The following is a 230,686-nucleotide window of genomic DNA, read 5'->3' as shown; positions in this document are numbered from 1 at the left end:
GTTAGTAACTTTAAGAAATACTAAAAGTCTATATCAATAGCTTTTTATCGTTTTTTGTTTGTTGATAAGATGTGCTTATTAACGAGTTTAGATTTTTTAGATTTGAGTGCTTTATTCATTATCTTGTTACAATAAGGACAAAATGTTTTTTTTCCTTTTTCTTTGTATAAATATATTAGTGGATGACCAAAATATTCATCATCATCCTCACAGCCACAGCAGTAAATTATTATACTATTATTTCTGACTTCTGACATATTTTCCTTATAGTTTATAATATTTTTTGTCTTAAATATATTTGAAAGTAGAAAATAGATATTATTCTTTGCTTTTACTTCTTTTTATATTTAAGTTAATTAATTCTTTTTGAACGCTCTCTGGAGCGAACTTACTAACACTTTCTCCCAATCTTGCTATTTCTTTTACGAAACTTGATGAAATGAATTGAGTATTTTCAGAGGCAGGAAGAAATATAGTTTCAATTTCAGGAAGAAGTTTGTAATTTATCCAACTCATTTGAAATTCATAATCGAAATCTGATACTGCTCTGAGTCCTCTAATAATAACAGAAGCATTTTGCTCCTTTGCAAATTTCATTAATAATCCATTAAAAGATATAACATCTGCACTAATTCCTAACTTTCTAATTTCATTTTTAGCCATACTTGTGCGTAATTTTGCATTAAAAGTAGTGTACTTATTGGTATTTTCTGCAATACCAATTATTAATTTATTAACTAATTTACATGCTCTTTTTATTATATCAATATGTCCAAAAGTTATAGGGTCAAATGTACCTGGATAAATTCCTATTCTGTTATCAATATCCACTCTTTATTTTTATGAAAATGCTTTTCAAACTTTTAATGGACATGATAACATTTTTTGTCTAAGTATGAAAGTATACAGTTGGCCTGGTAGCTCAGTTGGTAGAGCAAAGGACTGAAAATCCTTGTGTCGCTGGTTCGATTCCTGCTCAGGCCACACCTTTTTTTTATTTTATAAATTTAAACTTTTCTTTTTACCTACTATTCTAGTATATTATGCATTTATATAGCTATAAATTGTGGGCATGATATATCAATGTTATATGAAATGTTTATTTTATTTAGTATAATTTTATTATTCAGTAGTGTTGCTCATACAAGCACTAATAGAAGTTTGCTGCATTCAATAGATGAAATAGTTGTTGGTTTATTAGAAGCAGAGAAAGAGATATATCCATGTGAAGCTGATTTGTCTAAGAAATTCTATGAAATATTTAATAATTGGAAAATTAGGACTGTGTTAATTGATTATAATAAAATAATAAGCCTTAAAGAAATTCAGGCAGAGTTACTTGCTCTTGCAGAGCAAGATAAAATTTTAGCAAGAAAGCTAATATTGGATAGAACAAAAGTTGAAGTTGCAAAGTTCATTAAAGAGTTTAAAATAAATAGGATATTTATTTTAGGAAATTATTGTAGTTTATATTCAGGATTATTTGATCCTATTTCTTGGCGCCAGCTTATTATCGAAGCAATTATAAAAATAGTAGATAACAATCCCGCAATTCACTTACTTGGTATATGTGGCAGTTTACAAGAGATTATGGATATGAAAGGAATTGAAATATTAAATGTAGTAAATTTTATAAATGATGAAAGGAAGCAAAAGCTTTATTTAGGATTTGCATCTGATCAACAGCAGGAAAATGTACCTCTGCAGCAGATAAAAATTATTCCAAATAGCTACTTAGCAAAAATAGTTGCTAAATTTTTGCCATCTGATAAAAATGGTTGGTTTTCAACTTGTGTTCCAAGTGTTTGTTCAAGGGTGGTAAGTAATACGTTTAAAAATAGAAGAAAGTTAGAATTACTTGGATATAAAGTTGCAGCATTTTCCAGTAATGGAGTAATAGAAGCTATTGAAGATAAGCATGGTAATATTTTCTTTCAAAATTATCCAGAAGCACTTATTGTAAAGTCAGATAGAAGATGTTATTCATTAAGTTATAAAGCATGTTACATTTCAACGCTGGTTACTATGGCGATTATAAACGATTTTCTTCATCGTGTTTAATGGAAAGTTTTGGAATCAATGTTCATGTATTAAATTGTTGTGTGTAATTGTAATCTTCTTCTTGAATTATATGCTCATTTTAGTAAAATTGAGTTTTTTTAGATTCTAAATATATTAGGGTGATAAGTAAAAAATTATTTAAAGGCCTTTTATATATAGTAGAATAGAATTATGAGTATGTGTAATTAGGTTTAATTAGAAAGATAGAAAGATAAAGTGAACTAAATTTGATAAGAAATTGCTTGGTGTTTTAGCTTTACTGTAGAATTAATGGCAGTGATTTTTCATTAGGGGATTGATATAATTAATTTCTGTGTAGTTTTTTAATATTATTAAAGTGTACTGCAAGCTTTATGAATAAAAAAAACTTTTACAGTTATTATCATATATAATGTATTTATTTTGCAAGATTATTTGCTAACGAATGGATCATGAAAGTAACCACACTGCGATGTATTTATCTGTTTTTTCTGAATTTCAGGTTAATTATTTAGTGATATAAGAAACTAAATCGAAAAAGATAAAACTCTATTTTAAAAAATGAATGGTATATTTTTATCTTTTTAGAGTTAAGTGTTTTCTTACTAGATATATAGATAGTTATTGATATTCAGAATTTTGAAAGGGTGTTATATAAAAAAAATTTAATATACTCGGCATATTAATTACTAATTAATGATGATTTATTGTTTAACTTACTACATGTAGTAGAAACTTTATTGCTAAATTTTATAAAATTTATTACCCTATGTTTTTAGTCTGGTGGGTTTGTGGAACCATATAAATAATGTATTTATAGTAAGATCTAATGAAAGGAAAGTTAATATATTACTTTAGTCAAGACAAATGTGAAGGTAATGCAGAAATGAAAAATTTGTTAGGGGGTAAAGGTGCAAATTTAGCGGAAATGTGTAATGTTGGTATTCCCGTTCCTCCTGGCTTTACAATTTCCACCTTTGCATGTAGTAAATATGGACTATCTGGTGATTTGTGTGATGAAATCGAAAGATATATGGTGATGCTCGGAAGTGATGTTAATTGTAAATTTGGAGATTCAGATAATCCTTTGCTTGTTTCTATACGTTCTGGTAGTGTAAGTTCAATGCCTGGCATGCTTGATACAATTTTAAATGTTGGGTTAAATGACACAACTGTTATCGGACTTGCAAAAAAAAGTGGAGAACGTTTTGCTTACGATAGCTACTGCCGTTTTATTATGATGTATTCAAGTGTTGTATTACAGATTGACTATCGCTTGTTTCAGAGTGTTATTGATAATGAACGACAAAAGCGAGGAGTAAAAAATTTAGCTGATTTTCATATTGATGTTTTAAAGAATATTATTAGTATTTTTAAAAAAATAGTATATGAAAGAACTGGAAAATACTTTCCACAGAGTGTTGGAGAACAGTTATTCAGTTCAGTGAATGCAGTGTTTTCTTCTTGGCAAAATGATAGGGCTATTTCCTATAGAAGGATAAATAATATTCCTGAAGCTTTTGGAACTGCAGTTAATGTACAAGTAATGGTTTTTGGTAATTTGAACAACAATTCTGCAGCTGGTGTAGTATTTACACGTGATCCTTTGACTGGAGTAAAGAAACTTTTCGGTGAATTCTTGATCAATGCTCAGGGAGAAGATGTAGTTTCTGGTATTTATACTCCTATGTCAATTAATGGAGAGCAAGAAAATACTATGGAAAAATTGATGCCAAACGTATACCAAGAGTTATGTGATGTATGTAAAAAACTTGAGGTGCATTATAAAGATATGCAAGACGTTGAATTTACTGTGCAAGATGGTAAATTATGGATTTTACAGACTAGGTCTGGTAAACGTACGGCTGAAGCTACTATTCGTATAGTAGTTGATATGGTAAGCGAAGGAGTAATTACAAAAGGAGAAGGAATATTGAGAATTAATCCAAAAATTCTTGATAATTTGTTACATCCGGTTCTTGATATTGGAAGTGATCAAAAAGTAATAGGAAAGGGACTAGCAGCTTCTCCAGGTGTTGCTTCAGGATATGTGGTGTTTAATGTAAAGGATGCAGAGGAAGCTGTAGAGCAGGGTAAAAAGGTAATTTTGGTGAGATTAGAAACAAGTTCTGAAGATATTAATGGGATGAATGCTGCAAATGGAATAATAACAGCACGAGGAGGTATAACTTCACATGCTGCTGTTGTGACAAGAGGGATGGGAAAACCATGTATTTGTAGTGTAAATGGACTTTGTTTAGATAAAGGTGGAAATTTTTTTTCTGTAGGAAATATAAAAGTAAATAAGGGTGAACCAATTACTATTAATGGAGGAACAGGAGAAATAATGCTTGGCATTCTCCCTACAATTTTACCTGGATTATCACAAGAATTTAAGACAATAATTAATTGGGTAGATGGGATTAAAACGATTAAAATAAGAGCAAATGCTGATACTCCAAAGGATGCAAAGATTGCTAAAGAGTTTGGCGCAGAAGGTATAGGCTTATGCCGTACTGAGCATATGTTTTTTGTTCATGATAGGATCGAGTTTATTCAAAAATTAATAATAGCTGATGACAAAAACGAAAGAGTAGGTGTACTAAACAAATTAGAAGAAATGCAGAAGTCTGATTTTAAAAAAATATTTTCTATTATGGAAGGCAGGGAAATAACTATACGTTTGTTTGATCCACCTCTACATGAATTTTTGCCTAGTGATCAATCTGTTATAGAAAGAATTGCTAAATCAATGAATAAGCCTGTTGAGGCAGTAAGAAATAAAATAACACAATTATCAGAAAAGAATCCGATGCTTGGTCATCGAGGCTGTAGACTTGCTATTTCTCATCCTGAAATATACAGTATGCAAATTAGGGCAATATTTAATGCTGTAAATGAACTAAGAGAAGAAAAAGAGGTAAAAGTTATGCCTGAAATTATGATTCCTTTTATTATGGATGAGAGAGAATTTATTTTGATATGTGAGTTAATAAAAAAAGAATTTTCTATTCTTTTAGCTGAAATTGAGACACAGGTTCCAGCATCATGTACTAAAATGTTACTAGGTAAAAAAGATAAAGCTTATTCAATTGGAACAATGATAGAGTTACCACGGGCAGCATTGATTGCTGATAAATTAGCGCAGCATGCAGAGTTTTTTAGTTTTGGTACTAATGATTTAACGCAAACTACCATGGGACTTTCAAGGGATGATTCAGTAAATTTTCTTGATTCTTATAAAGAAAACAATATATTTAAAGATGATCCATTCAAAGTGCTTGATATTGAAGGAGTAGGAGAATTAATCAAAATAGCTACTGAGAAAGGTAAGAAAATGCGAAAAGAAATTAAGGTTGGTGTATGTGGAGAACATGGTGCAGATCCGCAATCTATAGAATTTTTTATTAAATCAGGGGTGGATTATGTTTCATGTTCACCTTACAGAGTACCGCTGGCAAAATTAGTAGCAGCGCAGTTTAGTGTTAAGTCTAAATATATTAGATAAATTAGATTTTAATATGTTACATATTGTAGCACTTTTCTAATCTTTTGAATCATAAAGTTTATACTTATTTTTTGATTTGTATTTAATTTTACTTTTTGTTTTTATGATTTAGTATAGATAAAATTATTACAGCAGTTAGTAAATTATTTTATAATGGGTAAATGGGTAATTACAATAGTGTATTGCTGATTAGATATAAAATTTTTTTGCTTTGTTTTGTATTTAATTTTTTCTATTTGTTGAGGAGAATTTTGGCTTTTACCAAGTTATTATTTTATTATTGACTTAATATGCTGAGACTATATTTATTTTTTTATACGGGGTATTAATTTGTACCGTTTTTTCTATTGCTAAGTTTTCATCTATTTTTTATATTTTTATGTAATAATAAGCGTTTCCTAAAAAGATATTTTATGTTTATTTGTTGACTTTGTAATGTAGTTTTTTTTAAATCATTTTTAATTCATGTTAACTATGTAAAGTTATTTTATAAAAGTTATAGATGTATTTATATTATAATTATAATGTTGCTTGTATGATTTTTTTAGAACTAGCTTAAATTGGGTTTCATAAATACCTTGCTTAATTTGAATAATTTATAATTTCACAATAAGATACTTAAATAAGTTAAAAAGTTCACTTCATATCAGAACATATATACTAGTCCCTAAAGGCTAATATTAGGGTTAGTTTGGGTATTTCATCACTAAATTTTATATACTTTGCTTGTCTGGCACTTTAGTTTTCTATATCATTTACTTATGGGTAAAATTATCTACTTCATATCGATTATTTATCATTTCATTACTATAAAAATAAAGCATTTAATTTTTTTTATTTAAAAAAAGAGATGGTAAGATTGTTGATTAGTATCAGTCAAAAAATTAAAGCCCCTCAATTATTCTCATTTTATAAAATAGAAAAAGCATCACACTTAAGATTTATCACTTATTTCAGATGAATTAATCTTATGATATACTACCTATCTTAAATTTATTGGAGGGATTATACATACCTAGTTCACTATATAAATTTTTTTATTATTACTTAATTATTACAATGATAGCATGAATATTAAAAGTTACTCAGATGATTTTATAATGATAATCAATATAGATCTACTTTTACGATAAATTTTCTATTTTCAGTTTTTAGTTCTGATTGTATATCATCACTCCACTGTATAGCTTTAGCGTTACATACTGTTTGCAAATCATTCTCTGCGGACTGATTTAACTTGTATTCTTGTAAGTTTGTTTTTATTATTAATTTCTTTATTGGATACTTAATCGATACATTGTTATATGCTTTTATTTCTCTTACAATATCTAGTATTTGTACGAAATTATTTCCCATTTCTTCAGAAAATTTATCATAGGTGAGTTCTCCTCTATTTGGCCAATTATTTTGATTGTGTATAGAATTATAGCTATATAATTGCTGATATATTTCTTCTGTAATATATGGCAAAAAAGGTGCAAACAACCGCAAAATAATATTCAATACATATGATAAACTATGTTTCGCGCTTAAGCTTGCTTCATTGCTGACCGTATCACTATACACACGTTTTTTCACTAGTTCTAAGTAATTATCACAAAAATCCTCCCAAAAAAATTTCCTTATTGTATTTAGAGCTTCATAGTACTTAAACTTTAGCAAATTAACTGTTGCTTTTTCTATAACTTTGCATAGCTTAGACAATACCCATTTATCCATTATCTCACTGACAAAGTTTATATTTACAACTTGATGCTTCTTTATAAATAGAGAAACAAATTTACTTGCATTCCAAAGCTTTGTAATAAGACGCTTGCCAATTTTGAATATATTTTCAGAGTAAACCGTATCAGTTCCAAGTCTTGAATTTGCTGCCCAATAACGTACTACATCTGCACCATAAGTATCAAGTATCGTATGAGGGGTGATAATATTGCCTTTTGATTTGCTCATCTTTTTTTTATCGTCAGCTAAACACCAACCGCTGATCATAATATTTTTCCATGGTAGTAAATTTGCGTGATAATGTGCTTTCAAAATCGTATAAAAAGCCCAAGTTCTTATTATTTCATGACTTTGGCTACGTAAATTCATAGGAAATACCTTATCATATCGATGTCCAGGCAAATAGAATTCATTATTTACTGCCAATGCATTTAATTGAGGAGTGATTGCGCTTGTAGCCCAAGTATCCATGACGTCTTGATCTGGAATAACTTCTTCTTTACTATATCCTTTTGGTAAATCTTTTAACGGATCAATAGGTAAATCTTTTGCTTCAGCCAAAATAATTTTTCCTTCCTCTCCTTTACGTTTTGAGTACCATACTGGAAATGGAACACCAAAGTAACGCTGCCTTGATATACACCAGTCCCAATTTAATTCTTCTATCCATACTTCAATGCGTTTACGCATAGTGCTTGGATACCAATTGCATTCTTTTACTCTATCCAATACTTGTTTTTTTTGATCCAAAACCTTAATAAACCATTGATAAGTAGGCAATATCTCAAGTGGAGTACCAGATCTTTCTGCACACTTTATAGAATGAAAAATGTTAGTATTTTTTATCAAAAGTCCTTTTTTAGTTAGAATTTCTATTATTTTTTTTCTTGCTCCTTGAATCTTTAGCCCATTTACTTCATTATAAATTTCGGTATTATGCATGACATTTTTTGTTGTCATCCAAGTAGCAATTTTTTCTATCGTTTTAATATCTTGATATTGAGGTTTACTATCATGATATATTAAATCCAGACTTACCTTTCCATCTTGGTCCAGAATAATTTTTATTGGTAAATTATACTTTTGCTGCCAATATATATCTAATTCATCACCAAATGTACAGCACATAACAAGCCCTGTACCTTTATCTATTTTCACCTTATCATCAGATATTATTGGAATTTTTACTCCTGTAATTGGTGCTATAGCTGTTTTTCCAATCAGGTGGGTATAACGTATGTCTTTTGGATGGCAGAAGACTGCAACACATGCTGGAAGTAGTTCAGGACGTGTGGTCGCGATCTTGATTAACTCATTTTTTTCAGTGAAAAAGGCTATAATATATAAAGATGATTCGAAAATTTTATTCTCTATTTCTGCTTGTGCAATTGCAGTTTTGTCAATCGGATCCCAGATAATAGGTTGCATTTTTCTATATGCATATCCTTTATTATATAGGTCAATAAACGACATTTGAGAGAGTATTATAGTTTCTTTGCTAATTGTGTGATATTCTAGATTCCAATCATAGCTAATACCAACCGATTTAAATAATTTTTTAAATTCTTGTTTTGACTTTTCAATAAGTTCATAACATATCTTCATAAATTTCTCTTTGCCAATCTCTTTTGCTCTGATTTTATTGACTTTTTCTACTAATCTTTCAGTAGGAAGTCCATTATCATCAAACCCAATTGGATAAAATACGTCTTTTCCAAGCATACGTTGAAATCTTGCAATAAAGTCTGTATGGCAATAACTAAATATATGTCCAATATGTAATTTTCCTGATATTGTTGGTGGAGGGGTATCTATGGTAAAAGTGTTATTCTTTTTACCACTCCATTTATAAACTTGACTTTTTTCCCATAACATATTGCATTTGGCTTCAATTTCTTTAAAATTATATTTTTTTTCTAACATAAATATTCTTAGTCTTTCCCATAAGTTAACATAATTACAGGAATTTTGTTCTAAAATTTTGCGGTGCATTATTATAATAAATGATAAATATATAAGTAACTACTTAACTTTGGTTTTTGAAATTTTTATATACTAAAATGTATTCAATTAAAGTAGATCATGACACTAAAACAGAAATATAAAAAGTATTTGGATGAGAGAAAAATATTTAAAAAAGCAAATTATCAATATGGTAAAACAGTTTTTAGACACTAAAATAATAGATAGCTACTAAAAATGAGTTAAGGTAAGGAAAAATTTAAAAAGTGAAGTTTATAAAAATAAATTGTCGGTTGATAAAGTAAATAAAAAGTAAATAATTTTGAACAACTAGAAAAAAAGTTAAAGGTTAAAAAAGATAAAATTCAATATAGTCAAAAATGGGAGCATAAAATTAAAAACCAAAAATGGACCAGTGCATCATAGAGTCATAAAAATTTTACGTATAATGTTCTATTTTTGCGTGGTTTACTCTTCTTGTGGGGGGGATTGATAATTTACTATATTAAACGTATGGTGTTAGATTAGATATACAGTTATATTAGTGTAGTAGTAATTTTTTACTATGTTAATAATTAATGCATAATATATTTATTACTTAAATCTAGTATTTATAGTAAGTAAAATACAATCATGAGAAATAGACAAAAATTTATTATAGGGTATTAGCTTAACATTATTGATTAAGTCAAGTTTTACTTAAAAAGTATGAATGAAAAATAAGTACTAAAAAGGTGTTTGTTATCAATATATAAGCTATAGTCTTAAATAATATAAAAATCTTGTTCTATATAAACATACTACTTTACTAAGTACTAGTAATTTTGATATAGTTATATTTAAAGTTAAAACCTATAAAAATTTGTAAATGGCAACTTTAAGCGTTAGGGAAGCTTTATGTATAGCAATCAGAGAAGAAATGCAAAATGATCATGATGTATTTGTTCTTGGCGAAGAAGTTGCAGAGTACGATGGTGCTTATAAAGTGACAAAGGGATTACTGAAGGAGTTTGGAGAGAATAGGGTGGTGGATACTCCTATTACTGAACAAGGTTTTGCTGGTCTTGCTATTGGAGCAGCACTTGCCGGACTTAAACCAATTGTTGAATTTATGACTTTTAATTTTTCTATGCAGGCCATTGATCAAATAGTGAATTCTGCAGCAAAAATAAATTATATGTCAGGTGGACAACTTGGGTGCTCTATAGTGTTTCGTGGTCCTAATGGTGCTGCAGCGAGAGTTGCTGCTCAACATTCTCAATGCTTTGCATCTTGGTATTCGCATATACCGGGATTAAAAGTAATAGCACCTTATTTTGCTTATGATTGTAGAGGTTTGCTCAAAGCAGCAATTCGTGATCCAGGTCCAGTAATATTTTTGGAAAACGAAATTGCTTATGGACATGAGCACGAAATTTCTGATTCTGAACTATTAAATAAAGATTACTTGCTTGAGATAGGGAAAGCCGCTATTATTCGAGTAGGAAAAGATGTAACTGTCACTGCTTTTTCATTGAAATTAATGTATGCTTTGAATGCAGCAGATTTACTTTCAAGTGAAGGTATAGAAGTGGAAGTTATTGATCTTAGAACTTTAAGGCCACTTGACATTGAAACTGTTATTAATTCTGTTAAAAAAACTAATAAGTTAGTGAGCATAGAAGAAGGTTGGCCGTTTGCAGGAGTAGGAGCAGAGTTATCAGCTATTGTTATGGAATATGGGTTTGATTATCTAGATGCTCCAGTTGTGCGAGTGACTGGTAAGGATATTCCTTTACCTTATGCTGCAAATTTAGAAAAAAAAGCATTACCTCAAGTAGAAGACATAATTGAAGCTGTACATCAAGTTTGCTTTAGAAAGGCTTAACTATTTAGTAAAAAGACTGAGGCTAAACCTAGAAATATAAAAGCTGAAAGAATATCGGTTGTTGCTGATGTCAGGATCGAAGAAGAAACAGCAGGGTCAGATTTTAAACGATGAAGCATTATAGGGATAAAAGTTCCAATAAATGTTGCAATAATTGACATCATAATCATAGAAGTAACAAAGATAATTTCCACTTTAAAAGTATGAAATCTGATTGCTAATACTATAAGTGAAATAATGGATAAAATTATTCCGTTTATTAAACCTATCAAAAATTCTTTTATAAGTATTCTACTTCTATTTTGCTCGGTTAAATATTTTGTTGCTATTGCTCTAATAGTTAATGTTACTGTTTGAGATCCTGCATTTCCGCTCATTGATGCAATTATTGGCATTATTATTGGTAGTACTACAAAGCTTTCTATTACATTATCAAAAAAACCAACCACTATAGAGCATATTGTTGATGCTAAAAGATTAAATAATAGCCAAGGTAATCTTTGAATTATAGTTTTATGTATAGGGGCATTTATATCAGCTTTAGATGATATACCACTTATTTTCAGTGCATCTTCCTCTGTTTCTTGTTGCACAACTTTTATTACATCTTCAATTAGGATCACACCTATAATCTTGCCTCGTTTATTTACTACTGGAGCTGATAGTAAAGAATAATCTTTAAATATTCTTGCTACTTCCTCTTGGTCTACTCCAGTCTTGATAGTTTTTATATCTTGGCTCATTATCTCTTTTATTGTTGTTTCCCCTGAGTGGGATATTACTTTGCTTAAATTAACACTACCTATAGGTTCTAGTTTTGAGTTGATAATAAAAATTTGGTGAAATTTTTCTGGTATCTTTTTATAATTACGTAAAAATTCTGTTAATTCATTTATTGTCCAATAATATGGAGCTATAACCATATTTTTATGTATTAGCCTTCCTGCACTCTCTTCTGGATATGATAATAACTCTTCTACTAGCTTTTGAGTTGTATTAGGCAAGCAATTAAGTATATTCCTTATAGACTTTTTATCTAAGTCTTTGACTATGGTTACTATATCTTCTACGTTAAGAAGTGTTAATAACTTTGCGGTGTTTTCTACTCCTAGTGTTTCTATAATTTCTACTTGTAAATCTGGTACTACATGCACTAGAGCATCACTTAACGAGTTTTGATCTAGAATACTGACTAATTTTTCCCTATGATCACTGATTGAGGTGGATAGAAAATAAGCTAACTGAATGCTATCTATTGTTTTTACAATCTCGCGGGCATTTTCTAATTCTTCATTATCAAGCGATTCAATCAAATCATCAATAGCTTTTTTATCTGAGCCATATTGAAAATTTATTTCGATGTTCATATCTTTACCTTACTTTTTAATAAGAGCATGTACTTGATTCATTATAAGCATTAGAGTATAATAAGATTGTTTTAAATTAACTATTATATGGTAAAATTTCTATTTTGTGTACTGTTATTGCTATTGATAGTAAATATATTGAAACCTAAGGCGTAAATGAATGAAAAACCATTTAGAAATTTTTGAATATTTCCAGAGTTTAGCTAGAAGCATTTCAGCTATCAGGAGGTGCCTTTGACATAGAGAAATTGAAGTCACGTCTTGTAAGTCTAGAATTTCAAGCTATGAGTAATGATTTATGGAAAGACAATCAAAAAGCCCAAAAAATTTTGAAAGAGCGTTCTAAAATTAAGAATGATATAGAATCGTTTCAAAAGTTAGAAAAGGATTACAAAAATGTTATTGCTTTAATGAAAGCTGCTATCGATGAAAATGATGAAGAATTTTTTTTTGAAGCTAAAGATGAACTAGTAGAATTAGAAAAATTAATAAAATACAAGGAAGCAGAATCCTTATTTTCTGGTAAAACAGATAATAATAATTGCTTTTTGGAGGTTCATTCAGGAGCAGGAGGAACAGAAAGTAATGATTGGGCTGCAATGCTTATACATATGTATATGAGATGGGCTGCAATTTATCATAACTTTAAAGTTGAAGTTGTAGAAAAATTAGAAGGAGAATCAGTTGGAATAAAATCTGCAACGATAAAGATTATTGGAGAAAAAGCTTATGGATGGACAAAAAGCGAAAGTGGTATTCATAGATTGGTTAGAATATCACCATTTGATGCAAATAGTAAACGCCATACTAGTTTTGCAAGTGTGGGAGTTACCCCTCTAATAGAAGATTCAATTGATATTGCTATAGATGAAAAGGATCTAAGGATTGATACTTATCGTGCTTCTGGAGCAGGAGGTCAGCATGTAAATAAAACTGAAAGTGCAGTACGTATAATACATATTCCAACAGGTATTATAGTTCAGTGCCAAAATAGTCGATCTCAGTATCAGAATAAAAATGAGGCATTAAGATTACTTAAAGGACGTTTATATCAAATTGAGTTAGAAAAAAAGGAACAGAAAATGGCTCAAGAACATGATAAAAAATGTGGTATAAGTTGGGGCAATCAAATCAGGTCATATGTTATGCATCCATATCAAATGGTGAAAGATTTAAGGACTGGATATGAAGTTAGTAACATAAATTCAGTTTTTGATGGTGATATAGATTGTTTCATAGTTAGTATGCTTACTAAAAACTAGGTATAGTTAAACTTTTACTGTATGATATGTTTATAAATCTTACTGTTGTGCTAGATAAAATTCTCTTAGCATTTTTAATTAAGTTAACTTTTATACTATTTTATAAAATTATTATGTTTTGTTTACTTATGTACTTTTTTTTGTGTCACATATAAATATGTGATTTGCTTATATATATAATTTTTAAATTAAAGGTAAGGTTTAAACTAATTTTCTTGTTATTAGATTTGATAATATCTTTTACATTCTCTAGTTATTTACTCAGGGTATATTACATGTATACTAATTACTAAATTAAACTTAAAATGATAGGAATGAATAAATTTCAATCGATCCGTAATATTGCAATAATTGCACACGTTGATCATGGTAAAACTACTTTGCTTGATAATATGTTAAAACAAAGTGGTATATTTCGTGAAAATCAAGAAGTACAAGAAAGAATCATGGATAGTGGTGACCAAGAGCGTGAACGTGGGATTACAATACTTGCAAAATGTACATCAATAATGTGGGATCATGAAAAAATTAACATTATTGATACACCAGGACATGCAGATTTTGGTGGAGAAGTAGAAAGAGTATTGTGTATGGTAGATGGTGTACTACTGCTGGTTGATGCTGTAGAAGGTCCGATGCCACAGACTAAATTTGTGTTATCAAAAGCACTAAAAGCAAGTTTGAAACCAATTGTGATAGTTAATAAGGTTGATCGACCAGACAATAGAATTCATGAAGTGTTAAATGAAATTTATGAACTATTTTTTAATCTTGATGCGACTAATGAGCAGCTAGATTTTCCAGTACTGTATGCTTCTGGTAGAAACGGCTGGTGTGTTAAGAAACTTTCGGATGAAAAAAAAAATTTAAACCCATTATTTTCGACAATTATAGACTATATAAAACCTCTTATTTATAATCATAATGCACCTTTTGCTATGCTAGTTACTTTGCTTGAATCTGATAAGTTTCTGGGGAGAATATTAACAGGAAAAGTTTATCAAGGGACTGTGAAAGTTAATTCTGACCTTAAGGTATTTGATCTTAATGGTAAAGTGATTGAGAGAGGAAGATTGATTAAGTTATTATCATTTTCTGGCCTTAAGCGTATTCCAGTAGGACAAGCCATGGCAGGTGACATAATCTCGATTGCAGGGCTTGAAAAGGCTTCAGTTTCAGATACCATAGCAGCACCTGAGGTTACAACAGCAATTAGTTCAACTCCAATTGATCCACCAACTATGGCAATTACTATAAGTGTTAATGATTCACCACTTGCTGGACAAGAAGGAACAAAACTTACTTCAACGGTTATAAAAGAGCGTTTATATGCAGAAGCGGAAACGAATGTTGCAATTACTGTAACTACAACACCAGATGGTGAAGCATTTGAAGTTGGTGGACGTGGTGAGTTACAACTTGGAGTGTTAATTGAGAATATGAGAAGAGAAGGTTTTGAGCTTTCTGTTTCACGTCCTCGAGTCTTTTTTAAAGAAAAAGATGGTAAAAAGCTTGAACCTATAGAAGAAGTGGTAATTGATGTAGATGATGAGTATAGCGGTATTATTATGGAAAAACTTAGCTTACGTAAGGGTGAAGTGGTTGATATGAGAACTTCTGGTAAGAGTAGAACGCGATTAACATTTTTAGTGCCATCAAGAGGATTAATTGGTTATCAAGGAGAGCTTTTAACTGATTCTCGAGGTACTGGTATAATCAATCGTTTATTTCATAGTTATGCCCCATACAAGGGTCCAATTTCTGGAAGACGCAATGGCGTATTAATTTCTACTGATAAAGGTGAAGCTGTAGCGTATGCAATTTTTAATTTGCAAGATAGAGGTATCATGTTTATTAAACCACAAGATAAAATGTATTGTGGTATGATTATTGGTCAACATAGTCGCAATAATGATTTAGAAATAAACGTACTCAAAGGTAAGCAATTAACAAATGTAAGAACTACGAGTAGTGATGAAGCTATAAAACTTATTCCACCAAAAACAATGACTTTAGAGGAAATGATATCATATATAGATGATGATGAGTTAGTGGAAGTGACTCCAAAGTCTATACGTTTACGTAAAAAGTTCCTTAACTCTAGTGAACGTAAGCGTGCAGAAAGGAAAAAAATAAAGTATAGGTAGTAAGGTAATAGATAAAGTTTTTTATCTTTGTAAGAGTAAATACTCAGTTATGCATTTTATTTTAGATCTTTAAATATACCCTTGCTATTTTTGATAGAAATTTTTAAATTCAAACTTATGTTATACTTTTAATACTCCTTATTCACTTTCAATAGTATTGATAAGTATTAATCTATTAATAGAATTTAATGTTGTTATGAGTCTTGAAATTATTTTTTGAAAAAACATCATTATATATTTTTGAGATAAACATGCGTAAATTTAATTAAATGTTAACTAAAATAATAATATTGATAATCTTCTTAAGAAGATTTTTACTTTATATTTATTAATTTATAGGAGTTTTGTGAATAAAAGAAGAGCAATTTTTAGATATATTTTAAATTGTTCTCTTTTTCTAAGAATGCAGATTAAAATGGCAAAATATTTTACAAAAGAATAAGTTTGACAAAAGTAATACCGTTAAAAAATAATAGCTGTCAGTAATACTCATATATATTTAGCCTATATAATTAATTATAACCACTTAACTAAAGGTGGCATTGACATCATAACTGCATCTGGATTACCATTAGTCATTAAACCGAATTTTGTACCACGATCATAAAGCAGATTAAATTCTACATATCTACCTCGTTTTATTAGTTGATCATCTCGCTGCTCTTTAGTCCAAGGTTTTTGTATATGTTGATGTATGATATACAAATAAATTTTTAAAAAGGTTTCTCCTATTGCTTTTATAAACTTAAAATCGTTCTCCCAGTTGCCAGAATTAAGATTGTCATAAAAAATTCCACCAATACCACGTGGTTCTTTTCTATGTTGTAAGAAAAAATAATTGTCACATTCTTTTTTAAATCTTGCGTAATATACAGGATTAAACTCATCACATATTTTTTTAATTGATTCATGAATATACTGATAATCTTCTTCATTTTTATATGTTGGAGTAAAGTCCATTCCTCCACCAAACCATTGTTTTGATGTATATATTAGCCTTGTGTTCATATGTGCTGCAGGAATAAGAGGAGACTGCATATGAGATACTAAAGATATGCCACTTGCCCAAAATTTACCATTGTTTTCATTTGCGCCAGGAATTTCATTTACGATTGAATTTCTAAACTTTCCATATACTTTTGAAACGTTTATTCCTACTTTTTCAAAAACACTACCATAGATAATTATAGATTCACCACCTCCACCACCTGGACGATTCCATTTCCTTTTTTCAATTTTCGGATTTGTAGATGATTGTCTTTCAATTAACAAAAAGGACTCTAAGATTTTATCTCTTAGTAAACAGAACCATTTAAAAGCTTGCATTTTTTGTTTTTTCATGATGCTTTTTACAACAGTGTTAAAAATTCTAATAGAAATTATGTATCAAAGATGTTAATAAGTCTATACTAATTTAAGTAGCTTAATAAAGCATATTATATATAAAATGAGCAAAAGATACATAGATAGTAAAAAGGAAAATAGAGTTGACTTTATATTAAGAAATCATGGAATACCAATCATTTTTATTGCAGTCATTATGGTCTTACCTCCAATAATAATATCAGCACTTTATTTTTTTAATACGTATAATTGGCACATTAATATAGAAATTAATATGGTAGTCAGTACTTTCATGACTTTTTTTATGATATATAGTGTAAAACATCATAAATATTTGATTAGTATTACAGAATTTCAAAATGCAATATTTGCAAGTGCACTTAATCATAATACAGAGTTTTGTTTAATTTTACATAAAGATGAGGGCGTTATTTATGCTGATGCAAGGTTTTACGAAAGGTTCAGAGAACACATCGTAGATAATGATGTTACACTAGATAAGCTTCTTGAAGCAGGGAATATATCAGAAAAAGACAAAAAAGCATTATATCACGCGCTAAAAAATAATTCTTCTGTACAAATACACATTACCTTAGGTAAAAAAAATAGAACATCTAATTTTCTCTTGCTTCTTGATCCGATATCAAATAATCCACAAGTTGCTTTGAATAATAATAAGATCTTAAATTTGTCATTAGCACCAATAGCTAGGCCACATGGATATTTTGTGCTAAAGGCAATACAGATGAATAAAGAACAGATATATGAAGAGCTGATAGAAAAGCATAATATAGGAACCTATATTGCAAATCCTAAAGGGGTAATTTTATCTGTGAATAAAAGGTTCCTAGAAATATTTGAATTAAAAAAATTTGAAAAAGGTACTTCAATTAATGATTTTATATTTCAGTCTAATTATCATAATATAGTAACTGGTAATGAGATTGTGTTTTGTACAGTAAGTGGTGTTCCATTCAAAGCTTATATGAGCACTGCCATGTTTTGTGATAAACATAGTCATAACTATATATATGGTTTTATTACACCAGTTGAATCAAACATAGCTGACTATCAATTACATCCATGTTTCACAAATTCATCAATCGCTATTGCACAGTGTGATTCAAGTGGAAACTTTATAAAAAAAAATACAGCGTTGATAAAACTTGCTGGTCCAGAGACTAATTCAATCTTTACATTAATATCTGATGACTTTCATACAAAAATACGTGAATACTTCTTAAGTAATAGAATAAATAACGCATCTTTTGATGTGCAACTTAACAATAATGATAATATGAAAATATACTTCAATAAATTTCTTCATAGTAGAGTGATGTTTATACTTTGCTATTTTGTTGATAATACTGAGCATAAAAATCTAGAAATAAAACTTGAGCATTATCAAAAAATGCAAGCTATAGGTCAGTTAGCAGGAGGGATTGCACATGATTTTAATAATATATTAACTGGAATAATAGGATTTTGTGATTTGCTTTTACTTCAGCACTCGGCTAGTGGTGATCCATCTTTTGGAGACATAATACAAATACAGCAAAATGCAAAACGTGGATCGAATTTAGTTAAGCAGTTACTTGCTTTTTCAAGAAGGCAGACTATGCGACCAAAAATTATTGATGTAAACAGTACGATAGCTAATCTTTATGAAATGATAAAAAGATTGATAGGAGAAAATATAAAATTTACTGCATATTATGGTAGAGATTTAGGTCAGGTTAAAGCTGATCAAGGACAATTGGAACAAGTTATTATTAACTTAGTAGTGAATGCTAATGCTGCTATGGAAAAAGGAGGAGAATTAATTATACGTACTTTTAATAAGAAGATTAATTCGTTGAATTCTATACCTAAAAATATGTTTTCTCCAGATAAAGAGGAAATTGAACATGGAAATTATGTGATCATTGAAGTAATTGATACAGGTTGTGGAATGACTAGTGATACAATTCAAAAGGCATTTGATCCGTTTTTTTCTACTAAAGATATTTCTTCTGGTACTGGTCTTGGCCTTTCTACTGTATATGGTATTATAAAGCAAACTGAAGGATATATTTATGTTACTAGTAAAATAGATTATGGAACTAAATTTAGAATATTTTTACCAATGGTTTATATATTGGATGAAAATAATATAAAAAGGAGTAGTGAAGAAATAGAAAAACCTATAGTAAATGAAGTTAAAAATAATGGTACAATTTTATTAATTGAGGATGAGGATTCAGTCAGGGAGTTTGCTACCAAAACGCTACAAAGAAAGGGATTTGATGTGATAGAAGCTAGCATGGGTAGTCAGGCACTAGAAATAATAAGTAAAAAAAATCAACACATAGATTTAATAATCACTGATGTAATAATGCCGGAAGTTAGTGGCCCAGAGATAGTTAAAAAGGCTCTAATTCATAGGCCAAATATCAATGTTATTTTTATTTCTGGATATGCAGAAGATGCATTTTTGAAGAGTGATGATATTAATATAGAAGATTTTCACTTTTTATCAAAGCCGTTCACTTTAAATGAGTTAGGGAATAAAGTACAAAGTGTGCTATACAAAGTAGAAAAAACTGCTTAACTAAAAAATATCAAGAGATTTATTAATGCGGTAGTTTCTCATGTACTTAAGTATAATGGGTTGATTTCGTGTATAAAATTTAAAGGTGTGGTAAACTATTATATATAGTAAATTTTAAAGGATAGTGCTATAAATAGCATGACTTCAACTCTTGAATGAGTACAAAATTTTTAAATTAATTAAGAATTTGAATTATAAGAATGCTAAGAAATAATTAATCATAAAAACGAAGTATATAAGATTAAAAGGTATCGGTATCAATAGATAAAAGAAGTAAGTATAAAAAAAAAGCTGATGATATTTTTTATGGAAGAATTAGTTTTGATCAAGTAAAAAAAAGATTTAAATTTATATAGCTTATTTAATTTAAATACTTGGATGTTCTTCTCTGTAGGTAAAATAGCCAGCAATAAAAAAGTCTCTACTGATTATAAAGGCATTTATCAATGCTAAAAATAATAAAAGAAAAATGTAAGAAGAAAATAGTTTATTAAGTTCAAGTTCGTAAACTAAAAAATTATAAAAGTTATATTTGAATTGATCAAAAGGAACTTATTAAGTTATAAAAACATACCTCTATAAAATCTTCTTGCATTTACTAGTGTTATTGTATTGCTATTTTAATATAGAAGAAACAGTAAGTAAATTTGTATAAATAGTATAAAGGCATGTTAATTATAACATAATGTTAAATGCTTTCTATTGTTGTATAACTATCAGTAACTTTTGGTACGTTCTACTCTAGAATAAAATGTATATTGTTATTTTTGTGCTTAATCTATTCTATTTTATTTAGTAATACTACATGAAATGTGAAAGATGGGATTAAAATTATAAATATAAAATTTTTTTTTCACTTGTATTTATTAATCTAAGTTTAAATCTAGTAGGTTCATTGTACTATTAATTTAGCTTTATGCTCTTTTTTTTAATCAAATAATTGAATCAAGCTATAAAACTTGCTAAAGTCCATTTTATAAAATGCACCCTTAGCTCAGTTGGACAGAGCATTTGACTACGGATCAAAAGGTCGGGCGTTCAAATCGCTCAGGGTGCATTTTATTTAAGAATATAGAAAATATATCTCACACTTGAAATTGATGTATGAAATACTTACCTTTAGAACTTAAATACTGAATCTATTGTATATGAGCACAAAAGACTACTATGCACTGCTGGAAGTAGGCAGAAATGCTAACATTGATGAGATAAAAAAGGCATATAAGAAATTAGCATTGAAATATCATCCAGATAGAAATCCTGGTAATAAAGAAGCAGAGGAAAAATTTAAAGAGATAACATCTGCGTATGAGGTTTTATCTGATCCTGAAAAAAAGGCAAGTTATGATAGTTATGGTCATGAAGGTGCTGGTGGGTTTGATTTTAGTCAAGCTGCAGGAGATTTTAGTGATATATTTAACGACTTTTTTAGTGGAGGATTTGGAGAATCAAGAAGGTCAAAAGCAAAAAGAAGTACACTAGGGGTACCAGGATCTGATCTACGTTATGATCTTGAAATTACTTTGGAAGATGTATTTAAGGGGATACAAGCACCTATACATTATGTTACGAATGTAAAGTGTGGTGCATGTCAAGGTACGGGTAGTGAAGGTGCAATCAAACCGGTTCAATGTCATACGTGCCGAGGAAGTGGTAGAGTTAGAGCCCAGCAAGGCTTTTTTACAATTGAAAGAACTTGTACTATGTGTTATGGAGAAGGTGAAATAGTACAGAATAAATGCAAAAAATGTGGTGGGAATGGACGCAGAAGAGATGAGGTAAATATATCAGTCTCAATTCCAAGAGGTATAGAGGAAGGTGCGAAAGTGAGGGTAAGTGGTAAAGGAGAGGCTGGAGCAAAAGGTGGAAAAAGTGGTGATTTATATGTGTACGTTAAAATAGTTCCACATAAAATTTTTACTAGGAATAAAGCAGATTTATATTGCAAAGTGCCTGTAAAAATGACATTAGCAGTACTTGGTGGTGAAATTGATGTTCAGTCAATTGATAAAGCCAAAATAAAAGTGAAAGTTCCTGAAGGTACTCAAACTGGTACTAAACTACGTTGTAGAGAACAGGGTATGCCATATATGAACTCAAATGTACGTGGTGATTTATATGTACAAGTAGTAGTTGAGACTTTAAATCCGAAAACCTTAACTAAAAAGCAGATTGAGTTATTAAAAGCACTTGAAGAAGAAGAAAATGTGCAACAGCACCCTGAAGGTTTTTTTAGTAAAGTAAAAAAAAAATAAAAAATTTACTAAATGATATTGAAAATAGTTTTAGATTTATTTAATTATTTGCTATTATTAGCAATGCTTACAGACTCTTGTAAGGTTTTATGAAATTTACTCAATTTTTATTTAGGCTTTATTGAATAAATATGCTATTAAATATATAATCATATATCTAAATTATTGCTAGCTCTTAATTTTTAATTTAATAAATAGTATAAGATGAAAAAGAATAAATCTACTTGTTCAAGTTTAAAAAAAATCTAGCTCCTCTCCTTCTTTTCCTAGTATTCTCTACTTAACTGAAATTAGTATGAAAAATATATTAATAGTTAATTTTAGATTGAATATAAAAAATTAATAGATTTATTCTTTTATAAGTTGTATAATAATATCTTTTGAATAATAATAAACAAAGAAAGGAGGGATAAAAAAAAGCAGCAGAAACGTAAATTTTATATTATGATACTTTAAATAATATGTTTAACTCAAAATTTTACGGAAGTTATGAATTTAAGCTAAGCATAAATCAAGCTTAAAAGCCTTGTTCTTTATATCAGAGTAACAATATAAAGTTTTAAAAGAGTTATTTATTACTAATGTTGACTTTGTTTATTTTTTTCTCAGAAAAGTTAAAAATTAAATTTTATAACATTGTACCATAATATATTTAATTCTTTTTTTAATATTTTTTGGAGGATTTTACTTCTTACTAATCTATGTTTTTAATTTTTATCTCTTTGATATACATAATGTATAAAATATTTTGTTCTGTATAGCTAAAACTATAATTGTTATTAGTTTCTATTTACATAAATTAGTACTGTCCCAATATCTATTTTATTATTTACTTTTATTAGTTGTCTTTTCTACTTTTAACTAGATTTTAGTATTTTTTTCTCTTTTTCAATTTTAGTTAGCTAAACGGCTGCAAAAAGTGCTTTGGTCTGTTTCGAATGTAAGTCTTAATTTTTACAATTAAATTGTATATATTAAACTTAGTAAATTCTATTACATATAGAAAACTTTATCTTAATTTTATTAAAATATTTTTACATAATTATACTATATAATATACTTTTTAAAAAAAGTATGAATGTATTAGGTAAATTAATAATTTTACTGTTAATTTTTTTATTTTCTTTTCCTTTATATTCATATCAATTTAGAACTAGAGCAAAACAAGCAGTGATTTTAGATTTAGCCTCAGATTTATTTATTTTTGAGCATAATTCCGATGATAAAATGGCCCCATCTTCAATGAGTAAACTAATGACTTTATATATAGCTTTTGCATATCTAAAAGATGGAATAATAAGTATGAAAGATAAATTTCAAGTAAGTAAAAAGGCATGGGAAAGAAAAGGTTCTTCTATGTTTCTAAAAGAAGGTCAATTTGTTACAGTAAAAGAACTACTTGAAGGAATAGTAATAGTTTCTGGTAATGATGCTTGTATAACATTAGCAGAAGGTATTGCAGGATCAGAAGAAGATTTTGTGGTTGAAATGAATGAGATTGCACGAAAACTAGGCCTAAATAATAGTCACTTTGTCAATTCAAGTGGGTGGCCAAATGAAAATCATTTTATGAGTGCAAAGGATTTAGCAATATTGGCGAAGAGAATTTTTACTGATTTTCCTGAATACTATGATTTATTTTCTGAGCAATATTTTACATATAATAGTGTCTCACAAAAAAATAAAAACCTTTTACTTTTTTATAACATCGGGGTTGATGGATTAAAAACTGGTTATACTAGTGTTGGTGCATATGGAATTGTAGCATCTGCAAAACAAAATGGTAGAAGAGTTTTTGTTGTTGTGAATGGTTTAAGTACTGAGAGGGAGCGTATAGAAGAAGCAAAAAGACTGATTCAATATTCTTTAGACCACTTTTATAGTAAGAAGATATTTACTAAGGGTGATATAGTTGAGGAAATAAATGTTCTATATGGGAAAAGTAAAAAAGTATCAGTCACAGTCGCAAATGATGTTATTATAACTTATAGTCGCAATTTACAAGATAAAGTTAAAGTGTATATTGAATATAAAGATATGATAGTTGCACCAATCAAAAAGGGGCAAGAAGTAGGTAAGATTTTTATAAAAATACCAGGCATGAAACAAAAGACTATGTCACTTTATGCAGTAAATGACGTGCATAAATTAAGTTATGTAGAAAAATTTTTTAGAGTATTATTTAAAGTTTAACTCATATTTACTATAGAATTTTAATAGACATAAGTTACTAAATATATGATTTTAGAAAGAAGAATTGAAAAAATTATGAATTTAAAAGCTACTCAGTTTTATATTATAATAACTTCTTTATTTTTTTTATATAAATGAAGTTTACATTATCTTGGTTATTAGAATATTTAGAAACTAGTGCTAGCTTAGAAGAAATTATTAATAAATTAACTTATATAGGACTAGAAGTGAAAAATGTAGTTGCAGATATAGAATTAGTTGGATTTACTACTAAAAAAGTACTGAGAATTGCATCTTATTTAAATATTGATAAATTAAAATCATGCAAAGTAGAAGATAGCAGTAAAGTTATGCAAGCAATGTGTGAAGTAAAGGGTATTAAAAAAGATATAAGAAATATACTTGAATCTTTGGAAAATACGTTGCTCAAAAGTAATTTCATGGCTAAGCATATAAAAGCACAGAAAATACTAGGGAAAGATGAAGAAGAAATGATTCATTCTGCTTCGCATACATTAATTCAAGAGGAAGTTGAAGAAATAATCAAACTTTCTACTACTTATAAAGTAGAAAATAAATTTTTTAATTGTATTCTTATTATTGATATAAATGTCACTCCAGATCGTGGAGATTGCTTAAGCGTTTACGGGATAGCACGTGATTTAGCAGCAGCTGGAATTGGAAGATTAAAAGCTTTAACTCATCTTAATATCATTCCAGAACATAGTGTGCAAACTCAAAACAAACTTTCTTTTCAGGATTTAGTAAAAAAAAATTCTTCTATACATGTTAAAGTTACAGATAGAGAAAGCTTTATTAGTGGAATATATATTGCCAATGTAAAAAATAGAGAGAGCCCAAAATGGTTGAAAGACAGGCTACAATCAATAGGGATACACTCAGTTTCTACAATAGTTGATATTACTAATTATATTATGATATCTTTTGGTCGTCCAATACATGTGTATGATGCAAAAAAAATAGAAGGAGAACTTATAGTACGTAAAGCAGGTGGTAAAGAAAGATTTACTGACTTGAATGGTAAAGAATACTTATTAAATCAAGATATAAGCGTTATTGCTGATAATAAAAATACTCATGCGATCGCTGGGATTATAGGAGGTAAGTATAGTAAATGTACTCTTGAAACTACTGATATCTTCTTGGAGTCTGCTTGGTTTAATCCTATTTCTATTACTAAATCCTCAAGACAGCTAGGAATTTCTACAAACTCAAGTTATAGATTTGCACGTTCGGTTGATCATGAATTTGATGGACTAAGCCTTGCAACTCAGATGATTTTAGATTTGTGTGGTGGAGAAGCATCAAATATAGTGTCTGCCGGTAATCTAAATAAAGTTAACACGAAAGTAGATTTTGATTATCGAGACGTAAATAAATTTGGAAGTATATCTGCATCATCTGGTGAAATATTTAATATCTTGACAAAATTGGGGTTTAGTATTGATAAAGGAGTTGGAAGTCACTGGAATGTGCAAGTACCAAGTTGGAGACCAGACGTTGCTATGTCTGCTGATCTGATTGAAGAAGTAGTAAGAATATATGGCTATGATAAAATAAAGGAAGAAGCATTACCAATAGGTAATGGCACAATAGAAATTAATGAACAAGATAGCTTACGTGTTTTAATGGCAAGTAGAGGATCTCATGAAGTGCTCACTTGGTCATTCATGAGTAAATCAATAGCTAAAAAGTTTGGCTATTCTGATAAATTATTTACTATTAATAATCCATTGAGTAATCACTTTAATATAATGAGACCAAGTATCATGCCAAATTTATTACAAATTGCTGCAGATAATATTGCTCATGGAATATCTGACCTTGCAATTTTTGAAATTGGTCCAGTTTATGATAATCTTAATCAGTCTAAGCATATTTTAAGTGAAATTAGATTAGGAAATAATTTACCGCGAAACCATTATAATTTTGACAGAAAAGTGGATATTTTTGATGCAAAGGCTGACCTCATGATGGCTTTGAAATTTTTTAACGTCAATTGTGATAATTTAACTATAGAAAAAACAAAAAAGGAATATTACCACCCAGGAAGGTCAGGCACTTTTTCTTTTAAAAAAAAAGTAATTGGTTATTTTGGAGAATTACATCCTAATATACTAGATCTCTTTGGTATTAAGGAAAAAGTTGTGGGTTTTGAGGTAGTACTGGAAAATATCAGTGACTTACCTATAAATAGGAAAGGATTCATCGATTATAAATACCAAAGTGTAAAACGGGACTTTGCGTTTATTGTAAATAAAGACATAGCAGTAGGTAATATAATCAGTATGATAAGAAAAAGTTCAGAGCTTATCACGGAAGTTTCAGTATTCGATATATATCATGGAAGCAATATTGAATCAAATAAGCTGTCTATAGCATTATCAGTTACTTTTTGTTCTCCAACTCATACTTTAACTGAAGAAGAAGTTAAAAAAGAATCGAATACTATAGTTAATTTAGTATTAAAAAAAACTGGAGGAATTTTAAGGCACAAATAATGTTTGTTCGAAAAAATATTCGGAAAAATGAATAAGAAAATTTCAAATGAAAAAGCTAAGGTTTTTGAAGAATGTAATGATAACTATTATCAATAGTTATTTAGTTATTTTTAATACTAAGGACTTTAACTTTATAACTACTAATTCTATTCAGGTACTTATTTCACATAATTATTTATATAGTACAATTACTCTAGTAAAATTTTTAAATATTAAATACTATAGTTAGTTAATAAACTTAATAGAACTTATAACTTAAAAGTTTAGTTATCTTTCAGTAAGTACTATAAAGTATTTGGCTAATTGAGTGGGAGAACAACCTATTTAGGGTAGCAAAAAAGTTACAAAAAAAACAATTAAACATAAAAAAAAGTGATAATAGTTACTTACTGTCTAGCATACATTAGAATTAATTAGTAGTTGTAAAAACATCAATTGCAAATAGTTTATCTTCTTTTATGAGGAAAGATGATCTCTAACTATATAGAATGGAGGATATAATATAAACTTTGCTAGTATAATTGCAGCTTATTGTTTATAGTACAAATTTTTGTTTTACTCATACTTTCTAATCTTAGTTTAAGGAAATAACATTAACGTTAACATTAATGATATTAGTGAAAAAAATTGTCATAGTAAACATGACGAGAACCAGTTGTGTAAAATACTTAAAATTATTGTATTTGTATTATTATAAATTAACTGAAATTATACTGTATAAAATACAATGCAAAAAAATAAAGTGAGATATATGTATTGAATTGGCAGTATAGTATGTTGTGCTTTACTTTTAAAGTAGATACTAGCATCTTTAAATATAAAAATAGTCTTGTAAATTTGATAATTAAACTAAAACTTCAGAAGATGTACTCATTATGTTTTGCACATTTTGTCATATGAAGTATTATAATGTTAATTATTAAAATGGAAAATTATAGTAAAATTTATAAATGAAAAATTAAATGTATTTTTTATATTACCATTTATCTTTTAAAAGAGAATGTTATAAAATAATTTTATGTGAAAATAATAAGGATTTTCTGTAATTATGTAACTTATTTTATAAACTAAGTAAAACTTTTTAATGAGTAAACCATGTAAGTAAGTAATAGTAGAGTTGTTTTGACAAAATTAATGTTTATTTTGTTCCAATATATAGTGTTACTATTCCATAGCTCATATTATAAAACTTAACATTTTTAAAGCCTACTTCTGTTATTTCCATTTTAAATTTAGCTTGAGTTGGAAAATTTCTGATACTTCTTACTAAATATTCATAAGAACTTTTGTCTTTAACAACTATACTACCAATTTTAGGAATGACTTTAAATGAATATAAATCATAAAATTTAATAAACATTTCACTTTGATAATGCATAGGAGCAAATTCTAAACAAATAAATTTGCCATTTGGTTTTAGTACCCTGTGTGCCTCATTTAAAGCTTTTTTACGATTGGAAATATTTCTAATACCGAAAGCCATTGTGCAATAATCAAATGTTAGGTCTTTGAATGGTAATTTTTCTGCATTTGCACATATCCAACTAAAATTAAGTTGATTTAAATTTATAGCTCTATCAATTCCTCTATTTAACATATTTTGATTTATATCGCATATTGTAACTTGAGCGCTTGGTTCTTTTTTTGCTATTCTTATTGCTATATCTCCAGTTCCTCCAGCAATATCTAAAATTTTAGAATTTTTTATAAAATGCATGTTATCTATCATTTTATTTTTCCATAATCTGTGTATTCCAAAACTCATTATATCATTCATAATATTGTAACGATTTGCTACGGAATCGAATACTTTTTTGACTAACTGAAATTTATCCATTTTTCTATAATTATTTCATATTGTGATATAGTATTTAGTTTTTGAATGTTTATTCAAATTAAATTAATTCAAGTATCTTTAAATAAGATTCTTTAATTTATAAAAGAAATACCGATAAACTACAATAAAACCTCGGCAAGGCTTCTTGTAAGTTAAAGAATGATATAGTTTTGATATAAAGTTTGAAGTATCAATTAATGAATTGTCTTATTTCATTAATTAATAAATTTTAATGACGAGCAGAAAACATCTGACAATTTATTACAATTTTTGATAAATCATTACATTTTAAGCCTTAGAAGTGAAAAAACTAAGCAAATAATTATTTATATAGTTTATATAACAAATTAATTAGGTAGTAGTAATTTTTATAAAGAAAAGGTTATAAGTAGTAAATTATCAAAGTTAAAGAAAGAAATAAATTCTACTATATTAAGATATACTAAAGTTAAGGGACATACGCTACTTGAATGTACTTTCTTAAAAGTAACTTAAGTGAGATTTTGTTATAGGTTTAGGTTAGATCGTAAATTTATATAGCTTATATCAATTGTTTAGATAAAATACTCTTTTATAATCTTGCTGAAAAAAAGTATCTTTTCTTTAAAAAATCTATTATGATTAGTTTTATTACTGGCTTCTTTATTTATCATGTTTTTTTTAATAATTAATATAGTTTCATTATACAAGTTTTGCTGGTAACTGTACTTGTGTCATATTTTGCTAAGGTCTAAATCTTTTCAGGAGTTAGATTATATGTTAAATTAAAAATGTTTTAGTTTTGTATATTTAGGTAATTCAACGTGAAAAGGACTCAATATAATAGTTTAATTTTATCTTATGCAAGGGCACTGTTTTATATTTCAAAAAGTGGATTAGGTGTTATAAGAGAAGAAGTGAAGTTTCTATTGGCTTTTTTAAAAAAGCAATATGATATTTATATATATCTGTCTCATCCTGTTGTTTCTCTTGTGCATAAGAGAAACATAATACTTTCTATTAATAAAGATTTCAGTGAGAGTTTAGTGAAATTTATTATAGTAATATTTGTAAATAGGCGTTCTAGTTTATTGTTGTTTATACTAGAAAAATTTTTAGATCTTGTAAAAGAAAATGAAAACGAATTGGAAGTTACTATAAAATCAGCAGAGGTATTAAAGAAATCAGATATAAAAATTATTACTGAATCTTTAAGCTTTCTTGGTAAAATAATAAAAGTCGATAATGTAATCGATCCTTCCATACTTGGAGGTTTTGTGATAAGGTATGGCTTTAATTTAATTGATGCTTCATTAAAAAATTACTTAGATAAACTAGTTAATCTCAGTAAAATTGAAATGTTAAAATGAGGAATCATGCATGAAAAATAGTATAAATGTTTCTGAAATAGTAAATACAATACGGAAAAAAGTTGAAGCATTTGATAATCCTATAAAACAAGAAAATATAGGTGAAGTGATTTCAGTCACAGATGGTATTGCACTAGTTTATGGGCTTGAAAAAGCAAAATTTGGAGAAAAGGTATTTTTTGCAAGTGGTATAGAGGGGATAGTTTTGGATTTAGATAACGATACTGCTGGGATAGTAGTGCTTGGTAATGATCGTAATGTAAAAGAAGGAGACATTGTGAGATGTAGTGGTGATGTTGTACAGGTACCTGTAGGGCGTGAATTACTAGGAAGGGTTGTGAATGCGTTAGGCCATCCTATGGACAATGGTGGAGAGATTATAGTTAGTAATAAAATGAGTATAGAGTCTAGGGCACCAGGTATCATTGATCGTAAATCCGTACATGAACCTTTGCAAACTGGAATTAAGATTATAGATTTATTAATTCCAATAGGTAGAGGACAGAGAGAATTAATCATAGGCGATAGACAGATCGGGAAAACTACTATTGCGCTTGATATTATCATTAATCAGAAGAGGATTAATGAAAAAGTAGATGAAAATCAAAAAATTTACTGTGTTTATGTTGCTATTGGACAAAAAGCTTCAATGATAGCAAGAATAGTAAATAAATTAAAAGAAAGTGGAGCATTAGAGTATACAACTGTAGTTATAGCTAGTGCATCTGACTGTGCACCTATGCAATTTTTAGCACCTTATGCTGGTTGCACTATTGGAGAATTTTTTCGTGACAATAAAATGCATTGTTTAGTGATATATGATGATTTATCAAAACATGCTATAGCATATAGACAGATGTCCTTATTGCTAAGACGTCCTCCTGGTCGTGAAGCTTATCCTGGAGATATATTTTATGTGCATTCTCGTTTACTTGAAAGGGCTGCTAAAATGTCTGGTAGAAAAGGTCACGGATCTTTAACTGCTTTGCCAATTATTGAAACTCAGGCTGGTGATGTGTCTTCATATATTCCAACTAATGTAATTTCGATTACCGACGGACAAATTTTTCTTGAGTCTGAGTTATTTCATAAAGGGTTTCGTCCTGCAGTAAATATAGGTTTATCAGTTTCACGAATTGGTTCTGCTGCACAATTGAGATCTGTAAAAGAAGTTTCTGGTTCTATAAAGCTCAGTTTAGCTCAGTATAGAGAATTAGAAGACTTTGCAAAATTTAGCTCTGACCTTGATGCTAGCATTCAGCTATCCTTAAATAAAGGCAAATATCTTATTGAATTGTTAAAACAAAAACAGCATTCACCTATGCCAATAGAGGAACAGGTATTACTAATGTACATCTTTTCTAATCTATATGATCAGTTAAGTAAAATACAAGTAAGCAGTGTCAATCAATTTGAGCATGATCTTATTAATTATTTTCATAATATGTATCCTGAACTTTTAAAAAAGTTGTCAAATAACATAGATAATGATATAGAGAAAGATATTTTGAATATCGTGAGTAGTTTTATTACTCAATTTAATTATGTTTAGGTAGTAGTTATGACTTCATCTGTCGTTAAAAAATTTCCTATAACAAAAGAAGGTTTTGGGTGTATGCAAGCTGAGCTTGAAAAATTAAAGGAAGAAAAACCTTCTATTATACAGGCTATTTCTGATGCTCGTGATCAAGGTGATCTATCTGAAAGTGCTGAATATCATACTGCACGAGAAAGATTAGGATTTATTGAAGGGCGTATAATGGAGCTAGAAAATAAACTTTCACATGCAGAAGTAATAGAGGTAAAAAGTTTATCTGGTGATTCAGTAATGTTTGGTGCAACTGTAACATTAAAGATGTTAAATGATGATAGTAGTGAAGTAGAATATATTTATAAAATTGTAGGTGAGTATGAGGCTGATGTTTCAAAACAGTTAATATCTACTAGTTCACCCTTGGGCAGTGCTTTAATTGGTAAAAAAATTGGTGAATGCGTAGAAGTAATAGTGCCAAGTGGAGAGAAATTATATAAAATAATTAAAATTGAATTTAAATAAATATGGTACAGGCTACTTATGCATCAATAGATCTATCCTATATTTCTTCTGTAGAAGATGTATTAGAGGATGCTCAGTCTGGCAAATTATTTATTCTAGTTGATAACGAAAATAGAGAAAATGAAGGCGATTTGATTATCTTAGCTGAAAAGCTGAAACCCAAACATGTAGCTTTTATGATTAGATATGGTACTGGTATTGTGTTCTTAGCTATGACAAAACTTCATATGAATAGACTAGGACTTGAATTTATGAAAAGAAGTAATGTAGATGAAAAGCTTACTCCTCACACTGCATTTACTACATCAATTGATGCACGTTATGGTATTACAACAGGAGTTTCTGCTAATGATAGAACACGTACAATACTTATTGCTATTAATGAAAAGAGTACTAAAGATGATATTGTGACCCCTGGTCATGTTTTTCCTATCATTGCAAATGACAGCGGGGTTTTAGCACGTAGTGGTCATACTGAAGCAAGTGTTGAAATAGCAAAGTTAGTTAATCTTAATCATGCAGCTGTAGGGTGTGAATTAGTGAATGATGATGGCTCTATGATGCGTTTACCCCAGTTGCTTGAATTTGCTGAACAACATAAAATTAAATTAACTACTATTGATAAACTTATTAAGTACGTTAAAAGGTCAAGATAATATTTATAACTTATTTTAATTAAAGTGAAGTGTAAAATATAAAATCCTTAAAAATTATATAGACATAAAATTTTCATGTTAAAAATTATTAATTTTTTTATCTTATTACTCTTTTTTACATACTGTGACAATATTTATTCTGCTAGTGTTATAGGAGATAGTGAAGTGGAAGCAATGGTAAAAGAACTAGCACAACCTCTCTTTTCTGCTGCAGGTATTGATGGTGATCAGATAAAAGTTTTTATAATTAATGATCATTCAGTCAATGCTTTTGTAATTAATAATAATATTTTTATTCACTTAGGGCTTTTACAATATTCGACAGAACCTTATGTTTTACTTGGTATATTGGCACATGAAATAGCTCATATATCTGCTGGTCATACATTACAAATGAGTAGTGTTATAGAGTACTCGCAATCAATAGCAATGATTAGTTACATGATAGGATTGGTCTCTGCTATTATCATTGATCGTCAAGTTGCTAATGCAATTTTGTTAAGTGGAATAGCACTTAGCTCGAGGTTATTTTTTAACTATTCTCAAGAACAAGAAAGTGTAGCAGATAGTTATGCTTTAAGGTACCTTGATGAATCTGGTTATGATAATTTTGGAATAAAAGAAATCTTTAATTATTTTAAGAAAATTGAGTATGAAAATACTGAAGGACACTTCCGCACTCATCCACTTAGCGATAAACGTATACTTACTGTGCAGAGCTATAAAGTTAAAAATGATATAAAACCAATTCTCGCGGATAAGCTATTAAAATTTAAGCGCATGGTTATAAAGCTGGATTCTTTTTTTTCTCCTATTCATGTATTATTTAGTAAATATAAAAATAATTCTGAAAGTGTAAATGCTATAGTTTCCTATAGACAAGGAAAAATAAAAGAAGCTGTTGCTATAATTGATTCGTTAGCCCAGAGGGCACGTAATGATCCATATCTATATGAGTTAAAAGCAGAAATGCTATATAAAGCTGGAAACTTAAGTGAAGCAATAAAGGCATATGAAGAATCATTGAAGTATTTATCTGAAAAAAACAGCTACCTGGTGAAACTTGCATTGTCTCATACTTTATTGTTATATGGAAATGTAAAGAAAGCAATTTTTTATTTGGAACAAGTAACAAATATAGAACCAAATAATGCTTTTGTTTGGAAATATTTAAGTATTGCATACAAATATAGTGCTGATAGAGCAATGCATTATTTTGCTTTGACAAAAAAAGCGTGTATTGAAGGTAATTTAAGAAAGTTTATAAAATATTCTGAATTGGCTATTAAAGCTTTACCAAAAGATAGTCCTTATTTATTACAAATTGAAGACATGAAGCAATTTAGTGATATAGCACTTTAAATATATTAAAATTTGCTATTTTCTTGTTCCACAGTTTTCCAACATAACTTTTACACTATCATTCATATTAGGTATAACTTTCATTATAATTGCCTTGGCACCAAAAAACACACCACAAAATACTCCTAAAGCAAACAGAGCTGGCCAGGGCATTCTACCAAATATTGCAAGCAAGGATGCGCCGATTATGACTACAGTCATGAGTGGTCCACCTATTCCCCAAATATAACCAATAATATTACATATTACTTGAGCGGTTGTGTCATCTATATCAGTACCTCCAGCATTGGAAATGATTGGATAACCTAAAAAAAGTAATATCATATATAAGACATTAAAAAATTTTCTTATTATAGATTTCATTCTCTTGCCTTTAATCATTAATAACTATTATAGTTAAACTAATTTCAATTTATGCATATTTATTTTAAAGTAAAGTCCATATCTTGTCTACCAGAATAAGTGTCGTGTTCTACATAAATAAACCACCATTAATATTCAACACATGTCCTGTAATGTACTGTGCTTCATTACTTGCTAAAAATAAAACTCCTGCTGCTACTTCTTCTACTGTTCCCATTTTTTTCATTGGAATATTATCTAATATTTTTTTCTTTTGTTCTTTGTTTAAAACTTCAGTCATTTTAGTAACTATAAATCCAGGAGCAACACAATTAACTGTTATATTTCGACTGGCAACTTCTTTTGCTATAGATTTGCTCATAGCTATTATTCCAGCTTTTGATGCTGCGTAATTTGCCTGTCCAGCGTTTCCTATTAACCCTACTACTGAAGAAATATTTATAATCCTTCCCCAATTATTTTTAATTAGTTTCTTACACGCTTCTCTACTCAACTTAAACGTGGAGCCCAAGTTAATATCAATTACTTTCTGCCATGCTTCATCTGTCATTTTTAGCAATAAACTATCTTGTGTAATGCCTGCATTGCATATAAGTCCATCAAAACCTGTCATTAACTTACTTGCTTTATCTATTAGATGATTTACTTCTTCAGCGTTTAGTAAGTTACAGGGAAGTACATACATATTCTTTTTATACTGTTTAGCAATTCCTTTAAGAGTTTCTTTTTTTGTACCAGAGATGCATAAAGTTGCTCCGGCTTTATACATAACTTTTACAATCGCTTGACCTATTCCACCTGAAGCACCAGTAATGAGAAATTTTCTGTCTTCTAATTGAAACATAATAATTTATTTTTTTGATTACTAACAGAACATTATCTAATTAGCAATAAATTTTCTATGTTCATTAAATAGTTTTGATACTTATTTGGAATTTGATCCAAATTAAGTATTAAAATAGTATTTTACTAAAATAGAAAGATTATTTTGATCGTTCTATAACCTTAGTTAGGTGCTTAAATCATAAATTTTTTAGTTTTCATACTATTATTAGTACAATGTTAGTACAATAATGTATGATAAATAAGTTAAAAAATTAGTACCCATGTCTTTTAAGATGTTTTTGTTTACTATAGTGATAGTATAAATATGCAATGGATTAAAAAGAAATATCTAAAAATTTTGGATAAAACTTTTGTATCGATTGATGTAATAACAAGTTTCATATTGAAACGCCATGGAAATAATATAAATGAAGTCATTAAAGTAACGTGGGGGCCACTATTTTTTGGTTTGGTAGTGATATTTATTTTTTTTGGGGTAGGAGGTATTTGGTCAGCTATGGCTCCAATCGATGGGGCAGTGCATGCAAGTGGAGAAGTTATCGTATCTTCGAATAGAAAGATAGTTCAGCATTTAGGAGGGGGAATAATAAGTAGAATTTTAGTCAAAGAAGGTCAAAAAGTTAGGAAAAATGAGCCATTAGTTTTATTAAACAACATTAATGAGAAGGCGAATTTAAATATAATTAAAGAAAAACTTTTGTTACTTTTAACAACCGAAGCAAGATTAATTGCTATTGAAGCAGGATTAGACGAGATTAAATTTCCTGATGAAATTAAAAAATTATCTAACAGTGAATTTACAAATAGGATAATCACAAATCAGATAAAACTATTTTATTCTCAACACAAGAGTATATTAGGAAAAATTGATGTGCTACAACAACGTATAAAACAGTTGTATGATGAGTTAGTAGGATTGAATTTTCAATTAGATGCAGCTTTTAAGCAATATGAGTTAATAGGTGAAGAATTAGTAACAAAGAGACAACTTTTTAGTAATGGCTACATAGGTAAACAACATATTTTGACTTTAAAAAAGCAGTTTGCTGAAATTGAAGGTAAAGTTGGCCGCTACCGTGCTGCAATATCTCAAGTACAGCAAAAAATTAAAGAAAATGAATTAGAAATTATCAATATAAGAAATGATTCTCAAGAAAGAACACACATTGAACTTAAAGAAATCAGTATATCTATTGCTGATTTAAAAGAGAGGCTGATAGTCGCAGAAGATGCATTGGCGCGTACAGTCATTAGATCACCTCAAGATGGAATAGTTACAGATATAAGATATCATACTGAAGGTGGTGTTATACAACCTGGAGTTCAGGTTATGAGTATAGTACCGTCTAATGATGATTTAATAGTAGATACTAAAATTCAGTCTAAAAATATAGAAGAAATAATATCTGCACAAAAAAAAGATAGTAACATAATCTGTATTGATGGAATAAAAGGGTTAAGAGCTAAAGTAAGGCTGAGTGCTTATAGTGCACGTAGCTTAAGTTTAATTAATGGTATAATAAGCCATATTTCTCCTGATGCTCTTGACGATCAAAAATTAGGGCGTTATTACTCAGTACGTGTAGTAATACCAAAGTCAGAACTTGCTCAATTTAAAGGTGTATATTTATATCCTGGTATGCCAGCAGAGGTATATATAGTTACTCAATCCCGCACTCTTTTATCATTTTTATTTACACCTATAATTGCAACAGTTGATAAATCCTTTATAGAAAGATAATTAACTCGTAAAGTGATAATTTTTTAAATAAAGTGTTAAGTTTTATTTTTGCTTTTTTTTAAAAAAAGATATTATGATAATTTATCATAAACTATAAAATTTTTGATAAGATTATAAATAAATCATACTTTTATCATTTTTGTTCCAAATTATAACAAAAGCTTTTTTTTGATATTTAGTACTTTTTGCTTTAAATTCTTAATTTTTAATTACTGTTAAAGGTTTAGATGGTATTTCACATATTAAATATGTAATATTTTCATATTTTATTTTTTTTCATTATAAACTTTAGTTTTCTTTATTCTAAACTTCTGAAATTCGGTGTTTATTTTCTACTGTTCTTAATATTATGTTTAAAATCATAATTTAATTCCTTAAAATTTATTTGCTTTTCTAATTTCTTAAATTATTCAGCTACTGCCTTCTATGATAGCAAATTAATTATGGTAAGTACTCATTGGCATTTAGTATAATCTAAGATGTAGAATTTGATATTTTCTTTATGTTATATTTTAGATAGTCTTTTTTACTTCATTCACAAAATCTCTAAAATATTTTTTATTAAATTTACTTTCTCTTTATACTTAAATTTATTGAGTATTTTCTTTATCTTTATGCTATTCTACTTTATTGCTATATATTTTTGGTCATTAGCTTTAGTTAAAATACACTCTAAAAGAATAGGAGGCTCTGAATAAATTTAATATTGATTATAATAATACACCATTATAATAATACACCGTAATTCATAACATTTTTTATAATGTATAAGTTATATACTTCTTAAAACAATCACAAAGAAGTTAATCAATACACTATATTTATAGTGTGAATGCTAGGATTTATATTTGACTTTAAATAAACTTGTTTCGTAATTTTTTTAAATTAGTACTGTATCTGTTCAATAATAAAATTATCAACTATTGTTAATCTTTAATTTGCACAGTAAGTTTATATACACTATTATGTAGTTAATTTGACATTAACAAATGTGATAAAGCTGCTTATATTATTAATAATATTATATTCAAATATATCAATTGCTTCTGCCCCTAGCTCTTGGCAATTTGGGTTTCCTACACCTGCAACTGAGATAATGGAGGCTATAGTCAAGTCACATTTATTTGTAATGAGTATAATGATTGGAATAATGCTTTTCGTGTGGACACTACTTGCTTATGTTATATTTCGTTTTCGTAGAAGTAAAGTGATAAATATAAGTCAAATAAATCATAATATTTTTTTAGAAATTGTTTGGTTTATTATACCAACTGTCATTATTGGTATATTAGCTTTTAAAAATGCTCAATTAATTAAGTTACAAGAAAAGATACCAAAGGCTGATATAACACTAAAAGTTATTGGTCATCAGTGGTATTGGAGTTATCAGTATCCAGAATATCAAAGTGTATCATTTGATAGTTACATTAAAGGGAAAGATAATTTTACTGAAGAAGATTTGAGGTTATTTTCTGTAGATAATAATGTTGTTTTACCTATTGATACTAATATTCGTTTACAGGTGACTGCAGAGGATGTAATACATAGCTGGGGAATACCAGCTTTTGGTGTTAAAATTGATGCAGTACCAGGTAGGTTAAACGAAGCTTGGTTCAATATTAAAAATCCTGGTATTTATTACGGACAATGTTATGAATTGTGCGGTCAAGGTCATGGTTTTATGCCAATTGTTGTGAAAGCAGTAAGTAAAAAAAATTTTAATGAGTGGATTAAAAATAAACAATTAACAAGTTAAATTTAGAGTAAAATATATGAGTAATATATCAAAAAATATAAGACGTTGGTTATTTTCTACTAATCATAAAGATATAGGAACACTATACATCACCTTTTCCATATTAACTGGAGTTATTGGTGGATTATTATCAATAATTATTCGTACTCAGCTAATGCATATTAACATATTTAATAATAATTATCAATTATATAACGTAGTGGTTACAGGACATGCGGTGATAATGGTGTTTTTTATGATAATGCCAGCTTTAATGGGAGGATTTGGTAATTGGTTTGTGCCTCTTATGATTGGCTCACCAGACATGGCATTTCCTCGTATGAATAATTTAAGTTTTTGGTTATTAGTATCCTCTTTTGTTCTGCTCATTTTTTCGGTATTTGTTGGTGAAGGTCCTGGAGTAGGGTGGACTTTATATCCACCATTATCACAAATTACATTTCACCCAAGTGCAGGAGTTGACCTTGCTATATTTTCACTTCATATTGCTGGTATATCCTCAATTGTTGGAGCAATTAATTTTATAGTTACTATATTCAATATGCGTATAAAAGGTATGTCATTAACTAAGATGCCATTGTTTGTCTGGTCTGTTTTATTGACATCATTTATGTTAATTGTTGCTTTACCAGTACTTGCTGGTGCTATAACTATGTTACTTACTGATCGTAACATTGGTACTTCTTTTTTTGATCCTGCTGGTGGTGGAGACCCTGTATTATTTCAACATCTATTTTGGTTTTTTGGTCATCCAGAAGTTTATATCATTATTTTTCCTGCATTTGGTATTATAAGTCAGGTCATATCAACTTTTTCTCATAGGCCAGTGTTTGGTTATATGGGAATGGTTTATGCTATGCTAGGTATAGCAATATTTGGCTTCATGGTTTGGGCTCATCATATGTTTACTGTTGGCCTGAGTGAAAATACTATTATATTTTTTAGTACTAGCACAATTTTTATTGGTGTTATTACTGGTGTTAAAGTTTTTAGCTGGATTGCAACTATGTGGGGTGGAGCAATTGAGCTTAAAACTCCTATGTTATTTGCATTAGGCTTTATTTTTATGTTTATTGCTGGTGGTGTAACTGGAATAATTTCATCTCAAGGTGGAGTGGACAGGTTACTGCACGATACATATTATATTGTTGCTCACTTCCATTATGTTATGTCATTAGCTGTATTATTTGGAGCTTTTGCTGGCTTTTATTATTGGATAGGAAAAATGTCAGGTAGACAATATAATGAATATTTAGGAAAAATACATTTTTGGTTTACCTTTATTAGTACTAACATCACTTTTTTACCTCAGCATTTTTTAGGATTAGCTGGTATGCCAAGACGTATACCTGACTATCCGGATGCATTTATTCCTTGGAATTATGTATCTTCAATTGGCTCATATATGTCATTCATTTCAGTTGTGCTTTTTATATTTATAATTATACACTTACTTAAGTGGGGTAAAAAGGTCGAGGATAATCCTTGGGGAGGTGATACCCTAGAATGGACAGTATCTTCACCACCACCTTTTCACTCTTTTGAGAAACCACCAGTAATAAAGTAGAATGCATACAAGTGTTTTATCAAATATTGAATCAACAATCCTAGACTTTTGGTGTTTGCTTAAACCAAAAGTCATATACCTCGTAGTATTTACTGCGGTTGCTGGAATGATTGCTGCACCAGGTAATATACATCCTTTTCTTGCGTTGGTATCTATTATATGTATAGCTCTTGGTTCAGGGGCTGCAGGTGCCATAAACATGTGGTATGATAGAGATATAGATTTACTCATGAAAAGAACACAAAACCGTCCTATACCTTCAGGTAGGGTTTCTGCAGAGAGTGCTATTGAGTTTGGTATAATTCTTGGAATATTGTCAGTATTTATTATGGCAATAGCAGTGAATTATATTTCTGCTGCTTTGCTTGCAGTTAGCATATTATTTTATGTTTTTATATATACTATTTGGCTTAAAAGACGTACTCCGCAAAATATAGTTATTGGTGGTGTATCTGGTGCTTTTTCCCCAATGATTGGCTGGGCAGTGGTAACTAATGCTATAAGTTGGGAAAGTTTGATCCTATTCTTAATAATTTTTATGTGGACTCCACCGCATTTTTGGGCTCTATCTCTAAACAAGCCTGAAGAATATATGAAGGCATCTATTCCAATGTTTAATATTGTTTATGGTTCAGAAAAAACAAGAAAATATATATTAATCTATAGTATACTGTTAGTATTAACCAGCTTACTTCCATCACTTTTTTTAAAGAAGGTTTTACTTTATTTGAGTATAGCAATTCTTGAGGGTTGTGTGTTTATTTGGTATGCTATCTCTATTACTAAACTTAAAAATTACAGCTCACAAAAAAAAATGTTTTCTTATTCAATTTCTTACTTATTTTCTCTGTTTGCTAGCATTATTTTTTGTTCCATTAACTGGTTTTAGCTATGAGAGAACAACAAAAATATAAGAACTACTTTTTACTTTTTCTATTAATAATGCTTACTATTGTACTGTTTTTTGTTTCTATAATAAAATTTAAAGGTACAACCTAGATATTATTTATGCCTATAAATTTCATAAAATTGTTTTTTTATAGAAGTGACTATATGCTTTATTAATTTCATAGTTAAAAATGAATAAAAAGAAAGTAACTATATATGCAGATGGAGCATGTTCTGGTAACCCAGGAAGAGGAGGGTGGGCAGTAATAGTATTATTTAAAGACTATAAAAAAAATATTTATGGCAGGGAAGAAAATACTACAAACAATAAAATGGAATTGACAGCAGTAATTAATGGACTGAAGGTATTAAAATTTCCTTGTAGTATCAGTTTATACACGGATAGTTTTTATGTTAAAAATGGTATAACAAAATGGATAGGTAAATGGAAAATAAATGGTTGGAAAACAAGCAACAGAAAATTAGTAAAGAATATAGATTTGTGGAAAGAATTGGATGATGCTGCTTCACAACATGAGATTAATTGGAAGTGGGTTAAAGCACACAGTGGTAATAAATATAATGAGGAAGTTGATAGTTTAGCAAGGAAAGCAATAATGGATGCTTAAAAAAATTACTGTATTATTTTTTGTGGTTTTATCATTTATATTTTGCTTTTTTGTTTTGTTAAAAAGTAAGGGACATTTAAAAATTAATACTAATTATATTAATTTTTATATAAAAAAAAAGATATCAAACATGCTTGCCAGTGCAAGTATTAATATGGAAAATACTTCAATTATATGGCAAAGGGGTAACAAGAATTTATGCTTAATTATCAAAAATTTTAAGATAGTGAATCCTAGTTTTACTATAGAAATTCCTAATCTTTCTATAGACTTGGAGTTAAGCTCTTTATTTAAAAATAGTATACAATTTTCTCAGATTTTAGCTGATAAAGTATACATACATATTTTACCAGCTACTATTATCCCAGCATATCACTCTGAAATTCAAGAAAAAAAAGAAGGGATTTCAATATTAGCTGCTTGGGTAATAACAGGCTGGACTTTTGATAATAAAAATAAAACTAACTTTAAAGAAATTAATTTTGACTTTCAAGAATTCTCAAAAGCAATAAAAAAGTTCTTTTTTAATTTAAATGTAGGTTCAAAAATTGAGATTACTAATATCAGTATTAATAAAGATAAAAAGAATGAATTTTTTATTGATAAAATATATATAGGTAAAAAAGAAGATTTTGATATTTTGGACATACGTGTTTATACACAAGATAAAAAAAGTATTTTGGATGATTTATCTATTACAATAAAAAATTATGATAGTTTATTAAATATATGTGGTATATTCTATAACCTAAAATTAGAGCTATTCAGCAAATTTCTTATATTAGTTAAAAATTTTAATTTAGATACAAACATAGGACTTAAAGGAAGTTTTTCAATACTGATTAACAGCAGTGATGAGATTATAGATGGAAATATATATGTATTAAATACAGATAATCATTTCGATAAAAGTTTATCCATAACTGACGTAAATATACATTTAATATATAATAATGGAATTATTAGCATAAAAAAATTTCATTTTAACTTACATAATACATACCTCTCTTTAATAGGAAAAATGAACTTCAGTACAAATAATACTTTTCTTAAAGTTAATATCAGTAGACTTACTGTAAGGAATTTATGTACTTATATATTAAATGATATGGTAAATAATAAACTTAGAAAATGGTATTGTCGTAATATCGATGGAGATATTGTAAATACAGTTATAAGTTTTAATGGTAAATTTAATAACTTGATTAATGATAACTTATCAGATATTGTGGTTGTTGCTGACATAGAAAACGGTAGCGTAAAGTTTAATGAGGGCTTTAAACAAGTAAAAGGACTAAATGGTAACTTAACTCTTAAAAATAACAACCTTAAAATTACTGTGAATAGCGCTAGGTTTCAAAACTTCATTATTGATGCTGGGTATATTGAAATGAATTCTCTTAATCAAGAAGATTCAGTCCTTATCATTAATGGCCAAGCTATAAGTGATGCTTATGGGTTATATGAGTCTGTAAAGTTTAAGCTAGACGATATTATTAAGGTTAAAAAGGACAAGATAGATGGGAAAGTGAAATCTGTGTTTAATTTTCATATTTTTAATTTGAATTCTGGTAACAAAAAAGCAGATTTTTCAGCTAATCTTTATTCTAAAATTGATAATTTGGTTGTTTATGATGCAAGTCTTGGGAAATATGATATTACGCTTCACTTCGGCGAAGATTTTATTGATTTACATGGAAGTGGTATGGTAAATGATACACAGCTATTGTTTGGTCTAAAAAGTAGTAACAAAAATAGGAGTTTTTCTTGGAATTTGACTGGAGATTTACCTGCTCGAATTCTAAATTTTGATGGTGGTTATATTAATGCAGATATAAAATCAGTGATAAATCAGGATAAAACTGGATATATTAATGGTAATATAGATTTATCAGAACTTAAGTCACATTTAAGCTACTTAGGAAGAAAAAATCACTTTGAAGACCACAATAAAATTTTATTTTCTACAAGATTAAAAGGAGCAGATGAGTTACTAATAGATAAGTTAGATGTTGTAGGAAGTAGTTTAGATATAAAATTAAGTGGAAAATTAAAAAATGGAAATTTATATTTAAACTCTAGCAATTTTAGATTGCCTAATAATAATTTTAATATGGAAATTAAACTAGGTAAAGAGAAAAACTCTATAATTATTTATGGTGAAAAAGTTAACTTAGGTGATGTTTTAGATTTACTTAACAGAGATAACAATAAATTGAGCACTGATATAGAAGTTGATATAAATGTTGATAATATCATTATGAAAGAAGAAATTCTTATTAGAAATGCAAGACTAAATTTAACTTGTACTAAAGGTGATTGTAGTGGAAGCAAGTTTATAGGACAGTTAGAAGATAATAGAAATATACTAGCAGAGTATAGTGGAGTAGGTCTTGAAATATATACAGATAATTCAGGCATGCTTTTACGTTCTTTAGGAATTAGTAAATCAGTTAAAAATGGAAAGTTATCTTTTTATCTATCTCCTCAGAGGAAAAGTGGAGAACATTATGGCATGTTATCTATTAGTAATTTTTATATTAAAGATGCTCCACTACTTACTACTTTACTATCTATGTCTTCATTACCTGGTATTGTAAATGTCATAAAAAATGAAGGTGTGTATTTTGATAAATGTAATGTACCCTTTTCATATAAAAATGGCTTAATTAAAATTGAAGAATCCTGGCTTGAAGGAGCAGAACTAGGCATTAGTGCTAGTGGCAAGTTAGATATTAAAGATCATAAATTCCAGGTTGAAGGACAAATAATACCGGCATATTCAATCAATAAGTCTCTATTAAAAATTCCTATAATTGGAAAAATTCTTACTGGTGGGAAAAGTAGGGGAATTATTTCAATAGATTACAAAGCAAATGGTGATAGCAAAAATAGTAATGTGTCTGTTAACCCTATTTTTTCATTAACTCCAAGCTTATTTAAAAGATTACTAAAAATGTTTGATCGTGCAATAAAAATTAATGAAATGACCCCAAAAACCTGAAAAAAAGTTTTAGAAAAAATGAGCTATAACAAAATTACTAATTTAAGTATTATATTTTTTATAGAAAATATAGCTTTGTTAGTGTCAATATCAAGTATTACCTTTTGCTTTCTTTTCAATATATTTACATACTAAAATAGATAGCTCATACAGGATTAACATTGGTACAGCAAGTCCTATTTGACTTAATACATCAGGTGGAGTTAAAACTGCAGCAATAATAAAAATCACTACTATTGCAATTCTACGCTTACTCGACAAGCTTTGTGTGGTAATTAATCTAACTCTAACCATTAATGTAAGTATGACTGGGATTTGAAATGCAGTACCAAATGCGAACATAAATTGAAGAACAAGATCTAAATATTCACTAACTGATGGCATAAATTCTATCGGTATACCAAAAAGCTTGCTACTATTTTCAAAAGTAATAAAAAATTTCCAGGCTAAAGGAAATATATAGTAATAAACGACAGCTGCTCCCATTATAAATAAAACTGGTGTTGCAATTAAATATGGCAATAATACTGCTCTTTCCCTTTTATATAAACCAGGAGCTAAAAACATATAAAATTTCCATGCAAACACAGGAAAAGAAAATAAAAGTGCACTCATTATAGCAACCCTAAGATATACAAAAAATGCCTCTGTTAAATCTGTATAAATTAAGGAAAAGCTATTACTACCCCTTGTGACCTCTATTAGAGGTGTAAGCAGAAAGTAGTATATGTTTTCTTTAAAATAGTAGCAAAAACCAAAAATAATAAGAAAAAATAGAAAACAAAAAACAACCTTTCTTCTGAGCTCTTCAAAATGTTCATAAAATGAAGTATATTTATTTTGATTCATGTTCTATTGTAACATAATAATGCTATATCTAACATTCTCAATGAAAAAGCCCATTCATTGTCATACCATGCTGCAACTCTGTATATATCACCTGTAATATAAGTACCACCTAGATCCACAATTGCACTGTAAGGATTATGTACAAAGTCTATTGAAACCAAAGGATCTTCACATATGGAAAGCACATGATTTTTTGAATTCTTAAATATACTATTTATTTCCTCAACTGTTACTTTTTTATCAGTTATAAATTTAAAATCAACCATAGAAACATTACTCACTGGAACTCTGATAGCAGTGCCATCTAGCTTACCGTTTAATTCAGGAATGACAGAACTAATTGTTTTTGCTGCTCCAGTTGTAGTTGGTACCATCGATAATCCACAAGCTCTTGCTCTTCGTAAGTCCTTATGATTTCCATCAAGAATGTTTTGATCATTTGTATATGCATGTATAGTAGTCATAAAACCATTTTTTATTTTTAAATTAGAATGTAAAACTTGAACAATTTGAGCTAGACAATTCGTAGTACAAGAACCTATTGATATCACCTTATGCTCTTTTTTTAGCATATTATCGTTTACACCATAAACTATAGTTACGTCAGCGTCTGAAACTGGAGCAGAAACGACTATTCTTTTTGCATTATGCCTCATTGCTTCTACTCTCCTGTTGAATGCACCGGTGCATTCAAGAACTATATCAACATCCCAAGGTATGTTTTCAGGATATCGTTCTCTATATAGAGAAAATTTTTTACCATTTATAGAAATCCAGTTCTCAGACTCACTAAAATTAATATCACCATTAAATTTACCATGAATAGAATCATATTTAATCAAGTGTACATGTTGTTTTACACTGAGCGATCCATTTACAGCTATAACTTCTATTTGTTCACTATACTTTTTTATCTCAAAAATAGCACGTAATGCGCTTCTTCCTATTCTACCAAGGCCATTAATTCCTATATAAAGCACCATTTTATTTAAAAAATTTAATTATAGAAGATATTGTGAGATATTTCATTTTATTTTCTTAACTGTTATTAGAACATTTATATATTATATATACAATACTAAAACTTAGGAAAAGAAAAACATTGTTTCTAAATGTAGATAGGTCTTTTGTATAGCTAAACTTATAATAGAAAATTTAAAAAAACAATACAAAGAAGAAAGATATTGTACTTCTTTATACAAAATCCTTTTTAAATTGTAATAACATAATATTTTCTATAAATAAAAATAACATATTCTTTAATCTAATTTTAAACTTAATTTAACATGTATTATTGATATTTTATAGAGGAATTCTACCAATCACATCTTTTATCTTGAGGTTTGATTTGAGATATTGCTACCAAACTAACTAGTAAGCAACAAACTACATAAAGTCCAGCTGCAAAGTTTACTTCAGGAAAAGTTATAGTAAACCAAGTACATATCATAGGAGTAAATCCACCATGTAAAGCAAACGAAATGTTACGTGATAAACTTACTCCACTAAACCTAACATTAGTAGGAAAAAGCTCAGAGGCAACTATTCCTATAGGATTTATACCCTTTTCTATTATAGAAAGAATCATTATACTAAGCATAATGATAAGATAATTTTTATAGTGACACATCATAAATAACATAGGACAACATAGTACCATTGTTATCAATATAAATAAGATTGCAGTACGTTCCTTACCTATCCTATCAGCTAATATTCCAAGTGCTATTGCAAATATGGGTACTAATATGCTGGTTACGATCAGCACAATTTCATTAATATATGTTGTTATATATATTTTAACTGATACTGTTTCTTTTGCAAGAGTTCGGAGAAATGTGATAAATCCAACAGTGACATTCACAGGTACAGATATTAAAATAGCAAGTATAAGAGCTCTCTTATAGTGTTTTATAAGCTCTATTATTGGTAAACTTGGTGGTAATTTTCTTTGCTTTTGATTATTGTATACTGGGGTCTCTCCTAATTTATATATGCTATATGTGCTAATTAACCCTAAAATAGCTGAAAAAGTGAATGGCAGTCTCCAACCCCAAGTATTAAAATCAGTATTTTTTTTACAGATAATTACTATTGTTACAGAAAGCAGGACACCAATAGATCTACCTAAACTTATTATCCCACAAAATGCCCCTAATTTTTTCTTATTAGATAAATGTTCTATTAAATAAACTGAACTACCTCCTTGTTCAGCTCCAAGTGCGATTCCCTGTATCACATGAACCGCAAGAAATAATATGGTAGAAGTAACACCTATTCGACTATAACTTGGAATAAATGCAACGAGACTAGATGGAATTGATATTAGAAGAATAGCAATCATTAGTGCTATTCTTCTTCCATATCTATCACCAATATGACCAAATGCAGATGCACCAAGTGGTCTTACCATTGCACCCAACCCTGCAATACCAAATAATTGCATTATGTTGTAGTAGACATCCCTTGCAAAACAAAATTCTCTACTAATTATATTAACTAAATCGATAAAGAGCATGTGATCATACCATATTGTTATTCTGCAAAGAATTGTTGCTAATAATGCTCTTGTTTGCTGATTATTGCACACTAATCTAATTATAAATATTTTGTTTTCTCATTGTGGCTACTTTTTAAAATTTAGTAAAGCCACAACCTTAGATATGGCCTAATTTTCATTAATGTAGCATTTAAATTATTCAAATTTTGGATAAATAAAAGGTAATAAAAAATCAATACATTTAAGTATACTTTCTAATGGTTTCAACGTCACTAAATTCAAGAATTTGACTATTTATAATTTGGAATTTTTCGTGTCCTTTTCCTGCAACTAATAGGATCATATCTTCGTTATAGGAAATATCTATGCCTTTCTCTATAGCTTCTTTTCTATCTGCTATTTCTAAAGCATTAGGACAATATAGCAAAATGTTACGGCGAATTTCTGTCGGATTTTCATCACGTGGATTATCATTCGTAATTATTATTTTTTCAGCATGCATTTGTGCTATTTTGCCCATTTCTGCACGCTTTGCTTGATCACGATTACCCCCACAACCAAAAACTAAAGTTATTTTTTTATTGAAGTGCCACTTTAAAGATAATAGTACTTGTTTTAATGCATTTGAAGTATGTGCATAATCCACAAATATAAAAGGTAAAACCTTTTCCATTCTTCCTGGTGGAGAAACAAGTTTATCTATATATATCTTTTTATCATCTAATCCAGATGCGATAGTTATACCGATTGCACACATTAAATTATATGCTTGAAATTGTCCTAAAACCGGAAAAAACGTATCATAAACTTGATTACCAACTCTAATCGTTAAATATTGACCATTTGATGTTGGTATTTGCTTTATTAAAGTAATATTAGAATCTTTTTTTCCATAGGTTATAATTTTGTTACCACGTTTTTTAGCTATCTTAAGCAATACATAGTATTCATTTATATTTGCATTTAGAATTACTGTTTTTTCTTTTGGTAGTACCTCATAAAATAATTTTTTTTTAGCATTTAAATATCTGCTAATGCCCTGATGATAATCTAAATGATCTTGTGAAAAATTTGTAAAAGCTGCAGAAGCTAATTCTAGTCCATGAATCCTATACTGATCAATTCCATGACTTGAAGCTTCTAATGCTAAACACTCTATGTTTTTACTATTGATATCATATAATGTTACATAAAAATCATCTGCATCCGGAGTGGTAAGATTATTATAATGATCTTTTCTTTCATTGTTGATACATGTTCCAAGTGTTCCAATAGATGCTGCATTATAGCCGGCATTTTGCCAAATCTGACGACAAAATTCCACTACTGAAGTTTTACCATTTGTACCTGTTACAGCAGCAATATATTTAGGCTGCTCAAACTTATAAAATTTACTAACTATTTTACTGTATATTTCTTGAGGGTTAGGATAAAATATGCTTATAGAAGCATTACATGCTATAAAATTTGCTATTATTGCTAAAATTTTTATATTATTTATATACCTCTTATGTTCTTTTGATATACAAATGAAAAGATAGCCTTCTTTAATTCTTTTAGGATTACATGTTACACCTTTGATCTCAACATTAAAAGAAGTAACATCAATAATGTTATGTAGTAACTCTTTTAATTTCATATTCCATTTTATTGAATTCAAAGAATTAACATGGCAATCTGGCCAGAGCAGTATCCAAATCAGAAATTAAATCTTCAGGATCTTCTAATCCACAAAATATTCTTACAAAACTTCCACCATAATCTATATGCATTACAGATCTTGATATAAATTTACGATCTATTGGTAATATTAAACTATCACATCCTCCCCAAGAAGCACCAATACTAAAAACTTTCATATGATCAACCATATAACTTAGCTCTTCACATAAATACTCTCTATTTAATACTATACTAAATACACTGCTTGCTCCTTTAAAATAACTTTTCCACAATTCATGCTGAGGATGGGAAGCAAGTGCTGGATACAAAACCTTTTTAACTTTTGAATGCTTTTCTAGCCATTTTGTTACCTTTGTTGTCGTGCTTTGATGCCTTTTTATACGTGTATATAACGTTCTTAATCCTCTGTGTGCAAGATAACAATCATGTGATTGAATAGTAACTCCATAATTCTTATAGCTTTCATAAAGTAATTTAAAAATCTCACCTTCAGCAATAATAGCTCCCATCAATAAGTCTGAGTGACCTGCTATATATTTTGTCAACGCATATAATACAACATCAATTCCATAATCAAGTGGTTTAAATAGTAAAGGAGTAGCCCATGAATTATCACAAACAGTTACAATTTTATGTTCTTTAGCAACTTTTACTATATGCTTTATGTTTGAAATTTCAAATGTTATAGAACCTGGAGTTTCAATCATTATCAATGAAGTGTTATTTCGAATCAAATGAGCTATATTTTGTGTTGGATCATAAAAAGTTACATTTATTCCTCTTTTTGGCAGTTCACTTTTAACAAATCTCCTAACTCGATAATAACTATTATCTTGAATCAGAATATGTGAACCTGTCTTAGCAAAAGTTAAAATAGCAAAAGTAATTGCAAATAGTCCAGAAGGATAAATTAATGCTTGTCCTCTCCCCTCAATTTCAGTAAGCGCATTTGAAAGATAATGAACAGTAGGAGTACCAACACTACTGTAACTATAATCCCTTGATATATTATCATTAATGATATTATATATATCCTTCCCATTTACTGCATTTAAGTAGCTTTTGTAGGTAGGAAATAATATAGTAGAAGAGTGATAAATTGGTGGGTTCATAGAACCTTTATAGTCGTTAAATTTTCTCCCTGCTTTAACTAATAAAGATTCTTCTTTCACACCTTATTTCTGCTTATTTTTTGATAATATACTCATTTTCTGTATAAAAGTGAAGAGAAATTGCATGTATCAGTTTCATTTCATCTTTTAGTAAGTCATAGATTAACTTATGTCTTTTCAAAAAACTCATTCCAATAAAATTATTGGATATTAATATTATTTTAATATGTGAAGGTAATGAAGATGGAGTAAAATAATGACCTGAATGCTTTATAGACTCATCAATGACATCAATATCAATTATATCTATTGAATTCCGTATTTTTTCTTCTATCGTTTTAATAATATTCACTCTGTTATCTAAATTTAGATCACTGAACTATAAAAACTACTTAAAAATTATGAACCTTTTTTTTACAAGCTATAAACTATTTTAGCAAAAATAGCAACAGCACTTTGATACTTTATATTGAAATTATCAAGATCACTATTATAGATATAATCTAATTTTATTAGTATAGCTATTTCGATAATTTTTTACATGGTTTATACAACACTCATTTATAATTAACTCTATTTTTATTAAGACCAAAATTATAATCCTTTTACGTATTTAAAATTAGCAAAGCCTCTTGATTTTATTGAGAATAATTTTTCATTTGAATACAGACATTTATTTATGCTAAGTTTATGATTAATTAATGTATCACGAAGTTCAATGCTTTCATTTTTTTATTGAAATTAATCTAATAGTTAGATTTATATTACTTATTTCATAATTAGACTTATCATTTTAAATACTCAGTAAACACTTAACCAATATATAAATATAAATACAAATATCCAAACTATATCTACAAAATGCCAATACCAAGAAGCAAATTCAAAGCATAAATGATCTTGAGGTGTAAATTGATTTCTCCATGTTCTAAATAAACAAATTGATAAAAATATTACCCCTATTACAACATGTGCACAGTGAAACCCAGTAATTATATAAAAGTTAGATGCATAGATTAATTTTTCCCCTGTTTCTTGTAAAGAAAAACTTGCTTCATGATACTCTATTGCTTGCATTATTATAAAAAATACTCCAAGTAGTATAGTTATAGATAACATTTTGATTGTGTTCTTTTGATCATTCTCAAGTAAAAAGTAATGTGCTGAAATAACTGTTGTACCAGAAAGTAATAATACTAATGTATTTATGAATGGTAATGACCATGGGTTAGGAGGTATAACTCCTTCAGGAGGCCATTTAACCCTATTTATAGGAGAAAATGCTTCAAATAAAAAAACTGGATCAAGCCAAGCTTTGAAGAATGAACAGAAGAATGCTGTAAAAAAAATAATTTCTGAAAAGATAAATAAGTACATTGCAATTCTGAGTCCGTGTTTTACAATTGCAGTATGACATTTATCATAAATAGCTTCTTTTATTACATCTCTCCACCAATAAAATAATACTACTGAGATTGTAGAAATTCCTAAAATTAAACCAAATATTCCAAAGGTTTGTTTATGGAGTGTACTAATTAGCCCAACTATAAGAATAAGAACTGCTACCGATATAGAGATTGGCCAGGGACTTGGATCTACTAAATGAAAATCATGTTCTTTAGCTTTCATGCTATTTTAAAATATAAATGTTAAGTATATAAATTAACTTAAAATTGTCAATGTTATTTAAGATATAGATTTAATTTTAGAAAATTCATAACTACTTTAAAAAGCTAATTTAAATTGTACATTTATTTTAAATAACTTAAAAATTTTATTTTATTGTACTGATTTAATAAAATTTTAAAAAATTGTTTATATCCTATGAAACTACTACAAAAATAACCTAATTTCCATGCTTATCGTTTTTTTTAATATTTTTTTATATTAAAAGTAATAGCTTTACATATAGACATGCAAGAATATAAAAAGTACTGTAATTTTACAAATACTTTTTAATAAAGTTAAAAAAGTTAGTCAATTAAAGTAAATGGAAAGTTTCCTGTATTTTTTCTACCATACACTAAAATAGTGTGAATTAACATAAAAACTTATTGTGACAACTATGATTTAGTCTTTATATTTATATATAATACTTTAAAAGTGAAATTACGTTGGTATAGTTTTCTGTCTTGGTATAAAGAATCAATATAATATAAACATTGTTACTTAAAAACGACACAAAATATAAAAGACCAGTTAAAATAACTAATTTGATTTTTATAATTTTTATTAATATCCATTATTGTATGAAAAATACTGATAATCAAGTTTGAATTTTTCATAATTCAGTGTGTTATCATAATCTAATTTAAAAAAAAATATTCTCGTTTTATCAAAAAAAAGGCTTATAACCATTTATAGTTATATGAAGCCTTTTTATATTTTCTACGTATTTTATTATTTTTTAAGTAAAAAAATTACTATAACATATAATTTTTATTATAAAAAACTAGTTTTTTATAATATTAAACTGTTATATCAATGTTAAACTAGATAAAAATTTTAGTGATCTTAAAAAATCTTTTCATTATTCCTTATGTTAAATTCTGTACGAAAAGCATCAGATAAATTTGTGTTTTCCCAAGAAAATTCGCCGTTCTTTTCTAATTTTTTACCAAAATGCCCATAATAGGCTGTACGTTTATATATAGGACGGTTAAGTGATAAATGTTGAATGATACCTTGAGGTGATAGATCTATATTATTTTCAATAAAGTCTTTAATTTTTTTTGTATCTACCGTATTTGTACCAAATGTATCTATATAGAATGAAGTAGGTTTTGATATACCAATTGCATAAGAAAGCTGTATAAGACAACACTTAGCTAAATCTGCAAAGACAATATTTTTAGCAAGATATCTCGCCATATAAGCTGCAGATCTATCAACTTTTGTTGCATCTTTTCCAGAAAATGCTCCTCCCCCATGTGGAATATATCCTCCATAAGTGTCAACCATAATTTTTCGTCCAGTTAACCCACAATCACTAACTGGTCCACCGATAACAAACCTACCAGTAGGATTAACTAGAAGATTCTCTTCAGGACACATCCAACCTTTAGGTAAAGAAGAAACTATATAGGGGTAGATTATTTTTTTTACTTTTAACTGATCTAAGTCCTCAGGATGTTGTATTGAAACAATAATACTTTCAGCGCGTATTGGAAGGTTGTTCTCATATACTAAAGTGATCTGTGATTTTGCATCTGGACCAAGCTTTGCTTCCTTAACTTCATTCATGATATTTTTCAAAATTGAGTGCGCATAAAAAATTGGAGCTGGCATAAGACTTTCTGTTTCTGTTGTTGCATAGCCATACACTATGCCTTGATCTCCAGCAGCTCCTTGATTTACCCCTGCTGCAATATCACTAGATTGTTTGTGTAGCAATATATTCACTTCTACCTTTCTCCAGTGAAAGCCATCGTGCTCATAACCAATATTTTTTATTGTATCTCTTACAATATTTTCAATTCTGCTGCTTGTGATATTTGGACCAAATACTTCTCCTGCTATAATAACATTATTTTTGGTAACTAAAGTTTCTATTGCAGTGCGTGAAAAGGGATCAACGAAAAGGTATTCATCAAGTATTGCGTCTGCAATTTGGTCTGCTACTTTGTCTGGGTGACCAGCTGCAACTGATTCACTAGTTATTAATTTTTTATATAGGTTCATTTTCAAATTTTACTTACCAACAAAAATTATTATAAGCAATGTAGTTAAAATTACTAGATAAACACAAAGCTGTAAATGTTTCAACTGCTACATACTTACTAATTTGCTCTGAGTACATGAAGATAAACTTCACTTCTTTCTACTATCCTTTAGAACTCTTTCCTTGTGTGTAGAAGTAACAAAAACTAAACCATGAATAAAGTTTTATTAAATGAATAAAATATTTTTATTACTCGTTACTACTTACTAATTTCAATAAATTTTATCAAGTATATACTTAAAATTCAGATGATTTTTTTTAAGTTATATAATCTCTTGTAAATTAAAAAGAAATATATTAAATAAATAATATTAAATATTATTAACTGATATTATTTATATAATAATTATCATAAATAAAATGAAGATATTTTAGAATTTTTTCAGATAAAAATTATTTGATGTATATATAAGTATTTTTCACTTTTCTTAGCTTTCTTAATATTGTTGAGTAGCAAGTGTAATACTTTCTTGTGCAAATATTATATATATTGTGCATACTTTCGTATGATGAGGTAAAATTATATAAATTCTATAGAAAGAAAAAAAGCAAATTTATGCTGAAAACAGATTGTAAGTATAAAACTATATATATTACTATGCTATAAATAAATATGAAAATATTATAAAGTTTTTAATTAAAAAATAAATATATTTTATACTACAAAAGTATTTTACATTTTATGTCATTTACTTAAGGTAATGTTTTTGACAATTAAATTTTTTTTATCAAAAAAAATTAATTCTAATGCTACTAAAGAAATATGTTTTATATTGTTATGTTTTAGTTTTAAAAGAGAGGTTACAAATTTTAAAATTTCATTTAGAAACGGGATAATGTTTATATAAAATGAGTATATACAAAATTAATTGGTACATTTCATTTGTTTATCAAAAAACTATTTAAATAGTAAAATATAATTTTTTTATAAAAGCAAAGTCTCTCTAATGCATTCTTTTGAGTTAAATAAAGTTAAAATTATGATAATATGTCTTGAACTTTATCATTACTAATGAATAAATTTATTTTAAGTAATCTAAAAACATTTAAATTAAAACTTGTAAACATACAATATGGAATAAACAAATATTAAAAGAAGTAAGCTGTCATTTTAAGTAAGTTTAATGACTTAAATAAATAAATTTGACTATAAAAATAATCTGCTTTAAGCTTAATTGATACTTAGTTATAAAATGTTTCGTATTCTAAGTTCATAACTTAAGATTGAAGTAACTTTTTTTCTATCCACACTTGTGGAATGTAAATAGTTATGTTTTTCTTGTTTAAGATGAGATGTGTACTGTATATAATCTATATTTTAGCAGTTTAATATTTATCTCAAATTTAAAAAGATAGTTAATTTATGAAAGTTATAGAAAGAAAAAGCTTTTTCACTTGAAACTTTGATGTAACAAAGGAATCAGATGAAATCTGATACAGATTAAGAAGGAATAGTAAAAAATTCAGGATTATCTTTTATAAAAAGAGATAAACATTGATAAATGATAATGCTCTTGCATTTTAAAAATGCAAGTATGCAAGAATATTAAATTAACAACTAGTCTCTTTTTAGAAAGAATATCAAATTAAAAAAACAAAGTAGATATATATTCTTTCAATTTTATTGAAAAATAGGTTAAAAAAACAATATTGTACAAACTGATATATTAATACTAATTTTTTACTAATGTAATTAGATTGGAGTCACTTGTTAAAAAAAAGAGATAGTTAACTCAAAACTTACCTAAATAACCTAACAGTAAGTAATTCAATTATAATTCTTAATATACTATTTTATTTCACTTACGTTAATAAATATAATATTATTGTCATTTAAAACCTGTAGAATTTTTTATCTTACAATCTTAGATTAAAAAAAATAATAGAACAGGACAGTAAATATTTATATGAGTATATATCCTGTATATTTTATATTATACTAAATTGCTATGAAAATATTTAGACAAAACTAGGGCTGGTGGGCCTGAGAAGAGTTGAACTTCTGACCTCACGCTTATCAGACGTGTGCTCTAACCAGCTGAGCTACAGACCCTTACCTATCTATCTATTTAAACTGAAATTTCGTACTATGTAGGTAAAATATCAATAAAAATCTTTTTATTCATCGACTTTCTGAACTTAACCCAACCTTTTACCTTGGCAAAAATTGTATGATCTTTACCCATGCCGACATTTTTTCCAGGAAAAAATTTTGTTCCCCTTTGACGAATAATTATGTTACCAGGAATAACTTTTCCATTTTTTTTTACTCCCAACCTACGACCTGCAGAATCTCTACCATTACAGGAACTACCACCTGATTTTTTAGTTGCCATATATTCTATTTCCCATTTTTAAAGTTGATTTCATTAATATAAAGAACAGTAATATATTGTCTATGACCAGTTTTTCTACGATAATTTTTCCTTCTTTTTTTTTTAAAAATGAGAAGTTTTTTTCCTCTGCATTGTTCAAGGACTTTTGCTTTAACAGTAACACTAGGCAAGTGAAACAAATCATTATTCGATGAAAGGCAAATCACTTTATTGATTTCTACTTCTTTTCCTTTCTCAGCTTTTAATTTTTCTACTTTTATTACACTACCTTTTTTTACTAAATACTGCTTCCCACCTGTTTCAATAACTGCAAACATGATATATATTTTTACTATTAATAAGTATGGTAAAGAAGTTATATATATTGTCAAGTAAAATCATCCATCACCAAGCTACATGAACACTTATAGAAGACATAAAAACCATTAAAAGCTAGAAAATAAATTTGATAAATTTTTAATAATTGCATCTATCAATATAATAAATATTATTTTACTTTTACTATTTTACGTTAATGTCCATTATACTTCACTAAATTCATTAGCTCTACATATTTTCTCCTTCTATTGCTCCTTCACTATCTAGAAAAAATTTGAAATATAGATTAATCAATTCCCCTAAAGTCAACAAGAACCTCTATCTGTGTACTTATTTCTTCTCTCAGAGTTTTATTATCCTTATACAAATATGTATAACCTTTTTTACATCAAATTTTTTTTACCTTTATACGAAAATAATTTTTTTATTTTCTTACTAAATTAATCTTTTTTGAATTATAAAAAATAATTTTATTTACTAAAATAGTTAATTTTTTTAAAATCTATATTCTTTAATCTTATTTTGCTTTTAATAAGTACTCTATTCAACATATATTATAATAATCTCAAACAATAGTCACATCAAAGCCTTAAATTTTTATTCGTCTATTGGTAATTTTCTTGTCTATATAATACTTGCTCTTTCTTCTTGATAAAAATTCATGTTATAAATTTATCTTTTGCTTTATTATTAGTTAACTGTATTTTAAATATTGTTCCATATTTTGAATATCATTTTATTCAAAACTTATCTTGTGTCCTATCAAAAAAATTTCCTTCTTACCTTTCTTTTATGAATATTGCATTAATTTTCTTACTGCTCTTACTTTAACTTAACAATAGAACATTTTGCTAAATTAAACTTATAACTCTTTATAAAAAGCTACCTATGCAAACTTTTGTATTTCTATTTAAGAATATTTAGTTTATAAAAACCATACATTATTTTCTTTATCTACCCCCCCTGTTTAATTTATTTCTTATACTCTCAAAGAGTAGAATAAAACTGCAACTGGCAAAATTCTTTATGTTAGTAAAAAAAAAGACACTTTTACCTAACAATAAAATATAGAGAGGTAACTAATTCTTGAAGGTAAAATAAATGCAAAAAAGTGATAAACCTATATACTTAATATATAAAACATAACCCTTAAAATACTACAAAATATACTTTTAATATGAAGGTTAGTTACTTAAACTTTCACTCAAAACAGAATTTACAATATTAGGATTAGCTTTTCCTTTAGTATGTTTCATAACTTCACCAACAAAAAAACTATACAACTTTGTTTTACCATTTTTGTATTCTTGAACTTTATCTTGGTTGTCATTAATAATTTTATTAATAATTTTTGATATTTGATTCTTATCAGCTATCTGCCTTAGGTCCTGCTCTTTTATAATGAGAGATGCAGGTTTACCAGTTTCAAACATAATATCAAAAATTTGCTTACCAAGTTTAGCAGATGTTGTTCCATCTACAATAAAATCTAAAAGTTTTGATAAAGCACTTGCTTTGATTGGAGAATCTGTAATATCAATACCTGCTTTATTAAGACGACCAAAAAGTTCTACAGTTAACCAAGTAACTGCAAGCTTTGAATCATGCTTTTTTACCAATTCTTCAAAATAGTCAGCGATTGCTTTATCAGAAATAATGATATCCGCATCGTATTCATTAATGCCCAATTCCTTAATATATCGTAGTTTTTTTTGATCTGGTAATTCCGGTAGAGATGATTTAATAAAGTTAATTTTATCTTGACTTATTTCAATGGGCAGTAGATCAGGTTCAGGAAAATATCTGTAGTCGCTTGCATTCTCTTTATTTCGTATCACTTTTGTTTTTCCCAGATCAACATCGAATAATAAGGTATTTTGACTTATTTTCCCTCCATTCTCTAAAATTTTAATTTGCCTTTGTATTTCATAGTCTATAGCTTGAATGATATAGCGTATTGAGTTTAGATTTTTGATTTCACAGCGAGTACCAAATGTATTACTACCTTTTTTGCGTACAGAGACATTTGCATCACAACGAAGTGATCCCTTTTCCATGTTACCATCACATGAGCCAATATAACGCAAAATCTGCCTCAATTTTTTCATAAATTCTGCAGCTTCTATTGATGATCTAAGATCTGGTTCTGAAACAATTTCCATTAGAGCTACTCCTGCACGATTTAAATCTACGTAAGTTTTACTTTTTTTATGAATGCTTTTCCCTGCATCTTGCTCTAAATGAATTCTTGTAATTCTTATTCTTTTTTCATTACTACCTATAAATACTTTACCATTCTTGACTATTGGTTCGAAAAACTGAGTTATTTGGTAACCTTGTGGTAAATCAGGATAAAAATAATTCTTTCGATCAAAGTAAGAACATTTATTAATTTCCGCAGAAAGTGCAAGACCTGTACGTATTACCTGTTCTATAGGATAGTAATTCAGTGTTGGTAGTGTACCTGGCATTGCTGCATCAACCAGAGAAACTTGAGTATTATGCTCAGCACCAAACTCGGCTAATGAGCTAGAAAATAGCTTTGTCTTAGAAGAAACTTGAGCATGCACCTCAAGCCCAATTACTGCTTCCCAATTTTCTTTCATATATTTGGTTTAAATAACAATTTTAATAATCTATAAGATTAATACAAAAAGTCAAAATAAAACTCATATTTTTATATTTTATCCTAATTTTTTAATCCATAATTTAAAATTATTATGCTGTAAAATAATACTATAAATTTATGTAGAAATAAAATACTACCCAACAACTTTACAAATTAACTTTATTAAAGTACTGAAGATAATAGCATATACAATATCAAAAATAGATAATAGTAGGTATTTTTGTTTCTTTTTTATTTAAATAAGCTTTTAAAGATAAAGCGAATTATAACCAAATAAAAAATAGAAAATTTTGAATAACCTAAGAGAATGTTCTAAAAGCACTGATTCTGTAAAATTAAATATAAAGTTTTTTTAACCTACATTATTTATTTTCTTCTTTATTATCTATATTTTGATAATCAGAGTCCACCACTTTCCCTTCTTCACTATTTGGTGTGGATGAATTAACAGGCTTTTCTTCACTTTGTTGTTGAGACTCTTTATACATAACCTCCCCAAGCTTCATAGATAATTGAGAGAGATTAGTAATTTTTTGCTGTATTATACTGCTATCACCAATAGTATCAGATTTACTAGCTTCTTTTAACTCATTAATTGCATTTTCAATAGCAGCTTTGTCTTTTGGTATAATTTTATCACCATACTCTTTTAAAGACTTTTCTGTGGAATGAATTAAGCTATCTGCCTGGTTTTTTACTTCAATAAATTTTTTACGTTCTTCATCTTCTTGCGCCTTTTCTTCAGCTTCTCTTACCATACGATTTATTTCATCATCAGACAAACCACCTGAAGACTGAATACGTATTTTTTGCTCCTTCCTAGTGGCCTTATCTTTTGCAGAAACGTGAACTATCCCATTTGCATCTATATCAAATGTTACTTCAATTTGAGGAACTCCACGGGGAGCAGGCGGTATTCCTTCTAAACTAAATTGGCCAAGCAACTTATTATCAACTGCTAGTTTTCTCTCACCTTGATATACTTTAATAGTGACAGCAGCCTGACTATCTTCTGCAGTTGAAAATACCTGAGATTTTTTAGTAGGAATTGTGGTATTACGTTCAATAAGCGGAGTAAATACTCCTCCTAGGGTCTCAATTCCAAGGGAGAGTGGCGTTACGTCAAGTAATAATACATCCCTTACATCACCTTGAACAATTCCTGCTTGTATTGCGGCTCCAATTGCCACAACTTCATCAGGGTTTACTCCTCTATGTGGATCTTTACCAAAAAACTCTTTGACTTTTTCGATTACTTTTGGCATACGAGTCATTCCACCAACAAGCACTACTTCACCAATCTGGCTAGCAGACATACTCGCATCTTCAAGAGCTTTTTTACAAGGAATCATAGTCTTTTCGATTAAATCATTTACTAAACTTTCAAGCTTAGCTCTTGTTAACTTCATATTTAAGTGCTTTGGACCACTTGCATCAGCTGTAATGAATGGTAAATTTATTTCTGTTTCCATTGCACTTGATAACTCTATTTTTGCTTTTTCGGCAGCTTCTTTAATTCTTTGCATAGCCATTGGATCATCTTTCAAGCTAATACCATTATTTTTTCTAAATTCATTTAATAAATAATTCACTACTGCATCATCAAAATCTTCACCACCAAGATGGGTATCACCATTTGTCGCTTTTACTTCAAAAACCCCATCGCCTATTTCAAGTATAGAAACATCAAATGTACCACCACCAAGATCATATACTACTATTGTATGTCCATGTTTTTTATCAAGACCATAAGCAAGCGCTGCAGCAGTAGGCTCATTAACTATCCTGAGTACATTTAACCCAGCAATTTTTCCTGCATCTTTTGTTGCTTGGCGTTGTGAGTCATTGAAATATGCTGGTACTGTTATTACAGCATCTTTTATCTCTTCCCCAAGATAAGCCTCTGCTGCCTCTTTCATATTTTGCAATATAAATGCACCAATTTGACTAGGAGAATATTCTTTACTACCAGCCGTTTTAACCCATGCATCACCATTTCTTGCAGCAAATACTTTATATGGTACATTTAGATTTTTTATTTCAGGATCATTATATTGACGACCTATTAACCTCTTAGTAGCAAAAAAAGTATTGCTTGCATTTGTAGTTGCCTGTCTTTTTGCAGGAGCACCAATTAGCCTTTCACCTGATGAAGCAAATGCAACTATAGATGGAGTAGTTCTTGCTCCTTCTTTATTCTCTATTACTTTTGTATCTTTACCTTGCATTACTGCAACACAAGAATTTGTTGTTCCAAGATCTATACCGATTGCCCTTCCCATAGCGAATACTCCCTTTATAAATATTGTCTGATGTAGGATATATAAGTATGGAACTTAATAATTACAAGTCCCACTTAGGATTTCTATTAGCTATTATAGCTCAAAAGACGTGAAAGCCACCTAGTTAGCCAAAAATTGTTCTGCAACTCACTTGAGCCATTAATTTTTTCATTACTATTACTTCTAACTTTATAACCAGAATTTTGTAGCGGCTTACAATCATTTAGATTAATATTATTTCTCCGTTTTAAAATAAACGCATCTATACTTAGATTATTATCAGCATTAACGTTCAACTTAATATTGAATTCTTTTTCAATCGTAGAAACTGTATCACGTTTATTACTGAAAATGTGCGCAATAATTGAACCATGAGCTATTAAATCAAATGAGCCATTTCGATTTTTACTAGCAACATATTGTAACTCTCTTAATATCGATGCAACAATTACTTCATTTGATTTTATTTTGCCAATTCCCTTGCAGTGTAAGCATTCTGTAGTATTAATTTCCTGTATACTTGGCTTGATTCTTTGTCTTGAAAAGACCATTAAACCAAAATCATTTATATAACTAAAATGCACTCTCGCTTTATCATCTTTGAATGCTTGTCTAACAGCAAACTCAACAGCTCTACAATACTGATATTTTAACATGCCAATAAAATCGACTACTATTAATCCTGACAATCCTCTTAAATTTACCTGCCTTGATATTTCAGGTACTGCTTCCATATTAGTTCTATAAGCTGTTTCTTCTATACTGTCTTCTTCCATCATTTTTCCAGAGTTTACGTCTATTGAAACAAATGCTTCAGTCAAAGTTATTATTAAAGATCCACCAGATGGTAATTTTACTCTATTATTATACAATTCAGAAACTTGATCTTCAATCCCATAGTAAGTAAATATCGGAATAAAACCTCTATACAATCTATAACGTAATTTACTACCTTTTAGTGCATTTTCAGCATATTGTTTTACTGCTTTAAAAGCTTCCTTTCCGGATACTATAATTTCTACATCATTGCTACAAAAATCACGAATAGATCTCATAATTAAGTCTGCTTCATTGTAAATTAATGATGGAACATTTATAGAAGAAGCATTTTTTTGAATATTTTGCCATAATGAAAATAAATAATTATAATCTTGCTCAATTTCTTTTTTACTTTTTCCTGAACCAATGGTCCTTATTATTAAACCTGATTTTTTTGGAAGGTTTATTGAATTGAGTACATCCCTTAATTGCTTTCTGATACTGACATCTTCAATTTTACGAGATACTCCCTTATTCATAGAATTAGGTAGAAAAATACAGTACCTGCCAACCAAAGTGATGTAAGTTGTAAATGAAGCACCCTTGCTACCTCGTTCTTCTTTAGTTAATTGAACTAACATTTTTTGATTGATTGCAATAACATCTTGTAATTTATATCTTTTATATAAAGATACTTCTTTTATAAAACCACCATTAAATTCATTAATACTTTTATTAGTCATAGGATCTGAAGAAACATTTGTTGATGTACTACAATTTATTTCTGTATAATCATTACTTAAATAATTTTCGAAAAAATCCTCTTTTTCTTTTTCTGAGATATTAAAATAATCTGGAGATATTTCAGAAAAAGATAAAAAACCTTGTTTATTTTTTCCATATTCAATAAACACAGCTTGTAGGGATGGCTTTATACGCTTTACATAAGCAACATATATATTACCTCTCAACTGTTTTTTCTCCTTGAATTCTTGTTCAAATTCTACGACCTTATTATTGACTGACAAAGCAATCCTAACTTCATCAGAGCAGATGGAATTTTCTATTAATAGCAACCTTTTACTACTATTTGCCACTTATTTTTCATGTTCTGAATTTAATTATATTATTAATGTTACTATGAGATTGTCAAGAATTTTACGATCTGCAGTGCTTAAGAGGTATGAAACAGAGTTGACTTTTAGTATTTCATATAGTAAATTCATTAAATAGATTATACTACTATAATAATTATGGCAAAAAAGAATCATTCTTTGCTTATTAAACTAGTTAGCAGTGCAACCAAGAAAACAAGTGCCGGTGAAGAAAAACCTACAGGTTATTTTTATGTAAAAAAGCGTAATCCAAAAAAGCTTAATAGAAAATTAGAGTTCAAAAAATACGATCCAGTGGCTAGAAAACATGTTTTATTTAGAGAAGAAAAATTAAAATAATTTTCTGTAGAAGTTTTTTTGAAAAATCTAAAATTAAATTATTCAATAAGTTCATTAGTTTTTATTTATATATGTAATTGAATGATACTAACAAAGTTTTTATAAAATTTTATACTTAACAAATTTTTAGGTATTATGGTTAATCAAATTACAGGAGCTTTATTGAAAAGCTTACTCTGAAATTCTTTTTTTAAGTGTTTATGTATATTATACTAAAAATTATATTTTTATTTTACTAAAAGTACATGTATATTGAATATGTAGCAAGCTTTTACAACTATTTGTTAGTTCTTTTTGAGTGTATTGGAAGTACTAAATTGATTTTGTAATATTGAAATTTAGTTAATAAATTTAAAAAATAATGAGCTGCATAATTTGAAGAATTGGAGTACATTAAAAGAACTTATAGGTAATTCTTTAAATAAAATGTTATTTAAAAGTAAGTATAGCCTTTTACTACCTTTATAGCTAGGCTCTAATTTTAGGAGCAATTTTATCGATATTGAAATATATTATTTTTAATGATACTCTTAAAAGTAAAAAGATAGAAGTTCATGTGAAACTTTCTTTATATAATTTGTACTAACTAAATTACCTACTGAGCTCTTTATATCTAAATAAGTTTAGATATGTACTCAGTACATAAATCCGGATGACTATTTTTGTATAGTTTTACCGATGATGATTTTGATTAAAACTGCACATATTATTGGAAAATTAAAAAAAATATTTTATAGATAATATTCATCTTGTTTATAGCATTAAATTGTGTTTTTATTTAATTAATAGAAAATTATTTAACTACTTTGATTTAGCTAACTGTATTGATAAAAATTTAGAGAACTTTTCTTTTAAAAGAAAATTATCATAAATTTTCTATCGTTTTAAATTAGGATTGATTTTTAGTGTGATTATTAATTAGTTAAATAATGTATTAATTTTAAAAAATATTTTTTTATTACTAATTCATAGAATTAGCGTTATATATATAGATAAAAGTAAGTTATCAATAATTTATCTATAAAACTATAGTGAGGCTGGCTGAGGAGGGATTTGAACCCACGGCCAAGAGATTATGATCCTCCTGCTCTACCCCACTGAGCTACTCAGCCTGATTAAAAACTTTATTATATGTATGATCTATATATTTTGTATAATACTTCAAATCAAATAAAGACTCAAGCTTTTTAGGGTCAATAACTTCAAGTAAGTACTTATCTTGTTTTAATTCAGATAAAAAATCATTGTTATTTTCTCGTTTAACTTTCATCGCGTTAGTTTGAACTATTTTGTATGCTTCTTCCCTGGTTAAACCATTGTGTACTAATTCAAGCAACACACGTTGTGAAAAAATTAAGCCTTTTGAAGAATTTAAGTTTTTTTTAATATTTTTCTTATCAATTATCAATTTATCTACTAAATCTGTTAATCTTACTAAGGCAAAATCCATCACTATGCAAGCGTCAGGAACAATACATCTTTCCACAGACGAATGCGATATATCTCGTTCATGCCATAACACGACATTTTCTAAGGCAGGAAATATATAACTACGTATTAAGCGTGAGAGTCCAGTTAAATTTTCACTTAAAATAGGATTACACTTATGTGGCATAGCAGAACTTCCCTTTTGTCCAGTGGAAAAATATTCAAAAACTTCTTCAATTTCAGTTCTTTGTAAATGACGGACTTCAACAGCAACATTTTCAATTGAGCTTGCAATCACTCCTAAAACTAAAAAGAACATAGCATGTCTATCGCGAGGAATTACTTGAGACGATATAGTTTCAGGTGTAAGTCCCATTTTTTTTGCTACATATTCTTCAACAAATGGATTAACATTTGCAAAATTTCCTACTGCACCTGATATTTTACAAACTGAAATTTCTTTTCTCGCACTTATGAGCCTTTGGTAGCTACGTTTAAATTCTGCATAAAACCTAGCAAACTTTAATCCAAATGTTGTCGGTTCTGCATGTATTCCATGACTGCGTCCAACACACACAATATTTTTATAGTTCTTAGCTTTTTTTTTTAATGCTACAAGCAAATTTTGTAAATCTTCAAGCAAAATATCACATGATTCTTTCATCTGCACTGCAAGACATGTATCAAGTATATCAGAGCTTGTTATACCATAATGTAGATAACGCATGTCAACTCCTATTTTTTCAGCAATATATGTTAGGAAAGCCACAAAATCATGCTTTACAATAGATTCAATTTCACTGATACGCTTAATATCAAATTTAATAGCACTAGCAGAAAGTTTTTTAGCAACACTATTTGGAATAACTCCTAACTTTGCTTGAGCTTCACATACTAATTTTTCTATTTTTAGCCATACATTAAATTTATTATTCTCTTTCCAGATAGCAGATACTTTTTCACGACTGTAACGAAAAATCATTAAAATAACTCCCTCCGTTCTCATTTTTGTAAGTATTCAAAATTTATATTTGAGATAGCACTAATTTAGCTATAAAATATTCCCTTGTAATTAGGATGAGAAATTATACTTGGTCAATTTTACACTACCAATAGCTTCTTTACTTAAATCTTATTCAATCTTATGTTGTTGCGACTGCTGTTTTTGATTTTGTAATTTTACCCTTTCTAGCTCATGAATATCTGTTTCTGACCTAACAACATACACGCTAATTGGTACCACTACCTCACTATGCAGCTCTACATTAACTTGATACTCACCCAAATTTTTTATTTTTATTCCATTAAAAGATATTTTACGATGATCAATTTTATGTTCTTGAAATAATAAAGATCCTGCAACTTCTCTCGCAGTTACAGAACCAAAAATTTTGCCGTCTTCAGAAGCTTGTTTTACTAATATCACAAACTTATTAATAAGAGATGCTGCTAACTTTTTTGCTAAATTTAATTTTTCTATATTTTCTCTTTCTAAAAAGGAACGCTGCTCTTCTAGCTTTGCTATACTCTCTTTAGTAGCTTTAACTGCTTTCTTTTGTGGAAAGAGATAATTACGCGCATAACCAGGTTTTACTTTCACAATCTCACCTAGCTTACCAAGAGTTCTTATGTCTTCCTTTAAAATTATCAACATAAATGCCTAATTCTTTTTAGTATAATAAGGAATAAGAGCTAGAAAACGTGCTCTTATAATTGCTAAACGCAATTTTCTTTGTCTTCTTGCACACACACCAGTTAGTCTTCTGGGTAATATTCTACCATAGTCAGAAATAAACTTAGATAATAAATCCATATTCTTATAATCTATATCTTCATCTTTGAATGCAGCAAGAGGGCAAACCTTAGAGCGCCTGAATCCAGCAGTTCTATTGTTATTCATAGAATAAGAATCATTAAAACTGCTCCTTTTTTTTACCATTATGCACTTTGCTCCTCGACTTGTTTATTTATCATATAAGATTTCCCTTCAAAAAATTTATTAACTTGTATAAATAAATGACGAATAATATTTTCATTAAGCTTTATTCTACGTATAAATTCTTCCATAATACCCGAAGTTGAACTTATACACATTATACAATAATGACCACTCTTCATCTTATTTATTGGGTATGCAAAATCTAGTAAACCCCAGTATTCATATTTTATTAATCCTAAAGCTACAACATTTTCTAAAAGAACTTTTAATATTTTATCTAACTCATCTAAATTTATTGCTTCACAATCTTTTAAAATATCTTGAAAAATCTTTGCTAAATTCTCTGAGATACTTACTTTTAAAGTACTTACTATATTGCGAATAAAATTATTCTTAGTAATTTGCTTACCACTCTCTAAGGTTCTGATGAAATTTTGCACTATTTCTAAATTTTTTAATTCATTTTTCAACTCCTTACCAATTTTTAATTTAATTTCTTTTAAATTTGAAAAATTTTCTTCTAGTTCAATAAATAAAATTTTTACGAAATTTTCTAAAAAATCTGAATAATGAATTAAACTCTCTTGAATAGTCTTAGAGCATATTTCTAGTTTTTGTTTCGTAAGTTTTTTGTTTTCTAAAAAACCTTTGACCCCTTGAAAAAGAATATCTCTTTTAATATTTTTTAATAAAATAACTAACTCTTGGAGCATTCCTTCTACTTCTTGCTGTAGTAAGCCTTGTTGTGCCACAAAAGTAAATTCATAAAAATTCACTATTCTAACCTTAAATGTTAACTAATTTTTATTATATTCATACTCTTTTACATAAGCAAGCTATTTGTATTGATCTTCATATCCTTAACCCAACTTAAATTAGATATTTCATGAGCAACCTGAGGGGTAATTAAATATGTATCTGGCAATAAAATACTTACTTTAGTTTTTTCAAGAAAAAGTTCTATCATTACTTTAGTTTTACCCCTGTTTTTTAATATTGAATTTAGTTCCATAGCAACTTTGTGCGAATCTGCACATCCAATTAAGATTAGTTTTTTAATTATAGAAGTGATTCCTTTTGTAAATTCAAATATATCCTTACCAACTAATTTTATTGTACTTTCTGAATTTTCAAGATCAATTATAACAAGTTCTCTGGGCAAAAATAAATTTCTTTTCCTTTCTATTATTGTGTTGTTATAAAATGCTATCTCAAAAATGGAATCTGGATCTGAAAGCTTAAGTATAATAAATCTTCCGTACTCTGAAGTTCTCATACACACATTTAATATTATACCGGCAACTTTTGTTGTTCTATTCTTTCTAAAAAATCCAATATTTAATTTTTCTAAAAGTGTTCTAAATTTTTCAAGCGGATGATTAGTTAAGTAAAACCCTAGTGAAAATAACTCGTGCTCCAGTTTTTCTTCTTCATTAAAGTCTTTTACGTCTTCAAGTTTTAGTTTAAAGTAATCAAGATTATCAAATAAAACAGCTTGGGTTGATTCTTTATTTTGTCTATTTTTATTTGCAAAATAAATTAGTGTATCTATTGACTCATATAACTGCTTTCTATTTTTATGTATACTATCAAATACTCCAGCTTTAATTAAGCTTTCTAGTGCTCTTTTATTTATCAAGTGTCCTGAATTTTGAATAAATTCCCATATATTTTGATAAATGCTTTGACTCATATTGACTATTCCCTCTGCTATAGAGAAACCAACATTACGCAAAGCAGCAATACCATATCGTATGTGTTCTCCCTCTATTGAAAATAAAGCTTGGGATTTATTTATATCAGGTGGAAGAATAGTCACTCCACATATTTTTGCAGCATAGTAAAACAAATTTAGTTTGTCTCTATCACTAATGTTTAAATTCATTGAGGCTGTAAAGAATTCTAATGGGTAATTAGCTTTAAGATAAGCTGTTTGGTAAGATATCACTGCATATGCAGCTGCATGAGATTTATTAAATCCGTAACCAGCGAATTTTGCAACAAGATCAAAAATATGACTGGCCCTATCATAATCAATACCATTTTTTATTGCCCCCTGAACGAAAAATTTGCGTTGCTTATCCATTTCTTCTTTAATTTTCTTACTCATAGCACGCCTAAGTAGATCAGCTTCAGCCAGGCTATATCCAGAAAGAATACGTGCTATTTCCATTACTTGCTCTTGATAAATTATTACTCCAAATGTTTCTTTTAATGTTTCTTCAAGCAAGGGATGAATATAATCTGGCTTTTCAAGTCCATGTTTTCTTGCAATGTAAGTTGAAATATTATTTATAGGACCAGGACGATAGAGAGAGATTAAAGCAATAATATCCTCGATACAGTCTGGTTTTAATTTAATTAAAGCCTCCCTCATTCCCGAACTTTCAAGTTGAAATACTCCGATCGCTTCACCTCTTGAAAGCATTTCATAAGTTTTATAGTCATTTAAAGAAATTAAAGAAATATCAATTTTTTTTCCATTACGGCCAATTAAATGGCATACATGATCTATTAGTGTTAGCGTACCAAGTCCGAGAAAATCAAATTTTATTAGTCCAGCTTTTTCCACATACTTCATACTATACTGAGTAATTGGAAGAGCTGAACTTGGATCATAATAAATAGGAACAAAATTTTCCAATTTTTGATCACATATCACAATTCCAGCAGCATGAGTTGAAATATGACGATATATTCCTTCAAGTTTAAGAGAGATATCAAGAAGTTTTGCAATTACTTCATCACTGTCTCGTTCTTTTTGCAAATTTCTATCAAGTTTTATTGCCTGTGACAGCGTTACAGGATTTACTGGATTAAATGGGACCATTTTAGATATTTTATCTACCTGAATATAAGGCATTTGTAGTACCCTACCAACATCACGTAACACAGCCCTTGCTTGTAATTTTCCAAAAGTGATTATTTGAGCAACATAACCATACTTCTTTCGGACATAATCAATAACTAAGTCTCTCTTTTCTTGACAAAAATCGATATCAAAGTCAGGCATTGATACACGATCAGGGTTTAAAAATCTTTCAAAAATCAAACCAAATTTTATTGGATCAAGATCTGTAATTTGTAAGGCCCAAGCGACGATTGATCCAGCTCCAGAACCTCTTCCTGGACCAACTGGAATGCCATTTATTTTACTCCAACGAATAAAATCAGAAACTATCAAAAAATATCCAGAATAATTCATTGAGGTGATCACACCCAATTCATAATTTAGCCTATTAAAATATCGCTCAAGATCTATATTTATTTTACTTGCAATACGTAATTTTAATCCTGCAATTGCTTGTTCCCTAAGTTCTTCATTCTCAGTTTTATTCTCTCGACAAGGAAATTTAGGCAAAATAGGTTGCCTACTTCTTGGCATATAAGAGCACCTTCTAGCTATCACTGAAGTGTTATGAATTGCTTCAGGAATATCACTAAATAGCCTCTCCATTTCTATCATGGATTTAAAATAATGCTCAGTAGTAGTAGTTGTTTTTTTCTTATTCTCTTCGAGAACGTAATTTCCTTCTGATATACATGTTAATATAACATGAGCTTCATAGTCAGACCTATTTAAAAAAAATACATCGTTTGTTGCAACAAGTGGTACATTGTGCTTGTAAGCAAAGCTTAGTAAAGTTTTCTCAACTTCTACTAACCTTTTACTAAGCCCATGACGTTGTAATTCAACGTATAAATGACCATTGAATGCCAGGAGTAATTTTTCTACCATTTCTCTATCTTGCTTTAATAACAGTTGAACTAATATTCCATCATACCCACCAGTTAAAGCAATTAGACCTGAACTTAAATTTAATAGCTCAGTAAAATTAATGTAAGAAATATCGTTAGTGCTTTTACGCTTTTTAAAAGATTCACTTACCAGAGTGACTAAGTTAGCATAACCTTGCTTATTTTTTGCAAGTAGTAATATGGGTAAATTTTGTTTTGAATGTTGAACTATGATATTACATCCTATTATTAGCTGTATTCCTTTACTTGCCGCATATTCTGCAAATTCAAGTGAGCCAAATAAATTACCTGAATCAGTAATCGCAACTGCTGGCATTTTATACTGTAAGCAAAGGCAAATTAATTCCTCAATTGTAACTGAACTCTCAAGTAGCGAATAAATACTATGAACACGTAGATGTATGAACATAAAAATTTAAAATTAGCAGTAAGAGAATATCATTAATTTATCTATAAAAATACAACTTACAAAAACAAAAATTTACTCAAGTACCAGCAAAAAACTTTTTGATACTCTTAATTAGCTCCTTTACTATAAGGAGTTAAGAGTCTTTAATTTTAAATTTGTGCAATTACAATACAAAAGCATTATTTTTACGTTTAATATCTCACTTTTACACTATGCGTATTTTATGTCTTTAAATAAAAGAACTCTTTCCAATAAAATTTATTTTATATTATATATTCAGGCTAAAACGTACTTATAAAAGTAAGCCTTTTTTCTTATAAAGAAAAATCCTAAGTTTTTTAAAAAATCATAGCTTCAGAGTTAAAAAAAATATTCTTATAAAAAATATTCTTATAAAAGAGATTTATAAAAATTAAATGTTAATCAGCAATGTTAAGTAACACTTCCTCAACTTAATTTACTTGTTAATGCAGTTTTAATCTTTAAAATATAAACTTTCCAGTCCCACTTTATAAGTAGGATAAATTAAAGAGATACCAAGATCTGTTTTAACTTTAACGTTGCTTACTTTTTTTGATCTTAAGTAAAAACTTTGTGCATTCTTTGATAAAGAAGAAATCTCTACCAATTTTGGAACATTAATTCTTAAAAGTTTAGCTGCATATGTCACTATCTCAAATCGTGTAGCAGGTAAATCGTCTGCACAATTATATATTTCCCCAGGTTTTATATTCTTCATAGAAGAAAATAAAATATTCGATATATCCTCAACATGAATACGAGAGAAAACATGTCCTTCTTTTTGAAGATTTTTTATTTTATTAAGTCGCAAGTCAATCAATACATTTCTACCAGGACCATATATTCCAGCTAAACGGAAAATATGTACAGGTAATTTGCTACTTAGCCATTTTTTTTCAGACTTAAGGCGATTTTTTCCTCTAGTTTCTATAGGTCTCGTTTTAGACTCTTCCGTAATCCAATTACCAGCATGGTCACCATAGACACTAGTTGCAGATAAATATCCAAGCCATTTAATATCTTGAAAATAATGACTATACCTCTCTAACACATCATCACCATCTGGAGGAATGGAAACTAAAACATGTGTTACACCTTTAAAGGTATACTCATTTACTTTATCATAATGAAAAAGATCAACTTTTTGTATATCTTGATTGCTTGAAGTACCACTAATTTTCCAATTTAAATCCAATAAACTTTTCGATAAAAACTTAGCTACATATCCGTAACCAAAACAAAATAAATGCATAAAATTAGCTTGTAAAATTTTTTTTAATAAACTCTACACCTAACTTTATTCCTTCTTCATTGATCATATGTTCTAATTTCTTAATCGGATATCCTTCAACATTTATCCCATTTTTCTTTAAAGCTTTAACTGCTAAGTTAAGAGAAGAAAAAGGCACTATGTTGTCAGCATCGCCATGAATAACACACATATTAGGCCTTGATTTAATCTTGGGTGCAACTTTTGAAGGAGAAATAAACCTACCAGAATATGAAACAACCGATGCACAAGATTGAGGTCGGATAAGAGCTATATGTATGGCAAGCATTGCACCTTGAGAAAATCCAATTAAAGAAAGTTGTGTATCTTTCAAGCCAAACTTTTTCAATTTTACATCAATAAAATGATTTACTATTAATGTAGCGTTTTCCACTCCGTTATATAATGCTTCCTCGCTACGATCCTCTAAACTAAACCACTGGTAACCATTACCTATTTCTCTTTTAAATGGGGCATTGGGTACTATAAAGTATGAATCAGGTAAAAATTTGCTCATAATTTTAGCAAGATAAACAAAATTACTACCGCTTGATCCCCAGCCGTGTAAACAAACAATCAAATTTTTCTTATTTTTGTTTACACAAATTTCTGGACCTTCAAGTTCAATCATTTCTTATCTTAGTAGTTATGTATAAACTTTAATTTAACATTAATTTATAAGTTTGTAAAAGCTTTCAATATTATTATATTTTAAAAATAAGAAAAGAAAAATTTTTAGTAACAATTTATTTAAATACATATCCAGTTTTTTTTGATAAAAACTATGAATACTGATAAGGTAATTTTCAAGATTTATAAACCGGCAAAAACTTCAATGCAATCTGGTTTAGGTAATACACGCTTTTGGCATCTAAGGATAAAGCCAGATTCTTATTACATTGAACCTTTAATGGGGTGGATTGGTTCAAAAAATCCTCAAAAACAGATTGTATTAAAATTTAATTCTCTTGAACAAGCAGTATCATATGTAAAAAAACGCAACATTCAATATATAATTGAGATGCCAAAAAATATTAGGAGAATACCAAAATCTTATACAAATAATTTCATATGAAAGTAGTAAAGGTACTGAGAGTAATATATATTATTATTCTTTCATCTTATATAGTGAATTATATCATATAATAATTATGAAGTGAGCTAATATTCTTTATTGTATTGTTATATAATAGAAATAATAAGGATTAGTAATAATACAGTACTAGTAAAATTTAAAATTAGCTCTCCATTTTACCCAATTTTAATTAAGGAAATATAAATTAACTAAATATAACGTGAATTGTATTGTACATAGAAAATTTTTTAAATTCAAAGAAGCAAGAGTAGATTATATATTAATGATATAAACTCTTTAGTACATATTTAATTGATTAGTAAATATACATTAATAATGCTGTGAAAATTACTTGTAATGTAAAATTAAGAATGGTAGACTCTTTTTTTCTTTAAAAGAAGAAAAATTATTAATTTAGCAAACAATAAAATCTTGAAAATTATGCTTTAATAATATAAAAGGTAAAAATAATAGTAGATGTATACTAGTAACATATTGTTACTAATGATTTAATTAACTTCTTCAAAAATTTTATAGAAAAGAACTGAAATTTCTACTAATGTCAATACATATATTAAATGATTATTATAGTAAATTATAGTTTACTATTAAACTTTAAAATAGCTTTAGCTTTAATAACGATCATTTACTAATCATTAATTATAAACATTGGTTTATGAATTCAAAGATGATGTTTTTTTTCAAATATTATAAGCTCTATAGGTAAAAAAAACTTTACTAAACTAAATTAAGATAAATAGATCAAAAAGTTCAGCATAAATATCCACACTAGAACTTAATAATTTTTTCTACTATTTCATTTATTTAGCTATCATGAGTAGAGTAAAAAGCGCTAAATATACCTTAGTTGAGTAGGAAGAGTGACAATGAGTAGAAAATTTAAAAATCGGAAAATTATGTTCTGAGTTCAATAGGTATACTAATTTTGATAAAATTCTGTTTTACATTCAAATGTAAGCAATAAATGAACATTACTTTAAGCATTGTGGTATAGCGCCGACAAGAATGAAGAGATATATATGTTTGACAACTCATTGAAAACGGGAGTAAACACAAAAAAAATTTTAATTAAATCGATCAGTTACTCGATTGAGTTATTAAAGATATCTTTCCAAAAAGAGGCATAATAATTATGCTAATTCTTATATTTATAAAATTAACTTAAATTTTATTTACATTATGTTACAATAAATTAATTTATACACCTGAAAATGATAAACACACAAGATTTATTAGCTTTGATGAGAACAAGACATAGTGGGTGTTTATATAATCCTAATAAACTAGTAAACCAAGAAGAAATCAATCTGCTCATAGAGGCAGCTCGACTTTCTCCTTCATGCTTTGGCGATGAACCTTGGAGATATATAATATGTAACAAGCAAAACAATCAAAATTCATGGGAAAAATTACTGAGTTGTCTTGATAAGTCTAATCAAAAATGGGCTAAAAATGCGCAAATTTTAATTATATCGTTAAGCGCTAAAAATTTCCGAGAGCTAAATAAAGGAAAAAATTTTTGGGCTAAACATGATACTGGTGCAGCAAACTATGCGCTTATGCTACAGGCTGCATCTATAAATTTAATGGCCCATCAGGTAGGAGGTTTTAATAGAAACCAAATAGTCAAGAAATTCAATATACCTAATGGGTTCAATATAACATCAGTGATAGCGGTTGGTTACGAAGAAGAAGGTGCTGAAGTTAAAGAAAAAAAAAGAAGGCCCATAGAGGAAATATTCTTTTATGATGAGTGGCCAGGTGAATTTATCTAACTGTTCTTTATCTTGATATCAAAAACATGACATTATATAGTAGTTAATCCTATTTTTTAATTTTTTACTAATTCTTTGAAAATTTTTCTTTTTCAATTTATAATCTATATTATTTATCCTCATGAAAATAGAATAGCAAAGTATTAACCATATCATTAAAAATGATGAATAAAAATGATGAATCTCTCCTTCTATTATTATCTAGTATTTTTGTTGTAAAGTTATCTTAAATATTTTTAAATATTTTCGTCATATATTTAGAAACCAGTTTCTGATACAAAGTTACATTACGAAAAAGTAATTACATTATTAGTTTCAACTCTATACAAGAGCAATAAACAAAGCTAATGAATTGTACATATCTTATTGCTACTCTCCATAAGCCGTTACTAGTTTTGTTATTAATAAAAATATTTACTCTTTACTCAATAGACCCCAAATTAATAAAAAAATTTTGCTATTGTTGATTTTTACTTAAGCATCTATACTATAAAAATTTATAGTGTACAAAACAATTATGCTGAAAAAATTTTTATTTATATAGTTTTTATTACTCAATGGTAAATAACTTAATAGATAAAATTTCCTATGTAAAGATGCATAGCACTGGTAACAACTTTGTTATCATAGACTCGCGTTCAACAAATAACTTAGAATGGAACTATAGAGAAATTGCTCATCAAAATAGTTGTGATCAGGTAATAGTTATAACTAGCTCTAATATAGCTGATTGCTTTATGCACATTTATAATGCTGATGGTAGCGAAGTTGAAATGTGTGGAAATGCAGCACGTTGTGTTGGATATTTGGTAATGTCAGAAAAAAGTGCTGAATATGCTACTATTGAGTTAATAAATAAACGTATTTTAGAATGTTTTAAGGTTAGTGACAACTTTATAAAAGTTAATATGGGCAAACCATTATTTAAATGGTATGAGATTCCTCTATCTATTAGATGTAACACTCTTTTTTTACCTATAGAGTTTGGGATGCTTAAAGATCCAGTTGCAGTAAATATTGGTAACCCTCACATAGTTTTTTTTGTTGATGACGTAAGTAAAATACCATTGTTAAGCTTAGGTCCAAAATTGGAAAATCATGTCTTCTTTCCAGAAAGGGTTAATGTTAGTATTGTACAGATCAAAAGATCTGGAAAAATAGTTTTAAGAGTTTGGGAAAGAGGCACAGGTATCACTGCTTCATGCGGTAGTGCAGCTTGCGCAGCACTTGTCGCATCTGTACTTCGTAAGTATTTGCTTACTAAGCAAACTTTAGTAAGCTCATCAGGGGGTGACTTGTTAGTTGAATGGAGAAATAACAATATATTTATAGCAGGTAACATGGGATTTTTGTAGCAACAAGACCTTAACTTATGCCATAACTTCTAAAACCTTTTTACCGATTACTGCTGGCGTTTCCGCAATTATAATTCCAGCGCTTTTCATAATTTCTAATTTTGCAGCAGCACTTCCACTACTAGAAGAAATAATAGCACCAGCATGCCCCATACGTCTTCCTGGAGGGGCTGTTTGACCAGCTACAAATCCAAAAATTGGCTTTTTACTTTTCTCTGTCTTTATAAAAGATGATACATCCTCTTCTTCATTTCCACCTATTTCACCAATAATAACAATACCATGAGTCTCGTCATCTTTCAAAAAGAGTTCCATACAGTCAATAAAAGTCATACCATGAACAGGATCCCCTCCAATTCCTATGCATGTTGATTGACCAAGACCAATGGCAGTGATTTGTGCTACTGCTTCATAAGTTAAAGTTCCAGAACGAGATATAATTCCTATATGTCCACGTTTATGAATATGACCAGGCATAATTCCTATTTTGCATTCTTTAGGTGTAATAATCCCTGGACAGTTCGGACCAATTAACCGACTTTTTGAACCTATAAGAGCATATTTAACTTTTATCATATCAAGTATAGGAATACCTTCTGTAATACAAACTATTAACTCTATCTCTGCATTTATTGCTTCAAGTATCGCATCAGCAGCAAACTTGGCAGGTACATATATTACTGTAGCATTTGCATAAGTTTTTTCTTTGGCTTCTGCTACAGTATTAAAAACTGGCAAACCAAGATGAATTTTTCCACCTTTGTTAGGAGTTACGCCGCCAACCATTCTTGTTCCATATCTAATCGCTTGCTCTGAATGAAACGTACCCTGTGCACCAGTAAAACCTTGACATATTAACTTTGTATTTTTATTCACTAGAATGGACATATTTGCTTTACCTTTCTTACTATTTTCTGCGCAGCTTCATTGAGTTCATCTATAGCAATAATAGTTAACTCAGATTCCTCTAAAATTCTTTTTCCTTCTTTAAAATTAGTACCTGATAGTCTAACTACTAAAGGAACTCTAATACTCATTCCTTTTGCGGCTTCAACAATTCCACTCGCAACGATATCACAACGCATTATTCCACCAAATATATTAACCAAAATTCCTCTCACATTGTTATCAGACAATATAATTCTAAATGCTTTGGTAATGGTTTCCTTGCTTGCTCCACCACCTATATCTAAAAAGTTAGCAGGCTTTCCCCCATAGTAGTTTATTATATCCATTGTTGCCATAGCAAGACCTGCACCATTTACCATACAACCAATATTACCATCCATTTTTATATAACTTAGTCCATGCTTTGAAGCTTCTATTTCTTCCTTTATCTCTTCATCATAATCACGGAGTTGCATAATTTCTGGATGACGGTATAAAGCATTGTCGTCAAAGTTAATTTTTGCGTCAAGTGCAATAAAATCTCCAGAATCTGTTTCAGCTAATGGATTAATTTCTATTTGAGTTGCATCAGTTGCAAGAAATGCATTATATATATTTCTTGCAACATCTGTTATTTTTTCTATTTGTTCTTGATTTAAATTGAAACTGCTGCTTAATTTTTTGCTATCAAAACTTATAAAACCAGAAATAGGATGAATGTCAAGCTTTATTATTTTCATAGGAAAATTTTTTGCAACTTTCTCAATATCCATCCCACCTTCTGAAGAAAATATGAATGTTGGTCTGCTAAGTTTTAGATCAACTATTAAACTTAAGTAATACTCTTTCTTAATGCTTGAACTTTCTTCAACATACACCTTTCTTACTTTTTGCCCACTTGGACCTGTTTGAGAAGTGATTAAAGTCATACCAAGCATATTTTTTACAAGCTGTTGAGCTTCTTTAACTGAATTTGCTAGTTTTATACCTCCGGCCTTACCTCTACCACCTGCATGGATTTGAGCTTTAATTATAAGCATGTTAGACTTCAGCCGACTTACTAAAGTTTCTACTTCTTCTGCAGTTGTAGCAACAAAACCATTTGACACTGGAACATTAAATTTGCGCAGAATCTCTTTCGCTTGATATTCATGAACATTCATAAACAATAATTATAAATTTTAAATTACTTACCAACCATAGCGTTGCCTTCTATTCTCTTGTTGGCGTTTCTTTTTTTTAATTTCAGCTTTTTTTTTAGCTCTTATCTCTGACTTTTTTTCATGGTATTGTTTTTTAATTTTTATTCCTCTTCCTTCTTTTTGAATTGTTTTTTTTAATATTGGAAAAGCTCTATTTACATCACCATAATGAACTGATACCTCAATCAAATATATACCCCCCTCAAGAATGTTTTAAAGATCTACTTGTAAATTAGAAAATTAACATTGTCAATTATTTTGTAAATCTAAGTGCCAAATATATATGACTAAAATGTCAAAAATTCTAATCCCAGCCGCTGAAACTTCAAAATCTTTATATTATAACTTTGCCTTACAAGATTAGCTACATTTTAAAGATAAAAATAAAATTATATCAAGAAATTTTCATTGCTCATCTTATTTTTTTGTTGTGATTCTGTTGTTCATATATAGCTTCAAAATCTATAGGATCCAATATAAGAGAAGGAAATCCAGCGCTGCTTGTGATTCTTGCGATTATCTCCCTGACAAAAGGAAAGAGAAAAGTAGGCCCACTGATAAGTAAAGCTTTTCTTGTTACTTCTAAATCCAGCTCTGCAAACTTTTCTATTGAAAAAATACCACAATATTTTGTTTCACAAATAAAAGCAACACCATCCTTTACATTTTCATATTCTACAACCGCTTTAACTTCTATATGCAAAATAACTTCATGAAAAGACCTTTCTTTATCATTTATTTCTTTATTTTCAATTTTTTCCAACTTTACTGAACTGACATTAACTATCACATTAATATTGGGAACTTTTTTTGAGGAAAGGAGTAGTGGATTTGGATTTTCAAATGATAGATCCTTAATATACTGGCCATGAATTTTCATTTTGCGATATAACATTTTTACGTCTCCACATTTAAGTTGAAATATTTAGTATTTTTTTCTATAATTTAAAGTTACTTGTAAGTGAATATAGTCATTTGTAAATGAATAGCAAATTTAAATCACAAGTTGATATAAAATTAAGCAAATCTTATTAAAAAAATTCAATGATTGTTCGGGTATTTTATATGCTGAGGAGTTAATTGATATGGTAGAACTTGTAATATATGCTTTACTAGCAGCATTCATCTTTTCGAGATTGTATAACTCTTTAGGAAAGTTGACAAATCCAAGCTTAAGAAAACTAACTAATGCACTAGATGCAGGCCAAAATAATGAAGATGCAACGGAAGATATTGAAAACTATATTAATAGCAATGACAAAGACTCAATAAAAATTATTTATGAACAAATATTACAAAGAAATAAAAACTTTTCTATTTCTCACTTTATGGAAGGTGCAAACATAGCTTTTGAACTAATAATAAAGTATTTTAATCAAGGAAATTTATCTCAGCTAAAGCCTCTTTTAGATAAAAATTTATATAATAGTTTTATAGAAAAAATCAAACATCGTAAAGAAACACATGAATCTATAATTGTTTCCATTATCTCACAAAAAATTTTAGAACTGAAGTTAGTAAAAAATGTAGTGTTTATTGCAGTATATTTTCTTTCAGAACAAATTAATTTTGTCAAGGACAATAAGGGAAATATTATATCAGGAAGTACATCCACGATTAATAAGGTAGAGGATATATGGCAATTTAAAAAGAATATTAATTCATCAGATCCAAGCTGGCTACTTATTTCTATTAATTATAATAGAGACAATAATGATAAGAATCAAAACATATAATTAAGTAAGGCTAGTATCTCGTTTAAGATCAATTATGGAAAGTAAGCTGCGCGAAATAGTACTTGATACTGAAACCACTGGTCTTGATATCGAGTTTGGTCACCGAATTATTGAAATAGGATGCATAGAATTGATTAACCGTATACCAACAGGTAAAGTATTTCACCAATATCTTAATCCAAAAAGAGATATACCTTATCACTCGTTTAAAATTCATGGAATTAGTAAAGAATTTTTAGAAGATAAGCCATTATTTTCAGATATTGCTCTTGAATTTCTTGATTTTATATCTAGCGATATTCTTATAATTCATAATGCTGAGTTTGATATTAAATTCCTTAATATGGAACTTAGTAAATTAAATGCCGCATTAATTTCTTCAGATCGAGTGCTAGACACGTTATCACTTGCAAGAAAAAAGTTTGCAGGTTCACCTGCATCATTAAGTGCATTATGTAAGCGTTTTAATATATCACTAGAGAATAGAGAATTACATGGAGCATTAATTGATGCTCAGTTACTTGCAAAAGTTTATGTTGAACTTACAGGAGGATTACAAACTTTCTTATTTGATAATCAGTACAAACAACAAGATAACAATTCTATAGTTATTCATAATAAAGTACGTGATTTAGCCTATAGGAAACATTCGCCAACTGATGAAGAAGTCAATGAACACAGAAAACTGTTAGATAAAATCAATAATCCACTTTGGAAAGAACATATTGAATAAATCAATTAACAAGATATAATCTTATTTATTATTTAAGATACTTTAATGATAAAGTTTGTAAGATCATTATTCATTACACTAATAGTATTAGCAGCTATTTTTTTTAGTTATTGTTTTTTTACTAAAAAAGGTATATTTGCCCTAGTAGAGATTAACAATGCAGAAGTTAAAATAGGAAAAGATTTTATCTTGATAAATCAAGATAATCAAATTATACGTAGTGATGATTTTAAAGATAAATATATGATGATTTTTTTTGGGTTTTCTTCATGTAAAAAAGTCTGCCCTATGAATCTTGGAATCATCTCAGAAACACTTGTAAAATTAGATGAAAAAACTCATGAGAAGTTACAAACATTTTTTATAACAATTGATCCTGAACGTGATAATATAGAAAAGCTTAAAGAATTTCATCAACAATTTGATCATAGAATACAGATGTTAACTGGCAAAAAGGAAAAAATAGATGAGGTAATTTCGGGTTATAAAGTTTACACTAGCAAAATTAGTGAAGAAGAAATTAATCATTCTTCGATAATATATTTTATTGGTCCTGGGGGTAAATATATTACACATTTTGTAGCCGATTTGAACTCAGATGCAAGTAGTCAATCTGATAAAATTGCAGCCAAAATTAAGGAATTCATTAATAAGATATGATTCTTTTGTCTAAGTTAATAGACTAAGCTCAAAATATACTGTAAGTAAAAATTAAGGTATATTTTATTATTTACCAACATAGAGTTGTCTTGGTCTATAAACTTTAGTTTCTTTGTCATTCATCATTTCATACCATTGAGTAACCCACCCAGTAGTTCTTGAAAGAGCAAAAATAGCAGTAAACATATTTGAAGGAATGTTAATAGCATTCATTATTATGCCTGAATAAAAATCAACGTTAGGATATAACTTACGAGCAATAAAATATTCATCTTTTAAAGCTATTTTCCCAAGTTTTTTTGCAACTTTAAGTAGCTCATTATTTTGTTCAAGCTTATCTAAAATTTCATCACAGGTATCTTTTAATATACGTGCACGTGGATCATAATTTTTATAAATGCGATGTCCAAACCCCATTAATCTAAATGGATCTTTATCATCTTTAGCTTTTTTAATAAATTTATCTATATCTCCACTTTGTCTTATTTCCTCCAACATATTTATCACAGCTTCATTAGCCCCACCATGTGCTGGTCCCCAAAGCGTAGCAACTCCTGCAGATAAGCTAGCTAATAAATTAGAACCAGCAGATCCTACTAATCTAACAGCTGTTGTAGAAGCATTTTGTTCATGATCAGCGTGAAGAGTAAATATTTTATCTAAAGCTCTTGCAAATAAAGCATTCTTATTTTTATCGAAAATATTACCAAACATCATCATTAAAAATTTTTCACTATAGCTTGATTCATTGTCAGCATTAATAAATACCTGATCATTGATATACCTATATATCATTGCAACAATTATAGGAACTTGTGCTATTATGGAGATTCCAAAACTTAAGTCTTTACTATTAATATTTGTGCCATATTTTTCATAATATAATCCTGATAAACTTGCAAAACATGCAATTAAGATTGACATAGGATGAGCAGTTTTTGGAAATGCTTTAATTACTTCAATCACCTGCTTTGGTACTTTAGATAACTCTTTTATTTTCAGAAAAAATTCTTTATATTGCTCTAAATTAGGTAATTTACCATAGAGTAATAAATAAATCACGGCAGTAAAATCATTATTTTCTGCTAAATCAGCTATATCATGTCCTCTATACCTAAGAGCTCCTTTATCTCCATCGATAAATGTAATTGAAGAAGAACATGAAGATGTAGAAATAAATCCTGGATCATAAGTAAATAATCCTGTTGCCTTATATAAATCCTTAATGCTTAATACATCAGGACCTACCGTTCCTCTTAATATAGGTAGTTCAACCTTTAGTCCGTTACCTAATTCTAATAAAGCTCTTTTATTCATAACTTTTCTTAGACTACTTAAATTTTATGTATAAGGACGTAAATTAAAAAATATACTAACTTAACTTCTTCAGATTAGTAGTTACACTACACTGTCATCAATGCTTTTACTTTTGTATTTAAGCGACTTACCTTACGTGCAGCAGTATTTTTATGAAAAATACCTTTACTTACACACCTATGTAAATTAGATTCGGCATTTCGAAATGCTAAAATGGCATTTTTTTTATCACCTGATTTAATTATATCAATTAACTTTCTAATAGCAGTGCGGGTTTTACTTTTATGAGTTTTATTTATTAAAGTACGTTTTGCTATTACCTTTATCATTTTTTTAGCGCTTTTATGATTTGCCATATTTTATTACCTAAACATTGTATTTTCTTTTTATCATAAGGTTTTTTTACTAATTTGCAATACCAGTTTTTTTTGCAGCCAATTTATTGCTTTTTTCTTCAATGGTTTTTCGTAAACTTTCTAAGAAAATACCTTTACTTAATCCAGGATATATTGGAGATAATATTTTTATTACAGCCTTTCCAGGAATCTTTTTTATAGAAAAGATATGTTTTGGCCAAAATAAACCGGTGTTTAAAGCAACTGGTAATACAGGAACAGATAACATACTGTATAAAGCAGCTACACCTGACTGATACTCAGTTTTTTGACCTGTAACTGCAACTGTTCTAGTACCTTCAGGAAATATAATTATACTCCTATTTTCTTTCATACGTATCTTAGCTAACTTAATGATATAACGTATAGACTTAATACCATCTAAACGATTAATAAAGATCATTCCAAGCGCCATAAGGTGTAAACCGATAAATGGAATCCATTTTAGTTCACGTTTTAAAATAAAAACTGCATTTCGAAATAAAAGCATAAAAATTAATGTTTCAAATGGAGATTGATGCTTAGAAGCTATTATAAAAGGCTGCTTTGGAATATTTTCTATTCCCCTAATCTCATACTCAATGCCACATAATAAACGAAGCATGTATAAAACAACCTTTATTGAGAAAGTAAGTAAAACAGTTCTTATGTGTATAGGAAAAAAGAGTATAGGAAGAGTAATTAAAGTATAAAATACTTCCCATAACACAAGAAAAAAATTAAATAGTAAACTTGAAATCACAAATTTAGATAACTTTATTCAAGTTTAACTTGAATGCAAACTTAAAACAATAAGTTTAATTATACTTTTGAGTAATAGAAAATGTGAATCAGCTCTATAAACTTAGTTTTCATTCTTTGTGAAAAGATGAGCACATATTTTGCTGTAAAAAGGCTAGTAGTATTACTAGGAATTCGTATCATAATTTTATATAAAAATACTTGCTTCCATCATTAATAAAATGAGCAGCAAAGAAAACGTTTAAATTACATGGAGAAGATGATTTACCTTTATCAAAATTACATTTTCTTGCTAATTTCTAATAATATTAATTCTTATCTTAATAATCAGCTATTAATTTTATTATTTAAAGAATGCTAATTAGATCTTAGCCCAAATACCATATTATGGTAAACTAATAAATGATTTAAAGACTTTTAAAATGAAAAAATGTTTTATTTTTTTTATTTCTTTTCTTCCTTTGTAATCATATAACATTCTTTATCACTATTATTTTTAATGTAATACCTCACGTAATTTTTCTTCTTGCTCTCTTTATTTATATGCTTATGATCTTTGATGTGTTCATTATTATACAAACATTTTTCTAACACTTAAAATTTTTAAAGAGCGAAAATTTTTTCTTTTTAATTTATTATCACTGATAGGATTAGATTAAAAATCTGTTATTCATCATTAAATAAGCACTATAGAAATCTTCATAGTAGGATGTCTTTCTTTTGATACAAAACTACTTTTGTATTTTTTTAATATGAACTTAAAATTTTACATAATCCTTAATGTTAGTTTAACTTAATTAACTAAAAGTACCTAATTTTTAAAAAATTCCTTAGTTAAAATAAATCTAAATCTTAATTTTCTAAAGTATTTAGCATAACAGATTTTTCTACATCAAAGTGTTTATATAATATGTTGTAAAAATTTTCTTTTTCATCTTACAACTATTTATTCTGTATCACTATTTTCTATGTTTATTTCTTTGACTATAGTCTGATTAGGAATATCTCTTACTGAAAAATAAAAAATAAATAAAGCACTTATCAAAACTATAAGTATAATAAACTTCCATCTAGTTTTTTTTTTGATTTTGTCTTACCTCTACCATATTGATCATAATATCAAGATTTATAGAAAGTACTTATAATATATCATTATCATATTCTAAATATATATACCTATATTATATATAGTCTTTATATAACATCATATAATCAGACAATAGCTCATAAGTATCAATATCAATAAATTCTCAATATATACAAAAGTTACTCTTTTTTAATAAAGTATTAATAAAAGGAATAGTAATATTTGATCCCATAGACTCATTATCTATTTTCTCTATAATTTTATTCACACTATAAAAAGAACGCTCTACTCTTGCTAAAATATAGTCAACTATCCTTAGATTAACCTTCAATTGTTTGTCTGAAAATCTTTTTATCAACATAATTCTTAGCAATTCTCCACTTGCAGGTGGAATCTTCACAGTGACAGTTGATAATATACGAGAACTCAAATCTTTTAACTTCAAATTAAGCTTTTTTGGTAAAGCTGAAGAAGTAATAAGTAGCCTTTTATTATTTTCTTTCATATAATTATAACAGTGCAATAACATTACTTGGTCTTGAATATTTTGTATGTCTTCTAAAATAAAAGCATTGCTATATCTCATCTCACTTATAAAATCATTTACATTAATAAAGATTGCATTGTTTACTAATCGCCAGATATGAGCAAGGTGAGTTTTACCTGAGCCTTTAGGACCAAAAAGGATTAAAGATTTCCAAGATAGGTCATCAATTACCAAATTATATACATGTTTATTTTCATCTAAGATAATAAAATTTTGCCAACTATAATCAGTTTGATTATCTTTAAATAAATTTAACTGTACATTAAACATATTATACACCTGTCACAAGCTTGTATAAAATTTATTCATCCATATTTTTTAATACATTATGATATATTATAATTTATTCTTTAATTATCAAAAACTAGTTATATAAAAAAAATTCGCCAGATGCATTAGAAAAAACATCAAAAAAAATTTAGAATTTTTTCTATAGAAGAAGAATAGGAGCTCACTTACTAGCGTTACTATAATAAAAGTAGATTATATATATAAAGATGTTATCAATAGTTCTAATAAATAGCGTTATAAATTAACCTAAAATTAAAGCTCAACATTTCTAAGATGATATTATTTAAATATTAAAAGCACTTATGAAATAAGATATATAATTATCACAATTTTACTTAATTTTTAAATTAAAATTAAATAATCACTTTCTGTCTTTAATTTAAAGAAACTTGACATAATATAATGTTAGCATAAAAAATAACACTAGTATAAATCTTAATCAATGTTGAGAGTGTAGCATGTTTTTTTATTCTTTTAAACTTTACTGCTAGTTAATTAAGTAAGTGTATAACAATAAGAGATACAAAATATTATAAAAAATATATGATATATTAGAATAAATTTTGCTATGGCAATTCATAAAAAAATATACAACTTCTATTCACATTAAAAAAATTTCTTTAATATCAATTATGCTTCTATAACCATTTTATAAAGCTTATAATGGTGAATACAAAACATTATATTGTTCATATCATTTTCTATTTTTAACATGTTTAAGCTCTTTCAGTATATTTATCAATTCTTATATAATTATAAAAGAATAGATGGTTTTTATGATAATAAAATTGGTAACTTAGTGAAGAGCAACTTTGCTTCTGTTTACCTAATGTTCAACTTATCACAATAAAAATACTGTGAAAAGAGGCCTAATCTTTAGTGTTTTAACTCGAAAAAATTATCGTCTTTATTTTTTGTAGAAGAAGATGGTGTGTTATTCATACTACCTCCTTCAATTGAAATAATGGGTTGTATTAAAGCAACTTTTATTACCTCATCAATATTTTTAACAAGAACTATATTAATCTTTTCCTTAATCTTTGCTGGAATTTCTTGCATATCCTTTTCATTTTCACAAGGTATAATCACAGTCTTAATTTCCCCTCTGAGTGCTGCAAGTAATTTTTCTCTCAAGCCTCCAATAGCTAAAACTTTACCACGTAATGTAACTTCACCTGTCATAGCAATACTTTTATCAACTGGTATATTCGTCATAAGAGAAACAATAGATGTACAGACTGCACTACCAGCAGAAGGTCCATCCTTTGGTACGGCACCTTCAGGTATATGTAAATGTATACTATTACTTTGAAATTTTTCAGGCTCTATACCAAAAAACAAGCAATTTGATCGAATATAACTATATGCAGCTTTTATAGATTCTTGCATTATTTCTCCAAGTTTTCCAGTATATTTTATTTCTCCCTTACCAGGAATTAAAACTGACTCTATCATTAAAATATCACCACCTGTTTCAGTATAAGCAAGTCCAGTTACTACTCCTACTAAATTTTCATTTTCCATAGTACCAAAAGTATATTTACGTATTCCTAAATAATCTTGTAAACTATTCATTTCCACGGATATCTTTTTGCTTTTATCAGTCAGTATCTTTTTAACTGCTTTTCTCATAAGCTTTGCAAGCTCTCTCTCCATATTACGTACACCGCTTTCACGTGTATATAAACGTATTAACCCGCACAATGCATCATCAGTTATACTCCATTCCTTTTGACGCAAACCATGCTCTTTTTTTAATTTAGGAATCAAATAATATCTAGCGATATTGATCTTTTCATCTTCAGTATAACCAGACAATTGTATAATTTCCATCCTATCACGTAAAGGATGTGGCAAATTTAAGCTGTTTGCTGTAGCTACAAACATTACACTTGAAAGATCAAACTCAACTTCTAAATAATGATCTGTAAAGTGCTTATTGTGTTCTGTATCTAAAACTTCAAGTAATGCAGATGCAGGATTATCACGTAAATCAGAACCCATTTTATCTATCTCATCAAGTAAAAAGAGCGGATTGCACGAATTAGCTTTTTTCATATGTTGAATAATTTTACCAGGCATTGAACCAATATAAGTTTTTCTATGACCACGTATCTCAGATTCATCGCGTACACCACCAAGAGATATACGAACAAAATCCCTTCCTACTGCTTTTGCTATAGAGTGAGCTAAAGAGGTTTTACCAACACCAGGAGGACCAACTAGGCAAAGTATAGGACCTTTTATCTTTTTTACTCTTTTTAATACTGCCATAAATTCTATTATTCGATCTTTTACTTTCTCTATACCATAATGGTTTTTATCCAAGATTTTCTTTGCTGTATTTAAGTTAATTTTTGTATCTTTATACTTTCCCCATGGCAGATCAAGTAACCAATACAAATAATTAGATATAACTGTAGCTTCAGGAGAAACTGGATTCATTTTTCTATATCTTTTTAATTCAGCCACAGCTTTTTCTTTTGCTTCTTGGGAAAGCTTTGTTTCGTTTATCTTCTTCTCAAATTCATTTACTGCACTTCCTTCTTCTCCATTCTCAAATTCACCTAATTCTTTCTGTATAGCTTTTAATTGTTCATTAAGATAATAAGCTTTTTGAGTACTCTCAACTTGAGATTTAATTGTTTTACATAAACGGTTTTGTGCATCTAAAATACTTATTTCTCTTTCAATAAAAGCAAAAGTTTTTCTTAAACGTTCTATTGGAGCATAAGTTTCAAGTATACTTTGTTTGTCTGATGCTTTTACACCTAAGCACGAAACTATTGTATCTACAAGCTGATCAAGCTTTTTAATCTGCTCAACGGGATTCACAATAATTTCAGGATGATTCTTCTTGTTTAGTTTGCACCAGCTGTCAAATGCACTTATAACAGATCTTCTCAAAGCCTCTAGATCAATATTATCTTCATTTTCTTCATGTTCATGATAACTACCCAACTCTACTTTAGCTTGTAATAAAGTATGAGAGTTAATATATTCTAAAACTCTTCCTCTATTTATTCCTTGGACTACAACTTTTACTGCATTATCAGGCAATTTTATTAATGATTGTACAATATTTGCTAATACACCTACCTCATAAAGGTCTTCTGGCTCCGGGTTATCAATAGAACCATCTCGTTGTGTTACAAGAAAAATCTCATTTTGGTGACTGCTGCTATCAATCGCATACTCTAATGCATGAATAGACCTTTCCCTACCTATAAATAAAGGAACTACCATACTTGGAAAAATTACTACATCCCTTAAAGGCAATACTGGTAACGTAGCAAAACTAGAATCTATAGTACATTCAACACTCATAACATGAGACCCATATCAATCATTAACTGTTATAACAGTACCTTTATTACTACGATTAATCACTGCTTTTCCTAGCTCTACCATTTCTTTAGTAATTACTATTGTACTGCCTTCAAAACCTCCATTTCCAGCTGTATACATAACATCAAGTAAAAGTGATTCTAAAATAGCACGTAACATTCTTGCACCCGTTTTGTAACTCATAGCCTTTTCAGCAATAGCTGATATTGCTTCATCTGTAAACTTAAGATTTACTTTACTAAATGCAAGTAATGCCTTATATTGTTTTATCAGTGCGTTTCTTGGCTCTATTAATACATGCACTAAATCTTCATGGTTTAATTCATCTAAAACAGCAGTTATTTGAACTCGCCCTACAAATTCTGGTATTAAACCAAATTTAATTAAATCCTCAGGTTGAACATCATGCAAAATATTCTTTTTTTTCTGTTCCCTAGACTGACTAATATCTGCTCCAAAACCAACTGATGTTCCTCTTTTTCTCGCTTCAATGATCTTATCTAAACCTTCAAAAGCCCCTCCACAGATAAATAATATATTATTAGTATCCACTTGAATAAGTTCCTGTTGTGGATGTTTACGTCCACCATGCGGCGGAACATAAGCAACTGTACCTTCCATAATTTTAAGTAGAGCTTGCTGGACTCCTTCACCTGAAACATCACGCGTTATTGAAGTACTTTCAGACTTTCTTGTAATTTTATCTATTTCATCTATGAATACTATACCACGCTGTGCTTTTGTAACATCATAATTTGCAGCTTGTAATAGACGCGATAATACACTTTCTACATCATCACCTACATAGCCTGCTTCCGTGAGAGTTGTTGCATCAGCCATAGCAAATGGCACATCTGAGACTTTGGCAAGCGTTTTAGCTAATAAAGTTTTACCAGAACCAGTGGGACCAATAAGCATTACATTTGACTTTTCAATCTCAACGTCACTTATAGAGTGAATTTGTGCCATAGATTGACAATGGTTATACATAGCCACAGACAAAACGTGTTGTGCATGTTCTTGACCAACAACATGTTTACTAAGAAAATTTTTTATGTCCTCAGGTTTCTTTAATAATAACTTTACATCAGATATATAATCTGAATTAAAAGGTCCACCTTTCTTTTGATTTATTGCTTTATGAGATAATTCTATGCATTCATTACAAATAAACACTTTAAAGCCATCCGAAGAATTAGTTATTAATTTATCTACCTCATTTTGAGCTTTATTACAAAAAGAACAACGGTGTAAATCATCATTATTATCCATTAATTTACCCTTTACTTAATTTTCATATCTTCACGTTCAGCCATTACTCTATCAACCAAACCAATTTTTTTAGCTTCTTCAGAGTCCATAAATTTATCTCTTTCCATCATTTCTTCAATTTTTTTTAATGAATTTCCAGTATGTTTTTCATAGATCTGATTGAGCTTTTTTTTAACTCGTAAGATTTCATTGGCATATATCTCTATATCTGTTGCTTGACCCTGATAACCTCCTGATGGCTGATGTATCATAATTCTTGAATGAGGCAAAGAATAACGTTTACCTTTCGTGCCAGCTGCAAGTAATAGAGAACCCATAGATGCAGCTTGACCTATGCACAAAGTTGAAACATCTGGTTTTATATACTGCATTGTATCATAAATTGACAAGCCGGCAGTTACGATACCACCTGGTGAGTTAATATACATATAAATATCCTTATCAGGATTTTCTGACTCCAGAAACAAAAGCTGTGCCACTATTACGCTAGCCATACTATCTTCAATAGGACCAGTTACAAAAATTATTCTTTCTTTCACCAGCCTTGAGTATATATCATAAGCACGTTCACCACGACTAGTTTGCTCAATTACAATTGGTATAAGAGTCATACCCTTTTATTAAATATTATTAATATTATTAAATAATTTTTTTAACTCTCTTACAGAAACAATCTGCTCTCTTTTATTAACCTTTTCCATTATATAGTCTGTAACTTTATCCTCAAGAGCTTGCCCTTCAACTAACCCATGAAATTGCTTGTTTGAGTTTAAATACTTTACTACTTTATCGAATGGCATATCTTTATTAGTATAGCGCTTCATAACAACACTCAAAATATCATTTTGAGTTAAAGAAATTTTATGTTCTGTACTAAACTTCATAAACAATACTGCAAGCTTTACACGTCTTTTAGCCTCTTTGCAAGAATCATCTTTAGGATTTAATAATTCCCCTTTTATCTTTTGTTGTTCTTGTTTTACTATATCCATAGGTAAACCAAAACTATAATTAGCATCTAAATAATCAAATAACTCCTTTTTAATTAAAAATTCCTCCATTTTTTTACAATGATCACTAATTGTTTTTTTAGCATAATCCTTTAGCAGTGAATAATTTTCAAACCCCATTTTTTTAGCAACTTCATCATCATTTCCAAACCTTTGAATAACTTGAATATCATTAACTAAAACAAAAAAATCAGCTTCCTGTCCTGCAAGGGAAATTACTTGGTAACTTTCAGGAAATTTTAACTTAAAATTTTTTGTTTCTCCTTTTTTCATACCAATTAATTTATCTTCAAAACCATTAATAAATGTTCCTGAGCCTAAAATTACCTTAAAATTTTTATTACTTCCTCCCCGAAAAAGCTTATTCCTAATTCTCCCTTTAAAGTCAATGACTAATTTATCACCATTTTGTGCTTGATAAGAAATATTATTGATAGAAATGAAATCAGGAAATTTTATCTTGATAGAATCAATAAATTCTTTTATATCTTCCTCTTCAATTTTCGCCTCAATTTTTTTTAAATTTATTTTATCAAGGTCTATTGCTGGTATCTCTGACATCGATTCAAAAGATAATCTATATATAAAATTACCTTTTTCATCTTTTTTGTCTGGATTTGGTAATGATATAATATTAACCTTAGGATAAATATGAGATTTAATACCAATTTTTTCCATCAAGTCACTAGAACAATAGTCAATCGCATTGTTTACTACATACTTTAAAGCTTCACTTTTATAGTTTGTAACAACAAGATCGTAAGGCATTTTCCCGGAGCGAAATCCAGGCAATTTCGCATTTTTTGCTATTTCTTGTAATCTAGAACCCATTTTCTGTTTTATATAATCGCTACTTACTGTAATTTCATACTCATGTTTAGGTTTACCTATAACTAATTTTCTATAGGTATATATATTACTGAGTGCATTTATTTTAACTGTACTTTGAGATATATCGCTAGGCATTTAATTTATTTGTAAGTATTTTATCACTTTTTAACAAAGTTATTTTACCAGAATTTAAGTTAAATACAATCCTTAAGAATAGGTTTTTTACATAAATATTAAAGTATATTTTATGATTAAAAATATTCTTTTAAACTCCAAGTCATATAAGTGCGGATAGAGGGACTCGAACCCTCACGAACAAGAAGTTCACTAGAACCTAACTCTAGTACGTCTACCAATTCCGTCATACCCACAAGAATTTTTCAGTAGTTTGTAGCAGTAATAAAAAAATATTTTTGCTCTACTTTTCTGATAAAACTCCAACTTTAAAATTAGTATGGCCTAACACAAGTTTAAGATAACGCTTAAATAATACAGTCAATTCATAATAGAGTTGACTTAAGTAAATCTAAATCATCTACAATAAAATTGTAAACTGTTACATCAAAATATTCAAGATCTAAAACCTTAACTTAATATGAGTATTTACATAATTTAAAAAGCTTATTAATATATTTCTACAAAAATTCTAAACCTTAAAATCAATGATGAAACTAATAGTAAACTTCTTACTTGCAATTTTTTTAATTACCCAGAGTGGATGTACAACTTTTATAATAAGTAGTGTAGTAGCTACAACAGCAACGGCAGTAGCAATGCAAGATAAATCATTAGGAAATATTGTCGACGACACAAGTTTGATAATCAGAATCAATAAGGGTCTCTTAAAACATGGGCTATTTTCATTTGTAAAGGTAAAAGTAAGTGAAGGAAGAGTGTTATTGATCGGAAATGTTGATTCACCAGAAAAACAACTCATAGCAGAGAAGATAGCTTGGCAAGGAAAAGAAGTTAAGGAAGTGATAAACGAAATAAGAGTTACACCAATCCAAACAACCTCTATACTTGATACTATTATAGATAGTATGATAACAGCAGAAATAAGGACAAGATTTTTAAGAAAAAAGAATATCAAATCGATTAATTATAGCATTAACACGGTTGATGGAGTTGTTTATTTGATGGGTATAGCTCAAAATAAGTCAGAACTAAAAGCAGCAATAGCAATTGCAAGAAAGGTTAAGGGAGTAAAGCAAGTTATAAGTTATGTACGTTATAGGCATAGTAAGTTAAGACGTTAATATGGGCTAAGTTTTTAAGTGATAAATTTTTTTGAGAATAAAATATCATGAGAATCGCTTTTCAAATAAATGAAAACATAAATTTTGAAACTGATACTACATTTGCATTGATAAAAGAAGCACAGAGAAGAAAACACGAAATTTCTATCTATGTTCCTAGTAATTTAGCACTAAAGCTAAATCAGCCAGTTGCTTTTGCCCAAAAAGTTAGCACTAATGATTACCATTTCACCTCTAAAAAAGAGGTAATAATCAATTTGAATGAAATAGAGATTATATTTATTAGACAGGATCCACCTTTTGATATGCGTTATATTACAACTACCTATATTTTGGAAAAGACTAATGCTTTAGTAATAAATAACCCAACAGAAATAAGAAATCATCCTGAAAAATTAATTACTTCATTATTTCCAGAACTAACTTTACCGACTTTAATCACTGAAAATATATCGATGATTAGAAATTTTTATCATAATCATAACAAAAATATTATTTTAAAACCATTATATAACTATGGTGGAAATGACGTAATAAGAATAAATGACGAAAGCAATATTCAGGTAGTAATGGAACTCATGATTTCAAAATATGAATGTCCTGTAGTCGCTCAAGCGTTTTGTAAAAATATAAATACAGATAAAAGAATATTGTTACTCGATGGTCAACCCATTGGAGTGATGAAAAGAGTTCCAAAATCTAGTGAAGAAATTAGAACAAACTTACGGCTTGGGGCAAGTTTTGTACCTGTTGAAATGAGTGATAGAGATAATGAAATCTGTAATAAAATTGGTCCTGAACTAAAGAAAAGAGGGTTAATATTTGTCGGTATTGATATTATAGATGATTTCCTCCTTGAAATTAACACAACTTCGCCTACAGGCGTAGTTTATATTAATAAACTATATGATATAGCATTAGAAAAAAAACTATGGGATGTATTTGAAGAAAAAGCAAACAGGCACCATACCAGTCAACAAAATTTATGAATTATTGCCTTAATAAATTTATTAACTCCATTTTTTACTTTTATTTTCCTAGTATTATTAGCCATGTTATGTAACTTTTGAAAGTTTCCTAATAAATCAATCAGTAAGTCTCTTAATTTTTTTTTGGTTTCGCTATCTTGTTGAACTACTACGGCTGCTCCCAAACCTTCAATATATTTTGCATTGTAAAATTGATGATCATCTTTTGAGTGAGGATAAGGAATATATATAGCAGGACGTTGAGCAAGAGTAATTTCTGATATTGAAGTAGCTCCTGCTCTACTAATTATTAAGTGAGCACTTGCTAGTCTACTTTCTATATTTTTAAAAAATTCACTCAATTCGCTATTGAACTTTTCATTTTTATATAAGCTTTGAACCTTATTTATATTTTTTTTAGTACACTGCTGCATTATTTTAAGTTTACTTTTTATTTCAATAGGTAAACTACAAACTACGTCACTTATTACATAGTCAAAAAAACTTGAACCTTGACTAGCTGCTATTATTAATATGTTCAAGCTTCCTTTTGAGGAAGGATAAGAATAACTTTTAGGTTTTATATAAACAAAATTTCCTGTAAAAATGCATTTATTTCTCTCCACATATTTAGTTTCTGAAAAGCTGGTTGCAATTAACTTTGCACTACTGAGAAAAAATCTATTCACTCTTCCTAAAAGGATATTTTGCTCATGTAAAATTATAGGTATAGAGAAAACCTTTGCTGCAAGAAGAGTTGGAAAAGTAGCATAACTACCAAAACCAATAACTAACTTTGGCTTTAACTTCCTTATTCGATATAAAGCTAATATGAAGCTATATATTAACAAAAGAAAAAATTTAAATTTATTATTGCTTGGCCTACATACTGGCAAGGTATAGCTTTTTACATCTATATTTTTATCTGTTTTTTTATTAGTAAATAATATACAATTATATCCTCGTAACTTTAGTGCTTTTGCCAATGTTATAGCTGGAAAAATGTGTCCACCTGTTCCGCCTGTTGCTAAAATAATATCCATTTATAACACAGTAAGCAATTAATGATACTAAATTGTTGACTATTATTTAATAACTTGCACCTAAAATTTTACTAAATTTATGCAGAAACTATAGAGACTTACAACAACAGCATTAAAGCAGTATTAAAGGAATATATAATTCTCAAGAATAAAAAGCAAAAAAAAAAAGCTTAAAAGTTATTAAAAAGCTATAAAGAAAGTAGTAAAGTCAAGCTACTTGAATAGCTCATAATTCAAAGTACACAATGCAACTTATCTCAAGAAGTTAATTCCAAAGCAGTGAAATGGAATTATTTAACTGTTCAGAGATTCATTATCTGCAGCAAGAACTGATTCATGTATCAGTTCTGAAATAGTTGGATGAGGAAAAATTGTTGATTTTATATCAAGATCTATTGCTTCTATTTGCTTTGCAAGAACAAAATTACTAATTAATTCTGTTACTTCTGCTCCTAATAAGTGAGCTCCAAGAAGTTCACCTGTTTTTTTATCTATCACTGTTTTCACTAATCCTTCAGTCTCACCTAGTACAATAGACTTGCCATTAAAGTTGGGGTAAGATTTTCCTACTTTTATATCATATCCATTTTTAACTGCCCTTTCTTCAGTCAGACCAACACTAGCTATTTGTGGGTAAGAGTAAGTACAATTTGGTATACATTCTTTTCTTAATATATTAACACTTTTACCAGCAATTTTTTCAACACAAACTATAGCTTCACGACTTGCTTTGTGTGCCAAACATGGGGGGCCAGTTACATCACCTATTGCATATATATTGGGTTCATATGTCTCATACCATCTATTAGTTTCAATAAAGCCAAAAGGATCTAATTTAATTTTTGTATTCTCTAAACCTATATTTTCAGTGTTTGCTTGAACACCGACTGCAACGATTACTTTATCAAATTCTTTATTTTCACCACTACTTAACTGTACTTTAACAGAACCTTTATTTTTAGTAATAGTTTTTACACTATTGTTTGTATATATTTTTATTCCCTGTTTCGTAAATAGCTCTTGTGCTAAGTCTGAAATATCTTTATCTTCCAAAGGTAAAATAGTGTCCTTTATCTCTATAATTGAGACATCAACTCCTAAAATACTACAAAAACTTGCAAATTCTATTCCAATTGCACCAGATCCTACAATTAGCAATGATTTTGGTAGCTTATTTAAAGCTATAGCATGTTGTGCATTCCATATTAAATCTCCATCTACCTCTATCTCAGGTAGGTTTCGTGCTCTTACACCTGTTGCTAAAATGATATGCCTAGAAAAAATTTCTTGCTCTTCCTCGCTACTAAAGATTTTTATAGTACGATTACCTGTAAGTTTACCAAAACCATGATAAACTTTAATGTTATTTTTTTTTATTAAATAAGCCATACCATTTGCTAATTTATTAACAATACTTTTTGAGTATTTTACTATTGATTGTATGTTAAAGCTTAGATCCCTTACTTTTATACCAAATTCTTCCGATCTTTTTATGATTCCATATACTTCAGATACTTTAAGTAATGATTTTGTCGGTATACATCCACAATTTAAGCATATACCACCTAAACTTTTTTCTTTTTCAATAATTGCAGTTTTAAACCCAAGCTGCACTGCTCTGATTGCTGCAATATAACCTCCAGGGCCACTACCTATAACTGTGATATCATATTCATCCATTGTTTTTTTTATAACTTGAAAAGTTATATGTATAACAAACGAAATCAATATAATCAATGATATTATTTCCTAGAACCTAAAATAAGTAACTTACATAAAGAATACTAAATATTTAGTTATTTTGGTTTGAGTAAACTAAATACTAAATACACATAAAATTATAAAAATTGTTCAACATCAAGTTGAACTTAGTATTATGTTGTATTTTTTTTAAATGTAAAGAAGAGAATATCCTCATAATTTATAAAACTGTTTTCTAAATGGTAAGTTTTTTTAAAATTTAGAGATACCAGCTGTTATAACGAAAGCAGTAAAAGTGTTGACATCATAGCATGTATTATTTTTCAATTTTACAATTATAGAAATAACACTTTCAAAAAAAACTTCCTTATCTTAAGTTTACTGCTGAAGTCATTAAAAAAAGTTCTCTTTATAAATAACTTAAGCTATACTATAAATATTCAATACTTTGTAATGTGATTATGCCAAATTTTAAAAATAATTCCTACTTTTATAGTGATAATATAAAATTTATAGAGGAAATGTATAGCCGTTACTTACAAGGTGATGAATCAATTGGAAAAGATTGGTATAAAATCTTCTCAATTAATACAAAAGTTAATACTACTTATAGTACACAACATTTTATCAAGATAAATAATTCAGTTTCCAGCTTACTAAACTTTTTTAGATCTTACGGTCATTTTTTTGCAGACCTTAATCCGTTATCTTTAAGCATAAATAAAGAAATAGATTATCAAAGATACTCGAACTTTTCTCTAACACATGATGATAGCAAAATTTATAGAGATATTTATTGTAAAAATATAGGTTTTGAATTTATGCATATTTCCTCTTATAAAGAGAGAATGTGGCTACAAGAAAAAATTGAAAATCAAATCTATACACTGAGCTCACAAGGTAAAAAGAAGATACTGAAACACTTAGTTGAATCTGAGATGTTTGAGCAATTTCTCCATGTAAAGTTTCCAGGGTATAAACGTTTTTCTATCGAAGGTGGAGAATCAGTTATGGTTGCAATCGAGAAAATTATTAATGACTCTACAACTTATGGAATTGAAGAAATAGTTTTCGGTATGGCTCATCGTGGACGACTTAACGTTCTAACCAAGATTATGGGAAAGGGATATACAGCAGTTCTATCTGAATTTCAAGGCAATCTTGCACATCCAGGTGATCTTGAGGTATCTGGCGATGTTAAATACCATTTAGGTTACTCATCTGATCGTACACTTGCTGACGGCAAAAAAATACATTTAAGTTTATGCCCTAACCCATCCCACCTTGAGGCAATAAATCCAGTCTTAGCTGGGAGAGTGAGAGCTAAACAAAAAATAAGATCTGTACTTGGAGTATCAATTCATGGTGATGCAGCTTTCATAGGTCAAGGAGTGGTTGTTGAGACTCTAACCTTAAGTAACATTAAAGGTTATAAAGTTGATGGTATCGTACATATTATTATTAATAACCAAGTTGGTTTTACTGTCAACTCACACTGCACACGGTCATCTTTTTATTGTACTGATATAGTAAAACTCATAGAGGTTCCAGTATTTCACGTAAATGGAGATAACCCAGAAGCTGTCAGTTTTGCTACAAGTCTAGCAATGGAATACAGACAAAAATTTAAAAAAGATGTGATTATTGATATAATATGCTATCGTAAATATGGTCATAATGAAGGTGATGAACCTAATCTTACTCAACCACTTATGTATAAAGTAATATCAAAACATAAAACTCCAGGAACGATGTATGAAGAGAAGTTAATTGCAGAAAAAGTAATAAGTAGTAGTGAAGTAGATAATTTACGCAGTAAATTTAGAGCAAAGTTAGATAAAAGCTTTATTGCATCAGTAGCTTATACTCCAAAAAAGGCTGACTGGTTTGGTGGAGTATGGTCAAAATTTAGGAGAGCAAGATTGAATGATTTACATGAATATTACACAGACTCCGGTATATCACTAGATGAGTTAAAAAAATTAGGTATACATATAAATAGCAATATGCCAAACAGTTTTAATATTAACAGTAAAGTTAAAAAAATACTAGATGTTAGAATAGATAGTATAAATTCTGGTAATAATATAGATTGGGCAACGGCTGAAAGCCTTGCGTTTGCATCACTTCTTATAGAAGGAGTGGAAGTTCGTTTATCAGGACAAGATTCTAGTCGTGGAACTTTTTCGCACCGTCATTCAAAACTTATTGATCAGGTAACAGAAGAAGTGTTTATTCCATTAAATAATATAAATAATGAACAGGCTTACTTTGAAGTTATAGATAGCACTTTATCGGAGTATGCTGTAATGGGTTTTGAATATGGATATAGTCTTGATTCTCCATATTCATTAGTACTGTGGGAAGGACAGTTTGGTGATTTTGCAAATGGTGCACAAATCATAATTGACCAGTTTATTACGTCTGCAGAAACAAAATGGTTACGATCTAGTGGTATAGTTTTACTTCTACCTCATGGATATGAAGGACAAGGGCCTGAACACAGTTCAGCACGTATAGAAAGGTTTTTACAACTTTGTGGAGAGGATAACATACAAGTAGTTAATTGTTCTACTCCGGCAAACTATTTTCATGTTTTACGTAGGCAGATTCATCGAGATTTTCGTAAGCCTTTGGTGGTATTTACACCTAAATCGTTACTACGCCATAAAAAAGCAGTTTCTAACTTGTCCGACTTTAAGGGAATGTTCCTTGTGGTAACTCCAGAACGAAGAATGGGCTTAGTTTCAGATGACAAAATACGCAAAGCTATAATATGTAGTGGTAAAGTTTATTACGATATAATTGAAGCATGTGCAGTACAAAAAATAAATAATATAGTAGTAATACGATTAGAGCAATTTTACCCATTTCCGTTTGATAAATTAAGAGATGAACTTGGAAAATATAAAAATGCTGAAGTCATATGGTGTCAAGAGGAACCAAAAAATATGGGGGGATGGTTTTTTGTTAATCCATTGATAGAGGAAGTATTGCTCGATCTTGATATTCAAGCAAAAAGGCCTAAGTGTATTGCAAGACCTGCTGCTGCATCTCCAGCATGTGGTTATGCTAGTGTTCATATTCAGCAACAAGAGGAAATTTTAAAGCAAGTGATTAAGTAATAAGCAGTTTTATTTTAATTTAACTATCTTTTAAAAGATAATGAGAGTTAACTGAATTTCAGTTTTACAAAGAGAACATTACTTTTTATCTTTTATTCTTACTTCTTATTTAGTAACTATGAAACCAAATTCATGAACTATGTTATATTTTATATGATAGATAAACTAATGAGTATTTCATACTAGCTTAGTTGACGTCACTAAAAATTTAAATTCTTAGTGACTATAAAGTATATTTTAATAATTTTCATTTCTATAAATAACATGGATTTTTCTTTATTGAAAAGTTAAAATAAATTTGACTAAAAGAGTTACTAAACTATTATATATAATGATAACGTAAAAGCTCTATAAGGAGAGTGTCAATATCTAAATCACCCATACAACTACTAGTAGTGTTTGTATCCTACTCATTATTATACTTAAGTTTACTTGTATAATCTGGTAAAGAATAAAATTTATGCTAATTATCATAGTATTATTTATAACTCAATTCATCCTATTCTTGCATAAAAGATTTAAATTAATTGTTCTTATAATAAAGATATTTCTAATTATTAATAAGGGATATATCACCTATTCTTAATTACCTACTAAAAGTTTATTATTGTTAATTATCTACTGAATTTTACGTTACTAATTAATTATTTAATATTTACCTTTATATGGTTTTACAATAGTTAAAAAATCTTATAGTTATAATTTTAATATTTTTGTTTCCTGAAAAGAAGAGGGAAGATAATATTTTATTTTTCATATCATATTGCTAAATTTACTTAGTTATATTCTAGGCAACATAATTCTTTAATTAGTTAATTTTCTCAAAAAATTTTTTAAAATTTATTAAGTTTATTACAGTGTACATAACATAGCCAATGTTATGTAGAGAAAGAAGATACAGGAAGTAACTATATTACTTTTCTGTAAAAAGTAAGATAACCTTAATTTAAGGGTTAAAACTCTGCAAAATTATTACTTATGGTATAAATTTAAAGTTTTTATGACATAATCCAGTTTATGAGATATAAAAATACATCGTATTAAAACTAAAATTTAATGTGTTACGTTACTTACTTTTTTTAAAAGAGTTCTTAAAAGTAGCAAATTATAGCATTTTAGTAAATTATATAGTTTACTGTGTAAAAATTTAGATTTTAATAATATTTAGCAGTATATTTTAAACATTAAATATAATAAAATTGATATATAGGTACTAAATCTTATATATAGGAATATGATATAAGGTAATATAAAATTTATTGAAAAGTCTAGAGTTTTTTTAATAAATCCCATCTTTAATTGAAAAAGAGATAAAAATGCTTTAGAAATAAAGTATAGTAGTCATATATATTGATTTTAAAAAGTTTTTTTCTCTTAAAAAGAACAAAACAATTTGTATAGAAAATAGAATTAAGGAAATGAATATACTAGCATTAATGATTATAGATATAATTTTTTAAAACCCATGCTTTAAAATTAAATATATCATGAATACACTAAAAATTTTACTTTGAGTTATGTATAATAGTTTGTGTGACTTCATTAAAGTTTTAGAGGAAAAAAAAGATTTAATTAGAATTAAAAAGGAAGTTTCGACAGTTCTTGAAATGACAGAAATTCATCGTAGAGTTTTATTAAATAAAGGACCAGCAATTATTTTCGAAAATGTTATTACAGAAAACGGTAAAAATTCAATTCCTGTTATGGTAAATTTATTTGGCACTATTGATAGGATAGCCCTAGGATTGAACATAAATCCTAATAAACTAAGAGAGTTTGGTAAATTTCTAGCATTTTTACAATCTCCTGAGCCACCAAAAAATTTTAGGGATATTATAAAAATGTTTCCTTTGTTAAAGGTTGTATTATCGATGCAAAATAAAGTTATAAATAGAGCTCCATGTCAAGAGATAGTCCTAACTGGAGATGAGGTAGACCTTAAGATACTACCTATTCAAACATGTTGGCCAAATGAACCTGCACCGCTTATTACTTGGCCAATTGTGGTAACAAAAGGACCGACAGAAGACAAACAAGATAATTTTAATCTCGGTGTATATCGTATGCAAGTTATAGATAAGAAAACAACTTTGATGCGCTGGCTTACACATCGTGGAGGAGCAAGCCATCATGAACGATGGAAAGAAAAAAAACAAAATATAAAATTCCCTGCTGCTGCTGTAATTGGCAATGATCCTGCAACACTCATTTCTGCTGTAATTTCATTACCAGAAACATTATCAGAATATCAATTTGCTGGATTATTACGAAAAAAACCCCTTGAACTTGTAAGTTGTAAAACTATACCACTTCAAGTACCAGCTCATGCAGAAATTGTTTTGGAAGGCTATGTGAGTTTGGATAAATATCAAAATGAAGGTCCATATGGAGATCACACAGGTTACTATAATTCTATTGAAAGATTTCCTGAATTTAATATTACTGCAATCACAATGCGTAAAAATCCAATTTATCTCAGCACTTTCACTGGTAAGCCACCAGACGAACCATCAATTCTTGGTGAAGCAATCAATGAAATCTTTATACCGATTCTTATCAATCGATTTCCAGAAATAATAGACTTTTACCTGCCTCCAGAAGGGTGTTCCTATAGAATAGCAGTAGTATCAATTAAAAAATCTTATCCTGGACATGCAAAAAGAATTGTTATGGGTATACTCTCCTTTCTAAAACAGTTTTTATACACAAAATTTATTATAGTTGTTGATAATGATATAAATGTTCGTGATTGGAAAGAGGTAATATGGGCAATTTCAACAAGAATGGATCCTATACGAGATACTATTATGATAGAAAATGCCCCAATTGATTATTTAGATTTTGCTTCTCCTGAAAGTGGACTTGGAGGTAAAATAGGATTTGATGCAACAAACAAAATCCCACCTGAAACTAAACGGAAGTGGGGAAAAAAGATTGAGATGAATGAAGAAATAGTAAGAAAAGTCACGGAGAAATGGAAAGAATATGGGTTAATAAATAATTAAATATAATTAGTCTATATTTGGTGTAAGTTGTGAAATTTTTATACCCTTTATTTTTATTAGCATGTTTTTATCTCTGTTATTATACAGATCATATATTTTCACCTTGTCCAAGAGCTACAGTTTGCTTTTCACCTGAAGAAGACTGTGCTATACCAGTAATCAATAAAATAGATCAGTCTAAAAAATCTATTTTACTTCAAGAATATACATTCACTCTTAAAACAGTCGCTGATGCTTTAGTTAAAACAAAAGAACGTGGCGTTGATGTTAAAGTTATTTTAGATAAATCGCAACTTTATTCCAAACATAGTGTAATAAATGAATTGTTTGTAAATGGAATACCAATTTGGATTGATCACAAACCCAAAATTGCCCATAATAAAGTAATAATTATTGATAACCAAATAGTTATTACAGGATCATTTAACCTTAGTAAAGCAGCTGATAAAAGTAATGCAGAAAATTTATTAATAATTGAAAATTATCCTGAATTAGTTCAACAGTACATAAAAAATTGGAAAACACGAAAGTCACAATCTTATAAATATACTGTTTAGATTTTTCAGAAAGTGAAATTTTTAGTTGATTAATATATAATCATTTTCAGATATGTAATATAAAAAAGATTATAAAGGTATTACCTTAGAATGTAGTTTAGATAAGACATATAAATTCCTATTTTGGAATTATCAAATAAAGTTTCTCTTCTTATTAAGAAAAATACAAAAATAAGCTTATAATTAACTAGAAAAGAATTAAGGATAGTGTAAAAGTTTAACAAAAAAATGTAAACATAGAATTATTATAAATAATATCCATATCCATGGTAATGATAAAGCCTTAACACTTATATAAATATAGTATTTACTATAATTTAAGATAAAGTTTAAGCATGGTACTTATAAAAAGTAATAATAATTCTTAGTTTTAGTCAAAGTTTAAAATATATTTTATTTCATGTTTTCTCTTTTGTAAAACGTTAAATCCAAATCTGGAAAATTAAATAAAGCACTCGCCAAACAGTTCACTGATGCTCAATTTTTTTCAACCATATAAATAAAAACAAAAACTACTTCCTAACAACGTTTACCATATATACGAATAGTAAAGACATTCAGTTATTTTTAATAATGTGATTAAATAAAAAGGTACTACATAGTTGATTTTATTTTTAGTGATTGTTGGTATATCTACTCTAATTATTTAAGTTTTATCTACTTATGAACTAAAATATACTTATATCATGATAATTTTCAAGATTAAAGTAAAGAGTAGAAGTAAATTGATATTATATGTTCTCATTTCTTTTCCATTTAATAAAACTATTGAACATCAAGAGTATTCATGAATCAGTAAGAAGAAAAGTATCTTTACCATAAATTAAGGTAATGTCATTTTAGTATATTTAAACACTAAAATTTCTATTATGATATTAATATTATCACAACTACAAACTGCTACGTATAGATATATATTAAGTGAAGCTGTGAGTAGATTTAAAAGTCAAAACAGATAAATAATTTCTTACTTATCTTGAGTAAAAATTATGATCGAGTTGCAGTAGAATTTAAAAAAAACTATTAATTATTAATCCTACTATCAGTTTAAAATAATTCTCTAATTTACTTTTTTTAGCTTTATAAAATTCATTAATTATTTATAATTCGTGCATTGAGTATATCTCTATACTTAACATTAAGGTCAATTAAATGTAACTTTAATTATTTAATAGCTTATTAGCCATTATTTTTAGTTTAAAATATTAACTTCTACATTTTCTAGAGGAGTAACTCTAACTAACTTTTACAAAAATAGATATTTTGCAGCCTTTTCTGTTTTTTCACAAGTCCTATTATGTAGTATGGCTAAAAATTTAATCTAATCAAAAGCTTTACTTAAACATTTTTTTTAACTGATTGATTTCATCCGCAAAACTTGAGTCAGTTTTTATAAAATTTTCTATCTGTTTTACTGCATGTATAACAGTAGTATGATCTCTGCCACCAAAGCTTCTTCCAATATCTAGAAGACTTTTTTGCGTAAACTTTTTAGCAAAATACATAGCTACTTGTCTTGGCCTGACAAAACCACGTAGTCTTCTATTAGAATGCATATCTGCAACTTTTATATTAAAGAACTCGGCTATTTTTTTTTGTATTTCTGCTATTGTAATTGGCTTATGGTTTGATCTGAGAAGATCTGCTAGGGTTTCACTAGCTGACTCTACTGTCATACTTCTTCCAATCAATAAAGTATGAGCAACCTTATTTAAGGCCCCCTCCAATTCTCTTATATTAGACTTTATATTTCTTGCTAAAAATTTTAGGACATCATCAGGAACATACATGTTCATTTGTTCCATTTTGGCCTGCAATATACCAAGTCTTAACTCAAAAGTTGTTTCATTAATATCCACTACCAATCCCCAACCAAGCCTAGACTTTATCCTTTCCTCTACTCCATCAAGATCGCTAGGAGATCTATCAGCAGAGATAACCAACTGCTTATTTTGATCTATTAGCGCATTAAAAGTATGAAAAAATTCTTCCTGTGTACTATCCTTACCACTAATAAATTGTACATCATCTACCATCAACACATCTACTGATCTAAATTGTTCCTTAAATAACATAATATCTTTGCTTCGTAACGCTGTAATATATTGGTACATGAATTTTTCTGCTGATAAATATACTACTTTTCTTTTCATTGGAAGAGAATTAATGATGTACCAAGCTATAGCATGCATTAAGTGTGTTTTACCAAGCCCCACTCCACCATATAAAAAAAGAGGATTACTCCCTGATATTGGATCTATAGAATCTGCTACACGTTTTGCAGCTGTAAATGCTAATTCGTTCGGTTTTCCTACTACAAAATTATTAAAAGTAAGTCTTGGATCTAGCGGCGAACCAAGACTATGAGCACTTTCTTCCCTATTTCTTACTACATTATTGGAGTTTAAATCGTTTCCACCGACCACTTGAATATCAATAGAACGTATATTTTTATATTCACTTTGCCATAATGATAATATTTTTTCCATATAATGAACTGTAACCCATTCCTTTATAAATCTTGTTGGTACAGATAATAAAACTTCTTCATTACTACTACTAACAAATTTAAGTGAGCTTAACCAACTATTATATGTTGCTTCCCCATAAAGATTATAAAGACAATTTTGGATTTTTTCCCAAGCAATATTGTAATTCGTTACTGTAATAATCTGATCAAAAAACATAGAGAAACCTTAGAGTTAATCAAACTCATATACTACACCAAGAAAAAGTAATAATTAGAAAAACATCAAAGCTAATCAATTGCCTGCTGCAAAGCAAAAAGCTAAATACTATTCAACACACATTAAAAATTATGGTGATTTTTAATGAGTTGTAAAGGGTATAAAAACACTAAAACTGATCATTTTTTCTTAAAAATAAACCTTTTTTGATTTCAAGGATTTGTAATGTACTAAAAAATAAATTGACTATGGATGTAATCAACTTAATATAAACTTACTAAAGTAAATTTGTAAACATATTGAGTAATTTTAATTATTATATTAAGTTTGGTATTGAATTGGAATTTTATATTGAAGGAATAGAACAAGAGTACTTATTTCTTAATAATATTAAAGATAAAATAGCTTTACTTGGATTTTTCTGTGAGAAAGAGTATTCTATATATCAATATGAAATCAAAAGCGGTTGTTATATAGACTTTAATGACTTAATTAAGCATTTTGAATTAGTAAAAGAGTTAATTATTGAAACAGCACAAAAACTTGGTGGTAATGTTTCCTTTAAAGCAAAACCATATTTAGATAGAGCAGGTAGTGCATTAAACGTACATGTTAATTTAATTAATCTACATAATAGCAACCTATTTTATTGTAGTGAACAGAAGTTCAGCGACTTCTTAATTCATAGCATTGGTGGGTTATGTGCTATGATGAAAAAAGACATGATATTTTTTGCTCCTAGTGAAAACTCATATCTTAGATTTCAATATCCAGATATCCATACTCCAACTACAGTCAGCTGGGGTGTAAACAATAGAACTACTGCAATTAGAGTTTTAACTTATAATAATCAATGTCGATTAGAACACCGAATTCCCGGGGCAGATTGTAATCTCGAAAAAGTACTTACAGCTATAATCAGATCTATTATTTTTGGCATAGAAAATAAAATTAACCCACCAAATAGAGTATATGGGGTCGCATCTGACCCTCAATATAAAATGGAAAACTTAACATAAGCTCTTACCACTACATATAAATTTTTTATTTCTTTATTACTAGAACCATAATATATACAATAATTTATATATTTTTTTGCAGAAACAGGAAAATTAAGAAACATATTTATTGACTCTTCAATTAAAGTCTATTTGTTGATGCTCAAACGATAATTTTCTCGACCTTTATTGTACTATTATATAGCATCCATTGTATTTTGCATGCACGAATTTTTACTCACTTCCTTTTACTTTCATCAAAGACTCTATTCATTATATATCAAATATTAGATTTAAAAAATGCCTACTGAACAAAATTTCTTTTATTTCTTATAAAAAATATATTAATTATATCACATTATCTTTTTGAGTACGATTTTTTCTTCAATTTTTTTCTTATTGTTAAAACCATTTTATATCTACTTTGATATATTTTTCTATTTTATAACTTTTTAATTCTTTACTCAATTTGTTATATGCTATAAATCAATTCTTTTGAAATTAATAAGTTTACTAATAATGAAAGTGCAGTGGGTAATATTCTTCACTTTTGATTAAGTAAAAATATATACCTTTCTACATTAAAATCCTATTACTAAAAATTTCTTTATAACTCTTATACAAAAGAATAAGTTTCAAAATTAGACCTTATTTGCTTCAATAATAACTTTTCCTTCTATATAAATAGATATCATCACTACTTTAAAATTTTCATCATAGTGATAACTATTTCACTTTTACTATTTATAACATATACTTATACTATTAGTAAAACTACTTGTTTTAAAATATCTTTGACAAATTAAGTTTTATTATTTTAATAATATATCTTTTCTAAAGTTTATAACTTTTTCTTTCAATTAATCTTGATATAAATTTAATAAAATTAAAAAACACTACAAGCTTCAAACTTAAACTAATTTTTTTACTCTTTTATCATATATAAATCAATCATCTCATAAATATGTAATATAAAACTTTATTTTATTAAAAATAATCAATTAAAATATAAGGCATTTTTAGAAAGTTTAAAATCCCTAAGCTTAATAACATCCTCTCTTTTTGGGCTAGTTGAAATTAGATAGATTGGCACGCCTATTAATTCTTCCACCCTTCTTATATATCTTATTAAATTTTTGGGTAATTCTTTAATTAATCTTTTACCTTGAGTACTTTCCTTCCAGCCAGGAAATTCTTCATATATTGGCTCTAATCTCCCTTGTATTGAATACGATGCAGGTAAATAATCATATATTTTTCTATTGTACTTATAACCAGTACATATTTTAATTCTGTCAAAAGAATCAAGAATATCTAATTTAGTTAATACAACACATGAAACTCCAGAAAGTTGTACTGCTTGACGTACTAAAACTGCATCAAACCAACCACAGCGTCTTTTTCTATTACTTACAGTTCCAATCTCCTTACCTATAGAAAATAAGCTATCTCCAACCTTATTTTTTTGTTCAGTAGGAAACGGACCATTACCTACCCTTGTAGTATAAGCTTTTGCCACACCAATAATATTGGCGTTGAAAAAAAAACCTGAGCCTATTATTGCTTGTGATGCCACGGTATTACTTGAAGTAACAAAAGGATATGTTCCATGATCAATATCTAAAAATGTCCCTTGAGCACCTTCAAATATTATTTCTTTACCTTCTTTTGTAAGATCATTTAGTATTCTCCATACTGATTTCTTATACGGAAGAATTTTTCTTGAGATTTCTTTAATTTCCTTTAATACTTCCTCTTTTTTTATTACCTGACAACTGAGACCTTGTCTGATAGCATTATGATAACTTAGAAGAATATCAACCTTTCTATTAAGCTCATCCGTACTTTCCAAGTCACAAAGACGTATAGCTCTTCTTCCAATTTTGTCTTCATAACATGGTCCTATTCCTTTATTTGTTGTACCGATTTTGTAATTTCCATTTAAATCTTCAAATAATTTTTCTTTATCTTTGTGTAAGCTGAGTATTAATGGGCAACTTTCAGATACCATTAAATTTTTAGGGTTAACATCTATACCTCTAGTTTTTAATAACTCTATTTCTGAGATTAAAGCATGTGAATCAAGAGCAACACCATTTCCTATAATAGATATCTTGCTTGTCCTTAAGATAGCGGAAGGCAACAAATTTAACTTATAAACCTCGCCATTTGCTACTATAGTATGCCCTGCATTATTTCCTCCTTGAAATCTCACAACTACACCTGCATTTTCAGAAAGATAATCTACTATTTTGCCTTTACCTTCATCACCCCATTGTAAACCAATAATTATAATATTATTCATCAATATCTTCACGAACTTACACATAAATATTAATGTAGCACACTATGAATGCAAGGAGTAAATAGATCTGTCATAGTCATATAAGTTATTAGCAATTAATTTAAAAAAAATACTTTCTATTCCTTTATTTCCAAAGCTAAATATTTATTTTTTAATTAACACAAATTAAACGATAGAAACTTATTTTAATATTGACAAATACCTTAAGTGAAAAATTCTTACACCTCAAAAAAACTTCAGAATAGTAAATTAATAGAAATAACTTGAGTAAATTACCTTTTCAAGTATTTTACAAGACTGAATTTTCTTTATTTAGTTTTTTAAATTTTTTTTTATAATTCTTGTTATTATATATTTTCTATCAGTAATTTTTTGCTAAAGTAGATAATTATATAGTAATTTATTATATAAATTATCTTAATAATTCTCAAGCTTTATAATTAAGTATATATTTTCTTATCAAATATACTACTTAATCATTGTACAGATTTATATAAAGTATCAAAATTATAAAATGGCTTACGCTTTAATATTATACAATATGCTTGCTATTAATTTATCTATTAAAAATATAAGAATAAAAAAGTACTGTACCAGCATCCAGTTAAATTCAGAAAATTATTAAAATTTCCTCAAATTACTATAATGATAAATATCATTTATTCGAATATCAAGATAATAAAATAATAATTCTTATCTTGATACTAAAACATTAGAATTTCTTTTATCTAAACATCGGAATTAAAATATAACTTTTCCTTTTTTTGACTAAAATTAAGTTTTTGAATTCTAGAATGCCAGTTATTCAATATATAACTTTTATTTTAATATTTTTGTATTAATAAATTTTTAAACTGAATAGCTAATTTTTTAACTTAGTTAAAATTTAGATCAATTTTTACCATTAGGCTTTAGAATACTTTCTAGTATGTTCGAGCAAGTAATATATACAAACCGCAGTTGTAGAACATATAACTGTTAATAACGCGTTTGATAAAACACCGTAAGAAAAAAATTTTCCTATTATATATATTCCAATAGCTCCAAACATCATATTACAGAACGAAAGAACTCCACTACCAAGTCCTATACCTTTAATTGTTTCTAATGCAAAGGTTACATTATTGCTTATTACAAGTGCAAGACCCATATTACTTGGAATCCAAATAGTTTGAAGTACAAACATACTCAACTTATTTATAGAATAAAAATATGCCAGTAAACTTTCAGGTATTATTGGTAATACTAAACCTATTATTAACATTCGACTAATACCTATTTTTGATACACACTTTCTATTAATGAAAGTTCCAATTATGAAAAATATAACTATTATTGATATGAAATAGCCAAAATACTGTACTTCAATACCCATAGACTCAAATATAAAAGGATAATTAGCAACATATGCCCAAAGCCACATAAATGTTAGTCCATGAATAGTTGAAAATCCAAGAAAACGATAATTTTTAAACATCGATATATACTGCTTGAAAATATCAACAATTAAATTAGCCCCTCTAGTTTTATTCTTATTTACAGTAAGAGTTTCTTGTAACTTAAAATAAATAAAAATGAATATGATAATTGCTGCTAGTGATATGATAAAAAATAAAAATTTCCAGTTATAGCCGTGTGAAATTATATAACTACCTACAACTGGAGCTATTCCAGGTGAAAGTGCTACTACCATATTTAACTGTGAAATCACTCTTGAATATTCATTACCTGAATACATGTCTCCTATTGCTGCATATCCCACAACACCTGCAACGCCAGCTCCTATTCCTTGTATAAGACGCATTAATATTAAAAGTATAATATTATTAACTATGCAACACATAACACTGGCCAAAGTAAAAACTGCCATACCGATCAGCATAATAGGACGCCTACCATAGTGATCAGATAAAGGACCATAAATTAATCCAGATATTGCAAATCCAACTAAATTTAAGCTGATTGTAAGCTGCACTACACTACCTTCTACCTTAAAATAATTAGCAATACTTGGCAATGCTACTGAGTATAGATCAGTTGCCATATCAGCAATTGCTATAGATAATATCATGATAAAAGAGATAATATTCTGTATTGCCACTTAATGATTCTGAGCTATGAGCTTTATTATAATCAATTTTCCTGAATAGTACATAGTTTATCACTACTAGAATGAAAATAGTCATTTGAAGAATTATTTCATCTGAAAAAAAATAAGTCACTAAATACAATCAAGATTTTAATAAACTCACCTAAACCCCATAGCATAGCGAATAAAACGTTTTTTAAGGAAACTTGAATTTTCAATTATCTTGAAGCCAAAACTTCTCAATGCCTTAACACAAAATATTTTATTGGAAAATATTCTATTTATCCCATCGGTCGCAAGTGCCATAGTAAAATTATCATAGTATCTATCAGATGAAATTTTTTTCAACAAGTAACTACTGCCAAAGTCAACACCATACGGTTTCACTGCAGCTATTTGCCTGATAACACTTTCTACATCTCTAATTCCAAGATTAAGACCTTGGCCTGCAACAGGATGGATTGAATGTGCTGTATCACCGATAAGTAAAATTCTGCTTTTATACAGTCTTTTTGCAAAAGCGAAACTTAAGGAATAAGATTTCCTTTTACTCTCCAATTGAATTTCTCCTAAATAAGAACCAAGCCTTTTTTTGAGTTCTAAAATAAACTCTTTTTCAACTAGATTCATTAATATTTTAGAAATTTCAGATCTCTCAGTCCAAATTATTGAAGAAGTATAGCCACCTTTCATTGGTAAAATTGCAAACGGACCACCAGGAAAAAATCTCTCTACAGCTAAATTTTGATGATGTAACTCATGTTTTATGTTAAATACTATACTGCTTTGTTTATAATCAAATTTGATTATTGGCATAGAAAATAATTCTGGCAATTTAGAATTTTTACCCTCAGCACAGATAAGTAATGAAGATATTAATTTTAGATTATTACTTAAAATAACTTCTACGCATCCTGTGTCACAAGCAATTACCTGATAAGAAAGTGAAGAATAAATATTTAGTTTTTTTAAAAAATTATCGTTGATTGCATTCCATATAACATTTTTATTGACAACATAACCCATTGGTTTTTCACTAACTATTTTATGATTATAATGTACAGTAACTGGACTATTTCCATCCAGTACACATATATCAAGTATAGGTTCTGCTTCGCTCTCTATAAATTGCCAAATTCCCAGCTTTTTTAAAATTTTTCTTGAGCCTTGAGAGATAGCAAATACTCTATCATCAACTGCATGTTGCAAACTATTTTTTTCAATTACAGCCACAGATATAGAATTATTATGAAGGCCAATAGCAGTAATAAGACCAACTAACCCCCCACCTGAAATGATTACATCATAATTCATTGCTTAAATTTTTAAGTTATACTACCTTTTTTAAACAAGTTTAAAATGCCTTACAAATTATATATAAAAAACCGTACATCTTTAGCAACATTTTCATAAATGCTTATTAAACTTTTATTCAGCATTAAAGGATTTCCACAATCAAAAGCACTACATATTTGAGGATCTAAAGGAATTTTACCCAAGAATTTGATTCCCAATTCTTCGGATATTTTTTTCGCACCATCCTTACCAAAAATATATATTTTTGAATTCCCTTGAATAAAATAACTCATATTTTCTATAATGCCAATAATTGGTACACTGAGTTGCATAAACATGTCATAAATTTTGCGAGCATCAATTAAGGCAAGATCTTGTGGAGTTGAAACTATTATTGCTCCAGTCAAGTCAAAATTTTCTATCAAACTTAGGTGTACATCACCAGTTCCTGGTGGGGTATCAATTATTAAATATTCTATGTCTAACCATCTTGTTTTCATTAGTAAATTGTAAAGCATTTTTGTAACCATAGGGCCACGCCATATTGCTGCACGATTTTTATCAATAAAATAGCCAATTGAAATGGTACTTAATCCATACCTTTCTATAGGTATTGCTTGACCATTTTGTATTTTTAGCTTCAACCCTTCAGCACCAAGCATTTTAGGAATTGAAGGACCATATATATCTGCGTCAACTAATGCAACTTTGTATTGTAATTTTGCTAATGAAAGAGCAAGAGTTAGTGCAACTGTTGACTTACCTACCCCTCCTTTACCAGAAGCTATAACAATTATGTTCTTTACCCCTTCAATATGCAGCTTAATTTTCTGTTTTACAGTTTGTTCTTTATCAAAAGTAATCACGGCATCTTTTTCACTCTGATATAGCTTTATAGATGTTCACAATTTTTTTTACTCTTCTCCATTCCTTTGATGTTACTAAAAACTTTAAATCTAAAGTTGATATTCCTATCTTTAATAAAAATTGAGAGTATTACACAACATCTTTTTTTCTATGACCTTTTTTTTTAACTCTCTTTTAATAATTTCTTTTATTTTTAATATATTTAGTATTAAATAACGTATAGATTAAACACTATTATAATGAAAGTCAATTTCTACTATTATTTTAGCACTCTTTAAAAGATAAAACAGAGACATAAAAATAAATTAGCTTTTTTTTGACAACAATTTGACGTGATGTATCTTCCAAAAGATCTTTATTTAAGTATGCTGCATACTTAATATTAATAGTTAATATATATTCTAAATAATATTCTAGATACAAAATCTTATGGAGAGTTTTGTGTAAACTAGGAAATTTTGTTACTTAATACTACAGTTAAAAAATATAGAAAAAGGGATGTTTTTTCTGGCTACACAGAATGACTTTATATAGTTAATAATAGAAGGCTCAATCTTTTACGGAGTCTTTAAAAAGAAAAGACTTACTAATGCTCAGATTATGAAATCAAAATTTTTAATTAACTATAATATATAGCTTTATCAAATAGAACATTGATTGCTAAGGTAAAAGCTGAAGCACAAAGTAAACAGAATTTTAAAATTAATTTTGTCACTTTTATGATGAAAATTTAGCTATTTAGATAGCCAATGTGAAGAAAAATCAAACAGTTAAACAGTATTAATTAAAGGCAATAAAAAAATGAATTTAGTGATATATTATAATAAATACATCTTAATCTAAATTTGTTAACATAAAAAACTTTACGCTTACTTAATATTCATATAATGAATATAATTTCATTCTTAATTAAAATGAAAATTAATAAATTTTGCTTTTTTGTTAAGAGTTTTTTTTAATCTAAAAACAAGATGATTTTATTTTCAGTACTGACGATAAAGCGTACGTAGAAAAATAAAGAATTTTGGTTTATATTGAGACTTTAAAGAATTATGAAAACATAATGAAAGAGCAATGAGTTTCTCAAGTAAAACATGAGATTAGAACTAAGTAAAAGTAAGAAATTTTAGAAAATGTAAACTGATTTATTTAAAAAAAAACTACAAGTAAAACTAAATTCAAATAAAGTTAGGAAATAAAAATATTATTTCAGAAAAAACAGTGAGGTCTAAAATAAAAGAAAAAGAGAAAGATTGAGAGTAAAGAATTAGTTAAATAGTAAGTAAAGTATAGTCTTTGAGTTGTGTTAATTATACACAAGTATTAATTTATTGAACATTTTAAGGAGCAACTAAAGCAAATCTTTAGCATAAAGTAACAACTCTTCTTTTGTTAAGGAATGGGAGCTGTTTTCCCAACGTTGTTTTAACAGCTCTAAGTTTCTACCTAAATTTTTTCCTGGATGTTGACCTATACTTATCAAATCATCGCCAGATAAAGGAAATTTTGGGATATTAAATATCTTGGTAAACTCAATATACTTATCAACATTTTTCCCAGACTCAACGCCATAAATTTTCACTAAATCACAATATAATTCTTTGCCAAAAAAAGATATATATTTCTTTTGTTTTTTCTCTGAAAGCTCTGTTTTAATATTATTAGACAATAAAAACAATAGCTTTTTCTTTTGTTTATTCGAAAGACGTAAAAACCTGCTTATATCTTCTCCAAGACTTACCTTATCATTTTTTTTAGTAGTCCTAAGAAGCAGTGCCAATTTTGTCAGTGCGTCAATTGGTTTAACATTGAAATAGCTCACACTAGAATCTGAGAGAGATGTATGAATCATAGCATTACGTACCGAAGTAATAGATGATTTTGTAACAGATTGAGTCTTGACAAGAAATGGTGAAGATAGAATTTCACACTTTACTTCCTTTGGAATAATTTTTTGTAAAATATTAGATTTTTGCATGCTTTTAAGAGCTGGAACTGGATTATTGCACTCCAATAACTTAAACATTTCTTCTCTTATTCTTTCTCCAGAAAGATTTGAAATCATATGCGAATATTTTTTGCATACATCCAATATTTCATCACTTAAGTCTTTAATACATATTTTAGCATGAAAACGAAACACTCTTAAAATACGCAAGTAATCTTCCTTGATTCTACCTTCAGCATTGCCTATAAAATTTAATTTCTGTGCTTTTAAATCTTGAATACCACCAAAGTAGTCATATATACAACCATACTTATCCATATACAAAGCATTAAATGTAAAGTCACGCCTTGAAGCATCATCTTTCCAATTATTAGTAAACTTTACTTTTGCATGTCTACCATCACATTTAATATCATATCTTAATGTTGTAATCTCAAAGGATCTCTTATTTAAAATTGCAGTAACAGTTCCATGTTTTAATCCAGTTGGAATAGCTTTTATACTATGTAATTCAAGAGCTTTAATTACTCGATCAGGAGATAGATTAGTGGCTAAATCGATGTCATGAACATCACGCTGTAAAATTGAATCTCTCACACATCCACCAACAAGTCTTATTTCACCTCCAAACTTCTCTATGGCATTAATTATTATGCTGGTTTCATGATCAACTTGCATTTAAATTATTAAATATTATGCTTATATTTCGTATTATAAAGTACCTATAAAAAAGACCATATAATAAAATACACTAAGGTATAAAGATCTTCTATAAAGCATTTGTACTTGTAAACACTAAGGTTATCCTTTGAGTTTTTCCATATGCATTATATCATAAAAACTTTAAAATTTTTCTTTTCAGAGCTTTATACATATTTTATTCCACCTATTATTATAGGTAATATAATCTATTTCTTATTAATATTTTTTGCAACATTTCTTAATATCTTAACCTTTCTTTTTGAAATGATAAGTCAAACATAATAAATACTTGTGTTTAATATACTCAGATCTATATTCAATTGAAATTTTTTTTTGTATAGTAAATTATTTTACTTTTGCCTTATCAAAAATTTTTTCTTAATAAAACAATAGCTCAGGTCAAATCACTTTATTCATTAACATATAAAACATCATTATCGTTGCAATTAACTTAATATCTCTACATTTTTAAACTTGTACAACATTATCAATTAATAGAAAATAAACACCTTATTTGCCGAAACTTTCTTTTATAATATACTTATTTAATGTATATAATGCTTATGGAAAGTTATTACTCTCAATGTTAAAATAGTATAAGCTCATTTTTCAGTGGTATAGACATATTATAATTAGTAGCTTTAAGATCCACAAATCTAATAATACTTACTCAGCATTACAATTGCATTAATTATTTCTTGATTACTCTATAATAATTTATGTTCTATTTTTTATTTTAAACTTTATCTAAATAAACAAAAAAGCAGCTCTTTATTAAGAATTACTTTTTCTCTATATAAACTTTACCTAGAGAATGTAAGCTTCTTTTTTAAAAAGCCCTCTACTTCAAATTTTTTATCTTTTTGTACTTTTATTTTCTTAACTACTTAAGCGCTTTATTTATCAACTATAGTGGTAAATTTCTCTTCTAATATAAAGCTATAGATTATTTCATTTAATAAAATAGCTTATGTATAGCAAAATTTTTTAGATTATACTATGATTATTTATTTTCATAACAAATATGAGCTTTAACTGTGGTATAATAGGGTTACCCAACATAGGAAAATCAACTTTATTTAATGCACTTACACAATCGAACATAGCTGAAGCTGCAAATTATCCTTTCTGCACAATCGAACCTAATATTGGAAAGATGCTAATAAAAGATCAGCGTTTAAAGAAAATTGCAGTAATGACTGGTTCAAAAAAAATAATCTATAATCAATTAGAAGTTATAGATATCGCAGGGCTAGTAAAAGGTGCAAGCAAGGGTGAAGGACTTGGTAATAAGTTTCTAAATTATATTAGGAAAGTTGATGTTATCATTCATCTACTTAGATGTTTTACAGACAGAAACATTAGCCACATCTATAATAAAATAGATCCAATATCAGATGCCGGAGTAGTAGAGATGGAATTAATCTTGGCTGATATTAATAGTATAGAAAATAGACTGTTTAAACTAGAAAAAAAAGTAAAACTAGGCAATAAAGAGCTAAAGAAACAGGTTGATTTAATGCAGAAAGTTTTAGCTGTTTTAAAACTAGGCAAACCTGCAAGAAGTTTAAGAAATACAGATGAAGCTGAAATAAAATTGCTTGAATTGCTAACGACAAAACCAGTTATGTACGTTTGTAATGTAGAAGACACGAGTATAATAACTGGTAATGAGCTATCTAAAAAGGTGGAAAAAATAGCAGAAAAAAATAAAAGTAAATTCTATTGTATTTCAGCAAAACTTGAAGCAGATATTGCAAATCTCAAAAATGAAAAAGAAAAACAAAGTTTTTTATTAAAGTATGGCTTACAAGAATCAGGACTTGATAAAATAGCGTGTATTATACATGAAATGTTAAATATGATAACTTTCTTTACTATAGAGCCAAAAGAAGTACGTGCTTGGCCAATAAGAATAGGATTAACAGCTGATAAAGCAGCAGGAATCATTCACAGTGATTTTAAAAAAGGTTTCATAAAAGCAGAAACTATAAGCTTTATAGACTATATAAAATATGGAAGTAAAGCATCTTGTAAAAACGCAGGGAGAATTCGCTTTGAAGGTAGAGATTATATTGTGCAAGATGGAGATATAATACATTTTAAGTTCAATATATAGTTGATCTAATTTTCTTTATATCAAAGAAAGCCTTTTTTTTAAGAAGAAAACTCTAATTTCTATAGTTACTCTAATTTAGAAGATTATATATTAAAGTCAAATACAGTGATAATTTTTTATAAAAAACATATCTTTTTCTGCATATTACTATAGTATAACATTATTTTAGATATTTCTTAAAACTTCTGCAAACTTTATAAATAAGTTCATTTTATAAACTTAATTTAAAATATTTTTAAGTCATATTTTTTTATCAAAAACTTACTTTATTACATTAATTAAACTAGAATTTACATTAAAATAACAGAAGAGTACATAAAACCTTTTCAAGATTATCTTAATACACTTAATTAAGTGATATACTGCATAAATTTTGTAAAGTGATAATTTCTCATTATTTAATTTTTTAAATTATTACTATTTTCAATAATCATATAACATGTTTTCATTTTGTTTTTTTATTTCATTCTTTTAACTTTTTTTAAAAAAGCTGTTACTTTATAAAATTTTCTAGTTTAATATAGTTAGTATGAAGTTTTTATAAAAATATAAATTTAATCCAAATTGCTTAAGATTATTAATAAAATAATTTAAATTATGTATAAGAAAACTTATCAGAAATTTTTATATATCACACCCCATGTTAACCATTCAAAAAGGTATTATTTTCATAATAAATGCTTTTCAATTTAAAATTACATTTTTACTTAATTATACCATAGATAATTCTTTAACCATTTTAATACCTGAAAAAGAAAAGTATTTTTTTTGCAATATCTTGCTAATATTTTCAATAAATCTTTCTTGATTCATTATTATGAAACATCAGTATAAACAATTTAATATCATCGAACTTATATTATTTTAAAAAGTTTATTATATAATTAATTTTTCTGAAGAATATTCCAATGATTCAATATTACATTACCCTAAACTATTAAATAATAAGTAATATATTTGCATTAATATATTGAACATGCACTACATAAATTTTGTATTGTTTGCAATTTTATCAGTATGTTAGGTAAAATAATTAAAGAATTAATCGAGCAAGTATCATGATCAAAGTGAATTCCATTTACGAGTTCCCCATTTGTTACTCCAGTCACAATAAATACTGATTTACTCTTTACCATATCTTTTATAGTATAAATTCTTTCTAAATCATCAATATTCAAACTTTTTGCTCTTTCTTTTAACTGATCTGTATCAAATATCAATCTCCCTTCTATCTGTCCACCAATTGAACTGAGTGCTGCAGCTGTTAACACTCCTTCTGGTGCTCCCCCTATCCCAATATACATATCATGATTGCCATTTATTAGTGAAACTACAGCAGTAATATCACCATCATCTATGAGTTTAATTTTTACTTTCAATTTCCTCATTCTAGTTATTAATTCACTGTGTCTTTCACGTCTAAGTACGGTTACTACTAAATTACTTATCTTACAGCCTTTTGCCTTGGCTAAATTATCCAAGTTTTCTTCAACACTATTTTTTAATGAAACTACGCCTTCTGGAAGGTTCTTTCCCACTGCTATTTTCTCCATATAAACATCAGGAGCATGCAAAAAATTACCCTTTTTTGTTGCAGCAAGAACTGACATTGCTCCTTGTTTATAATAAGCACAAATTTCAGTACCTTCGAGTGGATCAACAGCAATATCAATTTCGGGACCGTTCCCTGTACCGACCTTCTCCCCAATGTATAACATTGGCGCTTTATCTCTCTCACCTTCACTAATCACAATTGTGCCATTTATTTCTATAGAATTAAATGCTTCTCGCATCGCATCAACAGCAGCTTTATCAGCTTTTCTTTTATAACCTAAACCTACCAACTTATGTGCAGCAAGTGCTGCAGCTTCTGTCACTTTAACTAATTTATAAGCTAGATTTTTCATCACTTATTTAATAATCACAAGTTTAATATATTATTATGTATATGATATTACAAGATTGTATGATCGATTATATAAAAATTACTATAATAATAAATATAGTAACGTGCAGTAAAATTTACATAATTAATAATGTAGTTTGCGAAAAATAAAGAAATTATAATTCATACTTGTTAAAGTATAGTATAAAAATTTTTATAAAAAAGCTCTGAATTAAAGAGCAGACAAACATATTGTCTTACTTGAAAATATTGTATTTAAAAGCTTCCTCCCTGCACTATTAGTAATGTATCATTTAAAGAATTATTATCTAGTTTATAAGAAAGATCAAAGTTAGTATCAAAGTATTATCTTTAAATACTCTATCAAGTTGTGCTGTATAATATTTAAAGAAACCAATTCTTATAAAAAGGCACTTTTAGCAGCGACAAATTTAATAAAATGAAGATTTTAATATATTAATAATGCTATCAATAAAAACAGTCTTCAGAAAGTTTAAATATTTTTAAAGTATATAAGCTCATTAAATAAATAAAGGTTAATAAAATTACTTAAGGCAACATAAAATAGTTCTGCAAAAGAAATGAGTTAAAGTTATTATTTCTAAATAAAGGCAAGTTTATGAGGACAAATTAACGTTTTGACGGTATTAAGAATATTAGCTAAATAATTAATTTTTTTTAAAAAAAAAGTATAAATAATATTTAATATAAAAATAATATAAAAATCTTTTAAAAAAAATAAATTTTTATCAAGAAAAATTGAAAATATCTTGATTTAAAATAATTTTGCACTAAACTGACTGTTCTATATGCTTCTAATCAGAGAATAATTATTATGTTCCTAAATTAAGAGATAAATAAAAAGTAAAACATATTTTAATGTAGAAAAAACAACAATAAAATTTAACATTGTAATCATAAAGTTGGTTATACTGTCAAACTTGCCAACTTTAATCTTTTAATAAGACTTTATTCAAATGTACTAAAATAACAAACTTAATTAGCTTTAAAGATTAATGATAGAACCTATAAAAACCTGTTTTAAAGCGATATATTATATTACTATCAAACAGAATGTATCTCGAGTATAAAGTGAAAATTTTTATATAATAAAAGCTTGAAAACTATTCTTTATTACTCTCTTAGTTATTAAAATATCTAGTATGACTAATTTATAAAAACTTCCTTACTCAAATCTGAGATTATATTTTATTTTGATAAAAATATCGTATACTACATCGTACACTACCTATAAAAAGGTATAAAATCATAAGCATGACTTTTATAAAATTTTGAATTTATATTCATTGAACTACTTGAATTTTTTCAAATAAAATAGGATGGTAGGTAGAGCAACAGTAATTAAATTTACAAAAGAACATAAAAAAAGGAAGCAGAATGACTGCTTCAAAAAAAAATAACAATAACAAAAGGGTTATAGGTAATTAATGAAGCAAATTATGATACTTTGGATAGTTTCATTTGAATAAAAAGAGATAATGGTATAAAACTATTACTATTTCTAAGTTAATAAAATTATCTAACCAACAGTGTACATACTAACAGATTAATTTAATAAAAATTACTAAATCTAGACTTAATTCTTAACTTTTTAAAAAAATTCTGTAATAAAAAAGAACATTCTGTTTCTAATATTCCACCATAAACTTCAGGTACATATTTACAAAATTGAAATACTTTGGCACCGTTTTCTATTCCTCCGCCTTTAGAATTATAGGCTCCAAAATATACTCTTCTAACTCTTGCAAAAGAAATGGCCTGAGCACACATTGAGCATGGCTCTAATGTTACATACATATCAACATTACAAAGTATAGGTGTTAAAAGCAATTTACATGCTTGTCTAATTGCTAACATCTCTGCATGTGCAGTTGGATCACAATACATATTGTGTGCAAAAGAAATAATATCACTTTTATTCACCATTACGGCCCCTATGGGAATTTCATCATTTTTTTGAGCAAGTTTTGCTTGTTCTATAGCAAGCTCCATGTATCGATACTTAAACACTCTTTGTTAGTTTTACTTTTTAATTCTATTAACTGCTGCTTCAATAAAAGATATAAAAAGAGGATGAGGAGAAAATGGCTTTGATTGAAATTCTGGATGGAATTGCACACCGATAAACCATGGATGACTTTCTAACATTACTGCTTCTATACATGTACCATCTTCTGACATGCAGCTGCATGTCAGCCCGTTTTTTTCTAAATCATCTTTATAATCTAAATTAACTATATACCTATGCCTATGCCTTTCTGAGATAGTTGTATTACCATATATATGTGCCATTTTAGAATTTTGTTTTATATGACACTTGTATGCTCCAAGTCTCATGCTTCCACCAGTATCAACATTTTTACCACTAGCTAGCTTAATAATTCGGTGCTTACAGATACAAAATTCTTCAGAATGTACATCTTCAAGCTTAATTACATTACGAGCAAATTCAATAACTGCAAGCTGCATACCCAGACATATTCCAAAAAATGGGACATTATGCATGCGAGCATAGCTTATTGCTAATATTTTACCTTCCACTCCATCGTCGCCAAATCCTCCTGGTACGAGAACTGAATGAGAATTCAGCAACTTTTTTTTTATAAATTCTTCATCAAGAGTTTCTTTATTTTTCTTTCTTGAATTAACCCAATTTATCTTTACTCTAACTTTATTGCTGATTGCACCATGATTCAATGCTTCAACTAACGATTTATACGCATCAGGAAACTCAGTGTATTTTCCTACTATAGATACAGTGATTTCCTCTATTGATTTTCTCATAGAGAGTACTATTTGGTCCCATTCAGTTAAGTTCGGTTGTGGTTTACTCAAACTAAAATGTTCTAGGACCTGTGTATCCAGTCCACATTGATTATATAGAATTGGTAACTTATATATATGATTTACATCAGGAGCAGGTATTACATTAGATAAAGAAACATTACAAAGATTAGCTATTTTCTTTTTTTGATTGTCAGAAATTTTTTTTTCACTACGACATAATATAATATCTGGCCGTAAACCTGCAAAGTTTAACTCTCTAACCGAATGCTGTGTTGGTTTTGTTTTTTGTTCTCGAGCTACTGTAAGATATGGTACTAAAGTTAAATGAATAAGGATAACTCTTTGTTTTTCAAGCTTGTAGCTAATTTGACGTATAGCTTCTAAAAACGGTTGACTTTCAATATCACCTACAGTCCCTCCTATTTCACATATTACAAAATCTAAGCCATCTGTACCGTTAAAAATAAATGATTTAATTAAATCTATCACATGAGGAATAACTTGTACAGTTTTACCTAAATAATCACCACGTCTCTCTTTTTTCAGTAACTCATAATAAATTTTACCAGTTGTTATATTATCGTCTTTGGTTGTTTTTATACTAGTAAAACGTTCATAATGCCCAAGATCCAAATCAGTTTCTGCACCATCTTCAGTAACAAACACTTCTCCATGCTGAATTGGGTTCATTGTTCCAGGATCAATATTTAAATATGGATCAAGTTTTCTAATACGTACTTTAAAATCATAAGCCTGAAGGAGTGCACCTATACTTGAAGCAACTAATCCTTTACCAAGTGATGAAACAACTCCACCTGTTACAAAGATAAATTTAGTTTCTTTCATTAATCTTCAAAAGGAACTGAAGTAGATTCATTTTTTTGTTTCTTTTCTGATAAAATTTTCTCTGCAATTGATTTTTTATGTACATATTTTGAATATAATCCCGATAATAATAGTGTATTTATTATAAATAACCCAACGACTATAGTGGTTATTTTGCTAAGCGAGTCTGTAGGAGATTTTACTGTAATCATTGCATTAAGTCCTTGTTGTGAATTATTAAAACCACTTAGCGAGTTATTTCTCGGTGATCGCAGAAAAACTAAAATTACTAAAATGATCACTAATACTATCTGTAGTATACTGAATATTGTTACTAACATTATAAATAGGACTAAAATAAAAATTTTAGGCACTTAGAGTGTATAAGTCAAGTTTTGCTAATATTGTATAAAACTACAAAAGTTCATTGATTTATTTTCATAAAATAATTTTTCTTCTTTTAAAGAAAATATAATTAAGTTTTATACTAATAAATAGTAAAAGCTTAAAATAAGAGCATTAGAGAAAATTCTTAAAAAAATTGTTTTAGATAACAACAATCACTATACTGTTTTATTAAAAGTCTCAAAGCATATTTTATATTTTGTACAGTAAGATTAATATAAAAAATGCAGCAGAATTTCATAAAAAGCTTAATAATTTTACTATTTTTTTCATTACTTTATAAAGTACCCTAAATATTAATATAGTTGACAATATTTATATTTATCCCTTTCTCATAGGAGTATTTGCTTTTTTGTTCTATAAAGAAAAGATAGAGAACTTATTAATAATAAAAACTGAGGAATTGTTGATCTTTTTAAATAAGTATAGAAAAAAACTCTACTAAAAAATCTTTATGTCTTATATAATTAATAACTCAAAGGATTTAGTATAAACCTTCAAAAAATTAGTACAAGTTTTATAAAATTGCAGAGTATAAACTATATTTTTTTTACAATATAGAAATAACAATCTCAATTTAATGCTATACAATCTTTCAAAAAAAAGATCATGTTGAGTAATTGATATATATTTTTAAACTTTGTCAAAAGTCAGATTGTATGGATAAATTTTCTATCCAAACAACAATACACTCTACTTGCTTATTTGGATATATACCTTGTACTAAAGTTTTATATGTATACATCTGTTTTTTTATTTCATCTAATGAAGAAATAGAAATATTAATATGTGATTTATAGTCAATTATAATTGCCTTATCTTGTGTTATACATAGCCTATCTAGACGTACTAATACTGGCTTTCCATCAATCATTCCACTCAGCGTAACTTCCGATTTACCTTCTAAGTCAAATAGGTAATTATATTTTTCATTAAAAGCTAATATTTTACTGTAAATCTCATCTTTTTCTTTTCTAAGATTTATGTTATTAAGGTATTCTTTAATCCAGCTTTCTCTTCTATTTTTCTCTATTTTAGGCATATACTGTAATATATTATGGATTATTAGGCCTTTTCTATAATTATTTGCTTCAATCTTTTCTTGTTTGTTGTTCCAAGTGGACAACGTTGAAATCCAGTAAGTTTTTTTTTCTCTAGCTTTTTGAAATAATGTTGTTAAGTTTGGGGGAAATGAGACTACTGGAATATCAAAATGATCAAGTTGTTTATAAATAAAAGGATAGTGTACATTCACGCATGATATTTCAACTTTTTCTTTAAATATCGGTTGTAACCAACTTTGTTTCTTTTCATATAGCTCTTGATTATTGGCAATCAGATCGTACCAAGAACCTTTTTGTACTGGCTCTTTACCTAAAATGTATAATTCATCTTCAGCACGTGTAAGTGCTACATATAGTAAACGCAAATATTCATTATAATCTTCCAATTTTTTCTTTCTTTTTATCTGATCACAATAAACGTTAGTATTCCTTTCACACCAAAATGGTGCTTCCATTGCATCAAAAATAATACTTTCATTATTCTTTGGTATTGTGTTTGTATCAGCTAAAAACACTATAGGAGATTGTAAACCTTTTGATTTATGAATTGTCATTATCCGTACAGCATTGTAATGTGTTTGCATATCATTTTTAATTTCCGGATTATTTTCTTTAATCCACTGAATAAATCCTTGAAGAGATAAATTTTCAAATTGTAATACAAGGTTTATGAATTCATCTAGAACTTCAGAGCACTCAAGACCAAGTCTTGCAATAAATTTTTTTTTACCTGTATATATTACATGTGTAAATAGTGTAAGAAGTGATTCTGTGTGAGATAAATTAATAAGATAATCTAATTCACTATAAATAACAAAAGAATAATTCTGGAGTCTTTCCCATAATGATTGTTCCTTACGATTATAGGAAATGTTGAATAAATCATCTTCAGTAAAGTTAAAAAGTGGTGATTTTAAAACATTTGCAAGAGCTAAATCGTTAGTAGGAAGAAGTAAAAATTCAGCTAAAGCTATTAAATCCTGTACAACTATATAGTCCATAATCCTGAAAGAATCTCGTCCTATAACCGGCACACTTACTTTTTTGAGTTCGCTTATTAGATAATCAACTAACATATTTCTTTGCCGTATTAGAATCATAATATCCCCCGGTTCCATATGACGATCTTTAGTAACTAAAATCCGTCCTTTACTTAACCAAGTATGAATTCTATGTGCTATTGCTTGAGCAAGTAATCGATCTGGTATTATATAATGTTTTCTATTTATTAAGTTGATTTGTAAAGGCTGTTGTTCTTCTTCCTTGTACCTTGGTAATAAGGGCCAAATTTCAATATATCCTTGATCATTTTTCCTATGTGGAATATGTTTTATTTCATTATCAATAAAAGATATTTCTTTACGCAAGTTACCAAATATTTTGTCTATGAATGATAAAATCTCAGGAACTGAACGAAATGATTTTTCAAGTCGACATGATATCCAGTTTTTATTGCCACTTTTTGTATGAAAGTATTTTTTCATATAGTTAAATAGATAAGGATTTGCTCCTTGAAATCTGTAAATAGATTGTTTTATATCGCCAACAACAAATAATGTTCGTTTTTCTTCACTACTGATAAAAAATTTATCGTAAAGGTTCATTATAATTTTCCATTGACTGGTGCTATTGTCTTGTGCTTCATCAACAAGAATATGATCTATTTTTTGATCTAAGCTAGACAATATCAGATTATTATACTCTGGGTTACTAAGAATATTTGTTGCTAAATCAATTATGTCATTATAGTCAAGAAATGCATTTTTCAATTTTTCATTTTTATATAAATTACTATATATCTTAAATATATTAAGCAAATTGCTAGTTCTTTTAAATATCTTATAAGAGTTAATATCTCTTATATGACTCAACACTATATTTTGAATATTTTCTATTATCCATTTTGCATCTTTGAATTTATCTGAAATACTTTTTGTTATTAGGGACGATATACTTTTTTTTTTGTATGATTCTGATTTTAAAAATACCTTGGCTAAACTTTCTATTTTTATACTCCAGTATGCAACTCTGGAGTTTATGCTTTCTTTTTTGATTTCAGTGTTGTTAGCTACTTGAATAGCAAGCTTTTTTGCATCATTGCACCAGTGAGAAAGAATTGCACTGTAACTGCGATCTCTTTTATTGCCTTTGTTTAATATTTCGACTAATCTTTCTATATGCTCAATTATTCCATTTCCCAAATCACAGATTTTATTTGGAGCATTTAATTTATTTTTGATGTATTCTAAATCAGTTGTTAGTGACAGCCTTTTTATATATAAAGTATAAAGCAAGTCGCGCAGTTTATTTTCATCAATTTCTGTTGCAATAGAGCATATACTACCTTGTACAGCCTTACTATGAAGTGTTTTTTCAAATGCTATAGAATGCAATTCTTTATATTCGCTTAGTATATAATTTGGAGCCATACCAACTTCTATAGAAAAGTTGTAAATCAATTTATAGCAAAAAGAATGTATGGTTTGTATTGTTAAGGTTAGATTTTCTAATCTAGAAAAAAGCTTTCTTGCCTGAATTATATAATGAGTAAATGCTTCATTTTCTTCAGATTTTGGTATTGAACATTGTAATAACATTGAGTGATAAGGTGATGTGTAATGGTACTTAGATGATGGTAAAGAAAGACCTAACTGTTTTAAAGATATAATTAATTCATCATTTGAACATGTTGCCCACCTACTGAGTATACTATGAACACGATTTTCCATTTCATTTGCAGCAGCATTAGTAAGTGTTAAGCAAAGAATATTTTTCTTATTTTCTAATAAAAGTCTTAATACTCTATCTATTAAGATTTTTGTTTTACCTGTACCAGCAGATGCATCTACCCAAGCAGAAAAATTAGGATTTATAATATCTAAATTCATCAGAAGTGTAAAATTTTATAAAATTTGACTGAAATAGATTATAAAATATACTCTAAAAGTAGTGTTAGTGAAGATATATAAATGAAAAGTTTTTGTGTAAAAGCTCCTGCAAAAATTAACCTCTTTTTGCATGTTGTAGAGAAAAAAGAAATAGGATATCATTTAGTTGAAGGTTTGTTTGTTTTTGCTAATCTTTCTAATTTCTTAGAGATAAAAGTAGGTGAAAAGGATTTCAGATATGATAGTTCTATAGTTGAATTCATAAACTCTGAGCTCAAGATAAGTAACAGGTATAATACTGTTATGAGAGCAGTTAATTTGTTGCTTAGATATGCTCCTATGCGCACTAAAGTTATTATAAAAGTTGTAAAAAACGTACCTACTGCTGCAGGTTTAGGCAGTGGTTCTTCAGATGCTGGAGCCGTGATACGTATGCTAGGAAAACTATGGCAAATTGATAGATCGACCTTAGATGAAATAGCTGTAAGCGTTGGTGCTGATATTCCTGCAAGTATAGATAATAAACCAGTTTTAGTTAGAGGTATCGGCGAGGAATTGTATCCCATAAAAGAATTTTCTTTACCCAAAAATATAGTACTTGTAAAACCAAGAAAGAAATTTTTAAGTACACCAGAAGTATTTTCAAAGTATAAAGGAAATTTTTCTAAACCAATTGAGTGGAATGATGATATTGAAAAAAATATGCTAAAACTCCTAAAAGAAACTAGAAATGATCTTCAGGAAATAGCTACAAGTCTTGTACCTGAGATCAAAGATGTAATATTAGCATTGGAATCGCAAAAAGGTTCTATGCTATCTCGCATGTCAGGTAGTGGTGTAGCATGTTTTGGAATATTTGATAGTGAGAAAAATGCAAAAGCTGCTGCAACAAATATTAGAGAAAAGCACCCAGAATGGTGGGTATGCGGTACTCAATTGATAGTTTAATTTATGAAAATAATCCCTTTAATTTCTCAGAATAAAAATTTTATAGATAGTTATGAAAAAGGAAAATTTTCGGTAAATAATCAAGAATACTACAGCTCAATTATAATTTTCCCTGAAAAGATAATTGAACTTAAGAAAGATAATATAGATAATAAAAAATATTTTAGATCCTTTTTAACAGAAGAAATAGAAGTTTTGTTAATAGGTACTGGTAAAACACGTAAAATAATAACTTCTTTAGTAAAATCCCGCCTTATAAAAAAGAAGAACTTAAACCTTGAGTTCATGACAACTGATGCAGCATGTGGAACTCATAATGTTCTCCTATCTGAGAATAGATTTGTTGTTACTTATCTAAAGCCAATATAGTATGTTTGAAATATTCACACAAGACTTTTTTATTAATAGCCTAGTTGCAATAGTCATAATCAGCTTAGTAACAGGTACATTAGGATCATTTATGATATGGCAAAGATTATCATATTTAGGTGATAGCTTATCACATTCATCATTACTTGGTATTGCATTAGCTTTAATTTTTAAGATTAGTCCATCAATCAGTATAATGATTATAGCAATTGCTTTTGCAATACTGCTTTCCCTTAATTTTAATAGATTATATTCTATTGATGCAATATTAAATATTATCACTAATGTAGTTCTATCGTCAAGTTTAATATTAATGTCTTTTCTTCCATCGAGCAATAGTAGTATTATTAGTTCACTATTTGGGGATATATTAACATTAGAACAAAATGATATAGCATTAATTTTTTTAATCTCAATAATAGTGACTCTAATACTAGCATTTAGATGGCGCTACTGGCTAATGATTTCAATTAATCAAGATTTAGCAATAGTTGAAAAAGTAAATGTAAATTTGGTTAGGCTAGAGTTTTTGATTACCCTCGCTATATTTATAGCAGTGTCAGCCCAATTAATAGGGATATTACTGATTGCTGCATTTTTACTGATACCAGCATCATCTGCAAGACTCATCTCAAAAACTCCAATACAGATGATTATTACTGCAACAGGTTTTTCTGTAATTTCTGGAATATCAGGTCTAATATTGTCTGCAAGTTTTGATCTATTAACAGGACCTGCAATCATACTTGTTGCAGCTACATATTTAATTATTGCTTATTTTATGAGGTTAATATTAAATAAATTTGCTTAATCTTATCTAAGTAATATTAATTTCAGCTTATTAACTATAATTGTGATTCCCTTGGGAAATGATTTTTATTATATATAATTATAACTATTAATTTATAAAAAAGCAATGCAATTGAAAAAGAATTTTTTTAATAAAAGTTAAATTCTATAAAAAAATTTTATCACAAGTATTTTCAAAAATAAATTGCTGATAATATAAAATATAGTAAGTTATATACATAAATGCTGTATAAAAAGGCTCATAATTTCAAACTTTTTTATATAATTGAGTAATAATAATATTATAAAAAAATATGAAAATTATACCATCTAAGGTTAAAAAGTTTCTTGAGAAACCAGATATTTTAAAAGGTGTATTAATTTATGGAAGTGATAATAACAGAATAGACCTTTTTATGCGGGAAATAATTGCTAATTTAGATGAATATTCAGTTCAGATAATGGATTTTGCAACAGTAGACAGATACCCTAGCCTGTTATTTTCTGAGTTAGTGAATGTTTCAATGTTTACCAATAAGAAATTGATTAAGCTAATAAATGTAAGCAAGAGTATATCCAAAGAATTAAAGAACGTGTTGGACCTTAATACAAATGATCATTATATATTAATGATAGCAAATGATCTTCCATACAATTCTACAACTAAAAATTACATAGAAAATTCAAAAATTTTTGGTATCATTACTTGCTATAAGAACAACAATGATAATTCATGTGATATAATATTAGATTACTTAAAACAAAATGGTATAAGATTCACAAATAAAATAATTTGTTATTTGCAGTCCTACTTTAATGATAGTAAGCTACCTATATATTCAGAACTTGAAAAGCTAATTTTATATTTAGGGGAGAGAAAAGACCTAAAACTTATTGACGTAAAGCTTTGCCTTTCAACTTCTAATAATGTTTATATTACACTTGATAAATTATACTCTGCTGTAGCGAATAAAGATATAATACAATTCATTAAAATTTCTGACATACTGATATTACAAGAAAATTTTTCACCGATAGCACTAATTCGTATTATATTAAATTACTTTTTATATCTTGAGAACGTCTCACTATTAATCCAAGGTGGAATGAATGAACAAACCGCAATTAATTGGTTGCATCCTCCATTGTTCTTTAAGTATTTACAAGATTTTAAATGTCACTTAAAAAATTTTCAGCTTCCAGAGCTTAAGAAGATCATAGAAAAATTAATAAATTTAGAAATTGTCTGCAAAACAACCGATCTAGATCATAAAATGATTTTTCAACATATGCTACAAACTTCTGGCATTGAAGCTTAATTTCTGTATAATCTATTAGTATTTCAAAAATTAAATAACGCTAAAATAGTGAATTAATCACTAAATAGAGTTAAGTAACTATTTTAATTTTATTAATTGTAAGCTTCGGAGTTACTTCTTTAAGCTATTCTCTTCTTTCATAAATGAAAACAGAAAATTATTATATATTTTAAAATAATCCTCTTGTCGTAAAGTGAGGTACCCATTTTTCCTATAGTTTTTTCCCAAGAGAATAATTAAAAAAAGCCAAACTTTAATCATATTTAGATACTTTACTTAGGTTCTCGAAAGACTAGTGCTAGTCTATGGTTTTATTTTATAGCTAGCTAACATAGCTTAATCATATAAAAGCCAACTCCTCGTTTCGATGAGCAAAAACATATAAAAACAATGTGAATTCTTACTATCACTGTTTAGCTAAAATAATGATTTATTTTACTTAATTTATAATAATCTCACAATTAAGCTTTTATAAAGATATTACTTAGAACAACCATAAGTTTTAAAAAAGATATATTAATTTTATGGAGAAAATTCATATATTACTCACAATAAGAAAAAAAAAAGAACATTGGCATGTAGCTCAATAAAATATATACTATTTTAATAGTAATAAATCTAGGTTAGAAGATACGAAAATACAGAATTTAAAAAGATGTTTAATTTTAATATTTAATATAAAAAAAACTTTATGAAAATCAAAGTTGGGGTAACAGGCTGTTTAGGTAAAATGGGAAAAAAGATAATTAGTGAATTAGTCACTAATACTAAGGTAGAAATAGCAGGTGCTGTTACTCGTTTTGATAGTAAATACATAGGTCTAGATATTGGACCAGTCATAGGCCATAGTTCTATTTTAGGAATTAAAATTACAAATTCTATTACGGATCTATTCAAATTGTCTGATATTGTAATAGATTTTACAACTAAAGAATGCATGTTAGCTTGCCTTGCTGCAGCTGTAAGATTTAAAACTCCATTAGTTAGTGGAACGACTGAAATAGAAGATATCTCTTTAAAAGAGTATGCTACCAAGATTCCGATATTGTGGTCAGCAAATATGAGTATCGGAGTTAATGTATTGCTAAAATTGCTAAAAAAGGCTACCAAGCTTTTAGGAAGTGAATATGATGCTGAGATTTGGGAAATGCATCATAACTTAAAAAAAGGTTCACCATCTAGAACAGCTATAGAACTTGGTAAAGCAATTGCTTATGCTTCAAAAAAAGATTTTGAGTTTAATCAATATTTACTTAATAATTCAAATATAAGGGAAAAGGGTAAGATAGGTTTTGCAGTATCTCGTGGAGGAGGAGTGATAGGAGATCATAACGTAATATTTGTTAATTCTGATGAACGGATAGAATTAAGTCATAAAGCAATTAATCGAACAGCCTTTGCTAAAGGTGCTGTTAAAGCAGCAATATGGCTATATGAAAACAAAAGAGAAATTCCAGGACTTTATTCAATGCAAAGTGTGATATGAATGATATACTACTTGCCTCTATTAAAGATTTAAATCTTTGGTATGGCTCTAAACAAGTCTTATTTAATATAAATTTGGATATTTTTAAAAAGAAAGTTGCCACTTTTATTGGACCATCTGGGTGCGGTAAATCAACATTTTTACGTTGTTTTAATCGCATGAATGATTATGTACCAGGATGCAAAGTTATCGGTAAGCTAATTATTGATGGGTTAGGCAATATATATTCACGTGACATGGATGTTGTGCTACTTAGAGCAAAAGTAGGTATGGTATTTCAAAAACCTAATCCTTTTCCAAAATCAATATATGATAACGTTGCTTATGGTCCAAAATTACATGGTATGATAAAAAATAAAAAGAAATTAGATGAAATAGTAGCAAATAGTCTAACCAAAGTTGGTTTATGGGAAGAGTTGAAAGATAGATTACTGGACAGTGCATTAGATTTATCTGGTGGCCAACAACAAAGATTATGTATTGCTCGTGCAATTGCAATAAAGCCAACTATTTTACTGATGGATGAACCATGCTCTGCTCTTGATCCGATGGCAACCAATGCGATTGAAAATCTTATACAAGAGTTGAAATTAAGGTTCACCATAATTATGGTGACTCATTCAATGAAACAAGCTAAAAAATTATCTGATAGTGTAATTTTCTTTCACAATGGTAAGATCATTGAATCTGGAAATGTCCAAGAAGTATTTGAAAATGCTCACTCTTCCTTAACAAAAGAATATATTCTTGATCATTAAATCTTTTAACTATATACAAAAGTTTTGCATGCAATAATTCCTTTGGCAAGGATACGGCTTTCACGATCAATATCTATTATATCAGGCAATGAATTAATATTAGTATAACTATCAAAATTTTCTATTGTCGACTCTACTACTTTTACTATTCCTAAAAAGTCAATACGTGATTTCAAAAATTCATTAACAGCTACTTCATTTGCAGCATTAAGTACGATGCTGTTTATGTGTGGCAGAGAAGAATTTAGTACTTCCATACTAAGTTTTAGTGCAGGAAAGCGTTTGTAATCAGGCTCTTGAAAAGTTAATTTTTTCTGCTTTATTAAATCTAATTTATAACTTAAATCTGACCTTTTTGGCCAAGATAGAGCATATGAAATAGGAACTGCCATGTCAGCTTCTGCAAGTACAGCAAAATTGAAACCATCTTTATAGACTACAACTCCATGTATTATGGATTCAGGATGTACTACTGTTTCAACTTTATTAGGGTTAATGTTAAATAAACTATGTGCTTCTATTATTTCTAAAGCTTTATTCATCATTGTCGCACTATCAATTGAGATTTTCTTTCCCATGTTCCAAGTAGGATGATTTAATGCTTGATCTACTATAACATTTCTTAATTGTTCAAAGCTATAATTCAAAAACGGTCCACCAGAAGCAGTAAGTATAATCTTTTCTACACATTTATCATCATTTTGTAAAACTTGGAAAATTGCGTTGTGCTCAGAGTCAATAGGAATTATCTGTACGTTTTTTTCTTTAGCTTTTTTAAGTAGTAATTCTCCACCACAAACAATGCTTTCTTTGTTTGCTAATGCAATAACTTTAGTACCACTTTCTATTATGTTCATAACTGGTTCAAGGCCTGCAATACCAGCTATTGCAACAACTGATAGATCAATAGGCAAAGAAGCAACATTTATTAAACCTTTAGCACCAACTTCTATTTTAATACCTGTGCCTAATAGGCTTTCTTTTAAATCTTTGTAAAACTTTTCATTAGAAATAGCAACATATTTTGCACCCAAAGATTTAGCTTGATACGCTAGTAAAGTAAAATTTGAATGGGTACTAAGTACTTCTACTTGATATTTTTCTTTTTCTCTTAATAGTAAATCCGCAGTTTTTTTCCCAATACTTCCTGTTGATCCTAAAATTGAAACCTTTTTCACTAGAATAAACTCATGTTAATTATGATAAAGTGGATAAATGTTACTTTCTTGACTGTTATTTAATGATTCTAGACACTAAGCTCATGCTCATAGTCATTATTACATATAGAAAGTGAAGGATTTGATGAAAAAAATTGATCATGATGATTACCTGAGTCAAACATGTTATATAAACCGTTAGTATTATAAGCCATTTCATTACTAAAGTGAGGATAATCATCAAAGTAAGAACCTTCTCCTTTAGAACTAGTATCCATTCCTTCTAATATTCTGCTTTCAGCATCTTCACCTTCACCCGAAAAATGTTCTGCAAGACCCTCAAGAAATTTTATACCAAACATATTATCAGATTTTCCAAATAATGCTATTAAACTACTTCCACTTATCAAACTTTCAAACACATTGTTGTAAGCAGCAATTGCTCCTTCATGAAAGTTAAATAGCCATTTCATTCCATCTATGATAGTTGCAATGGAGTCACTATAACCAAGACCAAAACCACTCTTCCTTTCTTCTTGGTATCGTTGTTGAGCTTGCCACTCTGCAATATTTGGACCTTGAGCTTTACCACTCATAACCTTTTATTAAAAATTTTTAAGGAAAACATTTTATCATAAATGTTAAAGAACATCAATACTTCTTAAGTAAACGTCTGAAAGAAGTTAGTAGAACGGTTTTACAATAACTGTAATAATTATAATTATAATTAGCACTGTAACTATCTCATTCAGGATACGAAAATAAATGTGAGCTTTTTTATTTAAGCCCATTGCAAAATTTTTCCTATGTTTTACAAGTAGTACATAAATAATAAACATGAAAGATAATGCTAATATTTTTATATGAAACCATCCTTCATAATATGCTTCTCTTATAATTGTTAATATAATACCAAAAATAAATGAAAAAAGCATTGCAGGGTTTACAATGTATTTAAGTAACCTTTTTTCCATTATTTGGAGTAAACTATCACTTTCAGACCCTAACTCTACAGTTGCATGATAGACGTAAAGTCTAGGTAAGTAGAGCATACCTGCCATCCACATAATAACGAAAATAACATGAAAAGCTTCAAACCAGCGATAGTAATCCATTATAAAATATTGTAAACTTCTGATATTATTTTAGTTTAATGAAAATAGAATTGATATGAAAGAAGAAAATTTTACTAAAGAGCAGATGATTAAATTTTATAGAAAGATGCTACTAGTACGCAAGTTTGAAGAAAAAGCAGGGCAATTATATGGAATGGGATTAATAAGCGGATTTTGTCACTTATCTATAGGACAGGAAGCAGTTGTAATTGGAACTCATGCTGCATCTAAGCCTGGTGACGCTTTCATAACAAGTTATAGAGATCATGGTCTAATGCTTGCATGTGATTCTGATCCAAACATTGTAATGGCAGAACTGACCGGTAAGGAAACTGGATGTTCAAAGGGCAAAGGTGGTTCAATGCATATATTCGATATTAAGAAAAATTTTTTTGGTGGACATGGAATAGTGGGTGCACAGGTTCCAATCGGTACAGGAATAGCTTTTGCTAATAAGTATAAGAGAAAAAACAACGTGGTATTCACATATTTAGGTGATGGTGCTGCAAACCAAGGACAAGTGTATGAATCATTTAATATGGCTTCTTTGTGGCAACTGCCAGTAATTTACATTATAGAGAATAATGGATATGCAATGGGAACTTCCGTACAAAGAGCAACTTTAGCAACTGAGCTATACAAAAGAGGAGAGATTTTTGGTATCCCTGGAAAACAGGTTAATGGAATGGATTGCTTTTCTGTTTATGAAGCAACAGATGCAGCAGCTAAATACGTACGTAGTGGAAAAGGTCCTATTCTGCTTGAAATGAAGACATATAGATATCGTGGCCATTCAATGTCAGATCCTGCTACTTATCGTTCAAAAGAAAAAATTGAGAATATAAAGCTAAATTATGACCCTATAAGCTCTTTAAAAAAATATATGATAAATAGTAAAGTTATTTCAGAAGAAGATTGTAAAGCAATCGATAAAGAAATACTTAATTTAATAAAAAAATCGGAAGATTTTGCTAAAAATAGTAAGGAACCAAATACTGATGAGTTGTATATTGATGTTTATAAAACCACCAACTATTTTAATAATGAGAAATGTAAACAAATTACTTAGGACATTCTAAAAATTTTATCATACTAAACTCAAAATATTTCAGAACTTAAAATTTTTGTTAAATATTTATTTTATTTTCCAACTTCTGTTTATTTAATGCTCATCATATTTAATATATGATAAAAAATTAATATGTCTAAATTCAAACCATAAGAATTTATGTTTTTTTACTTTTTCTATAGATAATTACTCGTAGTCATTTTCAAAAATGAAGGGTGTAATATTTCAACAGATTTCTTAAAGTACTCAGGAAGAAAAGCAGTAATAGTTATTTTCTTGCCATTTGGTAACTTTAAAGATAAAGAATAAGAATGAAGATGAACCGTCTTTGCTATTCCATTAACAAAAGCTTTCTTACCACCATATTTACCGTCACCAAGAATAGGACAGTTTATATGAGCTAAATGCACTCTCAACTGATGAGTTCTACCAGTTATCGGTTGTAATTTTACGTAAGCAACGTTTTGTTTTAGCTTTGCTATAATCGAAAAACGCGTAATAGCATTCCTAGATGAATTTTCATCGACAACCACTTTTTCTTGACCTAAAATGTATTTTTTTACTAATGGGTGATCTATTGTTCCCCTATTTTTATTCGGTATACCTGAAATTAGTGCTAAATAAATTTTTTTTACTCTTCGTTCTTTAAATTCTTTCATAAGATATCTAGCAATATTTGCATTACGTGCAAATATTATTATTCCACTTGTATCCCTATCCAATCTATGAACAATCTTTAATATTTCTCCTTCTTTAATTTGATCAAGCAAGCCACTAATACTGACTTTTACTTTTATACCACCTTGAGTAATTACTCCTGCTGGTTTATTTATAGCTATTATATACTCATCTTCATATAAGATATTGTCTTTTAATATATTCACTAACTCTTTACTATATTTACAGTCGGAATTAGTCTTACCAAGAAGATAGTATAAGTGTTTTATTGTTATAGTTTGTCCAGAGTATACTCTATCACTTGACTTAGCTCTACGAGCATTAACTTTAATCAACCCTTTCCTTAATGATTTCTCAATTAAAGATTGTTTTAAATCTGGAAAAATTCTTCTTATATACCTATCTAACCTAACATTATTATCTCTTATTAGTATAGTTTTCATATTCTGAAGCATTTTATTACTTAAAATAAATTTCTATAAAATATTAACTATTGTGTTGTTTCAATATTTCTCTATGATCAATCCAAACAATAAAAACTTGATCAAGTTTTATACAACTTTATAAGTGATTATAGATAAGCTATATTTATGCCTAATAAATCAATTTACTTCAAGTTATAATCAAGCTCTTTTAGATCTAAAAAATTTTCTTCTTGATAACTACTATTATAGCTTCATCTAAAAAGCAATACTGAGAAATTATATTTTTCAAACAAAAATAATTTTTGCATACTACTATATAATTTAACTAATAAACTCAATAAATATTGAACTTTATTATCAACTTTCTATAAAATTAACAAAAGCAGACTTGCTTAAAATTATTCAACTAGTCATAATTCAAATTTTCAATTCATAAAATGATTGCTTTTATTCCTTTATTTATTTTTTAGTTTTCTATCTTGATAGTGGTACTTATTCTTTTTTACTTGAAAAACCTACTTTATTAAATTTCTCCAGTGATTTGCTTATTACCAAACACTACTTTCTGCTATTTTATGCAAAACAGATAAAATTTACATGAGCTCGATACTATTATTGTGAAGCATGGGAAAAAATACCTTAACTACGTGTTTAGTTTTCCTATTTTTTTCAGGAGCATTTTCTTCTGTTAGCCAATCAATTGATAGCAGACATTATTCGAATCTAATTATTAATTTTCTTCCAGCAAAATTATTATTACCTGAGTATTTTAAACTTTTGCTGTCATTTTAACTGCAATTGAACATTTATAGGAGTTATTACATTAATGTGTAATTATGGTAGTAACTTAGCAAAAGTAGAGTTTTTGATCGATCTTGAAATAAAAAAGGATGCAACTGTAGTTGGAGCACTGTATTTGCTGCAATTCCCAAATATCTGATATAACTATTGCATATATGTCTTCATAAGAAGCTACAATAAAGGATAATTAAAGTAAATCCCAAAAAGCATCCTATCACTAGATTACACTTGTTTATCTGAGATAGCAACTATGGATAGAACAAAGATTATCACTGTATCAAATCTAGGTTATTTATCTATAATAAAAATTGTTCCCTATATTTTTTTATAGTCATTAGTTCTATTTGAGGTTACTACATTAGTAGTAATAACTATAAACATTAATTATGACCTTTATACTAGTAATAAATTTTTCACTATTCTATTTTCAATCTTCTTACGATATATATTTTAGATTTTGAAAAATAACTGAAATAGCAGTATTTGCTACTTATTAGTAAATTAAATAATATGATGTATAAACTAAGGTCAAAAGCATTACATAAACTCATCATAAAAGAGTACTATAAAAATTAAAGCTGCATTTTGATAGCAGGAATAGCATCTATGTTTACTGTTTTAGTTGCTAATATACTATTGCTATTTTATAAGTGGTATAATCATAAAAAGACTTGTCAGAAAAAGCATGTATCGCATACCATAATGCTAATTAAATATTTTTTTCGTACTACAAAGACATCTTATCCTAAGGCTCACTATTTGTTAGCAGAGGTAGTATATTTTTATATCGCGCTTATTTTTTATCAATACAGATACATTACTGCTTTATTTTAGTAGCAGTTACAATAGGAGAAGTATTTTTATTAATAAAAAAAGGGTTATGCTACTATAACTTAAGGAATAAGTAATCTTAAAGTTCCCCCTATTACTTTTAGATTTTTACTTATTTCATTTCCTCTAAAGGTTTTATATTAAAAATAGAAAGTCCAGAAGCAATAATGTGTGCTAGAGCTTGAACAAGAAATATTCTTGCAGAAGTTAGGTTTAAATTATCTTTTAGTATGAATCGCATGTTTAAATCATTCTTACCATATCCCCATAAAGCATGAAATATCTCTGCAACTTCAAGTAAGTAGAAAGTAATTCTGTGGGGTTCATAAAGTCTTGCTGCTATTTCTAATACACTTGGCCATTTTGCTAATATTTTTATAAGTAATAATTCTCCATCAGTCTTTAAAAGTGAAGGATTTACATTTGGAAGTTCTTTCGGAGCATTACGCATTAACGAACAAGCCCGTGCATATGCATATTGCACATAAAAGATAGGATTATCTTTTGATTGTTCTTTCACTTTAGTAAAATCAAAATCAAGAACCATGTCATTCCTACTAGTTAGCATTATAAAGCGGGTAATATCCCTACCTACCTTTTTGATTACATCTCTTGCTGTCAAAAATTTTCCTGACCTTTTAGACATTTTAATAGGTTTTCCATTATCAAAGAAATTTACAATATTATGCAATTTTACTTCTATCTTTGCCTTATTATCACTTAGCGCAGAAACAACTGCTTTAAGCCTTTTGACATATCCACCATGATCACTACCAAGTTCTATGACCATATTATTAAAGCCGCGTGATATCTTATCAAAATGATAAGCTATATCTGATGCGAAATAAGTCCAGCTACCGTCTTCCTTTTTTAATGCACGATCAATATCATCACCAAATTTTGTTGAACAAAATAAAACTTCTTTCCTAGAAGTCCAATTTTTACTTTCTTTACTCTTCGGTCTTTGTAGGTATCCCTCATACACTAACCCCTTCTCAGACAATAGTTTTATGCTTTTTTCAATCTTGCCACTTTTTTGCAACTCATATTCCGAAGTAAAAATATCATGATTTACTCCGAGCAAATTCATATCTTCTTTTATAAGTGCTAAAATAGAACTTAAAGCATGATTTTTAATCACTTGATAATCTCTTTTTTCTAAAAGACCTTCACCATATTTTTCAGCTAATTTTTTTCCTATTGCTTTTAAATACTCACCTGGGTATAGACCTTTTTCAATACTAATACTCTCTCCTAAAGCTTCTCTGTATCGTAAATATACTGATCGAATTAATGTATCTATCTGTCTTCCAGTATCATTAATATAATACTCCTTAGTTACTTGATAACCAACTTTTTTTAGTAAATTTGCTAAAACATCACCAAATACTGCTCCTCTTACATGACCAATATGGAGTGGGCCAGTTGGATTTGCAGATACAAATTCAATATTTACAGTTTGATCATTTCCAATATTTAAAGTACCAAACTCTGTTTTTAGCTCATTTATTTGTTTAAGAACTTCATGCCATACCTCCATTTTTAGATGTATATTAATAAAGCCAGAGCCAGCTATTTCTACTTTTTCAACTTCACTAAAAAGTTTAAATTCCCCTGCTAACACCTCTGCAATTTCAATAGAACTCTTCCTTTCATATTTCGCAAGTATCATAGCAATATTTGTATAAATATCACCATGTGCTCTATTACTTGGAGACCTTAAAATAAAATTCTCTACATTTGTATTTATAATATTTTTTTGCTTTAGTTCTTCCAACTTATTAAGAATCAACAAAAAAATTTGTTTAAAAATATTCATCAATCAAAAATTATAAATTTATTATAGTATAATAAATGAATAAGACAAATTGAAGATATATCTTCAATTTGTAATTCTATAAGAATTAAATGTAATTCATAATAAGAAATACATATAAAATAAATAGTTTTTTTTGTAATGAATTAATAATTAAAACTTATAATCGGACTATGATTAACACAGGTTTATATAAATAAAAAAATATATAGATTTTTAATCTTTACTATAAGTGACCTATCTTGGCTATAAAAAATTATCAACTACATTGTCAAAACTAAAGTTATGAATACAGTAATATGCTAATCTTATATTGTAAATATAAAGTATTTTTTATAAAAGGTTACATCCTACTTTTCAGTATACTAAGTAATATACGCTTCACAGGAAAATTTTTCTATCTATTGAACTTTACATACGCGATTTTTTTATATTTGCTAAATTTATTTTTTAAAAAGTTTTCTCATTTATTTGTAATGGAAGTTTTCTGACTATATTCTTTGTAATTTTACTTGTAATCTATTTAAAATAGTATCACTTCATAGTATCAAATTCCTCAACAATTTAAGATTTTATTTCAAATTTCTAGTAGAAAAGTATAAGAATATACACAAATAAGCTATTAAAACTACAATTAACAAAGTAGTATTACACCTTTCTCTTTTTTTTTAACCTCAACATTAATTAATGAGGGGATCTCTCAGACAAAAATAGTATCACTTATTTTGATCCTCCACACACTTTTACATCTTTTTATCATTTTATTAAGTTGTAAATCATCTACAAAAACTTACTCTCAAAATCATTCCATAGAAACAGCTACTACGAACTCATACTATTAACTTCTTCAACTTTTAATTTTTACCTTTTACTTTACACTTTAATATGTTAATATATATTCTAATACTATCATATTATCAAAGTTATAAATTACCCGTGTTACATTATAACAAGTGAAAAGCAGCGAAAGAGATGCAAAGCTCAATAAATATAAAATATGTTTAGAACATTATAAATTATACAACATCATCGTTTTAGAGCACATTTTCAACATAATTACAGATTCACTTTGATATCATTACTAAATTGATTAGTAAATATCATGATTGATAGTTTGAGAAATAAAGCTTATTGCTCATCTAATAAAATTAGAATATATAGTTGTAGAGTTAAATAGCATAAATAGTTAAAAAAAATTAAAAAAAATAAAAATACCAGGTTATTCAATGTCCATGATCCTAAAAAACATTAAAAATAATACATATTTAAGGAGCATATGGTTTAAATATTTTTAAAAAATCTTTAGTAGATAGGCAGCATTATGTAAAAATCGCATCATTATCAGTAAAAAATTATATTATAAAGTTAACAACATAAGATACTGAAAGTTTACAACAAAAAACATCTTTTAATAAGACTGATACTATAAAATAAGAAGTATATTTATTATGATTTTATATTATAATAAAAATTATGACAACCCTTCAAAAAAAGAATGGCAACTTTTTTATCAGTAAAATTTAAGATTAAATAATTTAATTCTGAATTAAAAATAAAAACCTAACTCATAATAGCATAATTAAAACTTTTTTTTATTTAAATTGTATTTCAATAAATTATACTGCTATATTTTTACTAATTTTGCATATAATCCATTTTTATTCATGAGTGAGTCATGAGTCCCTATTTCTTCTATTTCTCCATGATTAACTACTACAATCTTATCGGTTTTAAGTGTAGATGACAATCTATGTGTAATCATGATCGTTGTTCTATTCTGCATTAACTTATTTAGCGCTTTTTGTATAAGATTCTCACTTTTATAATCAAGGGCAGAAGTTGCTTCATCCAATATTAAAACCTGGGGGTTTTTAAGTATGGCTCTTGCTATTATAATACGTTGTTTTTGTCCTTCAGAAAGCTTTAATCCTCTCTTTCCTACAAATGTATCAAATTTATTTGGTAATTTATCGATAAACTCCATTGCATAAGCACTGATAGCTGCTTGTTTTACTTCTTCATACTCAGCACTTGGTTTACCGTATAGTATATTTTCCATTATTGAACAAGAAAATATCATATGATCTTGGGGTACTAAACCAAATAATAACCTAAGATTGTTTAATGCAATTGACTTAATATTATGCCCATCAATAGTAATATTACCTTGAGTTGGATCATGGAAGCGAAACAAAAGTTTTAAAATAGTACTTTTACCACTGCCAGATGGTCCAATGATTGAAACAGATTGACCTACCTTTATAGAAAAGGATACATTATTTAATACTGGTTTATTTAAGTGAGATTCATAAAAGAACGTTACATTGTTGAACTTAATTTCTTTTTGGATATTATAAATTTTAATGGGATTACTAATGTCCGTTATAGAGCTTTTTATATCTTTGAGTTCAAGTAAGCGTTCTACTACTCCAAGGCCTCGTTGTAAATCACTGATGTTATCGCTCAAATTATTTACAGCCCCAGCTGCAAGAGCTGAATAAAACACGAATGAGGAGAGCTCTCCAATAGTCATATTACTGCTTAAAACTTCTCTGATACCAAAAAAAAGCAAAATAATTAACGAACCTATTACACATAAGATAATTAAAGTTACTAAAATAGCACGCAAAAACACTAATTTTATATATGACTTTGATACTGAGTTTAAGTACTCTTTAAAACGAACTTTCTCATTCTCTTCTAACACAAACGACTTAATAGTTGCTATAGATCGGAAATTTTCCTCACTAAGTGATGCAAGTTCTCTTAACTTACTCTGAGCAAGGCGTGCGTAATTACGCACCTTTTTTCCAAGTGATGTCATAATGATTAACAATATTGGTACTATTGCAGCTGCATATGCGGTTAAATGCAAATTAGTATATATCAACATAGTAACACTACCAATTAGTAATACTGAATTTCTTAATATGGTAAGTAGACTACTATTTATTATTGATTGCAGCACAGAAGTATCAGTGATTAATGCTGAGATCACATCTTGCACACCTGTGTTCTCAAAAAAACTTGGTTGTAAATCGATAATATTACTATATAAATCATACCTGATTTTTGCAATAACTTTCTCGCTACCAATTCCAATAAAGTATAACCTAATAAATGCAGCAAGAGAAATGGCTAAAACTATAAATATAGTTGCTACTAATTTAGTAGTAAAGCTATGTCCTGTACCAAAGTCAATTATACTACTCAAGCCCCTGCCAAAAAGAAGAATCATTAAAGCAGAAGATAGAACTGCAATAAAAGCTATAATAAAGTAATATAGATTAGGTTTTATATAGTAAAATAATTGCCTAATATTAGATTGCATGTTACTTAAAAGTTTTGAAATTAAGTATATAGATTTTAATTTCATGAAAAAGAGAAAATATATGGTTTGCAGTGAAAGCAAAATCTATTAAGTATTTTTTATTCGATATCAAGAAAGAAGGGGCTTTTGGTTTTGGTGTTTATTATTAGAGATATGATGTTCCTAATACATCCTAAATATAACGCTGAAAAAAATAATGATTTTTTTATTAATTCATATTTTAAAAACTTTGCTCCTCTTTGATAAAATTAGATAAGAATATAGCATTGAAAATACATCCAAAATTTTACAAGAGACTTCTCATAAAGAAAAACATAGTTAATATTCTTTAAATTCAAAGATAAAATAACAACAGATAATTATTGAAATGTAAGAAGCTAAAACTCAAAGTCTTAAAAAAAATGATCAATGCTTATACACTCTAAAGTATATTATAAAATATCTTAAAACAAGACAATCAAACCATAATTTGACATTGTATCCTAATATTATAGTGAATTACATATTATTTCTTGATGTTTAGTAAACTAGATATCCTATTTAAATAGGAATAATTAATGAATATGATCTAAAAAAACTTTTATTTTATGATTCTTAAATATCAGACATAAAAAATAAGTAAGATTTACATCTTGAATATAGTAACAAATGATGCATTTTCAGAAATGTTAGGTGAACAATTAAGAATTAGTAAGAGTACTAAAACAGCTTTTTAGTTGATAAATAGTATTAGAATATTCAATAATAAATTGATTAAAAAAAAGAATTTTATGAATAGGAATCAAGTAATTGCACAATTTAAAGAAGTTATTCTTACTCGGAACTTAGTATTACTTTAAAATATATAAAGATAAAAATAAAAATAAAGAAAAAAATCACAAAAGACTTAATTTAAGTTATACATTTAATGTTGCTCTTGAAATAGCTAGCTTTATTAAAATTTAATTGTAATAAGTAGCACAAAATCTAATAATTTAATAACAATAAAATAGTATATTTTATAATGAATGTAGCAATTTATTTTATTAGTGGTAAAGTAATACCACACTGTTTCATATATTTTCCTTTCATATCATCATATGATTTTTTACACTCACTTTTACTATTTAAAAATATAAATTGACATGCACCTTCATTAGCATAAATCTTTGCAGGAAGTGGAGTAGTATTAGAAAACTCTAATGTCACATAACCTTCCCATCCCGGTTCTAAAGGAGTAACATTTACCATGATACCACATCTAGCATAAGTAGATTTACCAACACAAATAACTAGTACATTTCTTGGTATACGAAAATATTCAACTGTGCTTGCAAGCACAAAACTATTTGGTGGAACTATGCATACATCTGTTTCCTTATCTATAAAACTATTTTTAGAAAAATTCTTAGGATCTACAACAACTGAATTAACGTTAGTAAAAATTTTAAATTTATTATCTACTCTCGCATCATATCCATAAGATGATAGTCCAAAAGATATAACACCTTTACTACTTTTATGATCTATAAAAGGTTGTATCATTGCAAAGTTTTCAGCTTTTTCTTTTATCCACGTATCAGGCATAACTGTCATGATATTCTTTAAGTTATGTAATATTAATAATAATATTACATAAAATTTAAATGTAAACTATAGACTTTATATTACTCAGTGTGCAACTAAATAAACATATATAGAAATAGTATTAAGATTTAGTCGTTCTTCTTCTATATTTATACCAAACCAGTGCTACAAAAGAATTTCCAAAACAACGTTTAGTATTCTTACTTAAGATGTAACATCATAAAACTCAGTATAACTTAGTATTTTGTTACTAAGCTTATAAATCACTGAATTGAAAAATGAATAGCAAGGTAATAAATCTAGTTAATCTTAACTCATAACTGACAAAATTCTTACATATATAAAAAATATCTCTTAAATATTTTGTTCTTTTCCTTACATACAAAATTATATAGCATTATAGTTAATGCTCTTTTATATTCTGATGTTTTCTATTTCTATATTTCTCGGATTAATTTTTTTCTTTTTATTAATATTTTATTATATAAGTATAAAAAAGAATAGAGAACTAGAAAAAGAAAAAATAAATACAGCAAATCTTGAAAACAATTTGTGTAAATTAAAATATGAACTTCAAGAGATAAAACAAACTTTATTAAATAAAAATGAGGAAATAATAAATTTAAAAGTAAGTAATGTAGAACTCGAAACTACCTTACGAAAAGAACGTGAGGAAAAAAAAAGAGAAATAGAATTATTAATGAAAGCAGAAGAAAGACTTACAAACACTTTTAAAGCACTATCTCTTGATGCTTTACAAACAAATAGTAGTAATTTTCTAAACTTAGCTAAAGAAGTAATTAATAGTAAATTGAAAGAAACAGAAGGTAATTTCAAAAAAGGACAAGCAACAATTAATGAAATTATAACTCCAATCAAAGAAAAACTAGCAAGATTTGATGATGAAATACACGAATTGGAAAAAGAAAGAATAGGAGCATACAAAGGCTTGAAAGAACAAGTTGGGATGTTAATAAATCAAACTTCTAGTCTTGCTAATGCATTAAGTAAGCCTCATTTTAAAGGAAAATGGGGTGAAATACAACTAAAAAGGGTAGTAGAAATGGCAGGAATGGTTGAATACTGTGACTTTTTTACCCAGTCATCAATGGTTGATAAAAATGAAAATAATTTATTGCGCCCTGATATCATAGTCAGGATGCCATCTGGAAAACAAATAATAATAGATGCTAAAGTGCCGCTTGATTCTTATCTTGATGCTATGTCACAAAATGATTTGCAGATACAAAGAGAAAAATTAAAAAGCCATTCTTTAGCAATAAAAAGACATATAAGTAACTTAAGTAAAAAAGAGTATTGGAATCAGTTTAAAAATACACCAGAGCTTGTGATACTTTTTTTAACAGGGGAAGGAGTTTTTAGCGCAGCATTAGAATATGAGCCTGCTTTAATAGAGATTGGAATAGAAAAAAAAGTAATCATTGCAACACCAATTACTTTAATTGCTCTACTAAGAGCAATAGCGTATGGATGGAAACAAGAAATAGTAGCTGAAAATTCGAAAAAAATCAGTGAATTAGGCCATATTTTATATGAACGTATTTGTACAATGGGCGAAAATTTTGATAATTTACGAAAAAGCTTAAAAAACACCGTCGACCATTATAATAAAATTATTAGTTCACTAGAAGCAAGAGTATTTCCTGTTGCTCGAAAGTTTAATAAGCTTGGTGTACATATAAAAAATAAAGAATTAAACTTCTTAAAAGAACTTGAATTTTTACCACGTCATTTATATGCCAATGAGCTAAAAAAAGATAATAAATAACTTAGTTAATGTATGATAATCAACACTACTGGCTGTAATGCGGTTACAAATTCAACTTTTTCTTCATCAATTCGTATCATTAAGTAGCTTTGTGCAATATAAAGTTGCATCACGTTTATAAACATGACAAAAATTAAACCTATCAAATTTTTAGATATATTTTACCCGTATCTCTTAATAAAAATCACACTTAGATTTATAACATCATTTTATTATCTAGTATCTTCTTTACTTTAATTAATACTAACATAGCTACACCTTATGATATAATATTTATAAAAGTTTTTAATTGAATGCAGTTATTCTATTAATATCAAGATAATTACTTATTCGTTTATGGGCTTTACAATTAAATGATATTTAAAATATTCAAGGATATTACCTATTATTTTACTAACAGTTCTATATGTTTAAGTAGCTTTATTCTCATGTGAATTTAATAAAAAATATTTATTACTTGTTTAATAAAACTTATATTAATCTCTAAATGCTAAAATTATAGTTTCTATTAAATTTAAACATTCTTTACAGCCACAAAATTACTTTTATATCACTCACTGCTGCCTTCCTTAACTATTGCAAGATCAATCTCCCTTTTCAATTTTACCAAAATTGCTTCTACAATAAAGTTAATTTATTATTAAAATTTTAATAAGTCAATGATTTTAATATTAATTCCACTTTATTTATAGGGTTTATACTATTTGTAATGGACCTACCAACTACAATATAATTAGCTCCTAAGTTTATTGCTTCTTTTGGTGTTGCTGTTCTTTTTTGATCATCACAATTAGAATCTATACGAATTCCAGGAGTAATAATTTTAAAATTTTTACCGCAAGTTTTGCGCACTTCCTGAGCTTCCAGTGCAGAGCAAACTACTCCATGTAAACCGATTTTTTTTGCAAGCTTTGCCAATAAAACTACCTGTGATTTTATCTCTTTTATTATTCCAAGCTCATTTAAATCTTTATTACTCATACTAGTTAGTACTGTAACCCCAATCAGTTCTATTTTTGTATCCTTTACTACATTTAAAGCCTTTTTTAACATCTCTGTTCCACCACTAATGTTTAATGTTAATATTTTAATATCTAAAACTTTTATTGCTTCAATCGCTTTAGTTATAGTGTTTGGAATATCATACAATTTCAGATCCAAAAAAATTGGTATATTGTATTTTGCAACTTTTCTTACTCCAGAAAGGCCATGGGCAACAAAAAATTCTAACCCAAGTTTTATCATACCAACTTTATTACGTAAAACCTTAATTAAGGATATGGCTTTATTTAAATCTTGCGTATCCAATGCGTATACTATTGGATTCATTAACATATATTTATAGAGATAATTCCTTTATAAGAGATAAGAAAATTATTTATGCTTTTCAACTCCTTATAACTTTAAAAAACATTAAACTTATAAAATATGATCAATTTAAATTTATATATACATTAATATATAACACTAAAATACTTAATAATAAATTACCAATCATCTTTACCCTATCATATATCTTGATATTCGTTCAAAAATTACCCTTTTTATAAAAGAAAGTTTATTTACTTTTTACAATCAGTAACACTTAACTTCATAATTTTACCTCTCCAATATCACTATTAAGAGTTTTGCATACTTGTTATATCAATTCTATCAAAATACCTTGCCCTTAAAATCAAGTTATCATCACATCTTTTAACTAAGATAGTAAGTATCAGCAAAATAATTACTACTCTATCTCTTTTTTTTCATCGTAAAATACCGTATTAGTAACCCACTCATCAACTTCCTATCTCACTCTTAGAAATTAAATTATCAAGAAATACCTTTAAAATAATTCCCAATTTTACAGTGTACTTACTTCCAGTAAAGTTGAAAACTAAGTACTATTTGTTCTTTTTAACACATTTTGCTATATTTTCAACTACTTTATCATTTACATTTTAATGTATATATCATCTCTACACATAAAAAACTTCAAAATTTTTAAAGACTTTAGTAAAAACTCTTGTTCTCTATTTTTTTAACTAACAAAACGATCTTCTCAACTAATCTCCAGCATTAAGTACAAAATAACATAATATGCAAGTTAAAACATTTTTCTTTCAAGCACTTTATAAATTTTTATATTTTACAAGCTTCTTTAACTATCTCTTCTTTAAATCAATATTTTTTTCTTATCTTTCTATGTTTTTTTAATTATCTTTGTTGAAGTTATACCCTCCAATTTAAGGTAACTTTATAACTAAAAAAATTAACCATCTTACCAAAAATATTTGAATTTTTAACTCAAATCTTGCAACAATCTTAAAAACTAAACATTTCTGTTATCTTTTTTCTAATGAGTTTTATAACCGTAGCAACATGATTTTTTTTTACCATAGGTAAAGTTGTAGCCTCATACCATTAAGAGCTTACTGTTCAAAATTAAAACCTAAAAATTCTTCTTTTCTTTTAGCAAAGCATTTATTTTAGTACAAGATAGCTATTTTTCATTTTTAGAAATAGACCTCCTCTGAATAAAACACTCACTTATGCTACTAAGACCTTTTTCTTGAAGATTTAACTCTTGAAAACAACAAAATCATTACATACAAAATGATTTTGATTTGCAGTTTAATGCGTTTAGTAGTTAATGTACTTTTCAAGCTCTCTACAATAATTTTAAGCTATTATCTATTTTTTTAGAGTACTCTTATCCTTTCAAATGGAGTAACCATCGTTAAGTTATTATTAGATAACTATCTTTTATCTATCTTGATACAGTTATAATACACTCAATTTTTCAATATAAACATCTAATAAAAACTGACCACAAAATAGCTTACAAATTTTTTTTGACTTTCAAACTAGACAACATATAGCTTTATAGCTATATTGCTGTTTTTCGTACTTCAAATTTTCAACATGCTTAATATCTGTTTTTATAAAATTAGTCTCATAAATCTTTTACTTTAACTATTCTTTTGACTATATAAATCAAGTATAAAAGCTATTCAGCTCTTGATAATCATCATGTAATTCTGTTGTACTTTTCTAAAAAAAAGCCACTTACCTTATAAGACATACAACTGGCGTATGATCAGATGGATTCTCCAACCTGCGCAATCTATCATCTATATAACATGCTTCTAATCTATCAACAGCTTGAGGCGATAATAGAACATAATCTATTCGCATCCCTTGATTATTCCGAAATGCATTTCCTTTATAGTGCCACCAAGTAAACTGCCGTAAATCTGGATAAAATATTCTAAATGCATCTTTAAATCCAAGATTTAAGATTGCCCTCAATTTTTCGCGTTCTCTTATATGAAAACATACCTCGCCATCTAATAAGACTGGATCAAAAATATCAATTTCATCTAACGCAACATTATAATCACCAGCCACAACAGTTAACTCTTCATTCTCCAATAAACTACTGATTTTTTTATATAAATAATCAAAAAACTTGAGCTTATATACAAAAGCACAAGAACCAATGCTTTGACCATTTGGAACATATACACTCACTACTCTTATCTTTTGATTATAAAATTTTATTATACATTCTATATAGCGTGCTTCTCGGCAACTTTCTACAATATCAACTCTAAATTTCTCTAGTATTGAGTATTTAGATAAAACACAAACACCATTTCTTGCAACTTGTCCATAAACAGCGTATTCATATCCAAGTTTTTCTATTTTTTCATAAGGAAACTGGTGTTCTGTGCATTTTATTTCTTGTAGTAAAATTATATCTATTTGACTATCAACAATAAAATTACAAACTTGATTAATCCTCTTACGTATAGAATTTACATTCCAAGTTGCAACTCTAAACATTAGCGATCCTTACTAATTATATTAATCAAACTTTCTCTAGTAGGAAACTTCGATATTATAACTTTCTTCCATTTAACGGACTTTAAACTGTCAGCAATATTCCTACTCATAGTATATGCAATTACACTACTCATTGTATGAGACAGGCCACTTTTTAGAACTAAAGAACAAAATATTCTTGCTGTCTGCGAAGAAAAAAAAATAATACTATTAATTTTACTACTCAATAACAAATTTTTACACCTGTTAGTTAAATTTCTTTTAACTATCGTTTTATAGAGTACAGCTTCTCTTACACAAAAACCTTCTTCAGATAACCTTTTTTTTAAATCATATGATATCTCCTGTCCCCTTATATATAAAAATTTTACTGTCATTGAATAATTATTTTTTATAAATGATATTAACCCACCAACATTGCTATCTGCTGATACAACATCAGAAAACCCTAAATCTTTTGCAGCTTGCATTGTCGCATTACCCACTGCAACTATCGGAAGATCATCCATCTTACATATTTGAGTAAATGCCTTTACACTATTTTTACTTGTAGATATTATTACATCAAATTCATATGTAGATATGTCAGGCTGTAAATATTTTATTGTAAACACTGGCTCTATGTATACTTCATATCCATGTTTTCTCAGCATATTTCTTGTATTCAGTGAATCTAATAAAGGTCTAGTTAATAATATAGACTTCATTCTAACTTACTTTACCTATAGATAAAATGATACCTTCATATACAGATTACTGGATAAAAAACTTAAAATATAGTAATTAATAAAAGTATTAGATTACATAACTAAAGTTTTCTAACTTTTATTACCTCATTATAAACTATTCTTAATTTTAAGCACAAACATTAATTCTTTTTTATTAAAAGTTATTGTCTTATTCATTACTAACTTTACCTCCTATTTTATTATTAAAGATTTTATAAGTACCACTGCACCATTCATCCTTAAATTATTCCTTTAATGTTTCTCAGCACCAACTGCCCTTCACTATATTCAATTACTATATCTGATTACAATCTACAAACTTCTTTAATCTTATTAAATTCAGACACTATATAATTTACGCTATCAAAAAAAGGCAAAATACACTCTGCTTGAAAAAGCTTATATATAATTAAACTTTACAACTTTCTTCAAAAGAATTCATAAAATCTACTATATTGACAAATTATTAATATAATGGTAATATTATATAAGCTAAATAATTAATTATTAATACACAATGATAATAACCTCTTACTTTTCTCTAATCATGCTTTGCTTATATAGTCTCTGAACAATCTTCCCATACACTACTTTAAAGTAAAAAATAGTAAAAATAATAGCATAAAACTTGAAAATATAAGTTAAGAAAGTATTAATAATACACTGGCTAAATGCTTGGGACCGAGGTTCATGTTTTTTTATACAGTCTCTATTTTTTTCTAAAATTTATAAACCTAAACAAATATACTTCATATCATAATATCAATTCATTAATGAAATAATATAAAAGTTGAGAATGACAAAAAGAAAATTTAGAACTCATGGCTTAAAAGTTACTTAGCACCAGGAAGTTAGAGCGTTTCCAATTTTTCCACTAAACTTTTATAGTTTACTATATTAAAATTAAATAATACACTTGAATAACTTTTAATTTTAAAGATTATGTCAGATAATATAAATCTAGATCAAATATTTTTTGCTCAAAGTAATGTTAATGTTAATAATATATATAAAATAGTTAATGATGCTTTAAACAATAGTGATGGTGGTGAGCTATTTTTAGAGTTTTGCCAATCAGAATCCTTAACTTTTGATAATAACATACTAAAATATATGGATTCAAATATCAGAAGAGGCTTTAGTTTAAGGCTTTTTTGCGAAAGCAGTGCATCTTTTATTTGTTCTTCTGAAATTAGTGAAAAAGAAATTAGCAACGCAGCTTCTATAATAAAAAATTCGTTACCTTTAAATAAAATAAATTCAATAAGCTTAAAAGAGAAGACAAAAAGTCTATATCCACAAACTAACCCAATAACTGAGATGGATCTTGCCACAAAAATAAAACTACTCAATGAAGTTAACGAATACATAAGAGCCAAAAATACTTATGTAAAGCAAGTAAAAATAACCCTTAGTGGAGAATGGCAAGCTATACAAATAATAAAGGATAATCACAGATTAAATGATATTAGACCTCTAGTACGTTTTAACGTATTGGTTATCGTAGAAAAAAATGGTCGTACTGAAAGAGGGTATGCAGGACACGGGGGAAGAGACTTATATAGTAAATTTATCTCTGAAAAAAAGTGGAAAAAAATTACAAATCAGGCACTAAAACAAGCACTAATAAATCTTGAAGCAATTCCCACTCCAGCTGGTGAAATGACAGTCGTTTTAGGCCCAGGTTGTCCGGGAATATTATTACATGAAGCTATAGGCCATGGACTTGAGGGTGACTTCAATCGAAAAGGAGTTTCAGCATTTTCAAATTCTATTGGTAAACAAGTAGCAGCTGACACTATTACAATAGTTGATAACGGAACTTTATCTAATTTATGTGGTTCTATCAGCATAGATGACGAAGGTACTACTCCTAGTTGTAATATACTAATAGAAAACGGAATTCTTAAAAAATACATGCATGATAGTATGAATGCTAAACTTATGGGTGTAAACCCTACTGGTAACGGTAGAAGAGAAAGCTATAAAAAAGTCACTATACCACGCATGACAAATACCTATATGTTGCCAGGAAAGCATACACCAAAAGAAATAATATCTAGCGTGAAAAAAGGCTTATATGCAGTCAATTTTGGTGGTGGGCAAGTTGATATCACTTCAGGAAAATTTGTTTTTTCATCCTCAGAAGCTTACTTAATAGAAAATGGTAAAGTTACACAGCCAGTAAAAGGTACAACACTAATTGGTGACGGTCCAACAGTGTTAAAAAAAATATCTATGGTTGGTAATGATTTAAAACTAGATCCAGGTATTGGTATATGTTCAAAAAATGGACAAAACATACCAGTTGGAGTTGGTCAACCAACACTAAAAGTTGACTCAATTATAGTAGGAGGAACTGAATTATAAACTATGCTAACCTTCTTTTAATGCCTTTGCCATTCATCTTTTCTTTCCTGAAAAAATTGATTTTGCTTTATCTGAATTTGCTCAGGCAAAATAAACTGTTTACTATTTTTTCCTGATTGAACAAAATATTTATTTTCTTTAATTTGGGTTTCTAAAATTTCACTAATACCATTACTAATCCTTTCACTCCATTCTTTCTCATTCAATAAATAAGGATGATATAAAGTACCTTTTTTATCATTAGAAAAAATACTCTTTACTGCACCTGATATGGATAATATCAAAAAAATACCATTAACTGTTGATATCATTGGACTCATACTAAATATTAATATTGAACAAGCAAAAAGAATAATAGGAAGAAAAAGTTTATATAAAAACATTATTACCATCTTTTCATCACTAAATGGTAGTTCATCACTTTCTTCTTTACTTTTACTGAAAAATGGTAATAATTCTTTTTTCAAGGAACCAAAAATATTTTTAGGGTTCACCTTAATCCCAAATAATCTCCCAATAAAACTTATAAGAGAATCTTTAGCTTCTGTATTATATATATCAGATACGCATTCATTAATTATTTTTTCTATTTCATTATTCCTCAAATTTTCTCTGCCTACTAATTCCTTTTTTCTAATTTTCTCAAGTATAGAAAGCAAAAATTGAAGAAAATTTTCTTCACTAAGTAACTTCATATTTCTTAATCCAACATTTTTGAATAGAACTTGATTTTGATCAAGCATAAAGGCAAATATTACTTTATCATTTTCTTTCAATTTTCCAGATTGTAATGCATTTTTTAGCGATTGCATGAAGGCATCATAGATTACTCTGTGTTTCTCCTTAAATATTATTTTACCATTTATCACTTGAGAAAGTGATTTTACTAAAAGATTAGAATTTCCTTCTTGTATAGATGTCATAGCTTACCTATGTATTTACCTATACTTAACTATAATATATTTTCATATTAGTTCAAATGGTTTATTTTCATAAAAAAAACTTGAATCACAATTATTATAGCTAATCTTTACTTTTACTTAACTAATATAAAATTTTCACTAACATTTTCTATACATCTACATAATTACCCCCCAAACCATAAACCACATAAAATCTACTGAATAAAATTTTTATATAGCTACTAAGCTTAACCTCCTTCATTTATTCACCAAACATACTACTTCATAAATAACAAAAAAAACAGTAGAGTAAATAATATATTTAACAGTTCCTTGGATAATAATTCTAAATTTCTTATAAACTTACTGAATCAGTATATCATATACAATTCTAAAACTAATGATTTTTTTCTACTACACACTCTATATTTATGATTTCTTATCTAAAACCTTACTTGGATTTAAATTCTTATATTTTACTCTTATAGCACTGAGAGTTTGTGCTATAAGAAAATGAGAATAGCTATTTCAAAATTTCCCTGTATCTTGTAACGATTTGCAATACTCTATTTTTTTACGCGGTGTAAGTATAGCTTTCATCATAAGTGGCTTATTGAAGCGCTCGTAAACTGTAAAAAGCTTTTCCTGAAATAATCTTTGTGTCAATTTTTCATGGATCATTATTAAAACTTTTGCTGAAAAAACCTCTACATCTTTATTTAAATTATATGTAACTATACTTGTAATACTATGATCATGCTTTCCTGAATCAAGGCTATACGACATTATCATTAAATCATCAACTGAGCTTAATACTCTTTCTATTGGAGGAAATATTTCTGTGAGTTTCTTAATGTCGTGTACTATTTTAAGCACTCCGTTTGAAAATAAAGTTGATTTTATTATAATAAATACATCTTGCAGATGATTTTGATTTATATAAAAAATACTATCTCTACTGTAAGATAAAGAAATTTTACTCAATACTTTATTTTCAAAATGACAATAGACTGCAATTTTTCCATTATATCTGCAATATTTTAAAAACTTTTCTAATTCACTAGTTTCATACTCTATTTTTCTTTTTGAACCAAGTTTCCTATAAGGAAAAAGGTTTTCTACTTTATATATCAATGAATTAAATTCATATTGCTTCAAAAAAGACAATAATCTCTCCATATTTGGAGAACAGACTTTATATTTTGTAATAGTATACTGAAAATCTACTTTTTCATATAGTGACAAAAGTTTCCTTGAAATTAATGCTTTTTCCTTATATTTAAAGAAAATATTACGAATTCTTGTTTGTTTAATATTGTCAATATTTTCTATAATATTATCTAACGAATCAAATTCATTCAACAATTTAACTGCAGTTTTAGAACCTATTCCTGGAACACCAGGAATATTATCAGATACATCTCCAATGAGAGAAAATAAATCAAGAAGCCTATTTGAATTCACACCAAATTTTTCTATTATTTGCTTCTCATCTATGTACCTATTTTTAATAGGATCAAATATTAGAATATTATAGTTCAACAACTGAAATAAATCTTTATCTGATGAAACTACTATTACTTTAAAGTCCTTGCGGTTAGCATATTTTGCAACTAGCGTTGCAATTATATCATCTGCCTCATAACCTTCAATCTGTTCATAGCTAAGATTAAAAGCTTTTACTGCTTCTCTAAGTATTGTAAACTGTGGAATTAAATCATGAGGCAATGTTACTCTGTTTGCCTTATACTCAGAATATAAACCATGCCTGAAACTTTTTCTACCAAAGTCAAGTGCTATAGTTAAATAATCTGAATGTACAATATATTTCAGAAGCATATTAAGAAAACCATATACAGCCCCTACTGGAGTACCATTTGTGGTAGTTAAATGGCGTAAAACATAATAAGCTCTGAAAAGTAAGCCATAACCATCAATAATTGTGAAAACTTTCTCTTTCATCTTGATATTTATATGTTACCATTAATAATTCATTACTGAATATAAAAAATTAAATCTTTTTTCTTCTTTAAAAGTTGTAAGAAATTTTTTAAAACAGTACTTATAATAGTACTAATTCAATAATTATATTATTTATAAGTCAAAAACTTTAAACAAGTAAATTAAGATTTAAAACTAAAATAATAACCAATATCTTTCATAAAGAGATATAGCTTGTTTCCATATCAAACCTCTACAAAACACAACTAAATAGTAATAATTAAGCAATAGAGAATATTTTAAACTTCAATATACAAATAATCATAACTGTTTGTGCATCAAAAGTAGAATATTATCTGATTAACAGCATTGCTAGTTCAACAATAAAATTATCTTTCATTAAAGTTGTAAAATGCTAATAAATTCTTTTTTTTAAAAGACAAATTTAAAAAAGTTGGCATTTTTGAATGCAAGACATTTTATGCTCTTAAAAAGAATTACTTTTAGTTAAAGAGTGAGTCAAGCATACTACAAATCTTACATAAAACTTTTTTGAAATAAATAACATTCTTATTAAAGTAAATTACTTTTACTTATGAAAATAAAAAAAACATAGAACTGAAGAAAAAACTAGACTTAAGTTAATCTAATAAAAACTTTTAAAGCATAAAAGCTTAAGAATTTTAAAGCTTATAAGTAAATCTTACAATATAAATAATTCTAACAATAAATCTTCAAAAAAAATAAAAAATAGTACAAAAGCTTTTTAACATTAAGACTTATATACGTAAACATAATAGCTCTACAAATTCAAAATTTTAATACATACCGTTTGAGAATTCTAAAGAAAAGCTAATCTTGTGCATATTTAAACAAAATAGATCCCACTCAAGCATAAGCACATCAATTAATTATATTAAAGCATTAATAACATATTTAAAGAGAAAGAAAGAAAAAGGCATTAAAATATATACAAAAATTGAAAGAACAAAACTAACAAAATTAAAAAGAACTTACCAAAAAAAATGATCAATATATTGATAAATTAGAAAAAAATAGAATCATATCACTAAATTCAATAATTAAATTTGTGTAATATAATATAATTATTACATATATATAAAATCTTTAAAAAAAAGCCTCAATTTATATTAAGAACAAAAAATATAGCTAAGTTACATTAAACTATTTTCAGTATCCACTACCAGTATAAGTAGATTTATCATAGTCGTAGTAATGAACCTTGAAAGCAATTAAATTTTAGTTAATTGATCTTTATTTCTCCCATTACTCTGTTCTAATCTTCCAGATCTTTAATTAAGACTTAATCTATTATAAAGTTTGATTTTTACTTTTATTTTTATCCATCCTTAACTAATTTAATTTATTATCTACTATTTCAATAGTGCTTTACTAAAAAACTTAACACATACTACATCCTTTTATATTGATGATTTATTAATTCATATTTATGCAAAAAATTCACTAAGCATAATAACTAATCTTTTAAAATCATTCTTACTGTACATAACCTTTAGCTATAATTTTTTTTCTTATTATTACTAAATAATTTCATTCTATTAGATAGATATACCATAATAACAAACAATGTTATATATACCAACATATTTTATTATCAAAGTATAAACTTAGATAAATCTAGCTGTTTTGAAATTGATCCAAGTTTATCCTTCACATATTTTCCATCTATAACAAACTTTTCACCATTCTTCTCAGAAGAAATAAAACTTATTTCATCTAAAAGCTTCTCCATAATAGTATGAAGTCTTCTCGCACCTATATTTTCTACTTGCCTATTAACTGTAAACGCTATTTCAGCTATAGTTTCAATGCCATCATCAGTAAATTCAAGTGTCACGTTTTCTGTCTTCATTAAAGCTATGTACTGTTTCAACAAACTAGATTCTGGTTCTTTTAATATTCTTATTAAATCTTCTTGAGTAAGTGCTTTAAGTTCTACTCTAATTGGCAACCTACCCTGTAATTCTGGCAAAAGATCAGATGGCTTAGCTTGGTGAAAGGCACCAGATGCAATAAATAATATATAATCTGTTTTTACATGACCATATTTAGTTGAAACGGTTGTTCCTTCAAGCAATGGTAATAAATCACGTTGTACTCCTTCTCTATTAACTTCACCTTTTATCTCTGTACATGCTGCAATTTTATCTATCTCATCTAAAAAAACTATACCCTCATTACTAACAAGATCAAGTGCTTCTTTAATTATTTTATCTTCATCTATTAACCTCTCACTTTCTTCATTAACCAATATTTCACGTGCTTCTTTCACTTTAACCGTAATAGTTTTTGTTTTCTTACCCCCATTAAACATTTTACCCATTAATTCTGTTATATTCACTATACCAACTTGTCCACCTGGCATACCAGGTATATCAAAAGCAGGTAACATACTTTTACTTTCTCTAACATCAATGGAAACTTCTCCATCTTCAAACTCTTTATTTCTCAACCTTTTTCTAAAAGTCTCTTTACTCTCTTCGGTTGCATTTTCGCCGACCATAGAATTGACTATTATTTTTTCAGCCAAATCTAAAGCTTTCTTAGTTAAAGCTTTACGTGCTTTTTCTTTAACCAAAACTATTGCTGCATCAACCAAATCACGTATTATCGAATCAACATCACGCCCAACATACCCTATCTCAGTAAATTTTGTTGCTTCAATCTTTATGAACGGTGCACCTGCAAGCTTTGCTAAACGACGAGCCATCTCCGTTTTACCAACTCCTGTATGACCAATCATTAATATATTTTTAGGTATAATTTCATCACGCAAAGGAATAGGAACTTTATTGCGACGCCAACGGTTCCTAAGTGCAATAGCAACAGCACGCTTTGCATCATTCTGTCCAATTATAAACCTATTTAGCTCCTTTACTATCTTTTGCGGTGGCAGATCATCCAACAAAACTTGTGTACTATTATTAACTTGAGTACTATTATTAACTTGAGTACTATTATTATTTAAATCATAACCACTTTTAGTATCTTTACAAGGATCACTTTTCTCACTATAGGCATCACTATTATAAGGCTGACCTTCTGAAGTAGTCACAAATTGATTGGTAAAATCACATATTTTTTTTTGTTCAGAAGACATACTACCCCTCTATCTTTTCAATAACTATATTATGATTTGTATAAACACATATATCAGCTGCTATCTTCATAGCTCTCTTTGCAACTTCTTCTATTGACATTCCTGTAATATCTACTAAAGCTCTCGCTGCAGATAAAGCAAAATTTCCTCCAGAACCAATGGCTACGATTCCATCCTCAGGCTCAAGAACATCACCTGTTCCTGTAATCACTAATGAAATAGATTTATCTGCAACTATCATCATAGCTTCCAGTTTCCTTAAGTATTTATCCATTCTCCAATCTTTAGCAAGCTCGACACATGCTCTCATAAGTTGTCCTGGATGTCTATCAAGTTTTAATTCTAACCTTTCAAAGAGAGTAAATGCATCAGCCGTTGCTCCAGCAAATCCGGCAATTACAGAATCACCAGAAAGACGTCTGACTTTTTTTGCACCTGATTTTATAACAGTATAACCTAATGAAACTTGTCCATCACCTATTACTATCACATTTTTATCTCTTCTAATTGATAGTATAGTAGTTCCATAAATTTTACTGCTGTTATGTTGAATCATTTTTTTCTAACTCTAAAATAGTAATCAATTATACTGTAATCATTAGTTAAATATGTTTAGCTATAGCGTATAATATAGTACTTCCCTTATAACATTTAAAGAGTAGATGCAAAACATAATTTATCCAAATTTAGAAAAAAATATCAATGATTGGTTCGAAGTAAAATTTAACAACTTTGTATTACCATTTTACAGCTCTTTAGACCTTAGAAACTCAGGTTATAAAATTGCTCCAATAGACGCCAATTTATTCCCTGCAGGCTTCAATAATTTAAGCGAAATGTCAAAAGCAACAGCAGCAAAATTGATAAAAAGCTACTTTAAAAAAAAACAATACAAAAAAATCCTTGTCATACCAGAAAATTATACAAGAAATAAAATGTATATAGAAAATGTGTTTGCCATAAAAAAAATACTACAACTGGCAGGCTTTGAAACTAAAATTGGTCTCCTTCATAAGGAAGTATCTAATTTAATAGAACCATATGAAATTATTATAAGAGATAATTCTTTGTTAAAAACAACCTCAGGATTTATACCTGATGTCATTGTACTTAACCGAGATATGACAAGCCATATTCCAGATGCATTAGAAAATGTACAACAAGAAATACTACCAAATCCACTATATGGCTGGCACAACAGACAAAAATTTCGATATTTCGAAATATATCAAAAATTAGTGTACGAATTCTGTAACGAGTTTAAAATAGATCCATGGCTTATTTCTACATTCACAGAAAATTGCAATGAAGTCTACTTTGATAATGCTTCATCTCTAGAAACAGTGGCAATTAAAGTTGATCAAACATTATCCCTAATACAAAAAAAATACAAAGAATACAAAATAAAAACTCAACCTTACGTTTTTATCAAAGCAAATAATGGAACATATGGAATGGGTATTATAACAGCAGTAAGCGGAGAAGAAATATTAACCCTTAATAAAAAAAAACGTCACAAAATGAAAAAAATAAAGGAAGGAATAGAAATTAATAGTGTTCTTATACAAGAAGGTATCCCAACCATAGATATACTTAAACATAGTCCTGCAGAACCTTTAATATATTATATAGGTAATACACCAACATGCTATTTATATCGCTGCAATAGCAAAAAAAATATATATTCCAACTTAAATTCCATTGATTGCAAATTCTATGACGTTAGCCAAACTATAAAAAATAAAACTCTACTACTCTGGAACATAGTTAGTAAATTAGCAGTACTAGCATTGACAGTAGAGATGAAATCTTTTCACATTTAAATTTTTCATCTTCATATAGCATGACTATTTGGCAAATTACCATCACGTTGAACATAACAAGTCTTATCAAGTTCACTAGAAAGATTAGCGCTAATAGGCGGCTGGTTAAACAGTTTATCAAGCCATACTAACAATAATACTACACTGCGTAGTATACCAAACGTCACACTCAAATTAAAACTATAAACTATGCCATTACCTAAGTTTATTGGTGTAGTTGCAATATCCACCCTTTTAAATACAAAGTTTAATAAACCTAATGATAAAGTCAATACACTGATAATAAAATCCTTCCTACACTCAGTGAGTTCTTTCTTATATCCAATAAATTCACTAACATCTTTTTTATCCTGACATTTATTATATACCTCCTGATACTTTTTACATGTATAATAACAGCCTATAGGTTCTGAAATGAATAAAAACAGAACTATTGATACAAAGTGAATATTATTTATTACATTTGTATTACCTTTAGTCAAAAAACGAAAAACTTGCAACATTATTAATGCTTCTATAGCATTACTTAAAAAACTAGCTAATTTACCAACTATTTTTAATAATTCTTTTTTACCATTAGGATCCCTATAATCCTCTATTAAATCACGTAAAATTAACGCAGAATGAATAATCAACAAAATAAATGTAGGAAATTTTGCCCATTGAGCAACTTCACGTATAAGACGAATATTAAATCTATTATTATCAATAAACTCGCAACAAAATTGTAGTGAAAATTTACATAACAAAGCTGTTAAACTTGTTGTAATACAAATTATCTTTTTAATATCATGATTATAAGCATGATGTACCTTTTGTGCAAACGTGCTTGGCTTTCTTTTTAGCTCGTTTAGCATAATCAGCTCATAAAATAATAACCTCTTACTATTCTATCATATAGAATTTAAAAAAAAAAGTCTTATAAATCAAGATTTTAATAACGATTTCTGCATAAATCAGCTAAACATTTTATAAATAAAGAATCAGTACTAAGAGTTGGCACACGAAAATAATACCCATCCTTAATCATTGCTTTACATTCTGTGTCAAGTTCAACAAGTGTTTCTGAATGCTCAGAAACAAAAGATACAGGTGATAAAACTACAGGTACATCATCAGCTTTTGCACGCAATAGCTCACTTTCTATACTAGGTTCTAACCATTTTATAGGCCCAATTTTACTTTGGTAGCATATTGCCCAATCAAGGGCTTTAATATCTAATCTTTTTACTATCAATCTTACTGTTTCTTCTATCTGTAAAGCATATGGGTCACCTTTTTTAACCACACTCATAGGTAAACTATGAGCCGAAAACAAAATCCTCGGCTTATTAATTTTGCTAGCTAGTTTATAATACTTGGCTACCAAACGACTATGAGCTTCAATAAAGTCTTGATTATCATAATAATGATAAATTATTTTAGTACTACATTCTAAGCCATGTTTTTTTGCACTTTCTTGCCAATTTTCAATAGATGACAAAGTTGTGGTAGTTGAATACTGAGGGTATAATGGTAGCAAAATTACTTCGTCAGGATCAAATCGCTTCACACTTTTAACAACTTCATCAGCAAATGGATGCCAATAACGTACACAGATAAATACTTTAACTAACTTTGGTGTCATTTCAACATATGATGCTGGAATCCAATTCTCTTCTTTAGATTCTACTATCACACTACTTGAATGATAAAACAAAGATTTATTAAGCTCTTGTTCAAGCGCTCTAGCTTGCATTCTTGTATTTTCTAGAATTGGTGATTTACCTCCAATTTGCCTATATATCTTTTGTGCAGTATTTTTATGTTTTGCAGATATAAATTTTGCTAAAAAAAACCGAAAAGGATTTGGTAAATTTATTATTCTTTTATCATAAAAAAGATTAAATAAAAAAGGACGAACAGCACTAAGTGAATCAGGCCCACCAAAGTTAAATAAAATAATCGCTTTTTTCACCTATGCATTACAACAAGTTGCTTTTAATATACCTATACGCTCAACTACAAGTCCATCAAGTCTAGACATAGGTATTAAATTACTAACACTAGCATATAATAAACTGCTCAATCTATGCAAGTTATTCTTTGTGGACACAAAAGCACTTCTATCAAAAATCAAATCAATACAAAAACTTAGCACTACTTCAAGAAGTTCAACAGCAGCTAAAAACAGCATGATACAACTTTGAAAAAACCTAAGAGGAAAAATTAAACACGCAATAAAAAAAGAAGTGTTATTTGACTCACTTACTTGATTGGACAAACTATATTTAACATCTTTTCTGCTTTGACCCAAAAGGGGAAATCTTATATCTTCTTTCTTAAATTCTGCATCTATTGTTTCTCTACTATAATCAGTAATCTTCTCTAACAACCACTCACGTACATGAAAATTTCTTATAAAAGAGCATATTCCTATCATAAATGTAACACATATAAATATACACTTCACAACATTTATATTACCCATCGCCGGCAACATAACACAAATAAGCGGTACTATAATCGTCATTTCAAAAAAGGGAATAATACTCCTCTTCATCACAAAAGTAGCACCTTCTCGTAGTTTTGTATTACAACACAAGCTATGCTCCAAATGACTCAAAAAAGCCAAGCCAAAAGTTAAAAAACCTTTTGTCCCACAAAAAATTGATAATTTTAAATTATTGATTAATTTTTTAGCAGCAAGTCCAGCTTCAATTAATTGTTCATGAGCTAACTCGTTTTGTTTATTATTATAATGACATTCATCCATAAAATACTATCCTTGATAGCTTATTTAACTATAAATAAAAATCCATATTGATAAAATAAAAATTCATGATAAATAAATTTATAAACATAATAATCCTATAAAAAAATAACATGATAATTGAGAAAACACTTTCAATATTGAAACCTGATGCAGTAAGAAATAACATCACAGGTAATATAAATTCCTACATCGAAAAATCTGGATTAAGAATTATAGCACAAAAAATGATGCTACTTACAAGAAAACAAGCAGAATTACTTTATAAAAAACATAAAAGTAAACCTTTTTTTGAGGAATTAATAGAATTTATGATCTCTGGTCCTATAATAGTTCAAGTTTTAGTTGGTGAAAATGCAGTAAGTAAATATAGAGAAATTATGGGATCTACAGATCCAAAACAAGCAAATAAAGGTACAATCAGAGGTGATTTTGCTGATAATATTAGCGAAAATAGAGTCCACGGTTCAGATAATCTAGAAAATTCTCGTAGAGAAATAGCTTTCTTTTTCGCTGAATGCGAATTAGTGCAGACTTAAGTGAACTTAAGACAAATACATAGTTCCTTATTTTATATTTACACATTAACCATTTTTTTAAGAAGAGAAGTCACTCCTCTCCATAATTTTTTTACAAATTAAACCATGACTATTCAATAAAACAAGATTTAAAGCCTTCTATCATACTATTAATTATAGCTAAATATGCGTCCTTTCCAGGTTCTATACCTAATCCAATAGGATCAAGAATTGCTATTTTTACATCATCAGAAAAAGCTTTAGGTTTTATACTATCTTCTCGTGAAGGAGAGAAAATACATTTAATATCTTCTTCCTTCATTATTTTTTTAAGTTTCATTAAACTTCTCATTCCCATATAAGCATCTTCTTCTATAGATAGAATAACACTTGGGTGATTTAAGTTGAAATACTTTTCAAAATATTGATAAGCATCATGGGTAACTATATACCTTTTATCTTTTAAATCACTTAATTCGTTTGCAATTTTTTCTATTTCTTGGTCTATTCTTTCTACAGCTTTATTTGCATTATGATTGTATCGATGAGAATTCTCCTTATCTATATTAGATAGTATTGTATTTATATAATATACTATATTTTTTGCATTTTCAAGACTAAGCCAAATATGAAGGTCTTTTTCATTCTGAACGTCAATAATATACTTGGAAAATGAATGTGGTCGAGCAGGAAGCAAATTAACTGCTTTTGATAACTGCACAAGTTCTTTATTTTTTCTAGCAAAGGCCTTAATAAAGGTTTCTAAGTTATCATCAACGTAAAATATAACATCACCAAACTCCAAATTACTTGCATCAGAAGGCTTTAATATATAATTATGTGCAGATGTTGTATAATCCAACAAAACTGGTTCTAAGATTTTATCTGTCACAGAAGCTACAAGTGAATGTATAGGCTTTATTGTAGCTACAACTTTTAAAGTAGATGAGAAAACAGTACTGTGATATAGTATAAATAAAAATAATAGAAAAGAAGCCAGCAAATGCCTCATGAAAACATTGAAAAAAAGTTAAGTTTTGTCAAAAAGTTAAATCATGTCAATAATAATGTTCTAAAAATAGAAAATCTTGCTCTTGTATATAACAACAAAAAAATTCTTGACGATATTAATCTATCAATAGATAAAGGAGATATAGTTACTATACTGGGACCAAATGGTGGAGGTAAAACCTCCTTAGTGAAAGTAGTCGCTGGTATAAATAAAAATTGTAGCGGTAGTATTATATTTGCTAATAATATAAAAATTAGTTATATGCCACAAAATTTTAGTATTAGTAATCTAATGCCAATAACAGTTGAATATCTCCTTTTAAACAGCTTTTCAAAAAAATTAAAAAAAAACCAATCAATTATCACAGAAGTAGTAGAATTAGTTGGTATTAGCAATATTTTAAAAAAACAAGTACTAGAAATTTCTGCAGGACAAACACAATTATTACTACTTGCACGCTGCTTAATTGCAGAACCTGACTTAATTATTTTGGATGAACCAGTTAGTGCAATGGATATTAATGCTCGAGCTAAATTTTATTCTATAATAGATAAGATAGCAAAAAAAAGATCAATTTCAATTCTTATGACATCTCATGATTTAAGCTCCATAGCACCATGCTCAGATTACATAATTTGTATAAACCACATCATATATTGCCAAGGAAAACCTGACGAAATCATGAAAAATAAAACTTTAAGCGAAATATTTAGTAGCTATATAACAAAATAAATGATTAAAAATATTCTGCGCCTTATATATATAACTATAGTACTGACCCGCTACAGTATATCATATTATTTACTTTCTCCTTCACAAAAGTCAATAAATAAAATACGTGGTTATAAATTAAAATGTGCTCTTGAAAAATTAGGTCCAGTATTTATTAAATTTGGACAGTCTATTTCATCACGTACTGATATTCTAAATGAAGATATAACAAATAACTTATTATTAATATGCGATAGATTACCATCCTTTTCATATAAAATAGCAGTTAGAACTATAGAAAACGAATTTAATTGTAAATTAAATGATATTTTTCTAAATTTTTCTGAAAAACCAATCGCAGCTGCATCAATTTCTCAAGTACATAAAGCAACTACAACACAAGGCAAAAAAGTTGCAGTAAAAGTTTTAAGACCAAATATTGAAAAAATATTCTCAAAAGATATAAAAATTCTTTTTTGGCTTGCAGGAATTATAGAGGGATTGAGCGAACAATCAAAGAGACTAAAACCAATTGAATTAGTGAAAACTTTTGCTGAAATTTGCCAATTAGAGCTAGATCTACGTTTTGAAGCTGCTCATTCTTCAGAGCTAAAAGAAAACACAAAAAATGATAAAGGTTTCTATGTACCAAAAGTAGATTGGAGTAGGACCTCAAAAAAAGTTTTGACATTAGAATGGATAGAAGCAACACCAATATATGAAGTTAAAAAACTAAATAATCATAAACAAATAGCTATTAATCTTATAGAATCATTTTGCAATCAAGTATATAGAGATTGTTTTTTTCATGCAGACATCCACCCCGGAAACTTAATGGTTGATATGAATAACAACATTATTGCTTTAGATTATGGAATCATGGGTCGAATAGACCGAGAAACATGCTACTATATAATAGAGATATTAAAAGGTTTTTTAAATCGAAATTATGATCATGTTGCAAAAACACATTTTAAAGCTGGTTATGTTTCACCACAACAAAAAAATTTTGTTACAGCATGTAGAGCAATAGGAGAACCTATTATAGGGCAACCTATACAAAAAATCTCTTTCGCTAATTTACTTACCCAATTATTTAAAATAACTAGTGATTTTAATATGAAAGTTCAAACACAATTACTATTACTACAAAAAACTCTAATTTTACTAGAAGGAACCTGCAGAAAAATCTATCCAGAAATTAATATGTGGAAAGTAGTTGAATCATGGATAAATAATCAACATAAAAATAAAATAGACTATAAAGAAAAAATAAAAAGCTCTCGTCCCGTAAAAACCATTCAAGAAATATTTAACCTTGTAGAAAAACTTAACTTAATAGCCGATCAAAAACTAGAGAATATTCAAATCAGAATTAAATCAAATATAAAAACTTATCTCTTATTATGGTTTATAATTATAGCATTAATTATTAAGCTTTTAATTTTTTAATAACAGGCTTTTACTATTTTCTCCCTTGCTATCTAAAGTAATAAATATAAAAATTTATAAGATTAAAGAACACAGATTGATTACACACGTTTAAGCGATTCATTTTAATAAACTTTTAAATAATCTTTAACCATCACATTAAAAAATACTAAACAAAAAAAGCAAACCAGAGTTAAAATTATTAACTAAGCTCTCCAGCTTATCTGTAAATGTAAAATGACTTCAAGCACAATTCCACTTAAAGTCTCTAGTAAAATAAGTTGATAAAAATTCAAGATATCACCTATGTAAACAGTCAACACAAAATAGCAAATATGAAAAAACACTTATATCATTTAGTAATGATAAATAGCATTCTACTAGAAACAAATAAAGTTGATTCATTAATCGTTTTTATTGTTTGATTAAATAACATTAAAATGTAAAAAAACTATTTTGTTAAATATCCTCGACTTCCTGGCTTATCTATTGGTAATTGTTTTAATTCTTCAGGGAGTTCTGGTTCTCTATAATTTTTGATATTTAGCTCGAGTAAGGATATAATAGGAAAAGGTAATTGCATTTCGCTATTTCTTTTAATTATAGAAGCTTCAGCAACAATTTCTCCCCCCATATCTTCTACACATTCTACAGCTTCAAGTGATGATTTACCTGTAGTTATCACATCCTCAACTAATAATAGTTTTTCACCCTGTTTAATTTCAAATCCACGACGCAATTCAAACTTACCATTAACGCGTTCACAAAACATTGTCTTGATTCCAAGCTGCTTACCAATCTCGTAACCCACAATTATTCCCCCAATTGCAAGAGATAATACTAAATCTATAGAACTATTTAATTCTTTTTTTATTTTATGTACTAACAATGCACAAATTTTTATAGCCATGCTTGGATCTTCAAAAATTTTAGCACATTGTATGTATATACTACTATGTAGTCCAGAGGATAATACAAAATGCCCACGTAGAATTGCTCCAACCTCTTCAAATTCTCTTATTATTGAACTATTCTTATCTAATATCATTTCTAAAATTTTAGACTATATTCTTAAATTAATCATCTAATCTATACAACATAAAACTATACATTGATTCAGTTTCAGTATACCACAATTGTGTAAATAGACAAGATCAGTTCTCTTATTATAGAAAACCTTTTTAAAATAAGTAACACTAACTATAAAAAAAATCTATGAATTATTTCGTTTTAAAGACAATAAATACCTATCCTCACCTACAATTAACATTACTCCTACAATCAAAAAAATAATACTGCCATACATTTTTTCCACTGTTAAGGATGGGATTATTTATCCTTCTCTAAAAATAAAGACATACCCCCCCACTTTAAGTTTTTTTACATATAGTTATAATTATCAATCAATATCACATTACTCTCAACTTAGAAAAAAACAAATATTACTAACATAATTTCCTAGATTAAAGAAGTAATATACATGATAATATAACTAATAAAACTAGAATACTTCAATAAAATCTATAATAATAAATACAAGTAAAATAAAATATAGAATCAATTACTAATTATGATGCACAGATAAACCTTAATGTTGTTCTGTTTTTCTTATAAAGAAAACAACAATTCTACCTTCCTACCTTAATTAAAAAAATAATTAACATAACAACAACTCTTTAATTAAGAAAAATCTACTAAAATTATGACCTTGAACATAAAAAGTAATGGTAATTGCACTTACACTTCCATTATACCATTAGTTTTACTTATCGATAAGTAGAAAATAATTCACAGATATAGCTTAATAGTTATAAACAGTAAAAAGCATCTTTTAAATAGCTAAATTTTAATTTTCATCGAACCTCAAAAAATAAAAAACCTTAATATACTTAAGATAGAAAATTCAAGTTTAAATCACCAATTTAGTAAGCAGTAAGTCTAACAACACTAGATAGATTTATTACTTAAATATAACTGCTTTTCATTATTTCAATAAAGTGATAAGCTACCATATAAATAACACAATAAAAAGTACTGTAAACTCTTCTCAAGACTCAAAAAAAAATAAAACAATATTATAAGCAAATTATTATTTTTAGATTCATAACAAATTAAAGTACTAATTTTTCTGGATTCACACATAACTCCATTAAAAGTTTTGTAACCGTGATTGCAGAAAACATTGAACATAGAATTCCTATTGATAAAGTTACAGAAAATCCCCTGATTGTTCCGCTACCAATAACAAACATAATTCCTGCAGCGATTAATGTGGTGATATTTGAATCAAGAATTGTTTTTATTGCATTTTTAAACCCTTCTTCAATAGCACGAACCGCTCTTTTTCCTAATCTCATTTCCTCACGAATACGTTCAAATATTAAAACGTTTGCATCTACCGACATACCAACAGTTAGTGCAATACCAGCAATTCCTGGTAAAGTTAGAGTTGCTTCAAGTAAAATAAGAATGAATAGTATGGAAATTACATCAAAAAGAATTGCAATAGAAGATAATAAACCTAACTTACCATAAATAATAGTTATAAATGAAACAACAGCTACAATAGAAATTATCGTTGCTATCTTTCCTGCTTTTATTGATTCTTCTCCAAGACTTGGGCCAATATTTTTCTCTTCTATTATTTTAAGTGGTGCTGGCAACGCTCCAGATTTTAAAAGTATTGCAAGTTCACTTGCCTGTTTCTCAGTAAAATGACCACTAATTTCTCCTTCACCATTTAAAATTGGCTCACGTATTATTGGTACAGTTAAAATAATATTATCCAAAACAATTGCAAAGGGTTTTCCTACATTTTCTTTAGTGATTTTTGCGAATCTCTTACTTGCCATATTATCAAATTTAAAATGTACTGTTGGTTTACCTAAATGACCAAATCTAACTGATGCGTTAACTAATGAATCACCACCTATTTCAACTTTACGAAATATTGGGTAAAAATTACCAAAAGTATCCTTAAGTACAACTGTGGTTTCATAATCTATGTCCTTCATCATCTTAACTACATTAATATTTACAAAATGAAAAGCCAATCTAGCAGTTTTACCAAGCAGAGATTTTATTTGCTCAACATCTTCTATCCCAGGCACTTGAACTAATATCTTATCTTGTCCTTGTTTTTGCACACTTACTTCTTTAGTGCCAAGTTTATCTAAACGTCTTTGAACATTAATAATTGATTCTAAAATTACCCCATTGATTAGAGAATTTTTGTAATGAGGTTTATATGAAATAAAAATCGATGTATCCTTTTTATTTATCTCTAAATTTGGATTTATTCGATGAACTAACACCAAAATCTTCTTATAATCATCAACATTAGTTAAAGTTATAACTATCTGTTTATTACTCTGCACACTGAAGTCAATATTTTTTGCTAGCAAACTTTCTTTTATCTCATCTGCTAATATACTCAATTTTTCTTGAAAATAAGAATCCAAATCTACATTAAGAAGTAAAGATGACCCACCTTTTAGATCAAGTCCTAAGTTTATTCTTTTTTTTGAAAAAAAGAATTTATTATCAATAAAATTTGATAATATCATGTATAAGGCAAGCAAAAAAACACATAATATTAAAAAAGATTTAACTATAAGCCTATTATGCATAAGTTGTATAATGTAAATATCAATTGTAAACTAATTATAAAACATTAAATCAAAATCGAATACATGTTAGTAAAAATAGGTACCAGAAAAAGTAGCCTTGCAATTGCTCAAGCTTTAGAAGTACAACAAAAACTGATAAATTTCTTTCCTAATTTATCTATCAAGATTATTAAAATAGAAACTTCCGGTGATAAATATATCAATTTAAACCTTGCGAAAATAGGAGGTAAAGGACTCTTTCTCAAGGAAATTGAGATTGAACTACTCAAAAATAATATAGACATGGCAGTTCACTCGGTAAAAGATGTACCTGCATTTTTCTCAAAAGACTTGGTAATTCCTTGCATTTTAGAAAGACTAAGCTCATACGATACATTTATTTCTAACAAATATAATAGCCTAAAAGATTTACCACAACAAGCTACAATTGCAACTTCTTCAATAAGAAGAAAAGTTCAGTTACTAAATTTTAGACCAGATTTGAACATAGTACCATTACGTGGAAATATAACAACTAGATTGCAAAAAAAAAGTTTTGATGGAATAATTCTAGCCGAAGCTGGACTAATAAGATTAAAAAAACGTCACTTAGCTACAGAAGTATTACCATCAAAAACCATGTTAAGTGCAGTAGGACAAGGAGCAGTTTGTATTCAATGCCGAAAAGATGATACTAAAATTATAAATCTTTTAGAAAAAATTAATGATAATAAATCCTTTATAAGAGTAAAATCAGAGCGTAGCTTCATGAAAACAGTAAATGGATCATGCTTTACACCACTTGCAGCTTTAGCGGAATATATAAATAAAAACATACTACGTCTTTATTGTATGTTAGCAGACGAGAAAGGCATATACTTTACTGAGCATACTTCATTCGCAGAAGATGCAGAAAAAATGGGTATGGATGCAGGATTAGAATTGAAATCAAGATGCTCATAAGCTTACCTAAAGTTCATGGAGTCTATCGATATAACATTTTAATGTCTAAAATAACATGGTTAAAAGTTGGTGGACAAGTTGACGTATTATTTAAGCCATATAACATCAAAGATTTAACATACTTAATTAAAAATGTTGAATTACCAATTCATGTTATCGGTGCAACCTCCAACATAATAGTACGAGATAGTGGTATTCGAGGAATAACAGTAAAACTAGGTAAGGAATTCGGATATATTAAGTATATAGGTAATAACTCCATTATTGCAGGTGGTGCTGTACTACTTAGCAATTTAGCTTATTTTGCAAAGAAGCAACAAATTAGTGGACTAGAGTTTCTAGTTGGAATTCCAGGAACAGTTGGGGGTGGAATAGAAATGAATGCAGGTGCATATGGTAGTGACATCGCAAACATTATACAATCCATAAAAGCAGTAAATTTAGAAGATGGAAACTTATATGAGTTCTCAAGTAAAAAAATGGATTATATGTATCGTGGTCATAACTTGAATGGAAGATGGATTTTCGTCGAAGCTGAGTTTAAAGGAGTAAGTTCAGAGCAGACAATTATACTAAAAAAAATAAAAGAAATTATTCATAAAAAAAATAAAAGCCAGCCAATAAAAGGGAATACTGCTGGATGCATATTTAAAAATCCTAAAAACCACCAAGCATGGAAATTAATTGATCAGTCTGAATGCCGAGGATTAGATAATGGCAGAGCTAAAATTTCTAAAAAGCATTGTAATTTTTTACTAAATTATAACAATGCAACTGCATCTGACCTAGAAATTCTTGGCAACAAGGTAAAAAATGCAGTAAAAAAAAAGTTCAACATCGAACTTGAATGGGAAATAAAGATTTTAGGTAGCTATTAAGCAAGTTTTATAGCTATTACATAATATTTTATTGTAAAAATAAAATTATTTATTTTAATTAAAAAAAAATTTTTCTTATAAATTTGTTAGCTGGAGCAGTAAAAAAACTTTAATATTTATTAAAATCAATTTTTTAAGTAACTCACCTCTTCATCATACAATTTTAAAAATCATCAATTGCTTCACTTCTTAAAAAGAAGTTATACTTTCAGACTAAAAAATTCAAGACTATCATCATCTATTTTACAAAATCACATTCATATACTATTATTTATTTTACCCATTTTTGTATTTTATCCACTAAGTTTAAAATATCATTGCAGATTTATAACTATAATTTGCCATAATGTTTTTCATATCAGATATCCTTGCTATCTATTTTTACTTATTTGTAACCAATATTCAAAATAAGCATGAAAAGTTATAGTAGAAAAAGGATGCTAAAATACTTTATCAATATCAAACCTGATCACAAAGTCAAAAATCTTTTTTTATACAAAATTAAAATAAAGAATTTTTCCCTTGTTTATTTGATTAAACTCATACTAACTTTACTAAATTAGCGGTAGGTAAAACACTTAAGTTCCTTAATAAACGTTTCTTTGATATTTCTTTTAAATTAATTTATATTTTTCTAGTAAATATTTCTAAGCTTTTTTAATTAACATTATCTTTTCGCTATCATCTTATTCAATTTATATCAAAATAGTTAAAATAAAAAGATTACATATATGATCTTTCAAAAGAATTGACTTATATTAATCAAATAGCAAGTTACTACTTACTATAAACCCACTAAGATTCCAGTTTACTTAAAGTTTATTAATTGTTATTTTTAAATAAAAAAATTTACTATAATACTATATGCCTAAAATTTTTTCTGGAGTTTTATTTATACCAATGTTTTTGATCTCTAGCTTTCTAATTATAAATACTACTGAAGCCAAGTCTAAAATAAAACTTAGTGAAAAATATAAACCTCCAGGTAACCCTGGTGGCACAAATTTTTATAAAGATGAAGATTTTGCTGAATCATATAAACTATATGAAAAGCGTAGAAAACTCCTAAAGAAAAAAAAGTTACAAAACCAAGCTAACACTAACATAAATAAAGAAAATTTAGCCAAAAAATTAAAGAAAAAAATTAACATTCTCAATAATAGACTAAGCAATTCAGAAGCCTGTATAATTAATGATGAAAAAGAAGCTATGATCAATCAACATGGTATTAATCTTGCACGTCTCAAAGGAGCTACATTCATAGATCAAGAGCAGGTTCCAAAATATAAAAATGAGCAATGTAAAGATAAATATCAAGAAGAAACAAAAGTTAAAGCAACACAAGAGAAAAAAAATTCTCCTATAAATATCGTAAAGAACACACTATTAAAAAAAACATGCTCACATGATGCTATTACAGATCTCGACAATGAAACACAACGTAATCTCAGTAGCTCGAATTTACCTGAAAGTGAAACTACTAATACAATAAAACAAACTGAACAACATGTTAAATGAAGATCTATGGAATAAACTACACCATAAACCTCACAGACACAGGACCTATGTTGTGAAAGTTGGAAAAGTAAAAATAGGTGGAAATAATCCCATAGTGATACAATCTATGGCTCTTGGTATGCATATTGATCCTGACAACATAAAAAGTAGTGCTAAGCAATATGCAAAAGAAATAATAGAACTAGCACATGCTGGTTCAGAGCTAATACGAATTGCTCTAAATTCAGAAGAAGTAGCAAAAGCAATACCTTACATAGTAGAAGAGATAAATAAAAAAGGTTTTGATGGCAAGATATTAGTAGGTTGTGGACAATATGAACTAGATAAGTTAGTTAAAAATTATCCAAGCAACATCAACATGCTAGGTAAAATTAGAATAAATCCAGGAAATATAGGTTTTGGTAATAAACGTGATAAAATTTTTGAAAGAGTTATAGAATACGCAATAAAATATGATCTTCCTGTGAGGATTGGAGTAAACTGGGGTAGTCTTGACAAGTATCTTATTCAAAAATTAATGAATGAGAACTCTTTATCTAAAAATCCAAAATCTTCTGATATTTTACTACGTAAAACACTTATAATATCTGTCCTCAGTAGTGCAAAAAAAGCTGAAGAAATTGGACTTAACCCAAACAAAATAATTATTTCTTGTAAAGTAAGCAAGGTACAGGATCTAATTCCAATTTATACAACACTTGCAAGATCTTCCAATTATGCCTTACACCTAGGCCTAACAGAAGCAGGTATGGGTAATAGAGGTATGATAAATACTACAGCAGGGCTTACTTACTTATTACAAAACGGTATTGGAGATACGATACGTGCTTCTTTAACTCAACGTCCTGGTGAATCACGAACTAACGAAATAAAAGTGTGCCAGGAAATACTTCAGTCTATAGGCTTACGCTACTTTAATCCTCAAGTTAGCTCTTGTCCAGGATGTGGACGTACAAATAGTGATCGCTTTCGCACATTAACTGAAGAAGTAAATAATTATATAAAAACTCGCATGCCAATATGGAAGGAAAAAAAAACAGGTGTAGAACACATGAATATTGCTGTCATGGGTTGCATTGTAAATGGTCCAGGGGAGAGCAAATATGCAAATCTAGGAATTAGCTTGCCTGGATATGGAGAGAAAACAGTCTCAGCAGTCTATAAAGATGGAAAATATTTCAAAACCTTACAAGGCAGCAATATATTTGAAGAATTTAAAATAATCATTGATAATTACGTAGAGGAACACTTTATTAATAAATCAAAGTACCTTTAGTATATAACCATGCACACTAGTCAATTTATTTTCAATGCTTGAATAAAAGTACTATACGGAATATCTAACTTTCCTATAGCATAAAGTCTTTTCTTACCTCTCTTTTGTTTTTCTAAAAGTTTTATTCTTCGTGTTACATCTCCACCATAAAGTTTAGCTGTTACATCTTTTCTGTATGGATTAATTGTTTCTCTGGCAATAATCTTACTACCTACTGCTGCCTGAATTATAATCTTATATTGCTGACGGGGTATTAAACTCTTTAAACGAGAGCATATTTCTCTCCCCCTTTTTTCTACTTTACTTTTATGAATAATGCAGGTCAATGCATTAACTAATTCTCCATTAACTAAAAAATTTAGCTTATCTACTTGACTCTCTCGATAATCATAAACTTCCCAGTCTAAACTTGCATATCCCCTAGAAATTGATTTTAACTTATCAAAAAAGTCAAAAATCACCTCAGACAGGGGTAAATGATATTTCAATAATGCTGTTGTTGTATTACTAATATAAGATAAACTTTTTTGTTCTCCTCTTCTTTCTTTACATAAAAATAAAACCCCTCCTAAATATTGATCAGGTACTATTATAGTCGCAGTAATCCACGGTTCTTCTACTACTTTAACTTTTTTAAAATCTGGCATATTACTAGAACTATAAATATTTAAAATATCACCATTTTGAGTTGTGATTCTATATATAACACTTGGCACAGTTACTATTAAACATAAACCAAATTCCTTCTTAAGCCTTTCTTGAACAATCTCAAGATGTAATATTCCTAAAAAACCACAACGAAATCCATAACCTAATACACTTGAAGTTTCAGCCTCAAAAGTAAAACTAGCATCATTTAAATGTAATTTTTCTAAAGCTCTTCTTAAATATTTCAAATTACCAGCTTTCTTAGGAAAAATACCACAAAATACCACAGGACGTACTTCTTTAAAGCCTGGCAATATTTCACTACATGGCCTATTCTCTTCGGTAATAGTATCTCCCACTTTACAATCAGTTACTTCTTTTATTGAAGCAACGATAAAACCTACCTCACCCGCAGAGAGTTTATCAGCCATAACCTTTTTAGGAGTAAAAATACCAATATTATCAACCTGATATATAGTACTACTAGACATCATAACAATTCTCATACCTTTCTTTAATATTCCATTTTTAATTCTTACTAAAATGACTACTCCCAAATAAAGATCATACCAACTATCAATTAAAATTGCTTGTAGAGGAGCATCTATGTCACCTTGCGGAGGTGGAAGTTTCGTTACTATTGCTTCTAATACGTCTCTTACTCCAAATCCAGTTTTTGCTGATATCAGAATCGACTTACTCGCATCAATACCTATTACTTCCTCTACCTGAAACTTTACCTTTTCTGTATCTGCAGCAGGAAGATCAACTTTGTTAAGTATGACTATTATCTCATGATTATTGTCAATAGCCTTATATACATTTGCAATAGTTTGAGCCTCAACTCCCTGGCTACTATCCACTACTAAAAGTGAACCTTCACACGCAGCCAAGCTTCGACTTACTTCATATGAAAAATCTACATGACCTGGAGTATCTATAAGATTTAAGTAATATCGATTACCATCATTAGCAGTATAGATTAGTCTCACCGTTTGTGCTTTAATTGTAATTCCACGTTCACGTTCTATCTCCATTGAATCCAGTATCTGATTAGTCATTTTCCTCATCTCAAAACCACCACATTTCTCTATCAAACGATCAGCAAGCGTTGATTTTCCATGATTTATATGTGCTATTATTGCAAAATTTCTTATGTTATTCATTAATCAACTTATTATTTAGAAAAATTATTTTACATCTTAAACATTTTAAAACAATAATTTCTTACCCCTTTGATATGGATGATACCTGTTTTGCACAAGAAATCATTTTATTAACTATATAATTTTCATGATTATTATCTATTTTAGATAATTCATATAAATAATTCACCATTATTCCAGCTGATTGACTAATACCTTTTTCAGAAGTATCTGCCATCCAGTTTAACTGCTTTATTGATGCACCATTACTTAAATGAAAGTGTGCTACCCGATCATAAGCACCACCATCATCATTTTTAACCTTTAGTAAGTAATATGCACAAAGTTTCAACAAACATTGTTTTTCATATCCAATATTAATTTTAAATTGCTTGATACTCTCTAAAACTTCTGTACTAGACTGCTTTATACCTAATTTCCCTAATAAAGTAATATCCTGATTTAAATTTCCTTTTAGCCATCTTATAAAGCCAGGTATTGGAGAAAGCGTTGCGTAAGTCTTTATACTCTTAAACTCTTGCGATAGCTTTTCTACAACTCTTTTAATCAAAAAATTACCTAAGCTAATTCCAGATAACCCAGCTTGGGTATTTGATATTGAATAAAATATAGCAGTATTTGCATTATATGGATCACTCGGGGGCATTGATTCATCTAAAAGATGCTGAATACTATCAGCAATCCTATTCATCAATGCAACCTCTACAAAAATTAGAGGTTCATTTGGTATTTTATGATGAAAAAAAGTAAAACAGAGACGATCAGAATCTAGCCTATTTTTTAAATCATCCCATGAGGAAATTTTATGCACAGCTTCATACTTTATAAGTTTTTCTAATAATGATGCAGGGGAATCCCAAGTAATTTGACGAAGATCTAGTAGATCAACATCGACCCAGGAAATAAGTATACTTTTTAATTCACTTTCTAATCGATTAAGCTCTTTATATTGCTTCTTTAACTTTAGCACATCAGAACGCATATCAACAATAAATTTCAGACCTTCTGGTAAAGAAATAAATTGCTTTAATATCTTAAAGCGAGGTGGTTCAAGAACTTTTATCAAATCTTGCTCAAATCTATAGTCTAACTCAAAATTCTTATTTTCCCTGTATTCTCTTATTCTCTCATCTATTTCTGCTTTACTTGGATTAAATTTTTCTACTAAAGTCTGCAAAAACCTTATTTTACCTTTTTCTGATAAACCTAAATATAAATTACCAAGAGATACAGTATTCCTACGTGCTGAAATTTCTCCTCCCTTTGGATTTAAGCATTCATTCATTTTCAAAACCAAGCTATCTATATCACGACTATTACCTAAATCAGGACTGATATTACCAATCCAAGACCTTACAGCACCTGCTACTCCACCTAGTATTCTAAAAAAGCCCTTCACTGCTTTCTTATCTTCAACTCGTACTACATTGTCATCAGTTTTTACTAATAACCCACTCATCCTAGACTTATTTATCAATCACATATCTCTATATTAAACCAAAGAAAAACCTTAGTCTATAGCAAGCAAGTACTTCTCAAATGATCATTAGCAACTTTTATAATATACCTAATTAAATGCCGATTAAGAAACAATACCGTAGCAAAAACAAAAAATCTAATAGTTTTCAAACACTCAATTATAAAGATTTTAATCATAGCAAATTTAAAATTGTAAAAACTAATAAAGCAAACCCTTTAAAAACACGTAATTTTTATACAATTAATTTCATTAACTAATGATAAATATAAACAAAACTTTATCAAAATTTAAGTAAAGTTAACCGATAACACACAGGAGAAACTTTACAGACTAATGACATTTCACTTTTTCAAAAAACAAATCTAAAACAAGAATTATCACTCAACTACAAAAAAAATTTGAGAAAATGTTCTAATGCAAGAAAATAGCAATCTTAAATAAACCCGTAATTAGAAAAAATTAGTTATTAATTTAATTCCTCCTATTAATGATGAAGGACTAAATAATAACTTTTACTATAGTTCCTTCCCATGAATTGATCCTTTATTAAAGAGAAACGCATTATATTAACATTGCTCTAATAGAAACTACTAGCTCAATCTGATAACACAACATTCTTAATAAAAAAACTAAATTAGTGACGTTTATAATAAAGAAAGCACTATGATTACATAATTTATAAAATTATATATTTAATCTCTAAACAAAAATGGTATAAGACATAAAAATGATAAATTTCAATTCTTGAAGTTAAGAACTTCAGAAAAAGTGCGAGAAGATGTTTAAGATTTTTTATTTATCAAGAATTTTTTCTAAAATTTATAGAAAATTAAACTCAAAATAAACATATAAATCATTTCAGAAATCAATTACAATTGATAGTTCTCTCATTACCTAAATAGCAATTTTATTTTTTCCAAAGGTAAATTACTACACACTAACAAAAACACTTATTTATTTTACTTGCCCTCCATCTACAGCAACAATAAACATAACTTATAAAACTATACTAAATAATTTTCAAAATATTCTAACAAAATATTATAATATCAATATTATTGTAACGAGCATTATATAGCTATATATAGCTTGGTATAGATTTTTTATCGAGTAATAACATATTTTGAATGATTAGTTCACACACTAATCAATTAACCCTAAAACCCAGTAATGTTATAAACACACATTTAAAGTAGAGTCCTAATAAATACTATAATAATCAAGATGATAACAAAATAAAAAATCTACTAATATTAGTAGTAATACACTAATTACATAAGTTTAACAACTTATACTCTATATATACTTAAAGTAAACTTATTAAATATAATTAATACAAAAAGTAAAAAAATCTTTCATATTTATGCATATGTATTTTTTAATAATGACAAAATCATATTTAAAAGGTTATACCCTTTACTCTTACCTTCTTAAAGGTATCCTAATATACAATTTTACTATATACTATCTAGTTTTATCATATACTTAATTAAATAATGTAAACTTTAATTCATAAGCATAACACAAAAAAAATTAAATTATATTTTACACTATACTATATTAAGAGCAGTATATACTTATTACAACCTAGCCACTTTTATCTTTTCAGATAAAAGTGTAAAATATATTACTATTTTCTGTATCACTAAAAGGGCTTTGTATAAAATAAACCTATACAGTAACCAATATTACATTGGTTTTATTCTGAAATAATCACTATTGAAATCTCTATTGAATTATCTTTACACCACTCACTTTAACTTTTTTATGTGATACCTTTAACTTTAATTAAAAAAACATGTTTACTTATAAGTAAAATTATGATAAACATTTTATTAGAATAAATTTCAATAATATTTAAGAAATTCTACTTCTTTCTTCTTTTAGGGGAATTAATAAAAATCTTTTAAGAAAAAATTAATATTGAAACAAACTGCATTGAGATAAAACATTAATAAATATTTTAATATACTATATCACTATAAAAGTAGTAGAGTTAACTTAAATTTATCTACTCTATGCTCAACACTATCAATGTTACTTTTAATTTTGTTTTCATTAAAATACCCTTTACTGACCGTTTTATTTATCTTATTTACAAGTATCTTAAACCTTTTTTTATATAATCAATTAATCTACTTCACTTTCATATACTATTATATCAGCTGATAACATAAATGTGATCTTACTCAACACACAGTACTCGCTCAACAAAAACATAATAAGCTGCACAGCTTACCTCCTTGCTTTTTTATCATTTATTTAAAAGTTAACCACTTATATTATCACTAAATTTACTTGTGCAACATAGCAAGTCAAATATCTATTTTTATGTTTTACTTTAACTTTATATATTTACCTACCTAACCATTCTTATTTCTATATATTATATTTATCATACTTTCTGCAACAGTATATACATGAAAAACAAATTTAGCTAAATAAATCTCCTACTCCTTTATAAAAAATAATCTTATCATAAATTGAAATGCTCTATTACCAAATTTTAAAAATATATGAAATCTCTATTAGGAAAAATTGACAAAAGCCTTACCATTTTTAAAACTTACTCCTTCTTTGATTACTAAAAGACCTTTCTTTTACAATTTCGCAATTTTTAATAAAATAAATGAGTAACTTTTTTTATTATACTAGTGAATGTATAATTTTTTCCTACTCTTTTAGTTATTAAACGATCCCTCAAAAGAACTTTAAAATTACTACAGGTATAATTAATATCCCTTTCAAAGTTTATACCAACTCTCATTTATACAATCAACTTTATTAGCTACTGTGGAGTGAAACCTGCTAACCATACAGTAAAAGAAAATCTTAGTTACTAAAATTAATTAAGATTGTTTTAATTATTAATTATTATTTTAAGATCATACAAACTGAAACATTGGCAATTATAAAGCATATAAATATCATAAATTTCATAACATAGTTTAAGCAGAATCAGCAAAAGTAAAATTACTCTCAACGTATCGAACATCATCATTACTTTCTAACTCTCTAATCAATATAGATAATTTATTGATTAATTTCTTATCAGTAATTTCAATTAAATTTTTTGGCCTCCATGAAAGGCGAGCAAGCTCTGGCTTTCCAAATTTTGCATAAAAAGCATTACACACTCTACAAAAATCTTTTGTTTTGCAAGTTATAATACACAATCCTTTTTTATCATTTTTCTCAACATCAAATACTTCTAATTCAATTCCATAATCAAATAGAGCTTCAAAAGCTACATTTTCCATTTTATAAATAATCAAACCTACATGATCGAAAAGGTAATTAACATTTCCCATTTCTCCTAAACTTCCACCCTTGCGCGAAAAAATATAACGTATCTCAGAAATAGTTCGATTACGATTATTTGTTAAAGCATGAACAATAAGCGCAGTACCAGATGGTCCATAACCTTCATATTGTATTTCCTCATAATTTTTTCCTACAGCACTACCAATAGCATTTTTTATTGCTGTTTTTATTTTATCTTTCGGTAAATTCTCTTTACGTGCAGTAGATAGAGCAGAGCGAAGGCGTGGATTAAGTTCAGGATTAGGTAAACCTTGCTTTGCAATAACTGTTATCTCTCTAATGAGCTTTGTAAATTTTTGAGAACGCCTTGCATCTCTAGCTCCCTTTCGATGTTTTATATTTGAAAATTGTGAATGACCAGCCATATAAATAATTATAAACTAATTGTATATTAAAGCATAGAAAAAACTCAAGTCAATTTTCATTATGGCTTACTATTTTTACATATGACTTCATCCTTCTCTTTTCTTTTTTTTAGATTTTCTGCTAGTAGACTCTTATACTGCTTAACTTCCGAATTAAGACCAAGAGCTAAATAAGCTGTTATTAAATAGTTAATAGATTTAAGAAAATAGCCAGAATCTTTATTGCTTACTATATTTTGAAATCTTTTAATTGCTGCCAAGTATTCACCACGCATTAAATAGAACTTACCAACAGAATATTCTTTTGCCAAGATATGCTCTGTAACCAGTTTAACTTTTTCCTTAATCTCTTCTATATATTTACTGTCAGGAAAAAAATTAATATACTCACTAGCTAAGTCTAGAGTTTTATATGCAATTCGTTGTCCAAGTTGGATTTTACGAATTTGCATATAATAAGATAATACCCTTAAGTAATACACATATGGTAAATCTTCACCATTCGAATAAACTTGTATATAATCATTCATATCACTTGCGGCACTATCATAGTCATGCATATTATAATGAGAAACACCAACTAATAACCTAGCTTTCATTGCCATATGAGAGAAAGGATATAAATCTTCAATTTTTTGAAATACTTTAACAGCTTGTTTATATTTTTTTTGCTTGAAAAGCCTCATCGCTTCCTCATAGAGTTTAGATTCAGTTCTTCCAGAATCATTCAATGCATAAGACTGCATAGATAAACAAATTAAAAAAATAAAGTATATAATTAAAACCCTATACATTAATTTTTTTAAATAAAATGCAATATAATTAAATATTATATAAATAACAAACTTCTTTAACTTTTAAAATAGTAGACAGAAAAACTATATAGCTAATTCTTGTACTATTATTATTTTTTATCAATCTTAAACTTTATTTATTTTCTTAAATTTCTTTACTCTCTCTCATAGTTAAAGACAAATATAAAAATTAAAGAATTACAAAAAACAATTACTTCAAGCCAAAGTAAAACTGTATCCTCTACTCTTCAAAAGAAATATTCTATATTATGTCATAATTATAATATTAAATACACTTGTTAAATATCTAATATAGATAACAACACCTAATTTATATAATAAAGCTTTTCTTTCTCTAATCTTTCTATACAATAATCAAATATAATACATATTAAAATAAACCATTAAAATAATTAATATAACTTAGTAAATCATCTATAGTATCAAATAATATCTAATATATACTATCTATAAAATGCCTTTTTCTCAACTTTAATAATTCTTGCTTAAGCCTGTCTCTAAAGATTCATTCCCTTCTCAGATCTTAACTTTTTTTTTTAATCTGCACCTTAATAAGGTCACAAAAAAAATTTCAGAAAAAATCTAAACACAAAACTATTAGCCTTCAATTTTATTGACTTGCAAACTAATATATTAAATAAATCTCAATTATTTAATTAAATTTATTATAACAAAAACTTCCTTTTTAAGAAATTCAGCTAGTTTGTTTAATACCAATTAAAATATAACTATAGCCTGACCATACAGTTATAATAGCTGCAATCCAAAGACAAATTATACCTATACGTTGAGTTATTTCATAATCATTAACTATTAAAGCTACAACAGCAATCATTTGTAAAAATGTTTTAATTTTCCCAATTTTGCTTACAGGTAAGCTAGCATTCATAGCTATTAAGAATTCCCGTAGACCAGAAACTAATATCTCTCTACAAACAATTATCACTGATGGTATTATCGTAAAATCATTTATCTTGTGCTTATAAATTAACATAATTATTGTTGAAACTACTATTAACTTATCAGCAATCGGATCAAATAGTCTACCAAATCTCGATTGAACTTGCCATACACGTGCTAAGTAACCGTCAAAGAAATCTGTAATACATGCAAATATAAAAATTGATATAGTGATTAAGCTTGCATATTTATTTTCTATATAAAAACTTAATATTATTGCTGGTATTGCAAATGCACGAGAAATTGTCAGTAAATTAGGCAAGTTTTTCTTAAACATGCAATGTAATTTTAATGCAGTACAGTAAATTATTTATACAGTAGTAGGGTATAATTCACAAGCTAATAGTTTAACGATTGAATATTATATCAAAACTCCATATACTTAAAAAAATTTACTATTTTAAAATTTAAAATATTAATATTATAAAGATACAACCATGAACGATGATTTAGATAACACTACAAAACAAAAAGCACTTAAATATCATAATAGAGGAAATAATCCTGGTAAAATATCCATTTTACCAACAAAGCCTTTGTCCACTCAGTATGATTTATCGCTTGCTTATTCTCCTGGAGTCGCAGCTCCGTGCCTTGAAATAGTTAAAAACCCTAAAGTAGTCTATGATTATACAACAAAAAGTAACTGTATTGCTGTCATTTCAAACGGAACTGCAGTGCTTGGGCTTGGCAATATTGGTCCTCTTGCATCAAAGCCAGTTATGGAAGGAAAAGCTGTTTTATTTAAACGCTTTGCTGATATTGATGCAGTTGATATAGAAATCGATACAGAAAATGTAGAAGACTTTATCAACATAGTAAAACACCTTGGACCAAGTTGGGGAGGAATAAATTTAGAAGATATAAGATCCCCTGATTGCTTCATAATAGAGAAACGCCTAAACGAATTGATGGATATTCCAGTATTTCACGATGATCAACATGGAACTGCAGTAGTTGTTGCAGCAGGTATAGAAAATGCTCTTGACGTTGCAAGAAAGAAATTAAAAGAGGTTAAAATTATCATGAATGGTGCTGGAGCAGCCGGTATTGCATGTTTAGACATACTAAGATTAATGGGTGCTCAAAATATAGTACTATGTGATAAAAAGGGAGTAATATATAAAGGTAGAAAAGAGGATATGAATAAGTGGAAAGAAAAATATGCAACTGACACTAAAGAACGTTCTTTATTCGACGCGATAAAAGGTGCTGACGTATTTATCGGATTATCTGTAAAAGATGTACTTAACGAAGAGATGTTAAAAAGCATGAGCAAAAATCCTATTATTTTTGCCCTTGCCAATCCTAACCCAGAAATAAAGCCCGAGTTTGCAAAATCCATAAGACCAGATGCAATAATAGCAACTGGTAGATCAGATTACAATAACCAAGTTAATAACGTAATAGGATTCCCTTATATATTTAGAGGAGCACTTGATGTACATGCAACAACTATCAATAATGAAATGAAGATTGCAGCTGCAGCTGCAATAGCAAAACTCGCACATGAGCCAGTTCCTGATGAAATATCTACAGTTTATGGCAATCGTAGAATGAGCTATGGACGTGAATATATAATACCTACTCCATTTGACCCAAGATTAATTTCAATAGTCTCTCCTGCAGTTGCAAAAGCTGCAGTGCATTCAGATGTTGCTAGAAAGTTAATAAAAGATTGGAATAAATATGAAAATCAATTAAAATCCCGTCTTGCAAGTACTATTAACACACTAAATTTACTATCTACACAATAATTAATTGCATATAATCATTTTTATATATAAAATAAAATATTGTAACTTAAAGTAGATCAATGGCTATTACAATTCGTGAATTAAATAAAATTATCAAACAATCATTTCCAGATGCTGATATCAAGATCAATGACCTTGCTGGAGATAGTGAACATTATTATTTAAAAATAATTTCTAAGCACTTTCTTGGAAAAACAAAAATTGAACAACATAAAATGGTATACAAAGCTCTAGAAAATCAATCTATACATGCATTACAACTAGAAACTAGTGCTTAAAATTTTAAGGTGATATTTATGAGCAACTTTGAACAAATAAAAAAAGACATAGCAGAAAATGATGTAGTTTTATACATGAAAGGAACTTCTGATTTTCCTCAATGTGGGTTTTCTGGGTTTGTTGTATCAATTCTTAAAAAATTAAATGTTAGGTTTAAATATATTAATGTACTGGAAAATAATGAAGTACGTCAATCCATAAAAAAATTTTCTGATTGGCCAACAATTCCACAACTATATATAAAAGGAGAGTTTATTGGTGGTTGTGACATTACTCGTGAGATGTATGAAAAAGGGGAGCTACAAAATCTTTTAAAGGAAAAAAAAATCATTACAAAATAAGAAACAATCTATAAAAAATATTATTTAAATAACTAACTAATATCTTTAAATCGTGTTAAATACACTATATGCTTTTAAAAAGCAAAGTTATCTAACTATTCTTAAATAGAAATAAATTTGCTCTCAATTAAATTTAAAATTTTTATTGTTTACAATAAATAAACTGCTATAATAAATGAATTAAAGATAGAGAAATTTTGAGCATGCAAGATGACTCAAAAAAAAATACAATAGTAAATGAGGGAAAAAATATATTAAGTTGGATAGAATATAGGTTACCTGTACTTTCTTTCCTCAAAAATATTGCTTCCTATCAAGTACCAAAAAACTTAAACTATGCTTGGAACTTTGGTTTTTTAGCCGGCATTGCACTCACTTTACAAATAATAACAGGGATATTTTTAGCCATGCATTACACTCCACATATAAATCACGCATTTAATAGTGTGGAACACATAATGCGCGATGTACATTATGGATGGTTAATACGTTATACTCATGCTGTCGGAGCTTCTCTTTTCTTTATGGTAATTTATATTCACATAATACGTGGATTATATTACGGATCCTATAAAAAACCACGAGAAATGGTGTGGTTCATTGGCATATTCATATTTTTTGTAATGCTGGCAACAGCCTTTATGGGATATGTTCTTCCATGGGGACAAATGAGTTTTTGGGGTGCAACAGTGATAACTAATTTATTCTCAGTCATACCTTTCATAGGTGATAAGATAGTTATATGGTTATGGGGCGGTTTTTCTGTCGACAACCCAACACTTAATCGTTTTTTTGCTCTACATTACCTTTTTCCTTTCATTATCATCACTTTAGTTGTTCTACATATTATAGCCTTACATAGGTTTGGTTCTGGCAATCCAAGTGGAATAGAAGTTAAATCACACAAAGATACCATCCCATTTTATCCTTACTATGTAGTTAAAGACTGCATAACCTTTGGTCTATTTTTGATAGTTTTATCTATGTTCATCTTTTATGCTCCAAATTATCTTGGGCATCCAGATAACTATATAGAAGCTGATCCTATGGTTACTCCAATACATATAGTACCTGAATGGTATTTCTTACCTTTTTACGCAATGCTACGTTCAATTCCAAATAAATTTATTGGTGTGTCTGCCATGTTTGGATCCATTTTAATATGGTTTCTGTTACCTTGGCTTGATAAAACAAAAGTAAAAAGCGGTACTTATCGTCCATTATTTAAAGTTTTTTTTTGGATTTTTGTGATAAATTTTACATTACTTGCTTGGCTGGGAGGACAAGAAGCAAAGGAACCTTATATTACTTTTAGCAGGCTTTCCACTCTTTATTACTTTTTATACTTTGCAATCATTTTACCATTACTTAGTAAATATGAAAAATCAGGAGAACTACCCAAAACTATAAGTGATTCTGTACAGGAGATGAAATAATGCCAGTGAGAAATATGTTTGCTGTATTTTGCACGTTATTTCTCGTTAATCTTGTATATGCAAAAGAATTCAAACCATTACCTAATAAAAAAATAAACTGGAGTTTTAATGGAATTACTGGATTTTTTGATAGGGAATCAATTCAGCGTGGCTACAAAGTATATAAAGAAGTTTGTGCCGCTTGCCATTCAATGAATAAAATAGCATTTCGCAATTTACAAGATATAGGTTTTTCTGAAGAAGATATCAAACAGATTGCATCTTCTTATCAAGTCAAAGACGGCCCAAATGATCTAGGTGAAATGTTTGACAGACCTGGAATACCCTCAGATTATTTTATCGCACCTTTCAATACAAAAGAAGCAGCTGCAGCAAGTAACAACGGTGCAGTTCCACCAGATTTGTCATTAATTATTAAAGCAAGACATGATGGTGCAAACTACGTCTATTCACTTCTAACCGGTTACCAAAATAGTAAACAAGATGAAAACAATTTATATTTTAATCCATATTTTCCAACAGGTAAGTTAGCTATGGCACCGCCACTATTTGAAGGAATAGTAGAATACAATAGTACGAAGAAACAAGCTACAGTTGAAAATATGTCATATGATATAGTAAATTTCTTGCAATGGGCAGCAGAACCAGAATTAGAACATAGGCACAAACTAGGGTTTAAAGTGATAGCGTATCTCATAATTTTAACAACACTTTTTATATTAACCAACAATAAAGTTTGGAGCAAACTTTATAAAAATAGAAAATAGATTTTTCTTCTAGATACTCACTTTTATAACCTGCCGCATAACAAGAATATTAATAATAAAATACCATAAAAAAATAAGATTATGAAATTTCAAATCATTACACATTTTAAACCAGCTGGAGATCAACCACAAGCAATTGATAATTTAGTTGTAGGACTAAACAACAATAAAAGAGATCAAGTTTTACTTGGGGTCACCGGCTCCGGAAAAACTTTCACTATGGCAAATGTCATTGCAAGAACAAACAGGCCTGCATTAATTATGGCACATAATAAAACTTTAGCAGCACAACTTTATGAAGAAATGAGAAGATTTTTCCCTTACAATGCTGTTGGATACTTTATTTCTTATTACGATTATTATCAACCTGAAGCTTATTCACCACAAACTGATACTTATATTGAAAAAGACTCCACAATCAATGAAAAAATTGACATGCTACGTTACTCTGCAATTTGCTCCCTTTTAGAGCGTAGGGATATAATTATAGTTGCTAGTATCTCTTGCATATATGGTCTTGGTTCACCTAAAAGCTATATTAATATGACTATATCATTAAATATTGGAGATAAAATTCATATCAATGATTTTTTGAGTAATTTAATCAATCTTCAATATAGACACTCCGGTATCAAATTTAAAAGAGGAAATTTTAGAGTATGTGGAGATATTATTGATATCTTTCCCGCTTGCAATGAAAATAAAGCCTGGCGTTTATCATTATTTCATAATAAAATAGAAAAAATCTCTGAAATTGATTCTATAACCGGTAATATTATTAAATACATAGATAAAATCACTGTTTTTCCAAACAGTTATCATATTACATCACGCGAAGCTTTATTAGAAGCGGTTCCATTAATTAAAAAAGAACTACATGAACGCTTAAGCTATTACTACTCTCAAAATAAATTTGTTGAAGCAAAACGCCTTGAACAACGTACCAATTTTGACATAGAAATGATGGTAACAACTGGAACATGCAAAGGTATCGAAAATTATTCACGTTATCTCTGCGGAACAAAAGCTGGATATCCACCACCTACCTTATTTGAATATCTACCTAAAGATGTCATCCTATTTGTCGATGAAAGCCATGTCACCATTCCCCAAATTAGTGCAATGTATAGTGCTAATAAAGCACGTAAAAAAAAATTAGTTGACTATGGCTTTAGGCTCCCCTCTACTTTTGATAATCGACCATTAACATTTGAAGAGTGGGAAAAAATACGGCCACAAACTATTTACGTTTCAGCTACTCCTGGAAAATACGAGTTAATAAAAACCAATAATGTATTTATAGAACAGGTCATTCGTCCAACAGGACTTACAGATCCAATCTGCAATATTAAACCAATAGAAAATCAAGTTAACGATGTAATTCACGAAGCACAACTAACAATAAATAATGGGTTTCGTGTTTTAATCACTACTTTAACAAAAAAAATGGCTGAAAAGCTAGCTGATCATATGAGTGAATTAAATATAAGGGTAAATTATTTACACTCAGATATCGGTGCATTAGAAAGAATTAATATTATATATAAATTAAGATCAAAAGAAATTGATGTATTAGTTGGTGTGAACCTACTGCGTGAAGGCCTTGATATTCCAGAGTGTGGCTTAGTTGCAATTTTAGATGCTGATAAAGAAGGATTTTTGCGATCAGAGACTTCATTCATTCAAACGATAGGACGTGCTGCTCGCAATGCTAAAGGTAGAGTAATTTTATATGCAGATAAAATCACTAATTCCTTAAACCGTGCGTTAAAAGAAACTGAAAGAAGAAGAAAAAAACAACAAGAATATAATATACTACACAATATTACACCAAAAACTATAATAAAAACTATATCTAATACTCTACAAGATAAAGCAGTAAATGAAAAAGATATTAATATTAGTAATACTGATCTAAAAGACCTAAAGAAACAAATGTTAAAATATGCCAAGAACTTAGAATTTGAAAAAGCATCAAAAATAAAGAATATTATTAAAAGGCTTAATAATATATAAATAACAAAAGAAAAGTTAGATTGCTCTTTTGCTACAAATACATAATTCACCTTCTATTTTTCAATCATCTAATCCATACCATGTCCATCACATCAGCAATTGTATTAGTTTATTTATTGATTGAATTCCCTTATAAAAAGAAAAGGCCATCTTATAAATCACCTTTATTACAAATAAAAATAATGTTATATGATAGCAGCACAACCTTTTTTTTTAAATCTCTTGAAATATAACAATCGAGAATTCTCTAATACTTCACCACACATTGAATATAGTAAATATTATAAAAATTACTTTAACATATTATATTTAACGTGTTAACTTATATATAGTATAATCCTGTGTTCTTGTTAGAATAATCTTATTCCATTTATCAAGAAACGTTAAATTGAAATATACACTACCTTTATAAAGATTATGAATCTCTGTTACAATAAACTCTGATATTAAATTACAACGTAAAAAAAGATGTGCTATCTGTGCTCCACCAATCATATATACTTTAGAATTACCTCGAATCAATAAAAATTCTTTCATAGAAGAAACAACTGTACATTTTATATCTCTATAAAAACAAGAATTTAATTTATTACGAGAAAAAACAATAGAAGTACGATCTTTTAATATACTTTTTGGCATTGTTGCAAATGTTTTTCTTCCCATAACAATGATTTGCCTATTAGTTATCTGAAGAAAATGTCTTAACTCACTTGGATAACACCAAGGTAATTTATTATTCTCTCCAATCACTCCATTAGGATCAACAGCCATGATTCCAATAATCATCACTTCCGTAAGACAGCTTGAGCTACAAAAAATTGCATATGATTACGCACATTATGTACTCGAAGAAAATCAACTTGATTACACAATATAGACGATACAGCAATTGTTTCTAAATCTCGATTAAAAACAAGCTCTGTAGAAAAAGAAGAAATGAATGACTTTCTAGAATGACCAACTAAAATCTTACAACCAAAATTCCGTAATGCCTCTATATTTCGTAAAATCTCAATATTCTGATACAAAGATTTTCCAAAACCGATACCAGGATCAATAATTATTGAATCTTTATCAAAACCAAGAGCAAGTAACTTATTGATATTCTTTTCTACCCACCTATTTATAGTATCAATTGGATCAATAGTAATACCACCACCAACATCATCTTTATGTGATAACACAGAAAATGAATGCATAATAATAATACCACACTTACTGCTCGCAATTGTCCTTAAAGTACCATCATCTAAATTCCCTTTCACATCGTTTATCCAAGCCACGTTATAGCTTTCTAAAACATTTAAAATAACATCTGGCCAGAAAGTATCAATACTAACTTCAACATCGCCATCTCTCATATAACAACTAAGATTATCAAGCACTGGCTTCAAACGTGTATATTCTACTTGCGGGGACTGAATAGAAGATCCAGGTCTTGTGGATTGAGCACCAAGATCAACTATACTTGCACCATCAGACATCAATTTTAATGCTTGTTTAGTCGCTTGATCTGAATCATAATAAAAACCACCATCTGAAAATGAATCAGGAGTAATATTAACAATTCCTATAAACCTTGGTGAAAGTGCAAAGCTCTTTAAAAAACAATCCTTAATGTTAGGTTTACTACAAGCAATAGCATCAAAAGTTTTATTAATTACTGGAATATTAGCCATAGGATTTAACATTGCCATTAAGTGCAACAAAAATGGTCTATCCATTAATTCCGGGTGAGGGATAGTAAGATATGATGTATCGAGTACTAGATCATCCCATAATAAAATATCTAAATCAATAATACGAGGTTCCCATTTTTTATAGACTTGCGGACGACCCATATCACACTCGATTTGCTTAAGGCCTTTTAATAGCTTTTTAGGGGGAATAAAACAACTTCCATACACAACCATATTAAAAAAAGGCTTATCCCACTCAACTGGAGCACCATCTGGTAAAATAGCTTGAGTCTCTAAAATAATTGAAGACCTTAAATCTTTAAAATAATATCTCTTCAATAATTGAGTAGCCTTTTGCAAATTAGAAAGACGATTCCCCAAATTTGAACCAATAGAAATATAAATCATTAGCTATCTTCCTATTTATTGCAATATATTACAATAAGTAAAGATAATACCTCCATGTACATCAGGAACAGGTGGTGCAATTTTATGAGCAACTACTTTTATAGAAGAAATAATATGTCTTTTCTGCATTATAAGGTTACTAATGGTAATATATATATTATAGGTAAAATGCTCAATTAAATTAAATTGTTTACTTTGAGCAAGAGATTTAATATTTTGTACTACCTCTAAATAACAGATAGTATCTTCAAGTTGGTCAGTAATAAACCCTAAAGGAGGAGATCTAAAAGCAAAATCAACATTAACACTCACCAATTGAGAATGGAACCTTTCTTCTACACTACACCCCAAATGAATCCAAAGTCTCAAGTCCTGAATAAAAAGATTACATAAAGACTTCATATTCAATTCTACTTTTATAATTCTTTATCCACATACTTCCAATCACCAAGTTCCTTAAAAAAATTTTTACTTCCATCAAAAAATCTCTTTTAACTATATACAAAAGAACGTATACCACTAATATAACGAAAAAGTAGCAACATGATGATAATACTCTTTAGCATAAATTTGTAGAACTTCAAGACTTAATTTTCCTTCACTCCATAGATGATAAAACTGATGCTTCAATAAATGAAAATCATTTAATTCTTTATCAAGTAATTGAATGAACATTATTATAACTCCAAATAAATACAAACTATCTAGTTTATTTATAGATTTTACTAAATGTCAAGATACACAACCCATATGCTACCTAAGAGTATGATAGTTATTACTAGGTACTTCAAAATTTATTATTTTATACCACTGATCTTCGCTTAAAATTTTTATACCTAATTCCACTGCTTTCCTATACTTAGCACCTGAATCTCCCCCTGCAACTAGATAGTCAGTTTTAGTAGAAAGACTTGAGCTAATTTTTGCTCCTAAAGCTTTAGCTCTAACTTTTGCCTCTTCTCTACTCATACCAAGTAGTTTACCAGTAAACACTACAATTTTATTATTTAGAATAGAATTGCTAGAATTCGAACTCATAGGAAGGATTTGAATATAAATAATCAAATCATTTAACATCTTAATATTTAATTCTTTAGAAAAAAATAATTTCAAGGACTCTACCACTTTTTCTCCTATTCCATCTATACCTATCAGCTCATGACTATAAAATTTAATCGTCTCTTCTTTTATGTTACTCATATCCGTCTCAATATCAGTTGATAATAATCTTATCATTGAGCTATACCAGATATCATAAGAAACATAATACTTTGCAAGTAATCCTGCTATAACCTGACCAACAAATCTAATACCTAAAGAAAATATTAATCTATCTAAAGTTACTACCTTTTTCCTTCGTATAGCATTTAATAAATTAGCTAATGATTTCTCACCCCAGCCAGACTGATTTTCCAGATTAAATCTACTTAATTTTTCTTCTAAAGCAAAAATATCTGGAATTCTTCTTATCAAACCAAGTTCATAAAAAAATTTTATCTGCTTTTCACCAAGACCAATAATGTCAAATGCATCTTTTGATACAAAATGTTTCAACTTTTCTATTATTTGAGCTTTACAAGTAAACTCCCCAGGACATCTTATTATTACTCCCTCAATCTGTAACTCACTCCCACACTCAGGACATTTTTTAGGAAATACAAACTCAGACACGTTTGTATAACGAGAAACTTTGTCTACCTCAACAATTTGAGGAATTACTTCTCCTGCCCTTTTGATTATTACAATATCACCCTCTCTTATGTCTTTACGCTTTATCTCATTTTGATTATGCAAACTTGCTTTGCTAATTAGCACTCCACCAATATTAACTGGTACTAAACTAGCAACCGGAGTTAAAACCCCTGTCCTACCTATCTGTATAAATATTTTGTTCAATTTTGTCTTTGCATAAACCGCAGAAAATTTGTATGCAAGTGCTGAACGTGGTGCTTTATGAGTGTTTCCTAAACGATTTTGTAGCGCCAAATCATTCACTTTATAAACTATTCCATCAATATCATAATCTAAATTATAGCGACAATCATACATTTCATCATAAAATCTCAACATTCCATCTAAATTATTCGTCAAAAAACGATGCTTATTTACACAAAAACCCAGTGCCTCAAGTTTCTCTAGTATCTCACACTGGCTTTTTTCTATTCCACCAATTAAAAAATAAGCAAAATACCTGAGTGGCCTACTTGCTGTAATTCTTGCATTTAACTGTTTCAGAGAACCGGCAGCTGCATTTCGAGGACTAGCAAACTCATTGTTTTCATTTAATCTTAAAAAATCACTATTACTAATATATATTTCACCCCTAACCTCTAACCTACCTTGTACACCTTGTAAAAACTTAGGAAAACCTTTTATTGTTGCAACATTGTGAGTAACATCTTCTCCTATAAAACCATTGCCACGAGTTGCAGCTTTAACAAATCCACCATTCTCATATACTGCAGAAAATGATAACCCATCAACCTTTGGCTCACATAATATTTCTACTTCACTCTCAATTAAAAATCTCTTTACCTTAAACAAAAACCGCTTTACACCTTGCTCATCATAAACATTATCAAGAGAAAGCATAGGCTTTTGATGTCTCACCTTAAAAAATCTTTCATCCGGTGCAGAACCAACACTGTCCCGCATTATATGAACTTCCGGAAGTTGCACTTCGATTTCAGCTATCTTACGCTTCAGCTCATCGTATTCAGCATCAGTAATCTCTGGCTTACTTTTTTGATAATATAAAACATTATGATAATTCATCTGTATTCTTAACTCAGCAAGCTCTTGTCTTAAATTTTCTAAATTAGCCATATTTAAAATCATCCTTTAAATTGAAAAATAGTGCACAAACATCAAGATTTCATTGACTTTCTCAGCTGTAAATTTTTCAAATTTAATGCATAGTAAAGATAAAACATCAAAAAATCAAGATAAACTACTATAGACAATTTAAAATTAACAAGAACAATAGATTTATTTGCAACTAACAATCAAAATTACTTATCATAACTTTAAAGTACATAGAATCTTATATGATAATATTAATAACAAACGATGACGGTTTCGAAAGCGAAGGAATAAAATTACTTAAAGAGGTTGCACAAAACTTTGCGTCAGAAATATGGGTAGTAGCACCAGATACCGACAGAAGTGGAGCAGCCAGATCTCTTGATTACCCAATAAGGCAATCTATTAGAGTAAATCAACATGGTAAAAAAGAATTCAGCATATCCGGTACACCTGCAGATTGTGTTATCATTGCACTAAATAAAATTATGGATAAAAAGCCAGATCTAGTACTATCAGGAGTAAATATCGGTTCAAATGTTGGAGATGATATATGCTATTCAGGAACAATTGGAGCAGTAATGGAAAGTGCTGCGAGATTTATACCCTCAATTGCATTAAGTCAAGTATATCATAATGAAATAAACTGGCATAACACAAAGGTTTTTGCACCAAAGATTACTGCTAAATTAGTTGAAGTCGGTTGGCCTAAAAATATAGCAATGAGTGTGAATTTTCCTGCTACAAAAAAAGTAAAAGGAGTAGAATTTACTGAACAAGGTGAATATAATATTGATGGAGACTTAATTTTTACCGAAAATTCAGACGGTTCTTTAAGTCTAGATTGGTCTCGAGAACATTCAGGTAGTGGTAGTGTAGGCAAAATCAAAGAAGGATTTATCACTATCACACCAATAAAACTAGATTTTACAGATTATGATACATTAAATATTATGAGAAATTTTTATGCAAACAAGTTTTTTTCCATAGCTAATTAAAAAAAGTACTTTCCAATTCTTTACTAGAGAAATAATTATACCTATTTAAAATATATAATAACTTCCCTACTTCATCCTTTTTCTAAAATAAGAAAATTATAACAGTAATATTAATCAACAGTCACTTAAATAAGCACTCAATTTCTTTTCATGAATTTATAAATAAATCAAACTATTAACTAATTTTTTATCATAAAAATAACAGGTAATTTAATTATCTTTAATCTGTGAAATAAAGTAAATAATAAAAAATATCACTAATGAACACTCTTTCATATCTTTATTTAAGCTTTACTAAAATACATAAGTTGTAAAAACATGCTTTTACAATTCTAAATAGTAAAAAATATAAATATTTTAAAAATTTCAAGAGTGGGAAGAACTATAAAAATTTTTCTCCTCTTGAACTTTAGAAGTAAATCTTTTAATATTCAAGCAAAAGATTATATAAATGTTATTATCATAAGATGAATTATACTCAAAATATCATCTACAATTATAATATATATCTAGTATTTCTATAATAATTATCCAAATAACAATACTAGTATTTAATAATTCTTTTACTATATATAATAATTAAATTTATAAGTAAGTGTTATAATGAATTACATGTATAAAATTACACCAATTTTAGTTAGTAAACTTAAAAATATTAGAATAATATCACTTATGACTTTATACTAAATTTAGTATTAAAATTAACCTACTCAAAAAAATTTTATATGAGCTTACATAAAAAAAATTACATGATAAAACTATATCTCAGCATTTCATACTAAAACAATAAAAAAAACTACCTGAATAATATTTTTTCTAATAACTTGAATCTCAGAATATCAATATACATCTTGCTTCAGCTATATACCATAAGTAATCATCAGTCAGCAACTACTTTATTTCTACCCCTATTTTTTGCTTTATATAAACACTTATCAGCACGTACTATAAATCTCTTGATATTATTAAGATCAGATTTTTGCATTTCTGTAATTCCAATGCTTACAGTTATATTATGAATTATATTTCTATCCGAAAACATAATAAAAGGTTCCATAGCAATAACCTTACGCACCCTCTCTGCAACAGTAGAAGCATCTGATATACTAGCATCAAGCATTATAACAACAAATTCTTCACCACCAAACCTAGCTAATAAATCCCCCACCCTAATATTTTCAGAAATTCTCTTTTGTATTTGTTTTAAAAGTTCATCACCAGCACTATGCCCAAAATTATCATTTACTGCCTTAAAATAGTCTATATCAAGTATCATAAGAGATAGTCTTCTATCCTTTTCTATAAAATCATTGATAATGTTCTTTAAATACGCATCAAAATACCTTCTATTATAACAGTTAGTTAATGGATCTTTTATAGACATTGTTACATTATTAAATAAATTCATTCTCAAAGCATCTTGATATCTCTTGCGCTTTACTTGTAAGTTAACTTTTGCTATTAACTCATTTTTATCTATAGGCACTGTTAAATAATCATTAGCACCAACTTCCAATGCTCTTACTAAATTACTTTTATCATAATCTTCAGAAAGAATAAAAATCGGTGTATAACGTGTTTCTACCTTACTACGAAATTCAGAACATAAACGTAAACCATCAATTTTAGAAAATTGCATATCTAAAATAATTAAATCGTAATTATCCTCAATACCAACCTTTAATGCCTTGATTGGATTATTCAGTATTTTAACTAACTTAAAACTTTGTTTTAATATATTAAATATTTGTTCTATTTGAAAAATATCTTCACCTACAACAAGTAGGTTAGCATCAAAAATCCTGTGAGAATACCCCATAATACTACTGCTTTCTGCTACTTCACCAACTTCAGCATTAGTTTTTCCTCTTAGACGCAATTCATCTATGATCATTTTAAAACGTGTAAGAGATTTAATTCGTGCAGACAGAGCAGTTTCATCTATTGGTTTAGTTAAAAAATCATCTGCACCAGCATTAATACCCTGCACTTTATCGCAAATATCATGCAGTGTATTCACCATAATTATTGGAATATGAGTTGTTAAAGGATCATTCTTTAGACTTTTACAAACTTCAAGGCCATTTATTTTCGGCACTGTAATACCAAGTAATATAATATCAGGTTGTTGCCTCACTACTAAATCTATAGCCTCTTTACTATTATGAGTTACAATCACTACATAGTACTCAGCTTTTAGCTGAGCTTCTAAGAACTTAATATTAGATAGTACATCATCTATTATCAGTATCTTTGCTGTCATTATCTTTAGATGTGTTATCTATACTATAACTAGGATAAAATTTACCATCTTTACCAACTACATAATTTACCTTCTCAACATAATAATCCTTACATAAATCTTCAACTCCAGCATTTTTTAACAGATTCCTAATTTTTAATTTTATCACTATAAAATGTCTATATGTTTTTCTAATGAGATCAATAAATACAGGAAATTTATTCTTATCAAGAGCAACTATACTCACTAGAACTACAACCAAAATTTCTTGAAGGCCTATGCTGAACATTTTTTATGAGGCGAGTACCTTAATTCTTTTAATTATAAAGATTAACTTACTTAAATCAAGCTTAGAAGTAATCATTTCATTTAAAAAGCTACTATAACGTTCTATGTAATCCATATCATTACGAGCCCAAATTTGAACCTTATTTTCACAATTATCAGCAAACTTTATAACCTTTACAGCTAATTGATAATGATAAGTGCTCAAATCATCTAACAAATCATTAATTAAACTACGATCCCAATAAGAAGAATGACTCTTCATTTTAATGGCAATTGTTCTAATCAGATCAAATTTTAATAACGATTTTAACTTAAAGTATATTTTACCAACATCCAAAATAGACAAAGATGTTTGCTCAGAAATAGATATAATATCTAATGCATAAGCTAAAATACACAAATCAGCAACTTTTTGTGCTAAATCTTTATCTATATTAAGTTCCAACAAAGAAACAGATCCATGACGATAAACTTTTAGCAAATGCTCATCTAAAACATGAGTTAAGTTTTGTCCCAAAGTTTCAATTCCACCTTTAACTTTTAAAACATCATCTAAATTTATAAAGCTAAGTTTACCTAAATTTCTTACCAACCAAAATAATACCCTACCAATAAATTTTTGTACACTTCTTACCACTTGTAAATATGAGTTAACATTAATCTTCCCGTCTAACTCATCAATTTTCCGCCACAAACTATTTAAACTATATAAATGGCTTACAATAATATATAAATTAACCGCTTCATATACTTTAACTCCAGTTTTTTCAACTAAATTATTAATAAATATACAACCCATTCTATTTACTACATCATTTGCAATACAAGTAGAAATAATCTCTCTACGCAATTGATGCTTCAATATAAAATTCTTAAATTCCGTTACCATTTTCTGTGGGAAATAACTTAGCAAATAATCATGACATAAAAAATCTTTTTCAGGCAGGTCAGAACGTATAACTTCATTTTTTATTGATGTCCTAGCATAAGATATTAAAACAGCAAGCTGAGGAGAGCTAAAGCCCTCTTCTCCAGTCAACATCCCTGTTATTTCTTCATCAGCTGGCAAAAACTCTACACCTCTATCTAACAATCCAGACTTTTCCAAACTAAGCAATAACCTATAATGCTGTTCCAACCTTTCTTTAGCCTGCAAGCACTCAAAAAGTAATGCTTTTGTCTCAATCTTGTTATGCTCCTCAAGCACTTTAGATACAACCTCATCTATCATACTAGCCAGTATTTCATTTCTTTTTTTTAAGGAAATACTACCTTCTTTCATAACCGATACAAATGCAATTTTTATATTAACTTCAAGGTCAGAACATATTACCCCTGCCGAATTATCAACAAAATCAGCATTGATATATCCACCTCTTTTCGCATATTCTATCCTTCCAAGTTGCGTACAACCAAGATTACCACCTTCTATGAACATAGAAGCTCTAATATCTCTACCGTTAATCCTCAATTCATCATTTGCTTTATTACTAACCATATCATGACTTTCACTTTTTGCTTTAATAAACGTACCAATTCCTCCATTCCATATCAAATCTACCTTTGCTTTTAACAAATATCGAATTAAACTATTTGGAGATAATACATCCTCTGTTATACCAAAACATTTTTTCATTTCCCGAGAAACACTTACTTGTTTACTGTTACGCTCAAATACCCCACCACCCTGAGAAATTAAATCTTTATTATAATCCATCCAAGTTGAAAATGGTAATTCAAAAAGACGCTTACGTTCTATAAAACTATTTTCTACATCAGGATTTGGATCAATAAAAATATGCATATGATTAAATGCACCAATTAAACGCATATTTCTCGAAAGAAGCATACCATTTCCAAATAAATCACCAGCCATATCTCCAATCCCGATAACAGCTATATCTTGATAAATATTCTTATTCATCCTCCAAAAATGTCTCTGTGCTGCAATCCATGCACCTCTAGCTGTAATACCCATACTTTTATGATCATAACCTACAGATCCACCAGATGCAAATGCGTCACTAAGCCAAAAATTATACTCAGAGGCTATCTGATTAGCATAATCAGAAAATGAAGCAGTACCTTTATCTGCTGCAACCACTAAATATGGATCATCTTCATCATATCTAATAACATTTTTTGGTGGAATTATCTTATCATCAATTATATTATCAGTAATATCAAGCATTCCTCTAATGAAATCCTTATAACACTCAACAACTTTTTGCTTTAAAGCATTTTCATCTCTATAAACTTCCTTTATTACAAATCCACCTTTTGCACCAACAGGGACAATAACTGCATTTTTCGTCATTTGAGCTTTTACAAGTCCTAAAACTTCAGTACGCAAATCCTCTGTTCTATCTGACCATCTTAATCCACCACGCGCTAATTTTCCTCCTCTTAAATGAATTCCCTCAAAAAAATTTGAATAAACATATAATTCACAATATGGACGTGGATTAGGTAAACCATTTATTTTACTTGAATCAAATTTTATAGATAAATAAGATTTATCCTTTTGATAATAACTAGTTCTAAGAATAGACATTATTAAATTAAATATAGAACGTAAAACATAATCATGTGAAACATTACTAACTCCTTTTAAGAGTTCTTCAATCTTCTCTTTGAAAATATCAGTAGTTTCTACTCTATCAATATCTACCTTAGGATTAAATCTTGCGTGAAATAATTGTACTAAATACTTTACTACTTTTGGATACTCTGAAACTACCTTTTGAATATATCCTGGATTATAATTAAATGACATTTGCTTTAGATAAGCACTTAACGCTCTAATTAAAAGCACTTCTTTCCACTCTAGTCCAGCAATAATAACTAAACTATTGAAATAATCATTTCTGATTTCTCTACTAAATACTTTCGCAAGCGTGACTTCAAACTGTTCTTTAAGAGTAATATTATTTACTAATTCATCAACCTTTGATAACACAAAATAGTGTATCAATATCCCACCATTAATCTCTATATAATAACTATTATGAGATAGAATTTTTGCTCCTAAATTCTTAGTAACTTTAAATATTTTTGATAATTCAAGTCCCCCATTACTTGGAGTATAAACCTTTAATTGATAATTAAGATTGTCACAAGTAAGCCTTAGATCAACCTCACTCACTCTTTTCCTTCTTACTATCTCTAATTTTTTTATATCATGATACGCAATGTAAGGCTCAAAATTCTCCTGATAACTTATCGGAAATGCCCTACAATAACGAATAAATATATCCTCAACCGTATTAAAAGTACTATATAGGTTATCTATAAAACGATCTTCCCACTTTTCCACAACATTCTTCAATTTATTTTCAACACACAAAACTTTATCATTAACAACACTAATATCTCTAGTCTTCAAAACCACATGTAATTTCATTAAATCATATTCATTAATAATATGATTATTATAAATATCTGAACTTTCTGCACCCATCTCATTTTTTAATATATCACGTATCTTGAACATCAATCTAGCACTAGCATACTGCATAGGTATCAGTATTATACAATTAATAAAATTTCCTACTCTTCTTAAAAAAAGTTTTACTCTTGGCCTAACCGCAAGAGACATAACTGAAGTACAAATCTTAAATAACTCATCCTCACTTAATTGAAATAATTCATCACAAAAAAAAGTTTGTAAAATAGAAACTAAAGCCTTACTATTATGTCCCCCAGGTGCAAAACCTGTTTTTTCCCCTATAGCTTTAACCTTATTTCTTACTATTGGAATAGTACGGATATCCTGAACTTCTGCTACAGAAGTAAATAATCCAAAAAAATACCGCTCCTTTATTACATTACTATGACTATCAAATTCTTTTACACCTATACAATTCATATACGTGCGCCTATGAACTATAGAAATAAGATCCGACCTCGCTATATATAGATTCAAATCTTTAAAAAAAGTCAAAGAACTCTGATATTTTTTACTTACTCTCATTAAACCCAAATTTTGCTCTTCGTGCAAAACAAGTTTTCCATCTCTATCAGTAGTACACTCTTGATAACCTAAAAACACAAAATTATTACTTTGCAACCAATCTAAAAAATCTATAATCTGATGAATAGTATATGATGATGGAAGTTGAACTTTAACTTCCTCTGTTTCTTCTTGAAGAAAACATAGTCCATCCCTTGCTGCATTTAACCTCTGTAGCATTAAATACCAATCTTTTACAACATAGTCAACTGCTTTCAGCGTTTCTCGCAAAGACTCTTTTAAAATACTAATAAAATCATCACTTATACCTTTAATAATTACATATATCACCGATTCTTTCACACCATCATTCTTTTCTAAATCATAAATTTCATCAATCAAACCATTTTTTCTCTTAATATTAATGATACTATTACTATAATAGTATATAGCTAAATTGTGTGATTTAATAGCAGCAACGATAGAGTCAACTAAAAAAGGCATATCATCACTTATTATTTTAACTACAGTAAAATCACCTTTTATCTTTGGTATATCATTTACATTACTGACTTCTAATTTGCTCTTCTCTCCCACTTCTTTTTTAAAGATAAAATTATACGCATCCTTTGCAATATACAAAAGAAACGCGTCATTAATCTTTAAATCACTATTATAAACAAAATTATAAAAATATTTTATAAATTCTTTAATCTTTCTTTTTTCTTTCCAATTTTCCTGATTAATTAGTTTAAATAAAGACTCAGTGTTAATACTATCAACTATACACATTCTTTTACACAATACATAGTAATTTTAAACTTTCTTAACTAAGATCTCATTATTAAGAGCGTACACTATAAGTTCACTACCTTCTACTACTTCTCCAGACAAGAGTAGCTTAGCTAAATTATTTTGAATACAGTCTTGTATTACCCTCTTTAATGGTCTTGCACCATATTCAGGATCATAACCAGTTTGTGCTATTAGCTCTTTAGCTTCCTGTGATAAATTTATACTAAGTTTAAGCTTAGCAAGTGTTTTTTGTAAACGAGAAAATTGCACATCTATTATCTTATAAATATTCTCCTTAGTCAAACCATGAAATATAATAATCTCATCTAATCTATTTAAAAATTCTGGACGAAATACAGACTTTACTACTTGCATCACTTCGCTTTTCACAGAATCAACAATCCCTTTTAGCATTATCTCAGCACCAAGATTAGAAGTTAAAATCAGTATAGTATTACGAAAATCAATTAATTTACCATGACTATCAGTTAATCTACCTTCATCCAAAATTTGCAACAATAGATTAAATATATCAGAATTTGCCTTTTCTATTTCATCAAATAAAATCACCTGATATGGCCTCCTTCTCACTGCTTCAGTTAATCTTCCACCTTGTTCATAACCAACATATCCTGGAGGTGCACCAATCAATTTTGAAACTGAATGCTTTTCCATATACTCAGACATATCAAAACGCAAAAGCGCTCCTTGATTATCAAACAAAAATTCAGTCAGAACTTTTGCTAACTCAGTTTTACCAACTCCAGTTGGGCCTAAAAATAAAAATGAACCAAAAGGACGATTAGCATCTTGCACACCAGAACGAGAGCGCCTAACCGCATTACTTATTGCCTCTATCGCATCTCTTTGCCCTATCACTCTTTTCTCTATTTCATTTTCCATGTTAAGAAGCTTCTCTTTTTCACTGTGCATCATACTATCAACTGGAATACCTGTCCATTTCGAAACAATATTTGCAATATCATCCTCAGCAACTTCTTTTTTTAAGAAACTATCAGTAACTTTCTCCTGATTTTTTAACTCATTTTCAAGCTGAGGAATTATACCATACATCAGCTCTCCTGCTCTTTCTAAATTTCCACTACGCTGAGCAAGTTCCAACTCTTTTCTAGCGCTATCTAATTCCTCAGCTGTTTCTTGTATCTTAGCTATCTTATTCTTCTCTACCTGCCATTTGCTGTTCAAATCAGCAAATTTATTGTTTAAATCTCCAATTTCTTCATTTATTTTCTTTAAACGCTGCTTAGAATTTTCATCTAACTCTTTTTTAAGAGCTTCTGATTCAATTTTTAGCTGTATTATCTTTCTCTCAAGTTCATCAATAACCTCAGGTTTACTATCCATTTCAATTCTCACTCTACTTGCTGCTTCATCAATTAAATCAATCGCCTTATCAGGCAAAAACCTATCTGTTATATATCTATTAGATAATGTTGCAGCAGCAATTATCGCGCCATCAGTAATTCTTATACCATGATGCACTTCATACTTCTCCTTCAAACCTCTAAGTATTGAAACAGTATTAGCTTCACTTGGTTGAGAAATAAATACAGGCTGAAAGCGCCTCGCAAGTGCAGGATCTTTTTCTATATGCTCACGATATTCATCTAATGTCGTAGCTCCTATACAGCGAATCTCCCCACGAGCAAGAGCAGGCTTCAACAAATTTGAAGCATCCATTGCACCACTTGTCGCTCCTGCTCCAGCTAAGGTATGAAGCTCATCTATAAATAAAATAACTTTCTCCTCTGTTTTTGAAAGTTCATTAATAACCGCTTTTAGCCTTTCTTCAAACTCACCTCTAAACTTTGTTCCAGCAATCAATGCACCAAGATCTAAAGCTAAAACCTTTGCATCACGCAAACCAAGTGGCACATCATTTGTAACAATCCTATTTGCCAGACCCTCAACTATTGCAGTTTTTCCAACACCAGGATCACCTATTAACACTGGATTATTTTTTGTCCTCCTAAGTGACACTTGTATAGTTCTTCTAATCTCATCATCACGACCAATTACAGGATCAAGTTTTCCTTGCATAGCAAGTTCTGTAACATCTTTTGTATACTTCTTTGCTATAGTCAATTTCCCCCTCATCGTTGACGAAACTACACTGTTGTCTCTCCTCATTTCTATAATAATAGAGTTCAACTTTTGCTGTGTCACACCATTTACTGCTAAAATTTTACCTACAGCATCACCTTTCTGTGCAACTAAACCCTGCAGTAATTGCTCAACAGTAACAAATGTGTCCTTATTTCTCTTGGCAATATCCATTGAATCTTCAAAAACCCTTGCTATTTCTCTTGAAAGTTGAAGACCACTGCTTCCTGGACCTTCAACTATGGGAAACTTCTTTATTGCACTATTTATAGCATTGGAAATACCTTGTACATCTCCCCCACAAGCAACTATCAAATCCTGAACTAAACCTGATTCATCTTCCAGCATTACCTTTAATAAATGCTCAGGCATAAAAACTTGATGCCCAGCTCCCAATGCTTTCATCTGAGCACTCTGAATTAAGCTTTGTGCTTTTTCGGTAAATTTACTCAAGTCCATAATTAAGTTTAACCTATACTAACTAATAATATACTAACTACTTCCTTAATTTAAACTAAAATTATTCACTCCTAGCAAAAATTTAGCCAATGAACACAATTTAAATTCTACACTCACACTACTACTCATAATATTGACTATCAAATTTCTCAAAATCATACCAAAAAATTTAATTATATACACATACTGTAACTAAAATACCTTAGTGTTTTTTTTTCTATATGAAAAACGACAAGCCTTAAGCTTACCAAAATCTTCCTCAGCATGATATGATGACCTGGTCAACGGGCTTGATGCAACCATCATAAACCCTTTAGAATAAGCAATGTATTTATAATACTCAAACTCTTCTAAAGTAATATACCTCTCAACTTTCACATGTTTTAAAGTTGGCTGCAGATATTGACCTATAGTTATAAAATCAACTTCGGCACTACGTAAATCATCCATAACCTGAAACACTTCCTCTTTTGTTTCTCCAAGACCAACCATCAGTCCAGATTTTACGAAAAGTTTAGGATTGATCTGTTTTACCGTCTTCAACAAATATAATGAATGAAAATAACGAGCTCTGGGTCTTATTTTCGCGTATAATCTTGGCACTGTCTCAATATTGTGATTATAGATATCAGGAGATGCAACAGCAACTGCTTCAAGTGCACCTTTTTTATTTAAAAAATCGGGAGTTAAAATTTCTATTGTCGTTTCTGGGGTAATTTTTCTAATTTCTTCTATACACTTTACAAATTGACCTGCACCACCATCAGATAAATCATCACGGTTAACAGAAGTAATGACAACATGTTTCAAATTTAACTTTTTAATTGCCTTAGCCAAATTCTCTGGCTCATGAGGATCTAATTTATTAGGAATACCAGTTGCAACGTTGCAAAATGTGCAAGCACGAGTGCAAACAGAACCAAGAATCATCACAGTAGCATGACGTTTGTTCCAGCATTCACCAATATTAGGACAAGCAGCTTCCTCACAAACTGTATGAAGATTATACAACCTAACAGTACTCAATGTCTCATTAAATACCTTACCAACCGGAGCTTTTACTTTGAGCCATGAAGGCTTACTATGCATCTAAAATAACTAATTCACCTTGTTTGCTAAAACCTTTTTTAACTTCCTTTTTATTTTTTGTGCTTTTTCACTGAGCTTCACTGTTTTTGTACTGAGCAAAAAAGCATCAAAATCACCTTTATAGTCTATAGTTCTTAAAGTTCTCATTGCTATACGAAACTTAAATTTTTTATTCAAAATATTGCTTATCAATGTAACACTACGCAAATTTAGGAAAAAGGTACGTTTTGTTTTATGGTTTGAATGTGATACCTTACTACCAAATAACTTCTTTTTATTTGTTAATTCACAAACTCTACTCACCAAATACACCAAGTTTCAATCTATATGTTTAAATTACCCTATATATTAAAATAGTCAATTACTTTCTCACTTAATTTTTATATTAAAACTCTTTGAACAAAAAATATTGTTTTTTTACTATTACTTAAGCAAATATTATATACTGAAACCTTCAATGAGTCTTATTGCTATCTACTACCATTAAGCATAACACACTCATTTATATTTCATACATATAAAAGCTTATTAGCTTGTTATTCTACTACTTCTATTCCAATATTTAAAACTCTTTTCAATTTAAAATTGAAACATATTCCATTTTTACATCATCCTTACATACACTTTAATAGATAAATTTTTACTTATAGATTTTGACTTTTTTTTGAACCATTACTTTAAATATCCTTACAAATTCTCTAAATAATCAAATATAGCATTAATAAGTTATTCTTTAAGCTTAAATAAACCAGATCAATAGTAACATAACTACAACAAATTTAATAAAATACCTTGTCAAAGGCAACTACTATTCCAAAATTAAATACAATAGAAAATTCATTTAAACAAACTCACATAATCACTTAACCTTTTTATCAAATCTCCTTATATTATCACTATTCTTACTTTAAATTATTTATATAACCTCATGATATAACATGGTACACATTTTAATATATTACAACCATTACATACATAAAATCCCTATATTACTGTTCTTAATAGTTTAACAAAAAAACTTCTTTATCACATACAAAACTAGATCAGTTTCTCTTATTAACCTAAAAGCAACTTTTTTTTAGATCACTTTAGCACTCAAGACAAAATCTAAAGATTTTACTTATTAAGTAATACATTAGAGCAACCACATGATAAAGAAAGACTTTTTTATGCGAGGATAAACTTCTCTGACAAACTTAATAGAGCAGTCTGAGCAAAAATATTATATAACTACTCAGCCATTAATATATATCTTTCAATAAATTCAAATTATAACACTAGTATAGCTAAGATGTATCAAACACCAAAAGTATTAAAAATTTAAAATAACACACCTCTCCATTTCTATTTTATTACTCGTTACGACCTCTCCTCAATCCAAGCCATTTGAATCGCTTCAAGTATTTTTTCATTACAATGCTTTTCATTATCATTGAACTTTTCTAACCCTAAAACTTTTTTTTTAAGCTCAGTAAATTTAATATTAACTACATCTTCATCTGGAAATTTTTCTTCTAAAGCTTCTGCAATACTTCTTATATTAAGCCATTTCATAATATTCTTATATCTTTTTTCATAAACTCAACTGGTGCCCATGGGGAGACTTGAACCCCCAAGGTTTATAAAACCCACGGATTTTAAGTCCGTTGCGTCTACCATTCCGCCACACGGGCTTTCTTTTATATTTCTCATCTAGAGTAAAATTCTACTACTAAATTAGCTTCCATATCTCCTGAGTAAGGAACTTCGGAATACTGAGGTATTCTTAAATACTTAACTAAATGTCCTTTACTGTTCGTCTCTAAATAACCTGGAGCTTTGCGTTCTTGTTTTTCTGTAGCTTCCATTATTACAGGAATTTTTACTCCACTCTCTCTAATTTTCACTATATCACCAGGTTTTACTTGATAACTAGATATATTGATCACTTTATCATTAACTGTAACATGTTTATGAGATATAAGCTGTTTTGCTGAATAAATTGTTGGTACAAGACCAGAATGATATAAAACAGCACTCAATCTTGACTCTAAAATACCAACAAAATTATCAACTGTATAACCTTTTCTACTATAAGCATCTAAAAATACACGCCTAAGTTGCTTACTTGAAAGTGCATAGTAAAATTTAAATTTTTTATGAGCAGCAAACTGCCTACCAAAATCAGATAATCTTTTAAACCCAATAACACCATGCTGTCCTGGAGGATATTTTCTCTTATTTACTGGATCTTTCACCCTACCCCATAAATTCATGCCAAGCCTACGGCTAATTCTATATTTCCTATTGATAATAGTTGTCATACTAAATTTTATAATATACCTCTAGATTACTAAGAACTTTTGCATTAAGTGTCAACTTGTTTTTACCAGTATAATACATTACACTTCACCTTAATATTAAGACTTCTAAAAATTAAGATATGAACTATTTACCTTTAAAATCTATGGCAAATGCTATTCGCTTTCTGTCAATTGATGCAGTACAAAAAGCAAACTCTGGACACTTAGGTATGCCACTTGGTATGGCAGACATTGTAACTGTCTTATTTGCTAAATATTTTAACCATAATCCTGATAATTATAAATGGATCAATAGAGACCGCTTTGTTCTATCAAATGGTCATGGTTCAATGCTACTATATTCTATACTATACCTGACAGGTTATATTAACATAGATGAATTAAAAAATTTCAGGCAACTTATGTCTAAAACTCCAGGCCATCCAGAATTTGGTCTCACTCCTGGAGTAGAAGCAACAACAGGTCCACTAGGGCAAGGATTTGCTGTCTCAGTCGGTATGGCAGTTGCTGAATTACTTCTTGAAAAGCAACTTGGAATCCATCACTACACTTATGTAGTGTCAGGAGATGGCTGTCTTATGGAAGGAATAAGCCATGAAGCAGCATCGCTTGCTGGACATCTTAAATTGAATAAGTTAATAGCCTTTTTTGACGATAACAATATCACCATAGATGGTGCTACCAGTCTCTCTTGTTCTGATGATGTAGAAAAGCGTTTTTTAGCATATGGATGGAACGTTAGTAAAATTAATGGACATGATTTCAACTCCATATCGCTTGCAATTGAGCAAGCACAAAAATCTGATAAACCCACATTAATCTGTTGTAAAACTATTATTGGAAAATTTTCAAGACATGCTGGCACAGCTTCAGCCCACAGTGGTACTTTCACAAAAGAAGACATAAAAGAAATAAGAGAAAAATTAAATTGGAACTATGAACCATTTTACGTACCAGAAGATATAAAAAATGCTTGGATGAAGACAGTCGAGAGAGCAAAACAAAACTACAATTCTATATTATTTCAGCATATGACTAATAAAGAAAAAAAAGAATGGATTCCACCAATGTCATATACTAAGATGACAAAATATCATATAGAACTTCAAAGACGGCTAGACAAACGCTTACCAGCTAATGTTAATAATGATTTAATCAAATTCAAAAAACAAATACATGAAACAATGCCAAGCGAAGCTACACGATCTTCTTTTGGCAAGGTAATGGAATTTTTAACTAAATCTATGCCAGAATTAATTGGCGGGTCCGCTGATCTAACCGGATCAAATTGTACTAAATATAAGCACATGAAAACAATAAATAAAAATAATCATAGTGGGTCCTATCTCTATTATGGAGTGAGAGAACACGCTATGGCAGCTTGTATGAATGGCATGGCTCTTCATGGAGGTATTATTCCTTATGGCGGCACTTTTTTAGTTTTTTCTGATTATTGCCGTCCAGCTATACGTCTTTCTGCCTTAATGAAGCAGCAAGTTATATATGTAATGACCCACGATTCAATTGGAATAGGAGAAGACGGTCCAACTCATCAACCGATAGAGCATTTATCTTCTCTTCGAGCTATACCAAACCTCTATGTTTTCAGGCCAGCTGATGCAGTTGAAACTCTAGAATGTATTAGCATTGCACTGGAAAAAAAAGAATCACCTGCATTATTCGCACTTTCAAAGCAAAATGTAAATTACATGCGCAAATTCCATTGTAATATTGATCAATCTACTAATCTATCAAAACTAGGTGCATATATCTTATATGAATATTCAAAAAAACTAGAAGTGACAATATTTGCTACTGGATCTGAAGTTGAAACTGCAGTTGAAGCAAAGAGAAAATTGCAAGAAAAAGACATAGATACAAGAGTGGTTTCTATGCCATGCTGTAGACTTTTTGACGAGCAAAATGATGAGTACAAAAAGGCAATATTAGATAATGATAGCATTAAAGTTGCAATTGAAGCTGGAAGTGAAATGGGTTGGCACAAATATATAGGCTCAAATGGCATATTTATTGGCATGAAAAGTTTTGGAGAGTCAGCACCTTATAAAATACTTTATAAATATTTTAATATTAGTGCCGATCATATAGTAAGACGTGTATGCGAAAAACTGGTTTATATCAAGTAAATCTTAATATAGTTAACTATAACAAAATTAACCTACTTTAAGCATAGTAAGTACAAGTACATGAATATTGTAATCTAAAATATAAAGAATAAAATCACTCAATAAACCACTAATTACCTAATCACAAAATACTAAAGTACTTATTGACTTTTAAAACTTGCTAGCGCCCACAACAACAAGAAAAAACTTAGTAGCTTTAATACCCACATTAATTATAATATTTTTATAAAATTTTATTTAGTTATAGCTAAAACATTTTCAAAAAAAGCTCAGGTAAAAAAAGCACGTATTCTTCATCATATAAAAGCAAACCACTTGTATTACAGGGCAGAGTTATAGCCAAAAAGCAGTCTTTGCTTTTTTTCTTTATTAATATTACTTAAATAACTTAAAGAATTACACCAAAAAAAAGTGCTAATTTTAAAATCTCTCCAAACTATGTAAAAAGCCTATTGCTTAATAATAACACATCTTTTTATTCCTGTTAAATCATACATATATTCTTGAAGAGAAAAACCATACGAAAGAATTATTTCACCAATATTACTTTGATCTTCACCTATTTCTAACACTACAACCCCACTTTTTTTAAGGCACTTTTTCAAAATTGGAAAGATACTTAAGTAACAGTTTAAACCATCTATACCCCCATCAAGAGCCATTCTCGGTTCTTTTTGTACTTCAGCTTGCAGATTCTTTAGCTTATCTTTTTTAATATATGGAGGATTACTAACTATGAGATCAAATAAGCCTTTACATTCTGTCCAAGAATTTAGAAGTATCTTAGCTCTACCAAGTAAATTATGTCTTTTTACATTCTGACAGGCAACTCTATATGCTTTTAAACTTTTCTCAAAACCAATACCCACAGCATATTCATACTCACCAAGCAAAGATATCAGTAAACAACCTGTACCTGTACCAAAATCTGCAATTTTTAATCTTTGCTTTCTGTCCGGATAGCATTTTAATACCGCCAAAATTATTGTTTCACTATCTGGTCTTGGATCCAAAACATGCCGATTAACTATAAAATCTTTACTCCAAAATTCACGGTTACCTATTATTTGTGACACCGGATATCTTTTCACCCTTCTTTTTATCAACTTCCAAAATAGTTGCTCTTTTCCTATTGGCACTCGATCAGTACAATTAATAATTATGAATGACTTTTCTACACCAAGAACATGCTGCATAATAACTTCACAATCTAAATATGCTGATTCAATTTCATAAGACGTCAATAGTTTTGCCCCTTCTTGAATTAAAACACTTATTGTTTTCATACTTATCAAAACTTGATCTTTTTACAAAATATGACCTTTAAATTCTAACTCCTTCTTAACATAACAATTTAAATTGTACTTTTATAGTTCCCAATCTTTCCATAAATAGATAAAAAGCTTCTCTTCTTCATCCTATTTAAAAATTTCCCACTTTTTTTTCAAAAGCTACTGTTCTATCTATTTGCAAAGATAAACCCAAATTTATCAATTTATCTTAACTTAGATACATCATTTATCAATCTTTGAATCTCCATATATATCATGTAAATTTTTTTTACACATACACAATACATCTTTTCCATACTTTTTCTCTATTCAAAAGTCAAGCTTTAGACAAATTCCTCCTGATATTTAATATCCTGGTATCTACCACCTTTCCAAAAACAAATATCCTACTTTAATTTCATGCAAAATTTTTAAAAATTTTACATTTCTTATCTTTAATCTATCAATCATAATTAATAAACACTTCCTCTTCTAACCTTACTGTACAAATTCTTTATAATAGCAGCATATTAGCTTTTTTTACTATCCAATTTAGATACCTTTTTATTAAAAATAAATTTAATTTTTAATAAAAAGTCTATAATTAGTCTTTAATTTGTACTCAGAAAATTCTTCTAATATTCTAATATATTTATTAGCATTCTTTAAAAATGCTAAAAACTTAACTAATCACATAAACAAAAACTTTTCTAAGATCACTAAGACTTTCACAACCGGTTTTATTACCCAACTGTATATTATTATAATGAGTTTTTCTTAGTATCCTTCCTTCCAACTCACTTTGAGCTTCTACATTATTTTGCAAAATTTTATACTTTCAATTTGCTTCTGCTACTAATGAAAAATTAAAAAAACCTTTCTAGATTGTACATTTAAAATATCAATAACTCTTATTAAGATATATTTATTATACAATATTAATTGTTACATGATATCACCTTAATAATACTATATTAATAATACTATAAAGGTATAAATTTAATGATTGAACCTTGATTTCTGTTGCTGTAATTAGCATAGTAAAATATAATACCAGTTTTACTTGTTTATTCAAATTTAAACTCAAACTCTTAGTTTGTTATTAGCAAGATCACTGTATAAATAACTGTAACTTATGATGTCTGAACTTGGAAATATATCATTATTAATAGCTTGTTTATTATCCCTGATATATCTATTCTTACCACTTAATTCTTACCGATTCATTACTATCGCCGTATTTTTCTGTGTATCAATATCAATGAGTATTTTAATTTATTGCCATATTACAAATGATTTTTCACTTAAGAATGTATATTATCACTCTCATACAACAAAACCTTTGATCTATAAAATCTGTGGCGTTTGGGGAAATAAGGAAGGTTCCATGTTACTCTGGACCTTAGTACTCACTTTTTATCTGTTTCTAATGAACATTTTAATCAAAAATAGCAATAAACTAAAAAAAGTATCCCTAATCATCCAAAGCTTAATTTGCTTCTGTTTTTTATTATTCACTCTACTAAAATCTAATCCTTTCATCAAAATGCCAAGTATTAAAACAGATGGCCTTGGTTTTAATCCTATACTGCAAGATATTGCCCTTGTAATCCATCCACCAATATTATACTTAGGATATCTTGGGTTTAGTGTTCCTTTCTCACTTGCTATAGCTGGTTTAATTACAAACACTCAAGGAAATACCTGGGCTGCAACTGTTAAGCCTTGGGTACTTATTTCTTTATCATTGCTTACTTTAGGCATTAGTTTTGGCAGTTGGTGGGCATATCGTGAACTTGGCTGGGGCGGATTTTGGTTTTGGGATCCGGTAGAAAATATTTCCTTAATGCCATGGTTAATCGCAACAGCATTAACACATTTGTTACTAGTAGTACAAAATTTTAATATTTTAAAAAACTTTGCCATTTTGCTGACACTTATAATCTTTATACTTAGCGTAGCTGGAACATTTTTAGTCCGCTCAGGAATACTAATTTCAGTACATACATTTACAGAAGATCCAAAATATGGACTATATATACTAGCTCTACTTGGTATAATTACAACCAGTAGCTTAGTAATATTCGTAATTTGCACAAGAAAAACCTATACATCTTCAATATCATTTCAATATTCGACATTGAAATTCAAAAAAAAAGAAAATATAATCCTTAATAGCCAAACTAATCAAATATCAAAAAGTAAAAAATTATTTTCACGCTTTACAATAATATTAATAAACAATCTACTATTTATCACCACATTTTTTATCGTGTTCGTTGGCACCTTATACCCTACAATACTCGAATACTTCACTGGTGAACTCATTTCAGTTGGAGCACCATACTATAATTCCTTATTCAACCCTATTGCACTTACTGCTCTTATATTTACCATAATAGGACAATACTGTAGTTGGCAGGGAAATAGTTTATTACCAATACTACATAGATATAAATTTTCATTTTGTAGCGCTGCAGCCATTTTACCATTCATCTCCCATATGAAGCTAATAACCATATTATCAATTACTATTTCTACAATATCATTAGTCTGTATTTTAGAAGCATACAGTAAAAAAATTCGCTTATTTAAAGTAACACTTAGTCAATCCATTTTATTAGCAAGAAGGGTCTCTCAGTCTTACTATGCAATGATGCTTGCTCATGCTGGAATAGCAATTCTAGTGCTTGGCATAACTTATTTAACTGGTTGGCAAGAAAAAAAAGAAAACTACTTAAAGATAGGGGACAGTATAATAATTAATAAGTTTAAAATCACTTTACAAAATATTGAATTGATAAAAGAAAAAAACTTTCAAGCAGTAAGAGGCACAATAAATGTTAGAAATTCATTAAGTAACAAGATATTAGGTAAAGTAACGCCTGAATATAGATTTTATCTTGTAGAAAGTCAAAAAAATATTAAAAGTAGTATTTATCATAATTTATTTTCTGACATTTATGTTGTAATCGGCAAGATTAATAAAAATAAGATTGCTACCAAAGTATACTACAAACCTGGAATGTCTATAATTTGGCTAGGATCTTTTTTCATTACTTTTGGATCACTTTTGGCCGCTGTTTCTTCTTATAAACAAATAAAGATCTCCAGAGATAAACCATAATTAACAATTCTCTTCTCAAAAAGAATTAGATTAAATTGATTAAAAGTAGATTTTTATAGAAAATTTACAATAAAAACTTCACATACAGAGCCCCCACTTTAGAACAACTACTCCTTACTGAGAAAAAAAGAGAGATAGAGATATAAAAAAATTATAGAATTTATCACAATAAAACTCTATAATAAAACATAATCACTCATATAAAAACAATCATGTGAAAAATTCAATTCATTGTAATGATAAAAATGTACTGATTTTATAAATCACAAAACATAGTTTAAAGATTAAACACTAAATTTTAAAATTAATTAGAATATTTAAAAAAATTAACACTTTAAAGTTAAGTATCAGAATAACAAATACTAAAACTTAAATATTAAGAAGATAATATTTGTCACATGCATTCATCTATAGAACAAAGTATTATATTTACATTAAAAATCTGTTTTTTAAGTAAAAAGTATAAAAACAACATTTTAATTTTTATGATAAATATAAAAAAATTAAAGTAAGAAGAATATATATTTACCTAAACTGAATTAAGAAAAAATATCAAAACATTACAATAATAAACATGAAAGCATGAAAAAAGAATCAACCTTTTTTAAATTTACATTTTTTTAAATTTACATTTAAAGCTAAATGCTACAGCAAAACAACTATAGCAATAGCTAAGTTCTAATTAACATCAAAAAATTATTAGAAGGAAATCTTAGAAAAAATTAATAAATTCAACTTCAAAACATAAAAAAAACCTAGTAATCAAAAATTCATATTTAAAGAATTAGATGTGTTTTATAAAACTTTCACTTAAAAGATACGGATTTACAAAAAAGCTAATGCAAAGAAGAAAAAAATTTAAGTTGCTAATAATCTACTCACATTAAATACTTTTCTAATTTACCTCTAGCAATCATCTAAAATCACACGACTAAAATTATGTCACTTCACTATAAAAAAATAAGGTTTAGCATATTCAATTACAAAATAAAAATGCAAATTCTAAGAAAGGAATATAAAATCTAAATTTAACTAAAAATATGGCGGTCAAACTTATTTCAGAAAACTTTAATATCAAATTTTGTAAATATAAAAAGCTGACTATGCTAATTAGTATCATTTTAATTACTTCTTCAATATTCACTGTTATATTACGCGGAATGAATTTGGGCATAGATTTTATGGGAGGAATTTTAATAGAAATAAAGTCTTCAAATGAAGATCACACTATTCTTAATATATTAAGAGAAAATAGCTTTACGGTACAGAGCTCAAAAGCAGGTGATAATTTAGTTATGCGTTTCAAAAAAGAAGGAGAAGAAGATAAAATTAAAAAAATTAAAAATATTCTAGAAGAAAAATTAGATAACTTAATAAGCTATCGCAAAGTAGACTATGTCGGTCCACAAATAAGCTCATCACAAATCTTCGAAGGAATGTTATCCATATTAATTGCAATTATAGGAATATTTCTCTATGTCTGGCTTAGATTTAATTGGCAATGTGGACTCGGAGGAATAATAGCACTGCTTCATGACATTATTTTAACCCTTGGTTTTATCAGCTTAACTAGAATTGAGTTCAATACCTCATCAGTTGCAGCTCTTCTCACCATCATTGGTTACTCAATCAACAATTCAGTAATTATGTATGATCGAATTCGAGAATTTCAAAAAAAAAATAAAGGAAAGCATATGAATGAAATAGTAGATGCAAGTATCAATGCCACATTATTTCGTACCATTCTAACTTCAGGTACAACTTTACTTGCTGCCCTCCCCTTGATATTAATTTGTACAGATACAGTCAGAGATTTTAGCTTAATCATCTTTTTCGGTATCTTAATTGGCACTTGCTCTGCAATATTTATCTCCGCTCCTATATTGACCTGCAAAATTTTGACAAACAGATTTACAATATAATTATAGATGTTAACCTTTTAAATCCATATGTAAGAAATGAAAATACCTCAGAAAATTTATAATAAACAAAATAAAATATAAAATAAATGCTAATTCTTTAACTATGTATTATAAATCATAAAATCCTATTATTTTAAATATTTAAACTACTTTAATTCTTACTGACTTTCTCAGTTTCATTTTTTAAAATTTTAATTTTTTTTTTATAAATTAAGCAAAAAAAAAAAGCATCTTTATTAAAAATACACATAGTTATGATATTAAAAAAACCTTACATCTAAAATTAGACTTAAGTCTGAATATAAAAATGCTATCTTTAAATTTTATAAATTTAATATATCATGATTTTAATCTTCTTTATAAAAGATAGATTCTAGTAAAAAAGCACAAAAATATATTTTTAACAGCTCTAATCTATGAATTAATAAGCATTACAGTAATAACTATTATAAACCAAATAAATAAACTTTCACTATACCATATTCTTAAAACAGAAACCATTATAATAAACTACTAAAGAATAACATCAAAAATCATTATTAAAAATGAGTAAATTTTATTGTTTCAGTACAATATTTAATATAGACTTTTAAGGAATATATTCAGCTTAAATTTTATGTCAGAAGCAAAAAATTTAATTTTGGCAGCTATCCTTTCTATATTAATTATGATATCGTGGTGTATTATTTATGATAATTTCCTCAATATTAACCAAAATCACCCATCAATTGAAAACGTCGAACATATAGAATCTCTCAATGACCTTGCTCCTATAATCTACCAAAATCGTTCCGAAATTATTAACTCTACTCAAGAACAAAGGATTAATTTAAACAATAACATGATAAAAGGATCAATCTCTTTAAAAGGTGCAAGGTTTGATGACTTAACCTTAAACAATTATCACTTAGAGCTAAATTCTTCTTCTCCACAAGTAGTGCTACTATCACCTGCAGAATCAAAAGATGTGTATTTTGCAGAATTTGGATGGCTAGATCCAAGTGGCAAAATTAAAATTCCAGATTCTAAAACAGTTTGGAAAGCTGATGAAAATGAATTAACTAATCGAAAAACAATTAATTTATCATGGGATAATAAAAATGGCATCATATTTAAAATGAAAGTAAGCCTTGATGATAACTACATGTTTAAAATTGAGCAAGTAGTTGAAAACAATACAAAAAATAATGTCATTCTGGTTCCTTATGGTAAAATTAATCGTAAACGTGATAATATTAATGAATCTTATTGGATATCCCATGAAGGAGTACTAGGTACATTTAACAATAAGCTAGAAGAATGGACATATAAAGACATTGCTAAAAAACATTTAATAAAAACAAGTACAAGTAAAAAAAACTGGTTTGGTTTTGCTGATAAATATTGGCTTACAGCTATTATAATCGAGAAATCTGACAAAACAAACATTAGCATCAAACATACAAATATTAATAATATTGACAAATTTCAAGCAGATTTTGTTAAGTCTTATAAGAACATACTTCCTGGTAAAAGGATCTCTAACGTAAATTATTTTTTTGCTGGAGCAAAAAAATTGAACTTGCTAGATTATTATAAAAGTGCCCTCAATATACCTCTATTTGATAAAGCTGTAGATTTTGGCATTCTTTACTTCGTAACTAAGCCAGTATTTTTATTACTCGAATATTTTAACTTTATCTTTAAAAACTTTGGCTTAGCAATATTAGCATTAACTTTAATAATAAAACTCTTAATGCTACCTCTATCTAGTAAGTCATATATTTCAATGTTCAAAATAAAAAGCTTACAGCCCGAAGTAATTCGTATAAAAGAATTATATAAAAATAACCATTTAAAGCAGCACAAAGAAATAGTTACATTATTCAAAAAAAATAATGTAAATCCAATGTCAAGCATCCTTCCTATAATAGTACAAGTGCCAGTATTTTTTGCTCTATACAAAGTACTATTTGTCACCATAGAAATGAGACATGCTCCTTTCTATTTATGGATCAAGGACCTCTCAGCTCCTGATCCAACAAATATTTTTACATTTTTTGGATTATTGAATTACAACTTTCCTATTTCTATAGGTATTTTGCCTTCAATTTTAGGTATTACAATGATAATTCAACAAAAGATCAATGAAAAAGATCAAATCAATAAAGATGATACCCAAATAAACATTATGAGGTTTTTACCTTACATTTCCACTTTTATTTTTTCTTCTTTTCCAGCAGGCCTAATAATATATTGGATATTTAGTAATATTATAACTTTAATTCAACAATCTTTAATAAAATTCCTCTTAATAAAAAAAGTAGGAGTAAATGTCGAAAATATTAATAGTTAATTCAGTTTATTATATTGAAATAGCAAAGCTTTTGCTCGAAGGTGCAACTGATAAGTTAAAAGATAGTAACGTAAGTTATGATATAGTTGAAGTTCCTGGTGTATTTGAAATACCGGCTGCAATCCTTTTTACATTCAAAAATAAACGTGTTAATTATGAGGGTTATTTAGCTCTTGGGTGTGTCATTCGTGGCGAAACTGATCATTATCAATATGTTTGTAAAGGAGTAATTGAAGGCTTAAATGAAGTTATTACGCGTTATACAATACCTATTGGTATGGGAGTAATTACTGCTGATAGCAAAGATAAAGCTTTAGCAAGAGCTGACAAAAACAAAAAAAATATAGGTGGTCATGCAGCCTCAACTGTTTTGTACATGATAGACTTATATAAAAAGCTAAGCTAATGGAGGAAAAGCTTGAAAAAAAACAGTGGTATATGAAAAGAAGTATAGCAAGATTTCTTACTGTACAAATTGCCTATTCAAATATTTTTACATGCTACGACAAAAGTACCTTTGAATTAGAAAATTGTGAGCTTAGAAAGCATGTAAATAAATTGATAGATGTGTTTGAATGTAAAGAGTTTGATTGCCGTTTTTTAAAAAAGTTAACATATAAAGTTATAAAAAATAGTGAAAAATATGATAAAATAATAAAGTTTTATTTACATCCAAACTGGTCTTTTACACGATTAAGCCTCATAAGTTTATCTATTTTACGTGTTGCAATATGTGAGTTAGTTCACTGTGATACACCAGCTCCAGTTGTTATTAATGAATATACTAATATTGCATCTAACTTACTTAATAAATTAAGCGAAATTGGTTTTATTAATGGACTATTAAATAAAGCAAAAGATGCAATTAAGCTATAAGTATTCTTAAATAATACAAAATTAAGATATAAATAAAGATAACAAAAAGGTCTTTTGTCTTCTTATAGATCTATGTTAGACTGACAAGAACATTAATTATAGTATAAAATGATAAAAGATGAAAAATCGAAAGCAATCTTTGAAGTAGAAGGAACAGTAATTACTTTATTACCTGCAGCAGAATTTAGAGTAAAGTTAGATAATAAACATGAAATTATCTGTCACGTATCAGGAAAAGTAAGAAGAAGTAAAATACGCATCATCATTGGAGACAGAGTACTCATTGAAATGAGTATTTACGATAGGAACGCAAAAAAAGGTAGGATAATTAGAAGGCTTAAAGGTACAAGTGAAAGAACTATCTCTAAATAGTCTTATTCTTGCTTCATCATCAAAAAGGCGTATAGCTTTACTAAAACAAATAAATGTTAAACCAGGTCTAATTATGTCATCAGGCATAGACGAAACTCCCTTAAAGAAAGAACTTCCAAAAGATTATTCAATCCGTATGGCAAAAAGTAAAACTGAAAAAATACAAAACTTAAATCCAAGTTATTTTGTACTTGGTGTTGATACAGTTGTTGCCTGTGGTAGGAGAATATTACTTAAAACAAACAATATAGAACAAGCAGAAAAATACATTCACTTATTATCAGGAAGAAGGCACAGAGTATATACTAGTATATGTTTACTAACTCCCAATCGACTCAAACAGCATGTTAGAACTGTAGTTACAATAGTTAAGTTTAAACATCTGAGTATACAAGAAATTAAATACTATTTAGCGTCAAAAGAATGGAAAAATAAGGCAGGAGGGTATAATATACAAGGTCTTGCTGAAATGTTTATATTATTCTTACGTGGCTCATATTCTTCTGTTATAGGACTACCATTACATGAAACTTATTGTTTACTCAGTAATTATTTTAATCTCAATCTACATTGACCATAACTCTATCTCTTTCTTCTTCTACTGAACACCCATGCAAAAGCCAATTTTTTCCTCCGTAAAATTCTATCATAATACAGCACTATATCGTATGCTTTATGAAGCAGTATACTATCTTCCTCTTTCCTATTTCTTCTATCATCTAATTTTAGTGAGTGATACAGTCTTTAAATAATTTATATAATCACCATCCTTACGTTATAATCAGATTAGTATCAGCATACTTTTCTCATTACTACTACTTTTATACATATGTGATAATCTTTCAAAAATTTTAATCAATACTTCTTTCTCTTTTTAGACTATTTACTCACTCCTAATCTCACATTGTTTCAGCAAAAATTATATCCCTTTTATACCCATATCTCTTTTAAAAAGAGACATATATTACTGCATACTTTGTCAATTTAATGACAAAATCTTAACAGTATTACTTACTGTCACCAACACTATAAATACAACTATAAAAGTAACATTATTGAATTACACTCTGCTCAATAATAAATTTATCACTATTTCCTAAGAGAACATCTAAAGAATACACTATAGTTTCAGACTAACTCTATATCTTTTTGTAAAAAACTCCATGTTCTCACTTTTGAACAACAGTCAACACTTCTTAAATAAAAAATTACTTAAGGATAAATCAAAATTAAAACTGCTAATTGTAAAGAAACTGTTTGTTTCTAGCTTTAAAAAAACATTTTTTACTAACTTAAATAACATAATACCATAAAGCACAGATAACTTATCTATTAACTACTATTATAATAGTATAAAAATTACCTTTTAAAGAGAAAGCTATAATAAAAAAATTACAATATCACAATCTACAAATAATCATAAACACCCTATTATGCAAATAGTATCCCTAGACCATAAAGATTTTACTAAAATTAAGATTTCTACAATCATGAAGAGCCATAATCATACCCATATAGCTAAAAAAATAACACCATACTGAGAATATTCCCTCTTCTTCTAGAAATTATCAATTACATAAACATACTATATCTATAATTATCCATTTTTCTCTCTGAGAGTTTTTAACTTAAGATAATAAGTAAAATATACTTTATTACAGAAACCATACAATAATTATTGTCATCCATAAAATAGAACCTGCTTCTTTTTTGAAAAATGGTAGTTCACATTATTTCCTACCTTAATCTATCTTCTAAAATTGAAATAAAATAACTATAGAAAAATTATTCTCTCTACTGCTCAATGAGTAAAATAAATACTCAATTAAACATTGAAACTTTAACTCTTTACAATAGACACTAAATAACTAATATAAATAATATTCTCAGCATTGATAATAAAACAAATTCTGCTGTATTCAGCACATACTAAAATAGTATTTTTACCAATATATAAACAACAAAAGCTTAAAATACTGGAGTATATTTAAGCAAAAACTTTTATAATCACAAACCTACTTCTATATCAACCTCATGGTTTGATACAATCAAACTTACTTAAGTCCATTGCCTAAAAATAAGGAAGTAAATAACATTGATTTTTAAAAAGCCTAAACCCTAAAATCAAAATTTTACTAGTTAAAAATGAAAAGTAAGACCAGCCTCTATACCACGTGTAGAAAATAATCCACCATCCATATCTATATCTTCTTGTTTTTCAATCCCTGTTAGGAGAATCTCTTTAATACTATCGTCAAGTATTGATTTTGCCCCTGAAGTACTTAATTTTACTTCTCCTAATAAATTTACTTTTAGTTTATAACTCTTACCAAAAGCACTAAAATGTCTATATCCAACATGCATATTTACATCTTTACTTATATGATGAACAAAATCAGCTTTTAATTGATATGCAGGCCCTACTGTTGATACCATCCCAAGCATCTTCATCCTTGAAAGACCTAATCCAATTCCAATATAAGGGGAAAAAGAAACATCACCGATTCTAAAATAATAGCAAGCATTTGCCATTACAGATGTGTTTTCAATTTGATCATTATCAACTTTAGCAGAATACACATAAGTTTTTCTATCTGCACCTTCCCCAATTTCCTTGAAGTACAATATACTCATCCGGTCACCCTTAAAGCCAACATTGTTCACTTTTACAGAAGAATACATCCCTTCTAATTCAGTTCTAATAAGTATTATTATTAAATTCTCCTTTATAACCAAACACTATACCACCAGCAAAAGGTGGATTATAATCTCCTTTGTACTCACTCAATTTTTGATCTTTTATTTTGTTAGAAATATACACTTTATTTATAATCACATGTCTCCTGGAATTATTTTCTATACTTCTTACTTTAAATAAACCTACACTATTAAAAAATTGACCATGGTATTCACTACCAAAATAAAACCCTTCTGTTTTACTTGCAAAAGATTGCTTCGATAATAATATAGTAAACACTACAACTACTAACACTTTTTTAGTATTCATTAATCTCTTTACTTAAAAAGAACTAATTTAACGTCAATTAATTAAAATTAGTTTAATATAAAAATTCAATATAATAATTTATCCTCCAAAAAAAAAGTAGATAAAATTAACTTTATTTTTCACTATTTTTTATCTCATCATCAATATCTTCATCTTCAAACTCACCCTCATCAAACTCTTCACCAATATCTTCATCATCAAATTTATCGTTGACTTCTAATTCATCAGGCGCTACATCTCCTTCAGTTTCAATAGGATAACCGTCATCAACAGAGTTAAGACCTTCAATAGAATCACTCTCTTCATTATCAACCCCACTACCATTACTAACAGTAGAAAAAATTCTACTTGGGTCATATGGTTCCTGTATAGGTACATGAGTTGGCTTAAATAATTTTTTTGTAAAAACACTATCATTATAATATAAAACTTTTTTTGATTTAATCGGATAAGTAGACTCTATTAAAATTATTTGTTCATCACGCGGTAACATAATAATCTCCTGCGGCAAAAGTAAAGCTCTCTGTGTTTCAGAAATATGCAATGACCTTGAAGCAGGATTAAAATCCAAAAATTTAGGTTTATTTAATGATTCTTGTTTTACAGTCTTGTTTCCTATAAGCTGTGATATCAAATTAGCAGTCTCAATATTATTAGCTGCAAAAGTTATTCTATAAGTTGAGTTTGATAAAAAGGAGTTCATTCCTGCTTCTTCATATATTCCTTTAAGTTGCTCAGTATCTTGAACAATTAAGAATAATCTCACTCTATACCCACGAAAATATGCAATACCTGTTTGAAATTGTTCCATCTTCCCAAGAGTTGGGAACTCATCCATTAAAAATAATACACCATAAGGCTCATCATCTAAAGGCAATTTCCTACACAAAAATTCAGTTGCTTGTTGATAGAAAACTTGCATCAAAGGTCTTAACCTATTCAGGTTATCTGGAGTCAAGCCAACATAAACCGTAACTTTCTTCTTTTTAAAGTCTAAAATATTAAAGTCACTCGTCGCAGTTGCAGTATCAATAAGTGGATTTGCCCATAATTCAAGAGATGAGTTCATAGTTGAAATAACACCTGACCTTTCTTTATCAGCTTTTTGTAAAAAGGCTGCAATGTTCATATATGCCACAGGATGTATACTTTTACCTATAGTATCTAAAACAACAGCAAGATTATAAACTACATCATCACTACGCATAGTACGTACAACTTCACCAAATGATTTTACCTTTTCCGGTGTAGCAAGCAAATATAAAACTACTCCAACAAATAAACTTCTTGCTTCATTTTGCCAAAAATCTTGTTCAGGCATAATCAAATTT

At 28.3% G+C, this 230,686-nt stretch carries 160 protein-coding genes, 6 tRNA genes and 3 pseudogenes (2 of these 169 only partly in view); 70 read left to right on the top strand and 99 right to left on the bottom strand.

Going from position 1 to position 230,686, the window contains the following annotated elements; all coding sequences use genetic code 11:
* A protein-coding gene (locus GOY14_RS02135) for a phosphatidate cytidylyltransferase (RefSeq protein ID WP_175809654.1) crosses the window boundary here: on the top strand, positions 1 to 5 show its end. The gene continues 622 nt to the left of window position 1, outside the view; the window shows 5 of its 627 coding nt (coding positions 623-627); the start codon falls outside the window, past its left edge; the stop codon is at positions 3 to 5.
* Between the two features lie 39 nt (positions 6 to 44).
* Here GOY14_RS02135 and GOY14_RS02130 read toward each other — a convergent pair whose 3' ends face one another.
* Complete coding sequence (locus GOY14_RS02130) at positions 45 to 257, bottom strand: hypothetical protein (RefSeq protein ID WP_175809653.1); 213 nt, start codon at positions 255 to 257, stop codon at positions 45 to 47.
* A 61-nt stretch (positions 258 to 318) separates the two neighbouring features.
* Entirely contained in the window at positions 319 to 831 is a 513-nt protein-coding gene (coaD, locus tag GOY14_RS02125) for a pantetheine-phosphate adenylyltransferase (protein WP_175809652.1), read from the bottom strand.
* Positions 832 to 911: 80 nt separating this feature from the next.
* On the opposite strand from coaD, the gene GOY14_RS02120 reads away from it, so the two are divergent.
* The 3 genes from GOY14_RS02120 to ppdK all read left to right on the top strand — a co-directional run bounded on the left by GOY14_RS02120 (position 912) and on the right by ppdK (position 5,548).
* A tRNA-Phe gene (locus tag GOY14_RS02120) sits at positions 912 to 984 on the top strand.
* Positions 985 to 1,083: 99 nt separating this feature from the next.
* A complete protein-coding gene (locus GOY14_RS02115) occupies positions 1,084 to 2,061 on the top strand; it encodes a glutamine amidotransferase (protein WP_255419674.1) in 978 nt (325 codons plus the stop codon).
* A gap of 808 nt (positions 2,062 to 2,869) precedes the next feature.
* Positions 2,870 to 5,548: a pyruvate, phosphate dikinase gene (ppdK, locus tag GOY14_RS02110; protein WP_175809651.1), complete on the top strand. Its 2,679-nt coding sequence runs from the start codon at positions 2,870 to 2,872 to the stop codon at positions 5,546 to 5,548.
* A 1,107-nt stretch (positions 5,549 to 6,655) separates the two neighbouring features.
* Here ppdK and GOY14_RS02105 read toward each other — a convergent pair.
* A complete protein-coding gene (locus GOY14_RS02105) occupies positions 6,656 to 9,196 on the bottom strand; it encodes a valine--tRNA ligase (protein ID WP_175809650.1) in 2,541 nt (846 codons plus the stop codon).
* Between the two features lie 907 nt (positions 9,197 to 10,103).
* On the opposite strand from GOY14_RS02105, the gene GOY14_RS02100 reads away from it, so the two are divergent.
* The gene (locus tag GOY14_RS02100; RefSeq protein ID WP_175809649.1) at positions 10,104 to 11,102 is read left to right on the top strand and encodes a pyruvate dehydrogenase complex E1 component subunit beta; all 999 of its coding nucleotides are present in this window, start codon (positions 10,104 to 10,106) and stop codon (positions 11,100 to 11,102) included.
* Here the strand turns inward: GOY14_RS02100 and mgtE are convergent.
* Positions 11,099 to 12,469: a magnesium transporter gene (gene mgtE / locus GOY14_RS02095; protein ID WP_175809648.1), complete on the bottom strand. Its 1,371-nt coding sequence runs from the start codon at positions 12,467 to 12,469 to the stop codon at positions 11,099 to 11,101. The two genes, GOY14_RS02100 and mgtE, sit on opposite strands and share 4 nt — an antisense overlap.
* 160 nt (positions 12,470 to 12,629) lie before the next feature.
* Here mgtE and prfB point away from each other — a divergent pair.
* Together prfB and typA are read left to right on the top strand one after the other, a co-directional pair.
* Positions 12,630 to 13,731 (top strand): peptide chain release factor 2 gene (prfB, locus tag GOY14_RS02090; RefSeq protein ID WP_255419673.1). Its coding sequence is split into 2 segments (ribosomal slippage): positions 12,630 to 12,704 and positions 12,706 to 13,731, totalling 1,101 coding nucleotides; the frame shifts between segments, so codons are not numbered across the junction.
* A gap of 314 nt (positions 13,732 to 14,045) precedes the next feature.
* On the top strand, positions 14,046 to 15,878 hold the full coding sequence (typA, locus tag GOY14_RS02085) for a translational GTPase TypA (protein ID WP_175809647.1): 1,833 nt from the start codon (positions 14,046 to 14,048) through the stop codon (positions 15,876 to 15,878).
* Between the two features lie 516 nt (positions 15,879 to 16,394).
* Here the strand turns inward: typA and hemF are convergent.
* On the bottom strand, positions 16,395 to 17,219 hold the full coding sequence (gene hemF / locus GOY14_RS02080) for an oxygen-dependent coproporphyrinogen oxidase (RefSeq protein WP_175809646.1): 825 nt from the start codon (positions 17,217 to 17,219) through the stop codon (positions 16,395 to 16,397).
* A 106-nt stretch (positions 17,220 to 17,325) separates the two neighbouring features.
* Here hemF and GOY14_RS02075 point away from each other — a divergent pair, with 106 nt between their 5' ends.
* The 5 genes from GOY14_RS02075 (at position 17,326) to pheT (ending at position 26,782) form a co-directional block, all read left to right on the top strand.
* Positions 17,326 to 19,812 (top strand): response regulator, encoded by a 2,487-nt coding sequence (locus GOY14_RS02075; RefSeq protein ID WP_175809645.1) that lies wholly within the window; start codon positions 17,326 to 17,328, stop codon positions 19,810 to 19,812.
* A gap of 983 nt (positions 19,813 to 20,795) precedes the next feature.
* A tRNA-Arg gene (locus GOY14_RS02070) sits at positions 20,796 to 20,869 on the top strand.
* Between the two features lie 91 nt (positions 20,870 to 20,960).
* A complete protein-coding gene (gene dnaJ, locus GOY14_RS02065) occupies positions 20,961 to 22,067 on the top strand; it encodes a molecular chaperone DnaJ (protein WP_175809644.1) in 1,107 nt (368 codons plus the stop codon).
* 1,074 nt (positions 22,068 to 23,141) lie between these two features.
* Positions 23,142 to 24,260, top strand: coding sequence for a D-alanyl-D-alanine carboxypeptidase family protein (locus GOY14_RS02060; RefSeq protein WP_175809643.1), 1,119 nt, complete (start codon positions 23,142 to 23,144; stop codon positions 24,258 to 24,260).
* A 134-nt stretch (positions 24,261 to 24,394) separates the two neighbouring features.
* Positions 24,395 to 26,782 (top strand): phenylalanine--tRNA ligase subunit beta, encoded by a 2,388-nt coding sequence (gene pheT, locus GOY14_RS02055; RefSeq protein WP_175809642.1) that lies wholly within the window; start codon positions 24,395 to 24,397, stop codon positions 26,780 to 26,782.
* 1,138 nt (positions 26,783 to 27,920) lie between these two features.
* Here the strand turns inward: pheT and ubiE are convergent.
* Positions 27,921 to 28,619, bottom strand: coding sequence for a bifunctional demethylmenaquinone methyltransferase/2-methoxy-6-polyprenyl-1,4-benzoquinol methylase UbiE (gene ubiE / locus GOY14_RS02050; RefSeq protein WP_175809641.1), 699 nt, complete (start codon positions 28,617 to 28,619; stop codon positions 27,921 to 27,923).
* A gap of 803 nt (positions 28,620 to 29,422) precedes the next feature.
* Here ubiE and atpH point away from each other — a divergent pair.
* The 5 genes from atpH (at position 29,423) to GOY14_RS02025 (ending at position 34,042) form a co-directional block, all read left to right on the top strand.
* A complete protein-coding gene (atpH, locus tag GOY14_RS02045; RefSeq protein WP_175809640.1) occupies positions 29,423 to 29,968 on the top strand; it encodes an ATP synthase F1 subunit delta in 546 nt (181 codons plus the stop codon).
* 10 nt (positions 29,969 to 29,978) lie between these two features.
* Positions 29,979 to 31,520 (top strand): F0F1 ATP synthase subunit alpha, encoded by a 1,542-nt coding sequence (gene atpA / locus GOY14_RS02040; protein ID WP_175809639.1) that lies wholly within the window; start codon positions 29,979 to 29,981, stop codon positions 31,518 to 31,520.
* 9 nt (positions 31,521 to 31,529) lie between these two features.
* Positions 31,530 to 32,024 (top strand): transcription elongation factor GreA, encoded by a 495-nt coding sequence (greA, locus tag GOY14_RS02035; protein ID WP_175809638.1) that lies wholly within the window; start codon positions 31,530 to 31,532, stop codon positions 32,022 to 32,024.
* Positions 32,025 to 32,026: 2 nt separating this feature from the next.
* Positions 32,027 to 32,680, top strand: a complete 654-nt coding sequence (gene ribB, locus GOY14_RS02030; protein WP_175809637.1) for a 3,4-dihydroxy-2-butanone-4-phosphate synthase — start codon at positions 32,027 to 32,029, stop codon at positions 32,678 to 32,680.
* A 75-nt stretch (positions 32,681 to 32,755) separates the two neighbouring features.
* Positions 32,756 to 34,042, top strand: a complete 1,287-nt coding sequence (locus GOY14_RS02025) for a M48 family metalloprotease (RefSeq protein WP_175809636.1) — start codon at positions 32,756 to 32,758, stop codon at positions 34,040 to 34,042.
* A gap of 15 nt (positions 34,043 to 34,057) precedes the next feature.
* Here the strand turns inward: GOY14_RS02025 and GOY14_RS02020 are convergent, their stop codons facing one another.
* Entirely contained in the window at positions 34,058 to 34,405 is a 348-nt protein-coding gene (locus GOY14_RS02020; RefSeq protein ID WP_175809635.1) for a TrbC/VirB2 family protein, read from the bottom strand.
* Between the two features lie 109 nt (positions 34,406 to 34,514).
* Positions 34,515 to 35,249, bottom strand: a complete 735-nt coding sequence (gene fabG, locus GOY14_RS02015) for a 3-oxoacyl-[acyl-carrier-protein] reductase (protein ID WP_175809634.1) — start codon at positions 35,247 to 35,249, stop codon at positions 34,515 to 34,517.
* A 306-nt stretch (positions 35,250 to 35,555) separates the two neighbouring features.
* On the opposite strand from fabG, the gene GOY14_RS02010 reads away from it, so the two are divergent.
* From GOY14_RS02010 to GOY14_RS01985, 6 genes are all read left to right on the top strand, one after another.
* Positions 35,556 to 36,992, top strand: a complete 1,437-nt coding sequence (locus tag GOY14_RS02010; RefSeq protein WP_175809633.1) for an HlyD family type I secretion periplasmic adaptor subunit — start codon at positions 35,556 to 35,558, stop codon at positions 36,990 to 36,992.
* Positions 36,993 to 37,983: 991 nt separating this feature from the next.
* Positions 37,984 to 38,748 carry a cytochrome c oxidase subunit II gene (gene coxB / locus GOY14_RS02005; RefSeq protein ID WP_175809632.1) on the top strand — a complete coding sequence of 255 codons (765 nt, stop codon included), beginning with the start codon at positions 37,984 to 37,986 and terminating at the stop codon, positions 38,746 to 38,748.
* Positions 38,749 to 38,764: 16 nt separating this feature from the next.
* A complete protein-coding gene (gene ctaD, locus GOY14_RS02000) occupies positions 38,765 to 40,315 on the top strand; it encodes a cytochrome c oxidase subunit I (protein WP_175809631.1) in 1,551 nt (516 codons plus the stop codon).
* A 1-nt stretch (position 40,316) separates the two neighbouring features.
* Positions 40,317 to 41,204 (top strand): heme o synthase, encoded by an 888-nt coding sequence (locus GOY14_RS01995; protein ID WP_175809630.1) that lies wholly within the window; start codon positions 40,317 to 40,319, stop codon positions 41,202 to 41,204.
* Between the two features lie 190 nt (positions 41,205 to 41,394).
* Positions 41,395 to 41,832 (top strand): ribonuclease HI, encoded by a 438-nt coding sequence (gene rnhA / locus GOY14_RS01990; RefSeq protein WP_175809629.1) that lies wholly within the window; start codon positions 41,395 to 41,397, stop codon positions 41,830 to 41,832.
* Positions 41,825 to 44,836: a YhdP family protein gene (locus tag GOY14_RS01985; RefSeq protein WP_175809628.1), complete on the top strand. Its 3,012-nt coding sequence runs from the start codon at positions 41,825 to 41,827 to the stop codon at positions 44,834 to 44,836. Before rnhA ends, GOY14_RS01985 begins: the two co-directional genes overlap by 8 nt.
* A 90-nt stretch (positions 44,837 to 44,926) precedes the next feature.
* On the opposite strand, the gene tatC is transcribed toward GOY14_RS01985, so the two are convergent.
* The 14 genes from tatC to GOY14_RS01915 all read right to left on the bottom strand — a co-directional run bounded on the left by tatC (position 44,927) and on the right by GOY14_RS01915 (position 64,122).
* Positions 44,927 to 45,685, bottom strand: coding sequence for a twin-arginine translocase subunit TatC (tatC, locus tag GOY14_RS01980; RefSeq protein WP_175809627.1), 759 nt, complete (start codon positions 45,683 to 45,685; stop codon positions 44,927 to 44,929).
* Positions 45,682 to 46,668 carry a type I glyceraldehyde-3-phosphate dehydrogenase gene (gene gap, locus GOY14_RS01975; protein ID WP_175809626.1) on the bottom strand — a complete coding sequence of 329 codons (987 nt, stop codon included), beginning with the start codon at positions 46,666 to 46,668 and terminating at the stop codon, positions 45,682 to 45,684. Before gap ends, tatC begins: the two co-directional genes overlap by 4 nt.
* 332 nt (positions 46,669 to 47,000) lie before the next feature.
* A complete protein-coding gene (locus GOY14_RS01970) occupies positions 47,001 to 48,203 on the bottom strand; it encodes an MFS transporter (RefSeq protein ID WP_255419672.1) in 1,203 nt (400 codons plus the stop codon).
* A gap of 223 nt (positions 48,204 to 48,426) precedes the next feature.
* Positions 48,427 to 49,824: a Mur ligase family protein gene (locus GOY14_RS01965; RefSeq protein WP_175809624.1), complete on the bottom strand. Its 1,398-nt coding sequence runs from the start codon at positions 49,822 to 49,824 to the stop codon at positions 48,427 to 48,429.
* 25 nt (positions 49,825 to 49,849) lie between these two features.
* On the bottom strand, positions 49,850 to 51,040 hold the full coding sequence (metC, locus tag GOY14_RS01960; protein WP_175809623.1) for a cystathionine beta-lyase: 1,191 nt from the start codon (positions 51,038 to 51,040) through the stop codon (positions 49,850 to 49,852).
* 13 nt (positions 51,041 to 51,053) lie between these two features.
* Complete coding sequence (locus tag GOY14_RS01955) at positions 51,054 to 51,332, bottom strand: BolA family protein (RefSeq protein ID WP_175809622.1); 279 nt, start codon at positions 51,330 to 51,332, stop codon at positions 51,054 to 51,056.
* 449 nt (positions 51,333 to 51,781) lie between these two features.
* Complete coding sequence (locus tag GOY14_RS01950) at positions 51,782 to 52,609, bottom strand: cytochrome c oxidase subunit 3 (protein WP_175809621.1); 828 nt, start codon at positions 52,607 to 52,609, stop codon at positions 51,782 to 51,784.
* 885 nt (positions 52,610 to 53,494) lie between these two features.
* Complete coding sequence (metK, locus tag GOY14_RS01945) at positions 53,495 to 54,661, bottom strand: methionine adenosyltransferase (RefSeq protein WP_175809620.1); 1,167 nt, start codon at positions 54,659 to 54,661, stop codon at positions 53,495 to 53,497.
* A 2,016-nt stretch (positions 54,662 to 56,677) separates the two neighbouring features.
* Positions 56,678 to 56,754 (bottom strand) — tRNA-Ile (locus GOY14_RS01940).
* Positions 56,755 to 56,788: 34 nt separating this feature from the next.
* Positions 56,789 to 57,037: a 50S ribosomal protein L27 gene (rpmA, locus tag GOY14_RS01935; RefSeq protein WP_175809619.1), complete on the bottom strand. Its 249-nt coding sequence runs from the start codon at positions 57,035 to 57,037 to the stop codon at positions 56,789 to 56,791.
* Between the two features lie 5 nt (positions 57,038 to 57,042).
* The gene (gene rplU, locus GOY14_RS01930; protein ID WP_175809618.1) at positions 57,043 to 57,354 is read right to left on the bottom strand and encodes a 50S ribosomal protein L21; all 312 of its coding nucleotides are present in this window, start codon (positions 57,352 to 57,354) and stop codon (positions 57,043 to 57,045) included.
* 1,185 nt (positions 57,355 to 58,539) lie between these two features.
* On the bottom strand, positions 58,540 to 59,961 hold the full coding sequence (gene gatB / locus GOY14_RS01925) for an Asp-tRNA(Asn)/Glu-tRNA(Gln) amidotransferase subunit GatB (RefSeq protein ID WP_175809617.1): 1,422 nt from the start codon (positions 59,959 to 59,961) through the stop codon (positions 58,540 to 58,542).
* A 385-nt stretch (positions 59,962 to 60,346) separates the two neighbouring features.
* A complete protein-coding gene (dnaK, locus tag GOY14_RS01920) occupies positions 60,347 to 62,266 on the bottom strand; it encodes a molecular chaperone DnaK (protein WP_175809616.1) in 1,920 nt (639 codons plus the stop codon).
* A gap of 86 nt (positions 62,267 to 62,352) precedes the next feature.
* Positions 62,353 to 64,122: an Rne/Rng family ribonuclease gene (locus tag GOY14_RS01915; protein WP_175809615.1), complete on the bottom strand. Its 1,770-nt coding sequence runs from the start codon at positions 64,120 to 64,122 to the stop codon at positions 62,353 to 62,355.
* Positions 64,123 to 64,278: 156 nt separating this feature from the next.
* Between GOY14_RS01915 and rpmG the strand changes: the two genes are divergently transcribed.
* Positions 64,279 to 64,479 (top strand): 50S ribosomal protein L33, encoded by a 201-nt coding sequence (rpmG, locus tag GOY14_RS01910; RefSeq protein WP_175809614.1) that lies wholly within the window; start codon positions 64,279 to 64,281, stop codon positions 64,477 to 64,479.
* Between the two features lie 1,038 nt (positions 64,480 to 65,517).
* Here rpmG and GOY14_RS01905 read toward each other — a convergent pair.
* From GOY14_RS01905 to GOY14_RS01870, 8 genes are all read right to left on the bottom strand, one after another.
* Positions 65,518 to 65,591: transfer RNA gene (locus tag GOY14_RS01905), tRNA-Met, on the bottom strand.
* The gene (gene purB, locus GOY14_RS01900) at positions 65,582 to 66,889 is read right to left on the bottom strand and encodes an adenylosuccinate lyase (protein ID WP_175809613.1); all 1,308 of its coding nucleotides are present in this window, start codon (positions 66,887 to 66,889) and stop codon (positions 65,582 to 65,584) included. The genes GOY14_RS01905 and purB overlap by 10 nt, the downstream gene beginning before the upstream one ends.
* 150 nt (positions 66,890 to 67,039) lie before the next feature.
* Positions 67,040 to 67,561: a 50S ribosomal protein L9 gene (gene rplI / locus GOY14_RS01895; RefSeq protein ID WP_175809612.1), complete on the bottom strand. Its 522-nt coding sequence runs from the start codon at positions 67,559 to 67,561 to the stop codon at positions 67,040 to 67,042.
* Between the two features lie 6 nt (positions 67,562 to 67,567).
* On the bottom strand, positions 67,568 to 67,846 hold the full coding sequence (gene rpsR, locus GOY14_RS01890; protein WP_175809611.1) for a 30S ribosomal protein S18: 279 nt from the start codon (positions 67,844 to 67,846) through the stop codon (positions 67,568 to 67,570).
* Positions 67,846 to 68,175, bottom strand: a complete 330-nt coding sequence (rpsF, locus tag GOY14_RS03365) for a 30S ribosomal protein S6 (RefSeq protein WP_410543572.1) — start codon at positions 68,173 to 68,175, stop codon at positions 67,846 to 67,848. The genes rpsR and rpsF overlap by 1 nt, the downstream gene beginning before the upstream one ends.
* Positions 68,176 to 68,669: 494 nt before the next feature.
* On the bottom strand, positions 68,670 to 72,014 hold the full coding sequence (dnaE, locus tag GOY14_RS01880) for a DNA polymerase III subunit alpha (protein ID WP_175809609.1): 3,345 nt from the start codon (positions 72,012 to 72,014) through the stop codon (positions 68,670 to 68,672).
* A 475-nt stretch (positions 72,015 to 72,489) separates the two neighbouring features.
* Complete coding sequence (locus GOY14_RS01875) at positions 72,490 to 73,287, bottom strand: SDR family oxidoreductase (RefSeq protein WP_175809608.1); 798 nt, start codon at positions 73,285 to 73,287, stop codon at positions 72,490 to 72,492.
* A gap of 4 nt (positions 73,288 to 73,291) precedes the next feature.
* Positions 73,292 to 73,936, bottom strand: a complete 645-nt coding sequence (locus GOY14_RS01870; RefSeq protein ID WP_175809607.1) for an alpha/beta hydrolase — start codon at positions 73,934 to 73,936, stop codon at positions 73,292 to 73,294.
* Positions 73,937 to 74,089: 153 nt separating this feature from the next.
* Here GOY14_RS01870 and GOY14_RS01865 point away from each other — a divergent pair, with 153 nt between their 5' ends.
* From GOY14_RS01865 to dapF, 3 genes are all read left to right on the top strand, one after another.
* Complete coding sequence (locus GOY14_RS01865) at positions 74,090 to 74,380, top strand: NADH dehydrogenase ubiquinone Fe-S protein 4 (protein ID WP_175809606.1); 291 nt, start codon at positions 74,090 to 74,092, stop codon at positions 74,378 to 74,380.
* A gap of 1,232 nt (positions 74,381 to 75,612) precedes the next feature.
* Positions 75,613 to 76,176: a nitroreductase family protein gene (locus GOY14_RS01860; protein ID WP_175809605.1), complete on the top strand. Its 564-nt coding sequence runs from the start codon at positions 75,613 to 75,615 to the stop codon at positions 76,174 to 76,176.
* Positions 76,177 to 76,733: 557 nt separating this feature from the next.
* On the top strand, positions 76,734 to 77,531 hold the full coding sequence (gene dapF / locus GOY14_RS01855; RefSeq protein WP_175809604.1) for a diaminopimelate epimerase: 798 nt from the start codon (positions 76,734 to 76,736) through the stop codon (positions 77,529 to 77,531).
* Between the two features lie 15 nt (positions 77,532 to 77,546).
* Here dapF and sucD read toward each other — a convergent pair whose 3' ends face one another.
* The 4 genes from sucD to secB all read right to left on the bottom strand — a co-directional run bounded on the left by sucD (position 77,547) and on the right by secB (position 80,516).
* The gene (sucD, locus tag GOY14_RS01850; protein ID WP_175809603.1) at positions 77,547 to 78,419 is read right to left on the bottom strand and encodes a succinate--CoA ligase subunit alpha; all 873 of its coding nucleotides are present in this window, start codon (positions 78,417 to 78,419) and stop codon (positions 77,547 to 77,549) included.
* The gene (gene sucC, locus GOY14_RS01845) at positions 78,407 to 79,582 is read right to left on the bottom strand and encodes an ADP-forming succinate--CoA ligase subunit beta (RefSeq protein ID WP_175809602.1); all 1,176 of its coding nucleotides are present in this window, start codon (positions 79,580 to 79,582) and stop codon (positions 78,407 to 78,409) included. The genes sucD and sucC overlap by 13 nt, the downstream gene beginning before the upstream one ends.
* Before the next feature lie 27 nt (positions 79,583 to 79,609).
* The gene (locus GOY14_RS01840; protein ID WP_175809601.1) at positions 79,610 to 79,810 is read right to left on the bottom strand and encodes a 30S ribosomal protein S21; all 201 of its coding nucleotides are present in this window, start codon (positions 79,808 to 79,810) and stop codon (positions 79,610 to 79,612) included.
* A gap of 223 nt (positions 79,811 to 80,033) precedes the next feature.
* A complete protein-coding gene (secB, locus tag GOY14_RS01835; protein ID WP_175809600.1) occupies positions 80,034 to 80,516 on the bottom strand; it encodes a protein-export chaperone SecB in 483 nt (160 codons plus the stop codon).
* 190 nt (positions 80,517 to 80,706) lie between these two features.
* On the opposite strand from secB, the gene GOY14_RS01830 reads away from it, so the two are divergent.
* Genes GOY14_RS01830 through GOY14_RS01820 form a run of 3 tightly spaced genes read left to right on the top strand, consistent with a single transcriptional unit; the run spans position 80,707 to position 82,750 of the window.
* Positions 80,707 to 81,357, top strand: coding sequence for a Tim44/TimA family putative adaptor protein (locus GOY14_RS01830; RefSeq protein ID WP_175809599.1), 651 nt, complete (start codon positions 80,707 to 80,709; stop codon positions 81,355 to 81,357).
* Positions 81,358 to 81,391: 34 nt separating this feature from the next.
* On the top strand, positions 81,392 to 82,090 hold the full coding sequence (dnaQ, locus tag GOY14_RS01825) for a DNA polymerase III subunit epsilon (RefSeq protein ID WP_175809598.1): 699 nt from the start codon (positions 81,392 to 81,394) through the stop codon (positions 82,088 to 82,090).
* Between the two features lie 45 nt (positions 82,091 to 82,135).
* A complete protein-coding gene (locus tag GOY14_RS01820) occupies positions 82,136 to 82,750 on the top strand; it encodes an SCO family protein (protein WP_175809597.1) in 615 nt (204 codons plus the stop codon).
* 66 nt (positions 82,751 to 82,816) lie between these two features.
* On the opposite strand, the gene GOY14_RS01815 is transcribed toward GOY14_RS01820, so the two are convergent.
* From GOY14_RS01815 to GOY14_RS01775, 9 genes are all read right to left on the bottom strand, one after another.
* The gene (locus tag GOY14_RS01815; RefSeq protein WP_175809596.1) at positions 82,817 to 84,067 is read right to left on the bottom strand and encodes a citrate synthase; all 1,251 of its coding nucleotides are present in this window, start codon (positions 84,065 to 84,067) and stop codon (positions 82,817 to 82,819) included.
* An 86-nt stretch (positions 84,068 to 84,153) separates the two neighbouring features.
* Positions 84,154 to 84,423, bottom strand: a complete 270-nt coding sequence (gene rpsT / locus GOY14_RS01810; protein ID WP_175809595.1) for a 30S ribosomal protein S20 — start codon at positions 84,421 to 84,423, stop codon at positions 84,154 to 84,156.
* 49 nt (positions 84,424 to 84,472) lie between these two features.
* Entirely contained in the window at positions 84,473 to 85,204 is a 732-nt protein-coding gene (locus tag GOY14_RS01805) for a lysophospholipid acyltransferase family protein (RefSeq protein ID WP_175809594.1), read from the bottom strand.
* 1,249 nt (positions 85,205 to 86,453) lie between these two features.
* Entirely contained in the window at positions 86,454 to 87,107 is a 654-nt protein-coding gene (locus GOY14_RS01800) for a DnaA ATPase domain-containing protein (protein WP_175809593.1), read from the bottom strand.
* A gap of 897 nt (positions 87,108 to 88,004) precedes the next feature.
* Positions 88,005 to 90,455, bottom strand: coding sequence for an endopeptidase La (gene lon / locus GOY14_RS01795; RefSeq protein ID WP_175809592.1), 2,451 nt, complete (start codon positions 90,453 to 90,455; stop codon positions 88,005 to 88,007).
* A gap of 15 nt (positions 90,456 to 90,470) precedes the next feature.
* Positions 90,471 to 91,748 carry an ATP-dependent Clp protease ATP-binding subunit ClpX gene (gene clpX, locus GOY14_RS01790; protein ID WP_175809591.1) on the bottom strand — a complete coding sequence of 426 codons (1,278 nt, stop codon included), beginning with the start codon at positions 91,746 to 91,748 and terminating at the stop codon, positions 90,471 to 90,473.
* An 11-nt stretch (positions 91,749 to 91,759) separates the two neighbouring features.
* Positions 91,760 to 92,359, bottom strand: coding sequence for an ATP-dependent Clp endopeptidase proteolytic subunit ClpP (gene clpP / locus GOY14_RS01785; protein WP_175809590.1), 600 nt, complete (start codon positions 92,357 to 92,359; stop codon positions 91,760 to 91,762).
* Between the two features lie 9 nt (positions 92,360 to 92,368).
* Positions 92,369 to 93,724, bottom strand: a complete 1,356-nt coding sequence (tig, locus tag GOY14_RS01780) for a trigger factor (RefSeq protein WP_175809589.1) — start codon at positions 93,722 to 93,724, stop codon at positions 92,369 to 92,371.
* Between the two features lie 151 nt (positions 93,725 to 93,875).
* Positions 93,876 to 93,960: transfer RNA gene (locus tag GOY14_RS01775), tRNA-Leu, on the bottom strand.
* A 294-nt stretch (positions 93,961 to 94,254) separates the two neighbouring features.
* On the opposite strand from GOY14_RS01775, the gene GOY14_RS01770 reads away from it, so the two are divergent.
* Both GOY14_RS01770 and gshB read left to right on the top strand, forming a co-directional pair.
* Complete coding sequence (locus GOY14_RS01770; RefSeq protein WP_175809874.1) at positions 94,255 to 94,848, top strand: BON domain-containing protein; 594 nt, start codon at positions 94,255 to 94,257, stop codon at positions 94,846 to 94,848.
* A 47-nt stretch (positions 94,849 to 94,895) separates the two neighbouring features.
* On the top strand, positions 94,896 to 95,837 hold the full coding sequence (gshB, locus tag GOY14_RS01765) for a glutathione synthase (protein WP_175809588.1): 942 nt from the start codon (positions 94,896 to 94,898) through the stop codon (positions 95,835 to 95,837).
* Here gshB and GOY14_RS01760 read toward each other — a convergent pair.
* Complete coding sequence (locus GOY14_RS01760) at positions 95,822 to 96,859, bottom strand: UDP-N-acetylglucosamine--N-acetylmuramyl-(pentapeptide) pyrophosphoryl-undecaprenol N-acetylglucosamine transferase (RefSeq protein ID WP_175809587.1); 1,038 nt, start codon at positions 96,857 to 96,859, stop codon at positions 95,822 to 95,824. The two genes, gshB and GOY14_RS01760, sit on opposite strands and share 16 nt — an antisense overlap.
* Before the next feature lie 294 nt (positions 96,860 to 97,153).
* Positions 97,154 to 98,539, bottom strand: coding sequence for a dihydrolipoyl dehydrogenase (gene lpdA / locus GOY14_RS01755; protein ID WP_175809586.1), 1,386 nt, complete (start codon positions 98,537 to 98,539; stop codon positions 97,154 to 97,156).
* Positions 98,540 to 99,021: 482 nt separating this feature from the next.
* Here lpdA and GOY14_RS01750 point away from each other — a divergent pair, with 482 nt between their 5' ends.
* From GOY14_RS01750 to GOY14_RS01740, 3 genes are all read left to right on the top strand, one after another.
* Positions 99,022 to 101,685, top strand: coding sequence for a 2-oxoglutarate dehydrogenase E1 component (locus tag GOY14_RS01750; protein ID WP_175809585.1), 2,664 nt, complete (start codon positions 99,022 to 99,024; stop codon positions 101,683 to 101,685).
* Between the two features lie 1,517 nt (positions 101,686 to 103,202).
* Entirely contained in the window at positions 103,203 to 104,690 is a 1,488-nt protein-coding gene (locus tag GOY14_RS01745; RefSeq protein WP_175809584.1) for a UbiD family decarboxylase, read from the top strand.
* Positions 104,691 to 104,719: 29 nt separating this feature from the next.
* Positions 104,720 to 105,247, top strand: coding sequence for a phospholipase D family nuclease (locus GOY14_RS01740; RefSeq protein WP_175809583.1), 528 nt, complete (start codon positions 104,720 to 104,722; stop codon positions 105,245 to 105,247).
* Between the two features lie 1,334 nt (positions 105,248 to 106,581).
* Here the strand turns inward: GOY14_RS01740 and dnaA are convergent.
* Positions 106,582 to 107,963: pseudogene (dnaA, locus tag GOY14_RS01735) on the bottom strand (chromosomal replication initiator protein DnaA).
* Positions 107,964 to 108,230: 267 nt separating this feature from the next.
* On the opposite strand from dnaA, the gene GOY14_RS01730 reads away from it, so the two are divergent.
* Positions 108,231 to 108,953, top strand: a complete 723-nt coding sequence (locus GOY14_RS01730) for a type I glutamate--ammonia ligase (RefSeq protein ID WP_175809873.1) — start codon at positions 108,231 to 108,233, stop codon at positions 108,951 to 108,953.
* Between the two features lie 976 nt (positions 108,954 to 109,929).
* On the opposite strand, the gene GOY14_RS01725 is transcribed toward GOY14_RS01730, so the two are convergent.
* The 5 genes and pseudogenes from GOY14_RS01725 to GOY14_RS01705 all read right to left on the bottom strand — a co-directional run bounded on the left by GOY14_RS01725 (position 109,930) and on the right by GOY14_RS01705 (position 118,115).
* On the bottom strand, positions 109,930 to 111,237 hold the full coding sequence (locus GOY14_RS01725; protein ID WP_175809581.1) for an adenylosuccinate synthase: 1,308 nt from the start codon (positions 111,235 to 111,237) through the stop codon (positions 109,930 to 109,932).
* A 904-nt stretch (positions 111,238 to 112,141) separates the two neighbouring features.
* Positions 112,142 to 113,338, bottom strand: coding sequence for a Bcr/CflA family efflux MFS transporter (locus tag GOY14_RS01720; protein ID WP_458694621.1), 1,197 nt, complete (start codon positions 113,336 to 113,338; stop codon positions 112,142 to 112,144).
* Positions 113,339 to 113,485: 147 nt separating this feature from the next.
* Positions 113,486 to 114,640 carry a 2-octaprenyl-6-methoxyphenyl hydroxylase gene (gene ubiH / locus GOY14_RS01715; protein WP_175809580.1) on the bottom strand — a complete coding sequence of 385 codons (1,155 nt, stop codon included), beginning with the start codon at positions 114,638 to 114,640 and terminating at the stop codon, positions 113,486 to 113,488.
* 50 nt (positions 114,641 to 114,690) lie between these two features.
* Positions 114,691 to 115,629: pseudogene (locus GOY14_RS01710) on the bottom strand (Mrp/NBP35 family ATP-binding protein).
* 1,211 nt (positions 115,630 to 116,840) lie between these two features.
* Positions 116,841 to 118,115: a CCA tRNA nucleotidyltransferase gene (locus GOY14_RS01705; RefSeq protein WP_175809579.1), complete on the bottom strand. Its 1,275-nt coding sequence runs from the start codon at positions 118,113 to 118,115 to the stop codon at positions 116,841 to 116,843.
* Positions 118,116 to 119,163: 1,048 nt separating this feature from the next.
* On the opposite strand from GOY14_RS01705, the gene ychF reads away from it, so the two are divergent.
* A complete protein-coding gene (gene ychF, locus GOY14_RS01700; protein WP_175809578.1) occupies positions 119,164 to 120,258 on the top strand; it encodes a redox-regulated ATPase YchF in 1,095 nt (364 codons plus the stop codon).
* A gap of 962 nt (positions 120,259 to 121,220) precedes the next feature.
* Here ychF and glpX read toward each other — a convergent pair.
* The 5 genes from glpX to GOY14_RS01675 all read right to left on the bottom strand — a co-directional run bounded on the left by glpX (position 121,221) and on the right by GOY14_RS01675 (position 130,154).
* The gene (gene glpX, locus GOY14_RS01695) at positions 121,221 to 122,165 is read right to left on the bottom strand and encodes a class II fructose-bisphosphatase (RefSeq protein ID WP_175809577.1); all 945 of its coding nucleotides are present in this window, start codon (positions 122,163 to 122,165) and stop codon (positions 121,221 to 121,223) included.
* A gap of 1,571 nt (positions 122,166 to 123,736) precedes the next feature.
* Complete coding sequence (locus tag GOY14_RS01690) at positions 123,737 to 124,177, bottom strand: nucleoside deaminase (protein ID WP_175809576.1); 441 nt, start codon at positions 124,175 to 124,177, stop codon at positions 123,737 to 123,739.
* 30 nt (positions 124,178 to 124,207) lie between these two features.
* Positions 124,208 to 125,818 (bottom strand): CTP synthase, encoded by a 1,611-nt coding sequence (locus GOY14_RS01685; protein ID WP_175809575.1) that lies wholly within the window; start codon positions 125,816 to 125,818, stop codon positions 124,208 to 124,210.
* Positions 125,818 to 126,138, bottom strand: coding sequence for a preprotein translocase subunit SecG (secG, locus tag GOY14_RS01680; protein ID WP_175809574.1), 321 nt, complete (start codon positions 126,136 to 126,138; stop codon positions 125,818 to 125,820). Before secG ends, GOY14_RS01685 begins: the two co-directional genes overlap by 1 nt.
* A 707-nt stretch (positions 126,139 to 126,845) precedes the next feature.
* A complete protein-coding gene (locus GOY14_RS01675; protein WP_175809573.1) occupies positions 126,846 to 130,154 on the bottom strand; it encodes a UvrD-helicase domain-containing protein in 3,309 nt (1,102 codons plus the stop codon).
* Between the two features lie 81 nt (positions 130,155 to 130,235).
* Here GOY14_RS01675 and GOY14_RS01670 point away from each other — a divergent pair, with 81 nt between their 5' ends.
* From GOY14_RS01670 to pstB, 6 genes are all read left to right on the top strand, one after another.
* Positions 130,236 to 131,102, top strand: a complete 867-nt coding sequence (locus tag GOY14_RS01670) for a 4-(cytidine 5'-diphospho)-2-C-methyl-D-erythritol kinase (RefSeq protein ID WP_175809572.1) — start codon at positions 130,236 to 130,238, stop codon at positions 131,100 to 131,102.
* 3 nt (positions 131,103 to 131,105) lie between these two features.
* The gene (locus GOY14_RS01665; protein ID WP_175809571.1) at positions 131,106 to 131,471 is read left to right on the top strand and encodes an Mth938-like domain-containing protein; all 366 of its coding nucleotides are present in this window, start codon (positions 131,106 to 131,108) and stop codon (positions 131,469 to 131,471) included.
* A gap of 1 nt (position 131,472) precedes the next feature.
* Positions 131,473 to 132,282 carry a metal ABC transporter permease gene (locus GOY14_RS01660; RefSeq protein ID WP_175809570.1) on the top strand — a complete coding sequence of 270 codons (810 nt, stop codon included), beginning with the start codon at positions 131,473 to 131,475 and terminating at the stop codon, positions 132,280 to 132,282.
* A 292-nt stretch (positions 132,283 to 132,574) separates the two neighbouring features.
* Complete coding sequence (gene holA / locus GOY14_RS01655) at positions 132,575 to 133,579, top strand: DNA polymerase III subunit delta (protein ID WP_175809569.1); 1,005 nt, start codon at positions 132,575 to 132,577, stop codon at positions 133,577 to 133,579.
* A 691-nt stretch (positions 133,580 to 134,270) separates the two neighbouring features.
* Positions 134,271 to 135,065: a 4-hydroxy-tetrahydrodipicolinate reductase gene (gene dapB / locus GOY14_RS01650; RefSeq protein WP_175809568.1), complete on the top strand. Its 795-nt coding sequence runs from the start codon at positions 134,271 to 134,273 to the stop codon at positions 135,063 to 135,065.
* Complete coding sequence (gene pstB / locus GOY14_RS01645; RefSeq protein WP_175809567.1) at positions 135,062 to 135,823, top strand: phosphate ABC transporter ATP-binding protein PstB; 762 nt, start codon at positions 135,062 to 135,064, stop codon at positions 135,821 to 135,823. The genes dapB and pstB overlap by 4 nt, the downstream gene beginning before the upstream one ends.
* A gap of 5 nt (positions 135,824 to 135,828) precedes the next feature.
* Here the strand turns inward: pstB and dxr are convergent, their stop codons facing one another.
* The 3 genes from dxr to hemJ form a co-directional block, all read right to left on the bottom strand.
* A complete protein-coding gene (gene dxr / locus GOY14_RS01640; protein WP_175809566.1) occupies positions 135,829 to 137,001 on the bottom strand; it encodes a 1-deoxy-D-xylulose-5-phosphate reductoisomerase in 1,173 nt (390 codons plus the stop codon).
* A gap of 68 nt (positions 137,002 to 137,069) precedes the next feature.
* Entirely contained in the window at positions 137,070 to 137,576 is a 507-nt protein-coding gene (locus GOY14_RS01635) for a hypothetical protein (RefSeq protein WP_175809565.1), read from the bottom strand.
* Between the two features lie 87 nt (positions 137,577 to 137,663).
* Positions 137,664 to 138,095, bottom strand: a complete 432-nt coding sequence (hemJ, locus tag GOY14_RS01630) for a protoporphyrinogen oxidase HemJ (RefSeq protein ID WP_175809564.1) — start codon at positions 138,093 to 138,095, stop codon at positions 137,664 to 137,666.
* Between the two features lie 55 nt (positions 138,096 to 138,150).
* Between hemJ and pdhA the strand changes: the two genes are divergently transcribed.
* Positions 138,151 to 139,164, top strand: a complete 1,014-nt coding sequence (gene pdhA, locus GOY14_RS01625; protein WP_175809563.1) for a pyruvate dehydrogenase (acetyl-transferring) E1 component subunit alpha — start codon at positions 138,151 to 138,153, stop codon at positions 139,162 to 139,164.
* Positions 139,165 to 139,340: 176 nt separating this feature from the next.
* Here pdhA and GOY14_RS01620 read toward each other — a convergent pair whose 3' ends face one another.
* A complete protein-coding gene (locus GOY14_RS01620) occupies positions 139,341 to 140,297 on the bottom strand; it encodes an RluA family pseudouridine synthase (protein WP_175809562.1) in 957 nt (318 codons plus the stop codon).
* 594 nt (positions 140,298 to 140,891) lie between these two features.
* Here GOY14_RS01620 and GOY14_RS01615 point away from each other — a divergent pair.
* Positions 140,892 to 141,059, top strand: a complete 168-nt coding sequence (locus GOY14_RS01615) for a hypothetical protein (RefSeq protein ID WP_175809561.1) — start codon at positions 140,892 to 140,894, stop codon at positions 141,057 to 141,059.
* A 952-nt stretch (positions 141,060 to 142,011) separates the two neighbouring features.
* Here the strand turns inward: GOY14_RS01615 and argS are convergent.
* The 3 genes from argS to dcd all read right to left on the bottom strand — a co-directional run bounded on the left by argS (position 142,012) and on the right by dcd (position 148,621).
* Positions 142,012 to 143,718, bottom strand: a complete 1,707-nt coding sequence (argS, locus tag GOY14_RS01610) for an arginine--tRNA ligase (protein WP_175809560.1) — start codon at positions 143,716 to 143,718, stop codon at positions 142,012 to 142,014.
* Between the two features lie 1,621 nt (positions 143,719 to 145,339).
* Positions 145,340 to 147,046: an ABC transporter ATP-binding protein gene (locus GOY14_RS01605; RefSeq protein WP_175809559.1), complete on the bottom strand. Its 1,707-nt coding sequence runs from the start codon at positions 147,044 to 147,046 to the stop codon at positions 145,340 to 145,342.
* A 1,017-nt stretch (positions 147,047 to 148,063) separates the two neighbouring features.
* Positions 148,064 to 148,621, bottom strand: coding sequence for a dCTP deaminase (gene dcd / locus GOY14_RS01600; protein WP_175809558.1), 558 nt, complete (start codon positions 148,619 to 148,621; stop codon positions 148,064 to 148,066).
* Positions 148,622 to 149,036: 415 nt separating this feature from the next.
* Here dcd and GOY14_RS01595 point away from each other — a divergent pair, with 415 nt between their 5' ends.
* Positions 149,037 to 150,401, top strand: coding sequence for a DNA recombination protein RmuC (locus tag GOY14_RS01595; RefSeq protein WP_175809557.1), 1,365 nt, complete (start codon positions 149,037 to 149,039; stop codon positions 150,399 to 150,401).
* A gap of 648 nt (positions 150,402 to 151,049) precedes the next feature.
* Here GOY14_RS01595 and pyrF read toward each other — a convergent pair.
* The 3 genes from pyrF to GOY14_RS01580 form a co-directional block, all read right to left on the bottom strand.
* Positions 151,050 to 151,730, bottom strand: a complete 681-nt coding sequence (gene pyrF / locus GOY14_RS01590; RefSeq protein WP_175809556.1) for an orotidine-5'-phosphate decarboxylase — start codon at positions 151,728 to 151,730, stop codon at positions 151,050 to 151,052.
* A gap of 1,722 nt (positions 151,731 to 153,452) precedes the next feature.
* Positions 153,453 to 154,232 carry an exodeoxyribonuclease III gene (locus tag GOY14_RS01585; protein WP_175809555.1) on the bottom strand — a complete coding sequence of 260 codons (780 nt, stop codon included), beginning with the start codon at positions 154,230 to 154,232 and terminating at the stop codon, positions 153,453 to 153,455.
* A complete protein-coding gene (locus GOY14_RS01580; RefSeq protein WP_175809554.1) occupies positions 154,232 to 154,939 on the bottom strand; it encodes a uroporphyrinogen-III synthase in 708 nt (235 codons plus the stop codon). Before GOY14_RS01580 ends, GOY14_RS01585 begins: the two co-directional genes overlap by 1 nt.
* Before the next feature lie 963 nt (positions 154,940 to 155,902).
* Here GOY14_RS01580 and tldD point away from each other — a divergent pair.
* The gene (gene tldD, locus GOY14_RS01575; RefSeq protein ID WP_175809553.1) at positions 155,903 to 157,330 is read left to right on the top strand and encodes a metalloprotease TldD; all 1,428 of its coding nucleotides are present in this window, start codon (positions 155,903 to 155,905) and stop codon (positions 157,328 to 157,330) included.
* Positions 157,331 to 157,347: 17 nt separating this feature from the next.
* Here tldD and GOY14_RS01570 read toward each other — a convergent pair whose 3' ends face one another.
* From GOY14_RS01570 to hslV, 4 genes and pseudogenes are all read right to left on the bottom strand, one after another.
* On the bottom strand, positions 157,348 to 158,253 hold the full coding sequence (locus GOY14_RS01570; protein WP_175809552.1) for a hypothetical protein: 906 nt from the start codon (positions 158,251 to 158,253) through the stop codon (positions 157,348 to 157,350).
* 579 nt (positions 158,254 to 158,832) lie between these two features.
* Positions 158,833 to 160,194, bottom strand: a pseudogene (locus tag GOY14_RS01565) (5'-3' exonuclease H3TH domain-containing protein); the annotation flags it as partial.
* A gap of 1,615 nt (positions 160,195 to 161,809) precedes the next feature.
* The gene (gene hslU, locus GOY14_RS01560) at positions 161,810 to 163,315 is read right to left on the bottom strand and encodes an ATP-dependent protease ATPase subunit HslU (protein WP_255419709.1); all 1,506 of its coding nucleotides are present in this window, start codon (positions 163,313 to 163,315) and stop codon (positions 161,810 to 161,812) included.
* Position 163,316: 1 nt separating this feature from the next.
* The gene (gene hslV, locus GOY14_RS01555) at positions 163,317 to 163,871 is read right to left on the bottom strand and encodes an ATP-dependent protease subunit HslV (RefSeq protein WP_175809550.1); all 555 of its coding nucleotides are present in this window, start codon (positions 163,869 to 163,871) and stop codon (positions 163,317 to 163,319) included.
* Between the two features lie 106 nt (positions 163,872 to 163,977).
* On the opposite strand from hslV, the gene gshA reads away from it, so the two are divergent.
* Positions 163,978 to 165,138, top strand: coding sequence for a glutamate--cysteine ligase (gshA, locus tag GOY14_RS01550; protein ID WP_175809549.1), 1,161 nt, complete (start codon positions 163,978 to 163,980; stop codon positions 165,136 to 165,138).
* Between the two features lie 11 nt (positions 165,139 to 165,149).
* On the opposite strand, the gene GOY14_RS01545 is transcribed toward gshA, so the two are convergent.
* The 3 genes from GOY14_RS01545 to GOY14_RS01535 form a co-directional block, all read right to left on the bottom strand.
* Positions 165,150 to 165,995 (bottom strand): hypothetical protein, encoded by an 846-nt coding sequence (locus GOY14_RS01545; protein ID WP_175809548.1) that lies wholly within the window; start codon positions 165,993 to 165,995, stop codon positions 165,150 to 165,152.
* A gap of 77 nt (positions 165,996 to 166,072) precedes the next feature.
* Positions 166,073 to 167,095 carry a ferrochelatase gene (gene hemH, locus GOY14_RS01540; protein ID WP_175809547.1) on the bottom strand — a complete coding sequence of 341 codons (1,023 nt, stop codon included), beginning with the start codon at positions 167,093 to 167,095 and terminating at the stop codon, positions 166,073 to 166,075.
* Positions 167,096 to 167,893, bottom strand: a complete 798-nt coding sequence (locus GOY14_RS01535; protein WP_255419708.1) for a hypothetical protein — start codon at positions 167,891 to 167,893, stop codon at positions 167,096 to 167,098.
* Positions 167,894 to 168,006: 113 nt separating this feature from the next.
* On the opposite strand from GOY14_RS01535, the gene ndk reads away from it, so the two are divergent.
* Complete coding sequence (ndk, locus tag GOY14_RS01530; RefSeq protein ID WP_175809869.1) at positions 168,007 to 168,429, top strand: nucleoside-diphosphate kinase; 423 nt, start codon at positions 168,007 to 168,009, stop codon at positions 168,427 to 168,429.
* A gap of 109 nt (positions 168,430 to 168,538) precedes the next feature.
* Here ndk and GOY14_RS01525 read toward each other — a convergent pair whose 3' ends face one another.
* Positions 168,539 to 169,420, bottom strand: a complete 882-nt coding sequence (locus GOY14_RS01525) for a zinc ABC transporter substrate-binding protein (protein WP_175809546.1) — start codon at positions 169,418 to 169,420, stop codon at positions 168,539 to 168,541.
* Here GOY14_RS01525 and GOY14_RS01520 point away from each other — a divergent pair.
* Together GOY14_RS01520 and ubiB are read left to right on the top strand one after the other, a co-directional pair.
* Positions 169,412 to 170,152, top strand: a complete 741-nt coding sequence (locus GOY14_RS01520) for a metal ABC transporter ATP-binding protein (protein WP_175809545.1) — start codon at positions 169,412 to 169,414, stop codon at positions 170,150 to 170,152. The two genes, GOY14_RS01525 and GOY14_RS01520, sit on opposite strands and share 9 nt — an antisense overlap.
* On the top strand, positions 170,153 to 171,583 hold the full coding sequence (gene ubiB, locus GOY14_RS01515; protein WP_175809544.1) for a 2-polyprenylphenol 6-hydroxylase: 1,431 nt from the start codon (positions 170,153 to 170,155) through the stop codon (positions 171,581 to 171,583).
* 430 nt (positions 171,584 to 172,013) lie between these two features.
* Here the strand turns inward: ubiB and pyrE are convergent, their stop codons facing one another.
* Both pyrE and secD read right to left on the bottom strand, forming a co-directional pair.
* Positions 172,014 to 172,610: an orotate phosphoribosyltransferase gene (pyrE, locus tag GOY14_RS01510; RefSeq protein ID WP_175809543.1), complete on the bottom strand. Its 597-nt coding sequence runs from the start codon at positions 172,608 to 172,610 to the stop codon at positions 172,014 to 172,016.
* Between the two features lie 1,063 nt (positions 172,611 to 173,673).
* On the bottom strand, positions 173,674 to 175,191 hold the full coding sequence (gene secD / locus GOY14_RS01505; protein WP_175809542.1) for a protein translocase subunit SecD: 1,518 nt from the start codon (positions 175,189 to 175,191) through the stop codon (positions 173,674 to 173,676).
* Between the two features lie 63 nt (positions 175,192 to 175,254).
* On the opposite strand from secD, the gene hemC reads away from it, so the two are divergent.
* The 4 genes from hemC to ispG all read left to right on the top strand — a co-directional run bounded on the left by hemC (position 175,255) and on the right by ispG (position 179,805).
* The gene (gene hemC / locus GOY14_RS01500; protein WP_175809541.1) at positions 175,255 to 176,133 is read left to right on the top strand and encodes a hydroxymethylbilane synthase; all 879 of its coding nucleotides are present in this window, start codon (positions 175,255 to 175,257) and stop codon (positions 176,131 to 176,133) included.
* Positions 176,124 to 177,011, top strand: a complete 888-nt coding sequence (murB, locus tag GOY14_RS01495) for a UDP-N-acetylmuramate dehydrogenase (protein WP_175809540.1) — start codon at positions 176,124 to 176,126, stop codon at positions 177,009 to 177,011. The genes hemC and murB overlap by 10 nt, the downstream gene beginning before the upstream one ends.
* Before the next feature lie 864 nt (positions 177,012 to 177,875).
* Positions 177,876 to 178,529, top strand: coding sequence for a TRP75-related protein (locus tag GOY14_RS01490; RefSeq protein ID WP_175809539.1), 654 nt, complete (start codon positions 177,876 to 177,878; stop codon positions 178,527 to 178,529).
* Positions 178,519 to 179,805, top strand: a complete 1,287-nt coding sequence (gene ispG, locus GOY14_RS01485) for a flavodoxin-dependent (E)-4-hydroxy-3-methylbut-2-enyl-diphosphate synthase (protein ID WP_175809538.1) — start codon at positions 178,519 to 178,521, stop codon at positions 179,803 to 179,805. Before GOY14_RS01490 ends, ispG begins: the two co-directional genes overlap by 11 nt.
* 20 nt (positions 179,806 to 179,825) lie before the next feature.
* Here the strand turns inward: ispG and lepA are convergent, their stop codons facing one another.
* From lepA to pgsA, 5 genes are all read right to left on the bottom strand, one after another.
* A complete protein-coding gene (gene lepA / locus GOY14_RS01480) occupies positions 179,826 to 181,619 on the bottom strand; it encodes a translation elongation factor 4 (RefSeq protein WP_175809537.1) in 1,794 nt (597 codons plus the stop codon).
* A gap of 61 nt (positions 181,620 to 181,680) precedes the next feature.
* On the bottom strand, positions 181,681 to 183,078 hold the full coding sequence (locus tag GOY14_RS01475; RefSeq protein ID WP_175809536.1) for a malonyl-CoA decarboxylase: 1,398 nt from the start codon (positions 183,076 to 183,078) through the stop codon (positions 181,681 to 181,683).
* Positions 183,079 to 186,047: 2,969 nt separating this feature from the next.
* The gene (locus GOY14_RS01470; protein ID WP_175809535.1) at positions 186,048 to 186,788 is read right to left on the bottom strand and encodes a YebC/PmpR family DNA-binding transcriptional regulator; all 741 of its coding nucleotides are present in this window, start codon (positions 186,786 to 186,788) and stop codon (positions 186,048 to 186,050) included.
* A gap of 59 nt (positions 186,789 to 186,847) precedes the next feature.
* Positions 186,848 to 187,582 carry an outer membrane protein assembly factor BamD gene (locus GOY14_RS01465; RefSeq protein ID WP_175809534.1) on the bottom strand — a complete coding sequence of 245 codons (735 nt, stop codon included), beginning with the start codon at positions 187,580 to 187,582 and terminating at the stop codon, positions 186,848 to 186,850.
* A 715-nt stretch (positions 187,583 to 188,297) separates the two neighbouring features.
* Positions 188,298 to 188,840, bottom strand: coding sequence for a CDP-diacylglycerol--glycerol-3-phosphate 3-phosphatidyltransferase (gene pgsA, locus GOY14_RS01460; protein ID WP_175809533.1), 543 nt, complete (start codon positions 188,838 to 188,840; stop codon positions 188,298 to 188,300).
* A gap of 160 nt (positions 188,841 to 189,000) precedes the next feature.
* On the opposite strand from pgsA, the gene GOY14_RS01455 reads away from it, so the two are divergent.
* From GOY14_RS01455 to uvrB, 6 genes are all read left to right on the top strand, one after another.
* Positions 189,001 to 190,320 carry a malic enzyme-like NAD(P)-binding protein gene (locus GOY14_RS01455; RefSeq protein WP_175809532.1) on the top strand — a complete coding sequence of 440 codons (1,320 nt, stop codon included), beginning with the start codon at positions 189,001 to 189,003 and terminating at the stop codon, positions 190,318 to 190,320.
* Positions 190,321 to 190,379: 59 nt separating this feature from the next.
* Positions 190,380 to 190,598, top strand: coding sequence for a BolA/IbaG family iron-sulfur metabolism protein (locus tag GOY14_RS01450; RefSeq protein WP_175809531.1), 219 nt, complete (start codon positions 190,380 to 190,382; stop codon positions 190,596 to 190,598).
* Between the two features lie 18 nt (positions 190,599 to 190,616).
* Positions 190,617 to 190,940 (top strand): Grx4 family monothiol glutaredoxin, encoded by a 324-nt coding sequence (gene grxD, locus GOY14_RS01445; RefSeq protein WP_175809530.1) that lies wholly within the window; start codon positions 190,617 to 190,619, stop codon positions 190,938 to 190,940.
* Between the two features lie 203 nt (positions 190,941 to 191,143).
* The gene (locus tag GOY14_RS01440) at positions 191,144 to 192,376 is read left to right on the top strand and encodes a cytochrome b (protein ID WP_175809529.1); all 1,233 of its coding nucleotides are present in this window, start codon (positions 191,144 to 191,146) and stop codon (positions 192,374 to 192,376) included.
* The gene (locus tag GOY14_RS01435; protein WP_175809528.1) at positions 192,376 to 193,143 is read left to right on the top strand and encodes a cytochrome c1; all 768 of its coding nucleotides are present in this window, start codon (positions 192,376 to 192,378) and stop codon (positions 193,141 to 193,143) included. Before GOY14_RS01440 ends, GOY14_RS01435 begins: the two co-directional genes overlap by 1 nt.
* An 81-nt stretch (positions 193,144 to 193,224) precedes the next feature.
* Positions 193,225 to 195,159: an excinuclease ABC subunit UvrB gene (gene uvrB, locus GOY14_RS01430; RefSeq protein ID WP_175809527.1), complete on the top strand. Its 1,935-nt coding sequence runs from the start codon at positions 193,225 to 193,227 to the stop codon at positions 195,157 to 195,159.
* A gap of 309 nt (positions 195,160 to 195,468) precedes the next feature.
* Here uvrB and GOY14_RS01425 read toward each other — a convergent pair whose 3' ends face one another.
* From GOY14_RS01425 to ligA, 5 genes are all read right to left on the bottom strand, one after another.
* Positions 195,469 to 195,948 carry a dihydrofolate reductase gene (locus GOY14_RS01425; protein WP_175809526.1) on the bottom strand — a complete coding sequence of 160 codons (480 nt, stop codon included), beginning with the start codon at positions 195,946 to 195,948 and terminating at the stop codon, positions 195,469 to 195,471.
* The gene (gene folP, locus GOY14_RS01420) at positions 195,945 to 197,246 is read right to left on the bottom strand and encodes a dihydropteroate synthase (protein ID WP_175809525.1); all 1,302 of its coding nucleotides are present in this window, start codon (positions 197,244 to 197,246) and stop codon (positions 195,945 to 195,947) included. Before folP ends, GOY14_RS01425 begins: the two co-directional genes overlap by 4 nt.
* Positions 197,247 to 197,261: 15 nt before the next feature.
* The gene (locus tag GOY14_RS01415) at positions 197,262 to 197,648 is read right to left on the bottom strand and encodes a dihydroneopterin aldolase (protein ID WP_175809524.1); all 387 of its coding nucleotides are present in this window, start codon (positions 197,646 to 197,648) and stop codon (positions 197,262 to 197,264) included.
* Between the two features lie 117 nt (positions 197,649 to 197,765).
* Complete coding sequence (locus GOY14_RS01410) at positions 197,766 to 197,921, bottom strand: thiaminase II/PqqC family protein (protein ID WP_255419707.1); 156 nt, start codon at positions 197,919 to 197,921, stop codon at positions 197,766 to 197,768.
* Between the two features lie 78 nt (positions 197,922 to 197,999).
* Positions 198,000 to 200,072 (bottom strand): NAD-dependent DNA ligase LigA, encoded by a 2,073-nt coding sequence (gene ligA / locus GOY14_RS01405; protein WP_175809523.1) that lies wholly within the window; start codon positions 200,070 to 200,072, stop codon positions 198,000 to 198,002.
* A gap of 221 nt (positions 200,073 to 200,293) precedes the next feature.
* On the opposite strand from ligA, the gene surE reads away from it, so the two are divergent.
* On the top strand, positions 200,294 to 201,046 hold the full coding sequence (surE, locus tag GOY14_RS01400; RefSeq protein WP_175809522.1) for a 5'/3'-nucleotidase SurE: 753 nt from the start codon (positions 200,294 to 200,296) through the stop codon (positions 201,044 to 201,046).
* Positions 201,047 to 201,926: 880 nt separating this feature from the next.
* On the opposite strand, the gene GOY14_RS01395 is transcribed toward surE, so the two are convergent.
* The 9 genes from GOY14_RS01395 to rpsD form a co-directional block, all read right to left on the bottom strand.
* Positions 201,927 to 203,309, bottom strand: a complete 1,383-nt coding sequence (locus GOY14_RS01395; RefSeq protein WP_175809521.1) for a PleD family two-component system response regulator — start codon at positions 203,307 to 203,309, stop codon at positions 201,927 to 201,929.
* Complete coding sequence (gene tatB, locus GOY14_RS01390; RefSeq protein WP_175809520.1) at positions 203,281 to 203,577, bottom strand: Sec-independent protein translocase subunit TatB; 297 nt, start codon at positions 203,575 to 203,577, stop codon at positions 203,281 to 203,283. The genes GOY14_RS01395 and tatB overlap by 29 nt, the downstream gene beginning before the upstream one ends.
* A 3-nt stretch (positions 203,578 to 203,580) precedes the next feature.
* On the bottom strand, positions 203,581 to 208,320 hold the full coding sequence (locus tag GOY14_RS01385; RefSeq protein WP_175809519.1) for an NAD-glutamate dehydrogenase: 4,740 nt from the start codon (positions 208,318 to 208,320) through the stop codon (positions 203,581 to 203,583).
* Between the two features lie 24 nt (positions 208,321 to 208,344).
* Positions 208,345 to 210,906: an ATP-dependent chaperone ClpB gene (gene clpB / locus GOY14_RS01380; RefSeq protein ID WP_175809518.1), complete on the bottom strand. Its 2,562-nt coding sequence runs from the start codon at positions 210,904 to 210,906 to the stop codon at positions 208,345 to 208,347.
* Between the two features lie 192 nt (positions 210,907 to 211,098).
* The gene (gene lipA, locus GOY14_RS01375; RefSeq protein WP_175809517.1) at positions 211,099 to 211,995 is read right to left on the bottom strand and encodes a lipoyl synthase; all 897 of its coding nucleotides are present in this window, start codon (positions 211,993 to 211,995) and stop codon (positions 211,099 to 211,101) included.
* A 9-nt stretch (positions 211,996 to 212,004) separates the two neighbouring features.
* A complete protein-coding gene (gene rpmB, locus GOY14_RS01370) occupies positions 212,005 to 212,298 on the bottom strand; it encodes a 50S ribosomal protein L28 (RefSeq protein ID WP_175809868.1) in 294 nt (97 codons plus the stop codon).
* A gap of 1,056 nt (positions 212,299 to 213,354) precedes the next feature.
* On the bottom strand, positions 213,355 to 213,549 hold the full coding sequence (iscX, locus tag GOY14_RS01365) for a Fe-S cluster assembly protein IscX (RefSeq protein ID WP_175809516.1): 195 nt from the start codon (positions 213,547 to 213,549) through the stop codon (positions 213,355 to 213,357).
* A gap of 32 nt (positions 213,550 to 213,581) precedes the next feature.
* Positions 213,582 to 213,668 (bottom strand) — tRNA-Leu (locus GOY14_RS01360).
* Between the two features lie 15 nt (positions 213,669 to 213,683).
* Entirely contained in the window at positions 213,684 to 214,298 is a 615-nt protein-coding gene (gene rpsD, locus GOY14_RS01355; protein WP_175809515.1) for a 30S ribosomal protein S4, read from the bottom strand.
* Positions 214,299 to 214,417: 119 nt separating this feature from the next.
* Here rpsD and tkt point away from each other — a divergent pair, with 119 nt between their 5' ends.
* Positions 214,418 to 216,445: a transketolase gene (gene tkt / locus GOY14_RS01350; protein ID WP_175809514.1), complete on the top strand. Its 2,028-nt coding sequence runs from the start codon at positions 214,418 to 214,420 to the stop codon at positions 216,443 to 216,445.
* Positions 216,446 to 216,894: 449 nt separating this feature from the next.
* Here the strand turns inward: tkt and prmC are convergent, their stop codons facing one another.
* Positions 216,895 to 217,731 carry a peptide chain release factor N(5)-glutamine methyltransferase gene (prmC, locus tag GOY14_RS01345; RefSeq protein ID WP_175809513.1) on the bottom strand — a complete coding sequence of 279 codons (837 nt, stop codon included), beginning with the start codon at positions 217,729 to 217,731 and terminating at the stop codon, positions 216,895 to 216,897.
* Positions 217,732 to 218,854: 1,123 nt separating this feature from the next.
* On the opposite strand from prmC, the gene GOY14_RS01340 reads away from it, so the two are divergent.
* From GOY14_RS01340 to GOY14_RS01310, 7 genes are all read left to right on the top strand, one after another.
* Positions 218,855 to 220,843 (top strand): heme lyase CcmF/NrfE family subunit, encoded by a 1,989-nt coding sequence (locus GOY14_RS01340; protein ID WP_175809867.1) that lies wholly within the window; start codon positions 218,855 to 218,857, stop codon positions 220,841 to 220,843.
* A gap of 1,040 nt (positions 220,844 to 221,883) precedes the next feature.
* The gene (gene secF / locus GOY14_RS01335) at positions 221,884 to 222,765 is read left to right on the top strand and encodes a protein translocase subunit SecF (protein ID WP_175809512.1); all 882 of its coding nucleotides are present in this window, start codon (positions 221,884 to 221,886) and stop codon (positions 222,763 to 222,765) included.
* 616 nt (positions 222,766 to 223,381) lie between these two features.
* Positions 223,382 to 225,100 (top strand): membrane protein insertase YidC, encoded by a 1,719-nt coding sequence (gene yidC / locus GOY14_RS01330; protein WP_175809511.1) that lies wholly within the window; start codon positions 223,382 to 223,384, stop codon positions 225,098 to 225,100.
* Positions 225,078 to 225,506 carry a 6,7-dimethyl-8-ribityllumazine synthase gene (locus GOY14_RS01325; RefSeq protein ID WP_175809510.1) on the top strand — a complete coding sequence of 143 codons (429 nt, stop codon included), beginning with the start codon at positions 225,078 to 225,080 and terminating at the stop codon, positions 225,504 to 225,506. Before yidC ends, GOY14_RS01325 begins: the two co-directional genes overlap by 23 nt.
* Positions 225,506 to 225,976 carry a transcription antitermination factor NusB gene (gene nusB / locus GOY14_RS01320; protein ID WP_175809509.1) on the top strand — a complete coding sequence of 157 codons (471 nt, stop codon included), beginning with the start codon at positions 225,506 to 225,508 and terminating at the stop codon, positions 225,974 to 225,976. The genes GOY14_RS01325 and nusB overlap by 1 nt, the downstream gene beginning before the upstream one ends.
* A 108-nt stretch (positions 225,977 to 226,084) precedes the next feature.
* Positions 226,085 to 226,348, top strand: a complete 264-nt coding sequence (gene infA, locus GOY14_RS01315) for a translation initiation factor IF-1 (RefSeq protein WP_175809508.1) — start codon at positions 226,085 to 226,087, stop codon at positions 226,346 to 226,348.
* Complete coding sequence (locus tag GOY14_RS01310) at positions 226,326 to 226,922, top strand: Maf family nucleotide pyrophosphatase (protein WP_175809507.1); 597 nt, start codon at positions 226,326 to 226,328, stop codon at positions 226,920 to 226,922. The genes infA and GOY14_RS01310 overlap by 23 nt, the downstream gene beginning before the upstream one ends.
* A gap of 1,565 nt (positions 226,923 to 228,487) precedes the next feature.
* Here GOY14_RS01310 and GOY14_RS01305 read toward each other — a convergent pair.
* The 3 genes from GOY14_RS01305 to GOY14_RS01300 all read right to left on the bottom strand — a co-directional run.
* Positions 228,488 to 229,084: a P44/Msp2 family outer membrane protein gene (locus GOY14_RS01305; RefSeq protein WP_255419706.1), complete on the bottom strand. Its 597-nt coding sequence runs from the start codon at positions 229,082 to 229,084 to the stop codon at positions 228,488 to 228,490.
* Positions 229,047 to 229,355 (bottom strand): hypothetical protein, encoded by a 309-nt coding sequence (locus tag GOY14_RS03325; protein ID WP_255419705.1) that lies wholly within the window; start codon positions 229,353 to 229,355, stop codon positions 229,047 to 229,049. The genes GOY14_RS01305 and GOY14_RS03325 overlap by 38 nt, the downstream gene beginning before the upstream one ends.
* 112 nt (positions 229,356 to 229,467) lie before the next feature.
* Positions 229,468 to 230,686: the 3' portion of a type IV secretory system conjugative DNA transfer family protein gene (locus tag GOY14_RS01300; RefSeq protein WP_175809506.1), read on the bottom strand. It continues 737 nt past the right edge of the window; the window shows 1,219 of its 1,956 coding nt (coding positions 738-1,956); its start codon lies beyond the right edge, outside the window; it ends in the stop codon at positions 229,468 to 229,470.

It is taken from the genome of Wolbachia endosymbiont of Dipetalonema caudispina, assembly GCF_013365495.1.
Taxonomy (GTDB): Bacteria; Pseudomonadota; Alphaproteobacteria; order Rickettsiales; family Anaplasmataceae; genus Wolbachia.
Note: the sequence above shows the minus strand (reverse complement) of the source record. Positions and strands in the feature narration are given on the sequence as shown.

Bases quoted from the DNA above. Each gene is read 5' to 3' on its own strand.
- GOY14_RS02115 (WP_255419674.1), top strand. From the start codon at position 1,084: ATGTTATATGAAATGTTTATTTTATTTAGTATAATTTTATTATTCAGT.
- GOY14_RS01675 (WP_175809573.1), bottom strand. From the start codon at position 130,154: ATGAATTTAGATATTATAAATCCTAATTTTTCTGCTTGGGTAGATGCA.
- purB (WP_175809613.1), bottom strand. From the start codon at position 66,889: ATGATTTTTCGTTACAGTCGTGAAAAAGTATCTGCTATCTGGAAAGAG.
- dnaQ (WP_175809598.1), top strand. From the start codon at position 81,392: ATGGAAAGTAAGCTGCGCGAAATAGTACTTGATACTGAAACCACTGGT.
- GOY14_RS01685 (WP_175809575.1), bottom strand. From the start codon at position 125,818: ATGAAAGAAACTAAATTTATCTTTGTAACAGGTGGAGTTGTTTCATCA.
- GOY14_RS02010 (WP_175809633.1), top strand. From the start codon at position 35,556: ATGCAATGGATTAAAAAGAAATATCTAAAAATTTTGGATAAAACTTTT.
- GOY14_RS01545 (WP_175809548.1), bottom strand. From the start codon at position 165,995: ATGCTAAACGAGCTAAAAAGAAAGCCAAGCACGTTTGCACAAAAGGTA.
- GOY14_RS01745 (WP_175809584.1), top strand. From the start codon at position 103,203: ATGTATAATAGTTTGTGTGACTTCATTAAAGTTTTAGAGGAAAAAAAA.
- mgtE (WP_175809648.1), bottom strand. From the start codon at position 12,469: ATGAACATCGAAATAAATTTTCAATATGGCTCAGATAAAAAAGCTATT.
- sucD (WP_175809603.1), bottom strand. From the start codon at position 78,419: ATGTCCATTCTAGTGAATAAAAATACAAAGTTAATATGTCAAGGTTTT.
- GOY14_RS01385 (WP_175809519.1), bottom strand. From the start codon at position 208,320: ATGTGTATAGTTGATAGTATTAACACTGAGTCTTTATTTAAACTAATT.
- GOY14_RS01605 (WP_175809559.1), bottom strand. From the start codon at position 147,046: ATGCAATCTAATATTAGGCAATTATTTTACTATATAAAACCTAATCTA.
- GOY14_RS02075 (WP_175809645.1), top strand. From the start codon at position 17,326: ATGAGCAAAAGATACATAGATAGTAAAAAGGAAAATAGAGTTGACTTT.
- metK (WP_175809620.1), bottom strand. From the start codon at position 54,661: ATGAACCTATATAAAAAATTAATAACTAGTGAATCAGTTGCAGCTGGT.
- GOY14_RS01800 (WP_175809593.1), bottom strand. From the start codon at position 87,107: ATGTTTAATGTACAGTTAAATTTATTTAAAGATAATCAAACTGATTAT.
- hslV (WP_175809550.1), bottom strand. From the start codon at position 163,871: ATGATTCAACATAACAGCAGTAAAATTTATGGAACTACTATACTATCA.
- tig (WP_175809589.1), bottom strand. From the start codon at position 93,724: ATGCCTAGCGATATATCTCAAAGTACAGTTAAAATAAATGCACTCAGT.
- clpB (WP_175809518.1), bottom strand. From the start codon at position 210,906: ATGGACTTGAGTAAATTTACCGAAAAAGCACAAAGCTTAATTCAGAGT.
- hemC (WP_175809541.1), top strand. From the start codon at position 175,255: ATGTTAGTAAAAATAGGTACCAGAAAAAGTAGCCTTGCAATTGCTCAA.
- GOY14_RS01455 (WP_175809532.1), top strand. From the start codon at position 189,001: ATGAACGATGATTTAGATAACACTACAAAACAAAAAGCACTTAAATAT.
- dnaJ (WP_175809644.1), top strand. From the start codon at position 20,961: ATGAGCACAAAAGACTACTATGCACTGCTGGAAGTAGGCAGAAATGCT.
- GOY14_RS01395 (WP_175809521.1), bottom strand. From the start codon at position 203,309: ATGACAGCAAAGATACTGATAATAGATGATGTACTATCTAATATTAAG.
- tldD (WP_175809553.1), top strand. From the start codon at position 155,903: ATGTCAGATAATATAAATCTAGATCAAATATTTTTTGCTCAAAGTAAT.
- GOY14_RS01870 (WP_175809607.1), bottom strand. From the start codon at position 73,936: ATGATTGAACTTGAAGGTCCAGAAATTTGTGTAAACAAAAATAAGAAA.
- GOY14_RS01490 (WP_175809539.1), top strand. From the start codon at position 177,876: ATGCCTAAAATTTTTTCTGGAGTTTTATTTATACCAATGTTTTTGATC.
- gap (WP_175809626.1), bottom strand. From the start codon at position 46,668: ATGGTGCTTTATATAGGAATTAATGGCCTTGGTAGAATAGGAAGAAGC.
- GOY14_RS01525 (WP_175809546.1), bottom strand. From the start codon at position 169,420: ATGAGGCATTTGCTGGCTTCTTTTCTATTATTTTTATTTATACTATAT.
- GOY14_RS01995 (WP_175809630.1), top strand. From the start codon at position 40,317: ATGCATACAAGTGTTTTATCAAATATTGAATCAACAATCCTAGACTTT.
- tatC (WP_175809627.1), bottom strand. From the start codon at position 45,685: ATGAATCAAAATAAATATACTTCATTTTATGAACATTTTGAAGAGCTC.
- dapF (WP_175809604.1), top strand. From the start codon at position 76,734: ATGGTAAATAACTTAATAGATAAAATTTCCTATGTAAAGATGCATAGC.
- ubiB (WP_175809544.1), top strand. From the start codon at position 170,153: ATGATTAAAAATATTCTGCGCCTTATATATATAACTATAGTACTGACC.
- clpP (WP_175809590.1), bottom strand. From the start codon at position 92,359: ATGACTCTTATACCAATTGTAATTGAGCAAACTAGTCGTGGTGAACGT.
- GOY14_RS01950 (WP_175809621.1), bottom strand. From the start codon at position 52,609: ATGAAAGCTAAAGAACATGATTTTCATTTAGTAGATCCAAGTCCCTGG.
- GOY14_RS01520 (WP_175809545.1), top strand. From the start codon at position 169,412: ATGCCTCATGAAAACATTGAAAAAAAGTTAAGTTTTGTCAAAAAGTTA.
- fabG (WP_175809634.1), bottom strand. From the start codon at position 35,249: ATGTTTCAATTAGAAGACAGAAAATTTCTCATTACTGGTGCTTCAGGT.
- yidC (WP_175809511.1), top strand. From the start codon at position 223,382: ATGTCAGAAGCAAAAAATTTAATTTTGGCAGCTATCCTTTCTATATTA.
- gshB (WP_175809588.1), top strand. From the start codon at position 94,896: ATGAGAATCGCTTTTCAAATAAATGAAAACATAAATTTTGAAACTGAT.
- GOY14_RS01690 (WP_175809576.1), bottom strand. From the start codon at position 124,177: ATGGAGCTTGCTATAGAACAAGCAAAACTTGCTCAAAAAAATGATGAA.
- rnhA (WP_175809629.1), top strand. From the start codon at position 41,395: ATGAATAAAAAGAAAGTAACTATATATGCAGATGGAGCATGTTCTGGT.
- rplI (WP_175809612.1), bottom strand. From the start codon at position 67,561: ATGTTGATAATTTTAAAGGAAGACATAAGAACTCTTGGTAAGCTAGGT.
- GOY14_RS01725 (WP_175809581.1), bottom strand. From the start codon at position 111,237: ATGAATAATATTATAATTATTGGTTTACAATGGGGTGATGAAGGTAAA.
- pstB (WP_175809567.1), top strand. From the start codon at position 135,062: ATGAATGATATACTACTTGCCTCTATTAAAGATTTAAATCTTTGGTAT.
- dcd (WP_175809558.1), bottom strand. From the start codon at position 148,621: ATGACAGTTATGCCTGATACGTGGATAAAAGAAAAAGCTGAAAACTTT.
- prmC (WP_175809513.1), bottom strand. From the start codon at position 217,731: ATGAAAACAATAAGTGTTTTAATTCAAGAAGGGGCAAAACTATTGACG.
- GOY14_RS02105 (WP_175809650.1), bottom strand. From the start codon at position 9,196: ATGTTAGAAAAAAAATATAATTTTAAAGAAATTGAAGCCAAATGCAAT.
- GOY14_RS01705 (WP_175809579.1), bottom strand. From the start codon at position 118,115: ATGCAAGTTGATCATGAAACCAGCATAATAATTAATGCCATAGAGAAG.
- GOY14_RS01535 (WP_255419708.1), bottom strand. From the start codon at position 167,893: ATGGATGAATGTCATTATAATAATAAACAAAACGAGTTAGCTCATGAA.
- tatB (WP_175809520.1), bottom strand. From the start codon at position 203,577: ATGTTCAGCATAGGCCTTCAAGAAATTTTGGTTGTAGTTCTAGTGAGT.
- holA (WP_175809569.1), top strand. From the start codon at position 132,575: ATGAAAATTATACCATCTAAGGTTAAAAAGTTTCTTGAGAAACCAGAT.
- ribB (WP_175809637.1), top strand. From the start codon at position 32,027: ATGGTACAGGCTACTTATGCATCAATAGATCTATCCTATATTTCTTCT.
- dapB (WP_175809568.1), top strand. From the start codon at position 134,271: ATGAAAATCAAAGTTGGGGTAACAGGCTGTTTAGGTAAAATGGGAAAA.
- GOY14_RS01875 (WP_175809608.1), bottom strand. From the start codon at position 73,287: ATGCATTTATTTTGTTTTGGTTACGGATATGTAGCTAAGTTTTTATCG.
- ubiH (WP_175809580.1), bottom strand. From the start codon at position 114,640: ATGAATTATGATGTAATCATTTCAGGTGGGGGGTTAGTTGGTCTTATT.
- sucC (WP_175809602.1), bottom strand. From the start codon at position 79,582: ATGAATGTTCATGAATATCAAGCGAAAGAGATTCTGCGCAAATTTAAT.
- tkt (WP_175809514.1), top strand. From the start codon at position 214,418: ATGAACTATTTACCTTTAAAATCTATGGCAAATGCTATTCGCTTTCTG.
- secB (WP_175809600.1), bottom strand. From the start codon at position 80,516: ATGTTATATCGCAAAATGAAAATTCATGGCCAGTATATTAAGGATCTA.
- GOY14_RS01770 (WP_175809874.1), top strand. From the start codon at position 94,255: ATGAAACTAATAGTAAACTTCTTACTTGCAATTTTTTTAATTACCCAG.
- lpdA (WP_175809586.1), bottom strand. From the start codon at position 98,539: ATGGATGAATATGATATCACAGTTATAGGTAGTGGCCCTGGAGGTTAT.
- GOY14_RS02130 (WP_175809653.1), bottom strand. From the start codon at position 257: ATGTCAGAAGTCAGAAATAATAGTATAATAATTTACTGCTGTGGCTGT.
- GOY14_RS01750 (WP_175809585.1), top strand. From the start codon at position 99,022: ATGCCAAATTTTAAAAATAATTCCTACTTTTATAGTGATAATATAAAA.
- iscX (WP_175809516.1), bottom strand. From the start codon at position 213,549: ATGAAATGGCTTAATATAAGAAGTATTGCAGAAGCTTTAGAAGAAAAA.
- atpA (WP_175809639.1), top strand. From the start codon at position 29,979: ATGAAAAATAGTATAAATGTTTCTGAAATAGTAAATACAATACGGAAA.
- lipA (WP_175809517.1), bottom strand. From the start codon at position 211,995: ATGCATAGTAAGCCTTCATGGCTCAAAGTAAAAGCTCCGGTTGGTAAG.
- GOY14_RS01970 (WP_255419672.1), bottom strand. From the start codon at position 48,203: ATGCTCTTTATCGATTTAGTTAATATAATTAGTAGAGAATTTTGTTTT.
- rpmA (WP_175809619.1), bottom strand. From the start codon at position 57,037: ATGGCAACTAAAAAATCAGGTGGTAGTTCCTGTAATGGTAGAGATTCT.
- GOY14_RS01415 (WP_175809524.1), bottom strand. From the start codon at position 197,648: ATGAAGTCTTTATGTAATCTTTTTATTCAGGACTTGAGACTTTGGATT.
- GOY14_RS02025 (WP_175809636.1), top strand. From the start codon at position 32,756: ATGTTAAAAATTATTAATTTTTTTATCTTATTACTCTTTTTTACATAC.
- ctaD (WP_175809631.1), top strand. From the start codon at position 38,765: ATGAGTAATATATCAAAAAATATAAGACGTTGGTTATTTTCTACTAAT.
- GOY14_RS01635 (WP_175809565.1), bottom strand. From the start codon at position 137,576: ATGAGTGGTAAAGCTCAAGGTCCAAATATTGCAGAGTGGCAAGCTCAA.
- rplU (WP_175809618.1), bottom strand. From the start codon at position 57,354: ATGTTTGCAGTTATTGAAACAGGTGGGAAGCAGTATTTAGTAAAAAAA.
- dnaE (WP_175809609.1), bottom strand. From the start codon at position 72,014: ATGTTCATACATCTACGTGTTCATAGTATTTATTCGCTACTTGAGAGT.
- GOY14_RS02100 (WP_175809649.1), top strand. From the start codon at position 10,104: ATGGCAACTTTAAGCGTTAGGGAAGCTTTATGTATAGCAATCAGAGAA.
- GOY14_RS01665 (WP_175809571.1), top strand. From the start codon at position 131,106: ATGAAAATAATCCCTTTAATTTCTCAGAATAAAAATTTTATAGATAGT.
- GOY14_RS01440 (WP_175809529.1), top strand. From the start codon at position 191,144: ATGCAAGATGACTCAAAAAAAAATACAATAGTAAATGAGGGAAAAAAT.
- ispG (WP_175809538.1), top strand. From the start codon at position 178,519: ATGTTAAATGAAGATCTATGGAATAAACTACACCATAAACCTCACAGA.
- GOY14_RS01595 (WP_175809557.1), top strand. From the start codon at position 149,037: ATGTTTTCTATTTCTATATTTCTCGGATTAATTTTTTTCTTTTTATTA.
- uvrB (WP_175809527.1), top strand. From the start codon at position 193,225: ATGAAATTTCAAATCATTACACATTTTAAACCAGCTGGAGATCAACCA.
- ppdK (WP_175809651.1), top strand. From the start codon at position 2,870: ATGAAAGGAAAGTTAATATATTACTTTAGTCAAGACAAATGTGAAGGT.
- gshA (WP_175809549.1), top strand. From the start codon at position 163,978: ATGCAAAACATAATTTATCCAAATTTAGAAAAAAATATCAATGATTGG.
- ychF (WP_175809578.1), top strand. From the start codon at position 119,164: ATGAGCTTTAACTGTGGTATAATAGGGTTACCCAACATAGGAAAATCA.
- GOY14_RS01450 (WP_175809531.1), top strand. From the start codon at position 190,380: ATGGCTATTACAATTCGTGAATTAAATAAAATTATCAAACAATCATTT.
- pheT (WP_175809642.1), top strand. From the start codon at position 24,395: ATGAAGTTTACATTATCTTGGTTATTAGAATATTTAGAAACTAGTGCT.
- typA (WP_175809647.1), top strand. From the start codon at position 14,046: ATGAATAAATTTCAATCGATCCGTAATATTGCAATAATTGCACACGTT.
- surE (WP_175809522.1), top strand. From the start codon at position 200,294: ATGATAATATTAATAACAAACGATGACGGTTTCGAAAGCGAAGGAATA.
- rpmG (WP_175809614.1), top strand. From the start codon at position 64,279: ATGGCAAAAAAGAATCATTCTTTGCTTATTAAACTAGTTAGCAGTGCA.
- GOY14_RS01325 (WP_175809510.1), top strand. From the start codon at position 225,078: ATGTCGAAAATATTAATAGTTAATTCAGTTTATTATATTGAAATAGCA.
- hslU (WP_255419709.1), bottom strand. From the start codon at position 163,315: ATGTCTTCTGAACAAAAAAAAATATGTGATTTTACCAATCAATTTGTG.
- ubiE (WP_175809641.1), bottom strand. From the start codon at position 28,619: ATGGATAAATTTCAGTTAGTCAAAAAAGTATTCGATTCCGTAGCAAAT.
- secF (WP_175809512.1), top strand. From the start codon at position 221,884: ATGGCGGTCAAACTTATTTCAGAAAACTTTAATATCAAATTTTGTAAA.
- infA (WP_175809508.1), top strand. From the start codon at position 226,085: ATGATAAAAGATGAAAAATCGAAAGCAATCTTTGAAGTAGAAGGAACA.
- pyrE (WP_175809543.1), bottom strand. From the start codon at position 172,610: ATGATATTAGATAAGAATAGTTCAATAATAAGAGAATTTGAAGAGGTT.
- nusB (WP_175809509.1), top strand. From the start codon at position 225,506: ATGGAGGAAAAGCTTGAAAAAAAACAGTGGTATATGAAAAGAAGTATA.
- secD (WP_175809542.1), bottom strand. From the start codon at position 175,191: ATGCATAATAGGCTTATAGTTAAATCTTTTTTAATATTATGTGTTTTT.
- pgsA (WP_175809533.1), bottom strand. From the start codon at position 188,840: ATGTTTAAGAAAAACTTGCCTAATTTACTGACAATTTCTCGTGCATTT.
- folP (WP_175809525.1), bottom strand. From the start codon at position 197,246: ATGATTTATATTTCTATTGGTTCAAATTTGGGGAATCGTCTTTCTAAT.
- GOY14_RS01965 (WP_175809624.1), bottom strand. From the start codon at position 49,824: ATGAAATTAAAAGAGTTACTACATAACATTATTGATGTTACTTCTTTT.
- lon (WP_175809592.1), bottom strand. From the start codon at position 90,455: ATGAGTGTTGAATGTACTATAGATTCTAGTTTTGCTACGTTACCAGTA.
- GOY14_RS01760 (WP_175809587.1), bottom strand. From the start codon at position 96,859: ATGGATATTATTTTAGCAACAGGCGGAACAGGTGGACACATTTTTCCA.
- pdhA (WP_175809563.1), top strand. From the start codon at position 138,151: ATGAAAGAAGAAAATTTTACTAAAGAGCAGATGATTAAATTTTATAGA.
- GOY14_RS01615 (WP_175809561.1), top strand. From the start codon at position 140,892: ATGGGAAAAAATACCTTAACTACGTGTTTAGTTTTCCTATTTTTTTCA.
- GOY14_RS01865 (WP_175809606.1), top strand. From the start codon at position 74,090: ATGAATACTGATAAGGTAATTTTCAAGATTTATAAACCGGCAAAAACT.
- GOY14_RS01340 (WP_175809867.1), top strand. From the start codon at position 218,855: ATGTCTGAACTTGGAAATATATCATTATTAATAGCTTGTTTATTATCC.
- GOY14_RS01660 (WP_175809570.1), top strand. From the start codon at position 131,473: ATGTTTGAAATATTCACACAAGACTTTTTTATTAATAGCCTAGTTGCA.
- secG (WP_175809574.1), bottom strand. From the start codon at position 126,138: ATGTTAGTAACAATATTCAGTATACTACAGATAGTATTAGTGATCATT.
- GOY14_RS01435 (WP_175809528.1), top strand. From the start codon at position 192,376: ATGCCAGTGAGAAATATGTTTGCTGTATTTTGCACGTTATTTCTCGTT.
- clpX (WP_175809591.1), bottom strand. From the start codon at position 91,748: ATGGATAATAATGATGATTTACACCGTTGTTCTTTTTGTAATAAAGCT.
- GOY14_RS03325 (WP_255419705.1), bottom strand. From the start codon at position 229,355: ATGAATACTAAAAAAGTGTTAGTAGTTGTAGTGTTTACTATATTATTA.
- GOY14_RS01860 (WP_175809605.1), top strand. From the start codon at position 75,613: ATGATAAACACACAAGATTTATTAGCTTTGATGAGAACAAGACATAGT.
- GOY14_RS01410 (WP_255419707.1), bottom strand. From the start codon at position 197,921: ATGTTCATTCAATTACTTGATAAAGAATTAAATGATTTTCATTTATTG.
- pyrF (WP_175809556.1), bottom strand. From the start codon at position 151,730: ATGAATCCAATAGTATACGCATTGGATACGCAAGATTTAAATAAAGCC.
- GOY14_RS01475 (WP_175809536.1), bottom strand. From the start codon at position 183,078: ATGAGTGGGTTATTAGTAAAAACTGATGACAATGTAGTACGAGTTGAA.
- glpX (WP_175809577.1), bottom strand. From the start codon at position 122,165: ATGAAAAATCTAGCTTATAAATTAGTTAAAGTGACAGAAGCTGCAGCA.
- GOY14_RS01815 (WP_175809596.1), bottom strand. From the start codon at position 84,067: ATGAATAAAAGAGCTTTATTAGAATTAGGTAACGGACTAAAGGTTGAA.
- GOY14_RS01465 (WP_175809534.1), bottom strand. From the start codon at position 187,582: ATGTATAGGGTTTTAATTATATACTTTATTTTTTTAATTTGTTTATCT.
- GOY14_RS01820 (WP_175809597.1), top strand. From the start codon at position 82,136: ATGATAAAGTTTGTAAGATCATTATTCATTACACTAATAGTATTAGCA.
- lepA (WP_175809537.1), bottom strand. From the start codon at position 181,619: ATGAATAACATAAGAAATTTTGCAATAATAGCACATATAAATCATGGA.
- GOY14_RS01570 (WP_175809552.1), bottom strand. From the start codon at position 158,253: ATGACATCTATACAAGAAGGAAATTCTAATCTTTTAGTAAAATCACTT.
- murB (WP_175809540.1), top strand. From the start codon at position 176,124: ATGCTCATAAGCTTACCTAAAGTTCATGGAGTCTATCGATATAACATT.
- hemF (WP_175809646.1), bottom strand. From the start codon at position 17,219: ATGAAAAAACAAAAAATGCAAGCTTTTAAATGGTTCTGTTTACTAAGA.
- rpsT (WP_175809595.1), bottom strand. From the start codon at position 84,423: ATGGCAAATCATAAAAGCGCTAAAAAAATGATAAAGGTAATAGCAAAA.
- GOY14_RS01620 (WP_175809562.1), bottom strand. From the start codon at position 140,297: ATGCTTCAGAATATGAAAACTATACTAATAAGAGATAATAATGTTAGG.
- rpsR (WP_175809611.1), bottom strand. From the start codon at position 67,846: ATGGTAAAAAAAAGGAGCAGTTTTAATGATTCTTATTCTATGAATAAC.
- GOY14_RS01670 (WP_175809572.1), top strand. From the start codon at position 130,236: ATGAAAAGTTTTTGTGTAAAAGCTCCTGCAAAAATTAACCTCTTTTTG.
- hemJ (WP_175809564.1), bottom strand. From the start codon at position 138,095: ATGGATTACTATCGCTGGTTTGAAGCTTTTCATGTTATTTTCGTTATT.
- argS (WP_175809560.1), bottom strand. From the start codon at position 143,718: ATGAATATTTTTAAACAAATTTTTTTGTTGATTCTTAATAAGTTGGAA.
- GOY14_RS01830 (WP_175809599.1), top strand. From the start codon at position 80,707: ATGGTAGAACTTGTAATATATGCTTTACTAGCAGCATTCATCTTTTCG.
- rpsD (WP_175809515.1), bottom strand. From the start codon at position 214,298: ATGACAACTATTATCAATAGGAAATATAGAATTAGCCGTAGGCTTGGC.
- GOY14_RS01985 (WP_175809628.1), top strand. From the start codon at position 41,825: ATGCTTAAAAAAATTACTGTATTATTTTTTGTGGTTTTATCATTTATA.
- ligA (WP_175809523.1), bottom strand. From the start codon at position 200,072: ATGGCTAATTTAGAAAATTTAAGACAAGAGCTTGCTGAGTTAAGAATA.
- greA (WP_175809638.1), top strand. From the start codon at position 31,530: ATGACTTCATCTGTCGTTAAAAAATTTCCTATAACAAAAGAAGGTTTT.
- GOY14_RS01585 (WP_175809555.1), bottom strand. From the start codon at position 154,232: ATGTTTAGAGTTGCAACTTGGAATGTAAATTCTATACGTAAGAGGATT.
- dnaK (WP_175809616.1), bottom strand. From the start codon at position 62,266: ATGGGAAGGGCAATCGGTATAGATCTTGGAACAACAAATTCTTGTGTT.
- GOY14_RS02020 (WP_175809635.1), bottom strand. From the start codon at position 34,405: ATGAAATCTATAATAAGAAAATTTTTTAATGTCTTATATATGATATTA.
- gatB (WP_175809617.1), bottom strand. From the start codon at position 59,961: ATGAAAGAAAATTGGGAAGCAGTAATTGGGCTTGAGGTGCATGCTCAA.
- grxD (WP_175809530.1), top strand. From the start codon at position 190,617: ATGAGCAACTTTGAACAAATAAAAAAAGACATAGCAGAAAATGATGTA.
- GOY14_RS01580 (WP_175809554.1), bottom strand. From the start codon at position 154,939: ATGAAGTCTATATTATTAACTAGACCTTTATTAGATTCACTGAATACA.
- GOY14_RS01470 (WP_175809535.1), bottom strand. From the start codon at position 186,788: ATGGCTGGTCATTCACAATTTTCAAATATAAAACATCGAAAGGGAGCT.
- GOY14_RS02060 (WP_175809643.1), top strand. From the start codon at position 23,142: ATGAATGTATTAGGTAAATTAATAATTTTACTGTTAATTTTTTTATTT.